The following is a 223,353-nucleotide window of genomic DNA, read 5'->3' as shown; positions in this document are numbered from 1 at the left end:
TCGTCGGGCTCATAACCCGAAGGTCGCAGGTTCAAATCCTGCCCCCGCAACCAAATTTTAAAATGGTCCGGTAGTTCAGTTGGTTAGAATGCCTGCCTGTCACGCAGGAGGTCGCGGGTTCGAGTCCCGTCCGGACCGCCATTTAAATACTTAGGCTCGGTAGCTCAGTTGGTAGAGCAACGGACTGAAAATCCGTGTGTCGGCGGTTCGATTCCGTCCCGAGCCACCATTTATCAATATATTTTGGCGGTTGTGGCGAAGTGGTTAACGCACCAGATTGTGGCTCTGGCATTCGTGGGTTCGATTCCCATCAATCGCCCCAAATAAAAATTGCGGGTGTAGTTTAGTGGTAAAACCTCAGCCTTCCAAGCTGATGTCGTGGGTTCGATTCCCATCACCCGCTCCATTTCTATATCGTCATGGGCCTGTAGCTCAGCTGGTTAGAGCGCACGCCTGATAAGCGTGAGGTCGATGGTTCGAGTCCATTCAGGCCCACCATGACTTTTGTATTCCACAGTAGCTCAGTGGTAGAGCTATCGGCTGTTAACCGATCGGTCGCAGGTTCGAATCCTGCCTGTGGAGCCAAATGGAGAAGTACTCAAGTGGCTGAAGAGGCGCCCCTGCTAAGGGTGTAGGTCGTGTAAGCGGCGCGAGGGTTCAAATCCCTCCTTCTCCGCCATATGATTACAGATATAATAATTTTCGGCCCGTTGGTCAAGCGGTTAAGACACCGCCCTTTCACGGCGGTAACACGGGTTCGAATCCCGTACGGGTCATCCAGAAGCCTTGCATATCCTGCAAGGTTTTTTTGTTTTCTAAATCATGATATGTCTTAGATTTTGTTCTCTATTTTAAAAACAGACTACAAAAATCTCCATATATTTCGTTTTTCTTCAGAAAATGAAGTTAATTGTCTATAAGTATAAGCGCTTTCAGCAAAGGGCTTTTTTTTATTTCTTCGAATAAATACTATAAATGAAAACTATGATGTCAGAAAGGATGATTACATGGCCGCTGCCAGCCCGACAGCACATGATGTTTATCTTTTTCACGAAGGCAGTCTGTTTAAAAGCTATCAGCTGTTTGGCTCGCATTACCGCGAGCTGAATGGCAAAAGCGGATATGAATTCTGTGTGTGGGCGCCTCATGCGTCGGAAGTACGAGTGGCTGGAGATTTTAACAGCTGGTCTGGAGAAGAGCATGTGATGCACAGAGTGAATGATAGTGGTATTTGGACGTTATTTATTCCAGGTTTAGGAGAAAAGGAACGATATAAATATGAAATCGTGACGAATAACGGTGAGATCAGGCTGAAGGCAGATCCATACGCTATTTATTCAGAAGTCAGACCAAACACAGCGTCATTTACTTACGATTTGGAAGGGTACAGCTGGCAAGATCAAAAATGGCAAAAGAAACAGAAGGCTAAGACGCTGTATGAAAAACCTGTTTTCATTTATGAACTGCATCTTGGGTCTTGGAAGAAGCATTCTGATGGCAGGCATTATTCCTATAAAGAATTAAGTCAGACGCTTATCCCTTATATCAAGGAGCATGGGTTTACCCATATTGAACTGCTTCCGGTGTATGAGCATCCATATGATCGTTCATGGGGGTACCAAGGAACGGGGTATTACAGCCCGACAAGCAGGTTTGGCACCCCGCATGATCTGATGAAGTTTGTGGATGAATGTCATCAACAAAATATCGGAGTCATTTTGGATTGGGTCCCCGGACATTTTTGTAAAGATGCACATGGCCTTTATATGTTTGATGGAGAACCGCTTTATGAATACAAAGAAGAACGTGATCGGGAGAACTGGTTATGGGGCACTGCAAACTTTGACCTGGGGAAACCGGAAGTTCATAGTTTTTTAATTTCGAATGCGTTGTACTGGGCGGAATTCTATCATATAGATGGATTTAGGGTTGATGCAGTGGCTAATATCCTGTATTGGCCAAATCAGGATGAACGCCACACGAATCCATATGCTGTTGAGTTTTTAAAAAAACTCAATCAAACCATGAGAGAGGCATATCCCCATGTGATGATGATTGCGGAAGATTCTACAGAATGGCCTCAAGTGACAGGTGCCGTTGAGGAAGGGGGGCTTGGTTTTCATTATAAATGGAATATGGGATGGATGAATGACGTACTGAAATACATGGAGACGCCACCCGAAGAAAGGCGGCATTGTCATCAGCTTATCTCTTTTTCATTACTATATGCGTTTAGTGAGCATTTTGTATTGCCGTTTTCTCATGATGAAGTCGTATACGGAAAAAAATCACTTCTTAATAAAATGCCTGGCGACTACTGGCAGAAATTTGCCCAGTATCGGCTTTTGCTGGGCTATATGACAGTGCATCCCGGAAAGAAATTGATCTTTATGGGATCAGAGTTTGCCCAATTTGATGAATGGAAAGATACAGAACAGCTTGATTGGTTTTTGGACTCCTTCCCCATGCATCAGAAAGCCAGCGTTTTTACGCAAGATCTTCTCCGCTTTTACCAAAAAAGCAAAATCCTTTATGAGCATGACCATCGTGCACAATCGTTTGAATGGATTGATGTCCATAATGACGAACAATCAATCTTTTCTTTTATTCGTTATGGCAAAAAGCACGGTGAGGCGCTTGTCATCATTTGTAATTTTACACCCGTGGTCTATCATCAATATGATGTTGGAGTTCCTTTTTTTACTCAATACATTGAAGTGCTTAACAGTGACAGTGAAACATATGGAGGCTCAGGGCAAATCAACAAAAAGCCATTATCGGCTAAAAAGGGAGCACTTCATCATAAACCGTGTTATATCACGATGACCATCCCCCCTTACGGCATCTCGATTTTACGGGCGGTTAAAAAAAGAGGAGAGATAAAAAGATGAAAAAACAATGTGTAGCCATGCTCCTTGCCGGCGGGAAGGGCAGCCGTCTCAGCGGATTAACAAAAAATATGGCCAAACCGGCTGTATCTTTCGGGGGAAAATACAGGATTATTGATTTTACCCTAAGCAACTGTTCTAATTCAGGCATAGACACAGTCGGGATTTTAACGCAATATCAGCCGCTTGAGCTGAATTCCTATATTGGGATCGGCAGTGCATGGGACCTGGATAGATATAATGGCGGCGTGACGGTTTTACCCCCTTATGCCGAGTCATCAGAAGTCAAATGGTATAAAGGGACGGCAAGCGCCATTTATGAAAATCTCAATTATTTGAATCAGTATGATCCTGAGTATGTACTGATTTTATCAGGAGATCACATATACAAGATGGACTACGGCAAAATGCTTGATTATCACATTGAAAAGAAAGCAGATGTGACCATCTCTGTCATCGAAGTGGGCTGGGAGGAAGCAAGCCGGTTCGGCATCATGAAGGCTAATCCAGATGGGACGATCACACATTTTGATGAAAAGCCCAAATTCCCTAAGAGCAATCTTGCCTCAATGGGAATTTATATATTCAATTGGCCGCTTTTGAAACAGTATCTTGAGATGGACGATCAAAACCCTTATTCTAGCCACGACTTCGGCAAAGACATTATTCCACTGCTTTTGGAAGAGAAAAAGAAGCTTTCTGCTTATCCGTTCAAGGGATATTGGAAGGATGTCGGAACGGTGCAGAGCTTGTGGGAAGCCAATATGGATTTGTTAAAAGAGGACTCGGAGCTGAAGCTGTTTGAACGCAAATGGAAAATTTACTCCGTCAATCCAAATCAGCCTCCGCAATTTATTTCATCTGATGCGCAGGTTCAAGATTCGCTTGTGAACGAAGGTTGTGTTGTATATGGAAATGTGTCTCACTCCGTTCTTTTTCAAGGTGTGACTGTTGGTAAGCATACGACTGTTACATCATCCGTCATAATGCCGGATGTGACGATTGGGGAGCATGTAGTCATTGAAAATGCCATTGTTCCTAATGGGATGGTGCTGCCGGATGGCGCAGTGATTCGCTCCGAAAAAGACATTGAAGAGGTGCTGCTCGTTTCAGAGGAATTTGTAGAAAAAGAATTGATTTAATTACTGAAGAGGGGGCAGAGTCAGTGTTCAATAATCAAATGTTAGGTGTTATAGATGAAACCACATATAAGCATTCTCTTCAGGATTTAACAGCACAGCGGTCGCTCGGGGCGATCCCTTTTGCCGGCAGGTACCGACTGATTGATTTTATGCTTTCCAACATGGTGAATGCGGATATTAGGAGTGTTGCAATTTTTCCGAAGTATCGTTACCGTTCGCTCATGGATCACCTTGGGGCGGGTAAGGAATGGGATTTGCACCGGAAAAAGGACGGCCTCTTTTTTTTCCCGTCCCCCCATCTTCATCACGAATACGATGAATTCGGTTCCTTTCGCCAGTTTTCGGACCATCTAGATTACTTCCACAGAAGCACTCAGCAATATGCTGTAATCTCCAACAGCCATACCGTATGCAACATTCAATTTCAATATGTGCTGAAACGCCATCAGGAGGTGGGCTGCGACGTCACCGAGGTATTTCAGGACGGCCAGTCGCTGCAAATCTATATCATGTCAACAACGCTTTTAAAGGATCTGATCTACGGACATAGCGAAAAAGGCTATAAAACCATTCAGGAGGCTGTTGAAAAGGAATCTTCCGCCCTGACCATTTGCCCTTATGAATATTCAGGTTATGCCGCTGTCATTGATTCGGTGGAAAAATATTATACCCACAGTATGGAGCTCATTCAGCCTCGTTTTTGGCAGCAGGTGTTTTTGCCGCAGCAGCCGATCTATACAAAAGTGAAGGATGAGCCGCCTACGAAATACGGAAAGCACAGCACTGTCAAAAATTCTTTGGTGGCAAACGGCTGTGTGCTTGAAGGAGAGGTTGAAAACTGCATTTTGTTCAGGGCGGTTCATGTCGGAAAGGGTACGAAGCTGAAAAACTGTATTATTATGCAAAAAACGCAGATTGGCGAGGATTGTCTTCTTGAGCAGGTCATTTCGGATAAGGACGTTAAAATCGGCAAGGCGACGGAAGCTGCTGGAACAGCTGACCAGCCGCTTGTATTAAGAAAAGGTTTGGTGCAAGGAGAGCTGATGAATTCTTGAAGATATTATTTGCTGTGTCAGAATGCACCCCATTTGTTAAATCAGGAGGTCTTGCCGATGTAGCAGGTGCTCTGCCAAAGGCACTTGCACGATTAGGCAATGAAGTAGCTGTGATGCTGCCGAAGTACAGCCAAATACCTGAACCGTGGAAAAAGCGTATGAAAAAACAGGCTGAGTGTACGGTAGCTGTCGGCTGGCGGCAGCAATATTGCGGAATTGAACATATGGCCGAAGATGATGTGAATTATTACTTCATCGACAATGAGTACTATTTCAACAGGGATTCGTTGTACGGGCATTATGATGACGGTGAGCGGTTTGCCTTTTTTTCAAGAGCTGTACTGGAGGCTGCCAAAGTTGTGAATGTTCAAGCCGATATTGTTCATACTCACGATTGGCATACAGCGATGGTCAATTATTTGCTGAAAGAGGAGTACAGAAAACATCCTTTTTATGAACGGATGAAAAGCGTGCTCACGATCCACAACCTGCAGTTTCAAGGTATTTTCCCTCCTGATGTCACACATGACTTGCTGGGTCTTGAGATGGATCATTTTCATTATGAAAGGTTAGAATGCAACGGATTTGTTAATTTTATGAAGGCGGGCATCATTGCGGCTGATCATGTGACAACTGTGAGCCCCACTTACAGAAATGAAATATTGACTCCGTATTATGGTGAGCAGTTGGAACAGGTTTTGCAATATAGGGAAAATGATGTAACCGGCATATTAAATGGCATTGATGATACGTTCTATCAGCCGAAAAGCGATCCTTATATAGAGGCGCAATACGATTCAGGGGATCTTGCATGCAAGTTGTTAAACAAAACGAAGCTTCAACGGCGGATGGGGCTTCCAGAGAAAAACGATATTCCGTTGATCAGTATGGTGACAAGGCTCACTAAACAAAAGGGGCTTGATCTTGTCCGCAGAATTATGCACGAACTTCTTGAGGAGCAAGACATACAGCTGGTTGTGCTAGGCACAGGAGAACATGAATTTGAAGATTATTTCCGGTATGCAGAATTTGCTTTTCATGAGAAGTGCCGAGCTTATATCGGGTTTGATGAGCCGCTAGCCCATCAAATTTATGCGGGCTCTGATATGTTTTTGATGCCGTCGAAATTTGAGCCGTGCGGTTTGGGGCAGCTCATTGCTCTTCAATATGGCGCCATTCCGATTGTCAGGGAAACGGGCGGTCTTTACGACACTGTCCGTTCCTATCAGGAGGAAGAGGGAACGGGCAATGGTTTTACGTTTTCCGCCTTTAATGCGCATGATTTGAAATTTACGATTGAACGAGCGCTGGCGTTTTATCGCCAACAGGATGTATGGAAGAGCATCGTGAAGACCGCAATGAATGCAGATTACAGCTGGGGGAAGTCGGCTAAAGAGTATCAGCGTATTTTCGAGCAGGTGACAAGGAGTGGACGGGATGTTCTCGAGTAAAGAACGCTTTGCAGACTTATTTTTAAAGCGTCTGGAAATGACGTGCGGAAAAAGCTTTAAAGATTCTGCCAAGCTGGATCAATATAAAACGTTGGGCAATATGGTCAGAGAGTATATCAGCGCTGATTGGATCGAAACGAATGAAAAAAGCAGATCAAATTCCGGGAAGCAGACATATTATTTATCAATCGAATTTCTGCTCGGTCAGCTCCTTGAGCAAAACTTAATGAATCTTGGTGTTCGTGATGTTGTAGAAGCTGGTTTAAAGGAAATCGGCATCAATTTAGAGGAGATCCTTCAGATAGAGAACGATGCAGGTCTCGGCAATGGCGGACTTGGGCGCTTGGCCGCTTGCTTTTTAGATTCGCTTGCTTCGTTGAACCTGCCTGGGCACGGCATGGGCATACGTTATAAGCATGGTTTGTTTGAGCAAAAAATTGTAGACGGGCATCAGGTGGAGCTGCCTGAGCAATGGCTGAAAAACGGGAACGTATGGGAAGTAAGGAATGCGGATCAAGCAGTGGACGTGCCGTTTTGGGGCGAAGTCCATATGACAGAAAAAAGCGGGCGCCTGCATTTTCGCCACGAACAAGCGACAATTGTTACCGCTGTTCCTTATGATATCCCGGTCATCGGCTATGAAACGGGCACTGTCAACACGTTAAGGCTCTGGAACGCCGAGCCCTATGCGCATTATCACGGCGGTAATATTTTGTCTTATAAGCGGGAAACAGAAGCGGTTTCTGAATTCTTATATCCCGATGACACCCATGATGAGGGGAAAATTTTACGGCTGAAGCAGCAGTATTTTTTAGTATGCGCAAGCTTAAAAAGCATTGTGAACAATTACCGAAAAACACATAAATCTTTATCCGGCCTGCATAAAAAAGTGAGCATTCATATTAATGACACTCACCCTGCGCTTGCGGTGCCTGAGCTGATGCGGATTTTGCTCGATGAAGAGAACATGAGCTGGGAAGAAGCTTGGCATATCACTGTACATACGATTTCTTATACAAATCATACAACATTGTCAGAAGCGCTCGAGAAATGGCCGATTCATTTGTTTAAGCCGCTGCTCCCGCGAATGTACATGATTATTGAAGAGATCAATGAGAGGTTTTGCCGCGCAGTTTGGGAAAAGTATCCGGGAGACTGGAAAAGGATAGAGGACATGGCGATTACAGCGCATGGTGTTGTCAAAATGGCTCATCTGGCCATAGTAGGCAGTTACAGTGTAAATGGCGTTGCAAAAATACATTCCGATATATTAATGGAAAGGGAGATGCGCGACTTTCACTTGCTGTTTCCGAATCGTTTTAACAATAAGACGAATGGAATTGCCCACAGGCGCTGGCTGTTAAAAGCGAATCCAGGCTTGTCTGCCATCATTACAGAGGCGATCGGCGATGAATGGGTCAAACAGCCGGAATCACTGATCCGTTTAGAACCGTACGCCACTGATCCTGCATTTATTGAACAGTTTCAAAACAACAAAAGCAAGAAAAAACAAGAGCTTGCCGATTTGATTTTTTGCACGGCCGGGGTGGTTGTGAACCCTGACAGCATATTCGACGTACAGGTGAAACGGCTTCATGCATATAAACGGCAGCTGCTGAATGTTCTTCACATTATGTATTTGTATAACCGCCTCAAGGAGGACGCCGGGTTTTCAATCTACCCGCAAACCTTTATTTTCGGGGCAAAGGCTTCACCAAGCTATTATTATGCCAAGAAAATCATTAAGCTGATCCATTCTGTCGCAGAAAAAGTCAATTATGATCCGGCAGTCAAACAGCTGATCAAAGTTGTTTTTTTAGAAAATTATAGAGTTTCTATGGCTGAGCGAATTTTTCCGGCATCAGACGTAAGTGAGCAAATTTCAACTGCAAGCAAGGAAGCGTCTGGTACAGGGAATATGAAGTTTATGATGAACGGGGCTTTGACGATCGGCACGCATGACGGCGCAAATATCGAGATCTTTGAGCGGGTGGGCCCTGACTGTATTTACACGTTCGGCTTAAAGGCGGATGAGGTTCTATCGTATCAGGAAAATGGTGGCTATAGATCGAGGGAATATTATCAGCATGACAGAAGAATCAGGCAGGTAGCGGATCAGCTGATCAATGGTTTTTTTGAAGGAGAAGCAGATGAATTTGAATCGATCTTTGACTCGCTGCTTCCGCATAATGATGAGTATTTTGTGCTGAAGGATTTCAGCTCATATGCAGATGCGCAGGAGCGAATTCAAGCTGATTATCGAGAGCGAAGGAAATGGTCTGAGCGTTCGATTGTAAACATTGCTCATTCAGGATATTTCTCCAGCGACCGCACGATCCGGGAATATGCGAAGGACATTTGGGGCATCAAGCCGATGATGTGAAAAAGCCGCTGTATAAGCGGCTTTTTTTGTTCACAGATTCATTGAATTGATTGTAAAGGATAAGAACGTCGCAAATGCACTCCATAAAAAATAAGGCAAAAGAAGATAGCTTGCGGCTCTGCTGTATTTTTTGGCAATGATCAGTAATACGATTGCTGTGATGGCGACAAGCAGGCAGTCAAGCGATGCAGCCAGCAGATTTTTTTGCGTAAACTGGAAATAGCTGAAGGCTTGATTGAGCACGTAATTTATCAAAAGTGTAAACCAAAAGCTTTTCGCACCTTTAAATGAAAACGCAGCATATACAATGGCTGCTGAAAGGGAGATCAGGGCAAACAGGATGGCCCAAATGATGCCGATCGCAGTTCCGCTTGGCGTCCAGTCCGGTTTTTTCAATGAATTGTACCATTCTTGGTCCACAGGAAACAGGTAGCCTGCGGCTGAAAACAGCGCATATGTAATCACAAAAACGGCTAAAGCGCCGACAATCTTTTTCATATTTGCAACCTCCGCATGTATTTAATTACCCTTTATCTTATAAAGATCAAACCCCCGATATGCGGGGGAAATGATGGTCTTAAATAAGCTGCCGCAATGCGTTTGCTTTAATGCGTTCATATTCAAAAGCTGATTCTAATTCTTCCTTCGGTAAAGCAGACTTGCGGACGTATTTTTCGCGAATGACATCGTAAAGCTCGTAAGGAAACAGCATATCAATAAACATGACTTGTTTTTGTTCTTCAGTTAATGGGGCTCTGGATTCGTATGCGTTCAGCATGACATGAAATGTTTCTTCATCCCAAACGCCCGTCGTATCCAAAAGCGGAATAATCATTTTGCGCAAATCGCGAATAGGCAGATCAAATGAAACGGTATCTAAGTCAATGACCCAAATCTGTTCATTTTCCCCTAAGAGTGTATTTCCGGTTCCGTAATCCTGGTGGCAAAGGTTAGGGCTTTTTTTCAGCTGTTCAGTCCATGGAACATAGGTCGACTGCAAAAGCTGGTCTTTGATGCGCAGCCCGTCTTCAATAAAGCCATCTATCTCCTGAAGATAAAGCTGTGAGAAAGGATCTTCATTTTCCGCCTCCGCCATCAGCTTCCACGTTTCCATCTGTTTGCATCGTTTCGTGTAGTGATTCGGCCAGCGACCTAATTTGGTAAATACGGGAACGCCATTTGGCGGCTGATATCCGACGGAAGCTGTATGAAAATCAGCAAGGCCTTTCATGATAAACTCCAAGTCCTGCTTTACAGTCAGCTCAAACGGCCTTCCTTCGATCCAGTCATATACGACAAATAGAAATGAGCCGTGCTTGGAATATAGGCTGCCTTTTTTGTTTGGGAGTATGCCAGGAACATTCATGCCTTTTTTTGCTAAATAGTCCTGCGCGAAAATGGAAAACAACGCTTTCTTTTCTGGCCTGTGTATTCGTTTTAGACAAACCGCGCCGGAGCCTGTGTGGACCTTCCAGACAAGCGCCATCTGGTTTCCCTGAATGACGTCTATTTTTTCAGCCTGCACATCCCATCCTTGAAGCACATTTTCAGCCAGCTCCGTTAATTTTTTTGCATCTTCTGCTGATAAAGGAAGCTCTGATGAATTCCCCTCCTCAATGACTTCATGGTTTTCTGCCATTAAAGGACACATCCTTACCTGTTTTACTCCTACCTTATGAATCAAAAGGAAAAAATGATTGAGTTATTTGACTATATTTAATAGATGAATCTGGTTGTTTACCCGTTTTGTTTTTAGGGCAGTCCCATTCCGCACAAGTTGGTTGTTCAGCCGTATCATGATTCTAACTAGTTAAAAATCATGCAGGAATGGAGGCTATGTATGAAAATAGCACTGATCGCCACAGAGAAGCTTCCTGTCCCATCGGTTCGAGGAGGCGCCATTCAAATCTACCTCGAAGCGGTTGCCCCTTTAATTGCCAAAAAACATGAGGTGACTGTGTTTTCTATTAAAGATCCGAATCTCGCTGATAGAGAGAAGGTAGACGGTGTCCATTATGTGCATTTGGATGAAGACCGTTATGAAGAAGCCGTTGGAGCAGAGCTGAAAAAGAGCCGTTTTGATCTTGTGCATGTTTGTAATCGCCCAAGCTGGGTTCCGAAATTGAAGAAACAGGCGCCGGATGCTGTTTTTATTTTAAGCGTTCACAATGAAATGTTCGCTTACGATAAAATCAGCCAGGCGGAAGGCGAGATTTGCATCGACTCCGTAGCGCAGATTGTTACGGTCAGCGATTATATCGGACAGACGATCACAAGCCGTTTTCCGTCAGCACGATCAAAAACAAAAACGGTGTATTCCGGTGTGGATTTAAAAACGTACCACCCTCGCTGGACGAATGAAGGGCAGCGAGGTCGCGAAGAGATGCGAAGCGAGCTGGGGCTTCACGGCAAAAAAATCGTCTTGTTTGTCGGCCGGCTTAGCAAAGTCAAAGGCCCGCACATATTATTGCAGGCTTTGCCGGACATCATTGAGGAGCACCCCGATGTCATGATGGTGTTTATCGGGTCAAAATGGTTCGGAGATAATGAATTAAATAACTATGTCAAACATCTTCATACCCTTGGTGCGATGCAAAAGGATCATGTCACATTTATTCAATTTGTGAAGCCAAAGGACATTCCGCGCCTTTATACCATGTCAGATGTATTTGTATGCTCTTCGCAATGGCAGGAGCCTTTAGCAAGGGTGCATTATGAAGCGATGGCTGCGGGACTTCCTATTATTACAAGCAATCGGGGAGGCAATCCAGAGGTCATAGAGGAAGGGAAAAACGGCTACATCATTCATGACTTTGAAAATCCTAAACAATATGCCGAACGCATCAATGATTTGCTGAGCAGCTCGGAAAAGCGGGAACGGCTTGGGAAATACAGCCGCCGCGAGGCAGAAAACAAATTCGGCTGGCAGAGGGTGGCTGAAAATCTGCTCAGCGTCTATGAAAAGAACAGATAGAAGGGGTGAACAGAGTGTACCAAAAAGAGCATGAAGAACAGATTGTGTCCGAAATTCTCAGCTATTATCCTTTTCATATTGACAATGTGGCGCTGAAATCGAACAAAAGCGGACGCAAAATCTGGGAAGTCGAAACTGATCATGGCCCAAAGCTGCTAAAAGAAGCGCAAATGAAACCGGAGCGGATGCTTTTTATCACTCAGGCACACGCCCATTTACAAGAGCAAGGGCTGCCGATAGCGCCGATTCATCAAACAAAAAATGGCGGGAGCTGCTTGGGCACGGATCAGGTTTCTTACAGCTTATATGACAAAGTGACAGGAAAAGAAATGATTTACTATGATGCAGAGCAAATGAAAAAAGTCATGTCATTTACCGGCCAATTTCATCATGCCTCAAAAGGATATGTTTGCACAGATGAAAGCAAGAAGAGAAGCAGGCTGGGGAAATGGCATAAATTGTACCGATGGAAGCTGCAGGAACTTGAAGGGAATATGCAGATCGCGGCATCCTATCCTGATGACGTATTTTCGCAAACTTTCTTAAAACATGCTGATAAAATGCTGGCAAGAGGAAAAGAAGCTCTTCAGGCGCTTGATGACTCAGAATACGAAACCTGGACAAAAGAAACGCTCGAGCATGGCGGATTCTGTTTTCAGGATTTTACATTGGCACGTTTGACAGAGATCGAAGGGGAGCCTTTTTTAAAGGAGCTTCACTCGATTACCTACGATTTGCCGTCAAGAGACCTTCGTATTCTGCTGAATAAAGTGATGGTTAAGCTTTCTGTATGGGATACTGATTTCATGGTCGCACTGCTTGCGGCCTACGACGCAGTGTATCCGCTCACAGAAAAACAGTACGAGGTACTTTGGATTGATCTCGCGTTTCCGCATTTGTTCTGTGCAATCGGGCACAAATATTATTTGAAGCAAAAGAAAACGTGGTCAGATGAGAAATATAACTGGGCGCTGCAAAACATGATTTCTGTTGAAGAATCTAAAGATTCGTTTTTGGATAAACTGCCGGAACTGTATAAAAAGATAAAAGCGTATCGGGAGGCGAATTGACATGAGGTCATCGAGACAAAAAGCCTCTATTTCTAAACTGGATCTCGACCAATTCGTATTTACACCGCCTGGGCCGATGGGGTGGCAGGCTCATGACCCAATGTCAGCTGAGAAGGAAGAAGAGGAGAAGCATTTAGATGTGGGCAGCATTCGAGAGCTCCCTCACATCAATGCACCGAAAGAATATCAAGAAGAAACGAAGGAAAAGGAAACAGATCACAAAATCGTCGATGATGAAGAAGAAACGAAATTCGAAACCATTCTAGAGCCTGAGGAGGAGCGTGATTCGAAACGCTCAGTGCCTCCATATGAAGAAGAGGATGAAGATGAAGAACCAGACTTAGCGGAAGAAGCTAAAGTGGAAATCATCATTCTTCCAAGTGAATCTAAACCAGCTCCATGGTTTTCTCAAACCGTAAAGCGCAAGGCATAAAGTCACATTTATGCCTTTTTTTATGTTTTCTGCAGCAAAAAAACAGCCCGTTTTGCAACACGAGCTGTAGGTTTTATGTTTTTGCTTTCACAAAAAGCTGATTGATAGATGATAAATCAAAATTTTGCGTCAGAAAAGGCGGCGGAAATTGTTTGTTTTTCGGGGTCAGAATGGATTGGTAAACAGTATTGAGCCTTTTGGCAGCATGGGTAAAGGTAAATAAAGCTTCTACATGCTTTCGGGCGTTTTTTGTCATTTTGCTCATTAATTCTTGATCTGTAAAGGCTCTGTCAATTGCTTTTGCAAATGAAGAAGGTTTGTTGTAGCTGTCGATGACAAGGCCGGTGACTTCGTGTTTTACGACTTCACCGTTTCCGCCCCGGTTTGTGGTAATTAAGGGCGTGCCGGCCGCCATTGCTTCATAATTCACACGGGCGAGGGGTTCGTTCCACTGAGAGCTGCACACAAATACATCTGCCATCAGAAAAAGGTTTGGAATGTCGTCAGCGGGAATGAATTTTGTAAAAATTATGTGGTCTCTGTATGGCAGCGCCAGCGTGCGCAGATAGGTGACATATTGGTTTTCGCTGTCATCGCTGAACCATTTCCCGCCCGCTATGACCAGTACAGCATCATGGTGCTGCTGCAAAATCCGTCTCATGCTGTGAATGAGAAGGTGAGGTCCTTTTGTCGGGCTTAAGCGGCCGGCGAATAAAATAACTTTTTTATCTTCAATACCGTATTTTTTCCGGTATGTTTTTCTGACAGCCGAGCCTTTCATCGTCCATACGGGCGGATAAGAGTTTAAATCAACGCCGGAATACACAACTTTTGTGATGTCCTCGGCTTCAGGGAAACGTTCAATGACGGTTTGTTTAATAAATTCGCTCACAGTTGTGATCATGGAGACATTGTCGAGTACTTCTTTTCCTTGCGCGAAGGTCATCTTTTTTTCAGAAAACATTTCGTTATGCAGGCTCAGAACGATCTTGCTGTTTGGTGAGGCTTTTTTATATAAAGAGACATTTAAAGGCCTGTTGAACACATGAATGAGATCAAAGGAAGAGGCTCGCAGCTCTTCGGCTACTGCCTCGCGGTAATGTTCTTTTGGCAGATGGATATAATGTACGCCGTCTTTTGTTTCTCTTTTTGGGAGCGATGGATCTTCTATTGAAAAAATGGTCAGGTCGTACCTGCTGCTGAAATAGGGCGTGACACCGTCAATCATCATTTGAATAGCGCCGCCGCGTACTGCGGGCGCCGGCAGCTTTTCTGTACAGATAAAGGCAAGCTTCATTTTTATTCCCCCTGATACAGCGACGATAAATAGGTGATTTCGTTGGTCAAGCCATCCTTTAAGGATGTGGCGGGATTATAATGCAAGAGCTGTTTTGCTTTTGAAATATCCGCCCACGTGTTGCGCGGTTCCCCTGCTATTTTGTCCGAAAAGTGCAGTGTTGCTTTTCTACCGGAAATATCCTCAATGAGGGAGACAACCTTTAAGACTGAGGCACGCTCTGCGCCGCCGATATTTACTGTTTCACCAATAAGGTGGGGTTTCCCAAGAACAGCGGTGATGCCTTTGACACAGTCGCTGATATAAGTGAAATCTCTTGACTGCTGCCCATCACCGAAGATGGTAAGCGGCTTTTGCTGAAGGTGCTGCTTAATGAGCCGGTGAAAAGCCATATCCGGCCGCTGTCTTGGCCCGTATACGGTAAAAAAACGGAGAATCACAATTGGAATGCTAAAGCTCTGTTGATACACATGGCAAAGCTTTTCTCCCGTAAGCTTAGTTACCCCGTACGGAGATAAAGGAGAAAGCGACGTGTTTTCGCTGACTTTTCCTTGTTTTTCGCCATACACGGAAGAGGTGGATGCAAAGACGAACGTTTGAATAGAATGTTCCCGGCACGCCTCGAGGAGCCTTTGGAGCGCTTGGATATTATGTGCGGCATATGGGTGAAAATGATTGCCCCAGCTTGAGCGGACACCCGGTATGGCCGCCAAATGAAAGATGACGTCCACTCCTTCCAGTAAGGGAGCAAGATCCGCTGTCAGCAGATTTTCCTTTATGAACGTAAATCGCTTTTCTTGCAGCAGGGTTTTAAGGTTTTTTAGTTTCATGGAAAATGGAGTAGGACCGATAAAGTCATCGATTCCGATAATGTTATGTTTCTTATCTTTTAGTAATTCTTCGCAGAGGTGGGAGCCGATAAAGCCCGCTGCTCCTGTGACGAGTATTTTCATGGACGGCCAACTCCCGTACAGATCAGGCCGCAAGCCTCGATCAGTTCTTTTTTCAGTACGTTGCGCCCGTCTATCACAAGACGCCCTTTCATGATATCTGCAGCCTTTTTCCAATCAAACGCTAAAAACTCGGGCCATTCTGTCGCCAAAAATAAAAAGTCGCTTTCTTCGATCGCATCAAAAGCTTGAGAATGCTGAGTTACATGCTGCCGCAAATGTTCTGGAAGTACAGCTTCAGGATCATATGCATGAACATCACATCCCAGCTCCGCCAGCCTTTCCATCAGTCTGACAGCCTGAGAATTCCTAATGTCATCGGTATTCGGTTTGAAGGAAATGCCGAGTACAGCCGCTTTCTTGCCTTGAAGTGTTTCGAAGAATGACTGTATTTTTTTGATATACAGGCCGAGCTGGGTGTCATTAATGTGCTGCACGGCTTGGAGCAGAAAGGTCTCCGTGTTTTTTTTCTGGGCAGCAAATTGCAGCGCCTGCAGATCCTTTGGAAAACAAGAGCCTCCGTATCCGATGCCTGCCTGCAAAAAGTGCTCCCCGATCCTTGGGTCTAGACCGATAGCGCGGGAAATATCTGAGATATCTGATTGATAGGCTTCACATATGCGGGCCATTTCGTTAATGAACGAAATTTTGGCTGCTAAAAAGAAATTGTTGGCATATTTGATCAGCTCTGCTCCCGCTAAGCTTGTAACGATAAAAGGGGTATCAATGTGTTTGTAAATGGATTTGACGATGGCTGCCGATACGTGATCTTCTTCCTGAACACCGATGACTGTTTTGTCAGGATGCAGCATGTCATATAAGGCATTGCCTTCCCGCAGAAACTCCGGATTGGATACGATATTAAAGAGGTTTTTAGACACTCCGGAGGCAATCAGCTGTTTTGCTATGTTTTCATTTGTCCCGGGCGGAACAGTGCTTTTCGTAATAATGGTTTTATACGATCGGATCGCCTCGCTTAAATCACCGATGACGGACTGCAGGGCTTTCGTATCAGCTGATCCGTCCGAACGCGGCGGAGTTCCGACTGCGATAAAAATAACGGGACATTCCTCCATGCTCGATTTCACTTCAGAAGAAAACGAGAGATTGCCGCAACGAAGTATTGCATCTGAAAGCCCAGGCTCGTAAAAGGGAATGACTCCTTTTTTCAGCTGCCCGATTTTTTTGACGTCTTTGTCTGTGCATATCATGTCATGTCCGATGGATGCCAGTGCCGCTGATAGGGTTAAACCGACATACCCGGCGCCAACCACACAAATTTTCATCACCTGAGCTCCTTTACAAGATTACTGGTCATATATCAATATCCTATTAAAAAAGGGCTGGTTCGTGATTCCGCTTTCTGCCCAGTTGCTTCCGCCTAATTTCAGATGTACAAACATCGGGATGCGCTCTTGGAATATCATGTAATAAACATGAGCTGAGGGGAAAATACCATGATAAAAAAAGCGATTATTCCTGCAGGCGGATTCGGCACGAGAAATCTGCCGGTGACGAAGGTGATTCCGAAAGAAATGTTTCCGGTAGGATCTAAGCCTGTGATTCATTATCTTGTTGAAGAATTAAAGGAGTCAGGCATTGAGGACATTTTGATGGTTGTATCGAGCCATAAAAATCTGATTGTCGACTATTTTGATTCCTCTTTGGCACTTGAGGCTTTTTTGGCCTCTAAGAATAAACTGCATTTACTTAGAGAGCATCCCATTCCGGATATACGGATTCACTATGTGCGGCAGCCTTATGCAAAGGGTCTTGGCGACGCCATTTCTTTCGGAAAGCAATTTGCAGGCGGAGAGCCTTTTGCCGTCGTTTTGCCAGATGATCTGATTTTTTCCGCCAATCAGCCGGCTTTGGGGCAGCTGATTGAAGCGTATACGAAATATCAGTCCAGTGTGATCGGCTTAAAAGAAACAAAAACGGAGGATTTACATCATTACGGGGTGATAAAAGGGGAGCCTGTTGAAAAAGGGCTTTATCGCATACAGGATATTGTGGAAAAGCCTAAACAAAACCCTCCGTCTCATTTTGCCGCAGCAGGGCGTTATATTTTCACACCGGATATTTTTAATGAGCTGGAGGCATTAGAAGCTGATAGCGGAGGAGAAGTGCAGGTAACGGATGCGATAAAAGCTTCGCTCGGGGCATGTACCGTATACGGGAAATTGCTAGAGGGCGAGCGGTATGACATCGGCCTGCAAAAGGATTATCTGAAGCTGATTTACGATATGCTGAAAACGGAAAAGAACCCCCAATAATTGGGGGTTCAATCAGCGTGGAGATCGCCGAATGTGGTCATGATTCCCTCTTCGTCAAGTTCTTCTTCATAGCGCTCATGGGCTCTGCTTTGATAAACGGTAATTTCTTTTCCAGTGATATCTGTAGCGATGAAATTTTCGTAAGACTCCGTATTGCCGATATTCTCTTCGGTATTCATCGTCATATCATCATAGCTGAGCGGAGGGTTTTCCATATCCTGCGGCGTTTGTGAGTTACCATATTTTTCGACATCCTGATAGGAATCCTCACTGTCATATGGCGCTCTGATTTCTTCATCATCATCAAATTCAAATTGCCCGAATGGTGTTTCTTCTTCAATCGGACGGTCTTTGGAAACCACGTCCTGTGACGAATACTCCGCGAGGGTTGTGGCAGTCGGAAGCGCTTCAAGTCGTTCGAAAGGGATTTCCTTTCCGCTGACTTCACAAATGCCATACGTACCGTTTTCTATCGCCTTCAATGAATGCTCAATGTCCCGAAGGTGCTCTCGCTCATGCAAGTCTAGAGCGATGTCTTTCTCACGCTCGTAAAGTTCTGTCGCCTGATCGCCGGGATGGTTGTCGTATGCCGAAAGCTCACCCCACGAATCATAAGGAAAGGCTGAGTTAAGCTGAAAATGGTCATTGTCTTTGAAACGGTTTAAGATATCTTTTTTCGTTTGTTCCAGTTCATTTTTTAAATGCTGAAGCTGTTCTTTCGTAAGCAATGTGATCGCCTCGTTTCTCTGTGATGCATACCTTTAGTATGAACAGATCGCCTGAGAACTTTCATAAATGGCGGGTGGAGGAATATAGGAGGTTTTCCTTTTATGGTAAGCGGATACAACCTTTGCTATCAGTGGAGAAAGAAATTTAAGCTTTGTTTCTTTTTCATTTCTGCAATTAGGTTTATAATAGGTAAGGCAGGCCATTTGGACTGCATGATCTGTGTTTGACACAAAGGAGACACAGGTGTATGGTATTAAAAGCATTTTAAGGATTATGGAGGAATGTCTCATGGTGACAACGGTGCAGCGTACGTTCCGAAAGGAAGTTCTACATGCATTACATAAAGCCAAAGAAGTCAACCATGCTGTCTTAATAAGCTATTCGAGACAAATCGAGTCTCTTGACCCTCTATCATTTTTCAATTACGGAGCAAAAAAATATACAGGCAATCGATTTTTTTGGTCAGATCCTGAAAGTGAATTGACAATAGTCGGTCTTGGCAAAGAAGCGGTTTTCCAGACAAATCAAAAAAACAGCGAGCGGTATCGTGAGGTTTTTGAACAATGGGAGCGCTTTAAAAAGACGGCTTTTCATATTTATGAAGAAGAAAAGCTGCAGCATTCTGCAGTGGGACCTGTGTTATTCGGAGGATTTTCTTTTGACCCTTGCGAAGAAAGAGGTTCACAATGGGACCATTTCTCGGAAGGGGATTTCTTTGTGCCTGCGCTTATGCTGACGATGACTGCTGAAGGCCCGTTCTTAACAGTTAACAGATGGGTAAGCGGAGGAGAAGATGCAGAAGCTGTTTTAGAAGGCTTAAAAGCTTTTGCGGCGGAATTTATGGTTCCCGATTTCAAGCAAGAAGATCAGGCTGTGATTGCAGCAGCCGAAGAGCTGGATAAGGATGATTGGCTGAAAGCAATCGAAACGGCCACAAGCCAAATTAAAGAGAAACAATATGATAAGGTTGTTCTTGCCCGAGAGCTGCTGCTCACGTTTGACGGTCCAATCCAAATTGAACCGGTGCTTAAAACGCTTCTGGACGATCAGCAGACAAGCTATGTTTTTGCAATTGAACAAGAAGGCAAAACCTTTGTCGGCGCGTCTCCGGAAAGACTGATCAAAAGAGACGGCGGCACTGTCATGTCTTCCTGTCTGGCAGGCTCCATTAAACGAGGCGTGAATGAAGAAGACGACCGCCGGATAGGCCTTGAATTATTAAACGATGAGAAAAACCTGCTTGAGCATGATATTGTGGTAGGTATGATTCATAATGCTTTTGTATCAAGCTGTTCAGAGGTTGAAAAGCCTGATGGACCTGTTTTGTACAAAACAAAAAGCGTTCAGCACCTGTTTACGCCGATTGTCGGACAGCTGCGCGAGTCTGCATCGATTTTTGACTTAATTGAGAAGCTGCATCCCACTCCGGCGCTTGGGGGAGCACCTCAGGAAAAAGCTGTTGACGTGATCAGGGAGATTGAACCGATGTCTCGCGGCTGGTATGCGGCCCCTATCGGCTGGATTGACAGCCAGGATAACGGGGAATTCGCGGTCGCCATTCGTTCAGGGCTCATCGAAGGAAGCACAGCAAGGCTGTTTGCCGGGTGCGGTATTGTGGAAGACTCGGAACCAATCTCGGAATATGAAGAAACACAGATTAAATTGAAGCCGATGATCTCTGCATTAGGAGGTGAGCGGCGTTGACAGTCAACCCGATTACTCATTACATCGGAAGTTTTATTGATGAATTCGCCCTTTCCGGAATTACGGACGCCGTCGTTTGTCCGGGCTCAAGATCTACACCGCTGGCTGTTCTTTGTGCTGCGCATCCCGATATCAGCGTCCATGTCCAAATTGATGAAAGGTCTGCCGGATTTTTTGCCTTAGGTTTGGCAAAAGCGAAGCAGCGTCCCGTACTATTGATCTGTACATCTGGAACAGCCGCGGCCAACTTTTATCCGGCTGTGGTTGAAGCCCATTATTCAAGGGTGCCTATTATTGTGTTAACTGCTGATCGGCCTCATGAGCTGCGCGAAGTAGGCGCACCGCAGGCTATTAATCAGCACTTCTTATTCGGTAACTTTGTTAAGTTTTTCACAGACTCTGCTCTTCCTGAAGAGTCTCCGCAAATGCTGAGATACATCCGAACGCTGGCAAGCCGCGCTGCCGGAGAAGCACAAAAGCGCCCAATGGGGCCTGTCCATGTGAATGTGCCGCTGCGCGAACCGCTGATGCCGGATCTTTCAGATGAGCCGTTTGGAAGAATGAGAACAGGCCGTCATGTGTCTGTGAAAACGGGTACGCAGTCTGTTGACCGAGAGTCCCTGTCTGATGTGGCTGAGATGCTCGCAGAGGCTGAAAAAGGAATGATCGTCTGCGGAGAGCTCCATAGTGATGCGGACAAGGAAAACATTATCGCGCTGTCAAAAGCGCTTCAGTATCCAATTTTAGCAGATCCGCTGTCTAATCTGCGGAATGGTGTTCATGATAAAAGCACTGTTATTGATGCGTATGATTCGTTTTTAAAAGATGATGAGCTGAAGCGGAAACTCCGTCCTGATGTTGTCATTCGGTTTGGACCGATGCCTGTTTCAAAACCGGTTTTCTTATGGCTTAAGGATGATCCGGCGATTCAGCAAATCGTGATTGATGAGGATGGAGGGTGGAGAGACCCGACACAGGCAAGCGCGCATATGATTCATTGTAATGCGTCTGTTTTTGCTGAGGAGATCATGGCAGGCCTTACTGCTGCTGCCAGATCCTCAGAGTGGCTGGAAAAGTGGCAGTTTGTCAATGGGCGGTTCCGCGAGCATCTGCAAACAATCAGCAGTGAAGATGTTTCGTTTGAAGGCAATCTCTATCGAATCCTTCAGCATCTTGTGCCTGAAAACAGCTCGCTGTTTGTGGGAAACAGCATGCCGATCAGGGATGTTGATACGTTTTTTGAAAAGCAGGACCGCCCTTTCCGGATTTATTCAAACCGGGGAGCAAACGGGATAGACGGTGTCGTCTCCTCTGCCATGGGGGTATGTGAAGGAACAAAAGCGCCTGTTACCCTTGTGATTGGAGATTTATCTTTTTATCACGATTTAAACGGCCTGCTGGCGGCCAAAAAGCTGGGTATTCCTCTTACTGTGATTCTTGTCAATAATGACGGAGGAGGGATTTTCTCCTTTTTGCCGCAGGCTTCTGAAAAGACACACTTTGAAGATTTGTTCGGCACACCGACAGGGCTCGATTTCAAGCATGCGGCTGCACTTTACGGCGGAACGTATTCATGCCCGGCTTCTTGGGATGAATTCAAAACAGCTTACGCGCCGCAGGCAGACAAGCCCGGACTCCATTTGATTGAAATCAAAACGGATCGCCAATCAAGAGTCCAGCTTCATCGCGATATGCTGAATGAGGCTGTGCGGGAAGTGAAAAAACAATGGGAACTGTAAACATAACGGTATCAGATGGTGTCCGATATGCAGTGGCAGACGGGGGACCGAATGCTTCCGAAGCCGTCGTCTGTCTGCACGGGTTTACCGGCAGCAAACAATCATGGACTTTTCTTGATGAAATGCTGCCTGATTCCCGTTTGATCAAAATTGATTGTTTAGGGCATGGGGAAACCGATGCCCCGCTGAATGGGAAAAGATACAGCACAAGCCGGCAAGTTTCTGACCTTGCCGAGATTTTTGATCAATTAAAACTTCACAAAGTGAAATTGATTGGGTATTCTATGGGAGGAAGGCTTGCTTACTCTTTCGCGATGACATATCCCGAGCGGGTATCGGCACTTGTGCTTGAAAGCACGACGCCGGGGCTCAAAACACTTGGGGAACGGCGGGAACGAATCATGCGGGACCGGAAGCTTGCTGATTTTATTTTACGAGACGGGCTCAAAGCGTTTGTTGCGTATTGGGAGAATATCCCTTTGTTTTCATCTCAGCAGAGGCTGGCTGAAGATATTCGGCACAGGATACGATCGGGCCGTCTGCGGAACAATAAGATTGGGCTTGCGAACAGTTTAACCGGCATGGGCACCGGTTCACAGCCTTCGTTGTGGAGCCGTGTAGAGGAAATAGATGTTCCTGTGCTTCTTATCTGCGGGGAGTGGGACGAAAAATTTTGCGCCATCAATCAAGAGGTGCATAAGATGCTTCCTTCTAGTAGAATAGAGATTGTTCCAAAAGCAGGACATACGGTCCATGTGGAACAGCCGCGATTGTTTGGTAAAATAGTGAGTGAGTTTTTGACAAGCATCTGACTCATTCACATAGAGAATAAAAGGAGGTCATCATATGGCTGAATGGAAAACAAAACGGACATACGATGAGATATTGTATGAAACGTATAATGGCATTGCAAAAATAACAATCAACCGACCTGAGGTACATAATGCGTTTACCCCTAAAACGGTTGCTGAAATGATTGATGCGTTTGCTGACGCAAGAGACGACCAAAACGTTGGGGTTATCGTGCTTGCCGGTGCAGGGGACAAGGCATTTTGTTCTGGCGGAGACCAAAAAGTGCGCGGCCACGGTGGATATGTAGGAGACGACCAGATCCCGCGTCTTAACGTATTGGATCTTCAGCGTTTAATCCGCGTCATCCCGAAACCGGTTGTTGCGATGGTGTCCGGATATGCGATCGGCGGAGGCCATGTGCTTCACATCGTATGTGACTTGACAATTGCTGCGGACAACGCAATTTTTGGACAAACAGGCCCTAAAGTGGGAAGCTTCGATGCAGGTTACGGTTCTGGATACCTGGCTCGAATTGTAGGACATAAAAAAGCACGTGAAATCTGGTACCTATGCCGTCAGTACAACGCACAGGAAGCACTGGACATGGGTCTTGTCAACACAGTCGTTCCTTTGGAACAGCTTGAAGAAGAAACGATTAAATGGTGTGAAGAAATGCTTGAAAAAAGCCCGACCGCACTGCGCTTTCTTAAAGCTGCGTTTAACGCGGACACAGACGGACTTGCTGGAATTCAGCAGTTTGCAGGGGATGCTACCCTTCTTTACTACACAACAGATGAAGCAAAAGAAGGCCGTGATTCCTTTAAGGAAAAACGCAAACCTGATTTCGGACAGTTCCCTCGTTTCCCGTGATCAGCAATACTTAGTAAACCAACAGCTTGAGACTTTGCGGTCCAAGCTGTTTTCTTTTCAATACAGACATTTTACCTCGGAGATGATGACATGCTGACAGAACAGCCCAACTGGCTCATGCAGCGGGCACAGCTGACACCTGAGAGAATCGCTCTCATTTATAGAGACCAAACCGTGACATTTGCAGAATTATTTGCCGCATCTAAGCGAATGGCTGAACAGCTTGCCGCTCATTCGGTTCGGAAAGGGGATACTGCGGCTATTTTGCTCCAAAACTGTGCGGAAATGGTATACGCCGTTCACGCTTGTTTTTTGCTTGGTGTTAAGGCGGTGCTTTTGAATACGAAGCTGTCAACACATGAAAGGCTGTTTCAGCTGGAGGATTCGGGATCCGGCTTTTTATTGACAGATTCAAGCTTTGAGAAGAAAGAATATGAACACATCGTTCAAACGATTGATGTGGATGAACTGATGAAAGAAGCAGCAGAGGAAATTGAGATCGAGGCTTATATGCAAATGGATGCAACGGCAACGCTGATGTATACGTCGGGTACGACAGGAAAGCCCAAGGGAGTTCAGCAAACGTTCGGAAACCATTATTTCAGTGCGGTGTCGTCCGCTCTTAATTTGGGTATAACAGAACAAGACCGCTGGCTTATCGCATTGCCGCTCTTTCATATCAGCGGATTGTCCGCATTATTTAAATCTGTGATCTATGGAATGACTGTCGTGCTTCACCAGCGTTTTTCCGTAAGCGATGTGCTGAATTCTATCAACAGGCATGAAGTGACAATGATATCTGCGGTGCAGACTATGCTGGCCAGTCTTTTGGAAGAAACAAGCCGCTGCCCTGAATCCATCAGATGCATTCTTCTCGGCGGCGGCCCTGCACCTCTGCCATTGCTTGAGGAATGCCGTGAGAAAGGATTCCCTGTCTTTCAGTCATATGGAATGACAGAAACATGCTCACAAATTGTTACCCTGTCGCCGGAATTCAGTATGGAAAAGCTCGGATCTGCGGGGAAACCGCTGTTTTCATGTGAAATCAAAATAGAGCGGGACGGACAGGTATGTGAACCGTATGAACACGGTGAAATCATGGTCAAAGGCCCGAATGTCATGAAAAGCTATTTTAACCGGGAGAGCGCAAACGAAGCCTCCTTTCAAAATGGCTGGCTGAAAACAGGTGATCTTGGTTATTTGGACAATGAAGGCTTTTTATATGTATTAGACAGACGTTCAGATCTGATCATATCCGGCGGAGAAAACATTTATCCGGCCGAAGTGGAGTCAGTACTGCTTTCACACCCCGCTGTGGCCGAAGCCGGGGTTTCAGGGGCTGAGGACAAAAAATGGGGGAAAGTGCCTCACGCCTATCTTGTCCTTCACAAGCCTGTGAGCGCAGGAGAATTGACTGACTACTGCAAAGAACGCTTGGCGAAGTATAAAATTCCGGCAAAATTCTTTGTGCTTGACCGCCTGCCGCGCAATGCGTCTAATAAGCTCTTGCGAAATCAGCTGAAGGATGCGCGTAAAGGAGAACTGCTATGATCGAAATAGAAAAAATCACGCTTTACCATTTGAGCATGAACTTAAAGAAACCGTTTAAAAACAGTATCGAAACGCTTCAAGAGCGTAAATTTCTGATCGTGGAAGCCATTGATACATCAGGTGTCACAGGCTGGGGAGAAGTTTCCGCTTTCTCTTCGCCTTGGTACACCGAGGAAACCATTGGAACATGTTTGCATATGCTAAAAGATTTTTTTATCCCAAATGTCGTCGGCCGTGAATTCAATCACCCTTCAGAAGTGCCGGACAGCCTGGCGCGGTATAAAGGAAACCGGATGGCAAAAGCGGGACTTGAATCGGCTGTATGGGATATTTATGCCAAAAAGAAGGGCGTATCCCTTGCTGAGGCATTGGGCGGAACAAGAGATAAAGTCCCTGCCGGGGTGGTAGTCGGCCTGGCGCCTCTTGACGATATGCTGAAGGAAATTGAGAGCTATCAAAAAGAAGGTTATCAAAGAATAAAAATTAAAATTCAGCCTGGGCAGGATGTGGAATTGGTCAAGGCCATCCGCAGCCGATTCCCAAACATCCCGCTTATGGCCGATGCCAATTCCTCTTACGAACTGAAGGATATCAGCCGTTTAAAGGAGCTTGATGACTATCATTTAATGATGATTGAGCAGCCGCTCCAAGCTGACGATATCGTTGACCACCGCCACTTGCAGAAACATTTGAAAACGGCCATTTGCCTTGATGAGAGCATTTGTTCAGTTGATGATGCGAGACGGGCGATTGAGCTAGGAAGCTGCAAAATTATTAATATAAAACCTTCTCGTGTCGGCGGCTTAACAGAAGCCTTAAAAATTCATGATTTATGCAAAGAGCATCATATGCAGGTTTGGTGCGGAGGAATGCTGGAAACAGGCATATCAAGAGCGCAGAACGTGGCGCTTGCTTCACTGCCTCAATTCACAATACCTGGCGATATATCTTCATCCTCACGCTATTGGGATGAAGATATTGTAACTCCTGATATTCGTATTGATAATGGATTTATTTCTGTGTCAAAACAGCCTGGTTTAGGGGTTGAGGTAAACCAAGATATTATGCGAAAATATGTGACCAAAATGGATGTTTTCACACAGCATGGTTAAGAAAAAAGCATTTTGCTATTTTGAATAAATGACACTGTGCTGTTACAGTAAAAGTGTTCGTTGAATACATCCCTTCTCGTTTGGACCGGCTGCTGACCCAGCCGGTTTTTTTATGTAAATCAGCTTGACAAAAATGGCCAAACGCGATAATTTTGCACAAAGGAAACTTTTTGTCCTGTGTAAATAAAACATGCTTTTGGCTAATTTAATGTCGCATGTCTAAGAACTGACAACATAAGATAAAACAATCGGACATTGATGGCAAAGAGGAGGAGAAATATGAGACGAGGGCTGATGGCAGCAGTACTTTTTGCGACCTTTGCTTTAACGGGATGCGGAACGGATTCAGCCGGAAAAAGCGCTGATCAGCAATTACAAGTGACAGCGACAACATCTCAAATTGCCGATGCAGCAGAAAACATCGGAGGTAAGCATGTAAAAGTCACCTCTTTAATGGGACCGGGGGTTGATCCGCACCTTTACAAAGCTTCCCAAGGTGACACGAAAAAATTAATGTCTGCTGATGTTGTTCTGTACAGCGGGTTGCATTTGGAAGGGAAAATGGAGGATGTCCTCCAAAAAATCGGCGAACAAAAACAATCGGCGGCAGTAGCTGAGGCCATTCCGAAAAATAAGCTTATTCCCGCGGGGGAAGGCAAGACGTTTGATCCCCACGTCTGGTTCAGCATTCCGTTATGGATCTATGCGGTGGATGAAATTGAAGCGCAATTCAGCAAAGCAATGCCTCAGCACGCAGATGCCTTTCGGAAAAATGCCAAAGAGTACAAAGAAGATTTGCAATATTTAGATAAGTGGTCGCGTAAGGAGATCGCACATATTCCGGAGAAAAGCCGTGTGCTTGTGACTGCTCATGATGCGTTTGCGTACTTTGGGAATGAGTATGGATTTAAGGTAAAAGGCCTGCAGGGACTCAGCACAGATTCGGACTATGGATTAAGGGATGTTCAGGAGCTGGTTGATCTTCTGACAGAAAAACAAATAAAAGCTGTGTTCGTAGAAAGCAGTGTATCTGAAAAATCAATCAATGCAGTGGTGGAAGGCGCTAAAGAAAAAGGCCATACAGTCACAATCGGCGGTCAGCTTTATTCGGATGCCATGGGTGAAAAGGGCACAAAAGAAGGCACATACGAAGGAATGTTCCGCCACAATATCAACACGATTACTAAAGCGCTTAAATAAAGAAAAGAGGTGGAGGATATGTTCCCTGTTGAGCTTGATAATGTGACGGTTGCTTATCATAAAAAGCCTGTACTGCAGGACATTTCGCTGCAGGTGCCTGAAGGAAAACTTATTGGCATTATCGGCCCAAACGGCGCGGGAAAATCAACCTTGATCAAAACGATTCTCGGTCTTGTGCCCCGAGCTTCCGGAGACATCTCTATTTACGGCAAAGACTATAAGGATCAGCGGACCAGAATCGGATATGTTCCGCAGCGCGGCTCGGTTGACTGGGATTTCCCCACAAGCCCGCTCGATGTCGTCCTAATGGGAAGATACGGGAGAATCGGTTTATTAAAGAGGCCAAAGAAAGCGGATGTGGAGATGGCGAAGGCCGCATTAGCAAAAGTCGGGATGCTTGATTATGCGAAGAGGCAGATCAGCCAGCTGTCAGGCGGCCAGCAGCAGCGGGTGTTTCTTGCCCGGGCACTCTGCCAGAACGCTGACATTTATTTTATGGATGAACCGTTTGCAGGTGTCGATGCAGCGACGGAGCGCGCGATTATGACGCTGTTGGCAGAACTCAAAGAAAAAGGAAAAACCGTGCTTGTCGTCCATCATGATCTGCAGACCGCCGAGGATTATTTCGATTGGATCTTACTGCTTCATTTAAGGAAAATCGCTTTCGGACCGGCGGAAAACGTTTTTACGATCGAAAACCTGCAAAAAACATATGGAGGAAGGCTTACGTTTTTAAAAGATAAAGTGCTGGCAGAAGGACATAAGGAGTGAGCGCAATGTTTGAAAGTTTGTGGCTGCATCTCCAGCATCCGAATACACAGTGGGTGCTGGCCGGTACGCTTTTGCTCGGGACGGCAAGCGGTGTTTTGGGCAGCTTTGTGCTGCTGAGAAAGCAAAGTTTAATCGGCGATGCGATGGCCCATTCAGCTCTGCCGGGAGTGTGTCTCGCTTTTCTGTTCACCGGGCAAAAATCACTGCCTTTCTTTTTGCTGGGGGCAGCGCTCGCCGGACTGCTCGGAACGTTTTGTATTCAGCTGATTCCTCGGCTTTCAAAAACAAAGGAGGACTCGGCGATCGGGATTGTTCTTTCTGTGTTTTTTGGCGTCGGGATCATTCTGCTGACATATATTCAGCAACAGGGGGCGGGAAGCCAAAGCGGGCTTGATTCTTTTTTATTCGGCCAGGCTGCTTCATTGGTCAGGCAGGATATCATCCTTATTGCAGGGATATCCGCTGTTCTGCTGCTCCTATGTATTGTTTTCTTTAAGGAATTTACATTGATTACTTTTGATCTCGCGTTTGCAAAGGGATTAGGAATCCCGGTGCGTTTTTTAAACGGGCTTTTGGCTTGTCTGATTGTCTGTGCTGTCGTCATTGGGCTTCAGACTGTTGGTGTGATATTAATGGCGGCTATGCTGATTACACCTGCCATAACCGCGAGATATTGGACCGAACGGTTAACCGGGATGATCGTCATTGCCGGGATTACAGGCGGGGTCAGCGGCGCGGCCGGAACCCTGCTTAGCACCACGATGAAGGGAATGGCGACAGGGCCATTAATGATCTTATCTGCAACGCTGCTCTTTCTTGTTTCAATGATTTGCGCGCCTAAGCGGGGATTGGCTGCTAAAGCCATAAGGCTGATGAGGCTGCGGCGCAGAACAAGCAGGGAGCAAGTGCTTTTGGCGATTTATGAACAGTATGAAAAGAATAATCTTTGTGTAACTGTTGAAAGTGTAAGAAAGAAAAGACGCCTATCCCCTTCATTATGCCTTAAGGCATTAAATGACTTGGAACAAGAGAGGTGCATTGAGCGTATCGAAAATGGAATTTGGCAAATCACAAGCAAAGGGATAGAAAAAGGCTATCACACAGCTTTGAAGCAGCGAATGTATGAAGTGTATCTCATGCATGAAATGGAACTTGCCAATATAGAATCCGGTCAGGACTACTTTGACCCGGACCGTTTACCGAGAGAAACGAGAGAGCGGCTTTATTCACTCTTAAAGCTGTATGGACGGATGCCTGAGCGTCGAAAAGCGTCTCATGATGCCGAGAAGGGACAGATCGCAAATGAGTTTTGAAGCATGGATTATAGCTACCGGTGTATTAGTCGGTGTAAGCTGCGGATTGATCGGCACATTTCTTGTGCTGAGAAGCATGGCGATGCTGGCCGACGCAATCAGTCATACAGTGTTGCTTGGCATTGTCGGCGCTTTTCTAGTGACGGGAAGTCTCGATGGGATTTCTATGTTTATCGGCGCAGCCGCAACCGGTCTGTTAACGGCTTTCTTGGTTCAGCTTCTTCATAGCAAGGGGGTTCAATCAGATGCTGCCATAGGAGTTGTGTTTACATCTTTATTTGCAATCGGGGTTATTTTGCTTTCTGTCTATGGAGCGAATGTCCATCTCGATATTGAGCACTCGTTAATGGGAGAAATCGCTTTTGTGCCGTGGAATATGGTGACGGTATTCGGGGTTGATATTGGGCCGAAAGCGTTTTGGATGCTGGCATCTGTTCTGGTTTTAAACGTAGTGTTGATCAGTGTGTGCTATAAGGAGTTTAAAATCGCTTCGTTTGATCCTCAAATGGCTTTAGCCTTGGGAATACCGGTTTTGCTCATTCATTACGTGCAAATGGGCATGCTGTCCCTGACGACTGTTGCTTCCTTTGATTCGGTGGGTGCTGTATTGGTTGTGGCCATGCTGATTGTTCCGCCTGCTGCGGCACATTTGCTGACAGACCGGCTTCTTTATATGCTGATTCTCAGCGCGTTGATTGGCGGGCTGTCGGCGGTCATGGGCTATTTCTTCGCAACGTGGCTTAATGTTTCGATTTCAGGAGCGATGGCGGCCATGACAGGTGTATGTTATGCAAGCGCCTTTTTGTTTTCACCTGCAAACGGGGTCATAACTAAAAAGCTGAGAACACTCAACATGCAAAAAGAAAGAGCTGGCTGACGCAGCTCTTTCTTTTAATTACAAATCATGCGGCTTAAACGTTTTGCAGTCTGTTTCCCGGCTGTTTTCAGCCGTTTCACCAGTATGGCTGACAACATAAATGGCATCAGCGGTGCATTTGTTACCTTTGCCCCAATAAGAACAGTTGTTGACCTCACATAGAATTTTCTGCTCCATGCCATCCCCTCCTTATAAAGGTTCTGGATTAGTATAGCCGGCTGGCTTGCCCTCTATTCCTCCTGGCGGATATAGCGTTTATCTCGCATAAACATTTTCCAGAAGAAAAAGAAGCCCGGAAATAGAATGATAAATGCAACGATATACGTTGCAAACAGCGCTCTGAACGTTGCTGGCTCTGTGAAGCCTGACATGACTGTCACATCGGGATAAATCATATACGGAAGATGCGCCCGCCCGTACGCGTAGCTTGCGAGAAAATACTGTATCCCAATCGCGACAAGTGCAAGCCGCGGTTTTCCGATGTTTTGCCCAAAGCTCTTATTAGGCAGAAAAAGGGCGATTCCAGCAATGACAAATGTAATGAACGATGCAATAATCCAAGAAAAATCATTCATCATTCCGCTGTACAGCCAGTTTGCTTCATTCCGCATAGTTACCATAATGCATACAGCAAACAACAGTGAAATCGGGCCGGTAATCAGGGCGCTTTTTCTGTAGGCTCGGTACGCATCCTGTTCCTCTGCCACATTTGAAAAATCTGCAAGCAGCAGCGAGGACAAAAATAAGGTGCTTAAAATCGCAAACCCGATAAATGAATAGGCGTTGGGGCTTGAAAAGATTTTAGACATATTTAAGTTATAGATTCCATCCGTTTTTTCTATAAACCCTCCGTGTGTCACAGGAAGCACCAAAATTAAAATAGCAGGAATGATAAAGCCGGAGATGCCGGAAATATATCTTAGCGTTTTCCGCTCCTTTGCTGTATTTGAAAAAACAAGAAATCCGCTTCGAATCGCTAAAAGCAGTAAAATCATGCTTCCGGGAATTAATAAAACGGTGCCGAGCACAAATGTCGCGCCGGGGAAAAAACTGAAAAGTGCCACGACGATGGCCACAATAAAGACGTTTGTGACCTCCCAAGTCGGGGACAAAAAGCGATTCGCAATATCGGTGGCCTTCATATGCTCCTTGTTTAAATAGATCATAGACCAAAATCCCGCTCCAAAATCCATTGTCGCCATGACGGCGTAAATAAACACAAAGCCCCAGATAATTGAGATGGCGATCAGAGCGTCAGTTGAAATCTCCATTTGTACGATCTTCCTTCCATTTGGTTTCCTGTTTGCGGAGCCATTACGACTCCGCTGTATTTAAATCTTCGTCAACCGGGTGCTTGCGGAAATAATACAGCAGCACGTAGACGACAGCTGCGCCTAACACGGCATAAACAAATGTGAAAAATAAGAACAGCACCCCGATCGAGCCAGTCGTTGTTACGACATCTGACGTTTTCAGCAGATGATAGATGACCCAAGGCTGCCTCCCCGTACATGCGAAAATCCAGCCGAATTCAATGCCGATGAGACTAAAAGGGCCTGCTGTCATGAAAATGACCAAAAGCCACGTTGGGAAACGGTCTTTCTTGAGCACCTTTCTCCAGACCACACCGATAATGGAATAAAGAATTAGCAGCATGCCTACACCAACCATCGCATTAAACAGCGTGTGAATGAAAAGCGGCGGCCATTCATCTCTCGGAAATGCATTTAATCCTTTTACAACAGTGTCAAAACGGTTCGCTGCCAAAAAGCTTAAAGCCCATGGAATCTCGATTGCCCATTTTACTTTTTCTTCATTCGGGTCGGTAAAACCGCCGATAGCGAGCGGGGCGTGGGATCTTGTTTCAAATAGGCCTTCCGCACCGGCTAATTTTTCGGGCTGGTATTCGTACAGCATCTGTGCAGATTCGTGTCCGTTCAAAGCGGTCAGCAATGAAAAAATACCGCCGATCGTCAGTGCGAGCAAAAGGGCTTTCCGGTGAAAGCGATAGACCTTTTCCTTTTTCCTCGTTCGGATCATTTTATACGCCGCAACAGAAGCCACGATAAACGCACCGGTCATAAACGCGGACAGCACGACATGGCCGGCAGTGATAAAAAAGCTAGGATTAAAAAACGCAGCCCACGGGTCAACATCTGTAATTTTTCCGTTTAAAATTTTAAAACCGGCGGGCGTACCTTCAAAAGCGTGAACATTCGTGATCAGAACAGCGGATGCTGCTGCCCCGACTAACACAAAGAAAACAGCAACAATCCTCATTGCAGGTGACAAACGGTCTGCAGCGTATACATAAATCGACATGAATAGGGCTTCAACAAAAAAAGCATAGATTTCAATTTGAAATGGCAGGGACATCACCCGGCCGATGACTTCCATAAATCCCGGCCATAAAAGCGCGAGCTGAGTGCCCGCGATCGTTCCGGTCGGTATGGCGACCCCCAGCAAAACGGCTTGTGCTTTCGTCCATCTTTTCGCCATGATCGCATAATGGTCATCTTTCGTTTTTTGATAGATCAATTCCGCCACTAAAATCATGAGCGGCAGACCGACTCCAAGTGTTGCGAAAATGATATGAAAGCCCATCGTCGTGCCAAAAAGGCTTCTGGCCAAAACTAAATCATCCACAATCGTAAACCACCTTTCTAAAAAGACGTTCTGTATGTATTTTGGGTTTATTATTTGCTTCCTCGGTTAGATTATTCTTCCTATTCTTAAATGCCATGAGGTTTACGATGCGAAAACAGAGGGAAGGATATAAGAAGATTGACAAAACGTTTGTAAGGTTATAAAATAAAACGTAATTATTACGATTTATTGAAAGGAGATACACATGAGAGAAGGAATTCATCCGAAGAACCACAAAGTGATATTTCAGGATGTCAACAGCGGCTACCGTTTTCTCAGCACCTCTACGAAAACATCTAATGAAACAGCAGAGTGGGAAGACGGAAACACATATCCTGTCATTAAAGTAGAGGTAAGTTCTGACACGCATCCGTTTTATACAGGCCGCCAGAAATTCAATGAAAAAGGCGGACGAGTTGAGCAGTTCAAAAAACGCTATAACATGGGGAAATAAGGCAGACCAGAGGGTTTGTCTTTTTTTATTATGACGAATAAACAAGGGTTGTGATATATTGAAGAGTAAAAAGAATAGAAAGGGACAACGAACATGAGTCTTCTAAATGATATTCTTGAATTTAACAAGACATTTACTGAACAAAGAGAGTATGAAAAGTATCAAACATCAAAATTTCCAGATAAAAAAATGGCGATTCTTTCTTGCATGGACACTCGTCTGGTTGAACTGCTGCCGCATGCGATGAATTTGCGAAACGGTGATGTGAAAATCATTAAAAGTGCCGGTGCGCTTGTGACACACCCATTCGGAAGCATCATGAGAAGTTTACTCGTCGCAGTGTACGAGCTGAATGCAGATGAGGTGTGTGTGATCGGGCATCACGATTGCGGCATGAGCAAAATCAGCAGCAAAAGCATGCTTGAAAAAATCAAAGCAAGAGGGATTCCGGAAGAACGCATCGAAACAATAAAGTACTCCGGTGTAGACTTTGATCAATGGTTTAAAAGCTTTGATTCAGTGGAAGCGAGTGTGAAAGACAGCGTAGACGTTATTAAACATCACCCGCTGTTCCCGGAAAACGTTCCGGTCCATGGCTTAGTCATTGATCCTAAAACCGGAAAACTGGATCTTATCGTAAACGGCTATAACAATTAATGTTTTTGTTTTTTTTCAGGAACGGGATCGACTCCTCCCGGATGGAACGGGTGGCATTTCAAAATCCGTTTGATTGTCAGCCATCCGCCTTTTAAAGCGCCATGTGTTTTAATCGCTTCGATTCCATATTGGGAACAGGTCGGATAAAAGCGGCACGTTGGCGGTGACAGGGGCGAGATGAATTTTTGATATCCTCTGATCAGAGCGATGAATAGGGTTTTCATGTTTCTTCAGCAACCTTTCTGATGCAAGTATAAGAAAAAAAACACAGATTGAAAAGTTAATCAATAATTCTTATCGGAAAAGTATGTTATAATGAAATTACATTTTTAAAAAAGGGGAGAGTGCCATTATGCCTTCAGTAGAAAGTTTTGAGCTTGATCATAATGCGGTTGTTGCTCCATATGTAAGACATTGCGGCGTGCATAAAGTAGGAACAGACGGCGTTGTCAATAAATTTGACATTCGTTTTTGCCAGCCAAATAAACAGGCGATGAAGCCTGACACCATTCACACACTCGAGCATTTGCTCGCGTTTACGATTCGTTCTCACGCTGAGAAATACGATCATTTTGATATCATTGATATTTCTCCAATGGGCTGCCAGACAGGCTATTATCTAGTTGTGAGCGGAGAGCCGACATCAGCGGAAATCGTTGATCTGCTTGAAGACACAATGAAGGAAGCGGTAGAGATTACAGAAATACCAGCTGCGAATGAAAAGCAGTGCGGCCAAGCGAAGCTTCATGATCTGGAAGGTGCTAAACGTTTAATGCGTTTCTGGCTTTCACAGGATAAAGAAGAATTGCTAAAAGTATTTGGCTAAAATAGAAAGGACCTTTTTGCGCTTAAGCAAAAAGGTCTTTTTTGTGACGTCTCATATTTTGTGTACCATTTGCTGTAAGCGTTTGCTACTATTTAAGTAAACGATGAAAGGGTGATGGCATGAAAAAGATGTTGGTTGTTCTGCTTTTTTCTGCTTTTTTGCTTAATGGATGCGGATCTGGTGAAAGCAAAGCAAATACAGCTGAGACGCCCGAGGTTTTGGATGTCAAGCTGACCGGGCCTGAAAAAGTAAATCCCGGAGAAAGCGCTGCTTATGAAGCAGCCGTATCATATGGTGATGAAGCTGTGACGGATGCCGATGAAGTAGAGTTTGAAGTATGGAAAGAAGGGGAAAAAGACGCCAGCCAAATGTTTAAGGCGAAACAAGAAAAAGGCGTATACCGATTGGAAACGACGTTTAAGGAAGATGGTGTATACACTGTCCAATCCCATGTCACAGCAAAAAAACAGCATAGCATGCCGACCTTAAAAGTCCAAGTCGGAGACGCCGATGCTGCCAGCAATCAGTCAGAAGTGGAGCATTCACATCATCATTGATTGTGTGAATCAGAGTGATTTTCTTGTGGTGGATCAATGGTATGCTTTACATTATAGGCTTTTACAGTCGTCCAAATGGTTACAAGCAAAACAGCCAGCACAATCAAAATACTTATCGTAATGAGAAGCGTCATGACATTCCACCTCCCGTTTTTTAACAATTGTAGCATAATAGAAGAAATCATGACAGATAAGGGTAAAAAAGAGGTTTTAGCGTACGATATTAAGGGTATACATAGTCATATAACAAGGAGGAGATACCATGTCAGAACAATTGATTCAAGCAGTGAACAAACAAGTAGCCAACTGGACGGTCATGTATGTGAAACTACATAATTATCACTGGTATGTGAAAGGAAAAGATTTCTTCACTCTTCATGAAAAGTTTGAGGAGCTGTACAACGAAACAGCAACTTATATTGATGACTTAGCAGAACGTCTTTTGGCGCTGAACGGAAAACCGATTGCAACAATGAAGGAATCCTTAGAAACGGCTTCTGTCAAAGAAGCTGCTGGAAATGAAACAGCTGAACAAATGGTTCAAAGCGTATATGATGATTTCACAGTCATCGCGGAAGAGCTGAAAAACGGCATGGATTTAGCTGATGAAGTCGGTGACGAAACAACAGGGGACATGCTTCTTGCGATCCATCAAAATATTGAAAAACATAACTGGATGCTAAAAGCTTACCTAGGTTAAGTTCAAAAATAGAACGGCCGGATGTCTTAAAAAAGACGTCCGGCTTTTCTTTTTGTATCTGAAAAATAGGCGACAACCAGTCCATTTTTCTGAAAAATCCAATCCGTTCGGCTTGTTTTCCATAGAATATCGTAAGGCCGTTTCTGTGAAAGGATGTTGGGATAAATGGATAGAGACTTTGGCATCTTTTCGTTAATAGCAGTCAGCGTTTCAGCAGCGGGTTTTTTCTTTGGAGGTTTTCAGTATTCATTTCTGATTTTGCTCTCTCTTATGGCAATTGAATTTATCAGTACGACTTTGAAGGAAACCATTATTCACAAACTGTCATTTAAAAAGGTATTTGCCCGGCTTGTCAAAAAATTAGTCACGCTGGCTCTGATCTCTGTATGCCACTTTTTTGATCAGCTGCTGAATACAGAGGGATCAATTCGTGACTTGGCTATTATGTTTTATATTCTTTATGAATCTGTGCAAATTGTTGTGACAGCCAGTTCTCTTGGCATACCGGTTCCTCAGATGCTTGTCGATCTTTTAGAAACGTTAAAAAATAAATTTAAGCGCAAACCGTAACTTTTCCCTGTTCGCGGGTCATAATAAAGCCCAGAGCGTCGGTCGCACTTTTCGGCAAAAGCTATCGCAAAAAAACTGTACGAGCTAGTCTGCATGCAGAACCTGACGGCGTGCTGGGTTTCCCTTATTTTTTGATAAAAGGCTTCCGAAGAAACGTAACTGTGGTATGATGTATGGAAGATAGCTAGGAACGGATTTGAGGGATAAACATGTACGAGTTTAAAGATTATTATCAGAATACTGTTCAGCTTTCCTTTGACGATCAGCCTTTCTCGGACAGCCCGAAGCATGTCTGGGTGATTTGCCGTTTTGGCGGCAAATGGCTTTTAACAGAACATGAGGACAGAGGCTATGAGTTTCCAGGCGGGAAAGTAGAGCCGATGGAGTGCGCAGAAGAGGCTGCGCTCCGGGAAGTAAAGGAAGAGACGGGCGCGAGAGTCAAAAGCCTCAAGTATCTCGGACAGTATAAAGTTCTCGGAAAAGAAAAAGTGATTGTGAAAAATATATATTTTGCAGATATAGAAAAGCTTGAAAAGCAGGCTGATTACTTTGAAACGAAAGGCCCGGTTTTGTTTCACGAGCTTCCGGAGAACCTTTCCCGCAATAAAAAATTCAGCTTTATTATGAAGGATTCCGTACTTCCGATCAGCTTGAAAAAACTGAAAGAATCTGGATGGATTGAATAAAAAAACCCGGCACATATGCCGGGTTTTTTATGTCCTCCCCTTCGTCCATTTCTTTTCCAGCAGCTCGACGCCCTGATACATCAGAGTGGCGAAGATGGCGATGATCAGCAGGCTTAAGAAGACGAGTGTAAAATTGAAGACTTGGAATCCGTAAATAATCATATATCCTAATCCGACCTTCGAAACGAGGAATTCCCCTACAATGACGCCAACCCATGATAAACCGACGTTCACTTTTAGTGTTGAAATAATCGCGGGGGAAGATGCAGGCAGTATGACTTCTTTAAAAATAACCCACTTTTTTGCGCCGAATGTTTTCATGACTTTCGTATAGTTTTCGTCGACCTCTTGGAAGGCGGTATAGACAACGATGGTTGTGATAATGACGCTGATGATGGCTCCCATCGCAATGATGCTGATAAAACTGGGACCGAGCGCGACAATCAGGATCGGGCCCAGGGCCACTTTCGGCATTGCATTCAAAATTACAAGATACGGATCTAAAATTCTGGCAAGTCGGTTAGACCACCATAACAAAGCGGCGAGGCACGTGCCCATAAACGTCCCGAGCAAAAAGCCAAGCACCGTTTCAAATAAAGTGACGCCGATGTGTGACAGTAAAGAACCGTCACCAAGTTTCTCCAGCAATAATCGCCACACAGCTGATGGAGAGCTGAAGATCAGCGGATCGATCCAGCCCTGCCTGCTGGAGGTTTCCCAGCCCGAGAAAAAGAGAATAAATATGGCAAGCTGAAAGGAATGGACCTTCCACTTTTCCTTTTTCTGTTTGAATTGATACTGCTCGTGAAGCAGATCAATGGTTTCTTTGCTGTTTCTCAAGAGAATTCAGCTCCTTCCATATCGTTTGAAACAGTGTCTGGAAGGAAGGTTCCTGACGGGCGTCAAAAGGCAACATCGCGGCCAATTCCTTAGGAATGGTAAAAATCTGATGGATGGTGCCCGGCTGATTTGAAAATAAAAAGATCGTATCGCTCATCGCTATCGCTTCCCCTATATCATGAGTGACAAGCACTGCTGTTTTTTGATATTCCTTTAATGTGCGGAATACCAGGTTTTCCAAAGACAGCTTTGTCTGAAAATCAAGCGCGGAAAATGGCTCATCCAGCAAAAGCAGACTAGGGTTAGGCGCAAGTGTTCTTGCAAGCGCAGCCCGCTGGCGCATCCCGCCTGACAGCTCTTTCGGATATTTTTTCTCCACATCTATGAGGCCGAACTCCGGCAATAGACCGAGTGCAGCGGCTTTGCTTTCTTCTGTCAGCGTGTCGGCGATTTTTAAACCGAGAAGCACATTTTCCTCGATAGATTTCCAGGGAAATAAGTAATCCTGCTGAAGCATATAGCCAATATTATGTTCTTTTTGATTCGGCTCACGGCCTTCAATCAGAACTCTGCCTTCTGATGGCTCAATCAAACCGGCAATAATGGAAAGCAGTGTTGTTTTTCCGCAGCCGCTTGGGCCGAGAAATGAGATGAAATCACCTTTTTCGGCATCGAAATGAATATCCCGCACAGCCGTTGTTTTTTCTTTAATAGAAAAATAAGTATGGGTTACATGGTCGACATGTAAGAAAGACATAGATGGCGCCTCCTATTTCTCCGAGGTGACTTTTTCAGCAATATGTTTATTTACAAGCTGATTGTATGGAATGTGCTTCGGCAGTTCTCCCGATTGATCCATAATGGTTTGGAGAAGCTCCCATTCTTTTTCGTTAAGCAGAGGGTCTGGCGAATATGAATGCTGTTTTTTATAGCGTTCAATGGATGTTTCGATGACGTCTGGGTCGGTATCATCAAATTCATCTTTAATGGCATCTGTGATGTCCTTCGCAGAATGATTTTCAACCCACTGCTGCGCCTTATAAATGGCTTTTGTAAACTTGACGGCTGTGTCTTCATTTTTCTTCAAATAGCTTTGTTTCGCCATAAAAGTCGTATAAGGAACCTCTCCTGATTCTTCTCCGAATGAAGCAACGATATGGCCGATGCCTTTTTTCTCAAAGAGAGAAGCCTGCGGTTCAAAGAGCTGTACATACTCACCGGTTCCAGAAGCAAACGCATTGGCAATATTGGCGAAGTCTATGTTCTGGATAAGGTCTATATCCTTATGCGGGTCAATCTTATGTTTGTTCAGCACATACTCGCCGACCATTTGCGGCATGCCGCCTTTTCGCTGGCCGAGAAACGTTTTTCCTTTCAGCTGATCCCAGTCGAAGTGTTCAACATCTTCTCTCGCGACAAGAAACGTTCCGTCTGTCTGAGTCAGCTGGGCGAAATTAATGACGGGATCTTTAGCCCCTTGCGCTTCGACATAAATAGATGTTTCTGACCCGACAAGCGCGATGTCGGAGCCGTTGGAAAGAAGCGATGTCATCGTTTTGTCTCCGCCCCAGGTCGTATTCACATCGACATCAAGCCCTTCTTCCTTAAAAAAACCTTTAGACTCAGCAACATATAAAGGTGCGTAAAAAATTGAATGGGTCACTTCAGCTACTTTGACTTTGGTGAGCGTTTCTTCCTGCTTGCAAGCCGCCAGGGCGATCATCAGAAAGATACTGCCGACACAGGCGAAGCCCAGCCTTAACCATCTGTTCACATAGACAACCTCCTTATTTCGCATCAAGTTAATATCCTTTTTTGCTTTACATATCGTATGATGGGTATAAAAATGTGTGAATGCCTAACCAGGTTCTCCGGATGTAATTTTGGAGTAAGGAAAGCATATAGAAAAAAAGGAGGCGGCTGTTTTGATTGTAGAGAAAAGAAGATTTCCGTCGCCAAGCCAGCATGTGCGTTTGTATACGATCTGCTATCTGTCAAATGGATTACGGGTTAAGGGGCTTCTGGCTGAGCCGGCGGAACCGGGACAATATGACGGATTTTTATATTTGCGCGGCGGGATTAAAAGCGTGGGCATGGTTCGGCCGGGCCGGATTATCCAGTTTGCATCCCAAGGGTTTGTGGTGTTTGCTCCTTTTTACAGAGGAAATCAAGGAGGAGAAGGCAATGAGGATTTTGCCGGAGAAGACAGGGAGGATGCATTTTCTGCTTTTCGCCTGCTTCAGGAGCACCCAAATGTCAAGAAGGATAGAATCCACATCTTCGGTTTTTCCCGCGGCGGAATTATGGGAATGCTCACTGCGATCGAAATGGGCGGGCAGGCAGCTTCATTTGTTTCCTGGGGAGGCGTCAGTGATATGATTCTTACATATGAGGAGCGGCAGGATTTGCGGCGAATGATGAAAAGAGTCATCGGCGGAACACCGAAAAAGGTGCCTGAGGAATATCAATGGAGGACACCGTTTGACCAAGTAAACAAAATTCAGGCTCCCGTGCTGTTAATCCATGGAGAAAAAGACCAAAATGTTTCGATTCAGCATTCCTATTTATTAGAAGAGAAGCTAAAACAACTGCATAAGCCGGTGGAAACATGGTACTACAGTACATTCACACATTATTTCCCGCCAAAAGAAAACCGGCGTATCGTGCGGCAGCTCACACAATGGATGAAAAACCGCTGACAGTGAAATATGTTATGATAAAGAAAAAAGAGAACGAAAGGGGATTTCACTTTGGGAATGCCTGTTGAATTTAATACACTGATTGTGACAAAAGGAAAAGAAGTTCGCATAGATGAAAATATATTCACGTTAGAGAAGGACGGATACCGAGTATATCCGATGGAGATTCCAATGGATGTACGCAAAACAAAGTTTGGCGAAAAGTCAGGCACAGCTGAAGTGCAGAAGCTTCAATGGGAAGACGGCCGGACCATCATTACATACAAGCTGACTTCTTTGCATTCCGTCAATTAAAACAAGCCAAGAGCATAATTGCTCTTGGCTTTTGTTTTTTATACGAGAGGGCCGCCTGCCTGGGCGATGGCATCGGTATGTGCGAACTTTTTAAAGTTCTCTTTGAATTCATTTGCAAGGTAGACTGCCTTTTCTTTGTATTCTTCCTTGTTAGTCCACGTGTTTTCAGGCTGAAGGATATGATCAGGAACGCCAGGAACATGGGCCGGAATGTGCAGGCCGAAAATATCGTCAGTTATCATTTCAGCATCCTCTAATTTACCTTCAATCGCTGCTTTGACCATTGCTCTAGTGTAAGAAAGCTTCATTCGTTCGCCTGTGCCGTAGCCGCCCCCGGTCCAGCCGGTATTGACTAAGAAAACGTCTGCCCCGTGTTCATCAATCTTTTTGCCGAGCATTTCAGCATAGACGTGAGCAGGAAGCGGCAGGAACGGTGAGCCGAAGCATGTAGAGAACGTCGTTTCAGGAGACGTGACACCACGTTCGGTTCCGGCAAGCTTACTCGTGTAACCGCTCAAGAAATGGTACATGGCCTGCTCCTTCGTTAGTTTGCTGATCGGCGGCAGGACTCCGAAGGCATCAGCCGTCAAAAATACAATTGCTGACGGATGGCCGGCCATGCTTGGAGTCACGATGTTGTCAATCATATGAATCGGGTAAGCTGCCCGCGTGTTTTCAGTATAGAAGGAATCATCATAATTGGCTTCGCGTGTATCTTCATCCACAACGACATTTTCGAGAACAGACCCGAAGCGGATCGCGTTAAAGATTTGCGGCTCCTTTTCCTCGCTTAAATGAATGCACTTAGCGTAGCACCCGCCTTCAATATTAAAGACGCCTGTATCAGACCAGCCATGTTCATCGTCACCGATCAGCTTGCGGTCAGCATCTGCCGACAGGGTGGTCTTTCCTGTTCCTGACAGTCCGAAGAAAAGGGCGACATCGCCTTTTTCACCGACATTGGCGGAGCAGTGCATAGATAAAATATCTCTTTCAGGCAGCAGGAAATTCATAATGGAGAAAATGGACTTCTTCATTTCACCGGCATACTCAGTTCCGCCGATTAAGATCGTCCGCTTTTCGAAAGAGACAATAATAAACGTTTCGGAATGAGTGCCGTCTGTTTTTGGATCCGCTTTGAAATGCGGAGCAGAAAGAATGGTGAACGGCTGCTCAACTGTTTTCTTATCATTTCCTTCCGGACGGATAAACAGCTGCCGCGCAAATAAATTGTGCCATGCGAACTCATTTACGACAGTGATCGGCAGCCTGTATTTCTCGTCTGCTCCGGCAAATCCTTCGAAAACAAACAGTTCATCTCGCTCCTTTAAATAGCTGACAACTTTCGTGTACAGCCGCTCAAACGCTTCTTCTGAAATCGGCTGATTCACCGGGCCCCAATCGATCTTATTTTTCGTGCTTTCTTCCTCCACGATGAATTTATCTTTAGGTGAGCGTCCTGTGTAAGCGCCTGTTGTCGCGCGAACAGCACCTGTGGATGTTAAAATGCCTTCGTTTCGGGAGAGGACTTTTTCTGTTAGCTGTGCTGCAGATAAATTATGACGCACATTTGGACATGTTAATAAGGCTTGTAAATCAGCGGTCAAATCAACTGAGTTCATATGAAACCTTCCTTTATCGTTTTTTGTGTTTTGCTAATTGTGAATTAGTATAACATATATTTTCAAATAGTCTATACTATTTATTATTTTTTGTGTGTGCATTTCCATTGTTTTCCCTCAATATAGGTGCCTATTTCTTCTGAATCATATTGACATTGCAAACCCTTTTACGATAAGATATTTCATTGAGCGGATACTCTTATCCCGAGCTGGCGGAGGGACAGGCCCTATGAAGCCCAGCAACCGGTTTCTCTGTTATTTATTATGTTCAACTGAGTGAGACAACCAAGGTGCTAACCTGTTGCAAGGTTGTATGATTCCTTGAGCGATAAGAGTGAAAGGCACAAAGACCAAACCCTTTCCTCGATGGAAAAGGTTTTTTTATTTCATAAATATGCCAATTAACATTCTCTAATATAACTGTACATTGTATAAGAGGGAGCGAGTTCCGTATCATATATACAAGGTCTTTCGGGAGGCCTTGTGCAGGAGGAAGCAAATCATGAGTAAAAATCGTCGTTTATTTACATCAGAATCTGTTACGGAGGGGCATCCGGATAAAATCTGTGACCAGATTTCTGACAGCATTTTAGATGAAATTTTAAAGAAAGACCCTAACGCGCGTGTTGCTTGTGAAACATCTGTGACAACAGGTTTGGTTCTTGTAAGCGGAGAGATCACAACTTCTACGTATGTTGACATTCCGAAAACGGTTCGCCAAACCATTAAAGAAATCGGATACACACGTGCAAAATACGGATTTGATGCGGAAACTTGTGCGGTTTTAACATCAATTGATGAGCAGTCTGCTGATATCGCGATGGGCGTAGACCAAGCGCTTGAAGCCCGTGAAGGCACAATGAGCGACGAAGAAATTGAAGCGATTGGTGCGGGTGACCAAGGATTAATGTTCGGTTATGCGTGCAACGAAACGAAAGAGCTTATGCCTCTTCCAATTTCACTTGCCCATAAATTAGCCCGCCGCCTAAGTGAAGTCCGTAAAGAAGATATTCTTCCGTACCTTCGCCCTGACGGCAAAACACAGGTAACGGTTGAGTACGATGAAAATAACAAACCAGTCCGCATTGACGCGATTGTTATTTCAACTCAGCATCATCCTGAAATTACACTTGAGCAAATTCAGCGCAACATTAAAGAACATGTAATCAATCCGGTTGTTCCTGAAGAGCTGATTGATGAAGAAACAAAATATTTCATCAACCCTACAGGACGTTTCGTAATCGGAGGCCCTCAAGGGGATGCGGGACTTACAGGACGCAAAATCATCGTTGATACGTACGGCGGCTATGCACGCCACGGCGGAGGCGCGTTCTCAGGTAAGGACGCGACGAAGGTAGACCGTTCTGCAGCTTATGCGGCAAGATACGTTGCGAAAAACATCGTTGCGGCTGAGCTTGCTGATTCTTGCGAAGTACAGCTTGCTTACGCGATCGGTGTTGCACAGCCTGTGTCAATCTCAATCAACACATTCGGTTCCGGAAAAGCTTCTGAGGAAAAACTGATTGAAGTTGTTCGCAATAACTTTGATTTACGACCTGCCGGCATTATCAAAATGCTTGATTTGCGCCGTCCGATCTACAAACAAACTGCTGCGTACGGCCACTTTGGACGTCACGATGTTGACCTTCCATGGGAGCGCACAGACAAAGCGGAGCAGCTGCGTAAAGAAGCGTTAGGAGAATAATTTTATAGCCGCTTACTGGTTAAGCGGCTTTCCCTTTTTTATCGTTGTATTCATGTTTATTTTTTTACATAACTGTGAAACCAAATACTATTCACAGCGTCTATAAATAGGGGTTCAATGATGACAATTTTAATTATGGAGGCAATACTATGTGTGGATTTGTCGGGGTTTTTAACAAGCATCCGTTAGCTCAAACCGCTGATCAAGAAGAACTAATCAAACAAATGAACCAAATGATCGTTCACCGCGGTCCTGACAGTGATGGATATTTCCATGATGAGCACGTCGGCTTCGGATTCAGACGGCTCAGCATTATTGATGTAGAAAATGGCGGACAGCCTTTATCATATGAAGATGAAACATATTGGATTATCTTTAACGGAGAAATCTATAACTATATCGAACTGAGAGAAGAACTTGAAGCAAAGGGGTACACATTCAACACGGATTCGGACACAGAGGTTCTTCTTGCGACTTACCGTCACTATAAAGAAGAAGCGGCGTCCAAACTGCGCGGTATGTTTGCCTTTCTGATTTGGAATAAAAACGATCATGTGCTTTATGGGGCAAGAGATCCATTCGGCATTAAACCGTTGTACTACACAACGATCAATGATCAGGTTTATTTTGCCTCAGAGAGAAAAAGTTTAATGATTGCTCAGAATGATATTGAAATAGATAAAGAGGCATTGCAGCAGTACATGTCTTTCCAATTTGTTCCTGAACCAAGCACGCTTGATGCCCATGTGAAAAAAGTAGAGCCGGGTTCACAATTCACAATCCGCCCGGACGGCGATATCACATTCAAAACGTATTTCAAAGCGAACTTCAAGCCGGTTCAGACTGAAGAAGACAAGCTTGTGAAAGAAGTCCGAGACGCGATCTATGACTCTGTAAACGTTCATATGAGAAGTGACGTTCCTGTCGGTTCGTTCCTGTCTGGCGGGATTGATTCTTCCTTTATTGTGTCTGTTGCGAAGGAATTTCATCCAAGCTTAAAAACATTCTCTGTCGGCTTTGAACAGCAGGGCTTCAGTGAGGTTGATGTAGCGAAAGAAACGGCAGCGGCGCTGGGCATTGAAAATATCAGCAAAGTCATTTCGCCTGAGGAATACATGAATGAGCTTCCGAAGATCGTATGGCATTTTGATGACCCGCTTGCTGATCCGGCAGCGATTCCGTTGTACTTTGTTGCAAAAGAAGCAAAAAAACATGTTACGGTTGCTTTATCAGGTGAAGGAGCGGATGAGCTCTTCGGCGGATATAACATTTACCGTGAACCGCTTTCGCTTAAACCGTTTGAACGGATTCCGTCCGGCTTGAAAAAGATGCTTCTGCACGTTGCTGCCGTTATGCCTGAAGGTATGAGAGGAAAGAGCCTGCTTGAGCGCGGCTGTACTCCGCTTCAGGATCGTTATATCGGTAACGCGAAAATCTTTGAAGAGTCTGTCAAAAAGCAGCTGTTGAAGCATTATAATCCGAACCTTTCATATCGCGATGTGACGAAGACTTACTTTACAGAAAGCAGCTCGTACAGCGATATCAACAAAATGCAGTATGTCGATATCCACACTTGGATGCGCGGCGACATTTTGTTAAAGGCGGATAAAATGACGATGGCGAATTCTTTGGAACTGCGTGTGCCGTTCTTGGATAAAGTCGTATTCGACGTCGCTTCAAAAATTCCTGATGAGCTGAAAACGAAGAACGGCACGACGAAGTATCTTCTTCGCAAAGCCGCTGAAGGAATTGTGCCTGAGCACGTATTAAACCGCAAAAAGCTTGGTTTCCCTGTACCGATCCGTCATTGGCTGAAAAACGAAATGAACGAATGGGTGCGGAATATTATTCAAGAAAGCCAAACGGATGCTTATATCCATAAGGATTATGTCCTTCAGCTTCTTGAAGACCATTGTGCGGACAAGGCTGATAACAGCCGTAAAATCTGGACTGTACTGATCTTTATGATCTGGCACAGCATCAATATTGAAAAACGATATATGCCTGAAGAGCTGAGCCATCAGCCTAAAGAAGTCATCTTTGTGTAACAGACAACAAGGCTTTCGAGTAGTCGAAAGCCTTGTTGTTATCCTTTTATTTCTCCATCATCAATGATTTACCCAATCCGTACGGAATATTCAGAAAAATGATATAATGATATTTTTTTCTAGGGGAGAAGAAGCATGCAAAAACAAAAACAAGAGCTGCACCGCGGACTCGAAGAAAGGCATATTTCTTTAATGTCTTTAGGAGCTGCTATAGGAGTAGGGTTGTTCCTCGGCTCCGCATCAGCTATTCAATTAGCAGGGCCTGGTATTTTGGTAGCGTATGCCGCAAGCGGCCTGGTCATGTTTTTTATTATGAGAGCGCTTGGGGAAATGGCCATTCAAAAACCGGTCGCAGGCTCCTTCAGCAGGTATGCGCGTGACTACTTGGGACCGCTTGCAGGCTATTTAACAGGGTGGAACTACTGGTTTTTATGGGTTGTCACCTGTATGGCCGAAATTACTGCTGTCGGCATCTATATGGGGTTCTGGTTTCCTGACGTGCCAAACTGGATTTGGGCATTATCGGCGCTGGTCATTATGACGGGTGTTAATTTCCTGGCTGTCAAAGCTTACGGTGAGCTGGAATTTTGGTTCGCATTGATTAAAATTGTTGCGATCTTATCCATGATTGCTGTCGGTTTATTGATGATTATTGCAGGAGTCGGCAATGGGGGCATTGCCACTGGAATCAGCAATTTGTGGAACAACGGAGGATTTTTCCCTCATGGTTTAAAAGGGGTTCTATTGTCTCTTCAAATGGTCATGTTCGCCTATTTAGGGATTGAAATGATCGGGGTGACGGCTGGCGAAGTAAAAAACCCGCAAAAATCGTTAGCCAAAGCAATCGATACAGTATTTTGGCGGATTTTGATTTTTTATGTAGGCGCTTTATTTGTCATTATGTCTATTTATCCGTGGCAGGAAATTGGCTCTCAAGGAAGTCCATTTGTTCTCACATTTCAAAAAGTGGGTATTCCATCGGCCGCAGGTATCATTAACTTTGTCGTGTTGACAGCCGCGCTGTCTTCATGCAACAGCGGTATTTTCAGCACAGGGCGGATGCTGTTTAACTTGGCGGAACAGAAAGAGGCGCCACAAGCATATGGTCAGCTGACGAAAGGCGGCATCCCGGGTAAAGCTGTTCTGGCTTCAGCGGGCGCTTTATTAGTCGGAGTGCTGTTAAACTATGTTGTCCCTGCGAAGGTATTTACTTGGGTTACAAGTATTGCGACGTTCGGAGCGATTTGGACGTGGGCGATCATTTTGCTTTCTCAAATCAAATACAGGAAAAGTTTGAAGCCTGAAGAAAAGAAACAATTAAAGTACAAAATGCCTTTATTTCCGTTTACGTCTTATGTGTCATTGGCATTTCTAACATTCGTTGTCATTCTTATGGCTTACAGCCCTGATACAAGAGTAGCCGTGATTATCGGGCCGATATGGTTTCTCATCTTGCTGGCTGTGTACTATGGAAAAGGGTTTCACAAAAAAAATGCGGCTGCTGCCAGCGAACGAAATATCAGCTGACAAAAAGAGCTCCCAGTGGGCTCTTTTTGTGTGTGCTCATAGAAAATAGAGAACAGGAAAGAATAGGTATGTGTGTTTGCAGAGGCTGTTTATAGTTTTGTGATAAGATAAAAGTCATACGTTTCACGCTATATGTGAACGTTTTATGGAAAAATCGAAACCCGAACTGTTATGACGTCCGGGTTAACGATGGTTATTGCTTTCAAATATAATTTGAAAAATGGTAAAGTAAGACGAAGCAGGTCTTATGTTTGTTGAAGAAATTTATAATATTGGCCCTTTTCTACATATTCTGACCGTATTCTTTGCATATCTTTTCGGTCTTCTTCCGTCAAAGGGCGGATGACTTTTGCAGGGCGGCCAAAGGCGAGATGGCCAGGCGGAATGATTTTTCCGGGCGGGACAAGACTGCCGGCACCAATAAAAGCGCCTTCGCCAATTTCGGCTCCGTCTAAAATGATTGAGCCCATCCCGATTAAGGCGTTCTTGCGGATAACAGCGCTATGAAGTGTAACCTGATGGCCTATCGTGGCGTCATCTTCAATGAGCAGCGTCTTGTTCGGGCTTTGATGGAGGCAGCTTAAATCTTGGATATTGACTCTGTTTCCGATTCTGGTCGGCGCAACATCTCCCCTTATGACAACAGAAAACCAAATGCTGGACTGTTCTCCGATCACGACATCACCGGTAATTGTTGCATTATCAGCTATAAAGGCTGTTGGGTGGATATCTGGCTTGTGTTCCTTATAAGGGTAGATCATAAGATTCATCCTTCTTTCTCTATTTAAATTTCGTATGAGGTGAAGAGCATGTGGACCTGGAAAGCAGACAGACCTGTTGCCGTGATTGTAATTATTCACGGGGCAAGTGAATATCACGGACGATATAAATGGCTGATTGAAATGTGGCGGTCCTCGGGTTATCACGTTGTCATGGGCGATTTGCCTGGACAGGGAACAACGACAAGAGCGAGAGGGCATATTCGCTCGTTTCAAGAATACATTGATGAAGTAGATGCTTGGATAGATAAAGCGCGAACTTTTGATCTGCCGGTTTTTCTTCTAGGTCACAGCATGGGCGGTCTGGTCGCGATTGAATGGATTAAACAGCAAAGAAATCCCAAGATTACGGGAATTATTTTATCATCACCGTGTCTCGGACTGCAAATTAAAGTGAATAAAGCGCTTGATCTTGCATCAAAAGGCCTGAATGTCATCGCTCCGTCACTTAAGGTTGATTCGGGATTATCAATTGATATGGCGACGCGCAATGAGGACGTCATTGAGGCTGACCAAAATGATTCGTTATACGTCAGGAAAGTTTCTGTCAGATGGTACAGAGAGCTTTTAAAGACAATTGAATCGGCAATGGTGCCGACAGAGGCATTTTTGAAAGTTCCGCTTCTTGTGATGCAAGCCGGTGATGACAAGCTTGTTGACAAAACGATGGTCATCAAGTGGTTTAATGGTGTTGCTTCTCATAATAAAGCATACAGAGAGTGGGAAGGGCTTTACCATGAGATCTTCAATGAACCCGAGAGAGAAGATGTTTTTAAAGCAGCAAGAGCGTTTACTGATCAATATATTTGAACTAGTAGGGGGTGCATGTGTTGACAGTACCGGAACATCCTTTTGGATTGATGGCAAAGGTATATCGAGATATTTTTCCGCTCGTTCATCAAGAGCTGGACATATGGAAGCAAAAATCAGAATCGATTCATAACAGTGAATTGAAAGCACAGGCAACCGCAAGTATTCGGGACAAAACGTTTCACTGTGAAGGCGGCGGCATACTGGCCTTATTGTCAGGCAGCCAAAAACAGAAATGTGTCGAGTTTATCATCGCGTATCAAACGATTAGTGATTATTTGGACAATCTGTGTGACCGCAGCACCTCGCTGGACCCGCAGGATTTTCGGATGCTCCATGCCTCAATGCAGGATGCACTGACAGTTGGGGCGGAACTGCAAAACTATTATCAATTCAGGGAAGAACAGGATGACAGCGGATATCTGCACGAACTGGTCAAAACGTGCCAGAGTGTCCTTGGTTCCATTGAGCACTATGACATGATTAAACCTTATCTGCTTGAACTGTGCGGCTATTATTGCGATTTGCAGGTGCATAAGCACGTTATTGAGCATGAGCGTGTTCCGCGGCTTGAAAAGTGGTTTACTCAATATGAATCAGAGCTGCCTGAGATGGAATGGTATGAATTTTCAGCCTGTGCAGGCTCAACGTTAGGCATTTTCTGTCTGGTTGCGTATTCGTTCCAGCCTGATTTCACAGAAAGCACCGCTAAAAAAATCCGCGACAGTTATTTTCCTTACATACAGGGCCTTCATATCCTGCTTGATTATTTGATTGATCAAGAGGAGGACTTGCTGGAAGGAGACTTGAATTTCTGCTCGTATTATCAGTCTCATGAAGAGATGATGGACCGGCTTGAACACTTTATCCATAAAGCCGACGAGCATTTACAAGGCATTCCGCATGAAAACTTCCATCGTTTAATCAATCGCGGCTTGCTTGGCGTTTATTTGTCAGATGATAAAGTGGCGGGCCAAAAGGAAATGGGCCGGCTCGCAAAGAAGCTGATCAAAGCCAGCGGAAAAACCTCCCTTTTCTTTTATATCAACGGCAGAGCCTACCGGAAATTTCAAAAAATGTCCTGGATGAAAAACTCAAAGAAAAAAGCTCAAATCATTTGCTGATCTGAGCTTTTTTTTCGATGGCGATAATAAATGGCGGGTCATTTTGCTGATTGATAAATCCGTATGATAATACACGGGCTGTTTGCTGGTCCAAGTCCCGGCAAAACTCGAGCACGTCGTTTTTTTCAGCTTTGCCTTCCGGGTGGCCATGATAGACGACGAGAACAATCAGACCTTCGTCTTTCATGATGCCGAGAAGCTGTTCAATTGCTTTGATCGTAGAACTGCCGTTTGTCGTAATTGATTTGTCCCCGCCCGGCAAATAGCCGAGGTTAAATACCGCGGCCGCCACTTTGCCATGTGTTTCAGGCGGGAGGGATTCAGCGATTTTATCATGGCTTTTGTGAAATAACGTTGTTCGCGCTTGATACATGTCACCGAGCCGTTCCTTTGTATTGGCCACGGCTGATTCTTGGATGTCGAATGCGTACACATGACCGTTTTCACCAACAAGCTCCGCTAAAAACTGTGTATCATGTCCGTTGCCCATTGTCGCATCTACGACAATATCTCCTTCTCCCGCGGCCATTTTCAGCAGTTCTTTGCTGTAGGGAAGAATTTTCTTCAAAATCATAGCGCTGATTCCTCCTCAAGGCGCTGAAAGAACTTTCCTTGATAGCTGCCTCGATTTTCTAGCTCTTTATTAATGGCGCCAAGCACTTCCCATTTGTTGACGCTCCACATTGGCCCGATCATCAACTCAATCGGTCCGTCACCTGTAATGCGGTGGACGATCATTTCAGGCGGAATGATCTCAAGCTGATCGCAGACGAGCTGCACATAATCATCTTGAGAAAGAAATTCCAGCTTTCCCTTTTCATATTGCTTGACCATCGGCGTGCCTTTCAGTAGGTGAAGCAGATGGATTTTAATGCCCTGGACGTCCAAATCTGCGACGGCCTTTGCCGTTTCCATCATCATGTCCCGGTCTTCCAAAGGCAGCCCGTTGATAATATGCGAGCAGACACGTATGCCGTGTTTTCTTAATTTATTGACGCCTTCCACATAGCAGTTAAAATCATGTGCGCGGTTGATCAGAAGTGCTGTCCGTTCATGAACTGTTTGAAGCCCAAGCTCCACCCACAAATACGTACGTTCATTCAGCTCTGCCAAGTAATCAACGACATCATCAGGCAGACAGTCCGGGCGTGTGGCGATCGAAATGCCGACCACATCATCTAAGGCGAGGACGGATTCGAATTTCTCACGAAGCACCTCAACCGGGGCGTGAGTGTTTGTGAAAGCCTGGAAATAAGCGATGTACTTACCGTCCTTCCATTTTTCGTGCATGCGGTTTTTGATGTCATGGAATTGCGTAATTAAATCATCGGCCCGGTTCCCGGCAAAATCGCCGGAGCCTGCTGCGCTGCAAAACGTACAGCCTCCGTGGGCTACGGTGCCGTCCCGATTCGGACAGTCAAAACCGCCGTCAAGCGCCACTTTAAACACCTTATGGCCGAAATGTTCTCTGAGATGATAATTCAATGTATGATAGCGTTTTTCCGTATTTGAATAAGGAAAAGGATTGTTCTGCATCACAATTCATGTGCCTCCTTGCGTACGATTGCATCCTAAAATTGTAGCACGCATTTCACAAGAGAACAAATGAATATCGACCATAAATTACTTTATTGAACAAAGTCAGATGAGGCTACAATATGAATGATGGATGATTTCCATTACCAAGAGGAGGGGTTACTGTGGCAACAAGACAATCAGTAGATGAACATCTCCAGCAATGTATGCAGGCCTATGATTATGCTGAAGAACAGCTGAAAATCGCTTCTAAACAAGAGCATTATAACGATCAAGAATATAGTGATGCGCAAATGCAGCTTGAAGATGCGGTAAATGCCTTGAATAAGCTATGGCTGTCGTCAAATGATCAGCAGAGAGAACAGCTGTACAGAATGAGGCTTCAGCTTCAATCTTTGCAAAATAATATGATCCTGCAGCACCCTCTTGATGTGTAGGAAAACGGACCCTTTTAAAAGGGTCCGTTTTTTTGTAAAAAAAGGATTGACTTTGTGAGGCAAAGTATTTATTGTATTAAGTGTACTAATTGAAGTAATACACTGTAGACACTAATATAAAATCATTTATATATTGACATTAAGGGAGGCAGTTATGAAACATAAAAAACGAAACAAACGTAACGTGCCAATGCTGATTGCGGCATCTGTGATCGCTTGTTCTTTTTTTCTTGTTCTCGTGATGATCGGTTTTGAATGGCAAAAAAGTATAATTGATCATTTTTATCTATAAAAGGTTCAGATCGTATAGAAAGTAGGGAAGTAAATGATTCAAATCGATCCAAGAAGCTCAACACCCATTTACGAACAAATTATTCAGCAAATGAAAGAGCTTTGTTTGAAAGGGATCATGAAGCCTGGTGATAAGCTTCCTTCTGTCAGAGAATTGGCAACGATCATTATTGCGAATCCGAACACTGTCAGCAAAGCGTATAAAGAACTTGAGCGAGAGGGGATTATTGAAACGCTGCGGGGCAGAGGGACCTATATATCGGAGAATGCAAAAACGACACTGGTTGAAGGGAAGATGACGATGATTAAAGAGCAACTCAAACAGCTCATCATCGATGCACACTATGCAGGGGTTGAGCTGGAAAAACTGCACGAATGGATAAAGGAAATCAGCGCTGATGTGAAGGGAGGCAAAAAAAATGATTGAACTACGGCAGCTGTCAAAAGCGATTGACGGCAATCAAGTATTAAAAGATGTTTCATTAACAATCGAAAAAGGAGAAATCTTTGGATTGCTTGGACGCAACGGATCAGGGAAAACGACGATGCTTCGCTTAATCCAGCAAATCATTTTCGCTGACAGCGGAACGATTTTATTTGACGGCGTAGAAATCAAAAAGCACCCGAAGGTCAAACAAAATATCATCTACATGCCTGTTCAAAATCCTTTTTACGACAAGTATACATACAAGCAGCTTGTTGATATCCTGAGAAGAATATATCCGAAATTTGATGTCACGTACGCGAATGAACTGATGAACAGATACGAAATTCCAGAAACGAAAAAATACCGTGAGCTGTCGACAGGCTTGAAAAAACAGCTGTCGCTCGTTCTGTCGTTTGCGGCGAGACCGGCGCTGATCCTCCTTGATGAGCCGACGGATGGTATTGATGCGGTAACTAGACATGATGTGCTGCAGCTGATGGTTGATGAAGTGGCAGAGCGTGATACGAGTATCCTGATTACGTCCCACCGGCTTGAAGACATAGAGCGGATGTGCAACCGAATTGGTTTTCTCGAAGATAACAGACTGACCAACGTCATGGATCTTGATGAGTTAAAAGAAGAATACATTAAAATTCAAATGGCTTTCGATACAGATGTCAATTTGGCCATCAGAGAGCAAAACATTCCGATGCTCGATCAGGCCGGCGTGTTTTACACAGTGCTGATTCCGAAAAGCGATGAGGAGAAAAAGAGCTTTTTGAGAGAGCTGAAGCCAAAAGTATGGAATGAGCTTCCTGTCAACCTGGAAGAAGTGTTCATTGCGAAGTTTGGAGGGAAGCGGAGATGGTAGACCGAGGTCTCCTCTATCGAGAGTGGAAGCAGAATCAAGTGGTGATTTTGTTAAGTATCGCGTTTTTAGTATTGGCAAATCCGCTTTCTATCGTTAATACGTATTTGTCTTATCAAGGGTGTCTGGCTCATCAAGACCCGCAATATTGTGAATTTATTGTGAATTATCATAGGAGCAATCTAATAGATATCAACTGGGTGCCGGGGGTCATTTTGGCGGTCTGCTTCCTCGGAATGGAACGTTCGAAAGGCACGATGGATTTTATATTAAGCCTCCCATATAACAGAAGCCAAATTTTTCAGACGAAATTTTGGTTAGGCGGTTTTGTGATTGTGCTGTCGCAATTAATTGGCTTTTTATTTGCGTGGCTGCTGATTCTTGTCTATAACCCTGAACACGTCTACTTTTTTGAGCACAGCAGCGTTGGAGTAATTGTGATTAGTTTTATGGCTTATTGTTTGTTGATGGCTGCTGGTGCATTAACGGGGAATGTTTTTGCCCAGTTATTAACGGCATTTGCTGCTGCGGTATTGCCGTATTTAATTGTTGCATTGCCGGTTGGAAACTTTGAAGTTGTTTTTGGTGTGAATATATGGGAAATGTTCCCTTCCCCTGAGGCGTATTTCTCTCTGACGAGCAATTTATTATATCTTGTGCCCATTGGTTATGTTGCAAGTGACTGGCTTATCGATAGTAAATATATTTTAATGATTCCAGCTGCCATGAGCATTCTGTTTTACTTGATTGGTTTGATAAGCTTCAAAAAGCTTCCAAGTGAACGAAACGGACACTTTTTCTTATGGAACAGATTAGACCGTCCGGTGCAAATTCTGATTATGGCTTTTGGTATTCTTGGATTTGGTTTGTTTGGATACTCTGCCGGACAATCAATGATTGGTTATATTTTAGGAATGATCATTGGGGCAGTTGTTGGATTCTTTGTGAGCTACTTCGCTATTAATAAGAAAATGAAACATTAAGGAATACTTTCGGTTTGGAGGGAAGTGGTGTGCCAGATTCCGGGCTATTTTATAAAGAGTGGAAGCAAAATAAAGCTCTGCTAACCACGGTTTTTTTCGTACTTATGCTTAGCAATCCTTTTACCGTTTTAAATACGTACATCTCATATCAAGGCTGCGTTGATCATCAGAACGAGTGGGTCGGAAACTGCGTATTTTCGATTAACTATTTAAACGGTACATTTATCTCAGTGTTCTGGATTTGGGGTGTCGTTTTAGCGGTCAGCCAGCTAGGGATTGAACGAAGCAAGGGCTTTTTTGATTTTACATTAAGCCTTCCGTATACAAGAGGGCAGATATTTCATGCGAAGTTCCTTACCGGCGGAATGGTGATTGTGGTGCCGCAGCTCATAGGTTATGTTTTGTCTGTTTTGCTGATCATGCTTTTGAAGCCAGATCAGGCCGTTTATTTTCACAATTACAGCCTTGGAATGATCATTGTCAGCATGCTGGCTTATTCGCTTGTTATGGCGGGAGGAGCTTTGACAGGCAATAGTTTCGCACAGCTTCTAGTCTCATTTACCGTGGCCATTTCGCCATTTTTGCTCATCAGCCTGCCTGCGATCAACCTCGAGATCCTTTTTGGCGGATCAATAGATTTTATCCATGGTCCAGTACCTAAATGGGTGCAGTATTTCATTCCGATAATTTATGTAGACTCGAAATGGGCTGAGAATTCACCATATTATTTAGTCATTCCGGCTATCATGACTATCATTTTTTACATCATCGGCTATATTAGCTTTGTTAAAATGTCTAATGAAAGAAACGGATATTTCTTCTTATGGAAGCCGCTTAACCGCCCGGTGCAGATCATCGTTATTATCATAGGAATCATGGGCTTCGGCTATTTTGGATTTACTGCAAGCGAGAGCTTTGCCGGTTATCTCATTGGCATGGGTACAGGTGCGGTAATCGGTTTCTTGATTAGTTATTTTGCGATTTATAAAAAAATGAAACTTTTGTAAGGGAGAGAGAACATATGATTGATGTTCAGCATATCGACCATTCTTTCACGATCGGAAAAAAGGGCCGTGAGAATGAAGTTCCAGTATTGAAGGATGTTTCATTGAGCGTGGCGAAAGGGGAAATCGCCTGCATTGTCGGACGAAGCGGCTCAGGGAAATCAACGCTTTTGAATTTAATTTCCGGCTACATATCGCCGACAAAAGGGCGGATTGTCATTAATGGCACTGATGTTACGGGGTTTAATGAAAAGGAATGGGCGCAATTTCGGCTTGACCATTTCGGGTTTATTTTTCAGAGCTTTCAGCTCATCCCGGGTTTAACGACGTATGAGAATGTGGAAATGCCGCTGGCGTTAAAAGGAATCAAGCCATCTGAGCGGAAGCAAAAGGTGCAGGACATGCTGAAACGCGTCGGTCTGGAAAACCACGCCGCTCATTATCCGAATGAACTGTCAGGCGGCCAGCAGCAGCGTGTCAGTATTGCTCGAGCATTGATTTTAAATCCTTCGATTATCTTAGCGGATGAGCCGACGGGAAGCCTTGATTCAGAAACGGAACATGAAGTGCTGGAATTGATCCAGCAGCTGAATCGTGAGCGTGGCATTACATTTGTGATCATTACTCACGATGATGAAGTCGCTTCTATCGGACATTCAAAATTTCAGCTTCATGATGGTGTGCTAAAAGGAGGAATTACCGTTGAGGTTTAAGGATCAGGTTCATTTTATCAGAAGAAATATGAAGAAAAACAGACTTCGCGTCTTTATGACGATTCTTGCAACAACAATGGCGTGTGCGTTTTTGGTTGTGCTGTCGTCCGTTGGATTTGGGATTCAAAAGACAATTACAGATATGACAATGAGCCAGCAGGTTGTAACGAAAGTCAGTGTAATGGGCAAGGAAGGAGACAAGCCTATTAAAAAAGCTGATTTAGAGAAGTATGATCACGTAAGGTCAGTTGTAGAAAGAACGCAAGTGTATGAACCAAACAAAGCTACTTTAGGCAATCGTACAAATGAAAGCTCAAATCTCATTTTTACTAATATGAATGATGAATTAAAGGCCAATATGGAATTGGAAAAGGGAAGAGTCGCAAAGTCGGAAAATGAAATCGTAGTAGGATACGACTTCGCAAAGAGATTATTAACGAAAAAAGAATCGGAAGATTATAACAAAAAAATCGAGGAGGCAAAAGGAAATCCAGAAGATATAAAAGAACCAAAGGGCTATACGAAAGATATTCTGAACAAAACAATAGAACTAAGTGTATCGAAGACAGATCCTAAAACAGGGGATGTTACAAAAACAAAAACATATGACTTTAAAATTGTCGGTATTACAAAAAAACCATCTCAAGACTGGATGGAGGACTCAAACATTTTTATCAGTGATCAATTCAAAAAAGATTTTTCGGAATTCTTAGATTTCAAAGACGGAAATGTTGAAACTAAGATTGGCGTTTTTGCTGATAAGTTTGAGAATGTGGAACAGCTGACAAATGATCTAACAGATGACGGGTACTATGTCACATCAGTGACTACCGAACTTGAGGGGGCCAACACCTTCTTCATGGTCTTCAAAATCGGACTGATCTTTGTCGGATGTATCGCAGTTATCATTTCAGCGATCGGCATTTTTAACACGATGACGATGGCGGTGACAGAGAGAACGCAAGAGATCGGCATTATGAAAGCGATTGGGGCGAGTCCGTCTATCATTCGCCGAATGTTCCTGATGGAAAGCGCGTATATCGGGATTTTAGGCTGTGTGATTGGAATTATCATTTCCTACGGCGTCAGCTACCTTGTCAACCTGGCCGTTCCGATGATTCTCGCGGCCACAAGCGGAGGCGATGCGGGCGACTTGAATTACACATTCTCCTACATCCCGGCGAGCCTTGTGATCATTGCCGTTGTGATTTGCGGAGGGGTCGCAGTCATTTCCGGAATGAACCCGGCGAGAAAAGCAACCAAAACCAACGTGCTGACAGCGTTGAGAAGAGAATTATAATGTGAACGAGCCGGCTGAGACAGCCGGCTTTTTCTATAGCGCATGCTGGCGTTTTGCTATACACTTGATAAAAAAGGAAAAAGTGCGGTGAGTTGATTGTTTAAACTTTTGCTGATTGAAGATGATGAATCGCTGTTTCATGAAATCAAGGATCGTTTAACGGGATGGTCCTATGATGTATACGGCATTCAGGATTTCAGTCAGGTGCTGCAGGAATTTGCGGCGGTTAATCCTGATTGTGTCATTATTGATGTGCAGCTGCCTAAATTTGACGGTTTTCATTGGTGCCGGCTGATCCGCTCCCGGTCAAATGTTCCGATTCTCTTTTTATCCTCCCGGGATCATCCTGCTGATATGGTGATGTCTATGCAGCTCGGGGCAGATGACTTTATTCAAAAGCCATTTCATTTTGATGTGCTGATCGCGAAAATCCAAGCGATGTTCCGGCGTGTGCACCATTATAATACGGAGCCGAGTACGATTAAAACGTGGTGCGGCGCTGCTGTAGACGCGGAGCAGAACCTCGTCAGCAATAACAAAGGATCTGTTGAACTGACCAAAAATGAAATGTTCATTCTAAAACAATTAATAGAGCAAAAAAACAAGATCGTCAGCCGGGAAGAGCTGATCAGAAGCTTGTGGAACGATGAGCGTTTTGTTAGTGATAATACGCTGACCGTCAATGTCAATCGCCTGCGAAAAAAACTGGACGCCCTGCAGCTTGGCGCATATATCGAGACAAAGGTGGGCCAGGGCTACATCGCGAAGGAAGAGGACAAGTTTTATGATTAAAGCATTCCTTATCGAAAGGCGGAGCTGGATTGCCGCGTTTTTGTTTCAGCAGGCTTTGATGCTGTTCATTGCTTTTGTCGATCCTTCCATATCATTTGGGAATGTACTTTATATGGTGTATTTGTGCATCTTGTTTTTTATCATATTCCTTTGGTTCCGCTATCGGAAAGAAACAGCGTTTTATAAAAGCTTGAAAACATGGGAGAACAATCTCGATGTGACAGCCATAAATGAACCGGAAACGCCGTTTGAAGCAATGGTTGAAAGAAGCATTGCCGGGCAAACAGAACACTTGAAGCAGACCGCAGCACGGCATCGCTTAGCATTGGAAAATGAAAAAGATGAGCTGATGGCATGGATCCATGAGGTCAAAACCCCATTAACAGCGATGCATTTAATCATTGATAGAATGGAAGAAAAAGCACTGAAATCCCAGCTGTCATATGAATGGCTGCGTATTCACCTGCTTCTTGATCAGCAGCTTCATCAAAAACGCATATCATTTATTGAAAACGATCTGTCAGTAGAATTCATTCAGCTTCAGCCTTTGATCTTTAAAGAAATCAAAGATTTACAATCGTGGTGTATCCAAAAAGGGATCGGTTTTGACATAAAGCTCGAGGCCAAAGAAGTGCTGAGCGATGCAAAATGGCTGGCGTTTATCATCAGGCAGCTGCTGACAAACGCGGTGAAATACAGCGAAGCCTCTGAAATCGAGATCAAAAGCTTTCAAAAAGGGGAACAGACGCAGCTCCAAGTGAAGGACTGTGGCAGGGGCATTGATCCAAAAGATGTACCGCGTATTTTTGATAAAGGGTTTACATCCACAACGGATCACCATGATCAAGCGTCAACTGGCATGGGGCTGTACTTGGCAAAAAAAGCAGCGGCGCCGTTATTGATCCATATTGATGTTGAGTCGGAGTTTGGTGCGGGAACAGTTTTTACATTAACCTTTCCAATACGGAATCAATTTGAACATGTCATAAGCGTGTGACGAAAATGTCACATGCTTTTCTTTTTTGTTCGCCGTATCGAAGGAAAAGCCCGGCATTCCTTTTTATAATGAGATTATCCAATATAAAGGAGACTGCGTAAATGGTGATTTTAGAAGCGAATAAAATTCGAAAAAGTTATGGAAACAAGCTGAATAAACAGGAAGTGCTGAAGGGCATCGATATTCACATTGAAAAGGGCGAATTCGTCAGTATTATGGGTGCTTCCGGGTCGGGAAAAACCACTTTGCTCAACGTTCTGTCCTCAATCGATCAGGTCAGTCACGGAACCATTCATATTAATGGAAATGACATGACGGCTATGAAGGAAAAGCAGCTGGCTGAATTTAGAAAACAGCATTTAGGCTTTATCTTTCAGGATTACAATTTGTTAGACACATTGACAGTGAAAGAGAATATCCTTCTGCCTTTATCGATCACGAAACTATCAAAAAAGGAAGCCAATCGCAAGTTTGAGGAAGTTGCAAAGGAACTGGGAATATATGAATTGCGGGATAAATACCCGAATGAAATTTCCGGCGGCCAGAAGCAGAGAACATCCGCTGGAAGAGCGTTTATTCATGACCCGAGCATTATTTTCGCTGATGAACCGACCGGCGCGCTCGATTCGAAATCGGCCTCCGATCTATTAAATAAGCTGAGCCAGCTCAATCAAAAACGCAACGCGACGATTATTATGGTTACCCATGATCCCGTCGCTGCCAGCTACTGCGGCAGAGTCATTTTTATTAAGGACGGGCAAATGTATACACAGCTGAATAAAGGGGGCCAGGACAGGCAAACGTTTTTCCAGGATATTATGAAAACGCAAGGCGTGTTAGGCGGGGTGCAGCATGAACATTAATCAGCTCATCCTGCGAAATTTGAAAAAGAATCTCCGGAATTACTATTTGTATGTGTTTGCGCTCATCTTTAGCGTGGCGCTTTATTTCGCCTTTGTCACGCTGCAGTATGATCCAGCAATTAACGAAGTGAAGGCTTCAATCAAGGGAGCCGCGGCTATTAAAACCGCTTCGATTTTGCTTGTGGCTGTTGTGGCGATCTTCATTTTATATGCCAATACGATTTTTATTAAGAGACGGAGTAAAGAAATCGGGCTGTTTCAATTGATTGGAATGACGAAGCATAAAATTTTTCGCATCTTAAGTGCAGAAAATGTCATGCTGTATTTCGGTTCATTAGCGATCGGGGTAGCGGCCGGGTTTTCGATATCGAAGCTTGTCTTGATGATTCTGTTCAAAATTGTCGATGTCAAAGCGGGTGCGAAACTGCATTTTTCTGAGCAGGCCTTGGTCCAAACGGTCATTGTGTTCTGCGGCATTTACCTTTTGATCATGATCATGAATTATACGTTTATCAAAAAACAGAGTATTTTATCTTTGTTTAAAGTAACGTCCTCCACTGAAGACAAAGTAAAGAAAATATCATTTTTCCAAATGATAATCGGCGCTTTAGGCATCGTTTTGATTTTGACAGGATACTATGTGTCTTCTGAGCTGTTTGGCGGAAAATTTAAGACCATTAATGAACTGTTTGGTGCGATGAGCTTCATTCTGGGGAGCGTCATTATCGGGACGTTTTTGTTTTATAAAGGATCAGTTACGTTTATCTCGAATATCATTCGAAAAAGCAAGGGCGGTTACTTAAATATTTCCGAGGTCCTGTCACTGTCATCGATCATGTTCAGAATGAAATCGAACGCGTTGCTGCTAACGATTATTACAACCGTTTCAGCGCTCGCCATCGGGCTGTTATCTCTTGCTTACATCTCGTATTACTCGTCAGAAAAGACCGCTGAACAAAATGTAGCGGCTGATTTTTCATTCATGAATGAGAAAGATGCCAAGTTATTTGAAAACAGTTTGAGTGAAAGCAACATCTCGTTTGTAAAAAAAGCAACCCCTGTCCTGCAAGCAAATGTTGACATTGCAAATATCATGGATGGAACTCCGAAAGAGATGCAGGGCGATCCCGGCAATATGCAGCTTGCTGTTGTTAGCGACAAAGATGTAAAAGGAGTCGATGTGGCGGCTGGAGAAGCCGTTTTCTCAGGATACACCGACTTGCTGCAAAAAATAATGGTTTTCAAGGACTCTGGTGTTATTAAAGTAAAAAGCAAGCACGAGGCGCAGCCATTAAAATATAAAGGATTAAGAGAAGAGTTTCTTGTATCCTACACGTTTACAAGCGGGGGCATGCCCACTGTCATTGTGGATGACAGCCTGTTTAAACAGCTGAACAAGGATAAGGACCCCCGCATTCAGCTGGCGCAATCTACATTTATCGGCGTCAATGTGAAACATGACGATCAAATGGAAAAAGCAAATGAGCTTTTTCAACAGGTGAACAAGAAAAACGAGCATTTATCAAGACTGGATACAAGCGCTGCGCAAAAATCACTGTTTGGTATGGTGATGTTCATCGTCGGCTTCTTAGGGTTAACGTTCCTGATTACATCAGGTTGTATCCTTTATTTTAAACAAATGGGTGAAAGTGAAGATGAAAAACCGAGCTATACGATTTTAAGAAAACTCGGTTTTACGCAGGGCGACCTGATAAAGGGGATACGTATCAAACAAATGTACAACTTCGGCATTCCGCTCGTTGTCGGCCTCTTCCACAGTTACTTTGCCGTCCAATCCGGCTGGTTCTTATTCGGATCAGAGGTATGGGCGCCTATGATTATGGTGATGGTGTTATATACTGCGCTCTACTCCATTTTTGGTTTTCTGTCAGTTCTTTATTATAAGAAGGTTATTAAATCGTCGTTGTGAAACAGAAAAAGCTCCAGACATTCTGGAGCTTTTTGTTTATCGTTTTGGCGCCCGATAACCGGCGGCTTCAGCTTCTTCAACTGAGCAAAACATTTCAGCCGGATCGGTTGTCCGGTCGTAGTATGTACTGCCTGGCGTGTGGTAGATGCCGTTTTTGCTTCCTTTGATATTACAGCCTTCTGCTTTGTCAGCTGTTTTGGTTTCATCACTTTTACTCGTATTGTTTGAAGAACTTCCAGTGTCTTCATGAGAACTGGCGGTTTGGCTTTCCGTCTCTTTTAATTGATTTTCAAGCTTTGTTTTATCTTGTCGGAGTGTTTCATTTTCAGCCTTTGCCGTTTTTGCATCTTCTTTGAGCTGCTTTTGATTTTCTTGAAGCTCTTTAATCTCAGCTTTTAATGATTTCTGAGTCTTTTTTAAATCGCTATTTTCGTTTTTAAGCTTCTCAAGCTTGTCTTGATCTTCTTTGTTGTCTTTTAATTTCTTTGCTTCGGAGCTGACAGATTTATATTCTTTCTCAAGTTCTTCATGCTCTTTTGTGAGGTTTTTATATTCGGCGTTTAGCGCTGAATATTTTTTCTCGGCATTTGCTGCGGCAGTGTCAGGTTCTGCCAATGCTGCCCCGGTAAAGAGCAGCACAAGGCCTCCAATGAAAAGCGGCCAAAAAAGTCTCTTGGAGAAACGTTTTTCCTTTTTCAGTACATATCTGACAAGGTGATATAATCCATAGCCTAGTGCAATGAGACATGCCAGAAAACCTAAGAATGCTAATACCATTTCCATAATATGACCCCTTTTTCTATTTATTTTACATTTTTCAAACAATATTTGTTAGATTTTTTCACGCTCATCAGTTGAAAAATGTGAGAGAGACAGATAGAATGAATGTGCTATGATAACTGGATTCGTACGGAGCCGTTTTAGGTTTCGTTTTTTTCATGAGCTTTTTTAGGTAAGAAAGGGGGATGAGTATGCCGCGTGCTCTTAAAATTTTAGTCATTGGAATGTTTATCAATGTGACGGGTGCTTCTTTTTTATGGCCGCTGAATACGATTTATATCCATAATCATTTAGGAAAGTCGTTAACAGTAGCCGGACTTGTCCTGATGCTGAATTCCGGCGCCAGTGTGGCTGGCAATTTATGCGGAGGTTTTTTGTTTGATAAAATCGGCGGTTTTAAATCGATTATGCTTGGGATAGCCATTACGTTAGCAAGCCTGATGGGCCTTGTCTTTTTTCATGATTGGCCAGCCTATATTGTGCTGCTGACGATTGTGGGCTTTGGCTCCGGTGTTGTTTTTCCGGCCAGCTACGCAATGGCAGGATCGGTATGGCCTGAAGGGGGAAGGAAGGCATTTAATGCGATATATGTCGCGCAAAACGCAGGTGTGGCTGTCGGTTCAGCGCTTGGCGGTGTCGTGGCGTCTTTCTCGTTTTCATATGTATTTTTGGCGAATGCCGCGCTGTATCTGGTCTTTTTCTTTATTGTATATTTCGGATTTCGAAATATTCAGACGGGAGATGCGTCCCAAACGTCTGTGCTTGATTACGATGCTGTGAACAGCAAAGCAAAATTTGCCGCACTGATCATTTTAAGCGGAGGCTATGTACTCGGATGGCTGGCTTATTCTCAGTGGTCAACCACAATTGCTTCGTACACACAAAGCATTGGAATATCTCTTTCCTTATACAGCGTGCTGTGGACGGTTAACGGAATTCTCATTGTGCTCGGCCAGCCGCTCGTCAGTTTTGTGGTGAAAAAATGGGCCGAGTCGCTAAAAGCGCAAATGGTCATCGGCTTTATCATTTTTATTGTGTCTTTCAGCATGCTGCTGACTGCAAAGCAATTTCCGATGTTTCTCGCTGCGATGGTGATCCTGACTATTGGAGAAATGCTTGTTTGGCCTGCTGTGCCGACTATTGCCAATCAGCTTGCCCCTAAAGGGAAAGAAGGCTTTTATCAAGGCTTTGTCAACAGTGCGGCGACAGGCGGCAGAATGATTGGTCCCCTGTTCGGAGGAGTGCTTGTCGATCATTACGGCATTAGGGCTCTTGTTTTATCTCTGTTGGTATTGCTGCTGATCAGTATTGTCACAACGCTTCTATATGACAAACGGCTAAAATCAGCTAAAGAAACAAATAAGCAGGCATCAATCTCTTCATAATAAAAGATCCCGCTGGGTGAGCGGGATCTTTTAGCGTGTCGACAAACCCTCGCATTCGTTGTCAGGCCTGCGCTTCGGTGCTCACGAATTAGAACATTCGCTCCGCTCCTATGCTCGTCCTTCCTAGACTTCAAGGGTTTTCAATCATGCTGAAAAGATGACAAAATCCTAAAATGAAAACCATTTTAGGATTTTGTCAACAATCTGAAAGATCCCGCCGGATGAGCGGGATCTTTTTACATAATCGGAAGCACGTTAACGGCATCCTTTACATTTAAAAATGTTTTCAGCGATGAAAAATTGGCATCCAATTTATTCATTTTCATGGCCAATTCAGGCTTAATGCCGGTAATGATTAACTCAGTTCCGGTCAATTTCAGCAAATGGCTCAGCTTGAAAATTTGGTCGGCCGTTTGTTCGTTCACTTGGGCCAATCCGGATAAATCAATGATCAAATAATCATCTTTGGATGTTGATAAGATATTCGTCAATGTGCAAACGATGGAATTAAATCGCTCCTCTGTCAGGTTTCCGACTAGCGGAAGAGCCGAAATGCCATTGCGAATCGGGACAACAGGAGTTGAAAGTGCAGTAATTTCCGTGAGGGAATCCTCGAGAAGCTTTTCATACTCTTTTTGCTTGGTGATGTCTTTCTGAATTCCGACAAAATACGTTTTATCCTCTATTTCCATTGGATCAATATTTAATTCATTCCAGAACATCGTTCCGTCTTTTTTGTAGTTTTGAATCTGAACGGTGACCGGTTCTTTATTTTGTAAAGCGGTTCTGATGTAGTCCACTTCTGCAGGATCTGTGTGTTTCCCCTGTAAGAAGCGGCAGTTCTTTCCTAAAATTTCCTCGGTCTCGTAGCCGGTCATTTGAACAAAGCCTTGATTTACGTAGACAATAGGATTATCTTCAAGTGCGGGATCTGTAATTACCACACCGACTCGCACGTGATCAAGCGCTTTTTTGATGACTTCCAGCTGTCCTGGTATCCCAAATGATTGAAAACTAGCCATATAAATCCCCCTTAGGCCGTCAGCTTGCTATGCGAAAGCCTGATATTCCCCTTTTTTAAAATGAATTCTACAGTAACCGTAGCACAACACATGTTCTGATTCAAGCAAGTGCAGTTTGTTGTTTGTCATTAGGGCTTGTCCTCGTATACACTAAAAATAAGAACAGAATTTGAACATATGAACGGAAAGGTTTTTTACATGCTAAATAGGTGACTAGGTCAATGTCACTGGGTGAAAAATGAATCCAATGCATCAAGCTTACCGATCATGTGTTCACATATAATGGAAGAAACAAGCTTTTTACAGATTTGCCGGTATGTAGATATCGAAAATCATCGGAATCGTTTAAGGGGGCTGGATGGCCTGAAGTCGCTTTACGAAATAAGGGCTTTAGGAAGGTGATGATGAAGATGCTGCATCAGGTACTCATTGCTTGTGTAATTGGAGGAATCATGGGGATTCTCGGTCATGTGAAAAAGAGAGGCAGGCTGGAGAAGCCCAGAATGACGAAGCGGTTTATCTACCTTGGATTTTTGGAAGATTGGTTTATCGGCATGACGGCTTCCATTTTACTTGTATTATCCGCTGACCCCGATTCAGGAATTCAACTTGTCATCTTATCCATTATCTCAGGCTACGGCGGTGAAGCTGTTCTCAGAAGTTTTGACTTTGTGAGAGAACTGAACAGCGGCGGCGAACCGGCCGAGTCCAAACGTCAAACCAAAACTCCACCCGAATAATTGTCCTCAATCTCCGCCCGTTCAGGGTACATTCCCATTGTATACAAACCTGCTTGCACTTATGAACAGAATTCTATAAAATACAGTTAGATTACGGTTGCGATAAGAACAATGAAGAGGAGCAGTAAGAAACAGATATTGTTGCAGAGAGTTGACGGCTGGTGAAAGTCAATCAAGTTTGTTTCCGAACTCACCTCAGAGTTGCAGCGGTGAAAAGCCGCTGACGCATAACTGCGTTAAAAGTATCAAGTGAGTGCGGCGTATGCCGCGCTAACGAGGGTGGTACCGCGGGAAAACGAAAGTCTCTCGTCCCTTTTTGGGATGAGGGAGTTTTTTTTAGTTTGGGAATATTCTGAATATAATCCTCTCCTTCCCGTCAATACTTGAACCATACACGCCGTATTCAATCAGAAGGAGGTTTTTACTTTGAGTTTTCAGCACAAAGAGATAGAAAAGAAATGGCAAACATATTGGCTTGAAAACAAAACATTTGCCACTCTTGATAATAATGAAAAACAAAAATTTTACGCGCTGGACATGTTTCCTTATCCGTCTGGAGCTGGGTTGCACGTCGGCCATCCTGAAGGATACACAGCTACGGATATTCTGTCCCGCATGAAGCGCATGCAGGGCTATGATGTCCTTCATCCAATGGGCTGGGACGCATTCGGCCTGCCAGCTGAACAATACGCGCTTGACACAGGGAACGACCCCGCTGTGTTTACGAAGCAGAATATTGATAACTTCCGCCGCCAAATTCAAGCGCTTGGCTTCTCATATGACTGGGATCGCGAAATCAATACGACTGACCCTGAATACTATAAATGGACGCAATGGATTTTCTTAAAGCTATACGAAAAAGGCCTTGCTTACGTTGACGAAGTGCCTGTAAACTGGTGCCCTGCGCTCGGTACTGTTCTTGCCAACGAAGAAGTCATTGACGGCAAGAGCGAACGCGGCGGCCATCCGGTAGAGAGACGCCCAATGAAGCAGTGGATGCTGAAAATCACCGCTTATGCGGACAGGCTCCTCGAGGACTTGGAAGAGCTTGATTGGCCGGAAAGCATTAAAGATATGCAGCGCAACTGGATCGGCCGTTCGGAAGGCGCTCACGTTCATTTTGCTATAGATGGACATGATGATTCCTTTACGGTGTTTACAACAAGACCAGATACGCTGTTTGGCGCTACATACACTGTCCTTGCCCCGGAACACGCATTAGTGGAAAACATCACAACGGCTGAGCAAAAAGAAGCTGTTGAAGCTTATATCAAAGAAATTCAATCAAAGAGTGACCTTGAACGCACAGATCTTGCGAAAACAAAGACAGGCGTATTCACAGGAGCGTATGCGATTAATCCTGTAAACGGAGAAAAACTGCCGATTTGGATTGCAGATTATGTTCTTGCATCATACGGAACAGGTGCTGTCATGGCAGTTCCAGGCCACGATGAGCGTGATTTTGAATTCGCCAAAACATTCGGCCTTCCGGTGAAGGAAGTCGTAAAAGGCGGGAACGTCGAGGAAGCAGCTTATACTGGCGACGGCGAGCACGTGAACTCTGATTTCCTGAACGGCCTTCACAAACAGGAAGCGATTGAGAAAGTGATCGCTTGGCTGGAAGAAACGAAAAACGGTGAGAAGAAAGTGACGTACCGTCTTCGTGACTGGCTCTTCAGCCGCCAGCGTTATTGGGGCGAGCCGATTCCGGTCATTCATTGGGAAGACGGAACGTCAACAGCTGTCCCGGAAGAGGAGCTGCCGCTGATTTTGCCAAAAACGGATGAAATCAAACCGAGCGGAACGGGCGAATCACCGCTTGCGAACATTAAAGAGTGGGTGGAAGTCACAGATCCTGAGACAGGGAAAAAAGGAAGAAGAGAAACGAATACAATGCCGCAATGGGCGGGAAGCTGCTGGTATTTCTTGCGCTATATTGATCCGCACAATCCGGATCAGCTGGCATCACCAGAAAAATTGGAAAAATGGCTTCCGGTCGATATGTATATCGGCGGTGCAGAGCATGCCGTGCTTCACCTTCTGTATGCCCGCTTCTGGCATAAGTTCCTTTATGATATCGGTGTAGTGCCGACGAAAGAACCGTTCCAAAAGCTGTACAACCAAGGAATGATTCTCGGTGAAAATAACGAAAAAATGAGTAAATCTAAAGGGAACGTTGTCAACCCTGACGAAATCGTGTCCTCTCACGGTGCTGATACCCTGAGATTGTACGAAATGTTCATGGGGCCTCTTGATGCTTCAATCGCCTGGTCTGAATCAGGATTAGACGGTGCGCGTCGTTTCCTTGACCGTGTATGGCGCCTATTTGTTGAAGAAAACGGTGAGCTTAATGGCAAAATCGTTGAAGGCGCTGGTGAAACATTGGAGCGCGTCTATCATGAAACGGTTATGAAAGTCACAGACCATTATGAAGGCCTTCGTTTCAACACGGGTATTTCCCAGCTGATGGTCTTTATTAATGAAGCTTATAAAGCAACAGAACTGCCGAAAGAATATATGGAAGGCTTCGTGAAGCTTCTTTCTCCTGTCGCGCCACACTTAGCGGAAGAGCTATGGGAGAAGCTTGGCCATTCCGGCACAATTGCCTACGAAGCTTGGCCTGTATATGATGAAACAAAACTTGTGGATGATGAAGTTGAAATCGTTGTTCAGCTGAACGGAAAAGTAAAAGCGAAATTACAGGTTCCTGCCGATGCAACGAAAGAACAGCTGGAACAGCTTGCTCAAGCAGATGAAAAGGTCAAAGAGCAGCTTGAAGGCAAAACGATTCGGAAAATCATCGCGGTGCCTGGGAAGCTTGTCAATATTGTGGCAAACTAAGCCTAGAAAAAATCCCCTTTGCCAAAAGGGGATTTTTTTCATCAGTCTCAGAATAGCAATCGTTCAGCTGACTTTGATATACTGAACATGATCACTGTGAATAGGAGTGTTTTCTTTGGAAATAAAAGAAATCAGCACAGCCGCTTTGAGAGAAAAAATTGAGGCGGACGAAGAATTATATTTAATTGATGTCAGAGAAGATGAAGAGGTGGCGGAAGGCATGATCCCGCAAGCCGTTCATATTCGCATGGGGGATATTCCTGAAAAAATGGAAACCCTTGATAAAGACAAAGAGTACGTATTTATCTGCCGCTCAGGAATGCGCAGCATGAACGTCTGCAAGTACCTGGATGAGCAAGGCTTTAAAACAGTCAATGTTGAAGGCGGCATGATGGCCTGGGAAGGCGAAACAAAACCAAAAAACTAGGGGAGAGCGGTCCCCTAGTTTTTATTTGTATTCCGGAAGCCAATCGCCGTGTGCTGCAAATAAATCGTCACACATGGAGATGATGTCCTTCATGGAAAGCTCCGCGCTTGTATGCGGATCAAGCATTGCAGCTTGGTAAACCGCTTCTTTTTTCCGTGTGACAGCCGCTTCGATTGTCATCAGCTGTGTATTAATATTCGTCCGGTTTAAGGCGGCAAGCTGCTCAGGCAGTTCTCCGGCGAAGCACGGTGTAATTTTTTTTCTGTCGGCGACGCATGTCACTTCTACAACCGCTTTTGAAGGAAGGTTGGTGATCAGCCCTGTATTCAAGACGTTTCCTCCGAAGGTGAATGGTTCGTTTGTTTCCATTGCTTCTATAATTCTTGAACCATATTCCTTTGAGCGTTCGTGCGTAAGGTCTTTATTATTGACGATATCATCCCGCATTTTCTCCCAATTTTCAATTTGCTTGACGCACCTTCTCGGATATTCGTCGAGCGGGATTTGCAGCTCGCTGATAAGTTCAGGATAATTCCGTTTAATAAAGTATGGGTGATACTCTGCGTTATGTTCGGACGATTCCGTGACATAATAGCCGAACTTATCCATTAATTCAAACCGCACCATATCATGATGCTTTGTTTTTTGTTTTTCTTTCGCTCTCCTTTTGATTTCTGGATATAAATCTGTGCCGTCTTTTTTGACTTCCAAAAGCCAAGCCATATGATTGATTCCTGCGATGCGTTCCTCAATTCCGTCATGCTCCATTCCGAGAGCTTTAAATAAATCCTTCGTGCACACTTGAACACTGTGGCAGAGCCCGATTGTTTTGATATTGGTATAGCGGAGCATGGCGCCTGTAAGAGTGGCCATTGGATTTGTATAGTTTAAGAACCATGCGTCAGGGCACATTTCCTCCATATCTTTTGCGATATCAAATAAGACCGGGATTGTTCTGAGAGATCTGAATATCCCGCCGATGCCGACTGTATCGGCGATCGTCTGGCGCAGCCCATACCGTTTAGGAATCTCGAAATCGATGACTGTGCTCGGTTTGTATCCTCCAACCTGAATCGCATTGATGACATAGCCTGCGTTTTGCAAGGCGAGTTTTCTGTCATCATAGCTGTTGATGGCCACACTTGGGTTATAACGGTCTCTTAGATTTTCGAGCATGAGCTGGGATTCTTGCAGGCGTTTGGGATCAATGTCGTAAAGAGCGAACTCAAATCCATTCAGTGCCTCTGTTAACAGGCAGTCTCCCAAAACATTTTTGGCGAAAATCGTGCTCCCTGCACCGATAAATGTAATCTTTTTCATATTGCTTCCTCCTTTAATGTTAACCCTTTACCGCTCCGGAAGACAGGCCGGCAATAAAGTATTTTTGCAGCGCCAAAAACAGAACAACCATCGGCAGCATTGCCATAAGTGCCGCTGCGGCAACTAAATGAAGGTTGTTTGCGTTTTCTCCGAAAAAACCTGCCATGGCTACTGTTAATGTCTGAACCTTTTGATCTTGTAAAAAGAAAATGGCAAATTGATAGTCGTTCCAAATAAAGACACAAGAAATGATACAGATGGTCGCAGTGATCGGCTTCAGCAGAGGAAACACAATCGTAAAAAAGATTTTCAGCATGCCTGCGCCGTCAATTCTTGCGGCTTCTTCAAGCTCTTTTGGAATGGTCGATCGGATAAAGCCTGAATATAAGAATACGGTTAACGGCATGTAAGCCGCTGTATTGATGAAAATGGCGATTGCGTGTGTATTGATCATTCCGGCGTCCACGACCATTCGGTACAAAGGAACCATGGACGTTAACGGAGGGATGATCATAATGGAAATCAGCAAGGCAAAAACGACTTTATTCAGTTTCGTTTCCCGCCGGGCAAGCGGGTAGGCGGCAAGTGAGCCGAATATAATTAATAACAAGGCAGAAAAACCTGTGATGATCATGGTGTTTATAAAAGAGTTACCTAGCGAAGCGCGCTCCCACGCCTCTGAAAAATTATGAAAGGAGATGTCGGCTGGAAATATCCATTTCGAACTGTAGTCTCCTTTTGCTTTCAATGAAGTGGTCAGCAGGATATAAAAAGGAATAAAATGCGCACAGGCCACAATGGCTGCAAGAAGCGTAATGATCCGCATGCTTTTTGTACGGGCGGCTCTCATGACATTTCCGTCTCCTTTCTTTTAAAGTACGCAAGCGCGCAAAAGCTGATGATCAAAATGACAAATGCCATAAATATGCCTTGCGTTGCGGCATAGCCGGCATCCTGCCGTTTGAAATACAAATCATACATAAACGTGGACATGGATTGTGACGCATTTCCGGGGCCGCCTGCGGTGAGTGCAATGATGACGTCAAACAGCTTTAAGCCTCCGATAATGTTGATGACCATATTAATGGTAATGGAGGGCATTAACAGCGGCAGCGTGATGGTAAAAAACTGCTGCCCTTGTTTCGCGCCATCCATTTGCGCCGCTTCATAGTAGTCTTTCGGAATGCTTTGCAGACCGGCTAAGTAGACAACCATAGCGATCCCGACATATTGATAGGTGTTAATCATGACAATGATCCATGGATTGAGCGAGGGACTGGCGAGCGCATTAATAGGGCTGATGCCGAAGACCCCGAGCAAATCGTTGAGCGCGCCTCCGTCATAGGAGAAGAAAAAGTACCAAATGTAGCCCATAATGAGCGGGCTGATCATCACCGGCAAATATACAATTGTTCTTGTTACCGCTTTCGTTTTAATGCTTTGATTTAAGAGCAGAGCGTACAGAAGCCCGACAACATTTTGAAAAAAGGTGCTGCCAAGTCCGTAAAGCAGAGTGTTTTTTAAGATATGCCAAGTGTCAGGATCAGAAAACAGCCTTTCATATTGCGCGAATCCAACCCATTGGTAAACTTGTGAAAAGCCGTTCCAGTTTGTAAAGGTAATCAATGTGCCTTTCACAAATGGATAAATCATAAAGACCAGAACGGAGAGCAAAGCAGGAATGTACATCCACCAAAGTGAGGACTGCTTTTTTGGCTTAACCTGTTTCACATGAACGTCCCTTGCGATCTCACTCATTGTTTTCAGCTCCCTGTGTTTCCGATTGCTCCCGGAGTCGTTTATATTCTCTTCCCAGCTTCTGCGAAATGTCTTGAGGCGCCAAAATGTCAGCCGCCAGCTCCTGCCCGACCGTGCCTAGGACATCCCACATTCCGTTTGGCAAGTATAAACGGTCAAAGTAAGGCTCGACTTTGATATCTTGATAATGCTCATAATCGTTTGCGTAGAAAATATCAGCTTTCACATTCGTCAGCCCTGAAGGAAGCGATGTGGCTTCAGCCATTTGTTTGGCATTGGCCGGGCGGGCCATAAATGCGATAAATTCTTTTGCCTCTTTTAATTGAGGCGAATCTTTCCATGCTGCAAGGGTGTAGCGTTCACCGCCGATCCATATCGGGTCATCACCGGGATGGATGGCAGGTGTCGGGATAATGCCGACCTTGACGTTCGGATTGATCTGGGCAATGTCTTGGCCGAGTGTGCCGCCTTGCATTGTAAAGGCGATTTTGTTTTGGGCCATTAATTCAATGAGCTGTGATTTTTTTGCCGTGACGGCGTCGATATTGATTAATTTTTCTTTCTGCATTTGTTTGAGGATTTCTGATAAATAAGTGAATTTACTCCATTGAAAAGTGCCGTTGATGAGCTGTTTTTTTTCATTATGGGCAGGGTCTGTGATGAGAAGAGGTGTAGCGAATTGGTCGTAATATTGAGCGAATGAGCTTTTGTCATATCCGGCAAACCAGAAGGGAACAATGCTTCCCTTGCTCTTTTCTTTAATCGTTCTCAGTGCTTTGATAAAGTCATCCATGGTTTCCGGCGGAGCAATGCCGTAACGGTCTAAAATATTGCGGTTATACGCCAGGCCGTCTTTTGCCTGATTGACCGGATAGGCATACACCTTTCCGCTTTTATTTTTGAGGATGCTGTTTAAATTAGGATCAAGATCTTGAGTCCATTCCATATCCCGGAGATCCGCTGTATATTCTCCGTACCTGATTTTCCCCCAGCCATGTGTATCGAATAGATCTGGCAAATCATTGGCCGCCATTCTGACACGCATCATATTTTCATAGTCATTGCCTGGGAAATGAAGGCTGACACGAATGTCACTGTGTTCCTTTTCGAATGTTGCTGCCAGTTTTCTGAACGTATCTCTTTCACTGTCGGTTGACATTGTAGAATAAATGGTTAACGTCTTTTTTGCGGTATCTGCTGAGCTTTTCTCTGCTGAACACCCGGGCAGAACAAGCAGAATAAGAGAGAGAAATAAAACAAAAGTGTGTTTCATCTTTTCCTCCTTATCATCGTGATGAATCTTTGCTTATGTCACCTCCTTTGCTGTACATCCGCAGCTTTGTCTTACGATTAATGTTGTAGGCAGGGTGACATGGTGAGGAAGCGTTCGGCCATTGAGACGGTCAAGCAGCAGTTTTACGCCTGTCCGGCCCATTTCTTCTGTGTATACCTTCACCGTCGTTAAAGGCGTGCTGGCAAATTCAGCTTCCTCAATGCCGTTAAAGCTGACGATTGCAGTATCCCGCGGCACTTGCAGTCCGGCTTCCTGCAGCGCTTTTAATGCGCCGATCGCCATAGAATCGCTGGCAATAAAGAACGCTTCCGGCAGATGGCCTTGATCGATTGCTTTCTTCATCAGGCGATAGCCCTCACGCATGCTGTATTCTCCGATCAGCACATGCTCAGGCTGGGGGGCGGCTGACTCCAAAAAAGCGGTCAGGCGTTTGTCTTCAATCGTTCTGCGAATGCTTTGGCCGTCCTTCAGCGTATGCTCTTTTTCTTGTCCGCCAATGTAGCCTAACCGTTTGTAGCCTAAGTCGAAAAGGTGATCAATCGCCTGGCGTGAAGCCGATTCAAAATCGATTCCAATCGAATCGTATGCTTGCGGATCTGGTGAATGATTGATAAAAACGGCATGCTCCAGCCTTCCGCTGATATGCTTAACCGCTTCATCATGAACACGGCCAATGACAATGACACCATCCAATTCCCGAAAGATATGTTCCTGAAAGGAGCCGAGATGAATCGAATTTGTAATAAAAATTTCCTGTTCAAAGCATTCCTTTTCAATCCCTTTCCGAATGGAAGAAAAATAAGGGTCCTGCCTTTCCTGGTCAGGGGACAGACAGCTCAGCACGCCGATCAGCGGCTGGGCCCGCTGTTTTTGCCCGCGGGCTTTTCGGCGTTTGGCAACGGTTTGATAACCAAGTTCTTCAGCGATGTTGATGACTCTTTGTCTCGTTTCGCCCGCAACAGAAAGCGACTCATCTTCATTTAAAATTCTGGACACAGTTGCGCTGGAAACTTTAGCTTTCAAGGCGATATCTTTAATACGAACCATGGGTATCCCTCTTATCTATTTAGTAAAATATTAACTCATCTGTTTTTGATAAATTGATACTATCATATAAAAGTAAGCGGTTACAATAATTATTTTCGGAATATTTCGTTATATTTACTAAATATTTAGTAAATGATGTGATTTATGTTGGAAAAATAAAGGGGAACCCAGAATCTGTCTCGTAAATGTGAAGTAAGCGAATAAGGAAGGGTGATGGGATGAGAGCCGAAAGAAGAAAGCAACTGTTTCGATTGCTTGGTGATTTGCCTGATCGGAGGCCAATCAGTGTTGAGACATTACGTATTGAAGAAAGAGAAGAAAATATCGTTGAAACGCTCCTGCTCGATTTAAATGGACATGAAAAGGTGCCCGCTTATTTTGTGAAGCCGAAGAAAACAGAAGGACCGTGCCCAGCCGTATTGTTTCAGCATTCGCATGGAGGCCAGTATGATAGGGGAAAAAGTGAGCTGATTGAGGGAGCGGATTATTTGAAAACGCCTTCTTTTTCTGATGAGCTTACTTCACTCGGATACGGCGTTCTTGCGATTGATCATTGGGGATTTGGAGATCGGCGGGGAAAAGCGGAAAGCGAGATATTTAAAGAAATGCTTCTCACCGGAAAAGTGATGTGGGGGATGATGATTTATGACAGTTTAAGTGCGTTAGACTATATGCAGTCACGCTCTGATGTTCAGCCTGACAGGATCGGAACCATCGGCATGTCTATGGGAGGTTTGATGGCGTGGTGGACAGCGGCGCTCGATGACCGGATTAAGGTGTGTGTGGATTTGTGCAGCCAGGTGGATCATCACGTGCTGATCAAAACACAAAATCTTGACAGGCACGGCTTTTATTATTACGTCCCATCGCTTGCAAAGCATTTTTCCGCATCGGAGATCCAAGGCCTGATCGCGCCGCGCCCGCACCTTAGTCTTGTTGGTGTACACGATCGGTTAACGCCGGCCGAGGGCGTGGACAAAATCGAAAAAGAATTGACAGCTGTCTATGCTGGACAGGGAGCTTCTGATTGCTACCGAGTGGTCCGTTCTGCTTCGGGACATTTCGAAACAGCAGTTATGAGGCATGAAGCTGTCCGGTTTTTGCAAAAGTGGCTGTGACTGTTAAAAGAAATCGAAAAAGACCGTTTTATGTGAAAACGGTCTTTTTGTTTCCTTTTAACCAACTGCCATAAATCGATGCTTTCTTCTATTGACAGAAACAGGAGAGAATAATATATTCTAATTGTTAACATTAAAATATAATTGGTTAACAATTAAGGTGAGAAGCACTACACGTTCTTCAGTTATCAGTGAAAGGGCGAGAAATGATGCAAGAAGAAACTTTTTATAGTGTCAGAATGAGGGCTTCTATGAATGGATCTCATGAAGACGGCGGAAAGCATATATCCGGCGGAGAACGGCTTATACCTTTCCATGAGATGAAGCATACAGTCAATGCTTTATTAGAAAAAGGGTTATCCCATTCAAGAGGAAAACCTGATTTTATGCAAATTCAATTTGAAGAGGTATATGAAACGATAAAAACCATTCAGCCATTGCCTGTGCATACGAATGAAGTGAGCTGCCCGGAAGAAGGGCAAAAGCTGGCCCGATTGTTATTGGAAAAAGAAGGCGTTTCACGAGACGTGATTGAAAAAGCATATGAACAAATCCCTGAATGGTCAGATATCAGGGGTGCGGTGTTGTTTGATATTCATACAGGAAAGCGAATGGATCAAACAAAAGAAAAAGGGGTGCGGGTCTCCAGAATGGATTGGCCGGACGCTAATTTTGAAAAATGGGCGCTTCACAGTCACGTGCCGGCTCATTCAAGAATAAAAGAGGCCCTTGCGCTCGCTTCAAAGGTAAGCTGGCACCCGGCAGCCGTTGCAGAATTATGCTGGTCGGACGATCCGGATTACATAACAGGCTATGTTGCGGGTAAGAAAATGGGCTATCAGCGTATTACAGCAATGAAAGAATACGGGACTGAAGAGGGCTGCCGAGTCTTTTTTATTGATGGATCCAATGATGTAAACACGTACATACATGATCTGGAGAAGCAGCCTATTTTAATAGAGTGGGAGGAAGATCATGACTCATGATTTGATAGAAAAAAGTAAAAAGCACCTCTGGCTGCCATTTACCCAAATGAAAGATTATGATGAAAACCCCTTAATCATCGAAAGCGGGACTGGAATCAAAGTCAAAGACATAAATGGCAAGGAATACTATGACGGTTTTTCATCAGTTTGGCTTAATGTCCACGGACACCGCAAAAAAGAACTAGATAATGCCATAAAAAAACAGCTCGGAAAAATTGCGCACTCCACGTTATTGGGCATGACCAATGTTCCAGCAACCCAGCTTGCCGAAACATTAATCGACATCAGCCCAAAAAAGCTCACGCGGGTCTTTTATTCAGACAGCGGCGCAGAGGCGATGGAAATAGCCCTAAAAATGGCGTTTCAGTATTGGAAGAACATCGGGAAGCCCGAGAAACAAAAATTTATCGCAATGAAAAACGGGTATCACGGTGATACGATTGGCGCCGTCAGTGTCGGTTCAATTGAGCTTTTTCACCACGTATACGGCCCGTTGATGTTCGAGAGTTACAAGGCCCCGATTCCTTATGTGTATCGTTCTGAAAGCGGTGATCCTGATGAGTGCCGTGATCAGTGCCTCCGAGAGCTTGCACAGCTGCTTGAGGAACATCATGAGGAAATTGCCGCGCTTTCCATTGAATCAATGGTACAAGGCGCGTCCGGTATGATCGTGATGCCGGAAGGATATTTGGCAGGCGTGCGCGAGCTATGTACAACATACGATGTCTTAATGATCGTTGATGAAGTCGCTACAGGCTTTGGCCGTACAGGAAAAATGTTTGCGTGCGAGCACGAGAATGTCCAGCCGGATCTGATGGCTGCCGGTAAAGGCATTACAGGAGGCTATTTGCCAATTGCCGTTACGTTTGCCACTGAAGACATCTATAAGGCATTCTATGATGATTATGAAAACCTAAAAACCTTTTTCCATGGCCATTCCTATACAGGCAATCAGCTTGGCTGTGCGGTTGCGCTTGAAAATCTGGCATTATTTGAATCTGAAAACATTGTGGAACAAGTAGCGGAAAAAAGTAAAAAGCTCCATTTTCTTCTTCAAGATCTGCACGCTCTTCCTCATGTTGGGGATATTCGGCAGCTTGGCTTTATGTGCGGTGCAGAGCTTGTACGATCAAAGGAAACTAAAGAACCTTACCCGGCTGATCGGCGGATTGGATATAAAGTTTCCTTAAAAATGAGAGAGTTAGGAATGCTGACAAGGCCGCTTGGGGACGTGATTGCATTTCTGCCTCCTCTTGCCAGCACAGCTGAAGAGCTCTCGGAAATGGTTGCCATTATGAAACAAGCGATCCATGAGGTTACGAGCCTTGAAGATTGATTCCTGGTTAAACGAGCGGTTAGACAGAATGAAAGAAGCCGGCGTACATCGTAACCTGCGGTCAATGGATGGAGCGCCGGTTCCAGAGAGGAATATTGATGGCGAAAATCAAACGGTCTGGTCCTCAAACAATTATTTAGGGCTCGCAAGCGATAGACGTTTGATCGATGCAGCCCAAACAGCATTGCAGCAATTCGGGACAGGAAGCAGCGGTTCACGTTTAACGACAGGCAATTCGGTCTGGCATGAAAAGCTAGAAAAGAAGATTGCCAGCTTTAAACGGACAGAAGCGGCCCTGCTGTTTTCGAGCGGTTACTTGGCCAATGTCGGTGTCCTTTCATCCTTGCCAGAAAAGGAAGATGTCATTTTAAGTGACCAGCTCAATCATGCAAGTATGATCGACGGCTGCCGACTTTCTAAGGCTGATACAGTTGTTTATCGGCATATTGATATGAATGATCTTGAAAACAAGCTGAATGAAACACAGCGTTATCAGCGCCGTTTTATCGTAACAGACGGGGTATTCAGCATGGATGGCACAATCGCCCCTCTTGATCAGATCATCTCACTTGCGAAACGCTATCATGCCTTCGTGGTCGTTGATGATGCCCACGCAACAGGAGTTTTGGGTGATTCGGGACGAGGAACGAGTGAATACTTTGGTGTTTATCCTGACATTGTGATCGGCACCTTAAGCAAAGCTGTTGGTACGGAAGGAGGTTTTGCGGCAGGATCAGCGGTCTTCATCGACTTTTTGCTGAACCATGCCAGAACATTTATCTTTCAAACCGCTATTCCGCCAGCCAGCTGTGCGGCTGCTCATGAGGCTTTCAACATCATTGAAGCCAGCAGGGAAAAACGACAGCTTTTATTTTCTTATATCAGTATGATCAGAACCAGTCTGATGAATATGGGGTATGTGGTGAAAGGAGATCACACACCGATTATTCCTGTAGTCATTGGCGATGCCCATAAAACGGTCATATTTGCTGAAAAACTGCAGGGCAAGGGAATTTATGCTCCGGCCATTCGGCCGCCGACCGTTGCACCGGGTGAAAGCCGTATTCGAATTACAATCACGTCTGACCACAGTATGGGTGATATTGATCATTTGCTGCAAACATTTCATTCAATCGGAAAGGAGCTGCACATCATTTGAGGGGTTTTTTTGTGACAGGAACAGATACAGAAGTGGGGAAAACGGTTATATCCAGCGGTCTTGCTGCCTTATTGAAAAAACATAATAGAGATGTCGGGGTGTATAAACCATTTTTAAGCGGGATATCGCGCCATCATCCAGATAGTGATACTAGTCTGCTGAAAGACATGTCGCAGACCGGTCTTTCTCATGAAGACATTACGCCTTTTGCCTTCAAAGCGCCGCTTGCACCATACGTTGCAGGGAAACTTGAGGGAAAGACTGTCACCATGGAAGAGGTTTTAAGCCATTGGGAGCGGATTAGAGAAAAACATGAATGCTTCATCGTAGAAGGTGCGGGCGGTATTTCTGTGCCATTGGGAGAGGACTATTTGGTCAGTCATGTCATAAAAGCGTTGCAGCTTCCCATGATTATTGTGGCACGTCCTCACCTTGGAACCATTAATCATACCTTTTTAACTGTCAAATATGCTGAAAACATGGGGCTTCCAATTGCCGGAATTATCATCAATGGAATCAGTGACTCTCCTGATGAAGATGAAAAAACCAATCCTGAGATGATTGAGCACTTATGCGGTGTGCCGATTTTAGGGGTTACGCCAAAGCTTGCCAACGTGACGAAAGAAACGGTTCTACATATGGTAAAAGACCATATCAATCTATCATTACTGATGAATCAAGTGGGGGTATGAGAATGAATCAATGGATGGAACTCGCAGACCGGGTGCTGGCTGGAGCAGAAGTGACTGACGAAGAGGCGCTTTCAATATTACATTGTCCTGATGAAGATATTTTGCTATTAATGCATGGAGCTTTTCATATCAGAAAACACTTTTATGGAAAAAAAGTAAAGCTCAATATGATTATGAATGCGAAATCCGGGCTCTGCCCGGAAAACTGCGGCTATTGTTCACAGTCTGCGATTTCGAAAGCGCCGATTGAGTCTTACCGGATGGTGAATAAGGAAACGCTGCTTGAAGGCGCGAAGCGGGCGCACGATCTGAATATCGGCACATATTGTATCGTGGCAAGCGGCAGAGGGCCGTCTAACAGAGAAGTGGATCAGGTCGTAGATGCGGTTCAGGAAATTAAAGAGACGTATGGACTGAAGATTTGTGCATGTCTTGGACTGTTGAAGCCAGAGCAGGCGAAGCGGCTCAAAGATGCCGGAGTAGACCGCTATAATCATAATTTGAATACGTCACAGAGAAACCATTCAAACATCACGACCTCACATACATACGATGACAGAGTCAATACGGTTGAAATCGCAAAAGAATCGGGGCTGTCTCCGTGTTCAGGCGCCATTATCGGGATGAAGGAGACGAAACAGGATGTCATTGACATCGCCAAAAGCTTGAAGGCTCTTGACGCGGATTCCATTCCGGTGAATTTTTTGCATGCAATTGATGGCACGCCGTTAGAAGGCGTCAACGAATTAAACCCGCTGTATTGTTTAAAAGTGCTGGCACTGTTCCGTTTTATCAATCCATCAAAAGAAATTCGCATTTCCGGAGGAAGAGAGGTCAATCTCCGCTCATTGCAGCCATTAGGGCTTTACGCCGCAAACTCCATTTTTGTCGGAGACTACTTAACAACTGCCGGGCAAGAGGAGACGGAGGATCATAAAATGCTGAGTGATTTAGGCTTTGAAGTTGAATCAGTCGAAGAAATGAAGGCCAGTTTAAGTGCGAAAAGCTGAAAGAATCAATAAAAGCAATCGGTATGATGTCGATTGCTTTTATTTTTGAACAGAAAGGAGAAAATCACGTGACAATTGCATCGTCAACTGCATCTTATGAGTTTTTGAAAAACCCATATTCTTTTTACGACACATTGCGAGCTGTTCATCCTATCTATAAAGGGAGTTTCTTAAAATATCCGGGCTGGTATGTCACAGGATATGAAGAAACGGCTGCTATTTTGAAAGATGCGAGATTCAAAGTCCGCACCCCGCTGCCTGAGAGCTCAACCAAATATCAGGACCTTTCACATGTGCAAAATCAAATGATGCTGTTTCAGAACCGGCCTGATCATAGACGATTGCGGACGCTTGCCAGCGGAGCGTTTACGCCGAGAACGACAGAGAGTTATCAGCCGTATATCATTGAAACTGTCCATCATTTGCTTGATCAAGTGCAAGGTAAAAAAAAGATGGAGGTCATTTCGGACTTTGCTTTTCCTTTAGCAAGTTTTGTCATAGCTAACATTATAGGTGTACCGGAGGAAGATAGGGAGCAATTAAAGGAGTGGGCTGCGAGTCTCATTCAAACGATTGATTTTACCCGCTCAAGAAAGGCATTAACAGAGGGCAATATTATGGCTGTGCAGGCTATGGCATATTTCAAAGAGCTGATTCAAAAGAGAAAACGCCACCCTCAACAGGATATGATCAGCATGCTCTTGAAGGGGAGAGAAAAGGATAAGCTGACGGAAGAGGAGGCGGCATCTACGTGCATATTGCTGGCGATCGCCGGACATGAGACAACGGTCAATCTCATCAGCAATTCAGTCCTTTGTCTGCTGCAGCATCCAGAACAGCTTTTGAAACTGAGAGAAAATCCAGATCTTATTGGTACCGCAGTCGAGGAATGTTTACGCTATGAAAGCCCCACGCAAATGACAGCCAGAGTTGCGTCAGAGGATATTGACATCTGCGGGGTGACGATCCGTCAAGGAGAACAAGTCTATCTTTTGTTAGGAGCGGCTAATCGAGACCCTAGCATATTCACGAACCCCGATGTCTTCGATATTACGAGAAGTCCTAATCCGCATCTTTCATTCGGGCATGGCCATCATGTTTGCTTAGGGTCCTCGCTGGCACGATTAGAAGCGCAAATTGCGATTAACACTCTTCTGCAGCGAATGCCCAGCCTTAAGCTCGCGGATTTTGAATGGCGGTATCGGCCGCTTTTTGGATTTCGGGCGCTTGAGGAGCTGCCGGTGACTTTTGAATAAGCCTAAGAATGTGAGTGCCAAAAAAGTGTCAGCCCCGCCGAAAATGGGCAATCTATAAAAAAGGGGAGTGAACATAGTGAAAAAAGTGCTGATCGCCGGCGGAAATGGTGTGATTGGGAGACTGCTTGCTGAAGGGCTTATTTCAGACTATGAAGTGACTGTGCTTGATAAATATCATTTCGATGGCAAAGCCTCTTCCATTCAGGCTGACGCGGCAAATTATGAGGAGCTGTTGAAGAAGATTCCAAAAGATACGGATGTCATCTTGAATTTACTCGCTGTTAAAATCAAATACGATATTATGGACATCGCTGAGTTTGAAAAAATGACGGATGTTTTCTATAGGGCAAGCTATTATCTGTGCCGTGCGGCAGCGGAGCTCGGCATTCAAAAGCTCGTGTTCGCCAGCAGCAATCATGTCACAGATGTATATGAAAAAGACGGGCGCTCGCTCTTAGGACGGGAAATCACAACAAGCGATTATCCGCTGTCAAAAAACTTGTACGGTGTATTAAAGCTGACCTCTGAACAGATCGGCCATTTGTTTTATTTGGAAAATAAGCTATCAGTAATCAACCTGCGAATCGGAACAGTCGTCACAGATGAAATGGATACGCTGCATGAAAAAGAACGGACGAAAAAGACACTGCTTTCTCACCCCGATCTGCTGTCGATTTTCAAAGCCGCTATTGAGACCAATATCCGGTACGGCACTTATTACGCCGTCTCTGATAATCCGGGCCGGCCATGGTCCATTGAACCTGCCGTGAATGAACTTGGGTTTTCGCCACAAATCAATACGGCCGAACTTCTGAACGAGGAGGAGAACGGAGCATAATCATTTTCTAAGATTATGCTCTTTTTCTTTTGTTATCGGTCTCAATTCGCGGCAGCCCCCGCCCCGGCCGGGGACTCTGTTCAAATGATTATAGACATGGCAATCACAGATTTGCTACATTTTAGACACGATATCGTCACATGCTGAGCTCGGTTTTTAAAAATATGATAACGCTTACAAAGAGAGGTGGGAGCTATCGCACATTCACTGAAAAACCGTCTGTTTGATATGTTGATTTATGGTTTCTTGCTGATGTTCGCTTTAATATGCGTACTTCCGTTCATTCATGTCATCGCAGCATCCTTCGCCACAGTAGAAGAAGTCGTGTCGAAAACATTTATTTTAATACCGACCACTTTTTCGCTAGATGCTTATCGCTACATTTTTTCAACAGATATTATTTATAAGAGCTTGCTTGTTTCTGTGTTTGTGACAGTGATAGGCACTGCGGTCAGCATGTTTCTTTCGTCACTGATGGCTTACGGGTTATCCCGCCGTGATTTAATCGGCCGGCAGCCGCTCATGTTTCTCGTCGTATTTACGATGCTGTTTAGCGGCGGCATGATTCCGACTTTCCTTGTGGTCAAATCGCTTGGATTGCTCGATTCTTACTGGGCGCTTATTTTGCCGACTGCCATTAATGCCTTTAACCTGATCATTCTGAAAAACTTCTTTCAAAATATCCCGTCAAGCTTGGAAGAGTCCGCGAAAATTGACGGGTGCAATGACCTGGGCATATTCTTTAAAATTGTGCTGCCGCTGTCTCTTCCTGCGATCGCAACGATTTCACTATTTTATGCGGTCACGTATTGGAACACGTATATGACAGCGATCTTGTACTTAAATGATTCAGCAAAATGGCCGATTCAGGTGCTCCTGCGCCAAATCGTCATTGTATCAAGCGGTATGCAGGGGGATATGTCTGAAATGGGGTCGGGCAGCCCGCCGCCTGAGCAAACCATTAAAATGGCGGTCATAGTGGTGGCGACCATCCCGGTTCTGCTTGTCTATCCGTTTATACAAAAGCATTTTGCAAAAGGAGCTTTGCTGGGATCTGTCAAAGGATAAAGAAATATGAAACGGAGGGGTACGATGGGAAACAAATGGAGGGTGCTTTTGATTGTGCTTGTACTGGCACTCGGCGGAGTGCTGGCGGGCTGTAAAGGAACTGATCAGTCTTCGGCTGAAGGCAAAGCTGGCCCAGATTCAAAGGTAAAGCTGTCTTGGATGGCGATTTTGTATCATCAGCAGCCGCCGAAAGACAGGGCGATTAAAGAAATTGAAAAGCTGACAAATACAGAACTTGACATCACCTGGGTTCCAGACGCGGTGAAAGAAGACAGGCTGAATGCAGCGCTTGCAGCCGGGAATCTTCCGCAAATCGTGACCATCCAGGATATTAAAAATTCGTCAGTCATGAATGCCTTCCGGTCAGGAATGTTTTGGGAAATCGGCGATTATATCAAGGATTATCCCAACTTAAACAAAATGAACAAACTCATTAATAAAAATGTCACAATTGATGGCAAGCTCTACGGGATATACAGAGAGCGCCCGCTTTCCAGACAGGGGATCGTCATTCGGAAGGACTGGCTGGACAATTTAAATTTGAAAACCCCGAAAACGTTGGATGAACTTTATGAAGTGGCCAAAGCATTTACGGAGGACGACCCGGACAAGGATGGGGAAGATAATACGATCGGGCTGACAGACCGTAATGACTTGATTTACGGTGCGTTTAAAACGATTGGCTCGTATGAAGGCATGCCGACAGATTGGAAGGAATCGGGCGGCAAATTCACGCCTGATTTCATGACACAGGAATACAAAGACACGATGAACTATATGAAAAAGCTGCGTGATAACGGGTATATGAATAAGGATTTTCCCGTCACAAGCAAAACCCAGCAGCAGGAGCTGTTTTCTCAAGGAAAAGCCGGAATTTATATTGGCAATATGGTAGATGCGGTCAATCTGCGCGACCATGCCTCTGATAAATCGATGAAGCTCGAGATCATCAACCGCATAAAAGGCCCAGATGGGAAAGAGCGGGTATGGGCATCAGGAGGCCATAACGGCGTGTTTGCTTTCCCGAAAACGAGTGTGAAAACGGAAGCTGAGCTTAAACGGATCTTGGCGTTTTTTGACCGAATTGCCGAAGAAGATGTCTATAGCCTGATGACTTATGGCATTGACGGCGTTCATTACAACAAAGGTGAGGACAAAACGTTTACACGCAAAGAAAGCCAGGTAAAAGACTGGCAGACTGATATTCAGCCGCTGTCCGCTTTAATTGCCATTGATAAAGCCTACTTAAAAAACACTGGAGATCCGCTTCGGACGGCGTACGAGGAGCTGACCGAGGATAACGAAAAGATTATCGTCTTAAACCCGGCTGAAAGCCTGTATTCCGCATCGGAGTCGGAACGGGGTGATGAACTGAAGAAAATCATTGATGACGCGACCTATAAATATATGATTGGAGACATCACAGAAAGCCAGTTCGATAAAGAAGTGGAAAAATGGGAGTCAAGCGGAGGAAAACAAATTATTCAGGAATACGAAGAAGCGTTTAAACAAGCAAAATAATGTTGGAAAAACCCAAAACGCGCAAGCGGTTTTGGGTTTTTTACATGCTTCTTTTTTGCTGGCGGTAGTTTCCCGGTGTAATCCCCTCCAGCTTTTTAAAAGACCTGATAAAATTTTGCGAGTTTTTATATTTCAGCTTTTCGGCAATGTCCTTGACCGCCATGTCTGTTTCGGCAAGCCAGCTTTTCGCCATATGGTGTCGGTAGCTTGAGACATACTCGCTGAATGAAATTCCCATTTCTTTTTTGAAAATGCTGCTTAAATAATTTGGGTTGTAATGCAGCCTGCGCGCGATTTCGTCCAGTGTCAATTCGGATTCAAACTCATGATGGATGATATGAATGATGTTGTCGGAAATATTTTTGTACTGGGCATCCGCGCGGGCGTTCACTTTGTCTGTCATCGGATCAATAAACTCATTCTTTAGCCAGTTTTCGGTATCCTCGAACGTTTTCAGCTCAAAAATTTGGTCATACAGCATTTTGTTTTCTTCAAGCTCAAACAATTCGATCCCGAGCACATGCATCAGCTCAATCACATGGTTCAAAAAACGGGCGATGGCGATTTGATATTGATACGGGTTGGTGTTCTGGGTGAAGATGGCTTGCAAAATCGCGTGCAGGCATTTATCCGCTTTCTCCTTGTCTCCTGCTTTAACGGCATCGAACAGCTCATGCTGAAGCTGCTTTGGAAAATGGGTTTTGAAGGTTTTTTTCTGGTCAAGGTCTTCGTAAAAGATGATCGACTTGTTTTCCGCTTTAAGCCGGTATTTCAACGCTTCTGAGCCTTCCGCATAGGCTGTTTTCGCTTTTGTCAGCACATCAAACGGCTGGCTGATGCCGATGCTGACAGACAGCTGCAGCTCAGCTTCCGCTTTTTCCTGAATCATCCTTGCAGTCTCATTCAGCTCAGCCATGAATTCTTCCTTTGTCCCGCTTTGATTGATTAGGATCGTCGCCTGTTGTTTGTCAACTACAGCGGGGGCAAGATGTTTGTCCGTCGGGATGCATCGCTCAATCAGGCTGTTGACGGCAAACAAAAGCAGATCCATATCTTTTTTCTCATAAGGCGTATGATTCAGTGTGTCAATTTGGAGCACAAGCAGGGCAAGGTGCCGCCAATTTTGCTTTAAGCCGAGGCTTTCAAAACGGTTATCAACCTCCTCATCCGTCAGTTTTCCAAGCATAAGCCTGACCATAAAATATTGCTGCAGATGAGTGGCCTGCTGCTTCATCGTTTCCTCAAGGTCGTCATTTCTGTCCTTCAGCTGCTTAAAGCTCTGTTCAATTAACTCAAATTCATTTTGAGGAGGCTGTTGTTTCTCTTGTATGGCTCCATGTCTTGCGAATGATTCGTAAAGCACCCTGATCGGCTTGTAAAAATGGCGGGAGCCCAGCCAAGAGAATAATAATGAAAGCGTTAACAAAATAAGACATACTGCAAAAGTGATCCAGCCGATTGATTTGGCTTCTTTTTTTAGCTCGGGCAGGGAAACGAGAGAAAAATAAGTCCATGTATTATAGTCAGATTTTTGATAGGTGACTTTATAATGAATCCGGTCAATCACTGTTTCAAACTGTCCGCTATTGGCGTTTTGCGCCAGCACTTTTTGGACAAAGCCGTCGTTATGAAGAGATTCACCAATGTCAGACATGTTGTTATGAAGGATAATGCGGCCTTTTTCATCGATGATAAACAGGTTGTTGGCGTTTGAATAGCTAGGCATATTTTTGACAAGCGAACAGCTCGGAATGCTTGCGGCGGCCAATCCCTTTGTATTTGTGCTGTTCAAAGGAAGCTGCTTAATTAAATTGATATTGTAGCGGCAGTTTTCTGCTGTGCCTTCTTTGGTTGAAATCAAATGATTGTTTTCCTCAAGCGTCCAATAGGAGCGGCTCGCTTTTTGTTTCGTGTACGCTGAGGCTGCTTCATGAAGAGTGTCTGTATTCAAACGGTACAAACCGGAATTGTTCATGTACCATTTTTTCGTATAACTGACTAACGTCATGTTGGACAGATCGGTATCAAAGCTTTGCAGATAATTGAGCTCTTGGTTCACTTGGTTATAGATTTGAAATTGGTCTGAGTGCAAAGGCTCGGACAATGTGCGAAGGAGAGGCGGCGAACTCACATAGTGGGTTAAAGAGTGATCGACGGTTTTCAATATATGCTCGATGCTTTGCTGGGTCTGCTGGAGTGTGTCGAATTTTTCCTCCGAAACGTTGGAAATAGCCGTTTTCTGAGAGTGCTCGTACGAAAACAATCCGACCAAAATAACCGGAATGGTGCTGAGCAGGCAGAAAAACGTGATCAGTTTGTAGTAAAACTTGTATTGGCTTCTTTTCATAAAACCCCCCATTTCATAACATCCACTTCACCTTAATACAATTAATCCAAAGATTGATAGATATTGTCAATAATCATTTTCTAATATCGGTGTCTTTTTTTCAGGTGGACCGGCTGAACCCTTGATTATAAAGGGATAAAACAGGATGTGATCATATGATTGTAGACGGACTTTTGCCTGCTGCGCTACAGTGAATGCAAGAATCCGTGAAAGGAGGCTAGGAAAAAATGAAAACAGCAGAAGCGCAAGCGCCGGCTGTTGATGCAGTCATTTTTAAAAAAGAAAAAAGAAAGCGCTTACTAATCAAGCTGATTCAACAAAAATATTTGTACTTGATGATTTTGCCGGGGTGTATTTATTTTTTGCTTTTTAAGTATGTCCCGATGTGGGGAATTGTGATTGCATTTCAGGATTATCAGCCGTTCCTCGGCATTTTGGGCAGTGAGTGGGTGGGGCTGAAGCATTTTATCAGGCTGTTTACTGAGCCTACATTTTTTCTCTTGTTAAAAAACACGCTCGTGTTATTTGCTTTGAACCTGGCCATATTTTTCCCGGTGCCGATACTGCTGGCGCTTTTATTGAACGAAGTGCGGATTGCTCTCTTTAAAAAATTTGTTCAGACGCTGATTTATATCCCGCATTTTATGTCTTGGGTCATTGTTGTATCGCTTTCGTTTGTGCTTTTAACGGTAGACGGAGGCTTGATTAATGAACTGATTGTGTTTTTTGGCGGTGAAAAAATCAATTTTCTGCTGAACGAAGAATGGTTCCGGCCCCTGTATATTCTTCAGGTTATCTGGAGGGAAGCGGGCTGGTCGACGATCATTTATCTGGCGGCCATTACAGCGGTTGACCCCCAGCTGTATGAAGCGGCGAAAATGGACGGAGCGGGACGGCTGCGGCAAATGTGGCATATTACGCTGCCCGCCATTAAAAGCGTTATCGTCGTTTTGCTGATTTTGAAAATCGGAGACACGCTGGAGCTTGGCTTCGAGCATGTGTATTTGCTGTTAAATGCGACAAACAGGGAAGTGGCGGAAATTTTTGATACGTACGTTTATACTGCAGGGCTGAAACAGGGACAATTCAGCTACAGTACAGCAGTCGGCGTATTTAAAGCGGCGGTCGGGCTGATTTTGGTCATGCTTGCGAATCGTTTAGCGAAGAAATTTGGCGAGGAAGGAATTTATTAAGAAAGGGATGGGATCAATGGATCAATCAATCGCTGTAAAATCGCCTCTTACGTACGCGGAGGCATTGGCAAAAACCATTATGAATACGTACACAGTCCAGGAGCTGCCTCCTGCAAACCGCTGGCACTACCACCAGGGTGTTTTCTTATGCGGTGTATTGCGGCTGTGGGAAGCAACCGGGGAAAAGCGGTATTTTGAGTATGCGAAGGCCTATGCAGATCTCTTAATCGATGATTATGGCAATCTATTATTTAGAAGAGATGAACTGGACGCCATTCAAGCGGGTCTCATTCTTTTTCCATTATACGAGCAGACGAAGGATGAACGGTATGCCAAAGCGGCAAAAAGGCTGCGCGGTTTATATGGAACACTGAACCGGACGTCTGAGGGCGGTTTTTGGCACAAAGACGGTTATCCATACCAAATGTGGCTTGACGGCTTATACATGGGGGGGCCGTTCGCACTGAAATATGCCAATCTGAAGCAGGAGCCGGAGCTGTTTGATCAGGTTGTGCTGCAGGAGTCATTGATGAGAAAGCATACGAAGGATGCAAAAACCGGACTCTTTTATCACGCCTGGGATGAAGCGAAAAAAATGCCTTGGGCCAATGAAGAGACAGGCTGTTCACCGGAATTTTGGGCACGTTCCATCGGCTGGTACGTCATGTCTCTTGCTGACATGATTGAAGAGCTGCCGAAGAAGCATCCAAACCGTCATGGGTGGAAAAACACGCTGCAGGACATGATGGAAAGCATCTGCCGCTATCAAGACAAAGAGACGGGGTTATGGTATCAGATCGTTGATAAGGGAGACAGGTCTGATAACTGGCTGGAAAGCTCAGGATCCTGCCTGTACATGTACGCATTTGCGAAGGGAATCAATAAAGGCTATTTAGACAGAGCTTACGAAACAACACTGCTAAAAGCGTATCAAGGCTTGATTCAGCATAAAACCGAAACATCAGAAGACGGCGCGTTTCTCGTCAAAGACATATGTGTCGGAACGTCAGCCGGTTTCTATGACTATTATGTCAGCCGCGAAAGAAGCACAAACGACCTGCACGGAGCCGGCGCGTTTATTTTAGCTATGACAGAGCTGGAGCCTCTTTTTAGGTCAGCGGGGAAATGACAAAAAAGATACGTACGGCTTTGTGTGTGATCGTCTCAGTGCTCTTTTTGGCATCATGCTCAAGCAGGCCGGACGGAATGCATGTCATTCTCTTTTCTGATATGCAGGCTGGCGTACAGGAAAAAATAAAAAAGGCCGCCGAGCAGAATGCCGGGAAGGTCGATATCTTTCCAGCTTTTCAGGAAAAACTGCTGACTGAAATTACCGCCCATGAGGGAGATGTTTTCATCGTGCCTGAAGACATGTTTCAAGCTTACGATGATCCGGAAAATTTTCAGCCGTTAAACGGATTGCCTCCTAAAAAAACATCTCCTTATACAACTGTTAATAAAAAAACAGGAGAAAAAACGATCTATGCCGTTCAGATCGAAAAAGGGAAAAAACAGCTGAACGGCTATTCTTTTCGATTGAATCGCGATATGGTGGCGTTTATCCCTGTGTATGCTGAAAAAACAGAGGAAGCGCTGCAGCTGATTTCTCAACTAACTGAAGCCCGATAGAGGTGAGGATATTGAAGAACATCGTCTTTTGCGGATTGAGCAGCAGAGTATTCAGTATGTTTATCAAACCGCTGTTGGAGCGGTTTTCAACTCATTATGAGATTACGGGATTGCTGGATGCCGATCCGAAACGTTTTGCCGTTTGCAAGAAGAAATTTCCCGAGCTGGCCCACGTGCCCGAGTTTAGCGAAGATGCTTTTGACGAGATGATGCGCGTGTCAAAGCCTGATATCGTCATTGTGGCAGGCAGGGACGATACGCATGTCACATATATTGTAAAAAGTCTTCAGTGGAATACAGATGTGATTACTGAAAAACCAATGGTGACAACAGTGCAGGATGCGAATCGGGTGCTTGAAGCGGAGGCCAAAAGCGAAGGAAAAGTCACCGTCGCGTTTAACTATCGCTACAGCCCGTTTCATCGGAAAATAAAAGAAATGATTCTGGACGGAAAAATAGGCAGGGTCACCTCCGTTGATTTAAATTGGTATATTGATACGTATCATGGCGCCAGCTATTTTAAACGCTGGAACAGGTCGAGACAGTTTTCCGGGGGCCTTTCTGTCCATAAATCAACACATCACTTTGATCTCGTCAATTGGTGGCTCGGGCAAAATCCGGAAGAGGTATTTGCTTATGGCGCCTTGAATTACTATGGGCCGGACAGTGAGTGGAACCCCTTGCCGGAAGAAGACGGGCGTTTTTGCGGGACGTGCCGGGTCAAAGAAAAATGCCACTACTATTCAAGGTGGCATCCCCGTTCCTCTAAAGCTTCTATAAAGGATGATCATCTCGAAGCAGGAGACCAGTCTAGCTTATACACTTCATACAGGCCTGACGCGTGTATTTTTGACGAGGAAATTGACATCGAGGATACGTACGTGGCGGCAGTCAAATATGATGGCGGCGCACTGTTAAGCTACTCGATTATTTTTTCGGCACCGTATGAAGGCTACCGGCTGACGATCAACGGCACAAAAGGGCGTATTGAATCAAATGAATTTCACGAACCTTCCAGAATTCCGTTTGCTTTTCCTGAGCAGACAATCGAATACTATCCGCTTTTTGAATCAAAGCAGACGATACAAGTGGTCAAAAATGAAGGGGGGCATGGCGGAGGTGATCCGCTTTTGCTTGAGGATCTTTTTTTAGGAAAAGACCCGCTGCGCCGCTATGATATTTTAGCCGGGGCTGAAGCTGGAGCCTACTCCATCGCGGTTGGTGAGGGAATGTGGCGCTCGGTTGCCGAAAAGAAGCCGATCGGCATGAAAGAGCTTTTTCAGATGCAGAATGTATAATGCAAAAAAGGAGGGGGCGCCATGGAACATGATGGCTCACTGGGACGGATGCTGCATTTTTGCGAATGGATTATGAGATTTGCGTATACAAACTTGCTGTGGCTGTTTTTTACGTTACTCGGTCTCGGCGTGTTTGGCATCATGCCCGCGACCGCGGCTTTATTCGCTGTCATGCGGAAGTGGATCCAGGGGCAGGACAACGTTCCGGTGCTCAAAACGTTTTGGCAGGAATATAAGGGTGAATTTTTTCGTTCAAATCTGCTCGGCGCTGTACTGGCGCTCATCGGAGTGATCATTTATATTGATTTGGCCTTCATCTATCCAAGTCATTTCCTTCTGCACATCCTGCGCTTCGCCATTATGATATTTGGCTTTTTGTTCGTATCCATGCTTTTTTATGTGTTTCCGCTGCTCGTCCACTTTGACTGGAAAAAACGTCTGTATGTGAAATTTTCGCTCTTGCTCAGTGTGGCGTATTTGCAATATACGCTTACTATGCTTGCGCTGACTGTTGCTCTCTTTTTCTTGCTTGCGTACCTGCCCGGCATTGTCCCTTTTTTCAGCGTCAGCCTGATCAGCTACTGCCATATGCGAATTGTTTATGCCGTGCTGCTGAAAGTGGAGCAGCAAGGCGGCGAGCCACAGAGGGAATCCCATATACGGAAAGCTTTTTATCCGGAAACGAGATAATCATCATTTCTCTATCATAACGCTGTTCCAAACGGAATAGATTGATAGAGAAAGGAGAGTGGATAAAATGCTGAAGGTAGCGGTATTTGATGAAGAGCATGAAAAAGACTTACAGACGGAAATCAATTCATTTTTAAAAGGGATATCGGAGGAGCAGCTGATTGATATCAAATATACGGTTTCGGCCGCGTGCGACCCAGACGGCGAGCAGCTTTACTGTTTTTCCGCCCTTATTTTATATCGCAAATAAAAAGATCTTTCCGCAGGCGCGGAAAGATCTTTTTTGTTAATATGCTTTTTTCACTCTAGGACTTCTCGGTTTATCGAGTTTCTCCGCTTTTTTGATCTCTCTTCTTTCTTTTGAGAGCGATTGATAGAGAGAGGCAATCATCAGCAGGATAACGATAGAAAACGGCAGCGCTGCCAGAATCGCTGTGTTCTGCAAAGCGGCAAGCCCTCCGGAATATAGGAGCACAGCCGCCATGGCGGACTGAATGATACCCCAGCTGAGTTTCACAGAATTCGCCGGATTTAAAGAACCGTACGACGTCTGCATGCCCAGCACGAATGTAGCTGAATCAGCAGACGTGATAAAGAATACTGCGATCAGAATCAATGCAAGGATCGATGTCACCATTGTCAGCGGATAGTGATCAAGTGTTCCGAACAGCATCGTTTCAGTGGACAGCTTTGCTACATTGAACGTGCCTTTTTGCTGGAGATCCATGGCTGATACGCCGAAAATGGAGAACCATAGAAATGTCAAAATACAAGGTGTCACCAAGACGCCAATTAAAAATTCTCGGATCGTCCGGCCTCTGGATACACGGGCGATGAAAATGCCGACAAATGGAGACCAGGAAATCCACCATGCCCAATAGAAAATCGTCCAGCTGTTAATCCATTCGCGTTTTTCAGGATCGTTCGGTGTCAGTCTGAAGCTCATTTGAACGATATTTTGAATGTATTGTCCGATAGAATCTGTAAATGAGTTCATTATCAGCACTGTAGGCCCGACAACGAGCATAAACAACATTAACAATCCGGCCAATACCATGTTTGTGTTGCTTAAATACTTAATTCCTTTTCCGAGTCCGCTCCACGCAGAAAGTAAAAAGAGCACTGTCACAATAATGATTAAAACCAATTGGACGATAAACGCATTCGGAATGCCGAACAGGTAATTCAAACCGCCGTTAATTTGGGTTGCGCCAAGACCAAGACTTGTTGACACCCCGACAACAGTGGCGAAAACTGCAATACAGTCAATGGCCTTTCCGATCGGTCCGTTTACTTTATCCCCGAGAATCGGTGACAGTGTGCTGCTGATTAACCCGGGTGCGCCTTTGCGGAATTGGAAATAGGCAATGCATAATGCCACAATGGCATAAATGGCCCAAGCGTGCAAACCCCAGTGGAAAAACGTATAGCGGAGTGCATCTCTGAAGGCTTGGGGGGTTTCTGTTTCACCTGATGGAGAGCTAATTGCGTAATGGCTGATCGGTTCAGCCGCACCGTAGAATACTAAGCCGATTCCCATGCCTGCGCTGAACAGCATGGCAAACCATGATAATAACCCGAATTCCGGTTTTTCATCAGGCTTTCCGAGTTTGATTTTTCCGATCGGGCTGAAAATCAAAAAGAGACAAAACCCGACAAACAAAGAGACAACTAAAAGATAATACCAACCAAATGAATCGGTAATAAATGCTTGTGCCGATTGAGACACATTTTGCAGGCTGTCAGGAGAAATAACACCCCATAATACAGCTGCAGCTGTGATTGCAATCACAATCCAAAATACACTAGATATATGTTTCAACATTTCTCACCCTCTAATTTTTTGTGTACGCCTATATCTTGCTCGCAGGCTTAGTATGGTCGTACGATGGCAGCTCATTCCTCTCTTAAAATTACCCCGCAATCAGGTGAAACAAAACAAGTCTCACCCTAACATGAATGCGGGGAATGTTCAAATGTGAGTTTGGCGGCAAGAGATTTAAAGAGTAATGATTAAGAACGGGCGTATTGCCCGGCATTTAGCCCTGCAAGCCTGCCTGTGACAAGGGCGGAGGTAATATTGTATCCGCCTGTGTAGCCGTGGATATCCAGAATTTCACCGCAAAAATAAAGCCCCTCCATTTTTTTAGAAGCCATCTTTTTCGGGTCAATTTCTTTTACAGATACCCCGCCTCCCGTGACAAATGCCTTATCAAGCGACAGTGTGCCATTTGCGAGGACAGTAAACTGCTTGCAGTCCCTTACAAATTGTCTGAAAGGATCCTTCGGCAGCTCAGAAAACGATACGTTCGGAGAGATGCCGTTTTTTTCGAGCAGGAATAGGAGATAGCGCTCCTGCATCCAAGGCTTCAGCACGTTTTTAATGGTTTTTTTCGGTGCTTCCTTCAGTTCTTTATACATCTTTTGGAAAAGCGTTTCTTCATTGATATCCGGATACAAGTCGATTCTGATCGGCACTTGAGGCTGTTTTTTCAGCTCTTTTACGACAAATTGGCTGCATCTGAGAATGGCAGGTCCTGAGAGGCCGAAATGGGTAAACAGCATGTCCATTTTATGTGTGATAATCGGTTTGCCTTTTTTATTTAACACACTGACGGCTACATCTCTTAGTGATAAGCCCTGGAGTGTTTTTTGCTTAATGAACGGTTCGCCAGAAGTGACTGGAACCTCTGTCGGAAACAGCTCTGTTATGGTATGGCCCGCGGCTTCAGCCCATTCATAGCCGTCTCCCGTGCTTCCGGTATGAGGCACGCTTTTACCGCCGACAGCGATAATGACTGCCTGGCTATGGATCATTTCGCCATTATTCGTCACAATCCCTGCTGCCTGTCCATCTTCATATAAAACAGATTTAATTTTCTCGTTCGTTCTGATTGTCACGCGGAGCTGCTTCAGCCTGTTTAACAGCGCGTCAACGACACTTTGGGCTTTGTCGGTCACAGGAAACATCCGGCCGTGATCCTCTTCCTTCAATTGAATGCCGAGGTTTTCAAAAAACTTGATAATGTCTTCATTATTAAATTCAGAAAACGCGCTGTATAAAAAACGCCCGTTGCCGGGGATGTGCTTGATAATTTCTTCCACAGGAAGGCGGTTCGTCACATTACAGCGGCCGCCCCCGGAAATCGCTAGTTTCCGTCCTAATTTATTTCCTTTATCTATCAGCAACACGCCAGCGCCCTGTTCTCCTGCTGCAATCGCAGCCATCAAGCCTGAAGGGCCTCCGCCGATTACGATTACGTCATATTGTTTCATCTTTATCATCAACTTTCTTTTCATTTCGTGTGCGGACACCCCGTCCGCAGTACTATTATAGCGAAAGAAAGCCGCTCCTTAAACGTCTTTTGCCGCGGACATGAATGTTCACAGGATTGCTTTTGTATTTATTACCGTCTAAATGCCCAGTTGTGGTAAAATAGAAAAGTTGAATCTTCGTAGAAAATGGTGATGAAGAAACATGTCAAGCAAACTGTTAAGAGGCACGTTTGTATTAACGCTCGGTACATATATATCGCGGATTCTGGGGATGGTCTATTTAATTCCCTTCAGCATTATGGTCGGGGCGACAGGCGGTGCATTATTTCAATACGGATACAACCAATACACTTTATTTTTGAATATTGCTACGATGGGCTTTCCGGCCGCTGTTTCTAAATTTGTTTCCAAATATAATTCAAAAGGGGATTATGAGACAAGCAGGAAAATGCTCAAGGCGGGCATGTCGGTTATGCTCGTCACAGGAATGATAGCCTTTTTCATTCTGTATCTATCGGCTCCGATGTTTGCGGAAATATCGCTGGGAGGCAAGGATAATAACGGCCTGACAATTGATCATGTCGTTTATGTCATCCGCATGGTAAGCTTAGCGCTATTGGTCGTACCGATTATGAGCCTTGTCCGCGGATTCTTTCAAGGGCACCAAATGATGGGTCCGACAGCTGTTTCCCAAGTCGTTGAACAGATTGTCCGCATCATCTTTCTATTGAGTGCGACATTCTTGATTTTGAAGGTTTTCAACGGCGGCCTTGTCATCGCTGTGGGCTATGCAACCTTCGCAGCGCTGATCGGTGCCTTCGGAGGGCTGGTCGTGCTTTATATTTATTGGAACAAACGGAAGGGCAGCCTGCTGGCGATGATGCCGAATACGGGTCCGACAGCAAACCTAAGCTACAAGAAAATGTTTTTCGAGCTGTTCAGCTATGCTGCTCCGTACGTTTTTGTCGGACTAGCCATCCCTTTGTATAACTATATTGATACAAATACGTTTAACAAAGCGATGATTGAAGCCGGTCATCAAGCCATCAGCCAAGACATGCTTGCGATTCTAACCCTGTATGTTCAGAAGCTCGTGATGATCCCGGTTTCCCTAGCAACTGCTTTCGGACTGACATTAATTCCAACGATTACTGAATCGTTTACAAGCGGAAACTATAAGCTGTTAAATCAGCAGATTAATCAAACGATGCAGACGATCCTGTTTTTAATTATTCCGGCTGTTGTTGGGATCTCTCTATTGTCAGGACCGACGTATACGTTCTTTTACGGGTCAGAGAGCCTTCACCCTGAACTGGGGGCAAACATTTTGCTATGGTATTCGCCAGTCGCAATTCTGTTCTCTTTGTTTACAGTCAACGCAGCCATTCTGCAGGGCATCAATAAGCAAAAATTTGCGGTTGTCAGCCTTGTGATCGGCGTCGTGATCAAGCTTGTGCTGAATGTTCCGCTGATCAAGCTGATGCAGGCTGACGGAGCGATTTTAGCGACGGCGCTTGGATATATCGCTTCCCTTTTATATGGGTTTATCATGATTAAGCGCCATGCAGGCTATTCGTATAAGATACTAGTTAAACGAACTGTTTTGATGCTTGTCTTATCAGCCATTATGGGTATTGCCGTGAAAATCGTGCAGTGGGTATTAGGCTTCTTTATTTCCTATCAGGATGGCCAGCTGCAAGCTGCGATTGTTGTGGTGATCGCGGCCGCTGTTGGCGGAGCTGTCTACCTGTATTGCGGCTACCGATTAGGATTTTTGCAGAAAATTTTAGGCCGCCGTTTGCCAGGTTTCTTAAAGAAAGGCAGACATGCAGGCTGATGAACTAGATATGATGAAACTGAGGGCTCGCATGCTGCGGGCTTTCTTTTATAAAGGAGAGATTGGGAATGAGACTTGATAAGCTGCTTGCCAACAGCGGGTATGGTTCCAGAAAAGAAGTCAAAGCCGTTGTGAAGGCTGGAGCCGTGATGATCGACGGCAAACCTGCCAAAGATGTAAAGGCGCACGTTGATCCTGATATACAGGAGGTGACCGTATACGGGGAACCGGTTGATTATCGAGAATTCATTTATCTTATGATGAATAAACCGCAGGGCGTGCTGTCGGCGACTGAGGACAGCCGGCAGCAAACAGTGGTCGATCTGCTGACGCCGGAGGAGATGAGATTTGAGCCATTTCCAGCCGGCAGGCTTGATAAAGATACAGAGGGCTTTTTGCTGCTCACAAATGACGGGCAGCTCGCACATCGGCTCCTTTCTCCTAAAAAGCATGTTCCAAAAACGTATGAAGTCCATTTAAAATCACAGATTTCTCGGGAAGACATCTCCGATTTGGAAACGGGTGTCTACATAGAGGGCGGCTATAAAACAAAGCCGGCAAAAGCGGAAATCAAAACAAACGACAGTGGCAATACCGTGATATACCTGACAATTACAGAAGGAAAATACCATCAGGTCAAGCAAATGGCAAAGGCAGTCGGCAATGAAGTGGTTTATCTGAAGCGGCTTTCGATGGGACGCGTTTCCCTAGATCCCGCTCTGGCACCCGGAGAATACCGTGAGCTGACAGAGGAAGAGCTTCATTTGCTCAATGAGCCGCAAGCATGACAAAAACCCCGCATACCGAATGCGGGGTTTTATTTATAAGCACACAAAAACAAGGCTCAGTAGTTTCTTCGCCCTATTATCTATCGGGCCGCTCTCAGGCGGCCCTATGTAATTTTTCAATTTATGAGGTAATCTTTACTTTCTTTCTCGTTGTCTCCCACTTGCCACGGCTTGGACTATGAACAAGATCATTATATGCCAACACATTTAAGTCTCTTTGAATCGTTCTAGGTGTAATGCCGAATTCGTCAACCAGTTCCTGTGTTGTCACAAGACCTTTTTCTTGGATAAACATGTAAACTGATTTGATTCGAGTTAGCATACGGTTTGTTGAAGGTTTCAAAAAACCACTCCCTATCATAAGATCGGATGGACTTGACTAACCACAACTCACGACTATCAACTGCGTACGAAATAGCAACAAAGGCAGACATCTGTAACTGTTAAAATAATTCGCCCTCATTATACACGATATTGCAGTGATGAATCTAGGGATAACTCCTATTAATTTTTTCCAATTCGCGTTGGGCAGCCATCCTTGTTGGATTACTATGTATTTCGACTCAATATTATTATGGTTAAAGAAACTTTTTTTATTCTGTTTCGTAGTAAATTTTGGAGGTGGGTGAGTTTTGACAAATTTGCTTGAAGCTTCAATAGAACAGGCCGGGTATACAAGCCGAAAAAAAGTGCTCACCGATGTTTTTCTGGAAGTCAGAAAAGGGGAGCTGGTTGGACTGATCGGAGCTAACGGCGCCGGAAAAAGCACCGCAATCAAGGCGATACTCGGCCTTTCAGAAGATTTTAAAGGGCATATTGCCTGGAACGACTGTTCATTTGCATATATTCCGGAGCATCCGTCCTTTTACGAAGAACTGACGCTGTGGGAGCATTTGGATCTGATCAGCACACTCCACGGCATTGAAGAGAGAGAATTTGCGCATCGGGCCCAAAGCCTGCTGCAGACGTTTTCGCTTGATCATGTCAAACATGAGCTGCCTGTCACCTTTTCGAAGGGCATGCAGCAAAAACTAATGCTTATCCAGGCCTTTCTCTCTAAGCCGGATATGTATGTGATTGATGAACCGTTTATCGGCCTTGATCCGATATCGACGAAACGCTTTGTGGACATGCTTAAGGCTGAAAAAGAACGTGGAGCCGGAATTCTTATGTGCACGCATGTACTCGATACCGCGGAAAAAATCTGTGACCGGTTTTATATGATTGAGAAAGGTTCATTATTTCTCCAAGGCACGTTAAAAGATATTCAGGACAAGACCGGATTAGAGGGGCAGTCATTGCTTGACTGTTTTTATAAGGCAGTTCAAGGTGATCGGCCATGAACGGGCGTACGCTCTTTTTTCGAAGGCTGTTTGACTATTACAAGTATCAGTTTAAAGTGTTGCATGCGGTCATTGACTGGACAGTCGCTCTCTATATCGTTTTGCCGGCGATTGCTTTTGTCATCTATCAGTATATTGATTTGATGAATGGAAGAGGCCTTCTTTATGAGTGGTCTGAAGTGGCGGAGTGGAGATGGCTGTACGCTGTGTGTGGGCTGATCATGTTTACAGGCTCGATTCGTACATTTTTAATGGAAGCGGACAAAGTGTTTTTGCTGCAAAAGAAGGAAATCATCTATCAGCTCAAACTGTACGCGCTTTTGTATTCTTTTCTGGTCACGCTGGCTAAATGGCTGCTTCTCTTTTTTATTGTCCTTCCCCTTATCAGTCATTCTGTTCACATCACATTCGCAGAAAGCACTGCTCTATTGTGTTATTTGTTTGGCCTTCATATATTCTTTTTATCCTTAAAGCAAGACAGGATCAGAAAGCCGCGCTCTATTTCGAGATGGATTGGCGATACCCTTGTCAGAGCTATTCTTTTTGCTGGTTCTGCTATCCTGATTGTTTTTACTGAGCGGCATTTGCTTGCGCTTTTTGGCATTTTATTTTTGCTTTTCTCAGTTATCGGCAGTTTGAAAAAGACGGCTTCGTTCACGGCTTTTGAAGCTGAGGTGACTGAAGAGAAAAAAAGCAGGCTTGCCCTTGCAGGACTTGTGATGATGATGAGTCAGGAGGCGGGAATGCCAAAAGTAAAAGACAGGATGAGAAGAAAACCGTTATTATACCGTAATTCAAAAAGAATATTTAAAAGACGAACGATCTGCACAGGCTATAAGGAATTGTTTTTTAAAGCCATGCTGAGGAATGGCGAGTATGCGAGGCAGATGTACATGCTATTGTCAGCTTTCACTGTTCTCATATTTGTTTCCCCAATTTGGCTGAAGGTGATTGCGCTGCTGGTATATACAGGGGTTTGCCGTTATATCCTGACGCTTATTTTTGACAAGGTCATGGATGCCCCTTTTTTAATTGGCACCGATAAGGAAAGTGATGAATATTATCGGGCCAGAAAAAGCTGTATCAACATCCTGCACTATGCGTTTGCCGCCTGTTGTTTTTTAGCGGCCGCTGTCTCTTTATTGTTTACATAAAAAACCCAAACGGCGACGTTTGGGTTTTTTGGTCTATGTTATAAAATAAACAGCTGGATGAAAAACAGAATGGCGAAAACGATGACGAGCGGATGAATCTCTCTCCATTTTCCCCGCGCCGCTTTTACGATCGGATATGAAATAAAGCCAAGCGCAATTCCTGTAGAAATGCTGGATGTCAAAGGCATGGCCAGAATGACGAGAAACGCAGGAAATGCCTCGTCCATCTCTTTCCAGTTCATATTGGAAACCGAGCCCATCATCAAGCTGCCGACGATAATCAAAGCAGGCGAGGTGATGGCGGCTATACCGGACAAGGCGCTGACAAGCGGACTGAAAAACATTGAAGCCGCAAACATCACCGCGACAGTCAAAGCCGTAAGCCCCGTTCTTCCTCCGGCTGCGACACCGGCGGAAGACTCGATAAATGCAGTCGTTGGACTTGTGCCGAAAACAGCTCCTACTGTTGTCGCGGTTGAATCAGCAAGCAGCGCTTTTCGCACGTTCGGCAGCTTGTTGTTTTTCATCAGCCCGGCTTGCTCGGCAACTCCGATCATCGTGCCTGTCGTATCAAAAATGGTGACTAATAGAAAAGAAAAGACGACAGCGTACAGGCCGTGATGAATGACATCGCCAAAAGCGGTAAATGGATTTGAGATCATCAATCCTTCCGGCAAATGAGGAAGCGACATAAATCCCTTTGGAAAATGGAGCTGACCGGTGAAAAAGGCGATCAAAGCGGTAGCTGCCATTCCGATAAATAAAGCGCCGCTTACATTCAGCACCATCAGGACCACGCTGATCAAAAGGCCGACCAGCGTTAAAATAACACCAGGTGAATGCAGATTGCCGAGAGTGACCAGGTTTGACTCATCAGCTGCCACAATGCCAGCTTGACGCAAACCGATAAAAGCAATAAACAGCCCGATCCCTGTTGTGATCCCGTATTTTAAATTGTTTGGAATCGCTTCTATAAGTTGTTTTCTTAAAGGCGTTAACGATAGAATAATGAAGAGAACCCCTGCTGTAAATACTGCGCTGAAAGCTGTTGCGTACGTGATGCCGCCATCGCTTGCGCTTACGACATGAAAGGCTAAATAAGCGTTCAAGCCCATGCCGGGCGCAATAGCAATCGGATAATTTGCTGCCAGGGCCATCCACAGCGTTCCGACAATGGAGGCAATAATCGTTGCGGTGAAAACCTGGTCGAAAGGAACCCCGGCGTTAGCCAGAATGACCGGATTGACCACGACGATATAGACCATTGTGAAAAAGGTCGTCAGCCCTGCTATGATTTCTTGCTTTATGGATGTTTGCTGCTCTTTTAGATGAAACATAGTATCCTCCAATTACGAACGTTTTAACAAAACACCATTAATATTATTCGTTTTATTTGGTTTTTGCAAGTCATTTCTTGCGGAAAGGGGATCATTATGAACTGGGAAGTTGAAGTGATCAGAAAAAAAGAGGATTTAATTCGTGATACACAGGAATTTTTGAGAATCAACAGTGTCATGGACGAAACAACCGCCGGACCCGGTAAACCGTTTGGAGAAGGGGTAAATGCCAGCCTGACTTCATTGCTGGAGCTTGGAGAAAAAGAAGGCTTTACAACAAAAAATCTTGACGGCTTCGCAGGTCATATTGAATGGGGGGAGGGCGATGACATTATCGGCGTACTTTGCCATGTTGACGTCGTGCCGCCGGGAGATGGATGGACGAGTGATCCATTTTCAGCTGAAATCCGCAACGGACGGATTTATGCAAGGGGCGCCATTGATGACAAAGGCCCGACAATGGCGGCATTCTACGCGCTGAAAATCGTGAAAGACATGAATTTGCCCCTGTCCAAGCGAGTCAGAATGATTATCGGAACAGATGAAGAAAGTGATTGGAGATGCGTAGAGCATTATTTCAAGCATGAAGAAATGCCAACAATGGGCTTTGCGCCTGACGCCGATTTTCCAATCATTAATGCGGAAAAAGGGATCATCGATGCTTCTTTACTTATACCGCACCGCCCAAATCAAGCAGAACCAAAGGCAGTGCTTGTCTCGTTTCAATCAGGCCTTCGCTTAAACATGGTGCCCGACGCTGCGGAAGCTGTCATTGAAGGGCCGAAAAAAGAAGAGATTCTGTCTTCATTTAAAGACATGCTCCGCACGACGGACCAAAAAGGGGAAGCTGCAATAGAGAACGGACAGCTCATTTTGCGTATGTACGGTCTTTCCTGCCATGCGATGGAACCGAACAATGGGATCAATGCCGGCATTTTATTGTGCGAATTTCTCCAGCAGACTGAGCTTGACGATGCAGGAAAGCGGTTTGTGCAAGTTGTGACAGATAAGTTCTCAGGTGATACAAGAGGAAAAAAACTGGACATCGACTGTGAGGATGAAATCAGCGGTGAGCTGACATTAAATGTCGGAACACTGCGCTATAAAGAAGGGCAAGGAGGCGAGCTCGGGATCAATATCCGCTATCCTGTGACAGCTGAAAGCAAAGTGATCCGCGATGCATTCGAAAGCGCATCTGAATTTGAGCTGGGAGAATTCAAAGACAGCAAGCCGCATCACGTGTCCGCAGATCATCCGTTAGTCAAAACCCTGCAAAAGGTTTATGAAGGCCAGCTGGGTAAAAAAGCTGACTTAATCTCAATCGGCGGGGGGACATATGCGAGATCCTTAAAAGCCGGTGTCGCGTTCGGCCCGCTGTTCCCCGGACGCCCTGACAGCGCACACCAAAAGGATGAATATATCGAAATTGATGACCTGCTGAGATCGACAGCGTTATATGCTCAGGCCATTTACGAGCTTGCAAAATAAAAGGACCGGCTTCTGCTGAAGCCAGTCCTTTTTTTAAATAAATGACCATAAATCAGTTGATAAGTACCGTTCTCCTGTATCAGCTGTCATGCAGACCACAACTTTGTCAGGAGAGAGGCGTTTCGCTGTTTCGATTGCCGCGAAGCAGGCAGCGCCTGATGAAGGACCGACAAGAATTCCTTCTTCAGCAGCGAGCCGTCTTGTCGTCGTATACGCGTCTTCATCAGAGATTTTGATAATTTCATCATAAACGTCTTCATTTAAAATCGGCGGTATAAAGCCTGGGCTCGTTCCTACAAGTTTATGCGCGCCAGGTTTTCCGCCGGATAATACAGGCGAACCCGCTGGCTCAACAACATGAACCGTGATATCCGGAAAAAGCTCTTTGAGCGCCTCACCTGTTCCGGTAATAGTTCCGCCCGTTCCAGAGGAGGCGACAAAAGCGCCGAGCGGTTTTCCGATTTCCTCTATTGCCCGGGCGATTTCAGGCGCTGTTGTTTTCCGGTGCGCATCAGGATTGGCAGTGTTATCGAACTGCATTGGAATATAGCTGTTCGGAATTTGTTCGGCAAGCTCCTTCGCTTTTTTGATGCTGCCCGGCATTCTTTCCTCTCCGGGAGTTAATACAACCTCTGCGCCGTAAGCTTTAAGCAGGTTGATCCGTTCCTTCGTCATTGTATCAGGCATAACTAAGATTGCTTTATATCCGCGTGCTGCCGCATTCATGGCGAGCCCGATTCCGGTATTTCCGCTTGTCGGCTCTATAATAACTGATCCCGGCTTGAGTAAACCGTTTTGTTCAGCTTCTATGATCATTTGATAAGCGGCTCTGTCTTTCACACTGCCGCTCGGATTGAAAAATTCAAGCTTTAAATAGACTTGTGCCGCATTTTCCGGCTGAAGCCGATTCAATCTCACTAGCGGTGTATCTCCTATCAGATCAGCTGTGTTTGCAACGATTTTCAACATTGTCATTCCTTTCTGAATAAAACAAGTGTCATATAATATCCTAACATAATAAACGTTTGTGCGAGAGTGTTTTCATACACTGTTCCTCTATCCGCACAGCCTCTTTATTGATAAAATAATAGCTGTCAAAGAAGGGAGTGTCAGACGGATGCCAGATATACGGCCTCATTATTTCATCGGCGTTCCCATACCTGAGGGAATTGCAAATCCGATCTACCAGGCTGCGAAAAACGAACCGGTATTGACGTTTCAAAAATGGGTGCACCCACTTGACTATCATATCACGTTAATTTTTCTCGGAGCGGCGGATGAGACACAAATAAAGAAGCTTGAAGGTTCGCTAGCAGAGATTGCTTCAGAAATTGACCCATTTTCAATTGAGTTTGACAAGATAGATGTATTCGGCGACCGCAGAAGGCCGCGCGTTTTACATCTGGAGCCAAAGAAAAACAAAACGCTTGATAGACTGCGGGAACATACGAAGCAGGCTGTCCTTCAGGCCGGCTTTCAAGTGGAAAAAAGACCGTATCATCCTCATATGACGCTGGCAAGAAAATGGACAGGCGAAAATGGATTTCCAGCTCATGTTCCGTTTGAAAGCGGCGAGGTTTCGATGATGGCTGAACGATTTTCGCTCTTTCAAATACACTTGAACCAATCACCAAAATACGAGGAAATATTCAAATTTCAATTATCTTAATTCATTGCGGAGTGGAGAAACAAACATGGCACAAATCATCAAAATTCATGATTATATATCGAGATATGAGCTTGATCCGTACCATTATATCAACCAGTTTGTACGTCTGAAAAAAGAGCGCTGGCTTTCACTAGTAGAAGCAGCGGAGCGCCAGCATGAAGAAAGGCAAGCCAGAGCTGAAGAACCGGAACCGGTGCAGAAACGAAAAAAATTTTCATTGAAAAGAAGAAAAGAAGAGATAAAAGCCGATATACAAGAAGAGAGACACCAATGGTTTGAGGACGAAGAAGATATTCATGTAAGGCTCCCGAAGAGCAGAGTGGCGCTTGCTTCTTTTTATAAAAGACATTTATATGATTTTCAGCTCAAATGGGCAAGCTCTACTCTTTCAGAAATATCTCAACTCTCAAACCAGGTGAAGCAGGACCGCATTTTGCGTTATCTGACCCAGCAGCTGCCTGATTCTTATTTTATTATGTATAAGCCTGTGCTGAAAATTCAGCAGGCGGCGGTTGAATTAAGCATTGTGATTATTTCTCCTCTGGAAATTTATTGCGTTTCTTTTTTAGAGGCTGAGGAAGACAGTGTCTACATAGGGTCTAAAAATCGTTTTTGGGACAAGAAAACAGCCTCTCAGACTGCATCAGTGTTAAATCCAGGGCTTAGCCTGTTTCGCACGGACTCGGTTGTGTCGAAGATCGTAAAGGAAAAACAGGCTGAGATCCCGGTTCGAAAATTGCTTCTGAGCAGAACGTCGTACATCGATTACCCGGAGCCGCCATACGGCTTAGAAATAGCGGATAAGCGGAGCGCGGAAGAATGGATTGAGCGGCAGAAGAAAAACACTGCTCCGATCAAACATCATCAGGTAAAGGCTGCAAAGGCTCTATTGTCTTACTGCATGTCTGACTCCTATCGCAGACAGGAGTGGCTGGAGTAAAAGAGAACGATTTGAGCGGTTTTCTCATAACATAAGCAGGTGAGAAAGATGAGCCATTGGTTTTTTATTATTAATCCGACAGCAGGACATCGAAACGGCCTGCGTGTTTGGAAGTCCATTCAAAAAGAATTGATCAAACGAAAGGTTGAGCACCGTTCATTTTTAACTGAACATCCGGGACACGCCGAGGTGCTCGCCAGACAGATTTCAACGATACAGGAATATAAGCTGAAGCGCCTGATCGTCATTGGCGGAGACGGAACCATGCATGAAGTTGTCAACGGGCTGAAAGATGTTGACGATATTGAGCTGAGCTTTGTGCCGGCGGGCGCATATAATGATTTTTCGCGAGGATTCTCTATTAAAAAAATCGATCTGATACAGGAAATCAAGAAGGTAAAGCGCCCGTTAACAAGAACCTTTCATTTAGGGAGCGTCAATTTCCTTCAGGATAAATCACAGATTCTTTATTTTATGAATCATATCGGGATCGGGTTTGACGCATATGTCAATAAAAAGGCGATGGAATTTCCGTTGAGACGGGTTTTTCTTTTTCTCCGCCTTCGATTTCTTGTGTATCCGCTTTCTCATTTGCACGCTTCGGCAACCTTTAAGCCGTTTACGTTAGCTTGTACGACGGAAGACGAGACGCGCGAATTTCATGATGTCTGGTTTGCCGTTGTATCCAACCATCCGTTTTACGGGGGAGGCATGAAGGCGGCGCCCCTAGCAAATCCGCGCGAGAAGACATTTGATATCGTAATCGTTGAAAACCAGCCGTTTTTGAAAAAATATTGGCTTTTATGTCTCATGGCATTTGGAAAACATACAAAGATGGATGGCGTTACGATGTTTAAAGCGAAGGACATTACATTTTACACGAAGGACAAAATCCCGTTCCATGCTGACGGAGAAATCATGGGCACTACCCCGTTTCGTCTGGCATCTAGTCCTTCACCCCTAAGAATCAAAACATAAACGTGTTTGAAGGAGAGAGCTTCCGATGGTCAGCATCCGCCGCAGCTTCGAAGCGTATGTCGATGACATGAATATCATTACTGTTCTGATTCTTGCTGAACAAAAGGAAATCATGACACCGCCGTTTCGGCTTGAGACAGAAATAACAGATTTTCCTCTGGCTGTCAGGGAGGAATACTCCCTTGAAGCAAAATACAAGTACGTCTGCGTATCCGACCATCCTGTGACATTTGGAAAAATCCATTGCGTCAGAGCATCCAGCGGCCACAAAACGGATCTCCAAATTGGCGCGGTCATCCGGACGGCAGCGTTTGATGACGAATTTTATTATGACGGAGAGCTGGGCGCCGTTTATACCGCGGATCATACCGTATTTAAAGTATGGGCGCCTGCTGCAACCTCAGCTGCTGTCAAGCTTTCACACCCCAATAAAAGCGGGCGCACATTCCAAATGAATCGCTTGGAAAAGGGTGTCTATGCTGTTACGGTCACGGGTGACCTTCACGGGTATGAGTATTTGTTTTGCATCTGCAACAATTCAGAATGGATGGAAACCGTTGACCCGTATGCCAAGGCTGTGACTGTAAATGGAGAGAAGGGCGTCGTCTTGCGCCCGGATCAAATGAAATGGACTGCTCCTCTTAAACCATTCTCACACCCTGTGGATGCCGTCATCTATGAGACGCATCTTCGCGACTTCTCCATCCATGAAAACAGCGGCATGATAAACAAGGGAAAATACTTAGCGCTGACGGAAACTGATACACAAACCGCAAATGGTAGTTCTTCGGGATTAGCGTATGTAAAAGAGCTTGGTGTGACACATGTGGAGCTTCTGCCGGTGAATGATTTTGCCGGAGTTGATGAAGAGAAGCCGCTTGATGCATACAATTGGGGATATAACCCGCTTCATTTCTTTGCCCCGGAGGGAAGCTATGCCTCAAATCCTCATGATCCTCAAACGAGAAAAACAGAGCTGAAACAAATGATCAATACCCTGCATCAGCACGGTCTGCGAGTCATTCTGGATGTTGTTTTTAACCATGTGTATAAGAGGGAGAATTCCCCCTTTGAAAAGACAGTGCCCGGTTATTTTTTCCGGCACGACGAATGTGGGATGCCATCAAACGGCACCGGCGTTGGCAATGATATCGCATCAGAAAGAAGGATGGCAAGAAAATTCATTGCGGATTGCGTGGTCTATTGGCTTGAAGAATACAACGTTGACGGCTTCCGCTTTGATCTCCTCGGGATTTTAGATATTGACACCGTGCTTTATATGAAAGAGAAAGCAACTAAGGCAAAGCCCGGAATCCTGCTTTTTGGAGAAGGGTGGGATCTGGCTACACCGCTGCCGCATGAACAGAAAGCTGCTTTGGCGAACGCGCCAAGAATGCCGGGCATCGGCTTTTTTAATGATATGTTTCGTGACGCTGTAAAAGGGAACACCTTTCACCTTAAGGCAGCAGGGTTTGCGCTCGGCAGCGGGGAATCAGCACAAGCTGTGATGCATGGAATTGCCGGGTCTTCCGGATGGAAGGCATTAGCACCGATTGTTCCGGAACCAAGCCAGTCCATCAATTATGTCGAATCACACGATAATCACACCTTTTGGGATAAAATGAGCTTCGCGCTTCCTCAAGAAAATGACAGCCGAAAGCGAAGCAGGCAAAGGCTTGCAGCCGCGATTATTTTGCTTGCCCAAGGGGTGCCGTTTATTCACAGCGGCCAGGAATTTTTCCGGACGAAGCAGGGAGTGGAAAACAGCTATCAATCCAGTGACAGCATCAACCAGCTCGACTGGGATCGCCGTGAAACATTCAAAGAAGATGTTCACTATATCCGCAGGCTGATCTCGCTGAGAAAAGCGCATCCTGCATTCCGTCTTAGGTCCGCTGCAGACATCCAGCGCCATCTTGAATGCTTGACGCTAAAAGAACACCTTATCGCATACAGGCTTTATGATCTTGACGAGGTTGACGAATGGAAAGATATCATTGTTATCCATCACGCGAGTCCAGACTCCGTCGAGTGGAGGCTGCCAAACGACATACCTTATCGGCTTTTATGTGATCCATCAGGATTTCAGGAAGACCCGGCAGAAATCAAGAAAACGGTTGCAGTAAACGGCATCGGAACGGTTATCTTATATTTAGCATCAGATCTTAAGAGTTTTGCTTGACGAAGTTTGTGCTATAGCGCTAAAATTTAAAGGACGGCTATTGATTAGCATATGAGACTCTCAATAGCTGTCTTTTTTATTTTTATACGATTCGTACGAAAAAGGCATTCGCTGGATAGACTAGAAACGATTAGCCTTAATTCTAAAATATTTTAAGAAATGATGGGTTGAACATTGATATGAACTGGTTGGGACAATTACTAGGTAGCGATTGGGAGATCTTCCCCGCCGGAGGAGCTACAGGAGATGCATATTATGCGAAACATAACGGGCAGCAGCTTTTTTTAAAACGTAATAGCTCACCTTTTTTAGCTGTTTTATCCGCCGAAGGCATTGTTCCGAAGCTGGTTTGGACAAAACGGATGGAAAATGGGGACGTCATTACGGCCCAGCACTGGATGACCGGCAGAGAGCTGAAGCCTAAAGACATGAGCGGACGGCCCGTTGCTGAATTGCTTCGTAAAATACACACATCAAAAGCCTTGCTGGACATGCTGAAGAGACTTGGAAAAGAACCGCTGAACCCGGGGGCTCTTTTGTCTCAGCTGAAGCAGGCTGTATTTGCTGTGCAGCAATCTTCGCCGCTGATTCAAGAAGGGATCAAGTATTTGGAAGAACACCTGCATGAAGTGCATTTCGGTGAGAAAGTCGTTTGCCATTGTGATGTCAATCATAATAACTGGCTATTGTCTGAAGACAACCAGCTGTATTTAATTGACTGGGACGGCGCCATGATCGCTGATCCGGCGATGGACCTCGGGCCTTTGCTGTACCACTACGTCGAAAAGCCAGCTTGGGAGAGCTGGCTGAGCATGTACGGCATAGAGCTGACAGAAAGCCTTCGGTTGCGAATGGCTTGGTATGTGTTATCTGAAACAATTACTTTCATTGCCTGGCATAAAGCAAAAGGCAATGACAAGGAATTTCATGATGCAATGGAAGAGCTGCATATCCTCATGAAACGAATTGTTGATTAATCAGGAATACGAATCCATTTGCTCTACCCATTGAGACAGGCTGTTCTGATGCTCTTGTATGTGTGAGTCGATGGATTTGGACGATATTCCTGATTGGCTGTAGCGGTAAACATCTTCAAGCACGTTTTTGAAATTTGAATCAAGCTCGGTGTTTGCCATCAGTGATTTAATCACACGCTCAAGCTGCTCGTACTCTGCGACTGTTCCGCAGCAGTCCAATTGATGGTCAGTCAATATATCCTTCAATAAATGAACTTGATGCTCATAATGTAAACCCATAACGGTACACATCCCTTCAGTATCATACGGGTTAAATTGTTCAAAACAGAGCGTTTTTATACATGTGAAAGGAGTGTTCCAGCCGACGGGACCCTCTTTTTTTATGCGCTCGGCCTTAAGAGAGATACACTGGAAAAACGAGCTTGCGGGTCTTTTTAATTCATGGTATGTTGTTAGTCGAAATAATAGATAGAGGTGTCAATCATATGAGAATGCGCCACAAGCCTTGGGCTGATGACTTTTTGGCTGAAAACGCAGATATTGCCATCAGCAATCCTGCTGATTATAAAGGGAAATGGAACACAGTGTTTGGCAACGACAATCCGATCCATATCGAGGTTGGTACAGGAAAAGGCCAATTTATTTCTGGTATGGCCAAACAAAATCCCGACATCAATTATATTGGTATTGAGTTATTTAAAAGCGTCATCGTGACAGCCGTCCAAAAAGTAAAAGACAGCGAAGCGCAGAATGTAAAGCTTCTGAATATAGATGCGGACACGCTGACGGATGTGTTTGAGCCGGGGGAAGTGAAACGGGTCTACTTGAACTTTTCTGATCCTTGGCCGAAGAAACGGCATGAAAAACGCCGCCTGACATATTCCCACTTCCTCAAAAAATATGAAGAAGTAATGGGCAAAGGCGGATCGATTCATTTTAAAACGGACAACCGAGGTTTATTTGAGTACTCTTTGAAGAGCTTCTCTGAGTACGGCCTCCTGCTGACATACGTCAGTCTCGATTTGCATAACAGCAATCTGGAAGGCAATATTATGACAGAATATGAAGAAAAATTCTCTGCACTCGGCCAGCCGATCTATCGGGCTGAGGTTGAATGGAGAACGTAAAGACAGACTCTGACAGGAGTCTGTTTTTTTTATGGGCCGTTTGCTACCATGATGACAGGGGGGATGAAAATGGAAACAATGAAAATTGGAAACATCACGTTGACCTGGCTTGACGGAGGCGTGACGCATATGGACGGAGGCGCCATGTTCGGCGTTGTGCCAAAGCCGCTTTGGTCTAAAAAATATCCAGTCAATGAAAAAAACCAGATTGAACTAAGAACAGACCCTATTTTGATTCAAAAGGATGGGCTCAATATCATCGTTGACGCCGGAATTGGGTACGGCAAGCTGACTGATAAACAAAAACGAAACTATGGCGTGACACAAGAGTCGAATGTGAAACCATCGTTAGCAGCACTCGGATTAACGGTTGCCGATATAGATGTGATCGCAATGACACACCTTCATTTTGATCATGCATGCGGTTTAACGGAGTATGAAGGTGAACGGCTCGTCTCTGTCTTTCCGAATGCAGTAATTTATACATCAGCTGTTGAATGGGACGAAATGCGCCATCCGAATATCAGGTCGAAAAATACGTATTGGAAAGAAAATTGGGAGGCTGTAGCTGGCCAAGTCAAAACCTTTGAAGACACCTTAACGATCACAGAGGGTATTACAATGCATCACACCGGAGGCCATAGCGACGGACACAGTGTCCTGATATGCGAGGATGCGGGTGAAACTGCCGTACATATGGCAGATCTGATGCCGACACATGCCCACCGCAATCCGCTATGGGTGCTGGCTTACGATGATTATCCGATGACCTCTATCCCGCAAAAGCAAAAATGGCAGGCGTTCGCAGCAGAAAAAGACGCTTGGTTTATTTTTTATCATGATGCCGAGTATCGCGCCCTTCAATGGGAGGAGGACGGAAGCATCAAAGATTCAGTCAAGCGAATGAAGCAATAGCATATTTTTATGTTTACCCTGCATGTTTTCCGGCTAATAATGCAAACCTAGTACTAATTATGCTCAGAAAGGAAGAGGCAGGGTGAAACAATTCAGAGTAACAAACGAAGGAGACATTCAAACAACATTAAGAGGCCTTGAAGTGCTCTCTGTTCCTTTTTTGAACAAAGGTGTTGCTTTTACTGAGGAAGAAAGAAAAGAACTTGGTTTAAAAGGCTTTCTGCCGCCCAAGGTATTAACAATTGATGAGCAGGCGAAAAGAGCGTATGAGCAATATTCCGCACAGCCTGACGATTTGAGCAAAAATGTCTATTTAACGGCGCTGCACGATCGGAATGAAACGCTGTTTTACCGCCTGTTAAATGACCATTTAGGGGAAATGCTCCCGATTGTCTACACACCGACAGTCGGAACGGCAATCCAGAGATACAGCCATGAATACAGAAAACCACGAGGGCTCTATCTGTCAATCGATGACCCGGACGGTATGAAAGAAGCATTTAAACAGTATAAAGATCAAAGCGATACGATCGATTTAATTGTTGCAACTGATGCAGAAGGAATTTTAGGAATCGGTGACTGGGGCGTCGGAGGAATCGCGATTTCTATTGGCAAGCTGGCGGTTTATACAGCGGCTGCGGGCATTGATCCGAGCAGAGTGCTGGCTGTTGTTTTAGATGCGGGGACAAATCAGGAGAGCCTCTTAAACGACCCGCTTTATGTCGGCAACCAGCATTCCAGAGTGCGCGGGGAACGTTATGACCAATTTATTGACGACTACGTTGCGCTGGCGAGAGAAACATTTCCGAATGCATTGCTGCATTGGGAGGATTTCGGGGCGAAAAACGCGCGAAGCATTTTGAAACGCTATAAAGATAAAGTGTGTACCTTCAATGATGATATCCAAGGAACTGGCGCTGTTTCTTTGGCCGCAGTCTTATCCTGTGCAAAAGCGTCTAAAGTTCCGCTGAGAGATCACAGAGTTGTTATATTCGGAGCGGGAACGGCAGGAATCGGAATTGCCGAACAGCTGCGGGAAGCATTGGTGCGCGAGGGACTGAGTGAAGAAGAATCATACAAGCGCTTCTGGTGCATAGACAGGAACGGGCTGTTAACAGATGATATGGATCAGCTTCTTGATTTCCAAAAGCCGTATGCCCGTTCGGCTGATGAAGTGAAGGATTATCAGCGGAACGGAGACGGCGGAGGCATTGATCTTCTTGAAGTGGTCCGGCAGGCGAAACCGACGATCCTGATCGGCACATCTACGGTTTCCGGCGCTTTCACTGAAGAAATTGTAAAAGAAATGGCGTCACATGTGAAACGGCCGGCGATTTTGCCAATGTCAAATCCGACAACTCTTTCTGAAGCAAAGCCGGAGGATTTAATCGAATGGACAGAAGGCCGTGCGCTGATCACGACAGGAAGCCCGTTCCCGCCAGTTGAATATAACGGAGTTACGTATCATATCGGGCAGGCAAACAACGCGCTTGTCTTCCCTGGTCTCGGTCTTGGCACGATTGTTACCAAATCAAAATTAATTACCGACGGCATGTTTGAAGCATGTGCCCGGGCAATCGCAGGTATGGTCAATGTCGGGGTGCCTGGTGCGCCGATGCTTCCAAAAGTTGAAGATTTGCGCACTGTTTCGGCAACCGTTGCTGTTGAAGTTGCAAAAACCGCAATGAAGGAAGGCGTCGCTACGGAAGAGCCTGAAGACATTATACAGGCAGTGCAGGATGCGATGTGGTATCCGGTATACAAACCGATTCGCGCGATATAATAAAAAAGAGCCGCTGCGTGGGCAGCGGCTTCTATTTTTTGCTTGTCCGGTGTTAAGAGGCGATTGTATCAATGACATCAACAATTTCTCCCGTTTTGGCATCCACCATCACTTCATACTGTTCTAATTCTCCGAAAGCTGATCGTGTAATGCCGGTTTTGTATACCTGTACCGTTTCTCCGTTAATATTGTAAGGCTCCGGCTGGGTGTAAATCCATGATCCGTCAATCGGGCCCCGCTGCTTAAAAGCAGACTTTACAATTCGAAGCGCTTTTTCTGAAGAAATATAAGGCTTCATCACATATTGTTTCACAACGACAGCCGCACAAATTCCAAGTCCTGCACCTAAAAGAAGATGACGCAATTTCAAAATAAAGCACCTCCTGGTTGATCGTACTTTTCATTATACAGAAACAGCCAAATCCTGTTAAGCAATACGCGGCTGATCGAGCAGATTCGGTCAGGGTGCTTGGAAAACTTCATTGTTTCTAATAAAATAAAAGGACTACATAGAAATGAGGGGAAAACATGAATCAAGAAACGAAAGCGCTTTTCCAAACACTGACGCAGCTTCCCGGCGCGCCGGGCAATGAGCATCAGGTTCGTGCTTTTATGAAGCAGGAGCTAGCCAAATATGCCGATGACATCGTTCAGGACAGACTGGGAAGTGTTTTCGGAGTCAGACGAGGCGCAGAGGACGCACCGAGAATTATGGTAGCCGGGCACATGGACGAAGTCGGCTTCATGGTGACATCCATTACAGACAACGGGCTGCTCAGATTCCAGACGCTCGGAGGCTGGTGGAGCCAGGTTTTGCTTGCGCAGCGGGTTGAAATTCAAACAGATAACGGGCCGGTTCCGGGTGTGATTTCAAGCATACCGCCGCATTTATTGACAGATGCGCAGCGAAACCGTCCGATGGATATCAAAAACATGATGATCGACATTGGAGCGGATGATAAGGAAGACGCCATCAAAATCGGCATTAAACCGGGACAGCAGATCGTGCCTGTTTGTCCGTTTACGACGATGGCGAATGAAAAGAAAATTTTATCAAAAGCATGGGATAACAGATATGGATGCGGCTTAAGCATTGAACTTCTGAAGGAATTACACGGTAAAGAGCTTCCGAATACACTCTATGCGGGTGCAACGGTTCAGGAAGAAGTAGGGCTAAGGGGCGCGCAGACGGCTTCTCATATGATTAAACCGGACTTGTTTTTCGCCCTTGACGCCAGCCCGGCAAACGATATGAGCGGAGACAAAAATGAATTCGGCCAGCTTGGAAAAGGCTTTTTGCTGCGCATTCTTGACAGAACGACAGTCATGCATCGCGGAATGAGGGAATTCGTTCTTGATATGGCTGAAACGCATGATATTCCATATCAATATTTTGTATCCGGCGGGGGAACAGACGCAGGCAAGGTTCATATTTCGAACAGCGGTGTGCCGTCAGCGGTTATCGGAATATGTTCCCGCTATATTCATACAAACGCTTCTATCATTCATATTGATGATTATGCTGCTGCTAAAGAAATGCTCATCAAACTTGTAACAGCCTGCGATAAGCAGACGGTGGATGCGATTAAAGAAAATATGTAGGTTTCATAAAAGCTTGTTGAACGAGCAGTAAGCCCGGATCGACAAGCTTTTTTCTTATTCTGTTTCAAATAGATAGGAAAGGGCCTTAATAGCTTGGTTAACGGTTTCAACCGTAATATTCGCTTTATTGGAAAGCTCTTTTAAAGGATGGTGGAGCGATTCTGGCCGGATGATAATCAGGGGTTTTCCTTTTGCGATCGCATATGATGCATCCATTGCCGTGTTCCACTGTTTGTACTTTTCGCCAAACAGGGCGATCACAAAGTCTGCTTTATTCATCAGGACGGCGGTTCTGAAGTTGTTGATGTCAGAGGCTTTGTCATCCTTTAAAACGGCATTTGGCTGTACGCCCATAATTTCTTCACCAATATTGTCTGAGCGGTCATGATTCTCCATCGGGCCAACAAACGTAATAGGGAGCTTCAGTGATTTTGTTTTTTCTTTAATTTCCTCGCGCCAATTGCTGTGGATTTCTCCTGCTAAATAGACGATAAACTCCATATAAAAATCCCTCCTTATGTATGTCCATCTGTAAATTTTACCCTCATGTACACGATGTTAAACGAAACGAGCTTGATAATGCAAATAAAATATGATAATGATAATGGGAAAGCCAATCTTACATATTCATTCGTTGCATATAAGTGGTTTTGCCTCAAGCAGTTTGGTATGATCCAAATGGACGAGTATCGATAAAAAACATGTAAGAACATAAACAACTGGAGGGATATGAAATGAAAAAAATTGAATCAACTCAAGAGCTGGAAAAAGCGGTAAAGGATGATTGGTCTGTATTTATGTTTTCAGCCGATTGGTGCCCGGATTGCCGTTTTGTAGAGCCTTTCCTGCCTGAATTGGAAGCGAATTTCCCTGAATTCACCTACTACTACGTAGACCGTGACAAATTCATTGATACATGTGCAGAGTGGGAAATTTACGGAATCCCAAGCTTTGTGGTGTTTAATGAAGGAAAAGAAGTAAATCGTTTTGTGAGCAAAGACCGCAAAACAAAAGAAGAAATTGAACAGTTTTTAACAGACTCTCTCGCTAAAGCGTAAAGGAGGACATCGGTTTGAAAATGACCTCAAGGAAGCTGTCAGATATACTGAAACAGCGCCTTCAGCACGAGAATCGCTCCTTTCTGTTTGACAGAGAAAAAGACACCCTCCGTGTTGAGGATCAAACGACTAAAAAAGGGATTACACTCGATTTGCCGCCGATTATTGCAAAATGGGAACTGAAAAAAGACGAAGCCATTGATGAGATCGTGTACTATGTCTCTGAAGCGATGACGGCAATGGAAGGGAAGGCTCAGGAAATGACCGGGAAAGAAACTCGCATTTATCCGGTCATCCGCTCGACTTCCTTCCCGGACAAGTCCAGTGAAGATATCCCGCTCATTTATGACGATCATACCGCAGAGACAAGAATTTATTACGCGCTTGATCTCGGGAAAACCTACCGTTTAATTGACCAGCGCATGCTTGAGAAAGAAAACTGGACAAAAGAGCGGATCAGAGAGACGGCCGCATTTAATCTCCGTTCCCTGCCGACGGTTGTCAAAGAAGATACGGTTGCCGGCAATTACTTTTATTTCTTCAGGGCAAACGACGGATACGACGCAAGCCGGATTTTGAACGAAGCGATCTTAAATGAGTATAAGCAGCATGCAGAAGGGGAGCTGGCGATCTCTGTTCCTCATCAGGACGTTTTGATTCTTGCTGACATCCGGAATGAATCGGGGTATGATATTCTAGGACAAATGTCGATGAGCTTCTTTGCAGGCGGCACCGTCCCGATTACCGCCCTTTCATTTTTGTACAATGAAGGAAAGCTGGAACCGGTGTTTATCCTGGCGAAAAGCCGTCCGAAAAAGGATTAGAAAGGATTTTTACTTATGAACGCTTTTTATAATAAAGAAGGTGTGGGAGACACGCTCCTGATCTCTCTTCAAGATGTGACACGCGAACAATTAGGCTATGAAAAACACGGCGACGTCGTCAAAATTTTCAATAACGAAACAAAAGAAACAACGGGCTTCAACATTTTCAACGCGTCTTCTTACTTGACTATTGATGAAAACGGCCCTGTTGCGCTCTCAGAAACATTCGTGCAAGATGTGAATGAGATTTTAAACAGAAACGGCGTTGAAGAAACATTAGTCGTTGATTTATCTCCGAAGTTTGTTGTGGGGTATGTAGAATCAAAAGAAAAACATCCGAATGCGGATAAATTAAGCGTATGTAAAGTCAACGTAGGAGAAGAAACGCTTCAGATCGTCTGCGGCGCGCCTAACGTTGACCAAGGCCAAAAAGTTGTCGTTGCCAAAGTCGGTGCTGTGATGCCTAGCGGACTTGTCATTAAGGATGCAGAGCTTCGCGGCGTTCCGTCAAGCGGGATGATCTGCTCAGCGAAAGAGCTTGATTTGCCGGATGCCCCTGCTGAAAAAGGAATCCTTGTGTTAGAAGGAGACTATGAGGCAGGAGACGCATTTCGGTTTTAGACTCCCATAAATCCGCCAAAAAAAACGAATCATGTGAAAAGCCGCTAAGCCCTTGTTTAGCGGCTTTGTTTCTGCTGATAGCTTAATCTTTTCTGGGCCGACCAGCAGTGGTATACTAAAAACCGTCCCAGAAAACTATAAGGGAGTTAGAGATAAATTATGAGTTGGCTTCATAAATTTTTTGATTTGTTTTTAGGCGAAAGCGAAGAGGATGCTGAACGGGAGACAAAACCCGCTCAAATTCCGCAGCAACAAGAAGTACATCATCCTGAAGGACAATTAAAAAGATTGGAAGATCCTAAAATATATTATGAATATCCAAAAGGCAAATTCCGTTTTCCAGTCGTGCCTGACGGATACAAAAATCATGACCTGAGAAGGCGCCGCACACCATCGGACGAACCGAAATCCGCGCCTCGTCCAAGTGCTGCACCTTACAGAGAGCGTCCCAGAAATGAAGAAGAGCAGCATACATATCAAGCAGCAGAGCCGGCGAAGAAACCGTTTAAACCGACAAATATCCCTTCGCCTGTCTATGGATTCAATCAAAAACCATCTGTTAAAAAGGATGTGCCGAAAAAGCCTTCTGAAACATTGAACGAACCGGATAAATCGGTAAAAGAGAAGGTAACACTGCTGTCAGAAGAGATCGAACGTGAACGCGGCTATCCTGCTTCAGACACACAGGCGCATTCCAAAAAAGAAAGTCCTTTCTTCCCGGATACCCAATTTGAAAAACAGCCTTCTGGCGTTTTAAACAGAAAGGATACGGAGAATGATGAGGCGCTGGCGAAAAGGCCAGCCGAGCCGTCAGGTAACAAAGTGCCATTTGAGTCAGGCGTTCAACAGCCGGAAGAAGAGGAGCCTTCCTTCCCAGCTGAACATGCCGAAGAGCAAACACCGCCTGAGATGCTCACAGATACGGCGGCTGAAGGGCTTTCAGACAGTGAAGTAGGCCGCGAAGAGCCTGCAACGGCTGAGGAAGAACAAAGGGAGCAGCAGCCAGAGAAATTTGAAGAGCCTGTTTTCTCCGCTGAACTTGATGAAGAGCAAACAGCTCCTGAATCTCAGACAGAGGCAATATCTGAGGATGAAAAAGCAAAAGAGCCGTCAGACAGCCCAGTATACAATCATCATGAAAACGCGGAAGAAGGTGCTGAGTCCCCGTTCGTTCAAGAAGAACAAATGGACATTCGTCAGGAAGAGCCTTTATTTACTGATCATGAGTATTCATCAGAGGCTCTGGCTCAAGCAGAAACTGTGGCAAAAGAATCAGAAGAGCCATCAGACAGCATAATAAATAATCATTATGACATCCTGGGAGAGGCTCAGGAAACGAAGATAGATGTTCAGCCAGACAGCCATACAGAGCTTGAGAAAACTGAACACATGGAGCAGGGTTCCAAATCGTTTACTGCAACTCTTGAAAACCGGCAGGGAATTCGCGCAGACAAACCTCGCGAAGCTTCAGAAGAGCCGAAAAAAAGGCCTGGTGTACAGGAGAAAAGGACTGAACAAAGCGCATCTTCTCAAAAAGGGCCATCCGTTCCTTTTAATGTGATGATGCTGAAAAGAGATACGCATAAACAGCAAAAAGCAGAGGAGCGCCGCGGCAGCTATGTATTTCCGAATGTTGCACTGCTTGATGTCCCGCCAGCGCAGGTTCAAGATGATACTGCGTGGATCGAAGAACAGCGTCAGCTTCTTGATTTAACCTTGAAAAACTTCAATGTCCGCGCCAATGTGGTCCATGTAACCCAGGGTCCGTCTGTCACGAGATTTGAAGTGCATCCTGAACCAGGTGTAAAGGTGAATAAAATCACCAACTTGTCCGATGATATTAAACTCAGTCTCTCAGCGAGAGATATTCGGATTGAAGCGCCGATTCCGGGGAAAAACACGATCGGAATTGAAGTGCCGAACCGCACGAGCAAGGTGGTTGATTTGCGCCAAATGATTCGCAGCTCAGCTTTCAGGACAAGCAAGTCACCGCTCACAGCTGCGCTGGGATTAGATATTTCAGGAAATCCTGTTGTTATCGACTTGAAGAAAATGCCGCATGGCTTGATTGCCGGTGCTACAGGCTCCGGAAAAAGCGTATGCATCAATACAATATTAGTCAGCCTGCTTTATAAAGCTGACCCGAGTGAGGTAAAGGTGCTGCTGATTGATCCGAAAATGGTAGAGCTGGCCCCTTACAATAAAATTCCTCACCTCGTCAGCCCGGTCATTACTGACGCCAAAGCGGCTACAGCTGCTTTGAAATGGGTCGTTGAGGAAATGGAGCGCCGCTATGAGCTTTTTGCCCATTCAGGTGTCCGCGATATTGACCGCTTTAATCAATTAACCGCTGAACACCAAATGGGTGAAAAGCTGCCATATTTAGTTGTCATTATTGATGAGCTTGCAGATTTGATGATGGTGGCTCCAAACGATGTGGAAGAAAGCATTGCGCGGATCGCCCAAAAAGCCAGAGCGTGCGGTATCCATCTTCTCGTCGCAACTCAGCGTCCGTCAGTCGATGTCATTACAGGTCTGATTAAGGCGAATATCCCAACGAGAATCGCCTTTTCTGTTTCAAGCCAGGTTGATTCCCGAACAATTATCGACATAGCCGGTGCAGAAAAGCTTCTCGGAAAAGGGGATATGCTCTTTTTGGAAAACGGATCGGGAAAACCGGTTCGTCTGCAAGGTAACTTTGTGTCAGACCGGGAAATCGACCGCGTCGTTTCCCACGTCAGAAGCCAAATGCCGCCGACCTATTTATTTGAACAAGAAGAGCTCGTAAGACAAGGATCTGCCCTGAAAGAAGAGGACGAACTGTTTTACGAAGCGTGTGAGTTTGTTGTAGAGCAAAACAGTGCGAGCACTTCAAGCCTGCAAAGAAGATTCAGAATCGGTTACAATCGTGCGGCAAGGCTGATCGACATGATGGAAGCGGAAGGCATGATCTCTGAGGCAAAAGGAAGCAAGCCTCGGGAGGTGCTGATCACAGCAAGTGATTTAATAAACGAATAATATGGGTTCATTTTCACACCAAACATGGTATGATAGTGTTTAGAGCATTTAACAGCTATGCCGCTTTACAGCAGCTGTGCATAGACAAATCTTGATATCTGGGTTTAATCGGAAAGAAATAACCTGATACTAAACATAACAAAACATATAAAATACGCCGCTAAGGGAGGCTTTTCAGCCGCCGCGGTCGCAAATTGAAATGAGCGTCATATACTGGGGAACAGATAGACGTTTGTTGGAGGTACAATTATGACTGTTTATCATTTTGTTGGAATAAAAGGGACCGGTATGAGTCCGCTTGCCCAAATACTTCATGATAATGGATATACTGTCCAAGGATCGGATATCGAAAAATTTATTTTTACGCAAACAGCGCTTGAAAAAAGAAATATTACGGTTCTTCCTTTTAGCGCGGAGAATATTAAACCCGGCATGACAGTCATCGCCGGAAACGCATTCCCAGACACGCATCCTGAAATAGAAAAAGCGATGTCTGAGGGAATTCCGGTGATACGTTATCATAAGTTTTTAGGCGACTACATGAAAAAATTCACGAGTGTTGCCGTTACGGGCGCACACGGCAAAACGTCGACTACGGGTCTGCTGGCTCACGTGATCCAAAACGCAAAACCGACGTCTTTCTTAATCGGAGACGGAACAGGCCAGGGAAATGAAAACAGCGAATACTTTGTGTTTGAAGCGTGCGAATACCGCCGCCATTTCTTAAGCTATCAGCCAGATTACGCGATTATGACGAATATTGATTTTGATCACCCTGATTACTTCTCAAGCATTGACGATGTATTTGACGCTTTCCAAGAGATGGCTCTTCAAGTCAACAAAGGCATTATTGCCTGCGGAGACGACGAGCATCTGCCGAAAATCCATGCGAACGTCCCGGTTGTGTATTATGGCACGGGGGAAGAAAATGATTTTCAAGCGAGAAACATCGTAAAAAGCACGGAAGGGACAACTTTTGATGTCTTTGTCCGCAATACGTTCTATGATACGTTTTATATTCCTGCGTACGGCCACCACAATGTATTAAACTCATTGGCGGTCATTGCGTTATGCCATTATGAAGAAATTGATTCCAGCATCATTAAGCATGCTCTCAAATCCTTTGGGGGCGTCAAACGCAGATTCAATGAGAAGCAGCTTGGGGATCAAGTGCTGATTGATGACTATGCCCATCATCCGACAGAAATAAAAGTGACAATCGAGGCGGCAAGACAGAAGTATCCTGATCGGGAAATTGTCGCGGTATTCCAGCCTCATACATTTACACGGACGCAGCAGTTCCTTGACGAATTTGCAGAAAGCCTGAGCGGCGCCGACTGTGTGTATTTATGCGATATTTTCGGCTCAGCCCGTGAGAATGCCGGAAAGCTGACGATCGGTGATCTCCAGGGAAAAATTCATAATGCCAAGCTGATTGAAGAAGATGACACATCTGTTTTAAAAGCTCATGATAAAGCCGTTCTCATCTTCATGGGAGCAGGAGATATCCAAAAATATATGAGAGCCTACGAAAACGTCATGGCATAATAAAAAGCAGTGATCTCACTGCTTTTTATTTATCTGATGGGAAAGCTTATTAAAGGATTTTCTTACATAACGGAGAATAGTATGTATACAGCCCAGTACACATGTTTATGATTGAAGAAAACGGGTAAACAGCAGTATATCCTGCAGCAAGGAGGTTTGAGATGATTATTATTCTTTATTTGAGCGTTGCACTCATCGCAGTTGCATTTCTCGTATTAGTGATCTACTTGTCTAAAACATTGAAGTCATTGCAGCTGACACTAAAAAACGTCGCATCCACTCTTGAAGGGCTGGAGGGACAAATGAAGGGCATCACAACTGAAACAGCCGAGCTTTTACATAAGACCAACCGCCTGGCTGAAGATATTCAGGAAAAATCAGAAAAGCTGAACACGGTCGTTCATGCTGTTCAAGGAGTGGGAGCTTCTGTACAGCAGTTCAATACATCCATGAAACAAGCGGCAGGGTCTGTATCGGCATCAGTTAGAGAAAATCAAGATAAGATCAATCAAGTTGTCACATGGAGTCAAGCAGCAATGGAAATTTGGGAGAAATGGAAGCAAAAGAAAAAATCAGCCCTGTAAGAGAAAAAAATACTAAGAGGAGGAATAATGATGAGCAAAGATGGAATTAATAGTAAAGATTTTTTAATCGGAACTTTAATCGGGGGAATCATCGGTGCCACTACAGCTCTTTTTCTAGCGCCTAAATCAGGCAAAGAACTTCGCGACGATCTTGGCAGCCAAGCTGTTGCTTTACGGGACAAAACTGATAAAATGACGGCAGATGCGAAGGAAAAAGGCACGCAATATGTCAGCATCGCAAAAGACAAAACTTCCAACATCACACAGCTTGTAGCGGATCAGTCTGGGCAGATCATGAACAAGGTAAAGGATTTAAGAGACCGTTCCAAATCTGACAAAACGGATTCATCGACTGCAATGCAAGATATGAGGGAAGAAGCGATGCAGGCAGCTGATGAAACAAAAGATCAAGTCCTCCAGACGAAAGAAGATGTAAAAGACGAACTGAAAGATGCACAAAAACAGGCTGAGCAGTTGAATCGCTGAGCAGGGAAGGAAGAGCTTGAGTCATGGCTAAACAGCTTATTCAATCTGAGGAAGAATTTAAACGGATTGCAGAACAGGAAGGCGTTTTCGTCTTCTTTAAACACAGCACCACATGCCCGATCAGCCAGGCAGCATTTCATGAGTTTGATGCCTTTGCAAATCAGCATGAGGATGTGCCGGCTTACTATCTTCAAGTACAAGAAGCCCGGCCGCTGTCAAATTTCATTGCAGAAACATATGAGGTCAAGCATGAAAGCCCTCAGATATTCATCATCCAGAACGGTGAAGTGAAATGGCATACCTCACATTCACAAATTACAGAAGCCGCTATTGAGCAGCATTTGTCATAGAAAAAAGCGTCCAGATATCATCTGGCGTTTTTTTTTGTAAAAAACCCTTGAACATTGCCCTCACATCATGTAGGATAGCTTCATAGATTACTTTATCACTTAAAAGCGTTTGGGTGATAAAGTAGAGTTTTTATAAAATTTTTTGTATTTCAGTATTTCCATTTGGAATTACTTATAGTAAGATGCATGATAACTACAAAATAAAAAATGAATGTGCAGGGAAAGGATGAAAAAAATGAGCAACACAGAGTTAGAGCTTTTAAGGCAGAAAGCAGACGAATTAAACCTACAAATTTTAAAACTAATCAACGAACGCGGAAATGTTGTAAAAGAGATCGGTAAAGCGAAGGAAGCACAGGGTGTCAACCGATTTGACCCTGTCAGAGAACGCACAATGTTGAACAATATCATTGAAAACAATGACGGGCCGTTCGAAAATTCAACCATCCAGCACATTTTTAAAGAGATATTCAAAGCCGGTTTAGAGCTTCAGGAAGAAGATCACAGCAAAGCGCTGCTTGTCTCCCGCAAGAAAAAACCTGAAGATACAATTGTTGATATCAAAGGCGAAAAAATCGGAGACGGCCAGCAAAGATTCATTGTCGGCCCATGTGCGGTAGAGAGCTATGAGCAGGTAGCTGAAGTCGCTGCAGCTGCGAAAAAACAAGGGATTAAAATTTTGCGCGGTGGAGCCTTTAAGCCTCGTACGAGCCCATACGATTTCCAAGGGCTTGGTGTTGAAGGCCTTCAAATTTTAAAACGTGTAGCGGATGAATTTGATCTGGCGGTTATCAGTGAAATCGTAACTCCGGCTCATATCGAAGAAGCGCTGGACTACATTGATGTCATTCAAATCGGAGCGCGCAATATGCAAAACTTCGAATTGCTGAAAGCGGCCGGCGCCGTGAAAAAGCCAGTGCTTCTGAAGCGCGGTCTTGCTGCAACGATCTCTGAATTCATCAATGCTGCTGAATACATCATGTCACAAGGAAATGACCAAATTATCCTTTGTGAGCGCGGAATCAGAACATATGAAACAGCAACGAGAAACACGCTGGATATTTCAGCTGTGCCGATTTTGAAACAAGAAACGCATTTGCCAGTCTTTGTTGATGTTACGCATTCAACAGGCCGCCGTGACCTCTTGCTTCCGACAGCTAAAGCCGCTTTAGCGATCGGTGCTGATGGCGTAATGGCTGAGGTTCACCCTGATCCGTCAGTCGCACTTTCTGACTCTGCTCAGCAAATGGCGATTCCTGAATTCGAAAAATGGCTGAATGAACTGAAGCCAATGGTGAAAGTCAACGCTTAATTGAACAATCCAAAAGGCCGCGCCTGCGGCCTTTTTTTATGCTTTCTCGTTTATTTAGTTATAAAAACCAAGTATACGTTTTCATCATCTATAAAAACGTGTATAATTTCATGAGAAGTAATTAAATTTGATGAATAATGAAAAATAATGTACACTACTGACTTACGCTTACAAATCATAAACGACATAAATTCGGACATTATGACATTTCTCTACATAAAGTGTTTATGCTATAGATAAGGATAAGTGTATCCAGTAAAAGGAGTGGTTTTAGGATGAGCAATATTACGATCTACGATGTAGCGAGAGAAGCTAATGTAAGCATGGCAACCGTTTCCCGTGTCGTGAACGGCAACCCGAATGTAAAACCGACAACGAGAAAAAAAGTCTTGGAAGCCATTGAACGTCTCGGTTACCGTCCAAACGCGGTGGCAAGAGGGCTGGCAAGTAAAAAAACAACAACTGTAGGTGTCATCATTCCCGATATCTCAAGCATTTTCTATTCAGAGCTTGCGCGCGGAATTGAAGATATCGCGACAATGTATAAATACAATATTATTTTGAGCAACTCTGACCAAAACATGGAGAAAGAGCTGCACTTGTTAAACACAATGCTCGGCAAACAAGTGGACGGCATCGTGTTTATGGGCGGAAACATTACGGACGAGCATGTGGCGGAATTTAAGCGTTCTCCAGTGCCGATTGTACTTGCCGCTTCTGTAGAAGAGCAGGAGGAAACACCGTCAGTCGCTATCGATTACGAACAGGCGATTTATGATGCCGTGAAGCTTTTGGTTGATAAAGGACATACAGACATCGCGTTCGTTTCCGGACCAATGGCAGAACCGATCAACCGTTCGAAAAAACTCCAAGGCTACAAACGTGCGCTTGAAGAAGCGAACCTTCCGTTTAATGAACAATTTGTAGCTGAAGGGGATTACACATATGATTCCGGACTCGAAGCACTGCAGCATCTGATGAGCCTGGATAAAAAGCCGACAGCCATTCTTTCTGCAACTGATGAAATGGCACTCGGCATTATCCATGCCGCTCAGGATCAGGGCTTATCCATTCCGGAGGATCTCGACATTATCGGTTTTGATAATACAAGATTAAGCCTCATGGTTCGTCCTCAGCTTTCAACAGTTGTTCAGCCGACATATGATATCGGCGCCGTTGCGATGAGACTGCTGACGAAGCTCATGAATAAAGAGCCGGTTGAAGAGCATATCGTCGAACTGCCGCACCGTATAGAGCTTAGAAAGTCAACCAAGTCATAAGAAAAACAAAGAGCAAGCTTCACCTTTATGGTGAATTCTTGCTTTTTTCATGGGGAGAAATGATGAAACGTTTTGATTATCTTACACCTGTTGGATTTGTGTTAGGAACGATTATTATTGTTATCGGGATTATTTCAGGATCGGGAGTAAGCGGTTTCCGCTCTTTTCTTGATCTGACCTCTTTCTTCATCGTAACAGGGGGACTTTGCGCCGCTGTTTTTATCAGTTTTCCGCCAAGAGAGCTGAAAAAAGCGCCCTCTGTGTTAAAGCAGGCATTCATCCGCCAGGAAGACAATGTGAAAGATCTTGTGAAAACCTTTGTTTCCCTTTCCGATCACGCGCGAAAACACGGGCTTTTATCATTGGATGATCAGGCTCGGGAAATCAAAGATCCATTCTTGAAAAAAGGGCTGCTTTTAGCCATTGATGGCTGGGATGAAGAAACGATTCGGCTCGTCATGGATTCAGAAATCGCAGCAATGGAGGAACGGCACCGAAAAGGGCGGCGAGTTTTTGAAAAAGCGGGAGAATTCGCTCCGGCGTGGGGAATGATCGGAACACTCGTCGGGCTTGTGCTGATGCTCAAAAACTTAAACGACCCGCATATGCTCGGACCAAACATGGCCATTGCGCTTCTGACGACTTTATATGGTTCATTACTGGCAAATATGGTCTTCAACCCGATCGCGGCTAAGCTTGAAGAGAAAACAGAAAGTGAAATTTTCATCAAGCAGGTAATGGTGGAAGGGATTATCGGTGTTCAATCCGGAAAAAACCCGCGCAACCTTGAAAGCCAGCTGGTCGTTTTCAGCTCACGGGAAGAATGGCAGAAGCAGCCAAAACAAGTAAAAACAAAAAAGGGATCTGTACATGAAGCTTAGAAGAGAACGTTTTGAAAGAAGGAATGGAAGCGGAAAAAACAGTCAATCTTCATCCAGCTGGATGGTAACCTTTACAGATTTGATCACCTTGATCCTTGTGTTCTTTATTTTACTCTTTTCGATGTCCCAAATTGATCTGCAAAAATTTAAAGCGGCAGTGGACTCGATCCAGAAGGAAGGCAACGGGCTTCAGCCGGACCAAACATCCATAGAAAAAAAGAATACATCCCCATCTGATACGAAGAAGCAAGAGGATCAGCAGGATCAGCTTCTCAAGAAAGTAAATACATATATAAAAGACAATCATTTGAAGGCCCAAATGACAGCCAAACGGGATGAACGCGGTGTCGTGCTCGTTCTTCAGGAGGCTGTGCTGTTTGATACAGGTGAGGCAAAGGTGCTGAAAAATGCCGAAACACTTCTTCACCAAATTGCCGTTCTTCTTCAAACCATTCCAAATGACATTCAGGTGGAGGGGCATACAGACAGCCGAAACATTTCGACATACCGATACCCGTCGAACTGGGAGCTATCAGCAGCACGGGCAAGTGGGGTTATTCAATACTTCACGTCTAAAGAGAAGCTTCCCTCCAAGCGCTTTATTGCTGTCGGTTATGCGGATACAAAGCCAGTAAAGGATAACAAGACAAATGAACACATGAAGGAAAATCGGCGTGTGGAAATAGTGATTAAAAAATCAAAAACGACCTCTTCGTAAAGGTCGTTTTTTACTTTGTTCTTTGCTGTTCAGAACGTATCGCATATAATGCTTTGCTGACAGTTTGGGCATTTTTTTCTGTAATTTCAGGCTTGCGGGGAATCGGAGGATATAAATCAGCCGGATCGCTCCAGCTCGACGGAAGGGCCACGGGGCATTGTTTTTGCCATTTAGCAATCCATTCCGGCGGGATCTCGTGACCCGGGTCAATTCCCTTCATTTCAAGCCATATTCTGGCCCAGGCGCGGGGCACGACACGCCAAATATCATATCCGCCGCCTCCGACTGCAATCCATTTCCCTCCGCAATATTGATGAGCCAAAGTATGTGCAAGACGGGGGATTTCTTCGTATATATTGATTGTTGCTGATAAATGCGTCAGCGGGTCGTAGTAATGGGCATCGGCGCCGTTTTGGCTGATAATGACATCGGGCTCGAAATACGCGGCGACTTCTGAAGCTGCTGTCCGGTAAGCCTCAAGAAAAGAATCATCCTCTGTAAAAGCGTCAAGCGGAATATTAAAGGAATAGCCATATCCTTTTCCGCTGCCTTTTTCTTGGATCTGACCGGTTCCAGGGAATAAATACCTTCCTGTTTCATGAATGGACAGCGTGCATACGTCAGGATTATCGTAAAATGTAAATTGCACACCGTCCCCGTGGTGGGCGTCCGTATCAATATAAAGCACTCTGGCGCTATATTTTTTCTGGATATATTGAATAGCCACAGCGCTGTCGTTGTATATGCAGAATCCTGATGCTCTCCCGCGAAAGCCGTGATGAAGCCCTCCGCCAAGGTTTGCCGCATGCAGGGCTTGTCCTGACATGACCCAGTCTGCGGCCGTTAAAGTGCCGCCGACCAAGAGTGATGCCGCTTCGTGCATGCCGGCAAAGACGGGTGTGTCTTCAGTGCCGAGCCCGTAGCTTTCTCCTTCTTCAGCGGGAAGCTTTCCGGCGCCCGCAAGCTTTACGGCCTGAATGTAATCGTCCGTGTGGACAAGGGAAAGCTCCTCTTCTGAAGCGAGTCTGGGGGTGACAATGTCTCCATCATCAAAGGCATTGATCGTCTTAAGCAAATCATATGTTAACAGAACCCGCTGCTGATTAAAGGGATGCTCCTGATGAAACATATAGGTTTGGTAGGATGGAGAATAGATAAATACACTGTCTCTCATAGCAGATCCCTTTGCTCTGACGGCCATACGACGTGGTGTCCATTTCTTTGTAATGCCTGCAAAAACGGCAGCGGATTCATCGTTTTTACACGGAAGACAAGGACTTTTACACCGGGATCGTCATGCGGATAAACAAGCACGCTTAATATTTTGACTTGAAGGTCTTGGCAAAGACTGCTGATCTCAGCGAGGCTTTTGGTGATGTCGTTTACTTTTATCTCAATTTGCGAGCCCGGCTGGTCAGCGCCTGTCAATTTAACAAACGTCCGCAGCAAATCGGTTTTTGTTAAAATGCCTATTAATTTTTGATGGTGTACCACTGGAAGGCAGCCGATGCCATGCTCGTAGAACACGGCTGATATTTCTTCGACAAAATCTAACGGATGGGCGCAGACAACATCCTTTTTCATAATTGAATCTACGCTTCGTGTGAGAAATAGGCTTCGTTTGTTTTCTTCAAAAATACTCGGGCTGGCCTGTTTCATGTCCCTGTCTGTAATCATGCCGATCACGTGTCGTTCTTCATCTACAACAGGCAGATGCCTGATATGGAATTCCTTCAGTTTGCATATTGCTGTTTCAAGCGTATCCGTCTTCGTTAATGTAATGACATCTCTTTTCATGATTTGCTCAACAATCATTATTTTTTCCCCTTTGTCAGTGTCAGTTAATACATATAACGATGATAAAAACGGAGCCTGTCAAATTGCTCAATTGATTCTTGGCTGACGTTTTTTCCAATGCGGGCCATCAGACAGTTTGCAGGGTGGGAGCTGATCTCCGGCTCATCCGTTGCAAACCAGACCAATCCGCCTGCATTCATCATCTTTTCCATGATCTTTCTGTATTCCCACACATCTTTTTTCATCCCTTTTAAATCCCAATGCCAGTAATATTCTGTCGTCATCACAATGTAGTTTTCCATTTGTTCATCCATCATGCTGACGGTCAGGAGCGTCTTTCCGACAGCGCATCCCCGATAGTCCGGCGCTACTTCGATGGCTCCGAGCTCAATCAAATCCTCCATATTTCCTTCAGACCATCTTTCGAGCGGGTCAGGATATAAATACGTGACATAGCCGACAATGGTTCGGCCGTCTCTGGCAATAATAATGCGCCCTTCGGGAAGGCCTGCAATGTCGACTAGCGCTTCATGCTGCTCGCGAGGCGGGCGAAATGCGGTTAAATCTTTATGAAACTCATAACCTGCCAAATCCTCTGGAGAGACAGGCCCTTCTATCAGTAAAGAGCCGGTTGCTGTTTTGATGTTTGCTGAATGGTATGTTTTATGATGTTCCACTAATTCACCGTCCCATCAATTCTTATCAAAAATACATGCCTTCTTTAAGAATACCAAATTATAAAGCGTTTTCAACATGGTTTATATTTTAAAAATTGAGAAGAATATGAATATATACTATAATAATTGTGACAACTTCAGCAAAGGGGGATGTTTGGGCATGAACTTGAAAGCGTTACCAGCAATAGAGGGGGATCATAACTTAAAAAACTATGAAGAAACGTACCGGCATTTTGATTGGGCCGAGGCAGAGAAACATTTCTCTTGGCATGAGACAGGGAAACTGAATGCGGCGTATGAAGCGATTGACCGCCATGCCGAATCGTTTCGAAAAAACAAAGTAGCGCTTTATTATAAAGACGCAAAAAGGGATGAAAAATACACATTTAAAGAAATGAAGGAAGAATCAAACAGAGCCGGGAATGTGCTGAGACGGTATGGAAATGTGGAAAAAGGGGACCGCGTTTTTATTTTTATGCCGAGATCACCCGAGCTTTATTTTATTATGCTTGGCGCAATCAAAATTGGCGCCATCGCCGGGCCGCTGTTCGAAGCATTTATGGAGGGAGCGGTGAAAGACCGGCTTGAAAACAGTGAGGCAAAGGTTGTTGTCACAACGCCTGAGCTGCTGGAGAGAATACCGGTAGACAAACTGCCTCACTTGCAGCATGTCTTCGTAGTCGGGGGAGAGGCTGAGAGCGGCACGAATATCATCAATTATGATGAAGCAGCGAAACAGGAAAGCACAAGATTGGATATCGAATGGATGGATAAAAAAGACGGCTTTCTGCTTCACTATACATCAGGTTCCACTGGTACGCCAAAGGGCGTGTTGCATGTCCATGAAGCGATGATTCAGCAATATCAAACAGGAAAGTGGGTCCTTGATTTAAAGGAAGAAGACATTTATTGGTGCACGGCTGATCCAGGCTGGGTGACAGGTACGGTATACGGCATTTTTGCACCGTGGCTGAACGGAGCGACAAATGTCATCGTCGGCGGACGTTTCAGCCCGGAAAGCTGGTATGGAACGATTGAACAGCTTGGCGTCAATGTCTGGTACAGCGCGCCGACAGCTTTTCGGATGCTGATGGGAGCGGGAGATGAAATGACTGCGAAATATGATCTAACTTCACTCCGGCATGTGCTCAGTGTCGGTGAGCCGCTAAATCCGGAAGTCATCAGATGGGGACATAAAGTTTTTAACAAACGAATCCATGATACCTGGTGGATGACCGAAACGGGCAGTCAGCTCATCTGCAACTATCCTTGCATGGATATTAAACCGGGTTCAATGGGTAAGCCGATTCCAGGAGTGGAGGCAGCGATCGTTGACAATCAAGGCAACGAGCTACCGCCGTACCGAATGGGCAATCTCGCCATCAAAAAGGGCTGGCCTTCCATGATGCATACCATTTGGAATAACCCTGAAAAGTATGAATCGTATTTCATGCCGGGCGGCTGGTATGTGTCTGGGGATTCTGCTTACATGGATGAAGAGGGATACTTTTGGTTCCAAGGCAGAGTTGATGACGTCATCATGACCTCCGGTGAGCGCGTCGGCCCATTTGAAGTGGAAAGCAAGCTTGTCGAACATCCGGCTATTGCAGAAGCAGGCGTTATCGGAAAGCCTGACCCGGTGCGTGGAGAAATCATTAAAGCCTTTATTGCACTCAGGGAAGGATTTGAGCCGTCTGATAAACTGAAAGAAGAGATCCGCCTATTTGTAAAGCAGGGTCTTGCAGCCCATGCGGCTCCGCGTGAGATCGAATTTAAAGATAAGCTTCCGAAAACCAGAAGCGGAAAGATCATGAGGCGCGTGCTGAAGGCATGGGAGCTTAATCTGCCGGCTGGAGATCTGTCAACAATGGAGGATTAAAAGGCGGCGTTGACACAGGATTTTATTTATGTTAAAAATGATATAGCTTCATATGAAAAGGTAAAGATTGAGACAAGTAGAATATCCTTACGTTCCAGAGAGCTGATGGCCGGTGAAAATCAGCACAGACGGATATATCGAATACACTCATGAACCGCTTTTGCAAACAAAGCCGGCCAGGCTTTCAGTAGTGAAAGAACGGACCTGATCCGTTATCAGGCAAAGTGATAAGACGAATGTTTGCATTCTCTTATTAGTAGGGTGGTACCGCGATAATCAATCGTCCCTTCGTGTAAACGAAGGGGCGTTTTTTATTTTAATTAAAAAAGGAGCTTTATCTTATGACTAACTTACTTGAAGACTTATCCTTCCGCGGATTGATTCAGCAAATGACAGATGAAGAAGGGTTAAATAAACAGCTGAATGAAGAAAAAATCCGCTTGTACTCAGGCTTTGACCCTACAGCAGACAGCTTGCATATCGGACACCTGCTGCCTATTTTAACACTTCGCCGTTTTCAGCTTGCAGGGCATCATCCGATTGCGCTTGTGGGCGGCGCGACGGGCCTCATCGGTGATCCAAGCGGAAAAAAAGCAGAGCGTACATTAAACACTGCTGACATCGTATCCGAATGGTCCCAAAAAATCAAAAACCAGCTGTCCAGATTTCTAGATTTTGAAGCAGCAGAAAACCCAGCTGTCATCGCGAACAACTTTGACTGGATCGGCAAAATGAATGTGATCGATTTCCTTCGTGACGTTGGTAAAAATTTCGGCATCAATTACATGCTGGCAAAAGATACGGTCAGCTCAAGAATTGAATCCGGCATCTCGTACACGGAATTCAGCTACATGATTCTTCAATCTTATGATTTCTTAAATCTTTACAGAGACAAAAACTGTAAACTGCAAATCGGCGGAAGCGATCAGTGGGGCAACATCACAGCGGGTCTTGAACTGATCAGAAAATCAGAAGAAGAAGGAGCAAAAGCGTTTGGCCTAACGATTCCGCTTGTCACAAAAGCAGACGGCACGAAGTTCGGAAAAACGGAAGGCGGCGCGATCTGGCTTGATAAAGAAAAAACATCGCCATATGAATTCTATCAATTCTGGATCAACACAGACGACCGTGACGTTGTCAAATACTTGAAATACTTCACGTTCCTTTCAAAAGAGGAAATTGAAGCATACGCTGAAAAAACAGAAACGGCGCCAGAAAAACGTGAAGCGCAAAAACGCCTGGCAGAAGAAGTGACATCACTTGTTCACGGACGCGAGGCGCTGGAGCAAGCCATCAACATCTCCCAAGCGCTGTTCAGCGGCAATATTAAAGAGCTTTCTGCTCAAGACGTAAAAGTAGGCTTTAAAGATGTTCCTTCTATGGAAGTTGACAGCACCCAAGAGCTTTCACTTGTAGATGTGTTGGTGCAATCTAAATTATCTCCTTCTAAACGCCAAGCGCGTGAAGACATCCAAAACGGAGCTGTTTACATTAACGGTGAACGCCAGACGGAAATAAATTATACCCTATCAGGTGAAGACCGCATCGAAAACCAATTTACTGTTCTGCGCCGCGGGAAGAAAAAATACTTCCTTGTGACGTATAAATAAGAAAAAGATCCTTTGCCACTGAAGGCAAAGGATCTTTTTGTTTACCGCATAGGAATGAAAGGAAAAGAGTATATTAGATAGGGCAAACACGACCAATCACCACCTTTTAAATGAAAGGAGCGCTAAAGCGTGAATCTCATGTGTACGATTGCAAAAGAACGGCTGCAGCGGGATCATTGGGAGCAGCAGGCGCAAGATAGTGTTGGCCAGCAAGAGGCGAAAGCCGATAAAAAAACCCCGACCGCATAGCGGCAGGGGTTTTTAAAACGATTAACGAGAGTAGAACTCAACGATAAGCGCTTCGTTAATTTCCGGAGCAAGTTCAGAACGCTCAGGAAGACGAGTGAAAGTACCTTCAAGCTTTTCAGCGTCGAAAGTAAGGTATTCAGGAACGAAGTTGTTCACTTCAACAGATTCTTTGATGATAGAAAGGTTTCTTGATTTTTCGCGAACACCGATTGTTTGACCAGGTTTCACTAGGTAAGACGGGATGTCAACGCGGCTTCCGTCTACAAGAATGTGACCGTGGTTAACCAATTGGCGAGCTTGACGGCGAGTACGTGCTAAACCTAGCTTGTACACAACGTTATCAAGACGAGAATCTAAAAGAATCATGAAGTTTTCACCGTGTTTACCAGCTAGTTTGCCAGCTTTGTCAAACAAAGTGCGGAATTGACGTTCGTTTACACCGTACATGTGACGAAGCTTTTGCTTTTCTTGCAATTGCAAACCGTATTCTGATAATTTTTTACGTTGTCCTGGGCCGTGTGGACCTGGAGCGTAAGGGCGTTTTTCTAATTCTTTTCCTGTACCGCTAAGAGAGATTCCTAGACGGCGGGACAGTTTCCAAGATGGACCTGTATAGCGAGCCATAATGTGACTCCTCCTTTGGTTTTATTTTTGTGGAAAATAAAAACCGTCTGCTCTATTCGACCATGCACATTTTGTTTTCATGTATCCTCGCTCCAGCAGCAGAGAGTTACACGATACACCTTATTGATAAGGAACAAAATGAAAACATAGAAGCTGAACAAAAAGGCTGCAATATTTCACACAAAGGTCATTATATAATTTATTTGTTTTGAAGTCAACCATTCCTCCATTATTGCTTCACCGTTTATGATATAATAAACAAAAATTAGTGGTAAACTTTTAGGTGATAAAAACATGGTAGAACAAACTAAAGATCAATTATCCGCCTTTCATTATCATATGCTCGATTTTTTATTAACCAAATCTGAAAAAGTCACATTCACCGACTCTTTCATATGGCTGACTTCGGCTATTCAAACCTATTTTTCAACCCTTTGTGTTTCGCTTACACCGTCACCATCAGACTTTGTGACAAAACTGGCAGATGGTGAAGCGCGTTTTTCCGCTTCAAAAATAAACGCTTCATGTTATCTGATTGAGGACGGCTCCGGCAGGCGTTTCCATCTTGCGTGCAGGCAGGATGAAGAGATTCCTGAAGGGCTTCCGGACGTGGTTGCTTCATTTTTAAACCAGTCGATGAAACAGGAAAGACTCTATAACAAAACGATCTACCAAAAAAAGATATACAAAATGACAGAGCTGTTCCATTCACTGCTTGATCAGACAGATGTGCTGAAGCAGCTTTTAGAAAGCTTGACAAGCACATTTTCTCTTTTTGAGTTTTCTTTATTTATATCGCACGATCAAGACCAATGTTTAGGGATTCCTGCAAAAGAGCTGTATATGGAAGGGGAAAAATCCGATTCCTTTGCGCTCAAAGTGTATTTGTCCGGAGACATTTTGCGGAAAAATGAATCTGTCGCCTATATTCCGATCAAAGGACAGCAGGGCACATACGGGGTGTTGAAGGCTGAAGGAACGGGTGACAGCTTTCTTACTGATGCCTGCCTTGATGAAATGTCGCTGTTAGCAAACGCCGCGGGAAAAGCGTTTGAAAATGCCCAGCTCTACGAACAATCCAAAGCAAGCATCGCAAATTTGGAATTGATTAATGAAACATCACGACGCCTGAATCAGCGGCTGACATTGACTGATACAATGAATGATCTGGCTGTGAGAATGGCAGAATCGTTTCAGGCAGAAGAAGTGGGATTTTTTCATATAGACCATTTTGAAAACCTAACATTGCTCCCAGGCAGCACAGCATTTTTTAAAGAAGCGAAGCCGTCAGATTTTTATAATGAGCTGAAAGAAAAGCTGTATGAAGGTGAAAAAGGGGTTTTCATCGGGAATGGCCAGTCTGTTTTTGGGAAGGCGGGGTACGGCTCGCTGATGGCTGCTCCGATGATTCAAAACGACCGGCTTTTAGGCTTTGCGGTTTTATTGAAACAGGAGCTGTACGCTTTTACATTTGAAATGTACAAGCTGTTTCAGGCGCTGATTCATCACGCGACACTGGCTGTAACCAATTCAATGCTTCGCGACCGCCTTGAGCATCTCGTGAAAACAGATCAGCTGACTGAACTGTATTCACGAGCGTATTTAGATGAAAAAATTCAATACAGCATGAAAATCCACCAAAAGGGTGTTTTTATTCTTGTTGATATTGATAATTTTAAGAATGTAAATGATACGTACGGCCATCAGACTGGGGACGAGATTTTAATTCAAGTCGCTTCAGTGATTAAAAGCAACATCCGAAAGCATGATGTCGGTGCCCGCTGGGGAGGAGAGGAGCTGGCGATTTATTTGCCAAATGTGCCGGTTGCAGTGGGGAAACGGATTACTGAGCGACTGGTTTACACGGTCAGAAAAAATACGAAACCCGAGGTAACCATTTCCTGCGGTATCTCCTGCTGGACGACAGAAACAAAAAAGTCGCTGAAAGAGCTTGTGCATGAGGCAGATGAAGCGCTCTACAGCGCGAAACGGAGCGGGAAAAACCGCTTGATGATTCATGACTCAATAAAATAAAAAAAGCCCAAAACGATATCAGTTTTGGGCTTTTATATTACTGCGCTAACGCTTTTTCTAGCGTTTCGGCAAATTGAGTTAAGTATTTTTCATCAATTTCGTCGAAACGGTTTTTCACTGGGCTGTCGATGTCCAAGACGCCGACAATTTTTCCGTCTACACGAATCGGAAGCACAATTTCTGATTGAGACGCTGCATCGCAGGCGATATGTCCCGGAAACGCGTTTACATCCTCAACACGTTCCACTTTTCCGTTTGCGTACGCTGTGCCGCAAACCCCTCTGCCGAAAGGAATCCGAACACATGCCGGCAGGCCTTGGAACGGACCTAACACAAGCTGTCCATCCTCTTCTTTGGCAAAATAGAAACCCGCCCAGTTGACTTCAGGCAGCGAATGATACAGCAGTGCTGAGGCATTTGCATAGTTAGCTATTTGGTCTGTTTCGTCTTCGGTCATGGCTTCGAGCTGTTTTAGCAGAAGCTGATAGCCTTTTTCTTTATCTCCAGATTGTTTTTCGACATGGAACATGGAAAACCCTCACTTTTTCTATAATATAAAACAAAGTTCCGGCTTTTCTGCCGGCATTTGTCGATAAGTTCTTACAGGAACAGCGGCTTTCTGCTTGAATAGTATCAAGAGGAAGGAGTGAGCCGTATGAAAGTAAGCACCAAAGACAAAATTATTGAATCTGCTGTCATGCTTTTTAACCAAAAAGGATTTTCTGGCACGTCTGTCCGTGAAATCGCAAAGTCAGCTGATGTAAATGTTGCGCACATCTCCTACTATTTTAAAGGCAAAGGAGGCTTGATGGAACACTTAGTTTCAGAGTTTTACGAGGGCTACAGCAAAACGCTTGAAACAGCGGCAAGCAATATCTCTTCTCAAAGCACTCAGGAACAGCTTCTTCAATTGGTTTTCGATATTTTATCCTATCAGCATAATCATCGTCAATTAACTCGTTTTGTCTACCGGGAAGTCACAATTGACTCCACATTAATCAGGGAAATTATGTCGACATATCTAATGAAGGAAAAGTATATCTTCCAGCTGATCATTGAGGAAGGAGAAAAACAGCGTGAATATTTAACGCTGCCGCTGCCTCATTTTATTCTCCAATTAAAATCTCTCTTGATGATGCCCTATCTCCAGCCTCAATATATTTCAGAAGTACTCTACATGCAGCCGCACGAGCCGTATTTTTATAAAATGTATTTTGAAGAAATCAAGATTTGGATCAGAAGCGTCTTCCGGACAGGAGACGTGGCGCTCACCAACTAGCACCGTTCCAAAAACGCCTCATACGCATATCCGACATCTCCCGCTTGATGGGCATCAGACCCAAACACAAGCGGGATCTTCTTTTGCTTCGCTTCATTCAGCATCCAATCCTCGATATAAATACCGCCAGCGTAAGTTTTTCTTAAGCCGGAAGTATTGAAGTCGAGCTCCATTCCGTTTTCTTCAATGGCATTCAGGCACAGGGAAACGAGGCCGCGAATATGCTCTGACATGCTGTATGGAAACAGCTTGATGAATTTTTGGACGAGTGTGATGTGACCGACTCTTTTTGGCTTATAAACGCCGAGAGATGCTACAATGGAAGAATAGATACTCCGGTAATATTGTTCATATACCGCTTCAATGCTTCCGCAGGCTGAAATCAGCTCTTTGAAGGTATGCTCGTCATAATCAAGGCATAGATAGGAAGAGTCTGTGCGCAAAAAATGAACGGATAAGATGCTGTCATCTAAATATGGCCCGTATGTGTCCAGAAATAATGTAATTTCGTCTTCAAATTCAGCGATATAATCGACTTCAAGCCCTGTCCGTATGCTAAGCTGTCCGCGATATTCTTTTTTTAATCCGGAAATTTCATGAATATAGCGTTCCAAAGAAGCTTGCGCCATCGCGCTGTCTTTCAGCGGCGTGGGATCGGTAAAAGAGGGCGGCAATGGGGCGTGTTCGGTAAAAGTAATCGATTCGAACCCTTTTTTTAAGGCTTCTTCTGCATATTGTCTGAGTGTGTCATTGGAGCCGTGAGGGCAAAATGGTGTGTGAATATGTCCGTCTCGCTTTTGCATTGATGTCACCCCATGAAAAAATAGTCAAATCCTGCCGATTTTGCACAAAAAGTTTTTGATTTCTGGTCAAAAAATGTTTGTTACATGGTATCATAATAACAATGAAAACGACAGTTTTTCTCAATACATATCCTGAAATCTTTCTGAATAAATAAAACACCCTGACAGATTAAGGTAAACAGCAAGGGGGCTCATTATGGAGTTTGTCATTGGATTATTAATTGTACTGCTTGCGCTGTTTGCGGCAGGCTACTTTTTCAGGAAAAAAGTCTACGCCGAAATCGACCGGCTGGAATCGTGGAAGATTGAAATTCTAAATCGGTCGATCGTGGAAGAAATGTCTAAAATAAAACATTTAAAAATGACGGGTCAGACAGAAGAGTTCTTTGAGAAGTGGCGTGAAGAATGGGACGAGATTGTCACAGCCCACATGCCGAAAGTTGAAGAGCTCCTTTATGATGCCGAGGAAAATGCAGACAAATACCGGTTTAAAAAGGCCAATCAAGTGCTCGTTCATATCGATGACCTGCTGACAGCGGCTGAATCAAGCATTGAAAAGATTCTTCGGGAAATCAGCGATCTTGTCACAAGTGAGGAAAAGAGCCGTGAAGAGATTGAACAGGTGAGGGAGCGCTATTCGAAATCTCGAAAAAACCTGCTGGCTTACAGCCACCTTTACGGGGAGCTTTATGACAGCCTTGAAAAGGATCTGGACGAAATTTGGAGCGGCATCAAACAATTTGAAGAAGAAACAGAAGGCGGAAACTATATTACTGCAAGAAAAGTACTGCTTGAGCAGGACCACAATCTTGAACGGCTTCAGTCATACATAGATGATGTGCCGAAGCTGTTAGCTGACTGTAAACAGACGGTGCCCGGACAGATTGCAAAGCTCAAGGATGGCTATGGCGAAATGAAAGAAAAAGGGTACAAGCTTGAGCATATCCAGCTTGATAAGGAATTAGAAAATCTGTCAAACCAGCTGAAACGAGCGGAACATGTCCTGATGACTGAGCTGGATATTGATGAAGCGTCCGCAATCCTGCAGCTCATTGACGAAAATATTCAATCTGTTTATCAGCAGCTGGAGGGCGAAGTTGAAGCCGGTCAATCCGTACTAAGCAAAATGCCTGAATTGATTATTGCTTACGACAAGCTTAAAGAAGAGAAAGAGCATACGAAAGCGGAAACTGAGCTGGTGAAGGAAAGCTACAGGCTGACAGCCGGTGAGCTCGGCAAACAGCAGGCTTTTGAAAAGCGCCTTGATGAAATTGGGAAGCTGCTATCATCCGTTAAAGATAAGCTCGATGCAGAGCATGTCGCTTACTCACTTTTAGTGGAAGAAGTTGCTTCAATAGAGAAGCAAATTGAAGAAGTGAAAAAAGAGCATGACGAGTATCGTGAAAATCTGCAAGCGCTGAGAAAAGAAGAGCTTCAGGCGAGGGAGACGCTCAGCAATTTGAAAAAAACAATTTCTGAGACAGCAAGACTGCTGAAGACTAGCAACATTCCAGGCATTCCGAGCCATATTCAAGAGATGCTGGAGAACGCGCATCATCATATTCAAGAAACAGTCAATCAACTAAACGAACTTCCATTAAATATGGAAGAAGCCGGAGCCCATTTGAAACAAGCAGAAGATATCGTCAACAGGGCAAGCCGGGAATCAGAGGAACTTGTCGAGCAGGTCATCCTCATTGAAAAAATCATTCAGTTCGGAAACCGGTTCAGAAGCCAGAATCATATTTTATCTGAACAGCTGAAAGAAGCGGAAAGACGTTTTTATGCTTTTGATTATGACGACTCTTATGAAATTGCCGCTGCCGCTGTAGAAAAGGCTGCGCCAGGTGCAGTTGAAAAAATCAAAGCTGACATATCCGCTTAGATAATCAAGACCATGAAAAAGAGCCCGCAGTGTAATGAGCAGGCTCTTTTTTTTATTACAAAACGCCTGCGCAATAACGCAGGCGTTCTGTGACATTAACTTATTTCATTAAGCTGTTTGGATGGTCCGATGAATAAGGTCAGCACATAGCCGATAACCGCTCCGACGATTCCTGGAAGCACCCAGCCGATGCCGAGGCTGTAAAGAGGAAGATTCGCATTTAGAAACACATCTAAAGATCCAAGTGAGAAACCGGCTGCTTTGATACCGTCTAAAATACTGAAAAGTCCTGTACCGATCAAGCATGCGATGTACACTTCGCGTCTTTCTTTAAAGATCTTATCGATGAAGGAAAGAACGATAATGACAATGGCAAGCGGATAGATAGCTGATAAAATAGGAACAGAAAACGCGATAATTTGCGCGAGTCCGAAATTCGCAATGATCAAGCTGAATAACGTGACAATCGTAACGACAATTTTATATGATAATGCCGGAATAAGTTTTGAAAAATATTGGCCGCAAGATGTGACAAGGCCGATGCTTGTTGTTAAACATGCGACTGTAATCGCTGCTCCGAGTACGATGTTGCCCAATGAACCGAATAAATAATGGGAAGACGCAGATAAAATTTTAGCTCCTTCACCAACAGGACCGATGGCATTTGTGCTTGTTGCACCTAAATAAGCAAGGGATACATAAATGAAAGTCAGGCCTAAAGCGGCAATCACACCTGCTTTAATGCAGGCTGCAGCAAGAGCTTTAGACTGTGTAACGCCTTTGCTTTTTACAGCATTTACAACGACAACGCCAAATACAATTGAAGCAAGTGCGTCCATTGTTTTATAGCCTTCTAAAAATCCTTTAAAAACCGGTGTTCCTTTATATGCTTCTGTCACGGCGCCCAATCCGCCCATCGGCGTGAAGATGGCTTTGAGAACAATGATTAAAATAATTGTGAATTTGATGGGAGTCAGAATTTTTCCGACTCGATCGACAACCTTGGATGGGTTTAACGCTAAATAGTACGTAACGCCGAAAAAGATAAGTGTAAATATTAATAAAGAAAGTCTTTCTGGTACGCCAGTCAAAAACGGAACAGCGCCAATTTCATATGAAACAGTTCCTGTTCTCGGGATGGCGAATAATGGTCCGATTGATAAATAAAGCACGACAGTAAAGATTGTGCCGAAAACAGGGTGCGCTTTGTCAGCAAGGCCTTTTGCGTCCTTACCGGTTAATGCGATGGCGATAATGCCGAGAAGCGGCAGGCCTACCCCTGTCAGTAAAAATCCGCCGATGGCCTTCCAGACGTTGTGTCCGGCTGCTTGTCCAAGTTCCGGCGGATAGATCATATTTCCTGCTCCAAAGAATAACGCAAATAGCATGAAACCAATAATAATGGTATCTTTGACAGGCAGTGAGTGTTTCATGAAAAAAATCCTCCTAATAATTATGTTAAAATATTCTGTCAATTAATTGTCAGATAATATGACGAAACGAACAAATCTTATTATATGGTAAAAAAATTAGAAGTCAATACTAGTTTTTCGTAATTTTCTATTAAATTTTGTTATGGTAACATAAATATCATACCTTGTACCGCTTTCATAAAGGAGTAAAAAAGATGATATATTTAGATAATAGTTCAACGACGAAGCCTTACGATGAAGTCTTGAACGTATATGAACAGACAAGCAGCCGATACTTTGGCAATCCTTCATCTTTGCACCGATATGGAGCCGAAACGGAACAGCTGCTTCAAGCAGCCAAAAATCAAATCAAAAGGTCCTTAGGCCTAAAAAAATATGATATTGTATTTACGTCAGGCGCCACAGAAGCCAATAATGCGGCTTTAAAAGGAGCGGCTTTGTCAAAGATAAAAACAGGCAAACATATCATTGCCACTTCTATTGAACATCCATCTGTTACGGAATCGTTAGAACAGCTGAAAGAGTTGTTCGGGTTTGATATCACTTATCTTTCTGTGAATGAAGACGGATTTGTTTCTATTGAAGATCTAAAAGCAGCCATCCGTCCCGATACCGTGCTTGTCAGCATGATGCATGTGAACAATGAAGTCGGTTCCGTGCAGCCGATTGAAGCGGCAGGGGAAGTGCTGAAGAAGCACCCGAACATTTTGTTCCACGTCGATTATGTGCAGGGCATCTATAAAGTGCCCTTGGCAATTGAAAAGGCCGGCATTGATCTATGTTCAATTTCGGGGCATAAATTTCACGGCCTAAAGGGGACAGGCGCACTTATTGTAAAAGAAGGAACACGCCTTATTCCGCTCATAACGGGAGGCTCTCAGCAAAAAGGCATACGGGCCGGAACAGAACATACTGCTGGTGCGGTTTCGCTTGCCAAGGCCATTAATCTGGCCTCTGCTGATTTTGACACACGGCTTGACACGATGACTGCCGTAAAGGAATTGTTTATGAATAGGCTGAGTGAAATTGAGGGCGTCGTTATCAACACGCCTCAAATGAATAGCGCGCCGCACATTATTAATTTCTCTGTACCGGGGATTAAAGCGGAAGTGCTTTTACACATGCTTGAGGAACAGGATATATTCGTCTCCACAACATCGGCTTGCTCGGCAAAAGAACATAAGCCCAGCAAGGTTCTCTTAGAGATGGGCAAAGGAGAGCAGATTGCCGGAAGCAGCATCAGAATCAGTTTAAATTACAGCCAGACAAGCGATGTGGCAGAACCGTTTATGAACGCGCTTCGTCCTGGCATCAAAAAATTAAGGGAAATGATGAGGTAGAACATGAATTACGATCATATATTAATTCGTTTTGGGGAAATTTCGACCAAAGGCAAAAACAGAAAAAGCTTTATTGAGCGCTTAAAACAAAACATCAGACTCGTTTTGAAAGACTATCCGAATTTAAAATACTTTTCCAACAGGGATCGTATGACGATTACATTAAATGGAGAGGATCCTGAGGCTCTTTTTCCTCATTTAAAGCAAGTGTTTGGGATTCAAAGCTTCAGCCTGGCAATTAAGTGTGACAGCCGCCTTGATGATATTAAGGCAACCGCACTAAAGGCTATCAAAGATCAGTATAAACCAGGTGATACGTTTAAAGTCGCGACAAAGAGAGCGTATAAGCAATTTGAATTAGATACAAACCAGATGAACGCTGAAATCGGCGGCCATATTTTGCGAAATACAGAAGGATTGACGGTCGATGTTCGCAACCCAGACATCCCGCTCAGAATCGAAATCAGGGAAGAAGCAACATTTTTGACAATTCGTGATGAAAAAGGTGCAGGCGGGCTGCCAGTTGGTTCAGCAGGAAAAGCGATGCTGATGCTTTCTGGCGGTTTTGACAGCCCTGTGGCCGGTTTTTATGCGATGAAACGGGGATTGTCGGTAGAAGCTGTTCATTTCTTCAGCCCGCCATACACAAGCGAGCGCGCAAAGCAAAAGGTAATGGATCTGGCGAAATGTCTGTCCCGTTTTGGGGGAAGCATGACACTTCATATTGTTCCATTTACAAAAACGCAAGAGCTCATCCAAAAACAAATTCCTGAAAATTACACAATGACGGCAACCCGCCGCCTCATGCTTCAGATAGCCGACAGAATCAGAGAAAAGAGAAACGGGCTTGCCATTATTACGGGAGAAAGCCTCGGTCAGGTAGCGAGCCAAACGCTTGAAAGCATGTATGCAATTAATGCGGTGACGTCAACACCGATTTTGCGTCCGCTAATCGCCATGGACAAAACAGAAATCATCGAAAAATCACGGGAAATTGGCACATATGAGACAAGTATTCAGCCGTTTGAAGACTGCTGCACGATCTTTACACCGCCAAGCCCGAAAACACGCCCTAAAAAAGAGAAAATTGAACACTTTGAAAGCTTTGTTGATTTCGAGCCGTATATTCAAGAAGCGGTAGATAACATTGAGACAATGACCCTTTATAGCGAACAAGAAGCTAACGATAAATTCGCTGAACTCTTTTAAATCAATTTTCAGCTCCTGTATACAATTACCAAAGTTTTTCTGAATGAAGCCATGTGTTTTGACACATTCTATACTCACAAGGAGGTGAGACACATGGCTAACAATAACTCAGGTAACAGCAACAACCTTTTAGTACCAGGAGCTGCTCAAGCGATCGACCAAATGAAATTAGAAATCGCTTCTGAATTCGGTGTAAACCTTGGAGCAGACACAACTTCTCGCGCTAACGGTTCTGTTGGAGGAGAGATCACAAAACGTCTTGTATCTTTTGCTCAACAAAACATGGGCGGAGGACAATTCTAATTTACAATTTCACATAATGGCTTAGGAGTGGGGGTATCCCCACTCTTTTTCATTTTTTACATATAAAAAAGGACCAGCGGCCTATAAAATCTATGTTTACAGAGGTTGCTTTTAGGCATATCCTTACGGAAAGAGCCTGTATTTATGTATAATGGGTGGAGAAAGTGAGGAGTTGTTCGTGTTAAAACGTGAAGATTTAATTGCCCCTGTGCAATATAATTTAGTGAATGAAATGGAAAAGTTCAGTGCTGCTGGACAAAAAACCGCTCTTCTTTGGGAGGACGAGTCGGGCAAGCAAGAATCTTGGTCGTATGAAAAGCTGATGGAAGAAACAAATAAAATCGGAGCGGCCTTAGCTGATCTTGGATTTAAAAAGGGAGACAAGCTGATTGTAATGGTTCCGCGGGTGCTTGAAGCCTATGCTGTTTATTTGGCTATCCTGAAATCAGGAATGGTTGTCATTCCGTGCTCCGAAATGCTTCGCGCGAAAGATCTTGAATACCGGATTGAACATGCAGAGGTAAAAGGCGCTATCGTCTACTCCGAATTTATTGGCGCTTTCCGGGATGTCAGTACGGCTGACAAACTGATTACACTGTCTATTGGTGAAAATGATGCCGGCTGGAAAAACCTCTTATCAATTGAAGCGGACGGAAGCCAATTTAAAACAGCTGACACAACAAGAGATGATATGGCTTTCTTATCTTATACATCCGGGACAACAGGTCAGCCGAAAGGTGTTGTACATACACATGGATGGGCATTTGCTCATTTAAAAACTTCTGCCGGCGCTTGGCTTGACATTTCTGAAAAGGATATCGTCTGGGCAACTGCTGCCCCTGGCTGGCAAAAGTGGGTATGGAGTCCGTTTTTAGCGGTGCTTGGCAGCGGAGCAACCGGTTTTGTGTACCACGGCAGATTCAAAGCAGAAAAATATCTAGAGCTTTTAAATCGCTACAAAATCAATGTTTTCTGCTGCACTCCGACAGAATACCGCTTAATGGCGAAGGTTGAAGGCTTGAAACGCTTTGATCTTTCTGCCCTGCACAGCGCTGTTTCCGCAGGTGAGCCGCTCAACCGTGAAGTCATTGATGTTTTCCAAAAGCACTTTGGCATTAAGGTACGGGACGGATATGGCCAAACAGAAAGCACGCTTTTGGTTGGTGTTTTGAAAGATACGCCTATTAAACCGGGAAGCATGGGAAAACCGACACCGGGAAATCAGGTGGAGATCATAAATGAAGACGGTGAAATCTGCAAACCTGGTGAGGTTGGCGATATCGCTGTTCACCTCAGTACGCCTGCGCTCTTTAAAGAGTATTTTAAAGATCCGGAAAGAATGAAAACACAAATTCGCGGCGATTATTTCCTAACGGGAGACAGAGCAAGAAAAGATGAGGAAGGTTACTTCTGGTTTGAAAGCCGAAATGACGATATTATTATCAGCTCCGGCTATACGATCGGGCCTTTCGAGGTGGAAGACGCGCTTGTTAAGCACCCAGAAGTAAAAGAATGTGCTGTTGTCGCAAGCCCTGATGAAATCAGAGGCTCCATCGTAAAGGCATATGTTGTCCTGCAAAATCATGAAAAACGCAGTGATGAGCTTGTCAAAATGCTGCAAAACCATGTGAAGACGATTACCGCTCCATACAAATATCCTAGAGAAATTGAATTTGTGGAAAGCCTGCCGAAAACGGCTTCTGCAAAAATCAGACGAGTGGAATTAAGAAAACGTGAAGAACAGCTCAAAGCCAATAAAAAGGCGTAAAGAAAGAGAGTGAACGTGAATGAAGGCGATATGGCACGGCGGTTTCATTTATACGATGCTCGAAGAAGGCGATCGGACTGAGGCAGTTTATGTTGAGGATGGTGTTATAAAAGGCACCGGCAGCTATGAACGTTTGAAGGAAAAGTACGGGTCGCCGGAAACAGAAGAAATCAGCCTGAACGGAGCAGTGATGTTCCCCGGTTTTGTTGACAGCCATCTACATTTGATCGGCCACGGTGAGAAACAGCTTCAGCTCGATCTGTCCGCACTGACGTCGAAAGATTCAATTTTACAGGCTGCGAAGGAAAGAGAGCGGCAGCTTCCTAAAAACGATTGGCTCATTGGAGAAGGCTGGAATGAAAATCAGTTTGAGACACCTGACTACTTGACTAAGCATGATCTTGATCGCCTGTTTCCTGACAGGCCCGTCTTGCTCAAGCGTATATGCCGGCATGCAATAGCTGTCAATTCTGCGGCTCTTCAAGCAGCGGGAATTTCAAGAAATACTCCTGATCCTGACGGCGGAGTCATCGTAAAAGATGCAAATGGCGAGCCGACCGGACTCCTGTTTGATAAGGCGCAGGATTTGATTCTGAAGGCTGTCCCGCCAGTCTCCCAGCACTATGTTGATGAGGCATTAACGGCTGCAATAAAGGATTGCTGGACAAAAGGCCTGACGGGCGGTCATTCGGAAGACTTGTCCTATTATGGTGATGTTTCGGTGCCGATGAAAGCTTATGAGAAAGCTGCCGCTGGCGGAAAGTATCCGTTTCGCTGCCATTTGCTCGTTCATCATGAAGCTGTCGATCGATGGGAGCAGCTGGAGAAGCTGTCCGGCCCGTATGTGGAGTTCGGTGCTATGAAAATCTTTGCGGACGGGGCGCTTGGCGGGAGAACGGCTTTATTGAAAGAACCATATCAGGATGATCCATCAACAAATGGTGTTCAGGTTCACGATGACGAAACCCTTGGCCGGCTCATTCGCAAAGCGAGAGAAAAAGGGATGGAGGTTGCTGTTCATGCAATCGGCGATCTTGCTTTTGAAAAAGTGCTGAACGCAATAGAAAAGCATCCGCCCAAAAACGGCCGGCATGATCGGCTTATTCATGCTCAAGTGCTTGATAACGAATTAATCGAGAGAGCAGCACGCATGCCGATCGCACTTGACCTTCAGCCGCACTTCGTTGCAAGCGACTTTCCGTGGGTCATTGACCGTCTCGGAAAAGACCGGATGAAGACTGCATTTGCCTGGAAAACCCTCATATCTAAAGGCATTTTATGCGCGGGCGGTTCAGACGCCCCGATTGAGCCTGTTGACCCGCTTCTAGGGATCCAGTCCGCGGTCCTCCGGAAAAGCAGTCATGAGCAAAACGGGCCAAGCTATAATGAAAGTGAATGTTTACCTGTATATGAAGCGATAAAGCTTTATACAGAAGGTAGCGCCGGTATCATTTATAAAGAGAAGTCACGCGGAAAAATTGCGGAAGGCTATGACGCGGATTTTACAGTTCTCAGTGGTGATCCGTTTGCCATTGACCCCGCACAGCTTCATCTTTTAGAGATTAAAAAAACCGTGATTAACGGCCAGATTGTATATGAGAAATCATAAAAAAGTACGCTTCACTTTTTCCCAAAATGAATTGTCCTTTAGTTTGACTGTTTTGATTTTCTTATTAGACAGTTTGATTTCGATCGTTTTCACATTTCTCGTGCTGAGTGCTTCATTGTCCAAGCCGATGATTGGGTGTTCGTTGCCGTCCTGCACCACACGAAGGGTCAGCTTTCGGTCAGAGCTGAGGACAAATGGCGAGCCGAGTGTCCGGTAGGTATTATTGTTAAGGGATGCAAGCTCTGATACCTGCATGCATGGAAGCAATGGATCAACAACCGCTCCTGCAACAGACTTGTTATAGGCGGTGCTCCCTGTAGGCGTTGAGATAATCATTCCGTCACCTCTAAACGTTTCAAAGTGCAGATCGTCAATCAGCACGTCCATCACAAAGGTTTTAATGATGCTTGAGCGGATGGATACCTCGTTTAAGCAGTGAAAAGGACTGGCATGATCCACTGTCACTTCAATCAGCGGGTATTTTCTCACTTCAATTTGTTCAAACGTCATTGCATCGACCATTTTTTCTCGCTCATCACTATGAAAGTCGCAATATAAATGAGCTTTCCCCTTTTTGGTAATGCCGACGTACAAGCAGTCATCACGAAAATTCGTCTTTCTGACTGCCTGCAAAAATGTGCCGTCCCCGCCAATGCTAGCGATAATATTAGCGTCTGAGTGCTGGTTCACAACGGTAAATCCATGCTCTTCCGCCAATTGTGTTAACGAGCGGGCTTGTTCGTTCGTTTCCTGATCCTGTTTGTGAAAAAAATAAACATTACGGCGTTGATCGGTCATATCCCATTTCCCCTTTGCTGTCATATTTAAGTTTTTCTGCCATCCAGTATTTGTGATAAAATACCTTTGGCCATAAGTGTACCACGTTTGCCGGCAGCCCGTTAAGCCGGAGCTTTCTCATGAAGTGAAACATTTTTCATATTGAATCGTATAATGAGAGAGTTTAGGAAAAAGGAGGAGAAAAAATGAATGCAAAAAGATGGATTGCATTAGTGATTGCTCTGGGGATTTTCGGCGTGTCTATTATCGTCAGCATCTCTATGAGTTTCTTTGAAAGCGTCAAAGGCGCTCAAACGGATCTCACATCACTGACGGATGAATCGCAGGAGAAGACGCTGGAAAACGGCAGTCCCTCAAGTAAAATTGCCGTATTAGAGGTCAGCGGCACCATTCAGGATAATGGGGACTCAAGCAGTCTGCTTGGTGCAGACGGATATAACCACAGAACGTTCTTAAAAAACCTTGAGCGCGCAAAAGATGACAAGACGGTCAAAGGTATCGTTCTGAAGGTGAATTCTCCGGGTGGCGGAGTGTATGAAAGTGCTGAAATACATAAGAAACTGGAAGAAATCAAGAAAGAAACGAAAAAACCGATTTACGTGTCAATGGGTTCGATGGCAGCATCAGGAGGCTATTACATCTCAACAGCGGCTGATAAGGTTTTTGCGACACCGGAAACCCTGACCGGGTCACTCGGCGTCATTATGGAAAGCGTCAATTATTCAAAGCTTGCCGATAAGCTTGGCATTTCTTTTGAAACGATTAAGAGCGGGGCCCATAAGGACATTATGTCTCCTTCCCGTGAGATGACGAAAGAAGAAAAAAACATCATGCAATCGATGGTTGATAATTCGTATGAAGGCTTTGTTGATGTCATTTCAAAAGGGCGCGGCATGTCGAAAGCAGAGGTAAAGAAAATTGCGGACGGCCGCGTGTATGACGGACGGCAGGCGAAAAAACTGAACCTCGTTGATGAGCTTGGTTTTTATGACGATACCATTACGGCGATGAAAAAGGATCACAAGGATTTGAAAAACGCCTCTGTCATTTCTTATGAGGAAAGCTTCGGATTAGGTTCACTGTTTTCCATGGGCGCGAACAAAATGTTTAAAAGTGAAATTGATTTTTTGAATATGAGAGAAATTCTATCGCAATCCGGTTCGTCGAGAATGATGTATCTCTATGCGAAGTAGGAGGGAACAATAATGGACGCGACATATGAAGAGTTAGAGCGCAATGACATCAAAGGCCCGCAAGAAGCGGAGCAGCTGACACATGCCTATGCTGGCTTTTGGGTTCGTTTCTGGGCTTTCCTGCTTGATTGGCTCGTGATATGGGGATTAAACCATTTGCTCGTTTCTCCCCTCTTTACCGTATTGGATCTGCCGAAAACATCCGGCATGTTTACCTTCTCGGCTTACAGTGTGACAACGCTTATTGTGTATCTTGCCTATTTCGCACTCATGACAAAATACTTCAGGCAGACGCTTGGTAAAATGGTGTTCGGCCTCAAAGTGGTTTCTGTGAAGCGAGATAGCAAGCTGACATGGAGTACAGTGATTTTTCGTGAAGTGGTTGGACGGTATATTGATAAGATTTGGATTTTATATATCGTTGTTGCTTTTTCACCTACAAAACAAGGGATTCATGATTACATCGCGGATACCACCGTGGTGCATGAAAAATTATACCGCAAATAACCGATAACCCGGACCTCCGTCCGGGTTTATTTTTTTAGGAATTGGCGATAATGCTCCTAGAGGAAGTGAAGAATATGGTGTATGTACTGACAGCCATTCTTATTCTCATAGGGATCGTACTGCTTCTCAGAATGAAAATCCATGTCGCGCTGGAGTATCTTCATGCCGCTGATAATGACAAATTGACCTTGAAGATTACGGCGCTGTTTGGCCTTATAAGGATCAAAAAAACAATCCCTGCGATTAAGGTGAACAAAGAAGACGGAACAGTGGATATCAAACAAAAAACTGAATCTAAAATGAAAAAAAGCAGCGGAAAGAAAAAAATTACACAAAATGATGTGCAGCAAAGCATTAATAAAATCGAAATGCTTTTGCATCAGGTTACCAGACTACGAAAAATCAGCGCGTCTTTTCTCGCGCATTTACATATCACAAAACTAGAATGGGTTACAGTAATCGGAATTCAGGACGCGGCAGTGACAGGTGTGTTAACAGGTGCTGTATGGGGTGTGAAGGGCGGTATCGCAGCAATGCTTTACGACCACCTGGACTTTGTGAATAAACCTGTCTATGAGGTGATCCCGTCGTTTCAAGTCCCTGTTTCCAAGACCCATTTTCAGTGTATATTCTTTTTTCGCTTTGGACATGCTATGCTTGCAGCTTTCAAATTCGTCAAATACGGACGGGAGCTATCCGTATTAAAGAAGAATCCGTCGGCTAGAATGACTTCAAAGAATGATTCATCAGTTTAAGGAGGAAGCGTATATGGCAGACCATCCCATCCAAGGTTTAATGAAAACCGCAATGGAAAACTTGAAGGAAATGATTGATGTTAACACCATCATCGGAGATCCAGTAGAAACGCCTGATGGAAGTGTGATTTTAACTGTTTCTAAAGTTGGATTCGGATTCGCCGCAGGCGGAAGCGAGTTTGGCGGAAAGCCGGCCGAAAAGAAATCGGAAGACGATGAGATAAGAGAACAGAAACTTCCTTTCGGAGGCGGAAGCGGGGGCGGTGTGTCCATTACGCCGATCGCGTTTTTAATTGTCGGATCGACAGGCATCAGAATGCTTCATTTAGATGAAAATACCCATTTAATAGAGAAAATTTTAGACGCAGCCCCTCAAACACTCGAACGCATCCAGCAAATGTTCAAGAAAAATAACAAGAACCAAGGCCAAGGCCAAAATCAAAACCAAATGAACAATATGAATTATTAAAAAAAGGTTAACTGCGCTGGCCGCAGTTAACTTTTTTTTGGCATAAACTTTGCAGTTTGCAGGAAACTTTACTATGATAGAGACATACATACAAAAGGGAGGAATTATAATGGCTGAAATTACATTCAAAGGCGGTCCGGTTACACTTGTCGGACAAGAAGTGAAGGTAGGAGATCAAGCTCCTGATTTCACAGTGCTGACTAACAGCCTTGAAGAAAAATCGTTAGCTGACATGAAAGGAAAGGTAACGATTATTTCTGTTATCCCTTCAATTGATACAGGTGTTTGTGATGCACAAACACGCCGTTTTAACGAAGAAGCTGCAAAGCTTGGAGATGTCAACGTCTACACAATCAGTGCAGACCTTCCATTCGCGCAAGCGCGCTGGTGCGGCGCTAACGGAATTGACAAAGTGGAAACACTGTCTGACCACAGAGATATGTCATTTGGCGAAGCGTTCGGTGTGTATATTAAAGAACTTCGTTTGCTTGCGCGTTCCGTATTTGTCCTTGATGAGAATGGAAAAGTCGTTTACGCTGAATATGTAAGCGAAGCAACAAACCACCCGAACTATGAAAAGCCAATTGAGGCTGCTAAGGCATTAGTGAAGTAAGCAGGGAAAAAAGCTCCAGGCTGCCGCCGGAGCTTTTTTCATGGCAAGGAGGAACACAATATGCAAAAAGACCATGTAGGTGCGGTGTATGAGCTGTTAAACGAAGCAGCGATTATGATAAAGAATGAATTGCAGATTTCATATATAGAGGCGCTGGCCGAAGCAGGAGAAATGTATTTTCTTGAAAAAACGGATCAGCTGAAACTGCCTGCTGATCAGAAAACCAAACAACTTCAGGCTCTGCTTGAAAAAGCGGAATTCGGCACGTATGAGCATGAGTGGGTACGCAAGGCTTTTCAGCTTGCCGTCCTTAAAGGAATGAAAGATATCTCCCATCCAAACAGACAAATGACGCCGGATACGATCGGGCTTTTCATCAGCTATTTGGTGAATAAGTTTATGGCGGACAAAAAGGAACTGACCATTCTTGATCCAGCCTTGGGAACTGGGAACCTTCTGTTTACCGTGCTGAACCAGCTGTCTGAAAAAACGGCAAACAGCTTTGGCATTGAAATTGATGATGTGCTCTTGAAGATCGCCTATGCCCAAGCGAACCTTCTGAAAAAAGAGCTTGAGCTTTTCCACCAAGACAGCCTTGAGCCGTTGTTTATCGATCCAGTTGACACGGTCATTTGTGATCTGCCAGTCGGCTATTATCCGAATGACGAAGGAGCAGAAGCGTTTGAGCTTAAAGCTGACGAAGGCCATTCCTTCGCTCATCATCTGTTTATTGAACAGAGCGTCAAGCATACCAAACCGGGCGGCTACTTATTTTTTATGATTCCGAATCATTTGTTTGAGAGCTCCCAAAGCGGCAAGCTGAAACAGTTTTTCAAAGATAAGGTTCATATCAACGCACTGTTGCAGCTGCCAAAATCTATTTTTAAAGACGAAGCTCATGCCAAAAGCATCCTTGTGCTTCAGAAACAAGGAGAGAATACGAAAGCCCCGGGGCAAATTCTGCTTGCGAATCTTCCGTCTTTCTCCAATCAAAAGGCGATGCTTGATATGATGGCTCAATTTGATGAATGGTTTAAAAAAGAAAAGTAAGTGTTTTAAAAGCAGCTTAGGCAGCCGTATGAGGTCGATGCCTAAGCTGCTTTTATTTATGCTTTTGAAGACCGGACTTGACGAATTGAATCCAGCTTTGAAACACAAAATACAGAGGGAAAAACCGCAAATTGTAAGCGTTCATCAATACAAAACCTATAGGGAATGTGTCTGAAAATAACGACTTCTTATTGTAAGCGTTATCAATACGCAAGTTGACTTGAAAAGCCGACATGACAATGTTTAAATGGAAAAGTCAGATATTTTTCGGAGAAGATGTTGATATTCACCGGGAAAAAAGTACGAAAAACGAAGTTGTTGATACAGAGTATAAAGGAGCGTCAATCATGTCCAAAATTATTGCAATTAACGCAGGAAGCTCGTCTTTGAAATTTCAGCTTTTCGAAATGCCTTCAGAAACCGTTTTAACGAAGGGTTTAGTTGAACGAATCGGTATCGCCGACAGCGTCTTCACAATTTCTGTGAACGGCGAAAAAAATACAGAAGTAACTGATATTCCGGATCATGCGGTAGCTGTTAAAATGCTGCTGAATAAGTTAACGGAATTCGGCATTATTAAAGACTTGAATGAAATTGACGGAATTGGCCATCGTGTCGTTCACGGCGGAGAAAAATTCAGCGATTCTGTTTTATTAACGGATGAAACCATTAAGGAAATCGAAGATATTTCTGAATTGGCACCGCTTCACAATCCGGCAAATATCGTTGGAATTAAAGCGTTCAAAGAAGTGCTTCCAAATGTTCCTGCGGTAGCTGTATTTGATACGGCATTCCACCAAACAATGCCTGAGCAGTCTTACCTGTACAGCTTGCCGTATGAATACTATGAAAAATTCGGCATCCGTAAATACGGCTTCCACGGCACATCACATAAATATGTAACTGAGCGTGCGGCAGAGCTTCTCGGCCGTCCGTTAAAAGACTTGCGCCTGATTTCCTGCCACCTTGGAAACGGAGCAAGTATTGCGGCTGTTGAAGGCGGAAAATCAATTGACACATCCATGGGCTTTACGCCGCTTGCCGGTGTAGCAATGGGTACACGCTCTGGAAACATCGACCCTGCCCTGATTCCATACATCATGGAGAAAACAGGCCAAACGGCTGACGAAGTATTGAATACATTAAACAAAAAAAGCGGACTGCTCGGCATTTCCGGTTTCTCAAGCGATCTTCGTGACATCGTCGAAGCAACGAAAGAAGGAAATGAGCGCGCGGAAACGGCTCTTGAAGTATTCGCAAGCAGAATCCACAAATACATCGGTTCTTACGCTGCAAGAATGAGCGGTGTAGATGCGATCATCTTTACTGCCGGTATCGGTGAAAACAGTGTGGAAGTCAGAGAACGCGTTCTTCGCGGTTTAGAATTCATGGGCGTATACTGGGATCCTGCGCTTAATAACGTGCGCGGCGAGGAAGCTTTCATCAGCTATCCGCATTCTCCAGTAAAAGTCATGATCATTCCGACTGATGAAGAAGTCATGATTGCGCGCGACGTTGTTCGTTTAGCAAAATAAATCGCATGAAAGCACATTCTCTTGAATGTGCTTTTTTGTTGATGCATGATAGTGACAGACAGAAAACATAAAAGAGGTGGGCCAATGAGTGTTCAAGAGCATAAACAAGAAGCTCCCGATATCGTTCGTTGCAAAGTGATTACTGTCAGTGACACGAGGACAGAGGAAACCGATAAAAGCGGCAAGCTGATGATCTCGTTTTTAGAAGAAGCCGGTCATCACATTGCTGCATATGAAATTGTAAAAGACGAAAAGGATGCTTTGCAGCGGTCAGTGCTTGCGGGCTGCATGGATGAACAGACAGACGCGGTACTCTTAAATGGAGGGACAGGCATAGCAGATCGGGATGTCACAATTGAAGCCATTACGCCGCTGTTTTCGAAAGAACTGCCCGGCTTTGGAGAAATATTCAGGATGCTGAGTTATACAGAGGATATCGGCCCTGCCGCAATCATGTCGAGAGCAACTGCCGGCGTCATTCAGCATACCGCTGTTTTCTCAACGCCAGGCTCAAGCGGCGCGGTAAAGCTGGCAATGAATAAGCTGATTATTCCCGAACTTGCGCATGTGGTCAGAGAAATCAGAAAAGACAAGTAAATGAATAAATACTACGAAACTTCACCTGAAATTTAGGTGAAGTTTTTTTTATAAAAGGCTTGAAAAAACGAAACGTACTTGTTAAAGTGTATACATACAAAATGTATTTTTATTAAAAATAATTTATTTTTATACAAAATAGAAACACGGTTGAGAGGGGATTTTTATCATGTCAGAACAGAAAAAAGTCGTATTAGCATACTCAGGGGGTCTTGATACTTCCGTCGCAATAAAATGGCTTCAGGAGCAAGGATATAATGTAATCGCCTGCTGTCTGGATGTCGGTGAGGGCAAAGATTTGGCATTTGTTCAGCAGAAAGCGCTTGAAGTCGGCGCGACAAACTCCTACGTGATCGATGCAAAAGAAGAATTTGCACAGGATTACGCGCTTATCTCTTTGCAGGCCCACACAATGTATGAAGGAAAATACCCGCTTGTTTCGGCATTATCTCGACCGCTGATCGCGAAAAAACTGGTTGAAATTGCGGAAAAAGAAGATGCACAGGCGATTGCCCACGGATGCACAGGGAAAGGAAATGACCAGGTTCGTTTCGAAGTCTCCATTAAATCATTAAACCCTGACCTTGAAGTCATCGCGCCGGTTCGCGAATGGCAGTGGTCACGTGAAGAAGAAATTGAATATGCGGCTAGCCGCGGCATTCCGATTCCGATCAATCTTGACAGCCCGTATTCTATCGACCAAAACCTCTGGGGACGCGCCAATGAGTGCGGTATTTTAGAAGATCCATGGGCGGCGCCGCCAGAAGGTGCATACGATTTAACAGCTCCGCTGGAAAAAACGCCGGACACGCCGGAAGTGATTGAAATTGCATTTGAACAAGGCGTGCCTGTCTCCATTGACGGTGTTTCCTACTCGCTTTCTGAGCTGATCTTGAAGCTGAATGAAATGGCGGGCGCGCACGGTGTCGGACGTATCGACCACGTGGAAAACCGCCTCGTTGGCATTAAATCCCGGGAAGTATACGAATGCCCTGGTGCGATGACACTGATCAAAGCACATAAAGAATTAGAAGATTTGACACTGGTGAAAGAGGTAGCCCACTTTAAACCGATCATCGAGCAAAAAATGTCAGAGATCATTTACAACGGCTTATGGTTCTCGCCGTTAAAAGATGCGCTGCACGCTTTCTTAAAAGAAACGCAAAAGCATGTCACAGGCATTGTCCGCGTGAAGCTGTTTAAAGGCCATGCAATTGTAGAAGGACGTAAATCAGAATACTCTCTATATGATGAAAAACTTGCAACATATACAAAAGACGATTCATTTGATCACCATGCAGCAATTGGATTTATCGAGCTTTGGGGACTTCCGACAAAAGTGAACAGCATCGTAAAAAAGAAGGAGCAGATTAAAGCATGAAGAAGCTTTGGGGAGGCCGATTTCAAAAAACACCGGAAAAATGGGTCGACGAGTTCGGCGCATCCATATCATTTGACCAAAATTTAGTTGCTGAAGACATTACAGGGTCTCTCGCACATGCTGCCATGCTGAAAAAATGCGGTATTCTGACAGCAGAAGAAGAGTTGAAAATCCGAGAGGGCCTGAATACCCTTTTGCAAAAAGCAGAGGAGGGAGCATTGGAATTCTCAGTCGATTATGAGGATATTCATTTGAACATTGAGAAAATGCTCATTGACGAAATCGGTCCTCTTGGCGGCAAGCTGCATACCGGCAGAAGCCGGAATGACCAGGTGGCGACTGACATGCATTTATACTTGAAGAATCATGTCGGCCACATCATCGAGCTGATTGAGGCATTCCAAAGTGCGCTGATTGAAAAGGCGGAAGCGAACGTTGAAACGATTCTGCCGGGCTACACACATCTGCAGCGCGCCCAGCCGATTTCATTCGCTCACCATCTGCTTGCGTATTTCTGGATGCTTGAGCGCGACAAGGAGCGTTTTCAGGATTCAATGAAGCGGATTAACAAATCTCCGCTCGGCTGCGGGGCGCTCGCGGGAACAACCTTCCCAATTGACCGTGATTATTCAGCGGAACTGCTCGGCTTTGATGCCATTTATGAAAACAGCTTAGACGGCGTCAGCGACAGAGACTTCATTTTGGAGTTTTTAAGCAACAGCAGTATGCTGATGATGCACCTATCCCGTTTCTCTGAAGAAATCATTTTATGGTGCTCGCAGGAGTTTAAATTCATCGAGCTTGACGATACGTACGCAACAGGAAGCAGTATGATGCCGCAAAAGAAAAACCCTGATATGGCGGAGCTGATCCGCGGCAAAACAGGACGCGTATACGGCGATATGATGGGGCTGTTTACGATCATGAAAGGACTTCCGCTCGCTTACAACAAAGATCTGCAGGAAGACAAAGAGGGCATGTTTGACACGGTGAAAACGGTGGAGGGCAGCCTGCAAATCTTCACAGGCATGATCCAAACAATGACTGTAAACAAAGACGTCATGAAGCAAGCAACAAAACAAGACTTTTCAAATGCGACGGAACTGGCGGATTATTTAGCTAAAAAGGGAATGCCGTTCAGAGAAGCGCATGAAGTGGTCGGGAAACTTGTGTACACATGCATCGAAAGAGGGATCTATTTAAGCGATATGCCGTTTGGCGAGTTTCAGCAGGCGAGCACACTATTCGAAGAAGATATTTACACTGTGTTAGACCCTTACTACGCAGTTGAAAAAAGAATGAGCGCCGGGGGCACCGGATTCAAACAGGTGGAACAGGCGCTTGAAAAAGCGAAAGCTTGCGTGGCAGCAGGAGTTTGTTAAAATTTCCTTCATAAAATCCCGTCATTATAGCCAACCTACCTCTATAATGATGGGAGGCAGAATGATGAAAAAAGAACCGGAACGCTATATTTATGATGAACAAGAAAGCCAGGAGACAACAAGGCTCATTTCAGAAGCATATCAAAGCGGTTATGTCGATATGCCTGATCAGGAGTCTTCATCTCCTGCAGAATAAGCTGTCTGTACAGGCAGCTTTTTTTGTATGCCAAAGTGTAAAAAGTGATATTGCAAGCCTTTTATAGTAAAGTAGAAGAAGAAACACTTTATTGAAAGCGGCGACGTTGCTTTGGGAGGTATTCATGTGCGACATGCTTTAATTACTGCCGGTTCGAAGGGTTTAGGCCGCAAAGTGACTGAAACGTTGCTTGCAAAGGGGTATTCAGTAACAGTCAATTACAGACAGGATGAGGAGGCAGTCAGCCGCCTGAAGGAAGCCTGTCCCGATTGTCTTGACCGGCTGCAATTTGTAAAAGGTGATGTCACCAAAAAAGAAGATCTGCTGCGTATTGCAGAGGCTGCCTTAAACCGCTTCGGAAGGATCGACTTTTTGATTAACAACGCGGGACCATACATATTTGAACGTAAAAAGTTAGCCGATTATACTGATGATGAATGGTATGGCATGCTGGAAGGAAATTTAAGCGCCGTCTTTCATTTATTCAAAGCGGTTATTCCTATTATGAGAAAACAGCAATTTGGACGCATCATTACGTACGGATTCCAAGGTGCGGCTCACGCGCCCGGCTGGCTTCACCGATCGGCATTTGGCGCTGCGAAAGTGGGCTTGGCTTCTTTGACGAAGACAATTGCCATTGAAGAAGCCGAATTCGGCATAACCGCCAACATGGTTTGCCCGGGAGACATTGTCGGCGACATGAAAGAAGCATCGATAGAGGAAGCCAGAATGCGAATCGGCAAAGAAAAAACGCCGATAGGAAGATCCGGTACAGGCGAGGATATCGCCCGGATTATCGCTTTCTTGTGTGAGGAGAACTCAGACCTTGTGACAGGGACTGTCATTGAAGCCACCGGAGGCCTCAATGTCATTAACAAGAATCAAACAACATAAGTTTTTCAGCTTTTTAAAAAGGGAAAATAAAAAAATCAAAATCATGTGACGAGGTGAAAGAAATGAAAGTGACATATCACGGACATTCTGTAATCACAGTGGAAACGAAGGACCATCATATTATTTTTGATCCGTTTTTAACAGGGAATTCATTAACGGATATAAAGCCGGAGGATGTAAAAGCGGATGTCATCTTACTAACGCACGGCCACAATGACCATGTCGGTGATACTGAACAAATCGCCAAGCAAAATAACGCGCTGGTTATAGCACCGAACGAGCTCGCTGTGTACTTAGGCTGGAAAGGCTTGAATGTTCATCCAATGCACATCGGCGGCTCCCGCCAGTTCGATTTTGGAAAAGTGAAGCTCACACAGGCCTTTCATGGATCAGCAGTCACAGATGAAGAAAACAAAACGATCACTTACACAGGCATGCCTGCCGGTATTTTGCTGACTGTAGAAGATAAAACGATTTTCCACGCGGGCGATACGGCTCTTTTCTCTGATATGAAACTCATTGGCGAATTGAATCATATCGACCTTGCTTTCCTGCCGATTGGCGATAACTTTACGATGGGGCCTGAAGACGCCAAGCTTGCCGCTGAATGGCTGCGCGCAAAACAGGTCGTGCCGGTGCATTACAATACATTCCCGGTCATCGAACAAGACCCAGAAGCATTCGCTGACAGCCTGCCGGGCGGAGTCGGCAAAGTCATGTCGGTCGGTGAGACGATCGAGCTTTAAACCGTGAAACCATCTCCTGATGAATCAGGAGGTGGTTTTTATTTTTTCAGTTATCCTGTAATGGTCTTATCAGAGGTTCCTTCCAATTCTTTGCTGCGCTGCTGAAAACGTTTGGTTATCCGGGCGATCAAGTCCTTCGTGGCGCGGTCAAAATGAACTTCTTTTTGATTTGTCAACAGCCCTATGGGCGGGGTGATATCCAGGTTCAGAATTGGAATAACTTTAGTGCCGTTGAACGGTTTAGAATGTGCGGTGCTGGTAAAGATTGAAATTCCGATGTTTTCACGTACGTAATATTTATGTGACATGCTGCTTGTGAGCTCCATTTTTTTGTAGCGATTCCCGAGTTCTCTATGTAAGTGCTGTTCAATTTGTAAGCGAATGGGGCAATTGGCGGGCGTAAATATGAAGCGCTCTTCTGCTAAATCAGACAAATGGACAGCCTTCTTCTCAGCGAGCGGATGTTGATCAGATACAATCACATTTAATGTGTCATAAAAAAATGGATGGTAGTAATTTTCAAGAATCAGCTCCGGCTCGCCGCAGACTGCAAAATCAATCGTCCCGTCTAAGAGCTTTTGACTGCAGGTATTGGCGTCATCAACCTTGATATTAACTGTTATCTTTGGGTAATCCTTTAAGAAATCCTTTAAAATCTCGGGGAATATCAGACTGGCGGTTGGCTCTGAAACCCCTATGTTGATAATGCCTGCCTCTTCTTCCTTTAAGTCGGAGAGGTTGTGTTTAAGCGCCTCGTATTGCATCAAAAGATCTCCTGTTCGTTCATAAAAAAGCTTCCCTGCTTTTGTCAACTGCAGGCTTTTTCCTCTTTCAAACAGCAGTACGCCTAAATCCTGCTCCAATTGCTTCATACGCATCGATATCGTCGGCTGCGAGTAGTTGAGTATTTCTGCAGCTTTATAGAAGCTTCCAAATTTTACAATCGTATGAAACGTTTTGATTGAGCGTAACTCCAATGTGCTCCCTCCTGTTTTTCATCATTAAAAATACTGAAGTGAAGGTTTACTTTTTTTGATTAGTCAAAGATCAGAGTATGCTTTATAGTATAAACAATAAAAGCTTAGTAAACAAATAGGAATTATATATTTTGAGAAGAGGAGTGACAAAAATGAGTGAGGATATTTTTCGACTGGCAACTGTTGAAGATGCACCGGAGCTGTTGAAATTGGTTAACAGCGCATTTCAGCCCATTCGGCAGCTGGATATTGATTGGCCATCCACGAGAGCTGATATCAAAATGGTATCAGAAAATATTGAACATCATTCAGCGATTGTGCTGGAGCGGGATGGGAAGCTGATTTCAACGATTACAATCAGGTTCCCGTGGGAGAGTGAGACGCCTCCTTCAAAATATCCGTTTGTATGGTGGTTTGCGACACTGCCGGAATATAAAGGGCAAGGCGCCGGAAGTAAGCTGCTTACGTATGTTGAAGAAAAAGTGCTTCGAGATATGCTGAAGGCTCCTGCGCTGACACTCGGCACATCGGCGCGCAAACATCCTTGGCTTGCTGACATGTACAGAAGGAGAGGGTATGAAGTGTATTTTGAGCAGGAAAAAGACGGGGACATAGGTGTGATGATGTACAAGGTTCTGATTCCGGAACGATTTAACCCAACGCTTTTAGGTGCGCCCAGCTGGGCATGATGTGAGGCAGCCTATGAATAAGCGTAAAGGATTGGTTTTGCTGCTGTCAGTGTTTGCATTACTTGGCGGGGGATGTTCGCAAACAAATAACAAAACAGATCGTCAGGCTCAAACAGTCATAATCGGCACTGGAACAGATTTTCCGAATATTGCGTTTTTAAATGAAAAAGGCGATTTGACCGGGTATGACATTGAAGTGATGAAAGCCATCGATAAGGAGTTGCCTCAATATACATTTGAATTTAAAACGATGGATTTCTCAAATTTGCTGACGAGTCTCGGAAATAAAAAAATTGATGTGATTGCGCACAATATGGCCAAAAATAAAGAACGAGAAAAGCGTTTTTTGTATCATAAAGTCCCATATAACTACTCGCCGATGTACATCACGGTGAAAGAGGATAATCACAAGATTCATACATTAAAAGACTTACACGGAAAAACAGTCATAGTTGGCGCCACGTCAAATGCGGCAGATTATATTACAAAGTACAACAAAACGCACGGCAGCCCGATTCATTTGAAATATGCGGGACAGGGAAGCAATGACACCGCCAATCAAATTGAAACCGGGCGCGCAGATGCAACGATAGCTACACCGTTTGCCGTCGATTTTCAGAATAAAACGCACACCTTCCGCCAAAAGACAGTCGGTGACGTGTTATTAGATACCGAGGTGTACTTTATGTTTAATAAAGGCAGCCAAACCTTGGCGGATGACACGGATCAAGCGATTAAAAAGCTGGAGAAAAACGGAACGCTAAAAAAACTAAGCCGAAAATGGCTCGGGGCAGATTATTCAAAATCAAGTTTTGAAAAATAAATGGGGCGATGAGATGAAAACGAAAACAGCATTCATGGCAATATTATTTTCGCTTATAACAGTTCTGTCAGCTTGCGGTGCAGGCAGTCAAACGACGGGAGCCGGGCAAAAGAAGGTACAGACGATCACGGTCGGAACTGGAACCCAATTTCCGAATATTTGCTTTATCGATGAAAAAGGCGATTTAACCGGTTATGATGTCGAACTGATCAAAGAGCTTGATAAGCGCCTGCCACATTATAAATTCACATTTAAAACGATGGAATTTTCCAACCTGCTTGTCAGCCTCGGACAGCATAAAGTCGATATCGTGGCACATCAAATGGAGAAAAGCAAAGAGCGTGAGAAAAAATTTCTGTTTAACAAGGTTGCTTACAACCATTTTCCTTTAAAAATTACTGTGCTTCAAAATAACGATACGATCCGTGGAATTGAAGACTTAAAAGGAAAACGGGTGATTACGAGTGCAACCTCCAACGGAGCGCTTGTACTGAAAAAATGGAATGAGGATAATGGACGGCCGTTTGAGATTGCCTATGAGGGCCAAGGCGCAAATGAGACTGCGAATCAGCTGAAATCGGGGCGTGCGGACGCAACGATCTCAACGCCTTTTGCAGTAGACTTTCAAAACAAGACGAGCGCTATTAAAGAAAAAACTGTCGGTCATGTGCTTTCAAATGCCAAAGTGTATTTTATGTTTAACAAAAATGAACAAACGTTAAGTGACGATATTGATAAAGCCTTACAGGAAATCATTGATGACGGAACGCTGAAAAGGCTCAGTTTGAAATGGCTTGGTGACGACTATTCCAAAGAGCAGTATTAGGTAAAAAGAGAGGGAGCAGTGATGGAAAAAGCGTTTGATATGAACATGATTGGAGATTTTGTGCCGACGTTAACCGCTTATTTACCGGTTACATTATACATTTTAACACTGTCCTTGCTTTTCGGTTTTGTATTAGGACTCTTTCTGGCACTGCCCCGCATCTATAATATTCCAATTGTAAATCAATTGGCAAAAGTGTATATCTCATTTTTCAGGGGAACGCCTATCATGGTGCAGCTTTTCATCGTGTTTTACGGAATCCCGGCGCTTACGGGGCTTATCGGGATTGATACATCAAAAATGGACCCGTTTTATGCTGCTGTCGCAACCTATGCGTTAAGCAATGCAGCGGCAGCCGCAGAAATCATTCGAGCGGGGGTGGGCAGTGTAGATAAAGGCCAAACGGAAGCGGCGTACAGTATTGGCTTAAGCGGTAGTCAGGCCTTCAGGCGAATCGTTCTGCCCCAGGCACTTGTCCAGGCATTTCCGAATATGGGAAACATGGTGATCAGTTCTTTAAAAGATACATCTCTAGCTTTTTCAATAGGTGTTATGGATATGTCCGGAAGGGGCCAAACACTGATTACCTCAAGCAACCATTCTCTTGAAGTTTACATTGCGCTATCGATTGTTTATTATGCTGTTGCAGTTTTATTCGAATGGTTCTTTCGAGTGGCAGAAAAACGAATCAAGAAGAATCAAACAAGGATTGTTACTGTTTTTGACATGAACATACATTGATATATTTCTTCGGATGAGGGGGGAGAAGATTGCAATTTGACTTTCCATTTATCGTTTCCGCCATGAAAGAAATGGTAAAGACCATTCCTCTGACATTGATGATGGCTGTTTTGCCGATTGTGTTTGGATTTCTCGTGGCTCTTGGAAATATAATTGTTAGAATTTTTAGAATTAAGGGCTTGGTGGCTTGCTCAAGGTTTTATGTGTCTTTCTTTCGAAGTACACCTGCAATTCTTCACATTATGTTGATTTATTTAGGGATACCGCCTGTTGCAGATCAAGTCAGCAGTTTTTTTCATCTCGGCTGGTCCGCCAATGAGATACCGGTCTCCATGTTTGTCATCATGGCCTTGTCTTTAACTGCCGGAGCTTATCTCACAGAAATCATCCGGTCAGGCATTCTGGCGATGGATTCCGGACAGGTCGAAGCGGCTTATTCAATCGGCTTGACACACAGCCAAACCTTTCGGCGTGTAATATTGCCGCAGGCGCTGATGGTTTCCATCCCAAACTTCACAAATTTGGGTATCGGCTTTTTGCATACCACCTCTATCGCAGCTATAGTGGCTGTCCCAGAGATTACAGGGACGGCGACTATCGTTGCTTCTGATAATTATGCATTTTTAGAAGCGTTTATCGGAGCAGCGATTATCTATTGGGTGCTGACTCTAATCCTAGAATCCGTAAATGGAGTATTAGAGAGAAAGGCAGCCAGATTTCAAGGAGGCACTTTATGATTGAGATTAAAAATATCCATAAACAGTTTGGCATCCACCATGTATTAAAAGGGATAAATCTCACGGTACGCAAGGGAGAAGTTGTGACGATTATCGGGCCGAGCGGATCAGGGAAAACCACCTTTTTACGGTGCCTGAATTTATTAGAACGTCCAGACGAAGGGATCATTTCTATACATGACAAAGTGATTAATTGCAGCTTTCCGTCCAAAAAAGAGGTTCACTGGCTCAGAAAACAGACGGCAATGGTATTTCAGCAATACCACCTGTTTGCTCACAAAACGGTAATTGAAAATGTCATGGAGGGCTTGACGATTGCCCGGAAAATGAGAAAGCAAGACGCGTATGCCGTAGCGGAAAATGAACTGAGAAAGGTCGGGCTTCAAGATAAATTGAACGCTTATCCGAGTCAGTTATCGGGAGGACAAAAGCAAAGGGTTGGGATAGCAAGGGCGCTTGCCATTCATCCTGATGTGCTGCTGTTCGATGAGCCGACGGCAGCGCTTGACCCGGAGCTGGTCGGTGAAGTGCTTGAGGTAATGCTGGAAATCGTGAAAACCGGAGCCACCATGATTGTTGTTACACATGAAATGGAGTTTGCAAGAAGAGTCTCTGATCAAGTTGTTTTTATGGATGAAGGAGTCATTGTTGAACAAGGAACCCCGGAGGAAGTCTTCCGCCATACCAAAAAAGACAGAACGAGGCAGTTTCTCCGCCGTGTTTCGCCGGAATATTTATTTGAACCAAAAGAACACATAAAGGAGCCGGTGATATGATCCGCTTAAGTATTTTAGACCAAAGCTTGATTGGTGAAGGGGAGACAGCAGCTGATACATTACAGCATACAGTGAACTTGGCACAAATGGCTGAAGAGTGTGGATATCACCGATTTTGGGTGGCCGAACATCACAACAATGATGAGGTTGCAGGGTCTGCACCCGAGGTTCTTTTAGGCTATCTTGCTGCAAGCACAAGAAAAATTCGTTTAGCATCAGGCGGAGTGATGCTGCAGCATTACAGCTCTTATAAAGTAGCGGAGCAATTTCATCTTCTATCAGCGTTAGCTCCCGGCCGTATAGATCTTGGAGTGGGCAAAGCGCCCGGCGGGTTTCAGCTGTCCACAGACGCGCTGCAGGCCGAATATAAAAAACCGGTGCGTCAGTTTGATGAAAAACTGGAGGAGCTTACTCATTTCGTTCGGGATGATTTTCCTGATACCCACCGCTATGCCGCATTGCGTCCTATGCCGCAGGTTGATCGGAAGCCGGGGATTTTTCTATTGGGAGGAAGCGCAGAGAGTGCCATTTCGGCTGCAAAACTGGGAATCTCTTTTGTCTTTGCTTACTTTATTAACGGTGAAGAGGAAGTGCTGAAGGAAGCCCGCCGAGCATTTGACGCGCATCTCCCGCCAGGATCTGAGGCTGAATTTCATCTTGCCCCCGCTGTTTTTGCGGCACATACAAAAGAAGAAGCGGAAAAACATATTGTGTCGCGTGAATCGATAAAAGTGGTTTTGAAAGACGGGCGTAAGGTCAACGTCGGTTCCCGCGAACAGGCTGAGGCCTATCTGGAAAACGTCACAGAGCCCTATGACATCATCGTGCAAAAAACCGGGATTATTGCCGGAACAAAGGAAGAAGTGGCAGAAGAATTAACACGTTTATCAGGCACATACAAAATCAATGATTTTGTTATTTTTACACCGATCAAAAATGCTGTAGAAAAACAGCTGTCTTATCAGCTGCTGAGCGATGCAGTTTTAGCTGCAAAACGTTAAGGAGGGACAGAAGAATGAGTGATGTTGTGAACATTGTGGTTTGGAGTAAAAAAGGCTGTTCGTATTGTGAGGAAGTCAAGAATTATTTGAATGAAAAAGGGTTCCCGTTCCAAAATATCGATGTTTCAGAGAAAGAAAAGCTTCGGGATATTTTACAGGTGAAATATGGGGTGCGCCATGTGCCTGTGGTCGAAATCGGGCGCGGCAATCAGTATCAAGGGATAACTGAAATCGGCATTGAACACCTTGATCTTGCACTTGCTAATGCACAGATAAAGGAGGCAAAAAGATGACACGTTCAGATTTTATTCAGTTTGGAGCCATGATTCACGGTGTCGGGGGAACAACTGACGGCTGGCGTCATCCCGATGTTGATCCCTCGGCCAGTACGAATATTGAATTTTACATGAAAAAGGCGCAAACAGCTGAAAAAGGTTTGTTTAGTTTTATTTTCATTGCAGACGGCTTATTTATTTCTGAAAAATCGATTCCTCATTTTTTAAACCGTTTTGAACCGATCACCATTTTATCTGCGCTGGCATCGGTTACCAAAACTATTGGTTTAGTAGGGACGTTCTCTACATCTTTTACTGAGCCATTCACTATCTCCAGACAATTGATGTCGCTGGACCATATCAGCGGGGGCAGGGCTGGCTGGAATCTTGTTACTTCTCCACAGGAAGGAGCGGCGCGCAACCATAGTAAGTCTAATTTGCCAGAACACACTGAACGTTACGAGATCGCACAAGAGCATTTGGATGTTGTGCGCGGGCTGTGGAATTCCTGGGAGCATGACGCATTTATACACAATAAGAAAACAGGGCAGTTTTTCGATCCGGCGAAGCTTCATCGCCTGAATCATAAAGGAAAGTATTTTCAAGTAGAGGGGCCCTTGAATATCGGGCGCTCTAAGCAGGGAGAGCCTGTAGTGTTTCAAGCGGGTTCATCAGAAACAGGCCGGCAGTTTGCTGCTAAAAATGCAGATGCGATTTTTACCCATTCCAATTCATTAGAAGAGACAAAAGCGTTTTATGCGGATGTGAAAAGGCGAGCTGCTGATGAAGGGCGTGATCCTTCAAGTGTGCGGATTTTTCCAGGGATCAGCCCGATTGTGGCAGATACGGAAGAAGAGGCGGAAAAGAAGTATCGTGAATTTGCAGAATTGATACCGATTGAAAATGCTGTTACGTATTTGGCTCGTTTTTTTGATGATTATGACCTGAGTGTTTACCCGTTGGATGAGCCATTTCCCGATATTGGCGATGTGGGAAAGAATGCGTTTCAAAGCACAACAGACCGGATTAAGAGAGAAGCAAAAGCCAGAAATCTGACATTGCGGGAGGTAGCACAGGAAATGGCTTTTCCACGGCCTCTATTCATCGGAACACCAGAGCGTGTCGCATCCTTAATTGAAACTTGGTTCAACGCTGAGGCGGCGGATGGGTTTATCATTGGGTCGGATATACCGGGTACACTTGATGCTTTTGTAGAAAAGGTGATTCCGATTCTTCAAGAAAGAGGGCTTTATCGTCAAGATTATCGCGGCGGGACCTTGCGGGAAAATCTCGGTCTTGGCATTCCGCAGCATCAATCCGTTTTACATTCATCACATCATTAGGTTTCGTCTGATCGAATGCGGAAGCTGAGAGAGGGGAGGCTGACTTTTTTGACGGTCATTGCCGGTACGGTTGTGAAAGGAAAACAATTAGGCAGAAAGCTTGGATTCCCCACGGCAAATGTAGATGCAAAAATGCATGGGCTGCGTAATGGAGTTTATGGAGTTCTGGCGACAGTCAATCACCAATTTCATTTAGGGGTTATGAATATCGGTGTGAAACCGACGGTGGGCTCTAACCTTAAAAGGACATTGGAGATTTTTTTGTTTGACTTTCATAGAGACATCTATGGAGAAAAAATCGAATGCAGCATTCTCTTTAAAATTAGAGAAGAAAGAAGGTTTGATTCTTTGGAGTCTTTAACAAAGCAAATTAAAAAGGATATTTCGTGCGTTGCAAAACGCTTTGAGCTGATTGGGATTATGGCACCGAACAAAAAAGAAAGCCTGCTTTCCCATCAGGAGTTAAATCTTCCGGATCTCTGCTTTTACAAAAAATGTAACAACCTATATGGCGTCAACCGAGGCGTATACAATGTCATTGATAACTGGTTTTTTGAGTACGGAATTACACAAGTAGCTTACAGGCGCATTTATATTTTATCTTTTTTAAGCTTTTTGAAAGAGGATAATCCGAAAGTTTCCAGCAAGTATATAAGATTTGGGGCGGGCGGTCTTGCTGATAAATTGAACCGATTTATTTTATCTTATGTTGAAGAGTCTGAAGAAAATATATTGGGATAGGGAAAGGAGCGGTACATATGTCTTTGGATTATTGGAGAAATATAGAAGGCTCCTATCCATATCAGACTACAGGAAATGACATCCTGACGTTGAAAGAGGAGTCTAATCCCGTAAATCTCTCAACGCTAGAAAAGCAGCTCATCGGCATTCGCCGGCACCTGCACCAATATCCTGAACTGTCAAAAGAAGAATTTGAAACAACTGCTTTTATAAAAAAATGCCTTAAAGAAAAGGGGATACAGATTCGGCCTACTGCTCTAAAAACGGGTGTGTTCGCAGACATAGCAGGGGAGTCAGAAGGTCCGGCGATTGCTTTGAGGGCTGATATTGACGCCTTGCCAATTGAAGAAAAAACAGGATTGCCTTATGCGTCTAAACATAAAGGGATCATGCATGCGTGCGGTCATGATTTTCATACGGCAGCGCTTCTTGGTGCGGCCTTTTTATTGAAGGAAAATCAAGACAGTCTGAAAGGGAAGATTCGTTTATTATTTCAGCCGGCAGAGGAAGCGGGTGCAGGCGCTGCAAAAGTGATAGAGGACGGCCAACTGGATGGCATTGATGCGGTTATTGGACTTCATAATAAACCGGATATCGCGGTTGGGAGTGTAGGGTTAAAAACAGGCCCGCTTATGGCTGCTGTTGACCGATTTAAAGTAGAGATAGAAGGGAAAGGTGCTCATGCAGCATTGCCGCATAATGGTTTTGATCCAATTGTCGGCGCCTCTCAGCTTATTGTCGCCCTGCAAACGATTGTAAGCAGAAATGTAAACCCGCTGCAAAGCGCGATTTTAACCGTAGGGAAAATCAACGGCGGCAGCACTTGGAATGTCATTCCGGATACAGTGGTCATTGAGGGCACTGTTCGTACATTTGATTCAGAGGTTCGTGATCAAGTGAAACAGCGTTTTTTGGCAGTCGCAGAGCAGATTTCTGCCGCATTCTCGTTAAAGGCAAATGTGAAGTGGCATTCCGGACCGCCGCCGCTTTGTAATGATGAGGCAATTACGGGGCTGGTGCGAGACGCTGCGCATAAAGCGAAACTTCAAGTCATTGATCCCGACCCATCAACCGCGGGGGAAGATTTTGCTTATTATCTTGAGCATATTCCGGGATCCTTTGCGTTTTTTGGAACAGACGGTGATCATGATTGGCACCACCCTGCATTTACAATTGATGAAACTGCCATTATCAAAGCCTCTTATTTTTTATATGAAAGCGCCAAGAGATTGTTAGATTCGAATGAAGAGTCAAAAATATCTGATTGATATAGATGGGGTGTTCTGATGAAGAAATTAATCGTTTTTGCATTTATTGGTTTATTGTCGCAGTTAATAGACGGTTCGTTAGGTATGGCTTATGGGGTTACCTCAACTTCTTTGTTATTGGCGTTTGGCATCACACCTGCTGTGGCTTCGGCTTCTGTCCATTTAGCGGAAGTCGTAACGACTGCCGCATCGGGAGTGTCGCATATTAAATTTGGCAATGTTGACAAACAAACCGTTTATCAGCTTGTCATTCCCGGCTCTATAGGCGCTTTTTTAGGCGCGGCATTCCTCAGCCAATTACCGGGAGATGTGGCGAAACCCTATATTTCTTTGTTTTTGCTCCTTCTGGGCGGATATGTATTGATCAGGTTTTTATTTCAATATAAGCCGGCTCTTGAGAAGAAGCATGTGCCGTTAAACCGAAAACAATCCATCCCATTGGGCGTGATCGCTGGTTTTGCAGATGCCACAGGCGGAGGCGGCTGGGGACCGGTGACCACTCCGATTTTATTATCCCGCAAAGGCTTGAGCCCGAGGAAAGTTGTCGGGACTGTAGACACAAGTGAATTTGCCATCGCCGTATCTGCAACCGCCGGTTTTCTTATTTCATTAGGATGGGAGGACGTCAATTGGTTATGGGTGTTTTCACTAATGGCCGGCGGAATTATCGCTGCCCCTATCGCAGCATGGCTGGTGCAGAAGTTTCATCCGCAATTGATGGGTGTGCTTGTAGGAGGATTTATTATTCTGGTAAATGCCAGGACATTAATAAATGAATGGATCGCAAACACAGCTGTTTATCCATTGATCTATACGGCCATAGGGGCGATATGGCTATCCGCAGTTTTATTTGTTTTATCTAAAATAGGGAATCGAAATATTGTTAAGACAGCGGTTGATGTCCATTTAAAAGAAAAATAAAGGTTTTTCCGCTTTAAGATGTAAAAGGAATCACGTGGTCCTTGCGCTTGACTGGAACGAAATCAACGCTGTAAGAAGCCGGTCGGGCTTCTTTTTTATTTTCCAGCCTCATTGCGTATAAATCCTTTGAAACCTTATAATAAAAACAAGAAGACTGTCCTTAGAGGTGAAAGGCTTGGCAACGAAGCATGAACAAATTTTAACGTATATCGATTCACTGCCTGTCGGTGAAAAAATTTCTGTCCGAAGAATTGCAAAGGAAATGAAAGTAAGTGAAGGAACCGCGTACAGAGCGATCAAGGAAGCAGAGAATAAAGGGTTTGTCAGCACGATTGAACGTGTGGGCACAATCAGAATTGAACAAAAGAAAAAAGAGAACATTGAAAAGCTTACCTATGCAGAGGTTGTAAATGTTATAGACGGACAAGTGCTCGGAGGCAGGGCAGGGCTCCATAAGACATTGAATAAATTCGTCATCGGCGCAATGGAGCTTGACGCGATGATGCGTTACACCGCAGCGGGGAATCTTTTGATTGTCGGAAACAGAATCAATGCACACAGGCAGGCGCTTGAAGCGGGCGCGGCCGTATTGGTGACCGGGGGCTTTAACACGGATGACAGCATTGTGCAGCTGGCAGATGAGCTTGAACTGCCGATTTTATCCACGAGCTATGACACCTTTACAGTTGCCGCGATGATTAACCGGGCAATATATGACCAGCTGATCAAAAAAGAAATTGTTTTGGTGGAGGACATCCTAACACCTGCTGACCGCACGGTATATCTTTCGCCTAAGGATAAACTTGAAAAATGGTATGAGAAAAATTTTGAAACGGGGCACGGCCGCTTCCCGGTTGTCGACGATCAAATGAAAATCCATGGCATTCTGACATCAAAAGATATTGCTGGCCATGACCGAAATGCATCTATAGAAAAAGTTATGACCAAAAATCCCGTCACGGTTATTGGGAAAACATCTGTCGCTTCAGCTGCGCAAATGATGGTATGGGAAGGGATCGAAGTGCTTCCCGTCACTGACGGCCACCAAAAACTCATCGGCATGATCAGCCGCCAAGACGTATTGAAAGCTCTTCAAATGATTCAAAAGCAGCCGCAGGTCGGGGAGAAGCTTGATGATATCGTTTCAAGGGGGTTTAAAGATGAGGGTGATGATAAAGAAGATCAAACGGTTTACGAGTATGAAGTCACGCCGCAAATGACAAATCAGCTTGGAACCATTTCTTATGGCGTATTTACGACCATTTTGACGCAAGCGGCAAACCGATTTTTGCGCTCGAAAAAACGCGGCGAACTCGTCATAGAGAGCATCACCATCTTCTTTTTGAAGCCTGTGCAGATGGAATCAGTCATCGAAGTCAAACCTCGCATCTTGGAGGCTGGCAGAAAGTTCGGGAAAATGGAAGTGGAAGTGCACAGCCAAGGTCATATCGTGTCTAAAGCGATGCTGATGGTTCAGCTGATGGAAAGAAGCTAAGGGACGTTCAGGCGCCCCTTATGCGTGATCTCTTTCAGCTTCTTTGGCGTGAAGGGGATTGTAATGCCTGAAGGCTTTATAACCTGCCCAAGCGCTTCCTGCTCCTATGACGATAAAGATACCGCCGATTACTAACGTTAATACTGAATGGAATAATATCATTTGGTTAAGCCCGTAGAACAGGACTAGTGACCCTAAGGCCATGCTTGATTTTGCTGAACATATTTCTTTTGCCAAAGATGGCTTTGCCCGTACGCCTTTTACTTTATAGTACACATAAAAGCAGGCTGAAAGCCCAATCAAAAAAACAAGAACCAGCATAAATGAAATCCTCCATCGTAAAAGTTTACAAACCCATTTTATACAAAAACGGGCTTGGTTTTGACGTTATTTTTCTTTTCCGTCGGCAGAGAATGTGATTTAATGAATAAAAACAATAAAGGAGTATCAAATGAAAACAGAATTGATCAGAACCATATCATTATATGACACGATTATCTTACATAGACATGTGCGTCCTGATCCGGATGCCTACGGATCACAGTGCGGGCTTACGGAAATCCTGCGTGAAACATATCCTGAAAAAAATATTTTTGCGGTCGGCACGCCTGAACCGTCCCTCTCTTTCTTATATTCCCTTGATGAGGTGGACAATGAAACATATGAAGGCGCACTTGTCATTGTCTGCGATACGGCAAATCAGGAAAGAATAGACGATCAGCGTTATCCTTCAGGCGCCAAACTAATGAAAATCGACCACCATCCGAACGAAGATCCATACGGTGACCTTCTCTGGGTCGATACAAGCGCCAGCTCAGTAAGTGAAATGATTTACGAGCTGTATTTAGAAGGAAAAGAGCACGGCTGGAAGCTGAATACGAAAGCGGCAGAGCTGATCTACGCCGGCATTGTTGGAGATACCGGACGCTTTTTATTTCCGAATACCACGGAAAAAACATTAAAATATGCAGGCGAGCTCATTCAGTATCCATTCTCTTCCTCAGAGTTATTTAATCAATTGTATGAAACAAAACTGAATGTGGTGAAGCTTAACGGCTTTATCTTTCAAAATGTGTCTTTGTCCGAAAACGGGGCGGCTTCTGTTTTCATCAAAAAGGATACGCTTGAAAAATTCGGCACAACGGCTTCTGAAGCGTCGCAGCTTGTCGGGACGCTTGGCAATATCTCAGGTATTCGCGCCTGGGTGTTTTTCGTAGAAGAAGACGATCAAATCAGAGTCAGATTCCGTTCGAAGGGGCCTGTCATTAACGGACTTGCCCGGAAATATAACGGCGGAGGGCATCCGTTAGCTTCAGGCGCCTCTATTTACAGCTGGGATGAAGCCGATCGGATTTTAGCTGATCTGGAAACATTATGTAAAGAACACGAGTAGAGGGGAGACCCTCTCTCTTAGTGTTCATCTGTGACGGGGATGAACCAGCAGCCGAAATCAGTAAGGTCCTCGTAGACTTGGAGATTGTGTGATTGAAGTTCTTTTTTGATGAGGGAAGCGAGTGAGTTTGTTTCGGCATATGCAGAAAAACCTTGTCTGAGACGGGCTGCTTGATCTTTTGCTAACTGACGGTCACTGTAAACCTCCATTTCCCTTCCTCCTTCCTTTCGCCATTAAGCCTCACATATAGTTTATAAAAAAGAATGGGAAAAAGCGACAGAAGTTTGGAGAATTTGAAAAAAATCCATAATTATGTGGCGAAAGATATTTCAAGTTCCACTGTCAGCCTCGTATAAATAATCAATTCTCTGACGGTTGCCTCGTATTTTTTTTCATTGATCATATAGACTTTATTTTCAATTGTCCGCTTCAAGAGATCCTTTGTTTGATAGACGCTCTCTATGTCTTTTGTAATCACCTCTGAAATATCATCCTTTACATGCTCCTCGAATTTCGTTTTATCCGGCTGTGATATTTTATATTTATCCCCATTCAGCAATTTGACGCTGACGCTTTGAATTAGCAGTTTTCTTTTATTATCTTCATTCAGTTTATGGAGGTCTTCCTGATAGATCGAAATTTGATTGTTCAAGTCTTTTACATGCTCTTTTTGCTTTTCGATGAGGCTGACCTGCTCCTCTTGGAATGTTCCGTAAGTAAACAGGAAAAAGAACCAGCTAATTACGGCTCCGCACATCATTCCCGCGAAAAAACGCTGCCATCCCGGTTTTTTGTAATGCTGGGGGACCCTCATGAAGAAAGATGCTCCTGGGTCAGCCATGATATAATAAGCCAGCCGCTTTGCGCGCCTCCCATGGCCGAAATAATTAAAAGAAGCTGTTTAAAGATATCTCTCGTATTGCCTTCGAGTATGCCGCGTTCAAAGCTGTATACCGCATCAAAGGTGCCTCCGATAGCTGCGACAAGCGCCCATATTTTTAACCGGTTGGCAAGCTTTGTAATGGCTGTAAGCGGGGGTTCGCCTGCCAAGTATGCTCCGAGCCCCCCAATGAGTGCGCCCCCGATCAGCACCCCTAACGCAATGAAGTAGCTATTGATAAAATTCACCATAAATCCTGCTTCCTGATCCATCTTTATCACCTCACCTTTTATATCATATTGAGCTTTCAGGACAAGTATGATGATGAGTCAAAAAAGAACATTTGTTTCTTTTGGAAACCGCCCTTATAATGAGGGAAGAAATGAATCGTAATGAGAAAGAGGTGATAGCATGTCTTTTGTTCACCTGCAAGTGCATAGCGGGTATAGCCTGCTAAACAGCGCCGCGGCTGTGGAAGAGCTCGTCAGTGAAGCTGACAGGCTCGGATATGCGTCTTTGGCGCTGACAGATGATCATGTCATGTACGGAGCTATTCAATTTTATAAAGCTTGCAAGGCGAGAGGGATCAACCCAATAATCGGTTTGACGGCTTCTGTTTTTACAGATGACAGCGAGCTTGAAGCATACCCGCTCGTCCTGCTGGCAAAATCAAATACAGGCTATCAAAACCTGCTGAAAATCAGCAGCGTTCTGCAATCTAAATCAAAAGGCGGACTGAAGACGAAATGGCTTCACAGTTATCGAGAAGGGATTATCGCAATAACGCCCGGCGAAAAAGGATATATTGAAACGCTTCTTGAAGGAGGGCTGTTCGAACAGGCTGCTCAAGCCTCGCTGGAATTTCAGTCTATATTCGGAAAGGGAGCTTTTTATTTCTCCTATCAGCCTTTTAAAGGGAATCAAGTCTTGTCTGCGCAGATTCTAAAGCTATCAGAAGAAACGGGTATCCCTGTTACGGCCACAGGCGATGTGCATTACATAAGGAAGGAAGATAAGGCTGCCTACCTTTGTTTGAAAGCGATTAAAGCGGGGGAAAAACTGACGGATGCACCCGCTGAAGATTTGCCTGATCTCGATTTGAAACCACTCGAAGAAATGCAAAACATTTATCGAGAGCATCCCGAGGCACTGCAAGCTTCTGTAGAGATCGCGGAACAATGCCGGGTTGACGTCAGTCTCGGGCAGACCCGTCTACCGTCTTTTCCGACCCCAGACGGAACGTCCGCTGATGATTATTTAACGGATATCTGTATGGAGGGACTCCGCAGCCGTTTCGGCAAGCCTGATGAACGATACCTTCGCCGTCTTCAATATGAGCTTGATGTCATCAAGCGGATGAAGTTCAGCGATTACTTTCTGATCGTGTGGGATTTTATGAAGCACGCCCATGAAAAAGGGATTGTTACAGGACCGGGAAGAGGTTCTGCGGCGGGTTCTCTTGTGGCATATGTGCTGTATATCACAGATGTTGACCCGATTAAGCATCACCTTCTGTTTGAAAGATTTTTAAATCCCGAACGCGTCAGCATGCCGGATATTGATATTGACTTTCCCGATACTAGAAGGGATGAAGTCATTCAATATGTTCAGCAGAAATACGGTGCGATGCACGTCGCACAGATTATCACCTTTGGAACACTTGCGGCAAAGGCGGCGCTCCGGGACGTCGGCAGAGTATTCGGCGTCAGCCCGAAGGAGGCAGATCAGCTTGCAAAACTCATTCCTTCAAGACCGGGAATGAAGCTGGATGAAGCGAGACAGCAGTCACCGCAGCTGGATAAGCGGCTTCGGGAGTCAAGCCTGCTTCAGCAAGTCTATTCAATTGCCCGGAAAATAGAAGGGCTGCCAAGGCATGCATCAACCCACGCAGCGGGCGTTGTCCTGAGTGAAGAACCGTTAACAGATGTTGTTCCGCTTCAAGAAGGGCATGAAGGGATCTATTTAACGCAATACGCGATGGACCATCTTGAAGACTTGGGCCTTTTAAAAATGGATTTCTTAGGTTTGAGGAATCTGACACTTATTGAATCCATCACTTCAATGATTGAAAAAGAAGAAAATATTAAAATAGATCTTTCAAGTATTTCCTACAGCGATGACAAAACGTTCTCCTTGCTGTCAAAAGGGGATACGACAGGCATTTTCCAGCTTGAATCTGCAGGGATGAGAAGCGTCTTGAAACGGCTGAAACCTTCGGGCCTAGAAGATATTGTGGCGGTCAATGCACTGTACCGGCCGGGTCCGATGGAAAATATTCCGTTATTTATCGACCGTAAACACGGCCGGGCGCCTGTTCACTATCCTCATGAAGATTTAAGGAGCATTTTGGAAGATACATATGGCGTCATTGTGTATCAGGAACAAATTATGATGATTGCTTCCCGTATGGCGGGGTTTTCTTTAGGCGAAGCGGACCTATTGAGAAGGGCGGTCAGCAAAAAGAAAAAAGAAATCCTGGACAGAGAGCGAAGCCATTTTGTTGAAGGGTGCTTAAAAAAGGAGTATTCTGTAGACACTGCAAATGAGGTCTACGATTTAATCGTCAAATTCGCAAACTATGGCTTTAACCGAAGCCATGCGGTGGCATACAGCATGATCGGGTGCCAGCTTGCGTATTTGAAAGCTCATTATCCGTTATATTTTATGTGCGGATTGCTGACAAGCGTCATTGGCAATGAGGATAAAATCTCTCAATATCTTTACGAAGCAAAGGGGAGCGGGATTCGTATCCTTCCTCCGTCAGTGAATAAAAGCAGTTTTCCGTTTACAGTTGAAAACGGATCTGTCAGATACAGCCTCCGCGCGATAAAAAGTGTAGGCGTCTCAGCAGTCAAAGATATATATAAAGCAAGAAAAGAGAAACCATTTGAAGATCTTTTCGATTTCTGCTTTCGCGTGCCGTCAAAAAGCGTAAATCGCAAAATGCTTGAAGCACTTATCTTTTCTGGTGCGATGGACGAATTCGGCCAAAACCGGGCCACGCTGCTCGCATCCATTGATGTTGCTTTGGAACATGCTGAGCTATTCGCCGCGGACGATGACCAAATGGGATTGTTTTTAGATGAATCGTTTTCAATTAAGCCGAAGTATGTGGAGACGGAGGAGCTTCCTCTGGTGGATTTACTTGCGTTTGAAAAGGAAACGCTTGGCATTTATTTTTCAAATCATCCCCTCTCCGCCTTCCGAAAACAGCTCACTGCGCAAGGAGCAGTCTCCATTCTGCAGGCTCAGCGGGCAGTCAAAAGGCAGCTTTCACTAGGCGTTCTGCTGTCGAAGATCAAAACGATTCGGACGAAAACAGGTCAAAACATGGCGTTTTTAACGCTCAGTGATGAAACCGGCGAGATGGAAGCCGTAGTCTTCCCTGAACAATTCAGACAGCTTTCTCCCGTTTTAAGAGAAGGCGCTCTTTTGTTCACTGCGGGGAAATGTGAAGTTAGACAAGATAAGATCCAATTCATCATGTCCCGGGCAGAATTATTAGAAAATATGGATGCAGAAAAAGCGCCATCGGTTTATATAAAAATAGAAAGCAGTCAGCACAGCCAGGAGATCCTGGCAAAGATTAAGCGCATTTTGCTGGAGCATAAAGGGGAAACAGGCGTTTATCTCTATTATGAAAGGCAAAAACAGACGATTAAGCTACCTGAGTCGTTCCATATCAATGCAGATCACCAGGTGTTATATCGCTTAAAAGAGCTGTTGGGTCAAAAAAACGTCGTTTTAAAACAGTGGTAACGATTCGCTTTTTGTTATACAATTGGAGCAATTATGTGATCCTGTTTAAATATTCAGATAGATTTACTCCGCAGAATGCAGCAATCAACGCAGCAGTATACGAATCAAAAAATATCCATAAGGAGTGTTTAGGAGAATGTCATTAAGAGAAGAAGCATTACACCTGCATAAAGTCAACCAGGGGAAACTGGAGTCTAAATCAAAAGTAGAGGTCAGAAATGCGAAAGATCTAAGCCTCGCGTATTCTCCGGGTGTTGCAGAACCGTGTAAGGATATTCATGAAGACATTAACAAAGTATATGATTATACAATGAAGGGGAACATGGTAGCAGTTGTAACTGACGGTACAGCTGTGCTTGGCCTTGGAAACATCGGCCCTGAAGCGGCGCTTCCTGTTATGGAAGGGAAAGCAGTTCTTTTCAAAAGCTTTGCGGGCGTAGATGCGTTCCCGATTGCTTTAAACACAAACGATGTTGATAAAATCGTTGAAACTGTAAAATTGCTGGAACCAACATTTGGCGGCGTCAACCTTGAAGATATTGCAGCGCCAAACTGCTTTATCATTGAAGAGCGCCTCAAAAAAGAAACAAACATCCCGGTTTTCCATGATGATCAGCACGGTACTGCCATTGTAACCGTAGCAGGTCTTGTGAACGCGCTGAAACTGTCTGGAAAATCCATGTCATCCATTAAAGTTGTCGCAAACGGCGCGGGTGCGGCTGGCATTGCGATTATCAAGCTTCTTCATCATTATGGCGTTCGCGACATTGTGATGTGCGATTCTAAAGGGGCCATTTATGAAGGGCGCCCGAACGGCATGAATGATGTCAAAAATGAAGTGGCGAAGTTCACGAACCAAGATCGCAAAGACGGTTCTCTGAAAGATGTCATCGTTGATGCTGACGTATTTATCGGTGTCTCTGTAGCAGGCGCGTTAACAAAAGAAATGGTTCAAAGCATGGCAAAAGATCCAATTATCTTTGCAATGGCAAATCCAAATCCGGAAATCATGCCGGAAGATGCGCGTGAAGCCGGAGCAAGCGTTATCGGAACTGGCCGTTCTGACTTCCCGAACCAAGTAAACAATGTTCTTGCATTCCCTGGTATTTTCCGCGGAGCACTTGATGTGCGTGCCACTCATATTAACGAGGAAATGAAAATCGCAGCGGTTGAAGCCATTGCTTCACTGGTTTCAGAAGATGAGCTTAGCGCAGACTATGTCATCCCTGCACCGTTTGATAAACGTGTTGCGCCTGCTGTTGCGAAGGCTGTGGCAAAAGCTGCGATGGAAACAGGTGTTGCAAGAATCACTGTTGACCCTGAGGAAGTCGCAGAAAAAACAAGAAAACTTACGATTATTGGTGAATAATTTTAATTCATTCCAAAAATGGCAGCGCGTTGGCGGAGACCGACGCGCTGTTCTCAAGTTAAACTGACGGCTGAAATTTTTTTAGGGGGTTAGCCTTAAAAAAATTTCAGCCGGGTTTAACATTATTTTTGAATGCGCTGTCAACCTTGTCGTTTCAACACCTTATCTGATTTCATACAAGCCTTTCCGAGCACGTCATCGAATAAAAAGTTGTCGAATTGAGGATGACAGCGTTTGACAAAAAAAGTACAATAGTTTCGGTAAAGTTATTAGCAAGTCTATCTGTTTGATGACATGCGGTGAAGAGAACCCTTCACAAAAGGGAGGTAATCATTTGTTAAAGGATATATTCACGAAAAAGAAAAAGTATGCTTCCGTACCATCTGATCAAGCGAAGCACGATGTTCCGGAAGGCATTATGACAAAATGTCCTAAGTGTAAAAAAATCATGCTCACTAAAGAGTTGGATAAAAATATGCGGGTATGCATGAACTGCGATTATCATTTCCCAATGAACGCAAAACAGCGTATCGAAAGCTTGATGGATGAAAAATCCTTTGAGGAATTCAATCAGGGAATGCTCTCGGAAAATCCGCTTGGTTTCCCGGGATATCTGGAAAAGCTTGAAAAAGATCGCGAGAAAACATCCTTAAACGAGGCTGTTGTGACAGGCAAGGGCACCATCGGCGGACGCCCGGCTGTAGTCGCCGTCATGGATTCTTCATTCAGAATGGGCAGCATGGGTTCAGTCGTCGGTGAAAAAATCACGCTTGCGATTGAAAAAGCAAAAGCTGATAAAGTTCCGTTTATTATTTTTACGGCTTCAGGCGGCGCTAGAATGCAGGAAGGCGTATTAAGTTTGATGCAGATGGCTAAGACAAGCTCTGCGTTAAAACTGTTCAGTGAAGAACAGGGTCTTATTATTTCAGTAATGACGCATCCGACTACCGGGGGCGTATCAGCAAGCTTTGCATCCCTTGGCGATTACAATTTCGCTGAGCCTGGCGCGCTGATCGGTTTTGCCGGAAGACGGATTATTGAACAGACAATAGGAGAAAAACTGCCTGAGGACTTCCAAACGGCTGAATTTTTATTAAAACATGGACAGCTTGATGCGGTTATTCATCGCGACGATATGAAAAAAACGTTAGAAAATCTGCTGGATATGCATCAAACAGGAGGTGACATTGAGTGGCTCCAAGATTAGAATTTGAAAAACCGGTGATTGAACTGCAAACCAAAATCGCAGAACTAAAAAAATTCACTCAAGATTCCGATATGGATCTAAGTGCGGAAATCGAACGGCTCGAAGACCGTCTCGCTAAGCTTCAGGATGATATTTACAAAAATCTGAAGCCATGGGACCGGGTTCAAATCGCGCGTCTGGCGGACCGTCCGACAACTCTTGATTATATCGAACACCTGTTTACCGACTTTTTTGAATGTCACGGAGACAGAGCGTACGGGGACGATGAAGCCATTGTCGGCGGGATTGCGAAGTTCCACGGCCTCCCTGTAACGGTAATCGGGCATCAGCGCGGCAAAGACACGAAGGAAAACCTAGTCCGCAATTTTGGGATGCCGCATCCAGAAGGCTACAGAAAAGCGCTTCGTCTGATGAAACAGGCTGACAAATTTAACAGACCAATTATCTGTTTTATTGATACGAAGGGGGCATACCCTGGACGAGCAGCTGAAGAAAGAGGACAAAGTGAAGCTATTGCCAAAAACCTGTTTGAGATGGCCGGCCTTCGAGTGCCTGTTATCTGCATCGTCATCGGTGAAGGCGGAAGCGGCGGAGCCCTTGGTCTGGGTGTAGGCAATCACTTGCATATGCTGGAAAACTCTACTTATTCTGTTATTTCTCCGGAAGGTGCCGCGGCACTTTTATGGAAGGACTCCAGTCTTGCTAAAAAAGCAGCGGAAACAATGAAAATCACTGCGCCGGATTTAAAAGAATTAGGTATTATAGATCATATGATTAAAGAAGTAAAAGGCGGAGCGCACCATGATGTGAAGCTGCAGGCAAGCTATATGGACGAAACCCTTAAACAATCGTTAAAAACTTTGCTGAAGCTGAGCGAAGAAGAATTAGTTCAGCAGCGCTATGAAAAATATAAAGCAATTGGCAAAGTCTCGGTTGAAGATCAATATATCGGGGTAAACTAAATAAACGTGAAGCCTTTGGCTCACGTTTATTTTTTGTGACATTCCTTAAATTTTATTTAAAAACAATTTATTTAATTGTATAATAGGTAAGGTTTCATAGGGAGGATGGAGATCCCTTTTCATTGTTTTTAGGGCAATGATCATGTTATGTTTAATCATATATGTTGCTGAGGTGAATGGAGAATGAAACGTATAGGGGTATTAACGAGCGGCGGGGATTCCCCGGGAATGAACGCAGCAGTTCGCGCAGTAGTCAGAAAAGCGATCTATCATGACGTTGAAGTTTACGGTATTTACAACGGATACGCGGGATTGATCAGCGGAAAGATTGAAAAGCTTGAACTCGGATCAGTAGGCGATATTATACATCGTGGAGGGACTAAGCTTTATACGGCGAGATGTCCTGAATTCAAAACAGTTGAAGGCCGTGAAAAAGGGATAGCAAACTTGAAGAAGCTTGGTATTGAAGGCCTTGTTGTTATCGGCGGAGACGGTTCCTATATGGGTGCGAAAAAATTAACGGAACACGGGTTTCCATGTGTAGGTGTACCGGGTACAATTGATAATGACATTCCGGGCACTGATTTTACAATCGGTTTCGATACAGCTTTAAATACAGTAATTGACGCAATTGATAAGATTCGCGATACAGCGACTTCTCATGAACGTACATATGTAATCGAAGTAATGGGCCGTCATGCCGGCGATATCGCATTGTGGGCTGGTCTTGCAGGGGGCGCAGAATCGATCTTAATCCCTGAGGCAGACTATGACATGCACGAAATCATTGCCCGCTTAAAACGCGGCCACGAACGCGGCAAGAAGCACAGTATTATTATTGTTGCCGAAGGTGTAGGCAGCGGTGTTGAATTCGGGAAACGCATTGAAGAAGAAACAAATCTTGAAACTAGGGTATCTGTATTGGGCCATATCCAGCGCGGAGGTTCTCCGAGTGCTGCTGACCGTGTGTTAGCAAGCCGTCTCGGCGCATATGCAGTTGAACTGCTGCTTGAAGGAAAAGGCGGACGCTGTGTAGGTATACAAAACAATAAGCTTGTAGACCATGATATTATAGAAATACTTGAGACAAAACACACAGTTGAGCAAAACATGTATCAGCTTTCAAAAGAACTGTCTATCTAATGTACAGCTGAAGGCTGAAGATTTCAGAAGGAAGTGAACCAAATGAGAAAAACTAAAATAGTTTGTACCATCGGTCCGGCAAGTGAAAGTATTGAAATGCTTACGAAATTAATGGAGTCAGGAATGAACGTGGCTCGATTAAACTTTTCTCACGGAGATTTTGAGGAGCACGGTGCAAGAATTAAAAATATCCGCGAAGCAAGCAAAAAACTTGGCAAGAACGTTGGAATTCTGCTTGATACAAAAGGTCCTGAAATCCGCACACATACAATGGAAAACGGCGGTATTGAGCTTGAAACAGGCAAAGAGCTCATTATTTCAATGGACGAGGTTGTAGGAACAACAGATAAAATTTCAGTGACATATGAAGGTTTAGTCCATGACGTTGAACAAGGTTCAACGATTCTGTTAGATGACGGCCTTATCGGTCTTGAGGTACTTGATGTAGATGCCGCTAAACGCGAAATCAAAACAAAAGTATTAAACAACGGAACACTCAAAAATAAAAAAGGTGTTAACGTACCAGGCGTAAGTGTCAATCTTCCGGGGATTACTGAAAAGGATGCGCGAGACATCGTTTTCGGTATTGAGCAAGGAGTAGACTTCATCGCACCATCTTTCATTCGACGTTCCACGGATGTGCTCGAAATCCGTGAGCTTCTTGAAGAGCACAACGCTCAGGATATTCAAATCATCCCTAAAATCGAAAACCAAGAGGGCGTTGACAACATCGATGCGATTCTCGAAGTGTCTGACGGCTTAATGGTTGCGCGCGGAGACTTAGGTGTGGAAATTCCAGCTGAAGAAGTGCCGCTTGTGCAAAAAGAACTGATCAAAAAATGCAACGCGCTGGGCAAACCTGTTATTACAGCAACACAAATGCTTGACAGCATGCAGCGCAACCCGCGTCCGACTCGTGCGGAAGCAAGTGACGTTGCAAACGCGATCTTCGACGGAACAGATGCGATCATGCTTTCTGGTGAAACTGCTGCCGGAAGCTATCCGGTTGAAGCAGTTCAAACAATGCATAACATCGCGTCCCGTTCTGAAGAAGCATTAAATTATAAAGAAATTCTCTCAAAACGCAGAGACCAAGTGGGCATGACAATTACAGACGCAATTGGACAATCTGTCGCGCATACGGCGATTAACCTGAATGCTGCTGCGATCGTGACGCCGACAGAAAGCGGCCATACAGCACGCATGATTGCAAAATACCGTCCGCAGGCTCCGATTGTTGCGGTTACTGTAAATGACTCTATTTCCAGAAAGCTTGCCCTCGTATCTGGCGTATTCGCGGAAAGCGGCCAAAATGCGAGCTCAACAGATGAGATGCTTGAGGATGCTGTCCAAAAATCATTGAACAGCGGAATTGTAAAACACGGCGATCTTATCGTTATTACAGCAGGCACTGTCGGTGAGTCCGGCACTACGAACTTAATGAAGGTTCATACTGTCGGCGATATCATCGCTAAAGGCCAAGGCATTGGACGCAAATCAGCTTACGGTCCGGTTGTCGTTGCACAAAATGCAAAAGAAGCTGAGCAAAAAATGACTGACGGTGCGGTACTTGTTACCAAAAGCACTGACCGTGATATGATTGCATCCCTTGAAAAAGCGTCTGCTCTTATTACAGAAGAAGGCGGCTTGACTAGCCATGCTGCGGTAGTCGGATTAAGCCTTGGCATCCCGGTTATCGTGGGTCTGGAAAATGCGACATCTATTTTGACAGATGGCCAGGATATTACAGTTGACGCTTCCAGAGGCGCAGTCTATCAAGGCCGTGCGAGCGTTCTTTAATTACAGGTGAAAACGGAAGGGGAATCCCTTCCTTTTCTCTTTATCATGCCTTTTGTTGAACAGAACGTGTTACACGTGTGGGGGGCTTGGATATGAGATTTTTGTTTTTGCTTTTTATTGTGTTTCCGGCAATAGAAATCGGCATATTCCTATTTTTAGGCAAGCTGATTGGCATTTTACCGACAGTTCTATTCATGATTATGACTGGCATTATCGGCGCAGCAGCTGCAAAAAAACAAGGAACCGAAGTGTATTATAAGGTTCAGCGTGATCTTCAATATGGCAAAATGCCGGGAGAAGCGATTGCTGACGGTCTGTGCATTTTCATTGGCGGTCTATTGCTGATGCTTCCGGGCTTTTTATCAGATTTGGCCGGCGCCTGTCTTCTTATCCCGTTTACCCGCGGCTGGTGTAAGCCGATTCTGTTCAAATGGCTGAGAGGTATGTCGAAGAATAAGCGGATCATCATCAAATAAAAAACGGCAGCCATGAAAAAACGGCTGCCGTTTTATTTTTGCTGAACGGTGATATAGGACCATATTTCTTTTAATGCGCCTGTTGTGATGAAAGCTTGGATGATGACGAGTACAGCCGGTCCCGCAATCAGTCCTAAAAACCCGAATAATTTAAAGCCGGCAAACAGGGCGATGAGTGTTGCCAGCGGATCGATCCCGATAGATTTACTTAGTATCTTGGGCTCTGTCAGCTGCCGCTGAATAAGAACGACGAGGTACAGGATACCAATTCCGATCGCTTGGGGCAGCTGGCCCGTAATCGATAAATACAAAATCCAAGGCACAAATACGGAGCCGGCACCTAAGTAAGGGAGAAGATCTACAAGCCCGATTAAAAAAGCAATTGTTGCGGCGTGTTCAACCTTTAAGAGAGAAAGGCCGATAAATACAATCACCATCGTGATGAAAACGAGGACGGCTTGTGCTTTGATAAAACCAGTCATTGCTTTTTTTAATTCGCTGCTGATCGCTTTGCTGTTAGCTGTCACACGATCCGGCAGAATTAAAACAAGCATGGCTTTCAGCTTATGCCAATCCTTTGTCATAAAAAAGGTTGCCAGAAGAGAAAAAATCAGAACCGCCGCCGTATTGGGAAGAAGAGCGAAAAATCTCGGGATCATCTCTAGAATGTGGGACAGCAGGAGTCCGGCATTTTTAGCGGCCGAATCACCGAGTGTCTGGATATGAGTGACGATGGAAGCCTGCTGGTTCGTTTCCAATTCTTGAAACAAAAGAGTTAACTCGTTATAGAGCGGCTGAATATGAGTTGTAAACAATTTTTCGCAATATGAAATAAACGTGCTGATATGCGGAGGCAGCGTTTTTGCTAGATAGGCTGTTCCCGTTACGATTTCGGCTACCAGAATGGTGAGCACGCCGAAGGCTGCGAGCAGAAAAAAAGCAAGAACGCCCAGAACATTTATCGTTCGGGGGAATCCTGTCACTTTGTCCAAATAATCGACAACAGGATGAATCACCGATGAAAGAATAAGGGCGATCAGGAACGGATAAGTTAACGGAAACGAATAATAGGCCGCAGCTATCGACCCTGCGGTCATTGATATGACAAAGAGGGTTCTGAAAAAAATAGTGATATAAGATTGATTCACGAAAACGGTCCTCCTCTCGTCAGCATGTCCTATTTTTTATATGTATTCACGCTGTTGCTGAATATGAATACATTCATCTTAAAGGAGGGATGGCATGTGTTTACACAAGCGAATTTATTTTTAATTTTACTCTTGGCTATCGCACTTATCGCAAAAAACCAATCATTGCTCTTTGCTGTATCCGTCCTTTTGATCATCAAAATCGCTGGGCTTGATCAGAAATTATTTCCGACCATCCAGTCAAAAGGCATTAACTGGGGTGTGACCATTATTACCATCGCCGTTCTTGTCCCGATTGCCACGGGAGAAATCGGATTTAAGCAGCTTGGAGAAGCAATGCGGTCTTCCTACGCATGGATCGCCCTTGGAGCGGGGATCGCAGTGGCGCTGATTGCAAAAAACGGCCTGGCCCTGCTTGAAAATGATCCACATATTACAACTGCTCTCGTGATCGGGACCATTCTTGCAGTCGCGCTTTTTGGAGGAGTTGCGGTGGGACCGCTGATCGGAGCGGGGATTGCTTATTTAGCCATGCAGATCGTAAAACTGTTCACTTCATAAAAAAAAGCGGCCTTAAAGCCGCTTTTTTTTTATGCAAAAACCCGCAAATAAAGGCGTTTTTTCGGGGAAATCACAGAATGAAAAAAAAAATTATAGGTAAACATTTAACAAATGTCTGATTATTGTTTATAATGAGAATAGGCTTAAACTTAAATAAGCTTATAAGAATTTGTTATGTTCTTTCATAAGCAAAGGGTTTTAGTTCCAGCAGCCAGTAAAATGTAAGCATTTTCTTTTTGGGGGAGAGAAATACTTGCATCGTGCTTTTTAAGTAAGCCTCATGTTTTTACAACACTCTTAAAGGGGAAATTTATTGAAAAGGAGATGTTATATATGACAGCGACACGCGGTCTTGAAGGGGTTGTAGCAACAACATCATCTGTTAGTTCTATTATTGATGATACCCTTACATATGTGGGGTATGATATCGATGATTTGACAGAGAATGCAAGTTTTGAAGAAATCATCTACTTGCTTTGGCATCTAAGGCTGCCAAACAAAAAAGAGCTTGAAGAGTTAAAGCAGCAGCTTGCAAAGGAAGCTGCCGTTCCGCAAGAAATTATTGAGCACTTCAAATCTTATTCCCTCGAAAATGTTCATCCCATGGCTGCTCTTCGGACAGCAATTTCATTACTAGGCCTGCTAGACAGCGAGGCTGATACCATGAACCCGGAAGCCAACTACAGAAAGGCGATCCGCCTTCAGGCAAAGGTGCCTGTCCTGGTTGCAGCGTTTTCCAGAATTCGCAAGGGTCTTGAGCCTGTTGAACCGAGAGAAGATTACGGTATTGCGGAGAATTTTCTTTACACATTAAACGGTGAAGAGCCTTCACCAATTGAGGTTGAAGCCTTCAACAAAGCATTGATTTTACATGCTGACCATGAGCTGAACGCGTCAACGTTCACAGCGAGGGTCTGCGTCGCAACACTTTCTGACATCTATTCAGGCATTACTGCAGCAATCGGCGCGCTGAAAGGGCCTCTTCACGGCGGAGCGAATGAAGGCGTTATGAAAATGCTGACAGAAATCGGTGAAGTGGAAAACGCTGAGCCGTACATCCGCGCTAAACTTGAAAAGAAAGAAAAAATCATGGGATTCGGCCACCGTGTGTATAAGCATGGTGATCCGCGCGCGAAGCATCTGAAAGAAATGAGCAAGCGCCTGACCAACCTGACAGGCGAAAGCAAATGGTATGAGATGTCGATTCGTATAGAAGACATCGTCACATCAGAGAAAAAGCTTCCGCCTAACGTTGATTTCTATTCGGCTTCTGTATATCACAGCCTCGGTATTGACCATGATTTGTTTACACCGATTTTTGCTGTAAGCAGAATGTCCGGCTGGCTCGCTCATATTCTTGAGCAGTATGACAACAACCGTCTGATCCGCCCGCGGGCAGATTACACAGGCCCTGACAAACAAAAATTCGTTCCGATTGAAGAAAGAGCCTAAAGAACCATTGGAGGCTGGCTTGCGTCAATGAGGTTAGCCTCTTGTTCAGAACATCAAAATTGGGTTACACTTTAAATTGAATGTTAGGAAAAATCATTTTATTTTCTATATAAGAAAAATAAAATGTTTTCTAAATATGAATTACATACTGGGAGGTTTTTATTGTGGCACAAGGTGAAAAAATTACAGTCTCTAACGGAGTATTAAACGTACCAAACAACCCGATTATCCCATTTATCGAAGGAGACGGAACCGGTCCTGATATTTGGAACGCGGCTTCGAAGGTTTTGGAAGCAGCAGTAGAAAAAGCATACAAAGGCGAAAAGAAAATTACATGGAAAGAAGTTTACGCCGGAGAAAAGGCTTATAATAAAACAGGTGAGTGGCTCCCTGCTGAAACATTAGATGTGATCCGCGAATATTTCATCGCGATTAAAGGCCCGTTAACGACACCTGTCGGCGGCGGTATCCGTTCTTTGAACGTAGCGCTCAGACAAGAGCTTGACCTATTCGTCTGCTTAAGACCTGTAAGATACTTTACTGGAGTGCCGTCACCGGTAAAACGCCCTGAAGATACTGATATGGTCATCTTCCGTGAAAATACAGAAGATATTTACGCAGGCATCGAGTATGCAAAAGGCTCTGAAGAAGTGCAAAAGCTTATCAGCTTCCTTCAAAATGAGTTAAACGTCAACAAAATCCGTTTCCCTGAGACATCAGGTATCGGCATTAAGCCTGTTTCAGAAGAAGGAACAAGCCGCTTGGTCAGAGCTGCCATTGATTATGCGATCGAGCATGGCCGCAAATCTGTAACACTTGTTCACAAAGGAAACATCATGAAGTTCACAGAAGGCGCCTTCAAAAATTGGGGCTATGAACTTGCTGAAAAAGAATACGGAGATAAAGTCTTTACATGGGCTCAATATGACCGCATTGCTGAAGAACAAGGAAAAGATGCTGCCAACAAAGCGCAAAGCGAAGCGGAAGCAGCAGGAAAAATCATTATCAAAGACAGCATTGCTGACATTTTCCTTCAGCAGATCTTAACGCGTCCAAACGAGTTTGATGTCGTTGCGACAATGAACTTGAACGGAGATTACATTTCAGATGCTCTTGCTGCGCAAGTCGGCGGAATCGGCATTGCTCCTGGAGCGAACATCAACTACGAAACAGGACATGCGATTTTCGAAGCGACGCACGGAACGGCTCCTAAATATGCAGGCCTTGATAAAGTAAACCCATCTTCGGTTATTCTTTCAGGTGTTCTGCTTCTTGAGCATTTAGGATGGAACGAAGCGGCTGATTTGGTTATCAAATCTATGGAAAAAACAATCGCTTCCAAAGTCGTAACTTACGATTTTGCTAGATTAATGGACGGGGCGACTGAAGTGAAATGTTCAGAGTTCGGAGAAGAACTGATCAAAAACATGGACTAAGCAAGGAAAAAGCCTAAAACTAGCCATAAAGGAGAAGAGAGACATGGGAAATACTCGTAAAAAAGTTTCTGTTATCGGAGCAGGTTTTACCGGAGCTACAACTGCATTTTTAATCGCTCAAAAAGAGCTGGCAGACGTTGTTCTTGTTGACATTCCGCAATTGGAGAACCCGACAAAGGGAAAAGCGCTTGATATGCTTGAAGCAAGCCCGGTTCAAGGCTTTGACGCAAAAATTACGGGAACATCTAATTACAAGGATACAGCTGGCTCTGACATTGTTGTCATTACAGCCGGTATCGCAAGAAAACCTGGTATGAGCAGAGATGATCTGGTCTCTACAAACGAAAAGATTATGAGAAGCGTTACGCGGGAAATCGTGAAATATTCTCCTGACTCTATTATTGTGGTGCTGACAAATCCTGTTGATGCAATGACATACGCGGTGTACAAAGAATCAGGCTTCCCTAAAGAGCGTGTAATCGGCCAGTCCGGTGTGCTTGATACGGCAAGATTCAGAACATTTGTGGCAGAGGAATTAAACCTGTCAGTGAAAGATGTGACTGGTTTCGTACTCGGCGGACACGGTGACGATATGGTGCCGCTTGTGCGTTATTCTTATGCTGGCGGTATCCCGCTTGAAACTCTTATTCCGAAAGAACGGATTGACGCAATTGTGGAGCGCACTAGAAAAGGCGGAGGCGAAATCGTGAATCTTCTTGGAAACGGAAGCGCGTATTATGCGCCTGCGGCTTCTCTGACAGAAATGGTTGAAGCGATCTTGAAAGATCAGCGCCGCGTTCTTCCTACAATTGCTTATCTTGAAGGGGAATACGGCTATGAAGGCATCTACCTTGGTGTTCCTACAATTGTAGGCGGCAACGGTCTTGAGCAAATCATTGAACTTGAACTGACAGACTATGAAAGAGCGCAGCTGAATAAATCAGTTGAATCTGTCAAAAATGTCATGAAAGTATTATCCTAATAAAAAGGGAGAAAGGCTTGCTTAATACAGCCTTTCTCTTTTTACTATAAATGAAAGCGTTATCATAAACGTCTTTATTTCTTTTAAAAATGATGTAAAAGGCGAATTGTCGGAATGTCCTGCTTTCGCTAAAATAAAATCATGAAACATGTTAAGATGACATAAAATAGAGAAATAGGATGTCGGGGAATTATAATACTGGAGGCACAGCATGAACAAGAAAATTTTAGTTGTGGATGATGAAGAATCTATTGTTACTCTTTTACAGTACAATTTGGAACGGTCAGGCTATGATGTCATTACCGCCTCGGATGGGGAAGAAGCACTCAAAAAAGCGGAAACAGAGAAGCCTGATTTGATTGTGCTTGATGTGATGCTTCCAAAATTGGACGGAATCGAAGTATGCAAGCAGCTGAGACAGCAAAAACTGATGTTTCCCATTTTAATGCTGACAGCGAAGGATGAGGAATTCGACAAAGTATTAGGGCTGGAGCTCGGTGCTGATGATTATATGACCAAGCCGTTCAGTCCAAGGGAAGTAAATGCGAGAGTCAAAGCGATTTTAAGGCGTTCGGAAATAGCTGCGCCCTCTAGTGAGATGAAGAACGATGAAATGGAAGGCCAGATCGTAATCGGCGATCTAAAAATCCTGCCTGATCATTATGAAGCGTACTTTAAAGAAAGTCAGCTTGAACTGACACCGAAAGAATTCGAACTGCTGCTCTATTTAGGCAGACATAAAGGCAGAGTTCTGACAAGAGACCTGCTGCTGAGCGCAGTCTGGAATTATGATTTTGCCGGAGATACGAGAATTGTTGATGTGCACATCAGCCATCTTCGCGACAAAATTGAAAACAATACCAAAAAACCGATCTACATTAAAACGATTAGGGGATTGGGGTATAAACTGGAGGAGCCAAAAATGAATGAATAAATACCGTGTGCGCCTTTTTTCTGTATTCGTTGTCTGTATGATTCTGGTGTTTTGTGTCCTCGGGCTGTTTTTACAGCAGCTTTTTGAAACATCTGATCAAAGGAAAGCAGAGGAACACATTGAAAAAGAAGCAAAATACTTGGCTTCGCTTCTTGATGCCGGCAATCTGAATGATCAAGCAAATGAGAAAATCATTAAAGATGCAGGCGGCGCGCTTGATGTGAGCGCATCCGTTATCGATACAGACGGCAAGGTGCTGTATGGGTCAAACGGGAGAGCGGCTGATTCCCAAAAGGTGCAGGCGCTTGTTTCTGGCCATGAGGGTATTCTGTCAACAACAGATAACAAGCTTTATTACGGACTTTCACTTAGAAGCGAAGGGGAAAAAACAGGATATGTGCTGCTTTCCGCCTCTGAAAAAAGCGACGGCTTAAAAGGCGAATTGTGGGGAATGCTGACGGCCAGTCTTTGTACCGCATTTATCGTCATTATTTATTTTTATTCCAGCATGACCTCACGTTATAAAAGGTCAATTGAGTCAGCGACAAATGTAGCCACAGAACTCTCTAAGGGCAACTACGATGCACGGACGTACGGCGGCTATATTAGGCGTTCTGATAAGCTAGGACATGCGATGAACAGCCTTGCCATTGATCTGATGGAAATGACGCGAACGCAGGAAATGCAGCGGGATCGGCTGCTGACAGTCATTGAAAACATTGGCTCCGGGCTGATTATGATCGACGGAAGAGGCTTTATTAATCTCGTAAACAGATCTTACGCCAAGCAGTTTCATATCAATCCGAATCATATGCTGCGCCGTCTTTATCACGATGCATTTGAACATGAAGAAGTGATCCAGCTTGTCGAAGACATTTTTATGACGGAGACAAAGAAATGCAAGCTGTTAAGACTGCCGATCAAAATAGAACGGCGTTATTTTGAAGTGGACGGCGTTCCGATTATGGGGCCGGACGATGAATGGAAAGGAATTGTGCTCGTTTTCCATGACATGACGGAAACGAAGAAATTAGAGCAGATGAGGAAGGATTTTGTGGCCAATGTTTCTCATGAGCTGAAAACACCGATTACGTCCATAAAAGGGTTTACGGAGACGTTATTGGACGGGGCGATGGAAGACAAAGAGGCGCTTTCTGAATTTCTCTCTATTATTCTTAAGGAAAGCGAAAGGCTTCAGTCTTTGGTTCAGGATTTGCTCGATCTCTCAAAAATCGAGCAGCAAAATTTCACGCTCAGTATCGAAACGTTTGAGCCGGCCAAAATGCTTGGTGAGATTGAAACGCTTCTGAAGCATAAGGCGGATGAGAAAGGCATCTCCTTGCAACTGAATGTCCCGAAAGACCCTCAATATGTATCTGGTGACCCGTACAGGCTGAAACAGGTATTTCTTAATCTCGTAAACAATGCATTAACCTACACGCCTGAGGGGGGCTCCGTGGCTATCAATGTAAAGCCCAGAGAAAAAGACATTCAGATTGAGGTTGCCGATTCTGGAATCGGAATTCAGAAAGAAGAAATTCCGCGCATCTTTGAACGCTTTTACCGCGTAGATAAAGACAGAAGCAGGAATTCGGGCGGAACCGGACTGGGCCTTGCGATTGTCAAGCATTTAATAGAGGCTCATGAAGGGAAAATTGATGTCACAAGCGAGCCTGGACGGGGAACTGTCTTTACCGTGACGCTGAAACGGGCCGCTGAAAAGTCCGCCTAATGTTTACAAAGGTTTAACAATATCTTCATGCACTGTTAAACCTATGCTGGTAGGATGTAGTAGAACCCCTTCATCCAAGGAGCCAATTTTGACGGCGGGAACCTATTTGTGTTCCCGTCCTTTTTTGTGTCTTCTCTTATAGTTCACGTATTTTCCTTTCAAATTGAACTTTGTTAAAATAAGAGGAGCTAATGACTATGTAAGAGATGAATGGAAGCCTGAGGCTTCTTAGGAGGAAATTGAATGACGGAACGAAAAAAATTAGTGCTTGTAGACGGAAACAGTCTGGCTTACCGGGCGTTTTTTGCATTGCCGCTGTTAAGCAATGATAAAGGTGTTCATACAAATGCTGTATACGGCTTTGCGATGATTTTGATGAAAATGCTTGAGGATGAAAAACCGACGCACATGCTGGTTGCGTTTGATGCGGGGAAAACAACATTTCGTCACGGCACATTTAAAGAATATAAAGGCGGCAGACAGAAAACCCCGCCTGAGCTTTCCGAACAAATGCCGTTTATCCGCGAGCTGCTGGATGCCTACCAGATCAGCCGCTATGAACTGGAACAATATGAAGCGGATGATATTATCGGCACACTGGCCAAATCGGCTGAAAAAGACGGATTTGAAGTTAAGGTTTTCTCAGGAGATAAGGATTTAACACAGCTGGCAACGGACAAAACGACAGTTGCCATTACGAGAAAGGGAATTACCGATGTTGAATTTTACACACCGGAGCATGTCAAAGAGAAATATGGGCTTACGCCTGAACAAATCATTGACATGAAGGGTCTGATGGGCGATTCCTCAGATAATATTCCGGGTGTGCCCGGCGTCGGAGAAAAGACTGCGATTAAGCTTTTAAAACAATTTGATTCCGTTGAAAAGCTGCTGGAGTCCATTGACGAGGTGAGCGGAAAGAAATTGAAGGAAAAGCTTGAGGAGTTTAAGGATCAGGCATTGATGAGCAAGGAGCTTGCGACAATTATGACGGATGCTCCGATTGAGGTATCTGTTTCCGGCCTGGAATATCAAGGCTTTAATCGTGAACAGGTCATTGCCATCTTTAAAGATCTTGGCTTCAACACGCTTCTTGAACGGCTTGGAGAAGACAGTGCAGAAGCAGAACAGGATCAATCGTTGGAAGACATTAATGTCAAAACAGTAACAGACGTGACAAGCGATATATTGGTGTCTCCATCCGCATTTGTCGTTGAACAGATTGGCGATAATTATCATGAAGAGCCGATCCTCGGATTTTCGATCGTAAATGAAACGGGAGCTTATTTCATTCCAAAAGACATTGCCGTTGAGTCTGAGGTGTTTAAAGAATGGGTGGAAAATGACGAGCAGAAGAAATGGGTCTTCGACAGCAAGCGGGCTGTTGTCGCTTTGCGCTGGCAGGGCATTGAGCTGAAAGGAGCCGAGTTTGATACGCTCCTTGCGGCTTATATCATCAACCCGGGCAATTCATATGACGACGTTGCGAGTGTGGCTAAGGATTACGGCCTGCATATCGTTTCAAGTGATGAATCAGTTTATGGAAAAGGAGCAAAACGGGCAGTGCCGTCAGAAGACGTACTGTCTGAGCACCTTGGCCGAAAAGCGTTAGCGATTCAAAGCCTTCGGGAAAAGCTCGTTCGGGAGCTGGAAAACAACGACCAGCTTGAACTGTTTGAAGAGCTGGAAATGCCTCTTGCGCTTATTCTCGGCGAAATGGAATCAACTGGCGTCAAGGTCGATGTTGACCGTTTAAAACGGATGGGTGAAGAACTGGGTGCGAAGCTGAAGGAATATGAAGAAAAAATCCATGAGATTGCGGGAGAGCCGTTTAACATCAATTCTCCGAAACAGCTAGGTGTCATCTTATTTGAAAAGATCGGCCTTCCTGTCGTAAAGAAAACGAAAACAGGCTATTCTACGTCTGCCGATGTGCTTGAAAAGCTGGCTGACAAGCATGATATTGTCGACTATATTTTACAGTACAGACAAATTGGCAAGCTTCAATCAACATATATCGAAGGGCTTTTAAAGGTGACGAGACCGGATTCGCATAAAGTGCACACGCGATTTAACCAGGCCTTAACGCAAACTGGCCGTCTCAGCTCGACTGATCCGAACCTGCAAAACATTCCGATCAGGCTTGAGGAAGGGCGGAAAATTCGCCAAGCTTTTGTGCCGTCTGAAAAAGACTGGCTCATTTTTGCAGCCGATTATTCACAAATCGAGCTGCGGGTGCTTGCCCATATTTCAAAGGATGAAAATCTGATCGAAGCTTTTACAAATGATATGGATATTCACACGAAAACGGCAATGGATGTGTTCCATGTCGCTAAGGATGAAGTGACATCTGCGATGAGACGCCAGGCGAAAGCGGTCAACTTTGGCATTGTATACGGGATCAGCGATTACGGTTTGTCACAGAACCTCGGCATTACCCGGAAGGAAGCGGGAGCATTTATCGACCGCTATCTGGAAAGCTTCCAAGGCGTAAAAGCGTACATGGAAGATTCAGTACAGGAAGCGAAGCAAAAAGGATACGTAACAACGCTTATGCATCGCCGCCGCTACATCCCTGAGCTGACGAGCCGGAACTTTAATATCCGAAGTTTTGCAGAGCGGACGGCCATGAATACGCCGATTCAAGGAAGCGCCGCTGATATTATCAAAAAAGCCATGATTGACATGGCTGCCAAGCTGAAAGAAAAAAAGTTGAAAGCAAGGCTTCTGCTTCAAGTACACGATGAATTGATTTTTGAGGCGCCAAAGGAAGAAATTGAAATTCTTGAAAAGCTTGTTCCTGAAGTGATGGAGCATGCGCTTGCATTAGATGTGCCGTTAAAGGTGGACTTTGCATCAGGCCCATCTTGGTACGATGCGAAATAAACAGAGATAGGAAGTGATGGATGTGCCGGAATTACCAGAGGTTGAGACGGTCCGGCGCACTCTGACCGGGCTTGTAAAGGGAAAAACAATCAAATCGGTAGAGATCAGATGGCCGAATATCATCAAACGGCCTGCCGAACCGGAGGAATTTGCGCGAAAACTAGCAGGAGAAACGATACAGTCCATCGGAAGACGGGGAAAGTTTTTACTGTTTCATTTAGATCATTATGTTATGGTTTCTCACCTTCGAATGGAAGGAAAATACGGTCTTCATCAAGCCGAGGAGCCTGACGATAAACACGTGCATGTCATATTCACGATGACGGATGGAACCCAGCTCCGGTACAGGGATGTGCGGAAATTTGGAACCATGCACTTATTTAAACCGGGAGAAGAAGCGGGCGAGCTCCCGCTTTCTCAGTTAGGTCCGGAGCCGGATGCAGAAGAATTTACGAGTGCGTATTTAAAAGAACGGCTTGCGAAAACAAACCGCGCTGTCAAAACTGCCCTACTGGATCAAAAAACGGTAGTTGGACTAGGAAACATTTATGTGGATGAGGCTCTTTTCAGAGCGGGTGTTCATCCCGAGATAAAAGCAAATCAATTATCAGATAAAACAATCAAAACCCTTCACGCTGAAATCAAAAACACTCTGCAGGAGGCGATTGATGCGGGCGGAAGCACAGTCCGTTCATATATCAACTCCCAAGGGGAAATCGGAATGTTCCAGCTGCAGCATTTTGTGTACGGAAAAAAAGACGAGCCATGCAAAAATTGCGGAACGATGATTTCGAAAATTGTCGTTGGAGGAAGAGGCACGCATTTTTGCGCAAAGTGCCAGAAAAAAAAGTAGCATAATGCTTCATCGTCCAAGCTGTCGGTGCATATATCAGTAACTCTGTAATGGAGGATGCCATTTTCGAAACACGGATTTTTCACTTTCCCATATATATGATTGTGATGAATCCCGGGCATTTCACATCTGATACAAGAGCACCAACAGAAAGGAAGAAACGGATATGCAAATGGTTTCTATACTGCTGCTGGCGTTGGCTGTCAGCTTGGACAGTTTTTCAGTCGGATTTACGTACGGATTGAGAAAAATGAAAATACCGTTTAAAGCGATTTTGGTTATCGCCTGCTGTTCCGGTGCTGTCATGTTTATATCCATGCTGATCGGAAGCTTTCTCACGAAGTTTGTTCCTGTATATGTGACGGAGAAGCTTGGCGGTTTGATATTGGTTGGAATCGGTGCGTGGGTTCTGTACCAATTCTTCAAACCGACAAAAGATAAAGAATACCTCTTGCATGAAAAAACACTGCTTAATTTAGAGGTTCGGTCATTAGGAATTGTGATTCATATTTTGAGAAAACCCATGAGTGCGGATATCGACAAATCGGGTGTGATCAATGGAATTGAGGCGGTCTTATTGGGATTTGCCTTATCGATTGATGCCTTTGGAGCAGGTATAGGCGCAGCCATTCTCGGTTTTTCACCGATTGTGATGAGCATCGCCGTGGCAATCATGAGCTCGCTGTTTGTATCAATTGGAATCAATGCCGGCCATTTTCTGTCTAAGTGGAAATGGATCGATAAAATGGCGTTTTTGCCGGGGCTTCTATTAATCACGATTGGGCTCTGGAAATTGTAAAAAGGAGTGGATCTCTTGACCTTAGTCATTGGTTTAACGGGAGGAATAGCTAGCGGCAAAAGCACGGTAGCCAATATGCTGATTGAAAAAGGAATAACAGTTATAGATGCAGATATCATTGCAAAACAAGCGGTAGAAAAAGGGATGCCGGCCTACCGGCAAATCATTGACGAATTCGGTGAAGACATACTGCTCTCAAATGGCGATATAGATAGAAAAAAGCTTGGAGCGCTGGTATTTACAAATGAACAAAAGCGTCTCGCTTTAAATGCAATTGTTCATCCCGCAGTCAGGCAGGAAATGCTCAATCGCCGTGATGAAGCCGTTGCAAATCGGGAGGCATTTGTTGTATTGGATATCCCGCTATTGTTCGAAAGCAAATTGGAATCATTGGTTGATAAAATTATCGTGGTCAGTGTGACAAAAGAGCTTCAACTGGAACGTCTGATGAAGCGCAATCAGCTGACGGAAGAAGAAGCAGTCAGCCGTATCCGCTCTCAAATGCCCTTAGAGGAAAAAACAGCAAGAGCAGATCAAGTCATCGATAACAGCGGCACGCTTGAAGAGACCAAAAGGCAGCTTGATGAAATCATGAACAGCTGGGCATAATACAAAAAACACCGTTCATATTGAACGGTGTTTTTTGGCCATTAAAAATCAAAGTTGTCCGGATCAGGACCGACGCGCAAGTTTTCATTCAGTGCATCGATTCGGTTCATGTCATCCTGCGTTAATTCAAAGTCAAATACGCTTGCATTTTCTTTAATGCGGTGTTCCTTCGTTGATTTAGGAATCGTTATAATGCCATGCTGCAGATCCCAGCGCAAAATAATTTGTGCGACAGATTTGTTATATGTTTGAGCGATGTCAGCCAATACAGGATGATCCAGCAGCTGCCCCTGCATTAAAGGTGACCAAGCCTCCATCTGGATGCCCTGATTTTGGCAGTATCTTATCAACTCTTTTTGTGTGAGGCGCGGGTGAAATTCCACTTGGTTAATCATAGGCTTAATTTCAGCTGCCGTCATCAGATCTTCAAGATGGTGAATTTGGAAGTTGCTTACGCCAATCGCTTTGATACGGCCTTCTTTATACAGCGTTTCAAGCGCTCTCCAAGCTTCTTTATACTTTCCTTCTACAGGCCAGTGGATGAGGTATAGATCCAAATAATCCAGACCGAGTTTGGATAGGCTTGTTTCAAACGCGGCGAGTGTTTCTTCGTAGCCTAAATCCGCATTCCATACTTTCGATGTGATAAACAGATCCTCTCTTGAAATGCCTGCTTCTTCAATGCCTTCCCGAATCCCTTCTCCAACGCCAGCTTCATTTCCATAGATAGCTGCAGTATCAATACTGCGGTACCCGTGAACAATGGCAGTTTTAACTGCGTTTACCAGTTCAGATCCTTCTTCCACTTGGAACACGCCGAGGCCGAACCAAGGCATTTCTACCCCATTATGAAGTGTTGCTTTTGCTTGTAAATGTGTTGTCATGTTCATTTCCTCCTTTAAAATTGTCAGGCTTCCTGCCGATCTCGTTTTTCCATTAAGCGGCTCCAGCCTGTTAAAATGACTGCACCGACCACCATTAATCCGCCTATCCAAGCGGTATGAATCAATCCGATTGAATCGGTGATCACACCGCCAAGGTATGACCCAAGCGCGATTCCTGCATTAAAGGCAGCGATATTCATCGCGGATGCGACGTCAACTGCACTCGGGACAAAACGCTCAGCCAGCATGACGACATACACCTGAAGGCCGGGCACGTTCATAAAGGCCAGCAATCCCATACAGAGAATGGTAATGAGCCCTGCTGTTTGATACGGGGCTGTAAATGTCAGTACGAATAGAACAATTGCTTGTACGATAAACATATAGAATAAAGCGGCAATCGGATTTCGGTTTGACAGCTTTCCGCCAATCATATTGCCGATAGCAATAGCTATTCCGTATCCGAGCAGAATCACTGCAACAGTCCCGGCTTTGAAGCCTGTTACTTCCTGAAGCAGGGGAGACAGATACGTGAACACAACGAATGTTCCTCCGTATCCAAGCGCTGTAATGACAAATAAAAGCAATAACCGGCTGTTTGTCACAAGCTTCAATTGATCCCGCATCGTTGTTTTCGTCCCTTTTCGTAATTTGGACGGTACAAGAATGCCATTTGTAATGAAAGCAATGATTCCGACGGCGATAATGACCATAAAGGCGAAACGCCAGCCGAACTGCTGGCCGATAAATGTCCCAAAAGGAACTCCGGTTACAGTTGCCACAGTGAGGCCGGTAAACATAATTGAAATCGCGCTAGCCCTTTTATCTTCCGGGACAATATCCGCTGCGATTGTCGAACCGATCGACATAAACACACCGTGCGAAAATGCCGATATCACACGTGCTGCTAGTAAAATCCCGATGCTTGAAGCGGTTGCTGCCATCGTATTACCGGCAATAAAAATAAACATGATCCAAAGCAATAGTGTCTTACGCGACATGCTTGAGGTCAATGAAGTTAATATAGGTGCCCCAAATGTAACGCCGAGCGCATAAAGGGAAACGGTTAATCCTGCTGTCGTGACTGGAATATGCAGGTCATCAGCAATGAGCGGCAAAAGGCCGACACTGATAAATTCAGTTGTCCCTATTGCGAATGCACTTACGGCCAAAGCCAGTAGTGCAGGAATACTGCTTTTGGCTGAAGTCATGATGTTCCTCCTTTGTAAGATGTGTTGTATGATTGAAATTCTGCCGAGTAAGCTATATAAATAAAAAAGAGCAGATTCAAATCAGCCGGCAAATGTGATTATGAAACATATCGTTAAGAAATAAAAGTACGTACTTTGAAGTGCTATAGTCACTTTTTGGTGCCTGTGAGGAGAATGGATTGTATGGAGAAGAAAAAATATAACATTTCTGTTGAAGCGACTCTTGAAGTGATTGGAGGGAAATGGAAATGCGTCATTTTATGCCATTTGACGCACGGAAAAAAACGCACAAGCGAATTAAAACGCCTAATGCCCAATATCACGCAAAAAATGCTGACTCAGCAGCTGCGCGAGCTGGAAGCGGACGGTGTCATTAACCGAATCGTATATAATCAAGTTCCTCCCAAAGTGGAATATGAGCTCAGCGAATACGGCCGCAGCTTAGAAGGGATTTTAGATATGCTGTGTGCTTGGGGAGCGAATCATATTAACAGAGTGTACGGGGATACATTTTCTGTGCTAGAAGAAAGTGTGCTCAATGATAAGTTAAAACAGGAATCATAAAGCATGAGGGCAGTCAGTGCGGAGCGCTGGCTGCTTTTTGGTTCTTACGCCTGATATTCTGTGCAAGAAAACATAAGATGCATCATAAATTAGCGTTATAATCGTTGATTTTTATCAATATGTACTGGCGAATTTGTTTTAATGTGTTATACTAATTTTAGATAGTAACAAATTAGGATGGCATAATTGATAAGGGGTGTCCAACATGAAGGTAAAAGTAGCGATCAACGGGTTTGGAAGAATCGGAAGAATGGTTTTTAGAAAAGCGATGTTAGACGATCAAATTCAAGTAGTGGCCATTAACGCCAGCTATTCCGCAGAAACGCTGGCTCATTTAATAAAGTATGACACAATTCACGGCAGATACGACAAAGAGGTTGTGGCTGGTGAAGACAGCCTGATCGTAAATGGAAAGAAAGTGCTTTTGTTAAACAGCCGTGATCCAAAACAGCTGCCTTGGCGGGAATATGATATTGACATAGTCGTCGAAGCAACAGGGAAGTTTAATGCTAAAGATAAAGCGATGGGCCATATAGAAGCAGGTGCAAAAAAAGTGATTTTGACCGCTCCGGGAAAAAATGAAGACGTTACCATTGTGATGGGCGTAAATGAGGACCAATTCGACGCTGAGCGCCATGTCATTATTTCAAATGCGTCATGCACGACAAATTGCCTTGCGCCTGTTGTAAAAGTGCTGGATGAAGAGTTTGGCATTGAGAGCGGTCTGATGACTACAGTTCATGCGTATACGAATGACCAAAAAAATATTGATAACCCGCACAAAGATTTGCGCCGGGCGCGGGCTTGCGGTGAATCCATCATTCCGACGACAACAGGAGCGGCAAAGGCGCTTTCACTTGTGCTGCCGCATTTGAAAGGAAAACTTCACGGCCTCGCCTTGCGTGTCCCTGTTCCGAACGTCTCATTGGTTGATCTCGTTGTTGATCTGAAAACGGATGTTACGGCTGAAGAAGTAAACGAGGCATTTAAACGCGCTGCCAAAACGTCGATGTACGGTGTACTTGATTACTCAGATGAACCGCTTGTTTCGACTGATTATAATACGAATCCTCATTCAGCGGTCATTGACGGGCTTACAACAATGGTAATGGAAGACAGGAAAGTAAAGGTGCTGGCGTGGTATGACAACGAATGGGGCTACTCCTGCAGAGTTGTTGATCTGATCCGCCATGTAGCGGCACGAATGAAACATCCGTCTGCTGTATAAAATAAGGTCATGGACACATTTTAAAGAAAAAACCCTTAACAGCATATTTCTGAAAAAACGCACCTTGCAAATTAGACTTAAACACAGTATACTATTTTTCGTGAACTTCTTGCTTGAGACTGTTTCGGAATTACTTAAAGGGTTAGGACCTCTCCGGACTAACTTTCCCCCGTGGTAAATGGCCGACCCAGTTGTTGGAATTTCACTTTTTAATTCTTGTTAAGGGGGGTCCATGACTATGGAAACAATGGGGCGTCACGTTATCTCCGAGCTATGGGGATGCGATTTTGATAAGCTGAATGACATGGATTTTATTGAAAAAACGTTTGTAAATGCTGCTCTAAAATCAGGTGCTGAGGTGCGCGAGGTTGCATTTCACAAATTTGCACCGCAAGGCGTAAGCGGAGTTGTGATTATTTCTGAATCACACTTAACGATTCACAGTTTTCCTGAGCACGGATATGCGAGCATTGATGTTTATACTTGTGGAGACTTAGATCCTAATGTCGCTGCTGATTACATTGCAGAGGCATTACATGCTGATACAAGAGAAAACATTGAAATACCAAGAGGAATGGGGCCTGTGCAAATTAAACAGGCGCAAGCGAAAGTACTATAAAGTAAATTGCGAACACAAAGGGAGCTGAAGCTAGAAAGCCATTATGCGCTTTTTAGCTTATGCTCCTTTTATTTTTATAAAGAAACGAGAGTGTCAGCTTTTTCTTTTTTCATTTTTTTTGTAAAATAAGAAGGAGATTTTCACAAACCACCTAATGCTATAGAAACAAATTTAACAACGGCTCTCCCGACAGATGCTGTCACATCTATTTTTAAAAGGCGGAGGCTGCCGAAAATACATTGCAGGGAACGATATAGTTGGGAGCTGATTTTATTGAAATGTCCTTCATGCCAGCATAACGGAACACGAGTCCTTGATTCACGGCCTGTGGATGACGGAAAGTCGATTCGCCGAAGACGCGAGTGCGAATCCTGCCACTACCGGTTTACGACCTTTGAGAAAGTGGAGGAAACCCCGCTCATCGTTGTGAAAAAAGAAGGTGTGCGTGAGGAATTCAGCAGAGAAAAAATGCTGCGCGGCCTCATAAAAGCATGTGAAAAAAGGCCTGTTTCACTCAAAACGCTTGAAGACATGTGCTTTGATATTGAAAAAGAGCTTCGCAATCAAGGCTGCTCCGAGGTGAAGAGTGAGCTCGTCGGAGAAATGGTCATGGACCGGCTGGCTAAGATTGACGAAGTCGCATATGTGAGGTTCGCGTCCGTCTATCGGCAGTTTAAAGATATAAACGTCTTTATCGATGAATTAAAAGACTTAATAAAGAAAGAGCGTTAAAAGAGCTAAGAGGATTCTTCTAGCTCTTTTCTCATGTGCAAAATTGGCATTTGATAGATATAAGAAACGGTGTAAAATGAAAGGTAGAAACAAATTCGGAAGGTTTGAGAATGTATGGCTGACTATTGGAAAGATGTACTGCCTGTAGACCCGTATGTGGTTAAAAGCAGATCGATGCTGCAGGATATTGACAGACAAATTATTACACAACTGTACCAGCCCTTAATCGGCCCTGTTGCATTCTCTCTTTATATGACATTGTGGGGAGAGCTTGAACAAAACCGTCTGTGGGGCGGAGAGTCCACACATAGACAGCTGATGGGGATGACACAGTCCAACTTAAAAACGATCCATCAGGAACAGGGGAAGCTCGAGGGCATCGGATTGCTGAAAGTATATATGAAAGAATCCGAGCGGCAGGAGCGCCTCTTTATATATGAACTCCTTCCGCCGCTCAGACCAAATGAATTTTTTGAAGACGGAATGCTGAATGTTTTTCTGTATAATAGGGTCGGAAAAACGAAATATCAGCAATTAAAACAATTTTTTACGCACCCGGCCATTTCAGAAGATGCGAAGGACATTACGCGTCCGTTTAATCATGCGTTTGAATCGCTGCAGCCGAGTGAATGGAAGCTCACATCCGATATGGAGGAAACGGTAAGGCTTGCCGAGGGGTCCGAGTATACTTCTGTCGGACAGTCTCCGTCCTACACCATAACGGAGGATGTGTTTGATTTTGATTTGTTTTTAGCGGGACTTTCTGAGACGATGATACCGAGAAAAGCGATGACCCAGCAGGTGCGGGACACAATCAAAAAGCTTTCTTATCTGTACGGAATTGACCCTTTGCAAATGCAAAATGTTGTGATGAGCGCAATTGATGAGCGTGACGTCATTACGACGGAGGCATTAAGAAAAGCGGCGAGCGACTGGTATCAAATTGAAAGAAACGGACAGCTGCCCGATTTGGTGGAAAAAACACAGCCGGTGCATCTGCGTGAAGGCGAAAAACCGGCAGAAGAGGATTCTCTGGATGGGAAGCTGATCGCATTGCTGGAGGCGATTTCCCCGAAGAAGCTTCTGCAGGACATTGCTGACGGAACAGAGCCGTCAAAAGCTGATCTGAAGATCATAGAAGAAATTATGTTCGAACAGAAGCTCGAGCCAGGCGTCACAAATGTGTTAATTTATTATGTCATGCTGAAAACCGACATGAAGCTGTCGAAAAACTATATCCAAAAAATCGCTTCGCATTGGGCACGCAAAAAGGTAAAAACGGTCAGGGAAGCGATGAAGCTCGCAATAGAAGAAAACCGCCAGTATCTTGAATGGGCTGAAGGAAAAACAAAGTCTTCGAAACGAAACCAAAAAGTGATTCGTGAAGAAAAGCTTCCTGATTGGATGACAGAAAAGGAAACAGCGTCTGACTCAGAATCCGGACAGCAGAAGCTGCATCCGCAGGATTTGGAAGAACAGAAGAAAAAGATGATGGAAGAAATGCAAAAACTGAAAAAATACTCTGCCTATTAAAGACAGAGATGCGGGGTGAAGGAATAGATGGAACCAATCGGCCGTTCCCTGCAGGGCGTAACCGGCAGGCCGGATTTCCAAAAACGTCTTGAACAAATGAAGGAAAAAGTCATGAAAGATCAAGATGTTCAAGCATTTTTGAAGGAAAACGAAGAAGTGATTGACCAAAAAATGATCGAAAAGAGCTTAAATAAGCTTTATGAATATATCGAACAAAGCAAGAATTGCTCCTATTGTTCGGAAGATGAAAACTGCAACAATTTGTTGGAGGGATACCATCCAAAGCTTGTTGTCAATGGACGGTCTATTGATATCGAGTATTATGAATGTCCAGTCAAACGGAAGCTCGACCAGCAGAAGAAACAAAAGTCTCTTATGAAAAGCATGTATATCCAGCAGGATCTTCTCGGAGCGACGTTCCAGCAAGTTGATATCAGTGACCCGAGCAGGCTCGCGATGTTTCAGCATGTTACAGACTTCCTGAAAAGCTATAATGAGACGGGAAAAGGGAAAGGATTATATTTATACGGGAAATTTGGGGTAGGAAAAACGTTTATGCTCGCTGCAATTGCCAATGAGCTGGCGGAAAAAGAGTACTCCTCCATGATTGTCTATGTGCCTGAATTTGTGAGAGAGCTTAAAAATTCGCTGCAAGACCAGACATTGGAAGAGAAGCTCAATATGGTAAAGACCACACCCGTATTGATGCTTGATGACATCGGAGCAGAATCAATGACAAGCTGGGTAAGGGATGAAGTCATCGGAACGGTGCTTCAGCACAGAATGTCCCAGCAGCTGCCAACGTTCTTTTCTTCTAATTTCTCACCTGACGAGCTGAAGCATCATTTTACGTATTCGCAGAGGGGAGAAAAAGAAGAAGTAAAAGCGGCAAGATTAATGGAGCGGATATTATATTTGGCTGCTCCGATCCGCCTTGACGGAGAAAACCGCCGACATCCATAATTGCTGTGGTTCAAAGGGGAAGGAACTGAGGGTATGAAACGAAAAACGGCTGTCAAATGGCTGGCAGTGCTTGCAGGTGCTGGTTTACTCTATTGGGGAAATAAAACGTATTTGAATGTATCGCCGAAAGAAATCAGGGTATGGGTATTGTCGTTCGGAGTCTTTGCACCTCTGATGTTTATCGGGATATCCATCGTCAGGCCACTTGTTTTATTTCCGGTGTCTGTTATTTCAATAGCTGGCGGACTTGCGTTTGGCCCGCTTCTCGGCACGCTTTATACGTTATTCGGTTCGATGTGCGCTTCAGCTGTTTCGTTTTTTGCGGCCGGTTTGTTTTCGGCGAAAAAGAACGGGCATTACGCAAGGCTTGAAGCCATTCAGAAGCAAATGGAGGATAACGGATTTTTCTATATCTTTTTTTTGAGAATCCTGCCGATCAATTTTGATTTCGTCAGCTATGCGGCAGGCCTTTCCAATGTCAAAGCGCTGCCGTATTTTGCCGCAACGGCTGTGGGAATCATCCCTGGGACGATTGCGCTTAATGTGCTGGGTGCGAGCTTTTTGGCTGGCAATCTGCCCGCTTTCTTTATGGTGCTCGCTTTGTATATCGTGTTTATCTCATTGCCGTTCATCTTCAGAAAGAAAATGCAAAACTTGTTCCAAGAATCAAATTAAGATTTGCCAATGACCTTTACGTCTATTTTAAAAACATCCCCCATATACTTGTAACAGATGCCGTAAGGGGGGACAAACATGCTTGAAATAATCTTTGAAGATGACCATGATGCAGCCGCTTTTTTACATCTCATTCAGCATTCGGACGATCGGAACAATATCATTGTCCGTGAAGGCATACGAAAAATCGGGATTGAAAAAGCGAATCCGGCTTTTCCTATTCAGCGTTTTATGGAGCCGATTCTGGTCAAATTTTTTTTGGAATGCAAAGAAGACGAGCATATGCTGTCATTGATTGAGGAAACTTATTGTTTCACGGACCAGGATGAACAGCAGCAAATCCTTCAGCTCGCACACAGTATTATTGAAGGTGAAGCAGACGATCTTCCGTTTGAGCCGCTGAAGCTTTCACGGAAACAATCAATTTTGGATGAACTCCAAACGATCTGTTTAGAGGAAGGAGTATTTTACATTCGCTCCTTTCAGACCTTCCGACTTGGATCATACTATAAGCAGCTGAGAGATATTACAGAAGCAGCGATTGATGAATATAAGATGGAACAGGAATATCAAAACTTTATTCAAACACTCAGAGACTATGTGGACGCCAAACAGCCGCGAATCAAAAAAGTGCATATTGTCCATGATGGTTCCTTTACATTATGGGAGCTGCGCTATGTGCCGGAACGGGAAAAAATGAAATACATAGACAGAAGATTTGTCCGGGATCATCCTATGTATATTGATTCTCATTTGCTCGCGCCGCTGATTTCCATTGCGCCTGATGAAGTCGTGCTTTATACCGACCAGCCCGAGCACATGATGGCAAGGACCATTCAAAACGTATTTCAAGAGAGAGTGGAAATGCTCCCGCTGCATGCTTTTACAGATGCAGAAATACCGGTGAAGCACTCGGAAGGATGAGGGCCGGCAGCCTGTCTATTTAAGGCTGTCGGTTTAAAAAAGGAAACGCGATCGTGTTGATTTTTTGGATTGAACAATTTATAATACATAGGAGATTAAGAAAGACACACGTATTGATAAGGACACGAAGGAATGATACCAGCTCAAAGAGAGGGAAGCCCTGGCTGCAAGCTTCCCAGCTAAGGACCATTCGCTTTACCGCCTTTGAACTTCAGCTGTGAACCTCTTGAAAAGGAACAGTAATGGCTGACGGGAACTCCCGTTACAGAGCTTAGAGCCGCAGGTGCCGTATTGGCTTTGCGGAAAAAAGGGTGGAACCACGATTCCGTTTATTCAACCTCGTCCCTTTCATAGGGGGCGGGGTTTTTATATGCAAAAAAAGGAGTGACAAAGATGTCAGATATGGTAAAAATCACATTTCCTGATGGAGCAGTCAAGGAGTTTGCGAAAGGAACAACAACAGAAGATATCGCGGCATCCATCAGTCCGGGATTAAAGAAAAAATCATTAGCCGGAAAACTGAACGGAAAAGAAATCGATTTGAGAACGCCGATCAATGAAGACGGTACAGTGGAAATCATTACAGAAGGCTCAGAAGAAGGTCTTCAAATTATGCGCCACAGTACGGCTCACTTGCTGGCTCAAGCGATTAAACGCATCTACAAGGATGTTAAATTCGGCGTCGGTCCGGTTATCGAAAACGGGTTTTACTACGATGTAGAAATGGACGAAGCGATTACACCGGAGGATCTGCCGAAAATCGAGAAAGAAATGAAAAAAATCGTTAATGCGAACCTTCCGATCGTTCGAAAAGAAGTCAGCCGTGAAGAAGCGAAAGCCCGTTTTGCGGAAATCGGCGACGACCTGAAGCTTGAACTATTGGATGCGATTCCTGAAGGAGAAACCGTTTCGATCTATGAGCAAGGCGAATTCTTTGACCTGTGCCGCGGCGTCCACGTTCCTTCAACCGGAAAAATCAAAGAATTTAAGCTGTTAAGCCTTGCAGGCGCATACTGGCGCGGCGACAGCAAAAACCAAATGCTTCAGCGCGTATATGGTACAGCTTTCTTCAAAAAAGCTGATCTTGAAGAGCATCTTCGTATGCTAGAAGAAGCGAAAGAACGCGACCACAGAAAGCTCGGCAAAGAATTAAAGCTGTTCGCGAACTCTCAAAAAGTCGGACAAGGCCTGCCGCTTTGGCTGCCAAAAGGCGCGACAATCCGCCGCGTCATCGAGCGTTACATTGTCGATAAAGAAATCAGCCTCGGCTATGAGCACGTATACACACCTGTGCTTGGCAGCAAAGAGCTGTATGAAACATCAGGGCATTGGGACCATTATCAGGAAGGCATGTTCCCTCCGATGGAAATGGACAATGAAACACTTGTATTGCGTCCGATGAACTGTCCACACCATATGATGATTTACAAACAAGACATTCACAGTTACCGCGAGCTTCCGATTCGTATTGCGGAGCTTGGAACGATGCATCGCTATGAAATGTCAGGTGCGCTGTCAGGGCTTCAACGCGTACGCGGGATGACGTTAAATGATGCACACATCTTTGTGCGCCCGGATCAAATTAAGGATGAGTTTATCCGTACAGTCCGTTTAATCCAGGATGTATATGAAGACTTCGGTTTAAGTGATTACACATTCCGTCTGTCTTACCGCGATCCGGAAGATACAGAGAAATATTTTGATGACGATGAAATGTGGAACAAAGCGCAATCCATGCTGAAAGAGGCAATGGACGAAATCGGCCACGACTATTACGAAGCAGAAGGTGAAGCGGCATTCTACGGCCCTAAACTTGATGTTCAGGTGAAAACTGCGATCGGAAAAGAAGAAACACTGTCTACGGTACAGCTTGATTTCTTATTGCCGGAACGTTTCGACCTGACATACATCGGTGAGGACGGCAAGCAGCACCGTCCGGTTGTCATTCACAGAGGTGTCGTTTCAACAATGGAACGCTTTGTTGCCTTCTTAATCGAAGAACACAAAGGCGCGCTGCCGACATGGCTTGCACCGGTTCAGTTCCAAGTCATCCCGGTTTCTCCGGCTGTGCATTTAGACTACGCGAAAAAAGTGCAGGAACGCCTGCAGCGTGAAGGCCTGCGTGTTGAAGTCGACAGCCGCGATGAAAAAATCGGCTACAAAATCCGTGAAGCGCAAATGCAAAAAATCCCGTACATGCTGGTGGTCGGTGACCAAGAAGCAGAAAACGGAGCGGTAAACGTCCGTAAGTATGGAGAGCAGAACTCTGAAACCATTTCACTTGATGAGTTTGTGAAAAAGGCAGTAGCTGAAGCGAAAAAATAAAATAAAAAGCATGATCTCGTTGAAGAGATCATGCTTTTTTATTTCTCTAATATAGGAAACAAATCATGAAGGCTGCTGATGATGTAATCAGGCGTTACGTCAGTTTCGTTTTTCTTATCCGTCCGGTTGATCCAAACGGTTTTGATTCCGGCTCTTGAAGCGCCTAAAATATCAGTATTCAAATTATCGCCGACCATGATGGCATCGTCTTTTTCAATATTCATCAGCTTAAGGCAGTGTTCAAAAATTGAAACATCCGGCTTGCCCTTGCCGAATGCGCCCGAGATGACGATTTCATTGAAGTAAGGAGCGAGCTCAGGTACGCCGGCAAGCTTCTCCTTTTGCAGACTCGGATCGCCATTTGTCAAAAGCAATAATTCATACTTGCCTTTTAATTGATCGAGTACAGCAAAAGTTTCATCATATACAAACGGGCGCTTTCTGCGCTCTGCCGCAAAAAACTCTCCCAAGTATTCGCCATATGCAGGATCATCGATCCCAAGCGCTTTCAGTCCGTTTGTCCATGCATTTCTTCTGTACTCCGGCACAATCTTGTTCAGCTTTTGAAAGCCTTCACTGATTGGCTCTGAGAAATTGGACCACAGTCCTTCAAACGGGTTAATGCCGATCATCACTGTATATGGATACGTCTCATATGACATGTACAATTCTCTCGCCGCTTCGCGAACAGCTGCTTCGAATTCCTCAGGGGCAAGGCCATATTTTTTCTCCGCCTGTAAGCAAGTTTCTGCAAATGTTGTTCTGACGCTTTTTTCGTCCCAAAGTAGTGTATCATCTAAATCAAAAAATACGGCTTTCATGATCTTCTCCTCTGCTTCAGATTCAAATCTTTCTGCCAAAAGGCTCATGTTTTATTTTACAATAGATAAAAGCCTTGTGAAATATGTTTTCAGACGATTTTAAAAAAACAGTCAGCCGTAAAACGAAAACATGCTAGAATGAAAACGGAAAGAACAGGTGACATGAATGATTCATTTAATGATTATGATGCTGGAGAGAGTGGGGATTATTGTTATATTAGGGTTCATTCTCGCCCATACGAAACTTTTCAGACAAGCTCTTCAGAATCAGGACGGCTATAAAGGAAAAGCGATTTTAATTTCTATTTTTTCTCTTTTCAGCATCATCAGCAATTATACAGGCATCGAAATTCAAAGAAATATGATTGTAAACAATGACTGGGTGTTTACGATAGATCCATCGGGCTCTATCGCGAATACCCGTATTTTGGGCGTGGAAATCGGGGGCCTTCTCGGAGGTCCTTTTGTAGGGGCTGGGATCGGCATACTTGCGGGCCTGCATCGTTTTTCACTCGGTGGCAGCACGGCCTTAAGCTGTGCCGTCTCATCTATTTTAGCGGGTGTTCTTGCAGGCTTGATCGGCAGGTATTTTACGAAGCGATATCGAATGCCGACACCGCGCATCGCCGCTCTTGTGGGAATCGGCATGGAGTCACTGCAAATGATCATTATTTTGCTGATGGCAAAGCCGTTCAGTGACGCTTGGGAGCTTGTCAGCATGATCGGAATTCCGATGATACTCATCAATGGAACAGGCAGTTTTATTTTTCTGTCTATTATTCAAGCGATCATTCGCAAGGAAGAACAGGCAAGGGCTCTCGAAACGCATCGAGTGCTGACGATTGCTGATCAGACACTTCCATTTTTTCGCCAAGGATTAAATGAGAACTCCTGTAAAAGTGTAGCGGCTATTATCCATAAGCTGACAGGAACAGATGCGGTGTCTCTCACTGACAAAGAAAAGATCCTTGCGCATGTCGGTGCGGGAATGGATCACCACATCCCATCGAAAAGCTTGATCACCGGCCTGTCCAAAAAGGTGATTAAAACAGGGCATATTATGAAGGCGATTTCGCAGGAAGAGATTGAATGCACGCATGCTGAATGCCCTTTGCACGCTGCAATTGTCCTGCCGCTGACATCGAACGGCAATACAATCGGCACCTTAAAAATGTACTTTAAAAGCCCGGCAGGCCTGAGTCAGGTAGAGGAGGAACTTGCCGAGGGGCTGGCCATGCTGTTTTCGACACAGCTTGAGCTTGGGGAAGCAGAGCTGCAAAGCAAACTTCTCAAGGATGCTGAAATTAAAGCGCTTCAAGCACAGGTGAATCCGCATTTTTTATTTAATGCGATCAACACGATTTCTGCGCTATGCCGTACAGATGTTGAAAAAACCCGTAAGCTCCTATTGCAGCTCAGTGTTTATTTTCGTTCAAACCTTCAAGGAGCGAGACAGCTGCTGATTCCGCTCTCAAAGGAGCTGAACCATCTTAACGCCTATTTGTCATTAGAACAGGCGCGTTTTCCCGGGAAATATAAAATTGAGCTTAATATCGACAGCAGACTGGAGCAGATTGAAATCCCTCCGTTTGTTTTGCAGGTGCTTGTCGAGAACGCGCTTCGGCACGCGTTTCCGAAAAAACAAGACATATGCAAGGTTACAGTCTGTGTCTTATCTGATAACGCATCCGTCTATATGAAGGTGGCGGATAACGGACGCGGAATTCCGCCGGACGTCTTGCCGGAACTGGGAAAGAAACCGTTTCCGTCTAAGGAGGGAACCGGTACAGCGCTTTATAACCTAAATCAGCGGCTGATCGGTTTATTCGGACAGCAGGCTGCACTGCATATCAGCAGTGAGGTTCATAAAGGGACAGAGGTTTCCTTTCAAGTGCCAATGCAACAGATGAAAGAGGGAGAAGAACATGCTCAGGGTGTTAATAGTTGATGATGAGATGCTGGCAAGGGATGAACTGGCTTACTTGCTTAAGCGGACCAATGAGGAAATGGAAATCAATGAAGCGGAAAATATCGAATCCGCTTTTGACCAAATGATGGATCAAAAACCTGATTTGCTGTTTTTAGACGTTGATTTATCCGGAGAAAACGGTTTTGATATCGCAAAGCGATTGAAGAAAATGAAGCATCCTCCTGCTGTTGTGTTTGCGACAGCGTATGACCAGTATGCGCTCAAAGCGTTTGAGGTGGACGCTCTTGATTATTTAACCAAGCCTTTCGATGAAGAAAGAATTCAGCAAACGCTGAAAAAATATAAAAAAGTCAATCGGGATATTGTAGAAACAGAGCAAAACAGCCATGCCGGCCAGCACAAGCTCGCGCTATCTGTGGGGGAATCGATTGTGATTGTGGATACGAAGGACATTATCTATGCCGGAACAGAAGATGGTCATGTCAATGTAAAAACCTTCGATCATTCTTATACGGTCAGCGATACACTCGTTGTGATTGAGAAAAAGCTGCCGGATTCTGATTTTATCCGCGTCCATCGGAGCTTTGTCGTGAATACTGAATATATTAAAGAAATTCAGCCATGGTTTAATTCAACGTATAATCTGATCATGAAAGACGGATCGAAAATACCGGTCAGCCGGACATATGCGAAGGAATTGAAAAAGCTGCTCCATATTTGATGGGCGGCTTTTTGCATTTCAGCCATTTGATTCTGCAACTCAGACCCGCTATACGGCATGTTATCTTGTAAGCGCTTTATAACAGGGAATTCTTATTTATAATGAGGGTACCAAAGAGAAAGAGGTGAAGAAAATGAGTGCTAAAAAAGTGTACGGGTTTTTAACACAAGCATTTATTTTTGCCGTCATTATGCTGGTTTCAAATATGATTGCCGCTATTGTCCCAATACCTATCCCGGCATCGGTTGTAGGGTTGGTCTTATTATTTCTCCTATTATGTTTGAAAGTCATTAAACTGGAACAAGTGGAGACGCTCGGAACGTCTTTAACCTCTCTGATCGGATTTTTATTTGTTCCGTCAGGTATATCTGTTATGAATTCGCTTGGTGTGATGCAGCAATACGGCCTGCAAATTGTTCTTGTCATTCTGCTCGCAACGATTATTTTGCTGGGGGCTACGGGATTGTTTTCTCAGCTGATTCTGTCGCTGAGCGGAAAACGCAAAACCGAAGCGGACATGAAAACAAAAACAGTGCAAAGCCCGCAGAACAATAACGAACTCGTTCACCATTAAGGGAAACAGGAGGTTCTTCACATGGAAAGCACAATGAGTCCTTATTTTGGGATTGTCGTATCACTTGCTGCATTCGGCATCGGCACCTTTTTATTTAAGAAAACGAAAGGCTTCTTCCTTTTCACTCCTTTGTTTGTTGCCATGGTGCTGGGGATCGCATTTTTAAAAATCGGCGGTTTTTCCTACGCGGATTATAATAACGGGGGAGAGATCATTAAGTTTTTCCTTGAACCGGCAACGATCGCATTTGCAATTCCTTTGTACAAACAAAGAGATAAGCTTAAAAAGTACTGGTGGCAAATCATGGCCTCCATTATTGCCGGCTCTATCTGCTCTGTCACGATTGTTTATCTGCTCGCTAAAGGCATTCATCTCGATTCGGCCGTAATGAAAAGCATGCTTCCGCAGGCGGCTACAACGGCAATTGCGCTTCCTTTATCAAAAGGCATCGGGGGCATCAGCGACATCACAGCCTTTGCGGTCATCTTTAACGCTGTCATCGTATATGCGCTCGGAGCATTGTTCTTGAAGGTGTTTAAAGTGAAAAATCCGATTTCTAAAGGATTGGCTCTTGGAACATCCGGACATGCACTTGGTGTAGCAGTCGGGATTGAGATGGGAGAAGTTGAAGCTGCGATGGCAAGTATTGCTGTTGTCGTAGTAGGAGTGGTAACGGTTCTGGTCATCCCTGTGTTCGTGCAGCTGATCGGAGGATAAGCCAAGGCTGAATGCCTTGGCTTTTTTTATTTTATGGTGCGTCTTCGGGATCGATATACCCTTGTTTAATGCCCCATTCTACTTGATCGTCATGCCACTTTTTTCGTTCTTCATAACCATAACCATCGTCATCAGGAAGCTCTGAAGCTGGCTGTTGAATGGTTTTATCTGTCTGACTCGAGGAAGATGGTGGATCTTGACTATTAGATGAGGGTGCCTCAGTCTGCTGCCGTTGTGCCTGCGATTGCCGCTTTTTCTCAGCGTTCGCTTTCTGCTCTTTTTGGATTGCTGCCTGCCGCTGTCTTTCAAGTTCAGCTTGTCTTTCCGCTTCGGCTAATCGCTGTCTCTCTGCAGCCTGCTGCTCTGCTAATCGCTGTCTCTCCGCTTTTTCCTCCTGCTGTTTCTTTCGTTTCGCCTCCCGCTCTTTTTCAAGCTTTTTCTCAGCGGCGATTTGTCTTTGCTTTTCAGCTTCCTCTTTTGCCTTCCGCTTTCCTAACTCAGTAGCAAGTGGACTCTCGAACTTCATGTCCAATGAAACGGGTTTTAGTTTTTTTAGCTCTTTCTCCAGCCCCTTTTGAGGAAATGCTGCCGTTGTCTTAACAGTTTCGACTTTTGATTCGGAAGATATGCTGCTATTCGAGCAACCGGTTAATATCAATGTGAAAAATAAAGCAAGCTGTATCAGTTTGTTCATGTGTCAGGCTCCCTTCTGCTTCTTATATCGGTCAGATATTAACTTTGTTTTACATTTCTTCCTGTCGGTGGCTTTGTTGTAAATTGCGAAATAAGGGGGGAATTGTTGGTTCTTTGCATCTTGGTGGGGCTGAAAGATTTTCTTTTTCTCTCTTGCGCTCATAGAAAACCCATGTTACAATGTAAAAGTTGTTCCGGATAAGTCGTCCTTGACTAAAGATCCGGTATTGTGTAGAATAGTTATTGAATTGAATATAAATCACAAGCAGAAGCACCCGCTTCTCACCTGATTGACACATGCATGTAGTTGGCAGGTTGACCGTACATTTTTATTGATACAGATGTTCGTAGTGTGGGTGTTTTATAATGCCCACACTTTTTGTTTGCCTGCAAAATGCATTCAAAATGAGTTGTGAATCAATTCGAAGAAACTATGGAGGTGGCTCATTATTAGCAAAGATCAATTGGTTAATGAGGGTATCCGTGCACGTGAGGTCCGTTTAATCGGACAAAATGGCGACCAGCTTGGAATCAAGTCCCGTCAGGAAGCACTTGAAATCGCCGGCCGCGCAAATCTTGACCTTGTGTTAGTTGCAGCGAATGCAAAACCGCCTGTCTGCCGAATCATGGACTACGGTAAGTTCCGATTTGAGCAGCAGAAAAAGGAAAAAGAAGCACGCAAGAATCAAAAAATCATTAACTTAAAAGAAGTTCGGTTAAGTCCGACAATCGATGAGCATGACTTTAACACGAAATTGCGCAATGCGATTAAATTCCTTGAAAAAGGCGATAAAGTGAAAGCTTCTATCCGCTTTAAAGGACGCGCAATCACTCATAAAGAAATCGGTCAGCGTGTATTAGACCGTTTCTCCGAAGCATGTGCTGAGGTTGCGACAGTCGAAACAAAACCAAAAATGGACGGCCGCAGCATGTTCTTAATGCTCGCACCGAAAAACGAAAAGCAATAAGGAGGAAATCCCATGCCAAAAATGAAAACTCACCGCGGATCTGCTAAACGTTTTAAAAAGACAGGTTCTGGGAAGTTAAAACGTTCTCACGCGTACACAAGTCACTTATTCGCCAACAAATCTCAAAAGCAAAAGCGTAAGCTTCGCAAGAGTGCTGTTGTAAGCGCAGGAGACTTCAAACGTATCAAACAAATGCTTGCTAACATCAAGTAATCGGATAAGGAACAATTAGGAGGGAAATTCAATGCCAAGAGTAAAAGGCGGAACTGTTACACGTAAGCGTCGTAAAAAGGTTCTTAAATTAGCAAAAGGTTATTTCGGTTCAAAACATACATTATACAAAGTAGCTAACCAGCAGGTCATGAAATCTGGAAACTATGCTTTCCGTGACCGTCGTCAGAAAAAACGTGATTTCCGTAAACTTTGGATCACTCGTATCAACGCAGCTGCTCGCATGAACGGCCTTTCTTACAGCCGTTTAATGCACGGTCTTAAGCTTTCTGGTATCGAAGTAAACCGTAAAATGCTTGCTGATCTTGCTGTAAACGATCTTACTGCATTCAATCAGCTTGCTGATGCTGCTAAAGCTCAATTAAACAAGTAATCATATAGAGCCGCTCTCCAGCAGAGCGGCTTTTTCTATATAAAGGATGAGGCAACATGATTATTGCTGCTTATTTGGTGTTGATTAATCTGTGCGGTTTTTGGGTGATGGGCATTGACAAACGCAAAGCGCAGCAGCACAAGTGGAGAATTTCTGAAGACCGGCTGTGGCTGATAGCCATCGTGTTTGGAGCGCTCGGTGTCTGGCTTGGCATGCAAACCTTCAGACATAAAACGAAACACGCTTCTTTTAAGTATGGAGTACCGCTTCTTCTGGTAATTGAAGCGATTCTCATCGCTATTTACTACAGCCCGTTTGATTTATAAAAAGCAGAAAAGCGTTTAACGCTCTTCTGCTTTTTTTGCGAGTTTAATGGGCTGGTCCCAGTCAATCTTACAATTTGGATATCGTTCCAGCACTTTTTCTTCAATGTTCTCAAAATCTTTTGCAGAGAAATGTTTCAGCTTCTCAGGAGATTCTGTCCAGACAAAGATCGTGTGAATAAACAGCGGATGATCCTTGGAAGGAATATGCTTTTCTCCCTCAAAAAGCACGCCTTTATACGTCAGCTGAAAATTCTTCCGGGTATTGTTTTGTTCATCAATAATATAAAAATGTTCTTTTGATTGGGCCAGCTTAAGCCTTCTCTTAGGATTCGCGACATATTTGACCACGGCATAAATACAATAAGCAAAAAGTGCAAGCAAAATAATCCTTAGAACCATGACAAACATTGTGTGAAGGCACCTCCCTTATGGTGATGATCTGATGTAATACGAAAAGCATAGAAAAAGGTTTCACTTTTTCTAAAAGAAAGCTGTAAAAACATATACCCGATTTTCAAGTGAAATAGTCGTATGGTTCGCGCCATGTTTTGTATAATAAGAATGCAGGACTGATGAAGGAGGGTTTGGAACATGGCAAAATTAGATGAAACATTGACCATGCTGAAAGATTTAACAGATGCAAAAGGCATACCGGGCAATGAAAGAGAAGTAAGGCAAGTGATGAAATCATACATAGAACCATTTGCTGATGAGGTGACAACAGATCGCCTGGGCAGTTTAATTGCCAAAAAAACTGGTGCAGAAAACGGTCCGAAAATTATGATCGCCGGACATTTGGATGAAGTCGGCTTTATGGTGACACAAATCACAGATAAAGGCTTTATCCGTTTTCAAACCGTTGGCGGATGGTGGGCTCAGGTTATGCTTGCCCAGCGCGTCACCATTGTCACAAAAAAAGGAGAAATCACAGGGGTTATCGGATCTAAGCCGCCTCATATTTTGTCTCCTGAAGCAAGAAAAAAATCAGTGGAAATAAAAGACATGTTTATTGATATTGGAGCTTCAAGCCGGGAAGAAGCCTTGGAGTGGGGTGTACTCCCGGGAGATATGGTCGTTCCGCATTTTGAGTTTACGGTCATGAACAATGAAAAATTCCTACTCGCAAAGGCCTGGGACAACCGCATCGGCTGTGCGATTGCAATTGATGTGTTAAGAAACTTACAAAACACAGACCATCCAAATATAGTGTATGGCGTCGGAACCGTGCAGGAGGAAGTCGGCCTGAGGGGAGCGAAAACGGCTGCGCACACCATTCAGCCTGATATTGCGTTTGGTGTTGATGTAGGAATAGCAGGAGACACGCCTGGCATTTCCGAGAAAGAAGCGCAGAGCAAAATGGGCAAAGGCCCGCAGATTATCGTTTACGATGCATCCATGGTCTCTCACAAAGGTTTGCGCGATGCAGTTGTAGCCACTGCGGAGGAAGCCGGCATTCCGTACCAATTTGATGCCATTGCCGGCGGCGGAACTGATTCTGGTGCCATCCATTTGACGGCGAATGGCGTTCCTGCGCTGTCCATTACCATTGCAACCCGCTACATTCATACGCACGCGGCCATGCTGCATCGTGATGATTATGAAAACGCGGTAAAGTTAATTACGGAAGTCATTAAGAAGTTAGACCGAAAAACGGTTGACGAAATTACGTACCAATAAAGATACGGAAGAATCCGCCTATTTAGGCGGATTCTATTTTTTTGTCTGTACAAATTACAGCATAGTGACTACAATAAAGGGGATACCGAAAATTTCCTGAACATGACGATATACGATACGCAGCTCGATTTGACAGGAAGGGAGGATAAACAATCTAATTTGTAAGCGCTTTCTAATATAAAGGAGGTTAAACAAAATTGAAAAAGAAAAAAACATGGAAACGCTTCTTACACTTTTCGAGTGCAGCTCTGGCTGCAGGTTTGATATTCACTTCTGCTGCTCCCGCAGAGGCAGCGTTTTGGGGTGCATCCAATGAGCTGCTTCATGACCCGACTATGATTAAAGAGGGGAGCTCATGGTATGCGCTTGGAACAGGGCTTACTGAAGAACGGGGACTGCGGGTTTTGAAGTCTTCAGACGCTAAAAATTGGACCGTACAAAAATCCATTTTCACTACACCGCTATCGTGGTGGTCCAATTATGTGCCGAATTATGGTCAAAACCAGTGGGCGCCGGACATCCAATACTATAACGGCAAGTACTGGCTATATTATTCCGTTTCTTCTTTTGGAAGCAATACATCTGCCATTGGCCTGGCATCTTCAACAAGCATCAGTTCGGGGAGCTGGAAGGACGAGGGCTTGGTGATTCGTTCGACAAGCTCAAATAATTATAACGCCATTGACCCGGAGCTGACATTCGACAAGGATGGCAACCCGTGGCTTGCATTCGGCTCGTTTTGGAGCGGCATTAAGCTGACTAAGCTCGATAAGAGTACGATGAAGCCTACAGGCTCGCTCTATTCGATTGCAGCTAGACCGAATAATGGAGGTGCCTTAGAAGCTCCTACTCTTACGTATCAAAATGGATATTACTATTTAATGGTTTCATTTGATAAATGCTGTGACGGGGTAAACAGTACGTACAAAATTGCTTACGGAAGATCCAAAAACATTACAGGC

The 223,353-nt window shown here is 44.5% G+C and carries 218 protein-coding genes, 9 tRNA genes, 1 pseudogene, 1 riboswitch and 3 other annotated features (2 of these 232 running past the window's edge); of the genes and pseudogenes, 175 read left to right on the top strand and 53 right to left on the bottom strand.

What is annotated here, in order from left to right; translation table 11 throughout:
* The 14 genes from NSU05_RS15525 to glgP form a co-directional block, all read left to right on the top strand.
* Positions 1-53: transfer RNA gene (locus NSU05_RS15525), tRNA-Met, on the top strand; it begins 24 nt to the left of the window's first position.
* A gap of 11 nt (positions 54-64) precedes the next feature.
* Positions 65-141, top strand: a tRNA-Asp gene (locus NSU05_RS15520).
* Positions 142-153: 12 nt separating this feature from the next.
* A tRNA-Phe gene (locus tag NSU05_RS15515) sits at positions 154-229 on the top strand.
* 17 nt (positions 230-246) lie between these two features.
* A tRNA-His gene (locus tag NSU05_RS15510) sits at positions 247-322 on the top strand.
* Positions 323-332: 10 nt separating this feature from the next.
* Positions 333-406: transfer RNA gene (locus NSU05_RS15505), tRNA-Gly, on the top strand.
* Positions 407-421: 15 nt separating this feature from the next.
* A tRNA-Ile gene (locus tag NSU05_RS15500) sits at positions 422-498 on the top strand.
* A gap of 12 nt (positions 499-510) precedes the next feature.
* A tRNA-Asn gene (locus tag NSU05_RS15495) sits at positions 511-585 on the top strand.
* Between the two features lie 3 nt (positions 586-588).
* Positions 589-679: transfer RNA gene (locus NSU05_RS15490), tRNA-Ser, on the top strand.
* Between the two features lie 25 nt (positions 680-704).
* Positions 705-776: transfer RNA gene (locus NSU05_RS15485), tRNA-Glu, on the top strand.
* Between the two features lie 231 nt (positions 777-1,007).
* Positions 1,008-2,891, top strand: coding sequence for a 1,4-alpha-glucan branching enzyme (gene glgB / locus NSU05_RS15480; protein ID WP_038429511.1), 1,884 nt, complete (start codon positions 1,008-1,010; stop codon positions 2,889-2,891).
* A complete protein-coding gene (locus tag NSU05_RS15475) occupies positions 2,888-4,030 on the top strand; it encodes a glucose-1-phosphate adenylyltransferase (RefSeq protein WP_003229018.1) in 1,143 nt (380 codons plus the stop codon). The genes glgB and NSU05_RS15475 overlap by 4 nt, the downstream gene beginning before the upstream one ends.
* 23 nt (positions 4,031-4,053) lie before the next feature.
* Positions 4,054-5,085 carry a glucose-1-phosphate adenylyltransferase subunit GlgD gene (gene glgD, locus NSU05_RS15470; protein ID WP_080286227.1) on the top strand — a complete coding sequence of 344 codons (1,032 nt, stop codon included), beginning with the start codon at positions 4,054-4,056 and terminating at the stop codon, positions 5,083-5,085.
* Complete coding sequence (gene glgA / locus NSU05_RS15465) at positions 5,082-6,536, top strand: glycogen synthase GlgA (protein ID WP_038429510.1); 1,455 nt, start codon at positions 5,082-5,084, stop codon at positions 6,534-6,536. Before glgD ends, glgA begins: the two co-directional genes overlap by 4 nt.
* A complete protein-coding gene (gene glgP, locus NSU05_RS15460; protein WP_038429509.1) occupies positions 6,523-8,919 on the top strand; it encodes a glycogen phosphorylase GlgP in 2,397 nt (798 codons plus the stop codon). Before glgA ends, glgP begins: the two co-directional genes overlap by 14 nt.
* A gap of 30 nt (positions 8,920-8,949) precedes the next feature.
* Here glgP and NSU05_RS15455 read toward each other — a convergent pair whose 3' ends face one another.
* Together NSU05_RS15455 and cotI are read right to left on the bottom strand one after the other, a co-directional pair.
* Positions 8,950-9,417 carry a TspO/MBR family protein gene (locus NSU05_RS15455; protein WP_003229024.1) on the bottom strand — a complete coding sequence of 156 codons (468 nt, stop codon included), beginning with the start codon at positions 9,415-9,417 and terminating at the stop codon, positions 8,950-8,952.
* Positions 9,418-9,496: 79 nt separating this feature from the next.
* On the bottom strand, positions 9,497-10,570 hold the full coding sequence (gene cotI, locus NSU05_RS15450) for a spore coat kinase CotI (RefSeq protein WP_082200970.1): 1,074 nt from the start codon (positions 10,568-10,570) through the stop codon (positions 9,497-9,499).
* 189 nt (positions 10,571-10,759) lie between these two features.
* Here cotI and cotSA point away from each other — a divergent pair, with 189 nt between their 5' ends.
* The 3 genes from cotSA to NSU05_RS15435 are packed head-to-tail and all read left to right on the top strand — an operon-like array spanning position 10,760 to position 13,396.
* Positions 10,760-11,893 (top strand): spore coat protein CotSA, encoded by a 1,134-nt coding sequence (gene cotSA / locus NSU05_RS15445; RefSeq protein WP_038429507.1) that lies wholly within the window; start codon positions 10,760-10,762, stop codon positions 11,891-11,893.
* 14 nt (positions 11,894-11,907) lie between these two features.
* Positions 11,908-12,963, top strand: a complete 1,056-nt coding sequence (gene cotS / locus NSU05_RS15440) for a spore coat putative kinase CotS (RefSeq protein ID WP_038429506.1) — start codon at positions 11,908-11,910, stop codon at positions 12,961-12,963.
* A 1-nt stretch (position 12,964) separates the two neighbouring features.
* Positions 12,965-13,396 (top strand): hypothetical protein, encoded by a 432-nt coding sequence (locus tag NSU05_RS15435; RefSeq protein ID WP_038429505.1) that lies wholly within the window; start codon positions 12,965-12,967, stop codon positions 13,394-13,396.
* Positions 13,397-13,469: 73 nt separating this feature from the next.
* On the opposite strand, the gene NSU05_RS15430 is transcribed toward NSU05_RS15435, so the two are convergent.
* The 3 genes from NSU05_RS15430 to NSU05_RS15420 are packed head-to-tail and all read right to left on the bottom strand — an operon-like array spanning position 13,470 to position 16,929.
* Positions 13,470-14,693 (bottom strand): glycosyltransferase family 4 protein, encoded by a 1,224-nt coding sequence (locus NSU05_RS15430; RefSeq protein ID WP_038429504.1) that lies wholly within the window; start codon positions 14,691-14,693, stop codon positions 13,470-13,472.
* Positions 14,694-14,695: 2 nt separating this feature from the next.
* Positions 14,696-15,646: an NAD-dependent epimerase/dehydratase family protein gene (locus NSU05_RS15425; protein WP_038429503.1), complete on the bottom strand. Its 951-nt coding sequence runs from the start codon at positions 15,644-15,646 to the stop codon at positions 14,696-14,698.
* Positions 15,643-16,929 carry a UDP-glucose/GDP-mannose dehydrogenase family protein gene (locus tag NSU05_RS15420; RefSeq protein WP_038429502.1) on the bottom strand — a complete coding sequence of 429 codons (1,287 nt, stop codon included), beginning with the start codon at positions 16,927-16,929 and terminating at the stop codon, positions 15,643-15,645. The genes NSU05_RS15425 and NSU05_RS15420 overlap by 4 nt, the downstream gene beginning before the upstream one ends.
* A 171-nt stretch (positions 16,930-17,100) precedes the next feature.
* Here NSU05_RS15420 and NSU05_RS15415 point away from each other — a divergent pair, with 171 nt between their 5' ends.
* Positions 17,101-17,919: a UTP--glucose-1-phosphate uridylyltransferase gene (locus NSU05_RS15415; RefSeq protein ID WP_003229044.1), complete on the top strand. Its 819-nt coding sequence runs from the start codon at positions 17,101-17,103 to the stop codon at positions 17,917-17,919.
* Positions 17,920-17,927: 8 nt separating this feature from the next.
* Here NSU05_RS15415 and NSU05_RS15410 read toward each other — a convergent pair whose 3' ends face one another.
* Positions 17,928-18,647, bottom strand: a complete 720-nt coding sequence (locus tag NSU05_RS15410) for a yteA family sporulation protein (protein WP_029727104.1) — start codon at positions 18,645-18,647, stop codon at positions 17,928-17,930.
* A 289-nt stretch (positions 18,648-18,936) separates the two neighbouring features.
* Between NSU05_RS15410 and NSU05_RS15405 the strand changes: the two genes are divergently transcribed.
* From NSU05_RS15405 to mntD, 10 genes are all read left to right on the top strand, one after another.
* Positions 18,937-20,352, top strand: a complete 1,416-nt coding sequence (locus NSU05_RS15405) for an isochorismate synthase MenF (RefSeq protein ID WP_015251378.1) — start codon at positions 18,937-18,939, stop codon at positions 20,350-20,352.
* Positions 20,349-22,091, top strand: a complete 1,743-nt coding sequence (gene menD, locus NSU05_RS15400; protein WP_015251379.1) for a 2-succinyl-5-enolpyruvyl-6-hydroxy-3-cyclohexene-1-carboxylic-acid synthase — start codon at positions 20,349-20,351, stop codon at positions 22,089-22,091. Before NSU05_RS15405 ends, menD begins: the two co-directional genes overlap by 4 nt.
* Positions 22,079-22,903, top strand: a complete 825-nt coding sequence (gene menH, locus NSU05_RS15395) for a 2-succinyl-6-hydroxy-2,4-cyclohexadiene-1-carboxylate synthase (RefSeq protein WP_029727103.1) — start codon at positions 22,079-22,081, stop codon at positions 22,901-22,903. Before menD ends, menH begins: the two co-directional genes overlap by 13 nt.
* A 34-nt stretch (positions 22,904-22,937) precedes the next feature.
* Positions 22,938-23,753 (top strand): 1,4-dihydroxy-2-naphthoyl-CoA synthase, encoded by an 816-nt coding sequence (menB, locus tag NSU05_RS15390; protein WP_003229054.1) that lies wholly within the window; start codon positions 22,938-22,940, stop codon positions 23,751-23,753.
* Between the two features lie 90 nt (positions 23,754-23,843).
* Entirely contained in the window at positions 23,844-25,304 is a 1,461-nt protein-coding gene (locus NSU05_RS15385; RefSeq protein WP_029727102.1) for an o-succinylbenzoate--CoA ligase, read from the top strand.
* The gene (gene menC / locus NSU05_RS15380; protein ID WP_003229057.1) at positions 25,301-26,416 is read left to right on the top strand and encodes an o-succinylbenzoate synthase; all 1,116 of its coding nucleotides are present in this window, start codon (positions 25,301-25,303) and stop codon (positions 26,414-26,416) included. The genes NSU05_RS15385 and menC overlap by 4 nt, the downstream gene beginning before the upstream one ends.
* Positions 26,417-26,695: 279 nt before the next feature.
* A complete protein-coding gene (gene mntA / locus NSU05_RS15375) occupies positions 26,696-27,616 on the top strand; it encodes a manganese ABC transporter substrate-binding protein/adhesin MntA (RefSeq protein ID WP_029318300.1) in 921 nt (306 codons plus the stop codon).
* 18 nt (positions 27,617-27,634) lie between these two features.
* Positions 27,635-28,387, top strand: coding sequence for a manganese ABC transporter ATP-binding protein MntB (gene mntB, locus NSU05_RS15370; RefSeq protein WP_029727101.1), 753 nt, complete (start codon positions 27,635-27,637; stop codon positions 28,385-28,387).
* A 5-nt stretch (positions 28,388-28,392) separates the two neighbouring features.
* Positions 28,393-29,700, top strand: coding sequence for a manganese ABC transporter permease MntC (mntC, locus tag NSU05_RS15365; protein WP_038429501.1), 1,308 nt, complete (start codon positions 28,393-28,395; stop codon positions 29,698-29,700).
* Positions 29,690-30,577: a manganese ABC transporter permease MntD gene (gene mntD / locus NSU05_RS15360; protein ID WP_038429500.1), complete on the top strand. Its 888-nt coding sequence runs from the start codon at positions 29,690-29,692 to the stop codon at positions 30,575-30,577. Before mntC ends, mntD begins: the two co-directional genes overlap by 11 nt.
* Positions 30,578-30,595: 18 nt before the next feature.
* Here mntD and NSU05_RS15355 read toward each other — a convergent pair whose 3' ends face one another.
* Genes NSU05_RS15355 through NSU05_RS15345 form a run of 3 tightly spaced genes read right to left on the bottom strand, consistent with a single transcriptional unit; the run spans position 30,596 to position 33,223 of the window.
* The gene (locus NSU05_RS15355; protein ID WP_003229069.1) at positions 30,596-30,754 is read right to left on the bottom strand and encodes a DUF1540 domain-containing protein; all 159 of its coding nucleotides are present in this window, start codon (positions 30,752-30,754) and stop codon (positions 30,596-30,598) included.
* Positions 30,755-30,807: 53 nt separating this feature from the next.
* Complete coding sequence (locus tag NSU05_RS15350; protein ID WP_003229071.1) at positions 30,808-31,848, bottom strand: cytochrome d ubiquinol oxidase subunit II; 1,041 nt, start codon at positions 31,846-31,848, stop codon at positions 30,808-30,810.
* A 43-nt stretch (positions 31,849-31,891) separates the two neighbouring features.
* The gene (locus NSU05_RS15345) at positions 31,892-33,223 is read right to left on the bottom strand and encodes a cytochrome ubiquinol oxidase subunit I (RefSeq protein WP_003229073.1); all 1,332 of its coding nucleotides are present in this window, start codon (positions 33,221-33,223) and stop codon (positions 31,892-31,894) included.
* Positions 33,224-33,428: 205 nt separating this feature from the next.
* On the opposite strand from NSU05_RS15345, the gene NSU05_RS15340 reads away from it, so the two are divergent.
* Together NSU05_RS15340 and NSU05_RS15335 are read left to right on the top strand one after the other, a co-directional pair.
* Positions 33,429-33,677, top strand: a complete 249-nt coding sequence (locus tag NSU05_RS15340; protein WP_014665094.1) for a type B 50S ribosomal protein L31 — start codon at positions 33,429-33,431, stop codon at positions 33,675-33,677.
* A gap of 93 nt (positions 33,678-33,770) precedes the next feature.
* On the top strand, positions 33,771-34,334 hold the full coding sequence (locus NSU05_RS15335; protein ID WP_014477744.1) for a carbonic anhydrase: 564 nt from the start codon (positions 33,771-33,773) through the stop codon (positions 34,332-34,334).
* On the opposite strand, the gene yidD is transcribed toward NSU05_RS15335, so the two are convergent.
* Positions 34,331-34,558, bottom strand: coding sequence for a membrane protein insertion efficiency factor YidD (gene yidD, locus NSU05_RS15330; RefSeq protein WP_038429499.1), 228 nt, complete (start codon positions 34,556-34,558; stop codon positions 34,331-34,333). The two genes, NSU05_RS15335 and yidD, sit on opposite strands and share 4 nt — an antisense overlap.
* A gap of 128 nt (positions 34,559-34,686) precedes the next feature.
* On the opposite strand from yidD, the gene NSU05_RS15325 reads away from it, so the two are divergent.
* On the top strand, positions 34,687-35,160 hold the full coding sequence (locus NSU05_RS15325) for an S-ribosylhomocysteine lyase (protein WP_003219361.1): 474 nt from the start codon (positions 34,687-34,689) through the stop codon (positions 35,158-35,160).
* A gap of 119 nt (positions 35,161-35,279) precedes the next feature.
* Positions 35,280-35,717, top strand: a complete 438-nt coding sequence (locus tag NSU05_RS15320; protein WP_024573053.1) for a FixH family protein — start codon at positions 35,280-35,282, stop codon at positions 35,715-35,717.
* Here NSU05_RS15320 and ytzI read toward each other — a convergent pair.
* Positions 35,711-35,851, bottom strand: a complete 141-nt coding sequence (ytzI, locus tag NSU05_RS15315; RefSeq protein WP_003229081.1) for a YtzI protein — start codon at positions 35,849-35,851, stop codon at positions 35,711-35,713. The two genes, NSU05_RS15320 and ytzI, sit on opposite strands and share 7 nt — an antisense overlap.
* Positions 35,852-35,979: 128 nt before the next feature.
* Here ytzI and NSU05_RS15310 point away from each other — a divergent pair, with 128 nt between their 5' ends.
* From NSU05_RS15310 to ytkD, 3 genes are all read left to right on the top strand, one after another.
* Positions 35,980-36,417, top strand: a complete 438-nt coding sequence (locus NSU05_RS15310) for a Dps family protein (protein ID WP_003229083.1) — start codon at positions 35,980-35,982, stop codon at positions 36,415-36,417.
* Positions 36,418-36,582: 165 nt separating this feature from the next.
* Positions 36,583-36,987, top strand: coding sequence for a holin family protein (locus NSU05_RS15305; RefSeq protein ID WP_076458298.1), 405 nt, complete (start codon positions 36,583-36,585; stop codon positions 36,985-36,987).
* A 209-nt stretch (positions 36,988-37,196) separates the two neighbouring features.
* Positions 37,197-37,673, top strand: a complete 477-nt coding sequence (ytkD, locus tag NSU05_RS15300; protein WP_003229087.1) for an RNA deprotection pyrophosphohydrolase — start codon at positions 37,197-37,199, stop codon at positions 37,671-37,673.
* A gap of 27 nt (positions 37,674-37,700) precedes the next feature.
* Here the strand turns inward: ytkD and NSU05_RS15295 are convergent, their stop codons facing one another.
* From NSU05_RS15295 to NSU05_RS15285, 3 genes are read right to left on the bottom strand one after another with little or no spacing between them, the layout of a single operon-like run.
* On the bottom strand, positions 37,701-38,513 hold the full coding sequence (locus NSU05_RS15295) for an ABC transporter permease (protein ID WP_014477740.1): 813 nt from the start codon (positions 38,511-38,513) through the stop codon (positions 37,701-37,703).
* Positions 38,488-39,270 (bottom strand): ABC transporter ATP-binding protein, encoded by a 783-nt coding sequence (locus NSU05_RS15290; RefSeq protein ID WP_003229092.1) that lies wholly within the window; start codon positions 39,268-39,270, stop codon positions 38,488-38,490. Before NSU05_RS15290 ends, NSU05_RS15295 begins: the two co-directional genes overlap by 26 nt.
* A gap of 12 nt (positions 39,271-39,282) precedes the next feature.
* Positions 39,283-40,287, bottom strand: coding sequence for an ABC transporter substrate-binding protein (locus NSU05_RS15285; protein WP_033884525.1), 1,005 nt, complete (start codon positions 40,285-40,287; stop codon positions 39,283-39,285).
* Positions 40,288-40,438: 151 nt separating this feature from the next.
* Between NSU05_RS15285 and NSU05_RS15280 the strand changes: the two genes are divergently transcribed.
* Both NSU05_RS15280 and NSU05_RS15275 read left to right on the top strand, forming a co-directional pair.
* Positions 40,439-41,212, top strand: coding sequence for a prolyl oligopeptidase family serine peptidase (locus NSU05_RS15280; RefSeq protein ID WP_038429498.1), 774 nt, complete (start codon positions 40,439-40,441; stop codon positions 41,210-41,212).
* Positions 41,213-41,263: 51 nt separating this feature from the next.
* Positions 41,264-41,506, top strand: coding sequence for a DUF2584 domain-containing protein (locus NSU05_RS15275; RefSeq protein WP_003223304.1), 243 nt, complete (start codon positions 41,264-41,266; stop codon positions 41,504-41,506).
* Between the two features lie 38 nt (positions 41,507-41,544).
* Here NSU05_RS15275 and pckA read toward each other — a convergent pair whose 3' ends face one another.
* Positions 41,545-43,128 (bottom strand): phosphoenolpyruvate carboxykinase (ATP), encoded by a 1,584-nt coding sequence (pckA, locus tag NSU05_RS15270; RefSeq protein WP_014480627.1) that lies wholly within the window; start codon positions 43,126-43,128, stop codon positions 41,545-41,547.
* A 196-nt stretch (positions 43,129-43,324) separates the two neighbouring features.
* A riboswitch (SAM riboswitch) is annotated at positions 43,325-43,463 on the top strand.
* Positions 43,464-43,630: 167 nt separating this feature from the next.
* On the opposite strand from pckA, the gene metK reads away from it, so the two are divergent.
* The 3 genes from metK to alaP all read left to right on the top strand — a co-directional run bounded on the left by metK (position 43,631) and on the right by alaP (position 48,408).
* Positions 43,631-44,833, top strand: coding sequence for a methionine adenosyltransferase (metK, locus tag NSU05_RS15265; protein WP_003229102.1), 1,203 nt, complete (start codon positions 43,631-43,633; stop codon positions 44,831-44,833).
* A gap of 149 nt (positions 44,834-44,982) precedes the next feature.
* On the top strand, positions 44,983-46,881 hold the full coding sequence (gene asnB, locus NSU05_RS15260) for an asparagine synthase (glutamine-hydrolyzing) (RefSeq protein WP_003229103.1): 1,899 nt from the start codon (positions 44,983-44,985) through the stop codon (positions 46,879-46,881).
* A gap of 135 nt (positions 46,882-47,016) precedes the next feature.
* On the top strand, positions 47,017-48,408 hold the full coding sequence (gene alaP / locus NSU05_RS15255) for an alanine permease AlaP (protein WP_038429497.1): 1,392 nt from the start codon (positions 47,017-47,019) through the stop codon (positions 48,406-48,408).
* A 245-nt stretch (positions 48,409-48,653) separates the two neighbouring features.
* Here alaP and NSU05_RS15250 read toward each other — a convergent pair whose 3' ends face one another.
* Entirely contained in the window at positions 48,654-49,169 is a 516-nt protein-coding gene (locus NSU05_RS15250) for a gamma carbonic anhydrase family protein (RefSeq protein ID WP_004399093.1), read from the bottom strand.
* A 48-nt stretch (positions 49,170-49,217) separates the two neighbouring features.
* On the opposite strand from NSU05_RS15250, the gene ytpA reads away from it, so the two are divergent.
* Together ytpA and tbcS are read left to right on the top strand one after the other, a co-directional pair.
* The gene (ytpA, locus tag NSU05_RS15245; RefSeq protein ID WP_003229109.1) at positions 49,218-49,997 is read left to right on the top strand and encodes a phospholipase YtpA; all 780 of its coding nucleotides are present in this window, start codon (positions 49,218-49,220) and stop codon (positions 49,995-49,997) included.
* Positions 49,998-50,017: 20 nt separating this feature from the next.
* Entirely contained in the window at positions 50,018-51,121 is a 1,104-nt protein-coding gene (gene tbcS / locus NSU05_RS15240; protein ID WP_038429496.1) for a tetraprenyl-beta-curcumene synthase, read from the top strand.
* Here the strand turns inward: tbcS and NSU05_RS15235 are convergent.
* Together NSU05_RS15235 and NSU05_RS15230 are read right to left on the bottom strand one after the other, a co-directional pair.
* The gene (locus NSU05_RS15235; RefSeq protein ID WP_038429495.1) at positions 51,111-51,695 is read right to left on the bottom strand and encodes a class I SAM-dependent methyltransferase; all 585 of its coding nucleotides are present in this window, start codon (positions 51,693-51,695) and stop codon (positions 51,111-51,113) included. The genes tbcS and NSU05_RS15235 overlap by 11 nt on opposite strands.
* Entirely contained in the window at positions 51,692-52,660 is a 969-nt protein-coding gene (locus tag NSU05_RS15230; protein WP_024572829.1) for a TIGR01212 family radical SAM protein, read from the bottom strand. Before NSU05_RS15230 ends, NSU05_RS15235 begins: the two co-directional genes overlap by 4 nt.
* Before the next feature lie 161 nt (positions 52,661-52,821).
* Here NSU05_RS15230 and NSU05_RS15225 point away from each other — a divergent pair, with 161 nt between their 5' ends.
* From NSU05_RS15225 to bceB, 12 genes are all read left to right on the top strand, one after another.
* Positions 52,822-53,094: a YtzC family protein gene (locus NSU05_RS15225; RefSeq protein WP_003229117.1), complete on the top strand. Its 273-nt coding sequence runs from the start codon at positions 52,822-52,824 to the stop codon at positions 53,092-53,094.
* Positions 53,095-53,248: 154 nt separating this feature from the next.
* Positions 53,249-53,386: a hypothetical protein gene (locus NSU05_RS15220; protein ID WP_003229119.1), complete on the top strand. Its 138-nt coding sequence runs from the start codon at positions 53,249-53,251 to the stop codon at positions 53,384-53,386.
* Positions 53,387-53,419: 33 nt separating this feature from the next.
* A complete protein-coding gene (ytrA, locus tag NSU05_RS15215) occupies positions 53,420-53,812 on the top strand; it encodes a GntR family transcriptional regulator YtrA (RefSeq protein ID WP_003229121.1) in 393 nt (130 codons plus the stop codon).
* Complete coding sequence (gene ytrB / locus NSU05_RS15210) at positions 53,805-54,683, top strand: ABC transporter ATP-binding protein YtrB (RefSeq protein ID WP_003229123.1); 879 nt, start codon at positions 53,805-53,807, stop codon at positions 54,681-54,683. Before ytrA ends, ytrB begins: the two co-directional genes overlap by 8 nt.
* Positions 54,677-55,663, top strand: coding sequence for an ABC transporter permease YtrC (gene ytrC, locus NSU05_RS15205; protein ID WP_029726914.1), 987 nt, complete (start codon positions 54,677-54,679; stop codon positions 55,661-55,663). The genes ytrB and ytrC overlap by 7 nt, the downstream gene beginning before the upstream one ends.
* Before the next feature lie 29 nt (positions 55,664-55,692).
* A complete protein-coding gene (ytrD, locus tag NSU05_RS15200; RefSeq protein ID WP_029726913.1) occupies positions 55,693-56,670 on the top strand; it encodes an ABC transporter permease YtrD in 978 nt (325 codons plus the stop codon).
* A gap of 14 nt (positions 56,671-56,684) precedes the next feature.
* Positions 56,685-57,380: an ABC transporter ATP-binding protein YtrE gene (ytrE, locus tag NSU05_RS15195; protein WP_003229129.1), complete on the top strand. Its 696-nt coding sequence runs from the start codon at positions 56,685-56,687 to the stop codon at positions 57,378-57,380.
* Positions 57,370-58,680 carry an ABC transporter permease YtrF gene (ytrF, locus tag NSU05_RS15190; RefSeq protein ID WP_038429494.1) on the top strand — a complete coding sequence of 437 codons (1,311 nt, stop codon included), beginning with the start codon at positions 57,370-57,372 and terminating at the stop codon, positions 58,678-58,680. Before ytrE ends, ytrF begins: the two co-directional genes overlap by 11 nt.
* 96 nt (positions 58,681-58,776) lie before the next feature.
* Positions 58,777-59,472 (top strand): two-component response regulator BceR, encoded by a 696-nt coding sequence (bceR, locus tag NSU05_RS15185; protein ID WP_003229133.1) that lies wholly within the window; start codon positions 58,777-58,779, stop codon positions 59,470-59,472.
* Positions 59,465-60,469, top strand: coding sequence for a two-component sensor histidine kinase BceS (gene bceS, locus NSU05_RS15180; protein WP_003229135.1), 1,005 nt, complete (start codon positions 59,465-59,467; stop codon positions 60,467-60,469). Before bceR ends, bceS begins: the two co-directional genes overlap by 8 nt.
* A 101-nt stretch (positions 60,470-60,570) precedes the next feature.
* A complete protein-coding gene (gene bceA / locus NSU05_RS15175; RefSeq protein ID WP_003229137.1) occupies positions 60,571-61,332 on the top strand; it encodes a bacitracin ABC transporter ATP-binding protein BceA in 762 nt (253 codons plus the stop codon).
* A complete protein-coding gene (gene bceB, locus NSU05_RS15170) occupies positions 61,322-63,262 on the top strand; it encodes a bacitracin ABC transporter permease BceB (protein WP_339204100.1) in 1,941 nt (646 codons plus the stop codon). The genes bceA and bceB overlap by 11 nt, the downstream gene beginning before the upstream one ends.
* Before the next feature lie 36 nt (positions 63,263-63,298).
* Here bceB and NSU05_RS15165 read toward each other — a convergent pair whose 3' ends face one another.
* Positions 63,299-64,045, bottom strand: a complete 747-nt coding sequence (locus NSU05_RS15165) for an LMBR1 domain-containing protein (RefSeq protein ID WP_014480618.1) — start codon at positions 64,043-64,045, stop codon at positions 63,299-63,301.
* Positions 64,046-64,233: 188 nt separating this feature from the next.
* Between NSU05_RS15165 and NSU05_RS15160 the strand changes: the two genes are divergently transcribed.
* On the top strand, positions 64,234-65,427 hold the full coding sequence (locus NSU05_RS15160; protein WP_038429492.1) for an MFS transporter: 1,194 nt from the start codon (positions 64,234-64,236) through the stop codon (positions 65,425-65,427).
* A gap of 236 nt (positions 65,428-65,663) precedes the next feature.
* Here the strand turns inward: NSU05_RS15160 and NSU05_RS15155 are convergent, their stop codons facing one another.
* Positions 65,664-66,449, bottom strand: a complete 786-nt coding sequence (locus NSU05_RS15155; RefSeq protein ID WP_038429491.1) for a blue-light photoreceptor — start codon at positions 66,447-66,449, stop codon at positions 65,664-65,666.
* Between the two features lie 404 nt (positions 66,450-66,853).
* On the opposite strand from NSU05_RS15155, the gene NSU05_RS15150 reads away from it, so the two are divergent.
* The 3 genes from NSU05_RS15150 (at position 66,854) to NSU05_RS15140 (ending at position 70,457) form a co-directional block, all read left to right on the top strand.
* The gene (locus NSU05_RS15150) at positions 66,854-67,189 is read left to right on the top strand and encodes a DUF4257 domain-containing protein (RefSeq protein ID WP_003246114.1); all 336 of its coding nucleotides are present in this window, start codon (positions 66,854-66,856) and stop codon (positions 67,187-67,189) included.
* A gap of 102 nt (positions 67,190-67,291) precedes the next feature.
* Positions 67,292-67,506: a binding site (T-box leader), on the top strand.
* A 109-nt stretch (positions 67,507-67,615) separates the two neighbouring features.
* On the top strand, positions 67,616-70,030 hold the full coding sequence (gene leuS, locus NSU05_RS15145; protein WP_015251406.1) for a leucine--tRNA ligase: 2,415 nt from the start codon (positions 67,616-67,618) through the stop codon (positions 70,028-70,030).
* A 115-nt stretch (positions 70,031-70,145) separates the two neighbouring features.
* A complete protein-coding gene (locus tag NSU05_RS15140) occupies positions 70,146-70,457 on the top strand; it encodes a rhodanese-like domain-containing protein (protein WP_038429490.1) in 312 nt (103 codons plus the stop codon).
* A 21-nt stretch (positions 70,458-70,478) separates the two neighbouring features.
* Here the strand turns inward: NSU05_RS15140 and melA are convergent, their stop codons facing one another.
* The 5 genes from melA to NSU05_RS15115 are packed head-to-tail and all read right to left on the bottom strand — an operon-like array spanning position 70,479 to position 75,876.
* The gene (melA, locus tag NSU05_RS15135; RefSeq protein ID WP_038429489.1) at positions 70,479-71,777 is read right to left on the bottom strand and encodes an alpha-galactosidase MelA; all 1,299 of its coding nucleotides are present in this window, start codon (positions 71,775-71,777) and stop codon (positions 70,479-70,481) included.
* 19 nt (positions 71,778-71,796) lie between these two features.
* Positions 71,797-72,627 carry a carbohydrate ABC transporter permease gene (locus tag NSU05_RS15130; RefSeq protein ID WP_032722365.1) on the bottom strand — a complete coding sequence of 277 codons (831 nt, stop codon included), beginning with the start codon at positions 72,625-72,627 and terminating at the stop codon, positions 71,797-71,799.
* The gene (locus NSU05_RS15125; protein WP_015251409.1) at positions 72,624-73,535 is read right to left on the bottom strand and encodes a sugar ABC transporter permease; all 912 of its coding nucleotides are present in this window, start codon (positions 73,533-73,535) and stop codon (positions 72,624-72,626) included. Before NSU05_RS15125 ends, NSU05_RS15130 begins: the two co-directional genes overlap by 4 nt.
* Positions 73,528-74,808, bottom strand: a complete 1,281-nt coding sequence (locus tag NSU05_RS15120) for an extracellular solute-binding protein (RefSeq protein WP_032722364.1) — start codon at positions 74,806-74,808, stop codon at positions 73,528-73,530. Before NSU05_RS15120 ends, NSU05_RS15125 begins: the two co-directional genes overlap by 8 nt.
* Before the next feature lie 33 nt (positions 74,809-74,841).
* Positions 74,842-75,876: a LacI family DNA-binding transcriptional regulator gene (locus tag NSU05_RS15115; RefSeq protein WP_033884841.1), complete on the bottom strand. Its 1,035-nt coding sequence runs from the start codon at positions 75,874-75,876 to the stop codon at positions 74,842-74,844.
* A 218-nt stretch (positions 75,877-76,094) separates the two neighbouring features.
* Here NSU05_RS15115 and NSU05_RS15110 point away from each other — a divergent pair, with 218 nt between their 5' ends.
* The 10 genes from NSU05_RS15110 (at position 76,095) to NSU05_RS15065 (ending at position 86,860) form a co-directional block, all read left to right on the top strand.
* Positions 76,095-76,994, top strand: coding sequence for a dienelactone hydrolase family protein (locus NSU05_RS15110; RefSeq protein WP_017695465.1), 900 nt, complete (start codon positions 76,095-76,097; stop codon positions 76,992-76,994).
* A gap of 209 nt (positions 76,995-77,203) precedes the next feature.
* Positions 77,204-77,980: a 6-carboxyhexanoate--CoA ligase gene (gene bioW / locus NSU05_RS15105; RefSeq protein ID WP_038429488.1), complete on the top strand. Its 777-nt coding sequence runs from the start codon at positions 77,204-77,206 to the stop codon at positions 77,978-77,980.
* Positions 77,970-79,316: an adenosylmethionine--8-amino-7-oxononanoate transaminase gene (bioA, locus tag NSU05_RS15100; protein WP_038429487.1), complete on the top strand. Its 1,347-nt coding sequence runs from the start codon at positions 77,970-77,972 to the stop codon at positions 79,314-79,316. The genes bioW and bioA overlap by 11 nt, the downstream gene beginning before the upstream one ends.
* Positions 79,306-80,475: an 8-amino-7-oxononanoate synthase gene (gene bioF / locus NSU05_RS15095; RefSeq protein WP_038429486.1), complete on the top strand. Its 1,170-nt coding sequence runs from the start codon at positions 79,306-79,308 to the stop codon at positions 80,473-80,475. Before bioA ends, bioF begins: the two co-directional genes overlap by 11 nt.
* Entirely contained in the window at positions 80,472-81,167 is a 696-nt protein-coding gene (gene bioD, locus NSU05_RS15090) for a dethiobiotin synthase (RefSeq protein WP_032722360.1), read from the top strand. Before bioF ends, bioD begins: the two co-directional genes overlap by 4 nt.
* A 2-nt stretch (positions 81,168-81,169) precedes the next feature.
* Positions 81,170-82,177: a biotin synthase BioB gene (gene bioB / locus NSU05_RS15085; protein ID WP_017695470.1), complete on the top strand. Its 1,008-nt coding sequence runs from the start codon at positions 81,170-81,172 to the stop codon at positions 82,175-82,177.
* Between the two features lie 68 nt (positions 82,178-82,245).
* Positions 82,246-83,433 (top strand): biotin biosynthesis cytochrome P450, encoded by a 1,188-nt coding sequence (gene bioI, locus NSU05_RS15080; protein WP_029726430.1) that lies wholly within the window; start codon positions 82,246-82,248, stop codon positions 83,431-83,433.
* Between the two features lie 76 nt (positions 83,434-83,509).
* Positions 83,510-84,271, top strand: a complete 762-nt coding sequence (locus tag NSU05_RS15075; protein ID WP_029726429.1) for an NAD(P)-dependent oxidoreductase — start codon at positions 83,510-83,512, stop codon at positions 84,269-84,271.
* Between the two features lie 207 nt (positions 84,272-84,478).
* Positions 84,479-85,339 carry a carbohydrate ABC transporter permease gene (locus NSU05_RS15070; protein ID WP_015251420.1) on the top strand — a complete coding sequence of 287 codons (861 nt, stop codon included), beginning with the start codon at positions 84,479-84,481 and terminating at the stop codon, positions 85,337-85,339.
* A gap of 24 nt (positions 85,340-85,363) precedes the next feature.
* Entirely contained in the window at positions 85,364-86,860 is a 1,497-nt protein-coding gene (locus tag NSU05_RS15065; protein WP_038429485.1) for an extracellular solute-binding protein, read from the top strand.
* Positions 86,861-86,900: 40 nt separating this feature from the next.
* Here the strand turns inward: NSU05_RS15065 and NSU05_RS15060 are convergent, their stop codons facing one another.
* Complete coding sequence (locus NSU05_RS15060) at positions 86,901-89,219, bottom strand: helix-turn-helix domain-containing protein (RefSeq protein ID WP_038429484.1); 2,319 nt, start codon at positions 89,217-89,219, stop codon at positions 86,901-86,903.
* A gap of 215 nt (positions 89,220-89,434) precedes the next feature.
* Between NSU05_RS15060 and rmgP the strand changes: the two genes are divergently transcribed.
* The 6 genes from rmgP (at position 89,435) to NSU05_RS15030 (ending at position 94,267) form a co-directional block, all read left to right on the top strand.
* The gene (rmgP, locus tag NSU05_RS15055; RefSeq protein WP_003229209.1) at positions 89,435-90,400 is read left to right on the top strand and encodes a polygalacturonan/rhamnogalacturonan ABC transporter permease; all 966 of its coding nucleotides are present in this window, start codon (positions 89,435-89,437) and stop codon (positions 90,398-90,400) included.
* Between the two features lie 7 nt (positions 90,401-90,407).
* The gene (rmgQ, locus tag NSU05_RS15050; protein ID WP_128993297.1) at positions 90,408-91,529 is read left to right on the top strand and encodes an unsaturated rhamnogalacturonyl hydrolase; all 1,122 of its coding nucleotides are present in this window, start codon (positions 90,408-90,410) and stop codon (positions 91,527-91,529) included.
* Positions 91,526-92,029: a rhamnogalaturonan transport/degradation protein RmgS gene (gene rmgS, locus NSU05_RS15045; RefSeq protein WP_082200969.1), complete on the top strand. Its 504-nt coding sequence runs from the start codon at positions 91,526-91,528 to the stop codon at positions 92,027-92,029. The genes rmgQ and rmgS overlap by 4 nt, the downstream gene beginning before the upstream one ends.
* A gap of 11 nt (positions 92,030-92,040) precedes the next feature.
* On the top strand, positions 92,041-93,327 hold the full coding sequence (locus tag NSU05_RS15040; protein WP_033884442.1) for a Gfo/Idh/MocA family oxidoreductase: 1,287 nt from the start codon (positions 92,041-92,043) through the stop codon (positions 93,325-93,327).
* A gap of 21 nt (positions 93,328-93,348) precedes the next feature.
* On the top strand, positions 93,349-94,017 hold the full coding sequence (locus NSU05_RS15035) for a YesL family protein (protein WP_038429481.1): 669 nt from the start codon (positions 93,349-93,351) through the stop codon (positions 94,015-94,017).
* Between the two features lie 67 nt (positions 94,018-94,084).
* Complete coding sequence (locus NSU05_RS15030; protein ID WP_003223398.1) at positions 94,085-94,267, top strand: sporulation protein Cse60; 183 nt, start codon at positions 94,085-94,087, stop codon at positions 94,265-94,267.
* Positions 94,268-94,303: 36 nt separating this feature from the next.
* On the opposite strand, the gene opuD is transcribed toward NSU05_RS15030, so the two are convergent.
* Together opuD and NSU05_RS15020 are read right to left on the bottom strand one after the other, a co-directional pair.
* The gene (gene opuD, locus NSU05_RS15025) at positions 94,304-95,842 is read right to left on the bottom strand and encodes a glycine betaine transporter OpuD (protein WP_015384403.1); all 1,539 of its coding nucleotides are present in this window, start codon (positions 95,840-95,842) and stop codon (positions 94,304-94,306) included.
* A 188-nt stretch (positions 95,843-96,030) separates the two neighbouring features.
* The gene (locus NSU05_RS15020) at positions 96,031-97,293 is read right to left on the bottom strand and encodes an NAD(P)/FAD-dependent oxidoreductase (RefSeq protein ID WP_003229222.1); all 1,263 of its coding nucleotides are present in this window, start codon (positions 97,291-97,293) and stop codon (positions 96,031-96,033) included.
* Between the two features lie 202 nt (positions 97,294-97,495).
* On the opposite strand from NSU05_RS15020, the gene murJ reads away from it, so the two are divergent.
* Both murJ and NSU05_RS15010 read left to right on the top strand, forming a co-directional pair.
* The gene (murJ, locus tag NSU05_RS15015; protein ID WP_015251430.1) at positions 97,496-99,130 is read left to right on the top strand and encodes a lipid II flippase MurJ; all 1,635 of its coding nucleotides are present in this window, start codon (positions 97,496-97,498) and stop codon (positions 99,128-99,130) included.
* A 68-nt stretch (positions 99,131-99,198) separates the two neighbouring features.
* A complete protein-coding gene (locus tag NSU05_RS15010) occupies positions 99,199-99,918 on the top strand; it encodes a pseudouridine synthase (protein WP_038429480.1) in 720 nt (239 codons plus the stop codon).
* 121 nt (positions 99,919-100,039) lie between these two features.
* Here the strand turns inward: NSU05_RS15010 and NSU05_RS15005 are convergent, their stop codons facing one another.
* The gene (locus tag NSU05_RS15005; protein ID WP_003152337.1) at positions 100,040-100,261 is read right to left on the bottom strand and encodes a DeoR family transcriptional regulator; all 222 of its coding nucleotides are present in this window, start codon (positions 100,259-100,261) and stop codon (positions 100,040-100,042) included.
* Between the two features lie 289 nt (positions 100,262-100,550).
* On the opposite strand from NSU05_RS15005, the gene NSU05_RS15000 reads away from it, so the two are divergent.
* Together NSU05_RS15000 and NSU05_RS14995 are read left to right on the top strand one after the other, a co-directional pair.
* A complete protein-coding gene (locus tag NSU05_RS15000) occupies positions 100,551-101,261 on the top strand; it encodes an ABC transporter ATP-binding protein (protein ID WP_015714539.1) in 711 nt (236 codons plus the stop codon).
* Positions 101,258-102,415 (top strand): ABC transporter permease, encoded by a 1,158-nt coding sequence (locus tag NSU05_RS14995; RefSeq protein ID WP_038429479.1) that lies wholly within the window; start codon positions 101,258-101,260, stop codon positions 102,413-102,415. The genes NSU05_RS15000 and NSU05_RS14995 overlap by 4 nt, the downstream gene beginning before the upstream one ends.
* Positions 102,416-102,453: 38 nt before the next feature.
* On the opposite strand, the gene pbuO is transcribed toward NSU05_RS14995, so the two are convergent.
* Positions 102,454-103,752 carry a hypoxanthine/guanine permease PbuO gene (pbuO, locus tag NSU05_RS14990; protein WP_014480583.1) on the bottom strand — a complete coding sequence of 433 codons (1,299 nt, stop codon included), beginning with the start codon at positions 103,750-103,752 and terminating at the stop codon, positions 102,454-102,456.
* Positions 103,753-103,848: 96 nt separating this feature from the next.
* Between pbuO and pepV the strand changes: the two genes are divergently transcribed.
* Positions 103,849-105,240, top strand: a complete 1,392-nt coding sequence (pepV, locus tag NSU05_RS14985; RefSeq protein ID WP_014477689.1) for a dipeptidase PepV — start codon at positions 103,849-103,851, stop codon at positions 105,238-105,240.
* A 33-nt stretch (positions 105,241-105,273) separates the two neighbouring features.
* Here the strand turns inward: pepV and cysK are convergent, their stop codons facing one another.
* Positions 105,274-106,209 carry a cysteine synthase A gene (gene cysK, locus NSU05_RS14980; RefSeq protein WP_003229237.1) on the bottom strand — a complete coding sequence of 312 codons (936 nt, stop codon included), beginning with the start codon at positions 106,207-106,209 and terminating at the stop codon, positions 105,274-105,276.
* 148 nt (positions 106,210-106,357) lie between these two features.
* On the opposite strand from cysK, the gene thpR reads away from it, so the two are divergent.
* The 5 genes from thpR (at position 106,358) to NSU05_RS14955 (ending at position 111,986) form a co-directional block, all read left to right on the top strand.
* A complete protein-coding gene (gene thpR, locus NSU05_RS14975) occupies positions 106,358-106,909 on the top strand; it encodes an RNA 2',3'-cyclic phosphodiesterase (protein WP_029726422.1) in 552 nt (183 codons plus the stop codon).
* Positions 106,910-106,934: 25 nt separating this feature from the next.
* Positions 106,935-107,849: a hypothetical protein gene (locus tag NSU05_RS14970; RefSeq protein WP_029726421.1), complete on the top strand. Its 915-nt coding sequence runs from the start codon at positions 106,935-106,937 to the stop codon at positions 107,847-107,849.
* A 48-nt stretch (positions 107,850-107,897) separates the two neighbouring features.
* The gene (locus NSU05_RS14965) at positions 107,898-108,827 is read left to right on the top strand and encodes a diacylglycerol kinase family lipid kinase (protein ID WP_003229243.1); all 930 of its coding nucleotides are present in this window, start codon (positions 107,898-107,900) and stop codon (positions 108,825-108,827) included.
* A 25-nt stretch (positions 108,828-108,852) separates the two neighbouring features.
* Positions 108,853-111,009, top strand: coding sequence for a type I pullulanase (pulA, locus tag NSU05_RS14960; RefSeq protein WP_038429478.1), 2,157 nt, complete (start codon positions 108,853-108,855; stop codon positions 111,007-111,009).
* Positions 111,010-111,188: 179 nt separating this feature from the next.
* Positions 111,189-111,986, top strand: coding sequence for a phosphotransferase family protein (locus tag NSU05_RS14955; protein ID WP_009967993.1), 798 nt, complete (start codon positions 111,189-111,191; stop codon positions 111,984-111,986).
* On the opposite strand, the gene NSU05_RS14950 is transcribed toward NSU05_RS14955, so the two are convergent.
* Positions 111,987-112,265 (bottom strand): YtzH-like family protein, encoded by a 279-nt coding sequence (locus NSU05_RS14950; RefSeq protein ID WP_003237926.1) that lies wholly within the window; start codon positions 112,263-112,265, stop codon positions 111,987-111,989.
* Positions 112,266-112,471: 206 nt separating this feature from the next.
* On the opposite strand from NSU05_RS14950, the gene trmB reads away from it, so the two are divergent.
* The 3 genes from trmB to NSU05_RS14935 all read left to right on the top strand — a co-directional run bounded on the left by trmB (position 112,472) and on the right by NSU05_RS14935 (position 115,811).
* Positions 112,472-113,113, top strand: a complete 642-nt coding sequence (gene trmB / locus NSU05_RS14945; protein WP_004398646.1) for a tRNA (guanosine(46)-N7)-methyltransferase TrmB — start codon at positions 112,472-112,474, stop codon at positions 113,111-113,113.
* Between the two features lie 69 nt (positions 113,114-113,182).
* Entirely contained in the window at positions 113,183-114,028 is an 846-nt protein-coding gene (locus NSU05_RS14940) for an MBL fold metallo-hydrolase (protein ID WP_038429477.1), read from the top strand.
* Between the two features lie 82 nt (positions 114,029-114,110).
* Positions 114,111-115,811 carry an NAD-dependent malic enzyme gene (locus tag NSU05_RS14935; RefSeq protein WP_038429476.1) on the top strand — a complete coding sequence of 567 codons (1,701 nt, stop codon included), beginning with the start codon at positions 114,111-114,113 and terminating at the stop codon, positions 115,809-115,811.
* A 52-nt stretch (positions 115,812-115,863) separates the two neighbouring features.
* Here NSU05_RS14935 and NSU05_RS14930 read toward each other — a convergent pair whose 3' ends face one another.
* Positions 115,864-116,181, bottom strand: coding sequence for a PepSY domain-containing protein (locus tag NSU05_RS14930; RefSeq protein WP_014480575.1), 318 nt, complete (start codon positions 116,179-116,181; stop codon positions 115,864-115,866).
* Positions 116,182-116,339: 158 nt separating this feature from the next.
* On the opposite strand from NSU05_RS14930, the gene NSU05_RS14925 reads away from it, so the two are divergent.
* Positions 116,340-117,413, top strand: a complete 1,074-nt coding sequence (locus tag NSU05_RS14925; protein WP_014480574.1) for a M42 family metallopeptidase — start codon at positions 116,340-116,342, stop codon at positions 117,411-117,413.
* 54 nt (positions 117,414-117,467) lie between these two features.
* Here the strand turns inward: NSU05_RS14925 and NSU05_RS14920 are convergent, their stop codons facing one another.
* Positions 117,468-117,914 carry a YtoQ family protein gene (locus NSU05_RS14920; RefSeq protein ID WP_003229263.1) on the bottom strand — a complete coding sequence of 149 codons (447 nt, stop codon included), beginning with the start codon at positions 117,912-117,914 and terminating at the stop codon, positions 117,468-117,470.
* A 78-nt stretch (positions 117,915-117,992) separates the two neighbouring features.
* Between NSU05_RS14920 and NSU05_RS14915 the strand changes: the two genes are divergently transcribed.
* The 13 genes from NSU05_RS14915 to motS all read left to right on the top strand — a co-directional run bounded on the left by NSU05_RS14915 (position 117,993) and on the right by motS (position 130,093).
* Positions 117,993-118,109 (top strand): hypothetical protein, encoded by a 117-nt coding sequence (locus NSU05_RS14915; protein WP_004399150.1) that lies wholly within the window; start codon positions 117,993-117,995, stop codon positions 118,107-118,109.
* 38 nt (positions 118,110-118,147) lie between these two features.
* Positions 118,148-118,471, top strand: a complete 324-nt coding sequence (locus NSU05_RS14910; RefSeq protein ID WP_003229265.1) for a thioredoxin family protein — start codon at positions 118,148-118,150, stop codon at positions 118,469-118,471.
* Positions 118,472-118,485: 14 nt separating this feature from the next.
* A complete protein-coding gene (locus NSU05_RS14905; protein WP_009967991.1) occupies positions 118,486-119,295 on the top strand; it encodes a DUF1444 domain-containing protein in 810 nt (269 codons plus the stop codon).
* Between the two features lie 15 nt (positions 119,296-119,310).
* Positions 119,311-119,916, top strand: a complete 606-nt coding sequence (ytpR, locus tag NSU05_RS14900; protein ID WP_038429475.1) for a YtpR family tRNA-binding protein — start codon at positions 119,311-119,313, stop codon at positions 119,914-119,916.
* Between the two features lie 159 nt (positions 119,917-120,075).
* A complete protein-coding gene (sftA, locus tag NSU05_RS14895) occupies positions 120,076-122,934 on the top strand; it encodes a DNA translocase SftA (protein WP_038429474.1) in 2,859 nt (952 codons plus the stop codon).
* A gap of 249 nt (positions 122,935-123,183) precedes the next feature.
* Positions 123,184-124,482 (top strand): UDP-N-acetylmuramate--L-alanine ligase, encoded by a 1,299-nt coding sequence (gene murC, locus NSU05_RS14890; RefSeq protein ID WP_038429473.1) that lies wholly within the window; start codon positions 123,184-123,186, stop codon positions 124,480-124,482.
* 161 nt (positions 124,483-124,643) lie between these two features.
* Positions 124,644-125,066 (top strand): DUF948 domain-containing protein, encoded by a 423-nt coding sequence (locus tag NSU05_RS14885; protein ID WP_003229276.1) that lies wholly within the window; start codon positions 124,644-124,646, stop codon positions 125,064-125,066.
* Positions 125,067-125,096: 30 nt separating this feature from the next.
* A complete protein-coding gene (locus NSU05_RS14880; protein ID WP_004398549.1) occupies positions 125,097-125,552 on the top strand; it encodes a YtxH domain-containing protein in 456 nt (151 codons plus the stop codon).
* 23 nt (positions 125,553-125,575) lie between these two features.
* Positions 125,576-125,902, top strand: coding sequence for a bacillithiol system redox-active protein YtxJ (ytxJ, locus tag NSU05_RS14875; RefSeq protein ID WP_038429472.1), 327 nt, complete (start codon positions 125,576-125,578; stop codon positions 125,900-125,902).
* A gap of 235 nt (positions 125,903-126,137) precedes the next feature.
* Positions 126,138-127,214, top strand: coding sequence for a bifunctional 3-deoxy-7-phosphoheptulonate synthase/chorismate mutase (locus NSU05_RS14870; protein WP_003223454.1), 1,077 nt, complete (start codon positions 126,138-126,140; stop codon positions 127,212-127,214).
* A gap of 275 nt (positions 127,215-127,489) precedes the next feature.
* Positions 127,490-128,494 (top strand): catabolite control protein A, encoded by a 1,005-nt coding sequence (ccpA, locus tag NSU05_RS14865; RefSeq protein WP_003229285.1) that lies wholly within the window; start codon positions 127,490-127,492, stop codon positions 128,492-128,494.
* Between the two features lie 62 nt (positions 128,495-128,556).
* On the top strand, positions 128,557-129,375 hold the full coding sequence (gene motP / locus NSU05_RS14860) for a flagellar motor protein MotP (RefSeq protein ID WP_014477672.1): 819 nt from the start codon (positions 128,557-128,559) through the stop codon (positions 129,373-129,375).
* A complete protein-coding gene (gene motS, locus NSU05_RS14855; RefSeq protein ID WP_003229290.1) occupies positions 129,365-130,093 on the top strand; it encodes a flagellar motor protein MotS in 729 nt (242 codons plus the stop codon). The genes motP and motS overlap by 11 nt, the downstream gene beginning before the upstream one ends.
* Before the next feature lie 10 nt (positions 130,094-130,103).
* Here the strand turns inward: motS and NSU05_RS14850 are convergent, their stop codons facing one another.
* From NSU05_RS14850 to acuA, 3 genes are read right to left on the bottom strand one after another with little or no spacing between them, the layout of a single operon-like run.
* Entirely contained in the window at positions 130,104-131,267 is a 1,164-nt protein-coding gene (locus tag NSU05_RS14850) for an acetoin utilization protein AcuC (protein WP_015251447.1), read from the bottom strand.
* Positions 131,264-131,908, bottom strand: a complete 645-nt coding sequence (locus tag NSU05_RS14845) for an acetoin utilization AcuB family protein (protein ID WP_003229294.1) — start codon at positions 131,906-131,908, stop codon at positions 131,264-131,266. The genes NSU05_RS14850 and NSU05_RS14845 overlap by 4 nt, the downstream gene beginning before the upstream one ends.
* A gap of 26 nt (positions 131,909-131,934) precedes the next feature.
* Positions 131,935-132,567: an acetoin utilization protein acetyltransferase AcuA gene (gene acuA, locus NSU05_RS14840; protein WP_003229296.1), complete on the bottom strand. Its 633-nt coding sequence runs from the start codon at positions 132,565-132,567 to the stop codon at positions 131,935-131,937.
* 160 nt (positions 132,568-132,727) lie between these two features.
* Here acuA and acsA point away from each other — a divergent pair, with 160 nt between their 5' ends.
* The gene (gene acsA, locus NSU05_RS14835; RefSeq protein WP_339204087.1) at positions 132,728-134,446 is read left to right on the top strand and encodes an acetate--CoA ligase; all 1,719 of its coding nucleotides are present in this window, start codon (positions 132,728-132,730) and stop codon (positions 134,444-134,446) included.
* A 54-nt stretch (positions 134,447-134,500) separates the two neighbouring features.
* Positions 134,501-134,737, top strand: a binding site (T-box leader).
* 50 nt (positions 134,738-134,787) lie between these two features.
* Positions 134,788-136,056 carry a tyrosine--tRNA ligase gene (gene tyrS, locus NSU05_RS14830; protein ID WP_003229300.1) on the top strand — a complete coding sequence of 423 codons (1,269 nt, stop codon included), beginning with the start codon at positions 134,788-134,790 and terminating at the stop codon, positions 136,054-136,056.
* A gap of 270 nt (positions 136,057-136,326) precedes the next feature.
* On the opposite strand, the gene rpsD is transcribed toward tyrS, so the two are convergent.
* A complete protein-coding gene (rpsD, locus tag NSU05_RS14825) occupies positions 136,327-136,929 on the bottom strand; it encodes a 30S ribosomal protein S4 (protein ID WP_003229304.1) in 603 nt (200 codons plus the stop codon).
* Positions 136,930-137,223: 294 nt separating this feature from the next.
* On the opposite strand from rpsD, the gene NSU05_RS14820 reads away from it, so the two are divergent.
* Positions 137,224-138,963, top strand: coding sequence for a diguanylate cyclase (locus NSU05_RS14820; protein ID WP_339204085.1), 1,740 nt, complete (start codon positions 137,224-137,226; stop codon positions 138,961-138,963).
* Between the two features lie 37 nt (positions 138,964-139,000).
* On the opposite strand, the gene NSU05_RS14815 is transcribed toward NSU05_RS14820, so the two are convergent.
* On the bottom strand, positions 139,001-139,492 hold the full coding sequence (locus tag NSU05_RS14815) for a GAF domain-containing protein (protein WP_015714522.1): 492 nt from the start codon (positions 139,490-139,492) through the stop codon (positions 139,001-139,003).
* A 126-nt stretch (positions 139,493-139,618) separates the two neighbouring features.
* Here NSU05_RS14815 and refZ point away from each other — a divergent pair, with 126 nt between their 5' ends.
* Positions 139,619-140,242 carry a transcriptional regulator RefZ gene (gene refZ, locus NSU05_RS14810; RefSeq protein WP_014477663.1) on the top strand — a complete coding sequence of 208 codons (624 nt, stop codon included), beginning with the start codon at positions 139,619-139,621 and terminating at the stop codon, positions 140,240-140,242.
* Here refZ and hisJ read toward each other — a convergent pair.
* Positions 140,239-141,045: a histidinol-phosphatase HisJ gene (gene hisJ, locus NSU05_RS14805; protein WP_003229318.1), complete on the bottom strand. Its 807-nt coding sequence runs from the start codon at positions 141,043-141,045 to the stop codon at positions 140,239-140,241. The genes refZ and hisJ overlap by 4 nt on opposite strands.
* 196 nt (positions 141,046-141,241) lie before the next feature.
* Between hisJ and ezrA the strand changes: the two genes are divergently transcribed.
* Entirely contained in the window at positions 141,242-142,930 is a 1,689-nt protein-coding gene (ezrA, locus tag NSU05_RS14800) for a septation ring formation regulator EzrA (RefSeq protein WP_038429468.1), read from the top strand.
* Positions 142,931-143,025: 95 nt separating this feature from the next.
* On the opposite strand, the gene brnQ is transcribed toward ezrA, so the two are convergent.
* Positions 143,026-144,363, bottom strand: a complete 1,338-nt coding sequence (gene brnQ / locus NSU05_RS14795) for a branched-chain amino acid transport system II carrier protein (protein ID WP_003229322.1) — start codon at positions 144,361-144,363, stop codon at positions 143,026-143,028.
* A 194-nt stretch (positions 144,364-144,557) separates the two neighbouring features.
* On the opposite strand from brnQ, the gene NSU05_RS14790 reads away from it, so the two are divergent.
* From NSU05_RS14790 to NSU05_RS14770, 5 genes are all read left to right on the top strand, one after another.
* Complete coding sequence (locus tag NSU05_RS14790) at positions 144,558-145,703, top strand: cysteine desulfurase family protein (protein WP_339204082.1); 1,146 nt, start codon at positions 144,558-144,560, stop codon at positions 145,701-145,703.
* A 3-nt stretch (positions 145,704-145,706) separates the two neighbouring features.
* Positions 145,707-146,912 (top strand): tRNA uracil 4-sulfurtransferase ThiI, encoded by a 1,206-nt coding sequence (thiI, locus tag NSU05_RS14785; protein WP_003229326.1) that lies wholly within the window; start codon positions 145,707-145,709, stop codon positions 146,910-146,912.
* A gap of 93 nt (positions 146,913-147,005) precedes the next feature.
* Entirely contained in the window at positions 147,006-147,215 is a 210-nt protein-coding gene (sspA, locus tag NSU05_RS14780; RefSeq protein WP_003223491.1) for an alpha type acid-soluble spore protein SspA, read from the top strand.
* 178 nt (positions 147,216-147,393) lie between these two features.
* Positions 147,394-148,983 (top strand): acyl--CoA ligase, encoded by a 1,590-nt coding sequence (locus tag NSU05_RS14775; protein ID WP_003229331.1) that lies wholly within the window; start codon positions 147,394-147,396, stop codon positions 148,981-148,983.
* A gap of 19 nt (positions 148,984-149,002) precedes the next feature.
* Positions 149,003-150,592 carry an amidohydrolase gene (locus NSU05_RS14770; protein ID WP_003229333.1) on the top strand — a complete coding sequence of 530 codons (1,590 nt, stop codon included), beginning with the start codon at positions 149,003-149,005 and terminating at the stop codon, positions 150,590-150,592.
* On the opposite strand, the gene NSU05_RS14765 is transcribed toward NSU05_RS14770, so the two are convergent.
* Positions 150,587-151,390 carry an NAD kinase gene (locus tag NSU05_RS14765; RefSeq protein WP_014477655.1) on the bottom strand — a complete coding sequence of 268 codons (804 nt, stop codon included), beginning with the start codon at positions 151,388-151,390 and terminating at the stop codon, positions 150,587-150,589. The two genes, NSU05_RS14770 and NSU05_RS14765, sit on opposite strands and share 6 nt — an antisense overlap.
* Positions 151,391-151,575: 185 nt before the next feature.
* On the opposite strand from NSU05_RS14765, the gene sppA reads away from it, so the two are divergent.
* The 14 genes from sppA (at position 151,576) to NSU05_RS14695 (ending at position 162,708) form a co-directional block, all read left to right on the top strand.
* Entirely contained in the window at positions 151,576-152,583 is a 1,008-nt protein-coding gene (sppA, locus tag NSU05_RS14760) for a signal peptide peptidase SppA (protein ID WP_038429466.1), read from the top strand.
* Between the two features lie 12 nt (positions 152,584-152,595).
* Positions 152,596-153,090: an RDD family protein gene (locus NSU05_RS14755; RefSeq protein WP_014480553.1), complete on the top strand. Its 495-nt coding sequence runs from the start codon at positions 152,596-152,598 to the stop codon at positions 153,088-153,090.
* 74 nt (positions 153,091-153,164) lie between these two features.
* Entirely contained in the window at positions 153,165-153,845 is a 681-nt protein-coding gene (locus NSU05_RS14750) for a DUF2953 domain-containing protein (RefSeq protein WP_015483561.1), read from the top strand.
* Positions 153,846-153,858: 13 nt separating this feature from the next.
* The gene (ytfJ, locus tag NSU05_RS14745; protein WP_038429465.1) at positions 153,859-154,314 is read left to right on the top strand and encodes a GerW family sporulation protein; all 456 of its coding nucleotides are present in this window, start codon (positions 153,859-153,861) and stop codon (positions 154,312-154,314) included.
* A 109-nt stretch (positions 154,315-154,423) separates the two neighbouring features.
* The gene (gene tpx, locus NSU05_RS14740; RefSeq protein WP_003223506.1) at positions 154,424-154,927 is read left to right on the top strand and encodes a thiol peroxidase; all 504 of its coding nucleotides are present in this window, start codon (positions 154,424-154,426) and stop codon (positions 154,925-154,927) included.
* Positions 154,928-154,987: 60 nt separating this feature from the next.
* The gene (locus tag NSU05_RS14735) at positions 154,988-155,977 is read left to right on the top strand and encodes an N-6 DNA methylase (protein WP_003229346.1); all 990 of its coding nucleotides are present in this window, start codon (positions 154,988-154,990) and stop codon (positions 155,975-155,977) included.
* Positions 155,949-156,152, top strand: coding sequence for a hypothetical protein (locus NSU05_RS14730; protein ID WP_123372909.1), 204 nt, complete (start codon positions 155,949-155,951; stop codon positions 156,150-156,152). The genes NSU05_RS14735 and NSU05_RS14730 overlap by 29 nt, the downstream gene beginning before the upstream one ends.
* A 172-nt stretch (positions 156,153-156,324) precedes the next feature.
* Positions 156,325-157,512 carry an acetate kinase gene (locus NSU05_RS14725; RefSeq protein WP_003223511.1) on the top strand — a complete coding sequence of 396 codons (1,188 nt, stop codon included), beginning with the start codon at positions 156,325-156,327 and terminating at the stop codon, positions 157,510-157,512.
* Positions 157,513-157,596: 84 nt separating this feature from the next.
* A complete protein-coding gene (locus NSU05_RS14720) occupies positions 157,597-158,109 on the top strand; it encodes a molybdenum cofactor biosynthesis protein B (RefSeq protein ID WP_021480306.1) in 513 nt (170 codons plus the stop codon).
* Positions 158,110-158,278: 169 nt separating this feature from the next.
* Entirely contained in the window at positions 158,279-159,490 is a 1,212-nt protein-coding gene (locus tag NSU05_RS14715; RefSeq protein WP_038429464.1) for an argininosuccinate synthase, read from the top strand.
* Complete coding sequence (gene argH / locus NSU05_RS14710; protein ID WP_003246018.1) at positions 159,487-160,872, top strand: argininosuccinate lyase; 1,386 nt, start codon at positions 159,487-159,489, stop codon at positions 160,870-160,872. The genes NSU05_RS14715 and argH overlap by 4 nt, the downstream gene beginning before the upstream one ends.
* 64 nt (positions 160,873-160,936) lie before the next feature.
* Positions 160,937-161,068 (top strand): hypothetical protein, encoded by a 132-nt coding sequence (locus tag NSU05_RS14705; RefSeq protein ID WP_009967976.1) that lies wholly within the window; start codon positions 160,937-160,939, stop codon positions 161,066-161,068.
* 126 nt (positions 161,069-161,194) lie between these two features.
* Complete coding sequence (locus NSU05_RS14700) at positions 161,195-161,962, top strand: SDR family oxidoreductase (protein WP_004398521.1); 768 nt, start codon at positions 161,195-161,197, stop codon at positions 161,960-161,962.
* A gap of 62 nt (positions 161,963-162,024) precedes the next feature.
* On the top strand, positions 162,025-162,708 hold the full coding sequence (locus tag NSU05_RS14695; protein WP_038429463.1) for a metal-dependent hydrolase: 684 nt from the start codon (positions 162,025-162,027) through the stop codon (positions 162,706-162,708).
* 50 nt (positions 162,709-162,758) lie between these two features.
* Here NSU05_RS14695 and ytlI read toward each other — a convergent pair whose 3' ends face one another.
* Entirely contained in the window at positions 162,759-163,685 is a 927-nt protein-coding gene (gene ytlI / locus NSU05_RS14690) for a LysR family transcriptional regulator YtlI (protein WP_038429462.1), read from the bottom strand.
* Positions 163,686-163,837: 152 nt separating this feature from the next.
* On the opposite strand from ytlI, the gene snaA reads away from it, so the two are divergent.
* The 13 genes from snaA to NSU05_RS14625 all read left to right on the top strand — a co-directional run bounded on the left by snaA (position 163,838) and on the right by NSU05_RS14625 (position 175,321).
* Positions 163,838-164,374 (top strand): N-acetyltransferase SnaA, encoded by a 537-nt coding sequence (gene snaA, locus NSU05_RS14685; protein ID WP_038429461.1) that lies wholly within the window; start codon positions 163,838-163,840, stop codon positions 164,372-164,374.
* A 13-nt stretch (positions 164,375-164,387) separates the two neighbouring features.
* Positions 164,388-165,197, top strand: a complete 810-nt coding sequence (tcyJ, locus tag NSU05_RS14680; RefSeq protein WP_038429460.1) for a sulfur-containing amino acid ABC transporter substrate-binding protein TcyJ — start codon at positions 164,388-164,390, stop codon at positions 165,195-165,197.
* 13 nt (positions 165,198-165,210) lie between these two features.
* Positions 165,211-166,023: a sulfur-containing amino acid ABC transporter substrate-binding protein TcyK gene (gene tcyK / locus NSU05_RS14675; RefSeq protein WP_038429459.1), complete on the top strand. Its 813-nt coding sequence runs from the start codon at positions 165,211-165,213 to the stop codon at positions 166,021-166,023.
* A 21-nt stretch (positions 166,024-166,044) separates the two neighbouring features.
* A complete protein-coding gene (gene tcyL / locus NSU05_RS14670) occupies positions 166,045-166,764 on the top strand; it encodes a sulfur-containing amino acid ABC transporter permease TcyL (protein WP_004399112.1) in 720 nt (239 codons plus the stop codon).
* A gap of 29 nt (positions 166,765-166,793) precedes the next feature.
* Positions 166,794-167,501, top strand: a complete 708-nt coding sequence (gene tcyM, locus NSU05_RS14665) for a sulfur-containing amino acid ABC transporter permease TcyM (RefSeq protein WP_038429458.1) — start codon at positions 166,794-166,796, stop codon at positions 167,499-167,501.
* On the top strand, positions 167,498-168,277 hold the full coding sequence (gene tcyN, locus NSU05_RS14660; RefSeq protein WP_003229383.1) for a sulfur-containing amino-acid ABC transporter ATP-binding protein TcyN: 780 nt from the start codon (positions 167,498-167,500) through the stop codon (positions 168,275-168,277). The genes tcyM and tcyN overlap by 4 nt, the downstream gene beginning before the upstream one ends.
* A complete protein-coding gene (locus NSU05_RS14655) occupies positions 168,274-169,278 on the top strand; it encodes an LLM class flavin-dependent oxidoreductase (RefSeq protein ID WP_038429457.1) in 1,005 nt (334 codons plus the stop codon). Before tcyN ends, NSU05_RS14655 begins: the two co-directional genes overlap by 4 nt.
* 14 nt (positions 169,279-169,292) lie before the next feature.
* On the top strand, positions 169,293-169,571 hold the full coding sequence (locus NSU05_RS14650; RefSeq protein WP_038429456.1) for a glutaredoxin family protein: 279 nt from the start codon (positions 169,293-169,295) through the stop codon (positions 169,569-169,571).
* Positions 169,568-170,896 (top strand): LLM class flavin-dependent oxidoreductase, encoded by a 1,329-nt coding sequence (locus NSU05_RS14645; protein ID WP_038429455.1) that lies wholly within the window; start codon positions 169,568-169,570, stop codon positions 170,894-170,896. The genes NSU05_RS14650 and NSU05_RS14645 overlap by 4 nt, the downstream gene beginning before the upstream one ends.
* Positions 170,897-170,944: 48 nt before the next feature.
* Entirely contained in the window at positions 170,945-171,637 is a 693-nt protein-coding gene (gene ribR, locus NSU05_RS14640) for an RNA-binding riboflavin kinase RibR (protein WP_038429454.1), read from the top strand.
* A 17-nt stretch (positions 171,638-171,654) separates the two neighbouring features.
* Positions 171,655-172,905: an S-alkyl-N-acetyl-metabolite deacetylase SndA gene (sndA, locus tag NSU05_RS14635; protein ID WP_038429453.1), complete on the top strand. Its 1,251-nt coding sequence runs from the start codon at positions 171,655-171,657 to the stop codon at positions 172,903-172,905.
* Positions 172,906-172,923: 18 nt separating this feature from the next.
* On the top strand, positions 172,924-173,826 hold the full coding sequence (locus tag NSU05_RS14630; protein WP_029318234.1) for a sulfite exporter TauE/SafE family protein: 903 nt from the start codon (positions 172,924-172,926) through the stop codon (positions 173,824-173,826).
* A gap of 175 nt (positions 173,827-174,001) precedes the next feature.
* On the top strand, positions 174,002-175,321 hold the full coding sequence (locus NSU05_RS14625) for a CBS domain-containing protein (protein WP_004398641.1): 1,320 nt from the start codon (positions 174,002-174,004) through the stop codon (positions 175,319-175,321).
* A gap of 18 nt (positions 175,322-175,339) precedes the next feature.
* Here the strand turns inward: NSU05_RS14625 and NSU05_RS14620 are convergent, their stop codons facing one another.
* Positions 175,340-175,642 (bottom strand): YtpI family protein, encoded by a 303-nt coding sequence (locus NSU05_RS14620; RefSeq protein WP_003229401.1) that lies wholly within the window; start codon positions 175,640-175,642, stop codon positions 175,340-175,342.
* Positions 175,643-175,772: 130 nt separating this feature from the next.
* Between NSU05_RS14620 and nrnA the strand changes: the two genes are divergently transcribed.
* A complete protein-coding gene (nrnA, locus tag NSU05_RS14615; RefSeq protein WP_004398971.1) occupies positions 175,773-176,714 on the top strand; it encodes a bifunctional oligoribonuclease/PAP phosphatase NrnA in 942 nt (313 codons plus the stop codon).
* A gap of 17 nt (positions 176,715-176,731) precedes the next feature.
* Here the strand turns inward: nrnA and NSU05_RS14610 are convergent, their stop codons facing one another.
* From NSU05_RS14610 to ytrH, 3 genes are all read right to left on the bottom strand, one after another.
* On the bottom strand, positions 176,732-176,923 hold the full coding sequence (locus tag NSU05_RS14610; RefSeq protein ID WP_003229407.1) for a hypothetical protein: 192 nt from the start codon (positions 176,921-176,923) through the stop codon (positions 176,732-176,734).
* Between the two features lie 101 nt (positions 176,924-177,024).
* A complete protein-coding gene (ytrI, locus tag NSU05_RS14605; protein ID WP_003229408.1) occupies positions 177,025-177,528 on the bottom strand; it encodes a sporulation membrane protein YtrI in 504 nt (167 codons plus the stop codon).
* Entirely contained in the window at positions 177,525-177,866 is a 342-nt protein-coding gene (gene ytrH / locus NSU05_RS14600) for a sporulation membrane protein YtrH (RefSeq protein ID WP_003229410.1), read from the bottom strand. Before ytrH ends, ytrI begins: the two co-directional genes overlap by 4 nt.
* A 139-nt stretch (positions 177,867-178,005) precedes the next feature.
* On the opposite strand from ytrH, the gene dnaE reads away from it, so the two are divergent.
* The 7 genes from dnaE (at position 178,006) to NSU05_RS14565 (ending at position 188,310) form a co-directional block, all read left to right on the top strand.
* Positions 178,006-181,353: a DNA polymerase III subunit alpha gene (dnaE, locus tag NSU05_RS14595; RefSeq protein ID WP_038429452.1), complete on the top strand. Its 3,348-nt coding sequence runs from the start codon at positions 178,006-178,008 to the stop codon at positions 181,351-181,353.
* Positions 181,354-181,489: 136 nt separating this feature from the next.
* On the top strand, positions 181,490-182,722 hold the full coding sequence (gene maeB, locus NSU05_RS14590) for an NADP-dependent malic enzyme (RefSeq protein WP_014664951.1): 1,233 nt from the start codon (positions 181,490-181,492) through the stop codon (positions 182,720-182,722).
* A gap of 334 nt (positions 182,723-183,056) precedes the next feature.
* A complete protein-coding gene (gene accD, locus NSU05_RS14585; RefSeq protein ID WP_038429451.1) occupies positions 183,057-183,929 on the top strand; it encodes an acetyl-CoA carboxylase, carboxyltransferase subunit beta in 873 nt (290 codons plus the stop codon).
* Entirely contained in the window at positions 183,914-184,891 is a 978-nt protein-coding gene (gene accA, locus NSU05_RS14580) for an acetyl-CoA carboxylase carboxyl transferase subunit alpha (protein WP_003229417.1), read from the top strand. The genes accD and accA overlap by 16 nt, the downstream gene beginning before the upstream one ends.
* Before the next feature lie 183 nt (positions 184,892-185,074).
* Positions 185,075-186,034, top strand: coding sequence for a 6-phosphofructokinase (gene pfkA / locus NSU05_RS14575; protein WP_003229420.1), 960 nt, complete (start codon positions 185,075-185,077; stop codon positions 186,032-186,034).
* A 42-nt stretch (positions 186,035-186,076) separates the two neighbouring features.
* The gene (gene pyk, locus NSU05_RS14570) at positions 186,077-187,834 is read left to right on the top strand and encodes a pyruvate kinase (protein ID WP_004398560.1); all 1,758 of its coding nucleotides are present in this window, start codon (positions 186,077-186,079) and stop codon (positions 187,832-187,834) included.
* A 92-nt stretch (positions 187,835-187,926) separates the two neighbouring features.
* Positions 187,927-188,310 carry an FxsA family protein gene (locus NSU05_RS14565; RefSeq protein WP_038429450.1) on the top strand — a complete coding sequence of 128 codons (384 nt, stop codon included), beginning with the start codon at positions 187,927-187,929 and terminating at the stop codon, positions 188,308-188,310.
* Between the two features lie 32 nt (positions 188,311-188,342).
* Here NSU05_RS14565 and ytvI read toward each other — a convergent pair whose 3' ends face one another.
* The gene (ytvI, locus tag NSU05_RS14560; protein WP_004399115.1) at positions 188,343-189,458 is read right to left on the bottom strand and encodes a sporulation integral membrane protein YtvI; all 1,116 of its coding nucleotides are present in this window, start codon (positions 189,456-189,458) and stop codon (positions 188,343-188,345) included.
* Positions 189,459-189,554: 96 nt separating this feature from the next.
* Here ytvI and NSU05_RS14555 point away from each other — a divergent pair, with 96 nt between their 5' ends.
* The 10 genes and pseudogenes from NSU05_RS14555 to coaE all read left to right on the top strand — a co-directional run bounded on the left by NSU05_RS14555 (position 189,555) and on the right by coaE (position 201,702).
* The gene (locus NSU05_RS14555) at positions 189,555-190,019 is read left to right on the top strand and encodes a DUF441 domain-containing protein (RefSeq protein ID WP_038430040.1); all 465 of its coding nucleotides are present in this window, start codon (positions 189,555-189,557) and stop codon (positions 190,017-190,019) included.
* A gap of 333 nt (positions 190,020-190,352) precedes the next feature.
* Entirely contained in the window at positions 190,353-191,471 is a 1,119-nt protein-coding gene (gene citZ / locus NSU05_RS14550) for a citrate synthase (RefSeq protein ID WP_038429449.1), read from the top strand.
* 164 nt (positions 191,472-191,635) lie between these two features.
* The gene (icd, locus tag NSU05_RS14545; protein WP_003229433.1) at positions 191,636-192,907 is read left to right on the top strand and encodes an NADP-dependent isocitrate dehydrogenase; all 1,272 of its coding nucleotides are present in this window, start codon (positions 191,636-191,638) and stop codon (positions 192,905-192,907) included.
* A 43-nt stretch (positions 192,908-192,950) separates the two neighbouring features.
* Positions 192,951-193,889: a malate dehydrogenase gene (mdh, locus tag NSU05_RS14540; RefSeq protein ID WP_038429448.1), complete on the top strand. Its 939-nt coding sequence runs from the start codon at positions 192,951-192,953 to the stop codon at positions 193,887-193,889.
* Between the two features lie 211 nt (positions 193,890-194,100).
* Positions 194,101-194,823 (top strand): two-component system response regulator PhoP, encoded by a 723-nt coding sequence (phoP, locus tag NSU05_RS14535; RefSeq protein WP_003229442.1) that lies wholly within the window; start codon positions 194,101-194,103, stop codon positions 194,821-194,823.
* Complete coding sequence (gene phoR, locus NSU05_RS14530) at positions 194,816-196,555, top strand: sensory box histidine kinase PhoR (RefSeq protein WP_038429447.1); 1,740 nt, start codon at positions 194,816-194,818, stop codon at positions 196,553-196,555. Before phoP ends, phoR begins: the two co-directional genes overlap by 8 nt.
* Positions 196,556-196,798: 243 nt before the next feature.
* A complete protein-coding gene (gene polA, locus NSU05_RS14525) occupies positions 196,799-199,441 on the top strand; it encodes a DNA polymerase I (protein WP_038429446.1) in 2,643 nt (880 codons plus the stop codon).
* 22 nt (positions 199,442-199,463) lie between these two features.
* Positions 199,464-200,294, top strand: a complete 831-nt coding sequence (mutM, locus tag NSU05_RS14520; protein WP_019712903.1) for a DNA-formamidopyrimidine glycosylase — start codon at positions 199,464-199,466, stop codon at positions 200,292-200,294.
* Positions 200,295-200,442: 148 nt separating this feature from the next.
* Positions 200,443-201,093: pseudogene (ytaF, locus tag NSU05_RS14515) on the top strand (sporulation membrane protein YtaF); the annotation flags it as partial.
* Positions 201,094-201,108: 15 nt separating this feature from the next.
* Positions 201,109-201,702 carry a dephospho-CoA kinase gene (gene coaE / locus NSU05_RS14510; RefSeq protein ID WP_004398928.1) on the top strand — a complete coding sequence of 198 codons (594 nt, stop codon included), beginning with the start codon at positions 201,109-201,111 and terminating at the stop codon, positions 201,700-201,702.
* Between the two features lie 41 nt (positions 201,703-201,743).
* Here coaE and ytbE read toward each other — a convergent pair whose 3' ends face one another.
* Positions 201,744-202,586: an aldo/keto reductase YtbE gene (gene ytbE, locus NSU05_RS14505; RefSeq protein WP_003229455.1), complete on the bottom strand. Its 843-nt coding sequence runs from the start codon at positions 202,584-202,586 to the stop codon at positions 201,744-201,746.
* A 23-nt stretch (positions 202,587-202,609) separates the two neighbouring features.
* Complete coding sequence (locus NSU05_RS14500) at positions 202,610-203,797, bottom strand: MFS transporter (protein WP_015251485.1); 1,188 nt, start codon at positions 203,795-203,797, stop codon at positions 202,610-202,612.
* 183 nt (positions 203,798-203,980) lie between these two features.
* Between NSU05_RS14500 and NSU05_RS14495 the strand changes: the two genes are divergently transcribed.
* The 9 genes from NSU05_RS14495 to thrS all read left to right on the top strand — a co-directional run bounded on the left by NSU05_RS14495 (position 203,981) and on the right by thrS (position 213,360).
* Entirely contained in the window at positions 203,981-204,361 is a 381-nt protein-coding gene (locus tag NSU05_RS14495) for a winged helix-turn-helix transcriptional regulator (protein WP_003229458.1), read from the top strand.
* 205 nt (positions 204,362-204,566) lie between these two features.
* A complete protein-coding gene (locus NSU05_RS14490; protein ID WP_003229459.1) occupies positions 204,567-205,589 on the top strand; it encodes a glyceraldehyde-3-phosphate dehydrogenase in 1,023 nt (340 codons plus the stop codon).
* 238 nt (positions 205,590-205,827) lie between these two features.
* Entirely contained in the window at positions 205,828-206,208 is a 381-nt protein-coding gene (speD, locus tag NSU05_RS14485; RefSeq protein WP_003223584.1) for an adenosylmethionine decarboxylase, read from the top strand.
* Positions 206,209-206,481: 273 nt separating this feature from the next.
* Entirely contained in the window at positions 206,482-206,940 is a 459-nt protein-coding gene (nrdR, locus tag NSU05_RS14480; protein WP_003223586.1) for a transcriptional regulator NrdR, read from the top strand.
* A 114-nt stretch (positions 206,941-207,054) separates the two neighbouring features.
* Positions 207,055-208,473, top strand: coding sequence for a replication initiation membrane attachment protein DnaB (dnaB, locus tag NSU05_RS14475; protein ID WP_015251489.1), 1,419 nt, complete (start codon positions 207,055-207,057; stop codon positions 208,471-208,473).
* A gap of 27 nt (positions 208,474-208,500) precedes the next feature.
* Entirely contained in the window at positions 208,501-209,436 is a 936-nt protein-coding gene (dnaI, locus tag NSU05_RS14470) for a primosomal protein DnaI (protein ID WP_014480531.1), read from the top strand.
* Positions 209,437-209,469: 33 nt separating this feature from the next.
* Complete coding sequence (locus NSU05_RS14465; protein WP_038430039.1) at positions 209,470-210,111, top strand: TVP38/TMEM64 family protein; 642 nt, start codon at positions 209,470-209,472, stop codon at positions 210,109-210,111.
* A gap of 78 nt (positions 210,112-210,189) precedes the next feature.
* Complete coding sequence (ytxC, locus tag NSU05_RS14460; RefSeq protein WP_003229471.1) at positions 210,190-211,035, top strand: putative sporulation protein YtxC; 846 nt, start codon at positions 210,190-210,192, stop codon at positions 211,033-211,035.
* Between the two features lie 393 nt (positions 211,036-211,428).
* Entirely contained in the window at positions 211,429-213,360 is a 1,932-nt protein-coding gene (gene thrS / locus NSU05_RS14455) for a threonine--tRNA ligase (protein WP_014480529.1), read from the top strand.
* A gap of 38 nt (positions 213,361-213,398) precedes the next feature.
* Here thrS and NSU05_RS14450 read toward each other — a convergent pair whose 3' ends face one another.
* Positions 213,399-214,181 (bottom strand): HAD family hydrolase, encoded by a 783-nt coding sequence (locus NSU05_RS14450; RefSeq protein WP_015251491.1) that lies wholly within the window; start codon positions 214,179-214,181, stop codon positions 213,399-213,401.
* Between the two features lie 166 nt (positions 214,182-214,347).
* Here NSU05_RS14450 and lytS point away from each other — a divergent pair, with 166 nt between their 5' ends.
* From lytS to lrgB, 4 genes are all read left to right on the top strand, one after another.
* Positions 214,348-216,129, top strand: coding sequence for a two-component system sensor histidine kinase LytS (gene lytS, locus NSU05_RS14445; RefSeq protein ID WP_015251492.1), 1,782 nt, complete (start codon positions 214,348-214,350; stop codon positions 216,127-216,129).
* On the top strand, positions 216,107-216,832 hold the full coding sequence (lytT, locus tag NSU05_RS14440; protein WP_015251493.1) for a two-component system response regulator LytT: 726 nt from the start codon (positions 216,107-216,109) through the stop codon (positions 216,830-216,832). Before lytS ends, lytT begins: the two co-directional genes overlap by 23 nt.
* A 133-nt stretch (positions 216,833-216,965) precedes the next feature.
* On the top strand, positions 216,966-217,406 hold the full coding sequence (lrgA, locus tag NSU05_RS14435) for an antiholin-like murein hydrolase modulator LrgA (protein WP_004399155.1): 441 nt from the start codon (positions 216,966-216,968) through the stop codon (positions 217,404-217,406).
* 21 nt (positions 217,407-217,427) lie between these two features.
* The gene (lrgB, locus tag NSU05_RS14430) at positions 217,428-218,123 is read left to right on the top strand and encodes an antiholin-like protein LrgB (RefSeq protein ID WP_003229482.1); all 696 of its coding nucleotides are present in this window, start codon (positions 217,428-217,430) and stop codon (positions 218,121-218,123) included.
* A gap of 31 nt (positions 218,124-218,154) precedes the next feature.
* Here the strand turns inward: lrgB and NSU05_RS14425 are convergent, their stop codons facing one another.
* Positions 218,155-218,817 carry a hypothetical protein gene (locus NSU05_RS14425; protein WP_015714496.1) on the bottom strand — a complete coding sequence of 221 codons (663 nt, stop codon included), beginning with the start codon at positions 218,815-218,817 and terminating at the stop codon, positions 218,155-218,157.
* Positions 218,818-219,073: 256 nt separating this feature from the next.
* Positions 219,074-219,204 (top strand) — a sequence feature (ribosomal protein L20 leader region).
* A gap of 58 nt (positions 219,205-219,262) precedes the next feature.
* Between NSU05_RS14425 and infC the strand changes: the two genes are divergently transcribed.
* Genes infC through NSU05_RS14405 form a run of 4 tightly spaced genes read left to right on the top strand, consistent with a single transcriptional unit; the run spans position 219,263 to position 220,714 of the window.
* Positions 219,263-219,784, top strand: coding sequence for a translation initiation factor IF-3 (infC, locus tag NSU05_RS14420; protein ID WP_010886591.1), 522 nt, complete (start codon positions 219,263-219,265; stop codon positions 219,782-219,784).
* A 12-nt stretch (positions 219,785-219,796) separates the two neighbouring features.
* A complete protein-coding gene (gene rpmI / locus NSU05_RS14415; protein ID WP_003222418.1) occupies positions 219,797-219,997 on the top strand; it encodes a 50S ribosomal protein L35 in 201 nt (66 codons plus the stop codon).
* A 31-nt stretch (positions 219,998-220,028) separates the two neighbouring features.
* The gene (rplT, locus tag NSU05_RS14410) at positions 220,029-220,388 is read left to right on the top strand and encodes a 50S ribosomal protein L20 (RefSeq protein ID WP_003222420.1); all 360 of its coding nucleotides are present in this window, start codon (positions 220,029-220,031) and stop codon (positions 220,386-220,388) included.
* A gap of 56 nt (positions 220,389-220,444) precedes the next feature.
* The gene (locus NSU05_RS14405) at positions 220,445-220,714 is read left to right on the top strand and encodes a DUF1294 domain-containing protein (protein WP_003229490.1); all 270 of its coding nucleotides are present in this window, start codon (positions 220,445-220,447) and stop codon (positions 220,712-220,714) included.
* Between the two features lie 15 nt (positions 220,715-220,729).
* On the opposite strand, the gene ysdB is transcribed toward NSU05_RS14405, so the two are convergent.
* On the bottom strand, positions 220,730-221,122 hold the full coding sequence (ysdB, locus tag NSU05_RS14400) for a sigma W pathway protein YsdB (RefSeq protein ID WP_003229493.1): 393 nt from the start codon (positions 221,120-221,122) through the stop codon (positions 220,730-220,732).
* 183 nt (positions 221,123-221,305) lie between these two features.
* Between ysdB and NSU05_RS14395 the strand changes: the two genes are divergently transcribed.
* Entirely contained in the window at positions 221,306-222,391 is a 1,086-nt protein-coding gene (locus tag NSU05_RS14395) for a M42 family metallopeptidase (RefSeq protein ID WP_024573509.1), read from the top strand.
* A gap of 197 nt (positions 222,392-222,588) precedes the next feature.
* Positions 222,589-223,353: the 5' portion of an arabinan endo-1,5-alpha-L-arabinosidase AbnA gene (gene abnA / locus NSU05_RS14390; RefSeq protein WP_015251497.1), read on the top strand. 207 nt of this gene lie beyond the right edge of the window; the window shows 765 of its 972 coding nt (coding positions 1-765); it begins with the start codon at positions 222,589-222,591; its stop codon lies beyond the right edge, outside the window.

It is taken from the genome of Bacillus sp. EU52, from assembly GCF_037964975.1.
Lineage (GTDB): Bacteria > Bacillota > Bacilli > Bacillales > Bacillaceae > Bacillus > Bacillus subtilis.
The sequence above is the reverse complement of the archived record's forward strand: the minus strand, read 5'-3'. Positions and strand labels throughout refer to the sequence as shown.

Coding starts and splice junctions, on each gene's coding strand:
- glgB (WP_038429511.1), top strand. CDS start 1,008: ATGGCCGCTGCCAGCCCGACAGCACATGATGTTTATCTTTTTCACGAA.
- NSU05_RS15475 (WP_003229018.1), top strand. CDS start 2,888: ATGAAAAAACAATGTGTAGCCATGCTCCTTGCCGGCGGGAAGGGCAGC.
- glgP (WP_038429509.1), top strand. CDS start 6,523: ATGTTCTCGAGTAAAGAACGCTTTGCAGACTTATTTTTAAAGCGTCTG.
- NSU05_RS15455 (WP_003229024.1), bottom strand. CDS start 9,417: ATGAAAAAGATTGTCGGCGCTTTAGCCGTTTTTGTGATTACATATGCG.
- cotI (WP_082200970.1), bottom strand. CDS start 10,570: ATGTGTCCTTTAATGGCAGAAAACCATGAAGTCATTGAGGAGGGGAAT.
- cotSA (WP_038429507.1), top strand. CDS start 10,760: ATGAAAATAGCACTGATCGCCACAGAGAAGCTTCCTGTCCCATCGGTT.
- NSU05_RS15435 (WP_038429505.1), top strand. CDS start 12,965: ATGAGGTCATCGAGACAAAAAGCCTCTATTTCTAAACTGGATCTCGAC.
- NSU05_RS15430 (WP_038429504.1), bottom strand. CDS start 14,693: ATGAAGCTTGCCTTTATCTGTACAGAAAAGCTGCCGGCGCCCGCAGTA.
- NSU05_RS15425 (WP_038429503.1), bottom strand. CDS start 15,646: ATGAAAATACTCGTCACAGGAGCAGCGGGCTTTATCGGCTCCCACCTC.
- NSU05_RS15420 (WP_038429502.1), bottom strand. CDS start 16,929: ATGAAAATTTGTGTGGTTGGCGCCGGGTATGTCGGTTTAACCCTATCA.
- NSU05_RS15415 (WP_003229044.1), top strand. CDS start 17,101: ATGATAAAAAAAGCGATTATTCCTGCAGGCGGATTCGGCACGAGAAAT.
- NSU05_RS15405 (WP_015251378.1), top strand. CDS start 18,937: ATGGTGACAACGGTGCAGCGTACGTTCCGAAAGGAAGTTCTACATGCA.
- menH (WP_029727103.1), top strand. CDS start 22,079: ATGGGAACTGTAAACATAACGGTATCAGATGGTGTCCGATATGCAGTG.
- menB (WP_003229054.1), top strand. CDS start 22,938: ATGGCTGAATGGAAAACAAAACGGACATACGATGAGATATTGTATGAA.
- NSU05_RS15385 (WP_029727102.1), top strand. CDS start 23,844: ATGCTGACAGAACAGCCCAACTGGCTCATGCAGCGGGCACAGCTGACA.
- menC (WP_003229057.1), top strand. CDS start 25,301: ATGATCGAAATAGAAAAAATCACGCTTTACCATTTGAGCATGAACTTA.
- mntA (WP_029318300.1), top strand. CDS start 26,696: ATGAGACGAGGGCTGATGGCAGCAGTACTTTTTGCGACCTTTGCTTTA.
- mntB (WP_029727101.1), top strand. CDS start 27,635: ATGTTCCCTGTTGAGCTTGATAATGTGACGGTTGCTTATCATAAAAAG.
- mntC (WP_038429501.1), top strand. CDS start 28,393: ATGTTTGAAAGTTTGTGGCTGCATCTCCAGCATCCGAATACACAGTGG.
- mntD (WP_038429500.1), top strand. CDS start 29,690: ATGAGTTTTGAAGCATGGATTATAGCTACCGGTGTATTAGTCGGTGTA.
- NSU05_RS15355 (WP_003229069.1), bottom strand. CDS start 30,754: ATGGAGCAGAAAATTCTATGTGAGGTCAACAACTGTTCTTATTGGGGC.
- NSU05_RS15350 (WP_003229071.1), bottom strand. CDS start 31,848: ATGGAGATTTCAACTGACGCTCTGATCGCCATCTCAATTATCTGGGGC.
- NSU05_RS15340 (WP_014665094.1), top strand. CDS start 33,429: ATGAGAGAAGGAATTCATCCGAAGAACCACAAAGTGATATTTCAGGAT.
- NSU05_RS15335 (WP_014477744.1), top strand. CDS start 33,771: ATGAGTCTTCTAAATGATATTCTTGAATTTAACAAGACATTTACTGAA.
- yidD (WP_038429499.1), bottom strand. CDS start 34,558: ATGAAAACCCTATTCATCGCTCTGATCAGAGGATATCAAAAATTCATC.
- NSU05_RS15325 (WP_003219361.1), top strand. CDS start 34,687: ATGCCTTCAGTAGAAAGTTTTGAGCTTGATCATAATGCGGTTGTTGCT.
- NSU05_RS15320 (WP_024573053.1), top strand. CDS start 35,280: ATGAAAAAGATGTTGGTTGTTCTGCTTTTTTCTGCTTTTTTGCTTAAT.
- ytzI (WP_003229081.1), bottom strand. CDS start 35,851: ATGACGCTTCTCATTACGATAAGTATTTTGATTGTGCTGGCTGTTTTG.
- NSU05_RS15310 (WP_003229083.1), top strand. CDS start 35,980: ATGTCAGAACAATTGATTCAAGCAGTGAACAAACAAGTAGCCAACTGG.
- NSU05_RS15305 (WP_076458298.1), top strand. CDS start 36,583: ATGGATAGAGACTTTGGCATCTTTTCGTTAATAGCAGTCAGCGTTTCA.
- ytkD (WP_003229087.1), top strand. CDS start 37,197: ATGTACGAGTTTAAAGATTATTATCAGAATACTGTTCAGCTTTCCTTT.
- NSU05_RS15290 (WP_003229092.1), bottom strand. CDS start 39,270: ATGTCTTTCTTACATGTCGACCATGTAACCCATACTTATTTTTCTATT.
- pckA (WP_014480627.1), bottom strand. CDS start 43,128: ATGAACTCAGTTGATTTGACCGCTGATTTACAAGCCTTATTAACATGT.
- metK (WP_003229102.1), top strand. CDS start 43,631: ATGAGTAAAAATCGTCGTTTATTTACATCAGAATCTGTTACGGAGGGG.
- asnB (WP_003229103.1), top strand. CDS start 44,983: ATGTGTGGATTTGTCGGGGTTTTTAACAAGCATCCGTTAGCTCAAACC.
- alaP (WP_038429497.1), top strand. CDS start 47,017: ATGCAAAAACAAAAACAAGAGCTGCACCGCGGACTCGAAGAAAGGCAT.
- NSU05_RS15250 (WP_004399093.1), bottom strand. CDS start 49,169: ATGATCTACCCTTATAAGGAACACAAGCCAGATATCCACCCAACAGCC.
- ytpA (WP_003229109.1), top strand. CDS start 49,218: ATGTGGACCTGGAAAGCAGACAGACCTGTTGCCGTGATTGTAATTATT.
- NSU05_RS15235 (WP_038429495.1), bottom strand. CDS start 51,695: ATGATTTTGAAGAAAATTCTTCCCTACAGCAAAGAACTGCTGAAAATG.
- NSU05_RS15220 (WP_003229119.1), top strand. CDS start 53,249: ATGAAACATAAAAAACGAAACAAACGTAACGTGCCAATGCTGATTGCG.
- ytrA (WP_003229121.1), top strand. CDS start 53,420: ATGATTCAAATCGATCCAAGAAGCTCAACACCCATTTACGAACAAATT.
- ytrB (WP_003229123.1), top strand. CDS start 53,805: ATGATTGAACTACGGCAGCTGTCAAAAGCGATTGACGGCAATCAAGTA.
- ytrC (WP_029726914.1), top strand. CDS start 54,677: ATGGTAGACCGAGGTCTCCTCTATCGAGAGTGGAAGCAGAATCAAGTG.
- ytrE (WP_003229129.1), top strand. CDS start 56,685: ATGATTGATGTTCAGCATATCGACCATTCTTTCACGATCGGAAAAAAG.
- bceS (WP_003229135.1), top strand. CDS start 59,465: ATGATTAAAGCATTCCTTATCGAAAGGCGGAGCTGGATTGCCGCGTTT.
- bceA (WP_003229137.1), top strand. CDS start 60,571: ATGGTGATTTTAGAAGCGAATAAAATTCGAAAAAGTTATGGAAACAAG.
- bceB (WP_339204100.1), top strand. CDS start 61,322: ATGAACATTAATCAGCTCATCCTGCGAAATTTGAAAAAGAATCTCCGG.
- NSU05_RS15165 (WP_014480618.1), bottom strand. CDS start 64,045: ATGGAAATGGTATTAGCATTCTTAGGTTTTCTGGCATGTCTCATTGCA.
- NSU05_RS15160 (WP_038429492.1), top strand. CDS start 64,234: ATGCCGCGTGCTCTTAAAATTTTAGTCATTGGAATGTTTATCAATGTG.
- NSU05_RS15155 (WP_038429491.1), bottom strand. CDS start 66,449: ATGGCTAGTTTTCAATCATTTGGGATACCAGGACAGCTGGAAGTCATC.
- NSU05_RS15150 (WP_003246114.1), top strand. CDS start 66,854: ATGAAGATGCTGCATCAGGTACTCATTGCTTGTGTAATTGGAGGAATC.
- melA (WP_038429489.1), bottom strand. CDS start 71,777: ATGAAAAAGATTACATTTATCGGTGCAGGGAGCACGATTTTCGCCAAA.
- NSU05_RS15130 (WP_032722365.1), bottom strand. CDS start 72,627: ATGAGAGCCGCCCGTACAAAAAGCATGCGGATCATTACGCTTCTTGCA.
- NSU05_RS15125 (WP_015251409.1), bottom strand. CDS start 73,535: ATGAGTGAGATCGCAAGGGACGTTCATGTGAAACAGGTTAAGCCAAAA.
- NSU05_RS15120 (WP_032722364.1), bottom strand. CDS start 74,808: ATGAAACACACTTTTGTTTTATTTCTCTCTCTTATTCTGCTTGTTCTG.
- NSU05_RS15115 (WP_033884841.1), bottom strand. CDS start 75,876: ATGGTTCGTATTAAAGATATCGCCTTGAAAGCTAAAGTTTCCAGCGCA.
- NSU05_RS15110 (WP_017695465.1), top strand. CDS start 76,095: ATGAGAGCCGAAAGAAGAAAGCAACTGTTTCGATTGCTTGGTGATTTG.
- bioW (WP_038429488.1), top strand. CDS start 77,204: ATGCAAGAAGAAACTTTTTATAGTGTCAGAATGAGGGCTTCTATGAAT.
- bioA (WP_038429487.1), top strand. CDS start 77,970: ATGACTCATGATTTGATAGAAAAAAGTAAAAAGCACCTCTGGCTGCCA.
- bioB (WP_017695470.1), top strand. CDS start 81,170: ATGAATCAATGGATGGAACTCGCAGACCGGGTGCTGGCTGGAGCAGAA.
- NSU05_RS15065 (WP_038429485.1), top strand. CDS start 85,364: ATGGGAAACAAATGGAGGGTGCTTTTGATTGTGCTTGTACTGGCACTC.
- NSU05_RS15060 (WP_038429484.1), bottom strand. CDS start 89,219: ATGGGGGGTTTTATGAAAAGAAGCCAATACAAGTTTTACTACAAACTG.
- rmgP (WP_003229209.1), top strand. CDS start 89,435: ATGAAAACAGCAGAAGCGCAAGCGCCGGCTGTTGATGCAGTCATTTTT.
- rmgQ (WP_128993297.1), top strand. CDS start 90,408: ATGGGATCAATGGATCAATCAATCGCTGTAAAATCGCCTCTTACGTAC.
- rmgS (WP_082200969.1), top strand. CDS start 91,526: ATGACAAAAAAGATACGTACGGCTTTGTGTGTGATCGTCTCAGTGCTC.
- NSU05_RS15035 (WP_038429481.1), top strand. CDS start 93,349: ATGGAACATGATGGCTCACTGGGACGGATGCTGCATTTTTGCGAATGG.
- NSU05_RS15030 (WP_003223398.1), top strand. CDS start 94,085: ATGCTGAAGGTAGCGGTATTTGATGAAGAGCATGAAAAAGACTTACAG.
- opuD (WP_015384403.1), bottom strand. CDS start 95,842: ATGTTGAAACATATATCTAGTGTATTTTGGATTGTGATTGCAATCACA.
- NSU05_RS15020 (WP_003229222.1), bottom strand. CDS start 97,293: ATGAAACAATATGACGTAATCGTAATCGGCGGAGGCCCTTCAGGCTTG.
- murJ (WP_015251430.1), top strand. CDS start 97,496: ATGTCAAGCAAACTGTTAAGAGGCACGTTTGTATTAACGCTCGGTACA.
- NSU05_RS15010 (WP_038429480.1), top strand. CDS start 99,199: ATGAGACTTGATAAGCTGCTTGCCAACAGCGGGTATGGTTCCAGAAAA.
- NSU05_RS14995 (WP_038429479.1), top strand. CDS start 101,258: ATGAACGGGCGTACGCTCTTTTTTCGAAGGCTGTTTGACTATTACAAG.
- pbuO (WP_014480583.1), bottom strand. CDS start 103,752: ATGTTTCATCTAAAAGAGCAGCAAACATCCATAAAGCAAGAAATCATA.
- pepV (WP_014477689.1), top strand. CDS start 103,849: ATGAACTGGGAAGTTGAAGTGATCAGAAAAAAAGAGGATTTAATTCGT.
- cysK (WP_003229237.1), bottom strand. CDS start 106,209: ATGTTGAAAATCGTTGCAAACACAGCTGATCTGATAGGAGATACACCG.
- thpR (WP_029726422.1), top strand. CDS start 106,358: ATGCCAGATATACGGCCTCATTATTTCATCGGCGTTCCCATACCTGAG.
- NSU05_RS14970 (WP_029726421.1), top strand. CDS start 106,935: ATGGCACAAATCATCAAAATTCATGATTATATATCGAGATATGAGCTT.
- NSU05_RS14965 (WP_003229243.1), top strand. CDS start 107,898: ATGAGCCATTGGTTTTTTATTATTAATCCGACAGCAGGACATCGAAAC.
- pulA (WP_038429478.1), top strand. CDS start 108,853: ATGGTCAGCATCCGCCGCAGCTTCGAAGCGTATGTCGATGACATGAAT.
- NSU05_RS14955 (WP_009967993.1), top strand. CDS start 111,189: ATGAACTGGTTGGGACAATTACTAGGTAGCGATTGGGAGATCTTCCCC.
- NSU05_RS14950 (WP_003237926.1), bottom strand. CDS start 112,265: ATGGGTTTACATTATGAGCATCAAGTTCATTTATTGAAGGATATATTG.
- trmB (WP_004398646.1), top strand. CDS start 112,472: ATGAGAATGCGCCACAAGCCTTGGGCTGATGACTTTTTGGCTGAAAAC.
- NSU05_RS14940 (WP_038429477.1), top strand. CDS start 113,183: ATGGAAACAATGAAAATTGGAAACATCACGTTGACCTGGCTTGACGGA.
- NSU05_RS14925 (WP_014480574.1), top strand. CDS start 116,340: ATGAATCAAGAAACGAAAGCGCTTTTCCAAACACTGACGCAGCTTCCC.
- NSU05_RS14920 (WP_003229263.1), bottom strand. CDS start 117,914: ATGGAGTTTATCGTCTATTTAGCAGGAGAAATCCACAGCAATTGGCGC.
- NSU05_RS14915 (WP_004399150.1), top strand. CDS start 117,993: ATGCAAATAAAATATGATAATGATAATGGGAAAGCCAATCTTACATAT.
- NSU05_RS14910 (WP_003229265.1), top strand. CDS start 118,148: ATGAAAAAAATTGAATCAACTCAAGAGCTGGAAAAAGCGGTAAAGGAT.
- ytpR (WP_038429475.1), top strand. CDS start 119,311: ATGAACGCTTTTTATAATAAAGAAGGTGTGGGAGACACGCTCCTGATC.
- sftA (WP_038429474.1), top strand. CDS start 120,076: ATGAGTTGGCTTCATAAATTTTTTGATTTGTTTTTAGGCGAAAGCGAA.
- murC (WP_038429473.1), top strand. CDS start 123,184: ATGACTGTTTATCATTTTGTTGGAATAAAAGGGACCGGTATGAGTCCG.
- NSU05_RS14885 (WP_003229276.1), top strand. CDS start 124,644: ATGATTATTATTCTTTATTTGAGCGTTGCACTCATCGCAGTTGCATTT.
- NSU05_RS14880 (WP_004398549.1), top strand. CDS start 125,097: ATGAGCAAAGATGGAATTAATAGTAAAGATTTTTTAATCGGAACTTTA.
- ytxJ (WP_038429472.1), top strand. CDS start 125,576: ATGGCTAAACAGCTTATTCAATCTGAGGAAGAATTTAAACGGATTGCA.
- NSU05_RS14870 (WP_003223454.1), top strand. CDS start 126,138: ATGAGCAACACAGAGTTAGAGCTTTTAAGGCAGAAAGCAGACGAATTA.
- ccpA (WP_003229285.1), top strand. CDS start 127,490: ATGAGCAATATTACGATCTACGATGTAGCGAGAGAAGCTAATGTAAGC.
- motP (WP_014477672.1), top strand. CDS start 128,557: ATGAAACGTTTTGATTATCTTACACCTGTTGGATTTGTGTTAGGAACG.
- motS (WP_003229290.1), top strand. CDS start 129,365: ATGAAGCTTAGAAGAGAACGTTTTGAAAGAAGGAATGGAAGCGGAAAA.
- NSU05_RS14850 (WP_015251447.1), bottom strand. CDS start 131,267: ATGAGAGACAGTGTATTTATCTATTCTCCATCCTACCAAACCTATATG.
- NSU05_RS14845 (WP_003229294.1), bottom strand. CDS start 131,908: ATGATTGTTGAGCAAATCATGAAAAGAGATGTCATTACATTAACGAAG.
- acsA (WP_339204087.1), top strand. CDS start 132,728: ATGAACTTGAAAGCGTTACCAGCAATAGAGGGGGATCATAACTTAAAA.
- tyrS (WP_003229300.1), top strand. CDS start 134,788: ATGACTAACTTACTTGAAGACTTATCCTTCCGCGGATTGATTCAGCAA.
- rpsD (WP_003229304.1), bottom strand. CDS start 136,929: ATGGCTCGCTATACAGGTCCATCTTGGAAACTGTCCCGCCGTCTAGGA.
- NSU05_RS14820 (WP_339204085.1), top strand. CDS start 137,224: ATGGTAGAACAAACTAAAGATCAATTATCCGCCTTTCATTATCATATG.
- NSU05_RS14815 (WP_015714522.1), bottom strand. CDS start 139,492: ATGTTCCATGTCGAAAAACAATCTGGAGATAAAGAAAAAGGCTATCAG.
- refZ (WP_014477663.1), top strand. CDS start 139,619: ATGAAAGTAAGCACCAAAGACAAAATTATTGAATCTGCTGTCATGCTT.
- hisJ (WP_003229318.1), bottom strand. CDS start 141,045: ATGCAAAAGCGAGACGGACATATTCACACACCATTTTGCCCTCACGGC.
- ezrA (WP_038429468.1), top strand. CDS start 141,242: ATGGAGTTTGTCATTGGATTATTAATTGTACTGCTTGCGCTGTTTGCG.
- brnQ (WP_003229322.1), bottom strand. CDS start 144,363: ATGAAACACTCACTGCCTGTCAAAGATACCATTATTATTGGTTTCATG.
- NSU05_RS14790 (WP_339204082.1), top strand. CDS start 144,558: ATGATATATTTAGATAATAGTTCAACGACGAAGCCTTACGATGAAGTC.
- thiI (WP_003229326.1), top strand. CDS start 145,707: ATGAATTACGATCATATATTAATTCGTTTTGGGGAAATTTCGACCAAA.
- sspA (WP_003223491.1), top strand. CDS start 147,006: ATGGCTAACAATAACTCAGGTAACAGCAACAACCTTTTAGTACCAGGA.
- NSU05_RS14770 (WP_003229333.1), top strand. CDS start 149,003: ATGAAGGCGATATGGCACGGCGGTTTCATTTATACGATGCTCGAAGAA.
- NSU05_RS14765 (WP_014477655.1), bottom strand. CDS start 151,390: ATGACCGATCAACGCCGTAATGTTTATTTTTTTCACAAACAGGATCAG.
- sppA (WP_038429466.1), top strand. CDS start 151,576: ATGAATGCAAAAAGATGGATTGCATTAGTGATTGCTCTGGGGATTTTC.
- NSU05_RS14755 (WP_014480553.1), top strand. CDS start 152,596: ATGGACGCGACATATGAAGAGTTAGAGCGCAATGACATCAAAGGCCCG.
- NSU05_RS14750 (WP_015483561.1), top strand. CDS start 153,165: ATGGTGTATGTACTGACAGCCATTCTTATTCTCATAGGGATCGTACTG.
- ytfJ (WP_038429465.1), top strand. CDS start 153,859: ATGGCAGACCATCCCATCCAAGGTTTAATGAAAACCGCAATGGAAAAC.
- tpx (WP_003223506.1), top strand. CDS start 154,424: ATGGCTGAAATTACATTCAAAGGCGGTCCGGTTACACTTGTCGGACAA.
- NSU05_RS14735 (WP_003229346.1), top strand. CDS start 154,988: ATGCAAAAAGACCATGTAGGTGCGGTGTATGAGCTGTTAAACGAAGCA.
- NSU05_RS14725 (WP_003223511.1), top strand. CDS start 156,325: ATGTCCAAAATTATTGCAATTAACGCAGGAAGCTCGTCTTTGAAATTT.
- NSU05_RS14720 (WP_021480306.1), top strand. CDS start 157,597: ATGAGTGTTCAAGAGCATAAACAAGAAGCTCCCGATATCGTTCGTTGC.
- NSU05_RS14715 (WP_038429464.1), top strand. CDS start 158,279: ATGTCAGAACAGAAAAAAGTCGTATTAGCATACTCAGGGGGTCTTGAT.
- argH (WP_003246018.1), top strand. CDS start 159,487: ATGAAGAAGCTTTGGGGAGGCCGATTTCAAAAAACACCGGAAAAATGG.
- NSU05_RS14705 (WP_009967976.1), top strand. CDS start 160,937: ATGAAAAAAGAACCGGAACGCTATATTTATGATGAACAAGAAAGCCAG.
- NSU05_RS14695 (WP_038429463.1), top strand. CDS start 162,025: ATGAAAGTGACATATCACGGACATTCTGTAATCACAGTGGAAACGAAG.
- snaA (WP_038429461.1), top strand. CDS start 163,838: ATGAGTGAGGATATTTTTCGACTGGCAACTGTTGAAGATGCACCGGAG.
- tcyJ (WP_038429460.1), top strand. CDS start 164,388: ATGAATAAGCGTAAAGGATTGGTTTTGCTGCTGTCAGTGTTTGCATTA.
- tcyK (WP_038429459.1), top strand. CDS start 165,211: ATGAAAACGAAAACAGCATTCATGGCAATATTATTTTCGCTTATAACA.
- tcyL (WP_004399112.1), top strand. CDS start 166,045: ATGGAAAAAGCGTTTGATATGAACATGATTGGAGATTTTGTGCCGACG.
- tcyN (WP_003229383.1), top strand. CDS start 167,498: ATGATTGAGATTAAAAATATCCATAAACAGTTTGGCATCCACCATGTA.
- NSU05_RS14655 (WP_038429457.1), top strand. CDS start 168,274: ATGATCCGCTTAAGTATTTTAGACCAAAGCTTGATTGGTGAAGGGGAG.
- NSU05_RS14650 (WP_038429456.1), top strand. CDS start 169,293: ATGAGTGATGTTGTGAACATTGTGGTTTGGAGTAAAAAAGGCTGTTCG.
- NSU05_RS14645 (WP_038429455.1), top strand. CDS start 169,568: ATGACACGTTCAGATTTTATTCAGTTTGGAGCCATGATTCACGGTGTC.
- sndA (WP_038429453.1), top strand. CDS start 171,655: ATGTCTTTGGATTATTGGAGAAATATAGAAGGCTCCTATCCATATCAG.
- NSU05_RS14630 (WP_029318234.1), top strand. CDS start 172,924: ATGAAGAAATTAATCGTTTTTGCATTTATTGGTTTATTGTCGCAGTTA.
- NSU05_RS14620 (WP_003229401.1), bottom strand. CDS start 175,642: ATGCTGGTTCTTGTTTTTTTGATTGGGCTTTCAGCCTGCTTTTATGTG.
- nrnA (WP_004398971.1), top strand. CDS start 175,773: ATGAAAACAGAATTGATCAGAACCATATCATTATATGACACGATTATC.
- NSU05_RS14610 (WP_003229407.1), bottom strand. CDS start 176,923: ATGGAGGTTTACAGTGACCGTCAGTTAGCAAAAGATCAAGCAGCCCGT.
- ytrI (WP_003229408.1), bottom strand. CDS start 177,528: ATGAGGGTCCCCCAGCATTACAAAAAACCGGGATGGCAGCGTTTTTTC.
- ytrH (WP_003229410.1), bottom strand. CDS start 177,866: ATGGATCAGGAAGCAGGATTTATGGTGAATTTTATCAATAGCTACTTC.
- dnaE (WP_038429452.1), top strand. CDS start 178,006: ATGTCTTTTGTTCACCTGCAAGTGCATAGCGGGTATAGCCTGCTAAAC.
- maeB (WP_014664951.1), top strand. CDS start 181,490: ATGTCATTAAGAGAAGAAGCATTACACCTGCATAAAGTCAACCAGGGG.
- pfkA (WP_003229420.1), top strand. CDS start 185,075: ATGAAACGTATAGGGGTATTAACGAGCGGCGGGGATTCCCCGGGAATG.
- pyk (WP_004398560.1), top strand. CDS start 186,077: ATGAGAAAAACTAAAATAGTTTGTACCATCGGTCCGGCAAGTGAAAGT.
- NSU05_RS14565 (WP_038429450.1), top strand. CDS start 187,927: ATGAGATTTTTGTTTTTGCTTTTTATTGTGTTTCCGGCAATAGAAATC.
- citZ (WP_038429449.1), top strand. CDS start 190,353: ATGACAGCGACACGCGGTCTTGAAGGGGTTGTAGCAACAACATCATCT.
- mdh (WP_038429448.1), top strand. CDS start 192,951: ATGGGAAATACTCGTAAAAAAGTTTCTGTTATCGGAGCAGGTTTTACC.
- phoP (WP_003229442.1), top strand. CDS start 194,101: ATGAACAAGAAAATTTTAGTTGTGGATGATGAAGAATCTATTGTTACT.
- phoR (WP_038429447.1), top strand. CDS start 194,816: ATGAATAAATACCGTGTGCGCCTTTTTTCTGTATTCGTTGTCTGTATG.
- polA (WP_038429446.1), top strand. CDS start 196,799: ATGACGGAACGAAAAAAATTAGTGCTTGTAGACGGAAACAGTCTGGCT.
- ytbE (WP_003229455.1), bottom strand. CDS start 202,586: ATGACAACACATTTACAAGCAAAAGCAACACTTCATAATGGGGTAGAA.
- NSU05_RS14500 (WP_015251485.1), bottom strand. CDS start 203,797: ATGACTTCAGCCAAAAGCAGTATTCCTGCACTACTGGCTTTGGCCGTA.
- NSU05_RS14495 (WP_003229458.1), top strand. CDS start 203,981: ATGGAGAAGAAAAAATATAACATTTCTGTTGAAGCGACTCTTGAAGTG.
- NSU05_RS14490 (WP_003229459.1), top strand. CDS start 204,567: ATGAAGGTAAAAGTAGCGATCAACGGGTTTGGAAGAATCGGAAGAATG.
- speD (WP_003223584.1), top strand. CDS start 205,828: ATGGAAACAATGGGGCGTCACGTTATCTCCGAGCTATGGGGATGCGAT.
- dnaB (WP_015251489.1), top strand. CDS start 207,055: ATGGCTGACTATTGGAAAGATGTACTGCCTGTAGACCCGTATGTGGTT.
- dnaI (WP_014480531.1), top strand. CDS start 208,501: ATGGAACCAATCGGCCGTTCCCTGCAGGGCGTAACCGGCAGGCCGGAT.
- NSU05_RS14465 (WP_038430039.1), top strand. CDS start 209,470: ATGAAACGAAAAACGGCTGTCAAATGGCTGGCAGTGCTTGCAGGTGCT.
- ytxC (WP_003229471.1), top strand. CDS start 210,190: ATGCTTGAAATAATCTTTGAAGATGACCATGATGCAGCCGCTTTTTTA.
- thrS (WP_014480529.1), top strand. CDS start 211,429: ATGTCAGATATGGTAAAAATCACATTTCCTGATGGAGCAGTCAAGGAG.
- NSU05_RS14450 (WP_015251491.1), bottom strand. CDS start 214,181: ATGAAAGCCGTATTTTTTGATTTAGATGATACACTACTTTGGGACGAA.
- lytS (WP_015251492.1), top strand. CDS start 214,348: ATGATTCATTTAATGATTATGATGCTGGAGAGAGTGGGGATTATTGTT.
- lytT (WP_015251493.1), top strand. CDS start 216,107: ATGCTCAGGGTGTTAATAGTTGATGATGAGATGCTGGCAAGGGATGAA.
- lrgA (WP_004399155.1), top strand. CDS start 216,966: ATGAGTGCTAAAAAAGTGTACGGGTTTTTAACACAAGCATTTATTTTT.
- lrgB (WP_003229482.1), top strand. CDS start 217,428: ATGGAAAGCACAATGAGTCCTTATTTTGGGATTGTCGTATCACTTGCT.
- NSU05_RS14425 (WP_015714496.1), bottom strand. CDS start 218,817: ATGAACAAACTGATACAGCTTGCTTTATTTTTCACATTGATATTAACC.
- rpmI (WP_003222418.1), top strand. CDS start 219,797: ATGCCAAAAATGAAAACTCACCGCGGATCTGCTAAACGTTTTAAAAAG.
- rplT (WP_003222420.1), top strand. CDS start 220,029: ATGCCAAGAGTAAAAGGCGGAACTGTTACACGTAAGCGTCGTAAAAAG.
- NSU05_RS14405 (WP_003229490.1), top strand. CDS start 220,445: ATGATTATTGCTGCTTATTTGGTGTTGATTAATCTGTGCGGTTTTTGG.
- ysdB (WP_003229493.1), bottom strand. CDS start 221,122: ATGTTTGTCATGGTTCTAAGGATTATTTTGCTTGCACTTTTTGCTTAT.
- NSU05_RS14395 (WP_024573509.1), top strand. CDS start 221,306: ATGGCAAAATTAGATGAAACATTGACCATGCTGAAAGATTTAACAGAT.